The 176,297-nt window shown below is 72.3% G+C and carries 170 protein-coding genes and 8 pseudogenes; 85 read left to right on the top strand and 93 right to left on the bottom strand.

Annotation, left to right across the window (positions count from 1 at the left end; genetic code table 11):
- Nucleotides 1-174: 174 nt before the first annotated feature.
- From ACZ573_RS19555 to ACZ573_RS19545, 3 genes are all read right to left on the bottom strand, one after another.
- A complete protein-coding gene (locus tag ACZ573_RS19555; RefSeq protein WP_471305530.1) occupies nucleotides 175-1,746 on the bottom strand; it encodes a S8 family peptidase in 1,572 nt (523 codons plus the stop codon).
- Nucleotides 1,747-3,070: 1,324 nt separating this feature from the next.
- A complete protein-coding gene (locus ACZ573_RS19550) occupies nucleotides 3,071-3,769 on the bottom strand; it encodes an RICIN domain-containing protein (protein ID WP_471305528.1) in 699 nt (232 codons plus the stop codon).
- Nucleotides 3,766-4,224 (bottom strand): hypothetical protein, encoded by a 459-nt coding sequence (locus ACZ573_RS19545; RefSeq protein ID WP_471305526.1) that lies wholly within the window; start codon nucleotides 4,222-4,224, stop codon nucleotides 3,766-3,768. Before ACZ573_RS19545 ends, ACZ573_RS19550 begins: the two co-directional genes overlap by 4 nt.
- A gap of 111 nt (nucleotides 4,225-4,335) precedes the next feature.
- Here ACZ573_RS19545 and ACZ573_RS19540 point away from each other — a divergent pair, with 111 nt between their 5' ends.
- Nucleotides 4,336-4,848, top strand: a complete 513-nt coding sequence (locus ACZ573_RS19540) for an aldo/keto reductase (protein WP_471305524.1) — start codon at nucleotides 4,336-4,338, stop codon at nucleotides 4,846-4,848.
- Here ACZ573_RS19540 and ACZ573_RS19535 read toward each other — a convergent pair.
- Nucleotides 4,796-5,320, bottom strand: a complete 525-nt coding sequence (locus tag ACZ573_RS19535; protein ID WP_471305521.1) for a VOC family protein — start codon at nucleotides 5,318-5,320, stop codon at nucleotides 4,796-4,798. The genes ACZ573_RS19540 and ACZ573_RS19535 overlap by 53 nt on opposite strands.
- A 221-nt stretch (nucleotides 5,321-5,541) precedes the next feature.
- Between ACZ573_RS19535 and ACZ573_RS19530 the strand changes: the two genes are divergently transcribed.
- Nucleotides 5,542-6,249: an intradiol ring-cleavage dioxygenase gene (locus tag ACZ573_RS19530; RefSeq protein WP_471305518.1), complete on the top strand. Its 708-nt coding sequence runs from the start codon at nucleotides 5,542-5,544 to the stop codon at nucleotides 6,247-6,249.
- A gap of 3 nt (nucleotides 6,250-6,252) precedes the next feature.
- Here the strand turns inward: ACZ573_RS19530 and ACZ573_RS19525 are convergent, their stop codons facing one another.
- The 4 genes from ACZ573_RS19525 to ACZ573_RS19510 all read right to left on the bottom strand — a co-directional run bounded on the left by ACZ573_RS19525 (nucleotide 6,253) and on the right by ACZ573_RS19510 (nucleotide 13,843).
- Entirely contained in the window at nucleotides 6,253-6,810 is a 558-nt protein-coding gene (locus ACZ573_RS19525; protein ID WP_471305515.1) for a YbaK/EbsC family protein, read from the bottom strand.
- Nucleotides 6,811-6,908: 98 nt separating this feature from the next.
- Nucleotides 6,909-9,329 carry a SpoIIE family protein phosphatase gene (locus tag ACZ573_RS19520; protein WP_471305513.1) on the bottom strand — a complete coding sequence of 807 codons (2,421 nt, stop codon included), beginning with the start codon at nucleotides 9,327-9,329 and terminating at the stop codon, nucleotides 6,909-6,911.
- Nucleotides 9,326-13,372, bottom strand: coding sequence for a HAMP domain-containing protein (locus ACZ573_RS19515; protein ID WP_471305511.1), 4,047 nt, complete (start codon nucleotides 13,370-13,372; stop codon nucleotides 9,326-9,328). Before ACZ573_RS19515 ends, ACZ573_RS19520 begins: the two co-directional genes overlap by 4 nt.
- Before the next feature lie 123 nt (nucleotides 13,373-13,495).
- Nucleotides 13,496-13,843, bottom strand: coding sequence for an STAS domain-containing protein (locus ACZ573_RS19510; protein ID WP_471305508.1), 348 nt, complete (start codon nucleotides 13,841-13,843; stop codon nucleotides 13,496-13,498).
- A gap of 224 nt (nucleotides 13,844-14,067) precedes the next feature.
- Between ACZ573_RS19510 and ACZ573_RS19505 the strand changes: the two genes are divergently transcribed.
- The 7 genes from ACZ573_RS19505 (at nucleotide 14,068) to ACZ573_RS19475 (ending at nucleotide 18,770) form a co-directional block, all read left to right on the top strand.
- Nucleotides 14,068-14,997, top strand: coding sequence for a SigB/SigF/SigG family RNA polymerase sigma factor (locus ACZ573_RS19505; RefSeq protein ID WP_471305506.1), 930 nt, complete (start codon nucleotides 14,068-14,070; stop codon nucleotides 14,995-14,997).
- 9 nt (nucleotides 14,998-15,006) lie between these two features.
- Entirely contained in the window at nucleotides 15,007-15,441 is a 435-nt protein-coding gene (locus ACZ573_RS19500; protein ID WP_471305503.1) for an STAS domain-containing protein, read from the top strand.
- Complete coding sequence (locus ACZ573_RS19495; RefSeq protein ID WP_471305500.1) at nucleotides 15,438-16,400, top strand: anti-sigma factor RsbA family regulatory protein; 963 nt, start codon at nucleotides 15,438-15,440, stop codon at nucleotides 16,398-16,400. The genes ACZ573_RS19500 and ACZ573_RS19495 overlap by 4 nt, the downstream gene beginning before the upstream one ends.
- Nucleotides 16,401-16,514: 114 nt before the next feature.
- Entirely contained in the window at nucleotides 16,515-16,979 is a 465-nt protein-coding gene (locus ACZ573_RS19490; protein WP_471305498.1) for an ATP-binding protein, read from the top strand.
- A 103-nt stretch (nucleotides 16,980-17,082) separates the two neighbouring features.
- Complete coding sequence (locus tag ACZ573_RS19485) at nucleotides 17,083-17,205, top strand: hypothetical protein (RefSeq protein WP_301374070.1); 123 nt, start codon at nucleotides 17,083-17,085, stop codon at nucleotides 17,203-17,205.
- Between the two features lie 285 nt (nucleotides 17,206-17,490).
- Nucleotides 17,491-17,940 carry an SRPBCC family protein gene (locus ACZ573_RS19480; protein WP_471305492.1) on the top strand — a complete coding sequence of 150 codons (450 nt, stop codon included), beginning with the start codon at nucleotides 17,491-17,493 and terminating at the stop codon, nucleotides 17,938-17,940.
- A gap of 5 nt (nucleotides 17,941-17,945) precedes the next feature.
- Entirely contained in the window at nucleotides 17,946-18,770 is an 825-nt protein-coding gene (locus tag ACZ573_RS19475; protein WP_471305491.1) for a DUF1206 domain-containing protein, read from the top strand.
- Between the two features lie 41 nt (nucleotides 18,771-18,811).
- On the opposite strand, the gene ACZ573_RS19470 is transcribed toward ACZ573_RS19475, so the two are convergent.
- Nucleotides 18,812-19,357, bottom strand: coding sequence for a VanZ family protein (locus ACZ573_RS19470; protein WP_471305490.1), 546 nt, complete (start codon nucleotides 19,355-19,357; stop codon nucleotides 18,812-18,814).
- Nucleotides 19,358-19,529: 172 nt separating this feature from the next.
- Here ACZ573_RS19470 and ACZ573_RS19465 point away from each other — a divergent pair, with 172 nt between their 5' ends.
- Nucleotides 19,530-20,039: a DUF6328 family protein gene (locus ACZ573_RS19465; protein WP_471305487.1), complete on the top strand. Its 510-nt coding sequence runs from the start codon at nucleotides 19,530-19,532 to the stop codon at nucleotides 20,037-20,039.
- Nucleotides 20,040-20,052: 13 nt separating this feature from the next.
- Here ACZ573_RS19465 and ACZ573_RS19460 read toward each other — a convergent pair whose 3' ends face one another.
- From ACZ573_RS19460 to ACZ573_RS19445, 4 genes are all read right to left on the bottom strand, one after another.
- A complete protein-coding gene (locus ACZ573_RS19460; protein WP_471305485.1) occupies nucleotides 20,053-21,177 on the bottom strand; it encodes a glutamate--cysteine ligase in 1,125 nt (374 codons plus the stop codon).
- A 217-nt stretch (nucleotides 21,178-21,394) separates the two neighbouring features.
- The gene (locus ACZ573_RS19455) at nucleotides 21,395-21,568 is read right to left on the bottom strand and encodes a CsbD family protein (protein WP_471305482.1); all 174 of its coding nucleotides are present in this window, start codon (nucleotides 21,566-21,568) and stop codon (nucleotides 21,395-21,397) included.
- Between the two features lie 119 nt (nucleotides 21,569-21,687).
- The gene (locus tag ACZ573_RS19450) at nucleotides 21,688-21,843 is read right to left on the bottom strand and encodes a DUF6131 family protein (RefSeq protein WP_471305480.1); all 156 of its coding nucleotides are present in this window, start codon (nucleotides 21,841-21,843) and stop codon (nucleotides 21,688-21,690) included.
- A gap of 150 nt (nucleotides 21,844-21,993) precedes the next feature.
- Complete coding sequence (locus tag ACZ573_RS19445) at nucleotides 21,994-22,377, bottom strand: PRC-barrel domain-containing protein (protein ID WP_471305477.1); 384 nt, start codon at nucleotides 22,375-22,377, stop codon at nucleotides 21,994-21,996.
- Between the two features lie 328 nt (nucleotides 22,378-22,705).
- Between ACZ573_RS19445 and ACZ573_RS19440 the strand changes: the two genes are divergently transcribed.
- The 4 genes from ACZ573_RS19440 to ACZ573_RS19425 all read left to right on the top strand — a co-directional run bounded on the left by ACZ573_RS19440 (nucleotide 22,706) and on the right by ACZ573_RS19425 (nucleotide 25,298).
- Nucleotides 22,706-23,443, top strand: coding sequence for a VOC family protein (locus ACZ573_RS19440; RefSeq protein ID WP_471305764.1), 738 nt, complete (start codon nucleotides 22,706-22,708; stop codon nucleotides 23,441-23,443).
- Nucleotides 23,444-23,607: 164 nt separating this feature from the next.
- The gene (locus ACZ573_RS19435) at nucleotides 23,608-24,432 is read left to right on the top strand and encodes a ribonuclease BN (RefSeq protein WP_471305473.1); all 825 of its coding nucleotides are present in this window, start codon (nucleotides 23,608-23,610) and stop codon (nucleotides 24,430-24,432) included.
- Nucleotides 24,433-24,591: 159 nt separating this feature from the next.
- The gene (locus tag ACZ573_RS19430) at nucleotides 24,592-25,077 is read left to right on the top strand and encodes a DUF2975 domain-containing protein (RefSeq protein ID WP_471305470.1); all 486 of its coding nucleotides are present in this window, start codon (nucleotides 24,592-24,594) and stop codon (nucleotides 25,075-25,077) included.
- A complete protein-coding gene (locus tag ACZ573_RS19425; RefSeq protein WP_471305468.1) occupies nucleotides 25,077-25,298 on the top strand; it encodes a helix-turn-helix domain-containing protein in 222 nt (73 codons plus the stop codon). The genes ACZ573_RS19430 and ACZ573_RS19425 overlap by 1 nt, the downstream gene beginning before the upstream one ends.
- A gap of 355 nt (nucleotides 25,299-25,653) precedes the next feature.
- Here ACZ573_RS19425 and ACZ573_RS19420 read toward each other — a convergent pair whose 3' ends face one another.
- Nucleotides 25,654-26,229, bottom strand: coding sequence for a DoxX family protein (locus ACZ573_RS19420; RefSeq protein WP_471305466.1), 576 nt, complete (start codon nucleotides 26,227-26,229; stop codon nucleotides 25,654-25,656).
- 133 nt (nucleotides 26,230-26,362) lie between these two features.
- Between ACZ573_RS19420 and ACZ573_RS19415 the strand changes: the two genes are divergently transcribed.
- Nucleotides 26,363-26,710, top strand: a complete 348-nt coding sequence (locus ACZ573_RS19415) for a GntR family transcriptional regulator (protein WP_390173663.1) — start codon at nucleotides 26,363-26,365, stop codon at nucleotides 26,708-26,710.
- A gap of 71 nt (nucleotides 26,711-26,781) precedes the next feature.
- Nucleotides 26,782-27,696 (top strand): DUF1648 domain-containing protein, encoded by a 915-nt coding sequence (locus tag ACZ573_RS19410; protein WP_471305462.1) that lies wholly within the window; start codon nucleotides 26,782-26,784, stop codon nucleotides 27,694-27,696.
- Nucleotides 27,697-27,706: 10 nt separating this feature from the next.
- Here ACZ573_RS19410 and ACZ573_RS19405 read toward each other — a convergent pair whose 3' ends face one another.
- The 5 genes from ACZ573_RS19405 to ACZ573_RS19385 all read right to left on the bottom strand — a co-directional run bounded on the left by ACZ573_RS19405 (nucleotide 27,707) and on the right by ACZ573_RS19385 (nucleotide 32,679).
- Nucleotides 27,707-28,105 carry a contact-dependent growth inhibition system immunity protein gene (locus ACZ573_RS19405; RefSeq protein ID WP_471305459.1) on the bottom strand — a complete coding sequence of 133 codons (399 nt, stop codon included), beginning with the start codon at nucleotides 28,103-28,105 and terminating at the stop codon, nucleotides 27,707-27,709.
- A 200-nt stretch (nucleotides 28,106-28,305) separates the two neighbouring features.
- Entirely contained in the window at nucleotides 28,306-28,836 is a 531-nt protein-coding gene (locus ACZ573_RS19400) for a hypothetical protein (protein ID WP_471305456.1), read from the bottom strand.
- A 286-nt stretch (nucleotides 28,837-29,122) separates the two neighbouring features.
- A complete protein-coding gene (locus ACZ573_RS19395; RefSeq protein ID WP_471305454.1) occupies nucleotides 29,123-31,282 on the bottom strand; it encodes a SpoIIE family protein phosphatase in 2,160 nt (719 codons plus the stop codon).
- Nucleotides 31,283-31,492: 210 nt separating this feature from the next.
- On the bottom strand, nucleotides 31,493-32,236 hold the full coding sequence (locus ACZ573_RS19390) for a 2OG-Fe(II) oxygenase (protein ID WP_471305761.1): 744 nt from the start codon (nucleotides 32,234-32,236) through the stop codon (nucleotides 31,493-31,495).
- Nucleotides 32,237-32,238: 2 nt separating this feature from the next.
- A complete protein-coding gene (locus ACZ573_RS19385) occupies nucleotides 32,239-32,679 on the bottom strand; it encodes a hypothetical protein (RefSeq protein ID WP_471305452.1) in 441 nt (146 codons plus the stop codon).
- A 580-nt stretch (nucleotides 32,680-33,259) separates the two neighbouring features.
- Here ACZ573_RS19385 and ACZ573_RS19380 point away from each other — a divergent pair.
- Nucleotides 33,260-33,658, top strand: a pseudogene (locus ACZ573_RS19380) (transposase); the annotation flags it as partial.
- Between the two features lie 7 nt (nucleotides 33,659-33,665).
- Here ACZ573_RS19380 and ACZ573_RS19375 read toward each other — a convergent pair.
- Complete coding sequence (locus ACZ573_RS19375) at nucleotides 33,666-34,016, bottom strand: MmcQ/YjbR family DNA-binding protein (protein ID WP_471305451.1); 351 nt, start codon at nucleotides 34,014-34,016, stop codon at nucleotides 33,666-33,668.
- 104 nt (nucleotides 34,017-34,120) lie between these two features.
- Between ACZ573_RS19375 and ACZ573_RS19370 the strand changes: the two genes are divergently transcribed.
- Both ACZ573_RS19370 and ACZ573_RS19365 read left to right on the top strand, forming a co-directional pair.
- The gene (locus ACZ573_RS19370; protein ID WP_471305448.1) at nucleotides 34,121-36,253 is read left to right on the top strand and encodes a DUF4139 domain-containing protein; all 2,133 of its coding nucleotides are present in this window, start codon (nucleotides 34,121-34,123) and stop codon (nucleotides 36,251-36,253) included.
- Nucleotides 36,254-36,261: 8 nt separating this feature from the next.
- The gene (locus tag ACZ573_RS19365; protein ID WP_471305445.1) at nucleotides 36,262-37,827 is read left to right on the top strand and encodes a DUF4139 domain-containing protein; all 1,566 of its coding nucleotides are present in this window, start codon (nucleotides 36,262-36,264) and stop codon (nucleotides 37,825-37,827) included.
- 88 nt (nucleotides 37,828-37,915) lie between these two features.
- On the opposite strand, the gene ACZ573_RS19360 is transcribed toward ACZ573_RS19365, so the two are convergent.
- Nucleotides 37,916-38,566 carry a TetR/AcrR family transcriptional regulator gene (locus tag ACZ573_RS19360; protein ID WP_471305443.1) on the bottom strand — a complete coding sequence of 217 codons (651 nt, stop codon included), beginning with the start codon at nucleotides 38,564-38,566 and terminating at the stop codon, nucleotides 37,916-37,918.
- Between the two features lie 159 nt (nucleotides 38,567-38,725).
- On the opposite strand from ACZ573_RS19360, the gene ACZ573_RS19355 reads away from it, so the two are divergent.
- Complete coding sequence (locus ACZ573_RS19355; RefSeq protein ID WP_471305440.1) at nucleotides 38,726-39,772, top strand: medium chain dehydrogenase/reductase family protein; 1,047 nt, start codon at nucleotides 38,726-38,728, stop codon at nucleotides 39,770-39,772.
- A gap of 35 nt (nucleotides 39,773-39,807) precedes the next feature.
- Here ACZ573_RS19355 and ACZ573_RS19350 read toward each other — a convergent pair whose 3' ends face one another.
- Nucleotides 39,808-41,379, bottom strand: coding sequence for an alpha/beta hydrolase (locus ACZ573_RS19350; RefSeq protein WP_471305437.1), 1,572 nt, complete (start codon nucleotides 41,377-41,379; stop codon nucleotides 39,808-39,810).
- Nucleotides 41,380-41,626: 247 nt separating this feature from the next.
- On the opposite strand from ACZ573_RS19350, the gene ACZ573_RS19345 reads away from it, so the two are divergent.
- Nucleotides 41,627-42,688 (top strand): PI-PLC domain-containing protein, encoded by a 1,062-nt coding sequence (locus ACZ573_RS19345; RefSeq protein WP_471305436.1) that lies wholly within the window; start codon nucleotides 41,627-41,629, stop codon nucleotides 42,686-42,688.
- Between the two features lie 57 nt (nucleotides 42,689-42,745).
- On the opposite strand, the gene ACZ573_RS19340 is transcribed toward ACZ573_RS19345, so the two are convergent.
- Nucleotides 42,746-43,027, bottom strand: coding sequence for a WhiB family transcriptional regulator (locus ACZ573_RS19340; RefSeq protein ID WP_471305434.1), 282 nt, complete (start codon nucleotides 43,025-43,027; stop codon nucleotides 42,746-42,748).
- Between the two features lie 47 nt (nucleotides 43,028-43,074).
- The gene (locus tag ACZ573_RS19335; protein ID WP_471305430.1) at nucleotides 43,075-44,163 is read right to left on the bottom strand and encodes a mechanosensitive ion channel family protein; all 1,089 of its coding nucleotides are present in this window, start codon (nucleotides 44,161-44,163) and stop codon (nucleotides 43,075-43,077) included.
- A 134-nt stretch (nucleotides 44,164-44,297) separates the two neighbouring features.
- On the opposite strand from ACZ573_RS19335, the gene ACZ573_RS19330 reads away from it, so the two are divergent.
- Complete coding sequence (locus ACZ573_RS19330) at nucleotides 44,298-44,774, top strand: ATP-binding protein (RefSeq protein ID WP_471305428.1); 477 nt, start codon at nucleotides 44,298-44,300, stop codon at nucleotides 44,772-44,774.
- Nucleotides 44,775-44,857: 83 nt separating this feature from the next.
- Here the strand turns inward: ACZ573_RS19330 and ACZ573_RS19325 are convergent, their stop codons facing one another.
- Nucleotides 44,858-45,784, bottom strand: coding sequence for a SigB/SigF/SigG family RNA polymerase sigma factor (locus ACZ573_RS19325; protein ID WP_471305425.1), 927 nt, complete (start codon nucleotides 45,782-45,784; stop codon nucleotides 44,858-44,860).
- 178 nt (nucleotides 45,785-45,962) lie between these two features.
- On the opposite strand from ACZ573_RS19325, the gene ACZ573_RS19320 reads away from it, so the two are divergent.
- The gene (locus tag ACZ573_RS19320; protein WP_471305422.1) at nucleotides 45,963-46,346 is read left to right on the top strand and encodes a helix-turn-helix transcriptional regulator; all 384 of its coding nucleotides are present in this window, start codon (nucleotides 45,963-45,965) and stop codon (nucleotides 46,344-46,346) included.
- Between the two features lie 25 nt (nucleotides 46,347-46,371).
- Here the strand turns inward: ACZ573_RS19320 and ACZ573_RS19315 are convergent, their stop codons facing one another.
- Entirely contained in the window at nucleotides 46,372-47,133 is a 762-nt protein-coding gene (locus tag ACZ573_RS19315) for a YqjF family protein (RefSeq protein ID WP_471305419.1), read from the bottom strand.
- A 228-nt stretch (nucleotides 47,134-47,361) separates the two neighbouring features.
- On the opposite strand from ACZ573_RS19315, the gene ACZ573_RS19310 reads away from it, so the two are divergent.
- On the top strand, nucleotides 47,362-47,493 hold the full coding sequence (locus ACZ573_RS19310; RefSeq protein WP_471305417.1) for a hypothetical protein: 132 nt from the start codon (nucleotides 47,362-47,364) through the stop codon (nucleotides 47,491-47,493).
- On the opposite strand, the gene ACZ573_RS19305 is transcribed toward ACZ573_RS19310, so the two are convergent.
- Nucleotides 47,483-48,184 carry a sortase domain-containing protein gene (locus tag ACZ573_RS19305; protein WP_471305414.1) on the bottom strand — a complete coding sequence of 234 codons (702 nt, stop codon included), beginning with the start codon at nucleotides 48,182-48,184 and terminating at the stop codon, nucleotides 47,483-47,485. The two genes, ACZ573_RS19310 and ACZ573_RS19305, sit on opposite strands and share 11 nt — an antisense overlap.
- Before the next feature lie 280 nt (nucleotides 48,185-48,464).
- On the opposite strand from ACZ573_RS19305, the gene ACZ573_RS19300 reads away from it, so the two are divergent.
- The 7 genes from ACZ573_RS19300 to ACZ573_RS19270 all read left to right on the top strand — a co-directional run bounded on the left by ACZ573_RS19300 (nucleotide 48,465) and on the right by ACZ573_RS19270 (nucleotide 53,764).
- On the top strand, nucleotides 48,465-48,707 hold the full coding sequence (locus ACZ573_RS19300; protein ID WP_471305412.1) for a hypothetical protein: 243 nt from the start codon (nucleotides 48,465-48,467) through the stop codon (nucleotides 48,705-48,707).
- Between the two features lie 50 nt (nucleotides 48,708-48,757).
- Nucleotides 48,758-50,995 carry a heavy metal translocating P-type ATPase gene (locus ACZ573_RS19295; RefSeq protein WP_471305758.1) on the top strand — a complete coding sequence of 746 codons (2,238 nt, stop codon included), beginning with the start codon at nucleotides 48,758-48,760 and terminating at the stop codon, nucleotides 50,993-50,995.
- Complete coding sequence (locus ACZ573_RS19290; protein ID WP_471305410.1) at nucleotides 50,992-51,522, top strand: copper chaperone PCu(A)C; 531 nt, start codon at nucleotides 50,992-50,994, stop codon at nucleotides 51,520-51,522. The genes ACZ573_RS19295 and ACZ573_RS19290 overlap by 4 nt, the downstream gene beginning before the upstream one ends.
- 4 nt (nucleotides 51,523-51,526) lie before the next feature.
- The gene (locus tag ACZ573_RS19285; protein WP_471305754.1) at nucleotides 51,527-51,892 is read left to right on the top strand and encodes an NUDIX domain-containing protein; all 366 of its coding nucleotides are present in this window, start codon (nucleotides 51,527-51,529) and stop codon (nucleotides 51,890-51,892) included.
- 79 nt (nucleotides 51,893-51,971) lie between these two features.
- Nucleotides 51,972-52,850 carry a SigB/SigF/SigG family RNA polymerase sigma factor gene (locus ACZ573_RS19280; RefSeq protein WP_471305408.1) on the top strand — a complete coding sequence of 293 codons (879 nt, stop codon included), beginning with the start codon at nucleotides 51,972-51,974 and terminating at the stop codon, nucleotides 52,848-52,850.
- Between the two features lie 87 nt (nucleotides 52,851-52,937).
- Nucleotides 52,938-53,309, top strand: a complete 372-nt coding sequence (locus ACZ573_RS19275; RefSeq protein ID WP_471305406.1) for an STAS domain-containing protein — start codon at nucleotides 52,938-52,940, stop codon at nucleotides 53,307-53,309.
- Nucleotides 53,310-53,314: 5 nt separating this feature from the next.
- Nucleotides 53,315-53,764, top strand: a complete 450-nt coding sequence (locus tag ACZ573_RS19270; protein ID WP_471305404.1) for an ATP-binding protein — start codon at nucleotides 53,315-53,317, stop codon at nucleotides 53,762-53,764.
- 46 nt (nucleotides 53,765-53,810) lie between these two features.
- Here the strand turns inward: ACZ573_RS19270 and ACZ573_RS19265 are convergent, their stop codons facing one another.
- Nucleotides 53,811-54,056, bottom strand: a complete 246-nt coding sequence (locus tag ACZ573_RS19265; RefSeq protein ID WP_471305402.1) for a DUF6296 family protein — start codon at nucleotides 54,054-54,056, stop codon at nucleotides 53,811-53,813.
- Nucleotides 54,057-54,318: 262 nt separating this feature from the next.
- Between ACZ573_RS19265 and ACZ573_RS19260 the strand changes: the two genes are divergently transcribed.
- From ACZ573_RS19260 to ACZ573_RS19245, 4 genes are all read left to right on the top strand, one after another.
- Nucleotides 54,319-55,263, top strand: coding sequence for an aldo/keto reductase (locus ACZ573_RS19260; RefSeq protein ID WP_471305400.1), 945 nt, complete (start codon nucleotides 54,319-54,321; stop codon nucleotides 55,261-55,263).
- A gap of 309 nt (nucleotides 55,264-55,572) precedes the next feature.
- Nucleotides 55,573-56,058: a lamin tail domain-containing protein gene (locus tag ACZ573_RS19255; RefSeq protein ID WP_373041820.1), complete on the top strand. Its 486-nt coding sequence runs from the start codon at nucleotides 55,573-55,575 to the stop codon at nucleotides 56,056-56,058.
- Nucleotides 56,059-56,199: 141 nt separating this feature from the next.
- Nucleotides 56,200-56,475, top strand: a complete 276-nt coding sequence (locus ACZ573_RS19250) for a hypothetical protein (RefSeq protein ID WP_471305397.1) — start codon at nucleotides 56,200-56,202, stop codon at nucleotides 56,473-56,475.
- A 158-nt stretch (nucleotides 56,476-56,633) separates the two neighbouring features.
- A complete protein-coding gene (locus ACZ573_RS19245) occupies nucleotides 56,634-56,843 on the top strand; it encodes a hypothetical protein (protein ID WP_471305395.1) in 210 nt (69 codons plus the stop codon).
- An 8-nt stretch (nucleotides 56,844-56,851) separates the two neighbouring features.
- Here ACZ573_RS19245 and ACZ573_RS19240 read toward each other — a convergent pair whose 3' ends face one another.
- On the bottom strand, nucleotides 56,852-57,895 hold the full coding sequence (locus ACZ573_RS19240; RefSeq protein ID WP_471305392.1) for a S66 family peptidase: 1,044 nt from the start codon (nucleotides 57,893-57,895) through the stop codon (nucleotides 56,852-56,854).
- Nucleotides 57,896-58,180: 285 nt separating this feature from the next.
- Here ACZ573_RS19240 and ACZ573_RS19235 point away from each other — a divergent pair, with 285 nt between their 5' ends.
- Nucleotides 58,181-59,386, top strand: a complete 1,206-nt coding sequence (locus tag ACZ573_RS19235; protein ID WP_471305390.1) for a benzoate/H(+) symporter BenE family transporter — start codon at nucleotides 58,181-58,183, stop codon at nucleotides 59,384-59,386.
- Between the two features lie 82 nt (nucleotides 59,387-59,468).
- Here ACZ573_RS19235 and ACZ573_RS19230 read toward each other — a convergent pair whose 3' ends face one another.
- The 6 genes from ACZ573_RS19230 to ACZ573_RS19205 all read right to left on the bottom strand — a co-directional run bounded on the left by ACZ573_RS19230 (nucleotide 59,469) and on the right by ACZ573_RS19205 (nucleotide 64,854).
- On the bottom strand, nucleotides 59,469-59,828 hold the full coding sequence (locus ACZ573_RS19230) for a non-heme iron oxygenase ferredoxin subunit (RefSeq protein WP_471305389.1): 360 nt from the start codon (nucleotides 59,826-59,828) through the stop codon (nucleotides 59,469-59,471).
- A 14-nt stretch (nucleotides 59,829-59,842) separates the two neighbouring features.
- The gene (locus ACZ573_RS19225) at nucleotides 59,843-60,427 is read right to left on the bottom strand and encodes a GTP cyclohydrolase II (RefSeq protein WP_471305386.1); all 585 of its coding nucleotides are present in this window, start codon (nucleotides 60,425-60,427) and stop codon (nucleotides 59,843-59,845) included.
- Nucleotides 60,424-61,449, bottom strand: a complete 1,026-nt coding sequence (locus tag ACZ573_RS19220) for an aminotransferase class IV (RefSeq protein WP_471305384.1) — start codon at nucleotides 61,447-61,449, stop codon at nucleotides 60,424-60,426. The genes ACZ573_RS19225 and ACZ573_RS19220 overlap by 4 nt, the downstream gene beginning before the upstream one ends.
- Before the next feature lie 31 nt (nucleotides 61,450-61,480).
- Nucleotides 61,481-62,881 carry a cytochrome P450 gene (locus tag ACZ573_RS19215; protein WP_471305381.1) on the bottom strand — a complete coding sequence of 467 codons (1,401 nt, stop codon included), beginning with the start codon at nucleotides 62,879-62,881 and terminating at the stop codon, nucleotides 61,481-61,483.
- A gap of 220 nt (nucleotides 62,882-63,101) precedes the next feature.
- A complete protein-coding gene (locus ACZ573_RS19210) occupies nucleotides 63,102-64,028 on the bottom strand; it encodes a BtpA/SgcQ family protein (RefSeq protein ID WP_471305379.1) in 927 nt (308 codons plus the stop codon).
- A gap of 376 nt (nucleotides 64,029-64,404) precedes the next feature.
- The gene (locus ACZ573_RS19205) at nucleotides 64,405-64,854 is read right to left on the bottom strand and encodes a Tn3 family transposase (RefSeq protein ID WP_471305751.1); all 450 of its coding nucleotides are present in this window, start codon (nucleotides 64,852-64,854) and stop codon (nucleotides 64,405-64,407) included.
- A gap of 259 nt (nucleotides 64,855-65,113) precedes the next feature.
- Between ACZ573_RS19205 and ACZ573_RS19200 the strand changes: the two genes are divergently transcribed.
- Nucleotides 65,114-65,611: a C40 family peptidase gene (locus ACZ573_RS19200; RefSeq protein ID WP_471305377.1), complete on the top strand. Its 498-nt coding sequence runs from the start codon at nucleotides 65,114-65,116 to the stop codon at nucleotides 65,609-65,611.
- Here the strand turns inward: ACZ573_RS19200 and ACZ573_RS19195 are convergent.
- The 5 genes from ACZ573_RS19195 to ACZ573_RS19175 all read right to left on the bottom strand — a co-directional run bounded on the left by ACZ573_RS19195 (nucleotide 65,593) and on the right by ACZ573_RS19175 (nucleotide 69,787).
- Entirely contained in the window at nucleotides 65,593-66,891 is a 1,299-nt protein-coding gene (locus ACZ573_RS19195; protein ID WP_471305373.1) for an MFS transporter, read from the bottom strand. The genes ACZ573_RS19200 and ACZ573_RS19195 overlap by 19 nt on opposite strands.
- 58 nt (nucleotides 66,892-66,949) lie before the next feature.
- Entirely contained in the window at nucleotides 66,950-67,177 is a 228-nt protein-coding gene (locus ACZ573_RS19190) for a hypothetical protein (protein WP_471305371.1), read from the bottom strand.
- Between the two features lie 39 nt (nucleotides 67,178-67,216).
- Nucleotides 67,217-67,723 (bottom strand): DinB family protein, encoded by a 507-nt coding sequence (locus ACZ573_RS19185; RefSeq protein WP_471305368.1) that lies wholly within the window; start codon nucleotides 67,721-67,723, stop codon nucleotides 67,217-67,219.
- Between the two features lie 65 nt (nucleotides 67,724-67,788).
- A complete protein-coding gene (locus ACZ573_RS19180; protein WP_471305364.1) occupies nucleotides 67,789-68,961 on the bottom strand; it encodes an epoxide hydrolase family protein in 1,173 nt (390 codons plus the stop codon).
- 10 nt (nucleotides 68,962-68,971) lie between these two features.
- Nucleotides 68,972-69,787 carry an MBL fold metallo-hydrolase gene (locus tag ACZ573_RS19175; RefSeq protein WP_471305362.1) on the bottom strand — a complete coding sequence of 272 codons (816 nt, stop codon included), beginning with the start codon at nucleotides 69,785-69,787 and terminating at the stop codon, nucleotides 68,972-68,974.
- Here ACZ573_RS19175 and ACZ573_RS19170 point away from each other — a divergent pair.
- Nucleotides 69,758-70,152: pseudogene (locus ACZ573_RS19170) on the top strand (helix-turn-helix transcriptional regulator); the annotation flags it as partial. The gene ACZ573_RS19175 and the pseudogene ACZ573_RS19170 overlap by 30 nt on opposite strands.
- 25 nt (nucleotides 70,153-70,177) lie before the next feature.
- A pseudogene (locus ACZ573_RS19165) lies at nucleotides 70,178-70,354 on the top strand (2-phosphosulfolactate phosphatase); the annotation flags it as partial.
- Between the two features lie 2 nt (nucleotides 70,355-70,356).
- Here ACZ573_RS19165 and ACZ573_RS19160 read toward each other — a convergent pair.
- On the bottom strand, nucleotides 70,357-71,100 hold the full coding sequence (locus ACZ573_RS19160) for a TetR/AcrR family transcriptional regulator (RefSeq protein WP_471305360.1): 744 nt from the start codon (nucleotides 71,098-71,100) through the stop codon (nucleotides 70,357-70,359).
- Between the two features lie 100 nt (nucleotides 71,101-71,200).
- On the opposite strand from ACZ573_RS19160, the gene ACZ573_RS19155 reads away from it, so the two are divergent.
- The 4 genes from ACZ573_RS19155 to ACZ573_RS19140 all read left to right on the top strand — a co-directional run bounded on the left by ACZ573_RS19155 (nucleotide 71,201) and on the right by ACZ573_RS19140 (nucleotide 74,049).
- Entirely contained in the window at nucleotides 71,201-72,463 is a 1,263-nt protein-coding gene (locus ACZ573_RS19155; protein WP_471305357.1) for an FAD-dependent monooxygenase, read from the top strand.
- A gap of 179 nt (nucleotides 72,464-72,642) precedes the next feature.
- On the top strand, nucleotides 72,643-73,287 hold the full coding sequence (locus tag ACZ573_RS19150) for a ScbR family autoregulator-binding transcription factor (protein WP_471305354.1): 645 nt from the start codon (nucleotides 72,643-72,645) through the stop codon (nucleotides 73,285-73,287).
- Between the two features lie 331 nt (nucleotides 73,288-73,618).
- The gene (locus ACZ573_RS19145; protein ID WP_471305351.1) at nucleotides 73,619-73,783 is read left to right on the top strand and encodes a hypothetical protein; all 165 of its coding nucleotides are present in this window, start codon (nucleotides 73,619-73,621) and stop codon (nucleotides 73,781-73,783) included.
- Nucleotides 73,784-73,869: 86 nt separating this feature from the next.
- Nucleotides 73,870-74,049, top strand: a complete 180-nt coding sequence (locus ACZ573_RS19140) for a hypothetical protein (protein WP_471305349.1) — start codon at nucleotides 73,870-73,872, stop codon at nucleotides 74,047-74,049.
- A gap of 77 nt (nucleotides 74,050-74,126) precedes the next feature.
- Here the strand turns inward: ACZ573_RS19140 and ACZ573_RS19135 are convergent, their stop codons facing one another.
- A complete protein-coding gene (locus ACZ573_RS19135) occupies nucleotides 74,127-75,059 on the bottom strand; it encodes an alpha/beta fold hydrolase (protein WP_471305347.1) in 933 nt (310 codons plus the stop codon).
- Nucleotides 75,060-75,185: 126 nt separating this feature from the next.
- On the opposite strand from ACZ573_RS19135, the gene ACZ573_RS19130 reads away from it, so the two are divergent.
- From ACZ573_RS19130 to ACZ573_RS19120, 3 genes are all read left to right on the top strand, one after another.
- Complete coding sequence (locus tag ACZ573_RS19130) at nucleotides 75,186-75,791, top strand: TetR/AcrR family transcriptional regulator (protein WP_471305344.1); 606 nt, start codon at nucleotides 75,186-75,188, stop codon at nucleotides 75,789-75,791.
- A 260-nt stretch (nucleotides 75,792-76,051) separates the two neighbouring features.
- Nucleotides 76,052-77,734, top strand: coding sequence for a glycosyltransferase family 2 protein (locus ACZ573_RS19125; RefSeq protein ID WP_471305342.1), 1,683 nt, complete (start codon nucleotides 76,052-76,054; stop codon nucleotides 77,732-77,734).
- Between the two features lie 14 nt (nucleotides 77,735-77,748).
- Nucleotides 77,749-80,790, top strand: a complete 3,042-nt coding sequence (locus ACZ573_RS19120; protein ID WP_471305340.1) for an acyltransferase family protein — start codon at nucleotides 77,749-77,751, stop codon at nucleotides 80,788-80,790.
- 210 nt (nucleotides 80,791-81,000) lie between these two features.
- On the opposite strand, the gene ACZ573_RS19115 is transcribed toward ACZ573_RS19120, so the two are convergent.
- On the bottom strand, nucleotides 81,001-81,363 hold the full coding sequence (locus ACZ573_RS19115) for a subtilase-type protease inhibitor (RefSeq protein ID WP_471305748.1): 363 nt from the start codon (nucleotides 81,361-81,363) through the stop codon (nucleotides 81,001-81,003).
- A gap of 460 nt (nucleotides 81,364-81,823) precedes the next feature.
- On the opposite strand from ACZ573_RS19115, the gene ACZ573_RS19110 reads away from it, so the two are divergent.
- Nucleotides 81,824-82,993, top strand: a complete 1,170-nt coding sequence (locus tag ACZ573_RS19110) for an alpha/beta hydrolase family protein (RefSeq protein WP_471305338.1) — start codon at nucleotides 81,824-81,826, stop codon at nucleotides 82,991-82,993.
- A 13-nt stretch (nucleotides 82,994-83,006) separates the two neighbouring features.
- Here ACZ573_RS19110 and ACZ573_RS19105 read toward each other — a convergent pair.
- Nucleotides 83,007-83,336 (bottom strand): annotated as a pseudogene (locus ACZ573_RS19105) (helix-turn-helix transcriptional regulator); the annotation flags it as partial.
- Between the two features lie 78 nt (nucleotides 83,337-83,414).
- On the opposite strand from ACZ573_RS19105, the gene ACZ573_RS19100 reads away from it, so the two are divergent.
- Complete coding sequence (locus ACZ573_RS19100; RefSeq protein ID WP_471305776.1) at nucleotides 83,415-83,831, top strand: hypothetical protein; 417 nt, start codon at nucleotides 83,415-83,417, stop codon at nucleotides 83,829-83,831.
- A 172-nt stretch (nucleotides 83,832-84,003) separates the two neighbouring features.
- Here ACZ573_RS19100 and ACZ573_RS19095 read toward each other — a convergent pair whose 3' ends face one another.
- Nucleotides 84,004-84,990 carry an aldo/keto reductase gene (locus tag ACZ573_RS19095; protein ID WP_471305335.1) on the bottom strand — a complete coding sequence of 329 codons (987 nt, stop codon included), beginning with the start codon at nucleotides 84,988-84,990 and terminating at the stop codon, nucleotides 84,004-84,006.
- 223 nt (nucleotides 84,991-85,213) lie between these two features.
- Between ACZ573_RS19095 and ACZ573_RS19090 the strand changes: the two genes are divergently transcribed.
- Entirely contained in the window at nucleotides 85,214-85,507 is a 294-nt protein-coding gene (locus ACZ573_RS19090) for a DUF1905 domain-containing protein (RefSeq protein ID WP_471305333.1), read from the top strand.
- A 290-nt stretch (nucleotides 85,508-85,797) separates the two neighbouring features.
- Nucleotides 85,798-87,228 (top strand): amidohydrolase family protein, encoded by a 1,431-nt coding sequence (locus tag ACZ573_RS19085; protein WP_471305331.1) that lies wholly within the window; start codon nucleotides 85,798-85,800, stop codon nucleotides 87,226-87,228.
- A gap of 42 nt (nucleotides 87,229-87,270) precedes the next feature.
- Here ACZ573_RS19085 and ACZ573_RS19080 read toward each other — a convergent pair whose 3' ends face one another.
- From ACZ573_RS19080 to ACZ573_RS19055, 6 genes are all read right to left on the bottom strand, one after another.
- Nucleotides 87,271-88,041, bottom strand: coding sequence for a hypothetical protein (locus ACZ573_RS19080; RefSeq protein ID WP_471305330.1), 771 nt, complete (start codon nucleotides 88,039-88,041; stop codon nucleotides 87,271-87,273).
- A gap of 216 nt (nucleotides 88,042-88,257) precedes the next feature.
- Complete coding sequence (locus ACZ573_RS19075) at nucleotides 88,258-88,917, bottom strand: maleylpyruvate isomerase N-terminal domain-containing protein (RefSeq protein WP_471305329.1); 660 nt, start codon at nucleotides 88,915-88,917, stop codon at nucleotides 88,258-88,260.
- A gap of 257 nt (nucleotides 88,918-89,174) precedes the next feature.
- Nucleotides 89,175-89,483, bottom strand: coding sequence for a hypothetical protein (locus tag ACZ573_RS19070; RefSeq protein WP_471305325.1), 309 nt, complete (start codon nucleotides 89,481-89,483; stop codon nucleotides 89,175-89,177).
- A 454-nt stretch (nucleotides 89,484-89,937) separates the two neighbouring features.
- Nucleotides 89,938-90,240, bottom strand: a complete 303-nt coding sequence (locus tag ACZ573_RS19065) for a winged helix-turn-helix domain-containing protein (RefSeq protein WP_471305322.1) — start codon at nucleotides 90,238-90,240, stop codon at nucleotides 89,938-89,940.
- Nucleotides 90,240-90,692: a hypothetical protein gene (locus ACZ573_RS19060; protein ID WP_471305319.1), complete on the bottom strand. Its 453-nt coding sequence runs from the start codon at nucleotides 90,690-90,692 to the stop codon at nucleotides 90,240-90,242. The genes ACZ573_RS19065 and ACZ573_RS19060 overlap by 1 nt, the downstream gene beginning before the upstream one ends.
- A 428-nt stretch (nucleotides 90,693-91,120) precedes the next feature.
- Entirely contained in the window at nucleotides 91,121-93,169 is a 2,049-nt protein-coding gene (locus tag ACZ573_RS19055) for an MMPL family transporter (protein WP_471305316.1), read from the bottom strand.
- Nucleotides 93,170-93,566: 397 nt separating this feature from the next.
- On the opposite strand from ACZ573_RS19055, the gene ACZ573_RS19050 reads away from it, so the two are divergent.
- Nucleotides 93,567-94,025, top strand: coding sequence for a hypothetical protein (locus ACZ573_RS19050; protein ID WP_471305314.1), 459 nt, complete (start codon nucleotides 93,567-93,569; stop codon nucleotides 94,023-94,025).
- A 115-nt stretch (nucleotides 94,026-94,140) separates the two neighbouring features.
- Here ACZ573_RS19050 and ACZ573_RS19045 read toward each other — a convergent pair whose 3' ends face one another.
- The 3 genes from ACZ573_RS19045 to ACZ573_RS19035 all read right to left on the bottom strand — a co-directional run bounded on the left by ACZ573_RS19045 (nucleotide 94,141) and on the right by ACZ573_RS19035 (nucleotide 96,559).
- The gene (locus ACZ573_RS19045) at nucleotides 94,141-94,800 is read right to left on the bottom strand and encodes a DinB family protein (RefSeq protein ID WP_471305311.1); all 660 of its coding nucleotides are present in this window, start codon (nucleotides 94,798-94,800) and stop codon (nucleotides 94,141-94,143) included.
- Nucleotides 94,801-94,949: 149 nt separating this feature from the next.
- Nucleotides 94,950-95,906: a helix-turn-helix domain-containing protein gene (locus ACZ573_RS19040; RefSeq protein ID WP_471305307.1), complete on the bottom strand. Its 957-nt coding sequence runs from the start codon at nucleotides 95,904-95,906 to the stop codon at nucleotides 94,950-94,952.
- A gap of 137 nt (nucleotides 95,907-96,043) precedes the next feature.
- Complete coding sequence (locus ACZ573_RS19035; RefSeq protein ID WP_471305305.1) at nucleotides 96,044-96,559, bottom strand: winged helix-turn-helix transcriptional regulator; 516 nt, start codon at nucleotides 96,557-96,559, stop codon at nucleotides 96,044-96,046.
- A gap of 59 nt (nucleotides 96,560-96,618) precedes the next feature.
- Between ACZ573_RS19035 and ACZ573_RS19030 the strand changes: the two genes are divergently transcribed.
- On the top strand, nucleotides 96,619-98,058 hold the full coding sequence (locus tag ACZ573_RS19030; RefSeq protein ID WP_471305303.1) for an MFS transporter: 1,440 nt from the start codon (nucleotides 96,619-96,621) through the stop codon (nucleotides 98,056-98,058).
- 308 nt (nucleotides 98,059-98,366) lie between these two features.
- The gene (locus tag ACZ573_RS19025) at nucleotides 98,367-98,807 is read left to right on the top strand and encodes a VOC family protein (RefSeq protein WP_471305300.1); all 441 of its coding nucleotides are present in this window, start codon (nucleotides 98,367-98,369) and stop codon (nucleotides 98,805-98,807) included.
- Between the two features lie 70 nt (nucleotides 98,808-98,877).
- On the opposite strand, the gene ACZ573_RS19020 is transcribed toward ACZ573_RS19025, so the two are convergent.
- The 5 genes from ACZ573_RS19020 to ACZ573_RS19000 form a co-directional block, all read right to left on the bottom strand.
- Nucleotides 98,878-99,483, bottom strand: a complete 606-nt coding sequence (locus ACZ573_RS19020; RefSeq protein WP_471305298.1) for a hypothetical protein — start codon at nucleotides 99,481-99,483, stop codon at nucleotides 98,878-98,880.
- Nucleotides 99,480-99,770, bottom strand: a complete 291-nt coding sequence (locus ACZ573_RS19015) for a hypothetical protein (protein ID WP_471305296.1) — start codon at nucleotides 99,768-99,770, stop codon at nucleotides 99,480-99,482. Before ACZ573_RS19015 ends, ACZ573_RS19020 begins: the two co-directional genes overlap by 4 nt.
- A gap of 178 nt (nucleotides 99,771-99,948) precedes the next feature.
- The gene (locus tag ACZ573_RS19010) at nucleotides 99,949-101,004 is read right to left on the bottom strand and encodes an MBL fold metallo-hydrolase (protein WP_471305293.1); all 1,056 of its coding nucleotides are present in this window, start codon (nucleotides 101,002-101,004) and stop codon (nucleotides 99,949-99,951) included.
- A gap of 367 nt (nucleotides 101,005-101,371) precedes the next feature.
- The gene (locus tag ACZ573_RS19005) at nucleotides 101,372-102,268 is read right to left on the bottom strand and encodes a hypothetical protein (RefSeq protein WP_471305291.1); all 897 of its coding nucleotides are present in this window, start codon (nucleotides 102,266-102,268) and stop codon (nucleotides 101,372-101,374) included.
- A complete protein-coding gene (locus ACZ573_RS19000; RefSeq protein ID WP_471305289.1) occupies nucleotides 102,265-103,278 on the bottom strand; it encodes an SPFH domain-containing protein in 1,014 nt (337 codons plus the stop codon). The genes ACZ573_RS19005 and ACZ573_RS19000 overlap by 4 nt, the downstream gene beginning before the upstream one ends.
- Nucleotides 103,279-103,496: 218 nt before the next feature.
- Here ACZ573_RS19000 and ACZ573_RS18995 point away from each other — a divergent pair, with 218 nt between their 5' ends.
- From ACZ573_RS18995 to ACZ573_RS18985, 3 genes are all read left to right on the top strand, one after another.
- The gene (locus ACZ573_RS18995; protein WP_471305286.1) at nucleotides 103,497-104,915 is read left to right on the top strand and encodes a lamin tail domain-containing protein; all 1,419 of its coding nucleotides are present in this window, start codon (nucleotides 103,497-103,499) and stop codon (nucleotides 104,913-104,915) included.
- Nucleotides 104,916-105,081: 166 nt separating this feature from the next.
- Nucleotides 105,082-105,729: a serine/threonine-protein kinase gene (locus ACZ573_RS18990; protein WP_471305282.1), complete on the top strand. Its 648-nt coding sequence runs from the start codon at nucleotides 105,082-105,084 to the stop codon at nucleotides 105,727-105,729.
- A gap of 395 nt (nucleotides 105,730-106,124) precedes the next feature.
- On the top strand, nucleotides 106,125-106,331 hold the full coding sequence (locus ACZ573_RS18985) for an MbtH family protein (protein ID WP_373041850.1): 207 nt from the start codon (nucleotides 106,125-106,127) through the stop codon (nucleotides 106,329-106,331).
- A 310-nt stretch (nucleotides 106,332-106,641) separates the two neighbouring features.
- On the opposite strand, the gene ACZ573_RS18980 is transcribed toward ACZ573_RS18985, so the two are convergent.
- On the bottom strand, nucleotides 106,642-106,986 hold the full coding sequence (locus ACZ573_RS18980; protein WP_471305280.1) for a MerR family transcriptional regulator: 345 nt from the start codon (nucleotides 106,984-106,986) through the stop codon (nucleotides 106,642-106,644).
- A gap of 109 nt (nucleotides 106,987-107,095) precedes the next feature.
- Here ACZ573_RS18980 and ACZ573_RS18975 point away from each other — a divergent pair, with 109 nt between their 5' ends.
- Entirely contained in the window at nucleotides 107,096-107,698 is a 603-nt protein-coding gene (locus tag ACZ573_RS18975; protein ID WP_471305277.1) for a flavodoxin family protein, read from the top strand.
- A gap of 209 nt (nucleotides 107,699-107,907) precedes the next feature.
- Here ACZ573_RS18975 and ACZ573_RS18970 read toward each other — a convergent pair whose 3' ends face one another.
- Nucleotides 107,908-109,659: a methyltransferase gene (locus ACZ573_RS18970; RefSeq protein WP_471305275.1), complete on the bottom strand. Its 1,752-nt coding sequence runs from the start codon at nucleotides 109,657-109,659 to the stop codon at nucleotides 107,908-107,910.
- Nucleotides 109,660-109,760: 101 nt separating this feature from the next.
- On the bottom strand, nucleotides 109,761-110,978 hold the full coding sequence (locus tag ACZ573_RS18965) for a 4-hydroxybenzoate 3-monooxygenase (protein ID WP_471305272.1): 1,218 nt from the start codon (nucleotides 110,976-110,978) through the stop codon (nucleotides 109,761-109,763).
- 542 nt (nucleotides 110,979-111,520) lie between these two features.
- Between ACZ573_RS18965 and ACZ573_RS18960 the strand changes: the two genes are divergently transcribed.
- Nucleotides 111,521-113,548 carry a HelD family protein gene (locus ACZ573_RS18960; RefSeq protein WP_471305270.1) on the top strand — a complete coding sequence of 676 codons (2,028 nt, stop codon included), beginning with the start codon at nucleotides 111,521-111,523 and terminating at the stop codon, nucleotides 113,546-113,548.
- 19 nt (nucleotides 113,549-113,567) lie between these two features.
- Here the strand turns inward: ACZ573_RS18960 and ACZ573_RS18955 are convergent, their stop codons facing one another.
- Nucleotides 113,568-116,351, bottom strand: coding sequence for an AfsR/SARP family transcriptional regulator (locus tag ACZ573_RS18955; protein WP_471305266.1), 2,784 nt, complete (start codon nucleotides 116,349-116,351; stop codon nucleotides 113,568-113,570).
- A gap of 260 nt (nucleotides 116,352-116,611) precedes the next feature.
- On the opposite strand from ACZ573_RS18955, the gene ACZ573_RS18950 reads away from it, so the two are divergent.
- Nucleotides 116,612-117,037, top strand: a complete 426-nt coding sequence (locus tag ACZ573_RS18950; RefSeq protein WP_471305264.1) for a DUF8189 domain-containing protein — start codon at nucleotides 116,612-116,614, stop codon at nucleotides 117,035-117,037.
- Between the two features lie 165 nt (nucleotides 117,038-117,202).
- Here ACZ573_RS18950 and ACZ573_RS18945 read toward each other — a convergent pair whose 3' ends face one another.
- Both ACZ573_RS18945 and ACZ573_RS18940 read right to left on the bottom strand, forming a co-directional pair.
- Nucleotides 117,203-117,628 carry a subtilase-type protease inhibitor gene (locus tag ACZ573_RS18945; RefSeq protein WP_471305261.1) on the bottom strand — a complete coding sequence of 142 codons (426 nt, stop codon included), beginning with the start codon at nucleotides 117,626-117,628 and terminating at the stop codon, nucleotides 117,203-117,205.
- Nucleotides 117,629-118,059: 431 nt separating this feature from the next.
- Nucleotides 118,060-119,592: a hypothetical protein gene (locus ACZ573_RS18940; protein WP_471305259.1), complete on the bottom strand. Its 1,533-nt coding sequence runs from the start codon at nucleotides 119,590-119,592 to the stop codon at nucleotides 118,060-118,062.
- Nucleotides 119,593-119,758: 166 nt separating this feature from the next.
- On the opposite strand from ACZ573_RS18940, the gene ACZ573_RS18935 reads away from it, so the two are divergent.
- A complete protein-coding gene (locus tag ACZ573_RS18935) occupies nucleotides 119,759-120,295 on the top strand; it encodes a hypothetical protein (RefSeq protein WP_471305256.1) in 537 nt (178 codons plus the stop codon).
- Between the two features lie 32 nt (nucleotides 120,296-120,327).
- Here the strand turns inward: ACZ573_RS18935 and ACZ573_RS18930 are convergent, their stop codons facing one another.
- Complete coding sequence (locus ACZ573_RS18930; protein ID WP_471305254.1) at nucleotides 120,328-122,232, bottom strand: FHA domain-containing protein; 1,905 nt, start codon at nucleotides 122,230-122,232, stop codon at nucleotides 120,328-120,330.
- Between the two features lie 167 nt (nucleotides 122,233-122,399).
- Between ACZ573_RS18930 and ACZ573_RS18925 the strand changes: the two genes are divergently transcribed.
- On the top strand, nucleotides 122,400-123,857 hold the full coding sequence (locus ACZ573_RS18925) for a serine/threonine-protein kinase (protein ID WP_471305252.1): 1,458 nt from the start codon (nucleotides 122,400-122,402) through the stop codon (nucleotides 123,855-123,857).
- Between the two features lie 36 nt (nucleotides 123,858-123,893).
- Here ACZ573_RS18925 and ACZ573_RS18920 read toward each other — a convergent pair whose 3' ends face one another.
- Nucleotides 123,894-124,391, bottom strand: coding sequence for a MarR family winged helix-turn-helix transcriptional regulator (locus ACZ573_RS18920; protein ID WP_471305250.1), 498 nt, complete (start codon nucleotides 124,389-124,391; stop codon nucleotides 123,894-123,896).
- Between the two features lie 227 nt (nucleotides 124,392-124,618).
- Between ACZ573_RS18920 and ACZ573_RS18915 the strand changes: the two genes are divergently transcribed.
- Nucleotides 124,619-125,887 carry a YhgE/Pip domain-containing protein gene (locus ACZ573_RS18915; protein ID WP_471305247.1) on the top strand — a complete coding sequence of 423 codons (1,269 nt, stop codon included), beginning with the start codon at nucleotides 124,619-124,621 and terminating at the stop codon, nucleotides 125,885-125,887.
- A gap of 4 nt (nucleotides 125,888-125,891) precedes the next feature.
- On the opposite strand, the gene ACZ573_RS18910 is transcribed toward ACZ573_RS18915, so the two are convergent.
- Nucleotides 125,892-127,451 carry an amidohydrolase gene (locus tag ACZ573_RS18910; RefSeq protein ID WP_471305245.1) on the bottom strand — a complete coding sequence of 520 codons (1,560 nt, stop codon included), beginning with the start codon at nucleotides 127,449-127,451 and terminating at the stop codon, nucleotides 125,892-125,894.
- A gap of 12 nt (nucleotides 127,452-127,463) precedes the next feature.
- A complete protein-coding gene (locus ACZ573_RS18905; RefSeq protein ID WP_471305242.1) occupies nucleotides 127,464-128,798 on the bottom strand; it encodes a lysine N(6)-hydroxylase/L-ornithine N(5)-oxygenase family protein in 1,335 nt (444 codons plus the stop codon).
- Between the two features lie 252 nt (nucleotides 128,799-129,050).
- Here ACZ573_RS18905 and ACZ573_RS18900 point away from each other — a divergent pair, with 252 nt between their 5' ends.
- From ACZ573_RS18900 to ACZ573_RS18880, 5 genes are all read left to right on the top strand, one after another.
- A complete protein-coding gene (locus ACZ573_RS18900; protein ID WP_471305240.1) occupies nucleotides 129,051-129,995 on the top strand; it encodes a methionyl-tRNA formyltransferase in 945 nt (314 codons plus the stop codon).
- An 89-nt stretch (nucleotides 129,996-130,084) separates the two neighbouring features.
- On the top strand, nucleotides 130,085-130,534 hold the full coding sequence (locus ACZ573_RS18895; RefSeq protein ID WP_471305237.1) for a serine/threonine-protein kinase: 450 nt from the start codon (nucleotides 130,085-130,087) through the stop codon (nucleotides 130,532-130,534).
- Between the two features lie 117 nt (nucleotides 130,535-130,651).
- Nucleotides 130,652-131,077 carry a hypothetical protein gene (locus ACZ573_RS18890; protein WP_471305235.1) on the top strand — a complete coding sequence of 142 codons (426 nt, stop codon included), beginning with the start codon at nucleotides 130,652-130,654 and terminating at the stop codon, nucleotides 131,075-131,077.
- Between the two features lie 47 nt (nucleotides 131,078-131,124).
- Nucleotides 131,125-131,268, top strand: coding sequence for a hypothetical protein (locus ACZ573_RS18885; RefSeq protein WP_471305232.1), 144 nt, complete (start codon nucleotides 131,125-131,127; stop codon nucleotides 131,266-131,268).
- A gap of 124 nt (nucleotides 131,269-131,392) precedes the next feature.
- A complete protein-coding gene (locus ACZ573_RS18880; RefSeq protein ID WP_471305230.1) occupies nucleotides 131,393-131,905 on the top strand; it encodes a hypothetical protein in 513 nt (170 codons plus the stop codon).
- A 25-nt stretch (nucleotides 131,906-131,930) separates the two neighbouring features.
- Here ACZ573_RS18880 and ACZ573_RS18875 read toward each other — a convergent pair whose 3' ends face one another.
- Nucleotides 131,931-132,866, bottom strand: coding sequence for a LysR family transcriptional regulator (locus ACZ573_RS18875; protein ID WP_471305227.1), 936 nt, complete (start codon nucleotides 132,864-132,866; stop codon nucleotides 131,931-131,933).
- A gap of 127 nt (nucleotides 132,867-132,993) precedes the next feature.
- Between ACZ573_RS18875 and ACZ573_RS18870 the strand changes: the two genes are divergently transcribed.
- Complete coding sequence (locus ACZ573_RS18870; protein ID WP_471305225.1) at nucleotides 132,994-134,235, top strand: MFS transporter; 1,242 nt, start codon at nucleotides 132,994-132,996, stop codon at nucleotides 134,233-134,235.
- 215 nt (nucleotides 134,236-134,450) lie between these two features.
- Complete coding sequence (locus ACZ573_RS18865) at nucleotides 134,451-135,287, top strand: arylamine N-acetyltransferase family protein (RefSeq protein WP_471305222.1); 837 nt, start codon at nucleotides 134,451-134,453, stop codon at nucleotides 135,285-135,287.
- A gap of 33 nt (nucleotides 135,288-135,320) precedes the next feature.
- Here ACZ573_RS18865 and ACZ573_RS18860 read toward each other — a convergent pair whose 3' ends face one another.
- From ACZ573_RS18860 to nadE, 3 genes and pseudogenes are all read right to left on the bottom strand, one after another.
- Nucleotides 135,321-136,082, bottom strand: a complete 762-nt coding sequence (locus tag ACZ573_RS18860) for a GNAT family N-acetyltransferase (RefSeq protein WP_471305220.1) — start codon at nucleotides 136,080-136,082, stop codon at nucleotides 135,321-135,323.
- A gap of 158 nt (nucleotides 136,083-136,240) precedes the next feature.
- A pseudogene (locus ACZ573_RS18855) lies at nucleotides 136,241-136,669 on the bottom strand (PAS domain-containing protein); the annotation flags it as partial.
- A gap of 130 nt (nucleotides 136,670-136,799) precedes the next feature.
- Nucleotides 136,800-137,630 carry an ammonia-dependent NAD(+) synthetase gene (nadE, locus tag ACZ573_RS18850; protein ID WP_390171113.1) on the bottom strand — a complete coding sequence of 277 codons (831 nt, stop codon included), beginning with the start codon at nucleotides 137,628-137,630 and terminating at the stop codon, nucleotides 136,800-136,802.
- 146 nt (nucleotides 137,631-137,776) lie between these two features.
- On the opposite strand from nadE, the gene ACZ573_RS18845 reads away from it, so the two are divergent.
- Together ACZ573_RS18845 and ACZ573_RS18840 are read left to right on the top strand one after the other, a co-directional pair.
- Nucleotides 137,777-142,582: a hypothetical protein gene (locus ACZ573_RS18845; protein ID WP_471305217.1), complete on the top strand. Its 4,806-nt coding sequence runs from the start codon at nucleotides 137,777-137,779 to the stop codon at nucleotides 142,580-142,582.
- Nucleotides 142,583-142,595: 13 nt separating this feature from the next.
- Nucleotides 142,596-142,820: pseudogene (locus ACZ573_RS18840) on the top strand (SAM-dependent methyltransferase); the annotation flags it as partial.
- A gap of 104 nt (nucleotides 142,821-142,924) precedes the next feature.
- Here ACZ573_RS18840 and ACZ573_RS18835 read toward each other — a convergent pair.
- Nucleotides 142,925-143,338: a nuclear transport factor 2 family protein gene (locus tag ACZ573_RS18835; RefSeq protein WP_471305214.1), complete on the bottom strand. Its 414-nt coding sequence runs from the start codon at nucleotides 143,336-143,338 to the stop codon at nucleotides 142,925-142,927.
- Nucleotides 143,339-143,424: 86 nt separating this feature from the next.
- Between ACZ573_RS18835 and ACZ573_RS18830 the strand changes: the two genes are divergently transcribed.
- The 3 genes from ACZ573_RS18830 to ACZ573_RS18820 are packed head-to-tail and all read left to right on the top strand — an operon-like array spanning nucleotide 143,425 to nucleotide 145,048.
- Nucleotides 143,425-143,991, top strand: coding sequence for a PadR family transcriptional regulator (locus ACZ573_RS18830; RefSeq protein ID WP_471305213.1), 567 nt, complete (start codon nucleotides 143,425-143,427; stop codon nucleotides 143,989-143,991).
- Complete coding sequence (locus tag ACZ573_RS18825) at nucleotides 143,978-144,760, top strand: SGNH/GDSL hydrolase family protein (RefSeq protein WP_471305211.1); 783 nt, start codon at nucleotides 143,978-143,980, stop codon at nucleotides 144,758-144,760. The genes ACZ573_RS18830 and ACZ573_RS18825 overlap by 14 nt, the downstream gene beginning before the upstream one ends.
- 51 nt (nucleotides 144,761-144,811) lie before the next feature.
- The gene (locus ACZ573_RS18820) at nucleotides 144,812-145,048 is read left to right on the top strand and encodes a hypothetical protein (protein WP_471305209.1); all 237 of its coding nucleotides are present in this window, start codon (nucleotides 144,812-144,814) and stop codon (nucleotides 145,046-145,048) included.
- Nucleotides 145,049-145,417: 369 nt separating this feature from the next.
- On the opposite strand, the gene ACZ573_RS18815 is transcribed toward ACZ573_RS18820, so the two are convergent.
- The 8 genes from ACZ573_RS18815 to ACZ573_RS18780 all read right to left on the bottom strand — a co-directional run bounded on the left by ACZ573_RS18815 (nucleotide 145,418) and on the right by ACZ573_RS18780 (nucleotide 152,439).
- A complete protein-coding gene (locus ACZ573_RS18815; RefSeq protein WP_471305206.1) occupies nucleotides 145,418-146,830 on the bottom strand; it encodes a sensor histidine kinase in 1,413 nt (470 codons plus the stop codon).
- Nucleotides 146,827-147,558 carry a response regulator transcription factor gene (locus ACZ573_RS18810; protein ID WP_471305204.1) on the bottom strand — a complete coding sequence of 244 codons (732 nt, stop codon included), beginning with the start codon at nucleotides 147,556-147,558 and terminating at the stop codon, nucleotides 146,827-146,829. The genes ACZ573_RS18815 and ACZ573_RS18810 overlap by 4 nt, the downstream gene beginning before the upstream one ends.
- Before the next feature lie 33 nt (nucleotides 147,559-147,591).
- Nucleotides 147,592-148,173, bottom strand: a complete 582-nt coding sequence (locus ACZ573_RS18805; RefSeq protein ID WP_471305202.1) for a hypothetical protein — start codon at nucleotides 148,171-148,173, stop codon at nucleotides 147,592-147,594.
- Between the two features lie 74 nt (nucleotides 148,174-148,247).
- On the bottom strand, nucleotides 148,248-149,021 hold the full coding sequence (locus ACZ573_RS18800; RefSeq protein ID WP_471305198.1) for a cytochrome c biogenesis CcdA family protein: 774 nt from the start codon (nucleotides 149,019-149,021) through the stop codon (nucleotides 148,248-148,250).
- Nucleotides 149,018-149,635, bottom strand: a complete 618-nt coding sequence (locus ACZ573_RS18795; protein ID WP_471305195.1) for a TlpA disulfide reductase family protein — start codon at nucleotides 149,633-149,635, stop codon at nucleotides 149,018-149,020. Before ACZ573_RS18795 ends, ACZ573_RS18800 begins: the two co-directional genes overlap by 4 nt.
- A gap of 26 nt (nucleotides 149,636-149,661) precedes the next feature.
- Nucleotides 149,662-150,426 carry a thioredoxin family protein gene (locus tag ACZ573_RS18790; protein ID WP_471305193.1) on the bottom strand — a complete coding sequence of 255 codons (765 nt, stop codon included), beginning with the start codon at nucleotides 150,424-150,426 and terminating at the stop codon, nucleotides 149,662-149,664.
- Nucleotides 150,427-150,796: 370 nt separating this feature from the next.
- Nucleotides 150,797-151,363: a hypothetical protein gene (locus ACZ573_RS18785; RefSeq protein WP_471305191.1), complete on the bottom strand. Its 567-nt coding sequence runs from the start codon at nucleotides 151,361-151,363 to the stop codon at nucleotides 150,797-150,799.
- A gap of 188 nt (nucleotides 151,364-151,551) precedes the next feature.
- Entirely contained in the window at nucleotides 151,552-152,439 is an 888-nt protein-coding gene (locus tag ACZ573_RS18780) for a CAP domain-containing protein (RefSeq protein ID WP_471305188.1), read from the bottom strand.
- Nucleotides 152,440-152,728: 289 nt separating this feature from the next.
- On the opposite strand from ACZ573_RS18780, the gene ACZ573_RS18775 reads away from it, so the two are divergent.
- Complete coding sequence (locus tag ACZ573_RS18775) at nucleotides 152,729-153,439, top strand: hypothetical protein (RefSeq protein ID WP_471305186.1); 711 nt, start codon at nucleotides 152,729-152,731, stop codon at nucleotides 153,437-153,439.
- Nucleotides 153,440-153,551: 112 nt separating this feature from the next.
- Here the strand turns inward: ACZ573_RS18775 and ACZ573_RS18770 are convergent, their stop codons facing one another.
- Complete coding sequence (locus tag ACZ573_RS18770) at nucleotides 153,552-154,031, bottom strand: hypothetical protein (RefSeq protein WP_471305182.1); 480 nt, start codon at nucleotides 154,029-154,031, stop codon at nucleotides 153,552-153,554.
- A gap of 71 nt (nucleotides 154,032-154,102) precedes the next feature.
- Between ACZ573_RS18770 and ACZ573_RS18765 the strand changes: the two genes are divergently transcribed.
- The 3 genes from ACZ573_RS18765 to ACZ573_RS18755 all read left to right on the top strand — a co-directional run bounded on the left by ACZ573_RS18765 (nucleotide 154,103) and on the right by ACZ573_RS18755 (nucleotide 156,312).
- Nucleotides 154,103-154,960, top strand: a complete 858-nt coding sequence (locus ACZ573_RS18765; RefSeq protein ID WP_471305180.1) for an NADPH-dependent F420 reductase — start codon at nucleotides 154,103-154,105, stop codon at nucleotides 154,958-154,960.
- A gap of 123 nt (nucleotides 154,961-155,083) precedes the next feature.
- Nucleotides 155,084-155,422 (top strand): PadR family transcriptional regulator, encoded by a 339-nt coding sequence (locus tag ACZ573_RS18760; RefSeq protein WP_471305178.1) that lies wholly within the window; start codon nucleotides 155,084-155,086, stop codon nucleotides 155,420-155,422.
- Entirely contained in the window at nucleotides 155,419-156,312 is an 894-nt protein-coding gene (locus tag ACZ573_RS18755) for a hypothetical protein (RefSeq protein WP_471305176.1), read from the top strand. Before ACZ573_RS18760 ends, ACZ573_RS18755 begins: the two co-directional genes overlap by 4 nt.
- 10 nt (nucleotides 156,313-156,322) lie before the next feature.
- Here ACZ573_RS18755 and ACZ573_RS18750 read toward each other — a convergent pair whose 3' ends face one another.
- Together ACZ573_RS18750 and ACZ573_RS18745 are read right to left on the bottom strand one after the other, a co-directional pair.
- Nucleotides 156,323-157,123 carry a class I SAM-dependent methyltransferase gene (locus ACZ573_RS18750; RefSeq protein WP_471305174.1) on the bottom strand — a complete coding sequence of 267 codons (801 nt, stop codon included), beginning with the start codon at nucleotides 157,121-157,123 and terminating at the stop codon, nucleotides 156,323-156,325.
- Between the two features lie 381 nt (nucleotides 157,124-157,504).
- Nucleotides 157,505-158,344 carry a dienelactone hydrolase family protein gene (locus ACZ573_RS18745; RefSeq protein WP_471305173.1) on the bottom strand — a complete coding sequence of 280 codons (840 nt, stop codon included), beginning with the start codon at nucleotides 158,342-158,344 and terminating at the stop codon, nucleotides 157,505-157,507.
- A 278-nt stretch (nucleotides 158,345-158,622) separates the two neighbouring features.
- Here ACZ573_RS18745 and ACZ573_RS18740 point away from each other — a divergent pair.
- Nucleotides 158,623-158,763, top strand: a pseudogene (locus ACZ573_RS18740) (hypothetical protein); the annotation flags it as partial.
- A gap of 201 nt (nucleotides 158,764-158,964) precedes the next feature.
- Nucleotides 158,965-159,621 (top strand): HAD family hydrolase, encoded by a 657-nt coding sequence (locus ACZ573_RS18735; RefSeq protein WP_471305744.1) that lies wholly within the window; start codon nucleotides 158,965-158,967, stop codon nucleotides 159,619-159,621.
- An 18-nt stretch (nucleotides 159,622-159,639) separates the two neighbouring features.
- Here the strand turns inward: ACZ573_RS18735 and ACZ573_RS18730 are convergent, their stop codons facing one another.
- The 3 genes from ACZ573_RS18730 to ACZ573_RS18720 all read right to left on the bottom strand — a co-directional run bounded on the left by ACZ573_RS18730 (nucleotide 159,640) and on the right by ACZ573_RS18720 (nucleotide 162,818).
- Nucleotides 159,640-160,374, bottom strand: coding sequence for a hypothetical protein (locus ACZ573_RS18730; RefSeq protein WP_471305170.1), 735 nt, complete (start codon nucleotides 160,372-160,374; stop codon nucleotides 159,640-159,642).
- 129 nt (nucleotides 160,375-160,503) lie between these two features.
- Nucleotides 160,504-161,334 (bottom strand): IclR family transcriptional regulator domain-containing protein, encoded by an 831-nt coding sequence (locus ACZ573_RS18725; protein ID WP_471305741.1) that lies wholly within the window; start codon nucleotides 161,332-161,334, stop codon nucleotides 160,504-160,506.
- 908 nt (nucleotides 161,335-162,242) lie between these two features.
- A complete protein-coding gene (locus ACZ573_RS18720) occupies nucleotides 162,243-162,818 on the bottom strand; it encodes an RNA polymerase sigma factor (RefSeq protein ID WP_471305167.1) in 576 nt (191 codons plus the stop codon).
- A gap of 627 nt (nucleotides 162,819-163,445) precedes the next feature.
- Here ACZ573_RS18720 and ACZ573_RS18715 point away from each other — a divergent pair.
- Together ACZ573_RS18715 and ACZ573_RS18710 are read left to right on the top strand one after the other, a co-directional pair.
- Nucleotides 163,446-165,338 carry a glycoside hydrolase family 15 protein gene (locus ACZ573_RS18715; RefSeq protein WP_471305166.1) on the top strand — a complete coding sequence of 631 codons (1,893 nt, stop codon included), beginning with the start codon at nucleotides 163,446-163,448 and terminating at the stop codon, nucleotides 165,336-165,338.
- Between the two features lie 56 nt (nucleotides 165,339-165,394).
- Nucleotides 165,395-166,615, top strand: coding sequence for an FAD-dependent monooxygenase (locus ACZ573_RS18710; protein ID WP_471305164.1), 1,221 nt, complete (start codon nucleotides 165,395-165,397; stop codon nucleotides 166,613-166,615).
- 30 nt (nucleotides 166,616-166,645) lie between these two features.
- Here ACZ573_RS18710 and ACZ573_RS18705 read toward each other — a convergent pair whose 3' ends face one another.
- Nucleotides 166,646-167,278, bottom strand: coding sequence for a hypothetical protein (locus ACZ573_RS18705; protein WP_471305161.1), 633 nt, complete (start codon nucleotides 167,276-167,278; stop codon nucleotides 166,646-166,648).
- Between the two features lie 135 nt (nucleotides 167,279-167,413).
- Between ACZ573_RS18705 and ACZ573_RS18700 the strand changes: the two genes are divergently transcribed.
- Both ACZ573_RS18700 and ACZ573_RS18695 read left to right on the top strand, forming a co-directional pair.
- Nucleotides 167,414-168,091 carry a response regulator transcription factor gene (locus tag ACZ573_RS18700; RefSeq protein WP_033225201.1) on the top strand — a complete coding sequence of 226 codons (678 nt, stop codon included), beginning with the start codon at nucleotides 167,414-167,416 and terminating at the stop codon, nucleotides 168,089-168,091.
- Nucleotides 168,092-168,179: 88 nt separating this feature from the next.
- Nucleotides 168,180-169,556: a sensor histidine kinase gene (locus tag ACZ573_RS18695; protein WP_471305737.1), complete on the top strand. Its 1,377-nt coding sequence runs from the start codon at nucleotides 168,180-168,182 to the stop codon at nucleotides 169,554-169,556.
- 57 nt (nucleotides 169,557-169,613) lie between these two features.
- On the opposite strand, the gene ACZ573_RS18690 is transcribed toward ACZ573_RS18695, so the two are convergent.
- Nucleotides 169,614-170,498 carry a nuclease gene (locus ACZ573_RS18690; protein WP_471305734.1) on the bottom strand — a complete coding sequence of 295 codons (885 nt, stop codon included), beginning with the start codon at nucleotides 170,496-170,498 and terminating at the stop codon, nucleotides 169,614-169,616.
- A 519-nt stretch (nucleotides 170,499-171,017) separates the two neighbouring features.
- On the opposite strand from ACZ573_RS18690, the gene fusA reads away from it, so the two are divergent.
- The gene (fusA, locus tag ACZ573_RS18685) at nucleotides 171,018-173,093 is read left to right on the top strand and encodes an elongation factor G (protein ID WP_471305157.1); all 2,076 of its coding nucleotides are present in this window, start codon (nucleotides 171,018-171,020) and stop codon (nucleotides 173,091-173,093) included.
- Nucleotides 173,094-173,226: 133 nt separating this feature from the next.
- On the opposite strand, the gene ACZ573_RS18680 is transcribed toward fusA, so the two are convergent.
- The 3 genes and pseudogenes from ACZ573_RS18680 to ACZ573_RS18670 all read right to left on the bottom strand — a co-directional run.
- A complete protein-coding gene (locus tag ACZ573_RS18680; protein WP_471305154.1) occupies nucleotides 173,227-174,096 on the bottom strand; it encodes an alpha/beta fold hydrolase in 870 nt (289 codons plus the stop codon).
- A gap of 8 nt (nucleotides 174,097-174,104) precedes the next feature.
- Complete coding sequence (locus ACZ573_RS18675; protein WP_471305731.1) at nucleotides 174,105-174,848, bottom strand: SAM-dependent methyltransferase; 744 nt, start codon at nucleotides 174,846-174,848, stop codon at nucleotides 174,105-174,107.
- A gap of 18 nt (nucleotides 174,849-174,866) precedes the next feature.
- Nucleotides 174,867-176,078 (bottom strand): annotated as a pseudogene (locus ACZ573_RS18670) (glycosyltransferase); the annotation flags it as partial.
- Between the last annotated feature and the right edge of the window lie 219 nt (nucleotides 176,079-176,297).

Here is a 176,297-nt window from a genome sequence, read left to right as displayed (position 1 = left end):
GGGGGGAGAGGTGGGGGAGGTGGGGGGGGGTGGGGGGTTGGTGTTGGAGAAAGGGGGGGGGGGGGGGTGCAGGAAGGGGGGGGGCGGGTGGAAAACAAGGGGGGGGGGGCCCCCCCCCTCTGCCCCCCCCCGCCCGTTCATCGCGGCTCAGAGGTCACGCGCCGTTTCCTGGTCTCAGAACTGGAGCGCCCACGAGTCGATCTTGCCGGTGTCGGCGTTCGCGTTGTCGTTCACGCGGAGCTTCCACACTCCGTCGGCGACCTCGGCGGAGGCGTTCACCGTGAAGGTCTTGATGATGTTGTCCGCGCTGCCGCCGGCGCGGTTGTGCAGGGTGTAGACGGTGCCGTCGGGCGCGACCAGGTCCACCTTGAGGTCACCGATGTAGGTGTGCTTGATGTCGACCGCGACGGCCAGTGACGCCGGGGCGTTGCCGGCGACGCCGCCGACGGTGACGGGCGACTCGACGGTGGCGTTGTCGTTGATCGCGTAGTCGGCGGTGTTCTCGAACCGCTTGCCGGGCGGGACGGTGCCGCCCTCACCCACGTTGAGCAGCAGGTTCGGGGAGCCCGTGCCGGGGCTGGTCACCACGTTGGGGGTCGCGGCGGCCACGAGGCCGTCCCGGACCTGGGCGGGGGTGCTGGCCGGGTTCTGCGAGAGGTACAGCGCCGCCGCGCCGACCACGTGCGGGGTGGCCATCGAGGTGCCGGAGATGGTGTTGGTGGCCGTGTCGCCGGTGCCCCACGAGGAGGTGATGGAGGAGCCCGGCGCGAAGATGTCCAGGACGGTGCCGTAGTTGGAGTAGCTGGCCTTGGCGTCGGTGTTGGCGGTGGCGCCGACGGTGATGGCCTCGGCCACGCGCGCCGGGGACTTCGTCGAGGCGTTGGTGGACTCGTTGCCCGCGGCGACGCCGTAGGTGATGCCGGAGGCGATGGAGTTGCGCACGGCCGTGTCGAGCGCGGAGTCCGCGCCGCCGCCGAGCGACATGTTGGCGACCGCCGGCTTGACCGCGTTGCGGGTCACCCAGTCGATGCCCGCGACGACCTGGGCCGTCGTGCCGCTGCCGTTGTTGTCGAGCACGCGGACGCCGACGATCTTGGCCTTCTTGGCCACGCCGTACGCGCCGCCCGCGACGGTGCCGGCGACGTGCGTGCCGTGGCCGTGCCCGTCCTGGGCGGTGTTGTCGTTGTCGATGGCGTCGTAGCCGTAGGAGGCGCGGGTGCCGAAGTCCTGGTGGGTGATGCGGACTCCGGTGTCGATGATGTAAGCGGTGACGCCCTCACCCGCCTTGTCCGGGTAGGTGTAGCTCTGGTTGAGCGGGAGCGCGCGCTGGTCGATGCGGTCCAGGCCCCAGGACGGCGGGTTGGGCTGGGTCGCGTCGACGGTGAAGACACGGTTCTGCACGACGGACTTGACCGCCGGGTCGGCGGCGAGCTTCCGTGCCTGCGCTTCGGAGACCTCGACGGAGTAGCCGTTGAGGGCGGCGCTGTAGGTCTTGTCGATCTTCGCGCCGTACCGCTTGGCGACGGCCTTGCCGCTGTCGGCGGTGGAGCGTGCGGCGGAGTCCTTCAGGGTCACGATGTAGCTGCCGGAGACGGTTCCGGCGGCACCGGCGTTCTCGATGACGCCCTGCGCGCCGCTGTCGGCCGCCGAGGCGGGTAACGCGGCGGCGGCGCCGAGCGCGAGGGCGGCGACGGCGGTCGCGCCGATGCCGGCGAGCCTCCGGCGGGTGTGACGCATCACGGACATGTGGGGGGTCCTCCTCTGGGTGGGCACGGCGGGGTGGACGGCGGCCGACGGACATGGACATAGGCATGACCATGACAATGTGAAGCCCGACAGGCCGTCGCCTACGAAAGGTTGGCCCAGGCCTGACGCACCCACAAGAGGCTCACGGACGCGTAACATCCCCGCCATGCCCCGGTCATGATTGAGCAAAGGTGCCCCGCACATGACGTAGGCACGGCCCGGCCGGAACGGCTCCGGGCCGGGCACACGCGCCGCCACGCGGACCGCGCCCCGGCCCCGCCGGGTGCGCGGCTGCCCCCGGGAACGCGATTTTCCGCCGGACCCGGCCGCGGCGCCCGCACCGGCCGTGGGGTCGAACTCGCCGCCGCGGTACGGGTCCGGGCCACCGCCGCCTGGGACGTTCTCGGCGCCCCTGGAAGAGAGCCCACCCAGGCCGCGCCGCCGACCCGGCGGGTTCACGCCAAACGGCACCCCCTCGGGCCGAGCCCGCCGGACGAGGGCCGGGGCGTGGAAACGCACGCGGATCCGGCCGCGCGGTGCGCTCCGGAGCCGGTCCCGGCGGACGGCGGCGAGCACCCGGGGACGCCCCTGGCCGCGTAGTGCGCCCGGGCCGGGCCGAGTTGTGAAATTTTCGTGCCCGCGGTCCTCACCCGGCCCGGCCCGGTGGTCCCGAGGCATCCCGACGCCTCCCTCGCAGGGGGGAGGCGGGTGAGACGGGCCGCACTTCTTGCCAAGATGAGAAAGGCGCACCTGGTGGAATAGGCGGAGGCGCGGACGGAACTGATATCGGGGATGCCGCATCTCATCGAATCCGACAGTGGGTCAGCTGAGCGTGGTGAACGTTGACGACACAGCGGGCCGGTGGCGCTTCGAAGGCGGCGAGTGTTCCAGGATGACTCCCGCGTCGCCAACGCCATGCCAACCATGGGAGCACACAGGGCGTCGTGACGGTATGACACCGTGCAGGGACGCACGAGCGGCGGTTCTGCTTACCGGACCTCCCGCACCTGTTGGCTCGTCAGGGTGGGGATGGACATTGCACCGGCTCAGGCACAGTGCGTTGACGCACGACGCGGAGAACGGCACGTCCACACCGATGCTGCCGGCCCGTTCCCGCCAGGCCTCCGTACGGTCCCTGGCACGCTCCTCTCGCCCCGGCGTCGACGCGGTCGCCCGGCACGTTGCTGAGCGCGACCCCGCCGCTCGCCGTCGGGGTTGATCACAGCGGCCTACGGCACGTTCCCGGCGTATTCCGGCTGCCCTCCTACAGGGCCTCCGACAGCAGGACCGCCCTGCCCTGGCGGACACCACCCGAGTGCGACTCTCAGGGAGCGAGGTGCCACCACTGGTCGTCGTACTGGTCGCCGCAGGAGGTCTGCGCCGCGGGCCGGGACGCCTCGCGGCCCTGGACCGTCAGGCACTTGGCGTTGACGGCATTGCGCAGCATGAACTGGCCGGCCCGGTCGTCCCTCCCCCACTGCAGTTCCCAGTGCTGGCCGTCGTGCCGGGCGGCGGTGCAGGCGAACTGACGGGCCGGGGCGAAGTTCTCCGAGCCCAGCACGGCCAGGCACCGGCCGCTGTGCGCGTTGCGCAGCGTGCGGGTGTCGCCTCCGCCGTCCTGCGGGGCGAGCGTCCAGGTCCGGTCGGCGGCGCCGGTGCAGGTGTCCTGCACCGGGACGAGGCCGTCGTCGGTACCGGGCACCCGTAGGCACAGCTTGCTGTTGCGGTTGACCAGCCGCCCGGTGAGGGCCGACGGATCCGCCGTACCGGGACTCGGTGCGGGGGCCGTGGCCGTCGTCGTGTTCCCGGGCGGCGGGGCTGCGGCCCCGGTGTCCGGGTCGCCGCCGCCCACCCGGACGGCGATCACCGTGGCCACGCACACCAGGGCCACCGCGCAGGCCGACACGATACCGGCGCGGTGCTCGTGGAAGTTGACCTGGAGGTTCCCGCTGCCGCGCTGTACCCCGGACGGGCCGTGGTAGGTGTCGCCGCGGCGGCCGTCATCGCGCCCGCCGTCGCTCACGGGCGGGAGTCGAACCGGTTCACCTGGACGTTGCCGTCCCCGGACACCACCGCCGTCGGGCCGAGGAACACGTTCCGCGTGAATCCCCCGGTGGCCGGGCGCGCCGCCTCCGCGGCCTCGTCGAGCAGGGCCCTGAGCTCCGCCACGGCCGAGGACCGTTCGTCCGGTCCCAGCTGCTCCAGCAGGTCCTCGGTACGGGTCCGCCAGGCCGCACCGTGCCGGGCCCGCTCCTCGCTCCCGTTCCCTTCGGGACCGTTGCCGTCCTGCCCGGCTGCCGTCAGCTCGGCCGCGGTCCGGTCCAGGCGTTCCAGCTGAACGCTCTCCTGCTGCCGGTCCCCGCGGCCGAGCAGCCGGGCCAGCCGGTTGCGCAACGCCAGCCAGGCGTCCGTTCCGGCGGCCTGTACGACGCCCGAACCCACCGAAGCCGCCAGTGCGACCATCGCCTCGTCCAGCATGACGCTCCCCCTTCGCCGTCCCCGGGCAACAGCGTCAACGGTAGCCCCGCCCGGCCAGGGGTCAACAGCGCTGCCGGTGGCGGTTGTCGTCGTGGCGACGAGGGGAATCCGATGACTTCAAGCACGCCCGCCGCGACCGGAATCGGCCTGTCCGAGGTCACCGCCTCACAACTCGCCGAGGCCCGGCGGACCGCCGAGATCGCGAGCGTGCAGAACCGCTACAACCTCCTGGACCGGGCGTACGAGCGGGTCCTGGAGGCCTGCGAGGCCGCCGGTATCACCTTCCTCCCCTGGCTCCCGGTCGCCGCGGCAACACCCGCTCATACGAGGGAACTTGACGCGATCGATGCCGAACTGGGCGCTACGGCACCGCAACTCCTGCCCGCCTGGCTGCCCGCCCGGTCCCCGGTCGTGTTGCCGATCCCCGGGACGGCCTCACTCGCCCACCTCGAGCAGAACGTCGCCGCCGCGGATCTCCGGCTGGACGGGGCGCAGCTGCGAAGTCTCGACCGCCTGGCCGGCCCGGAAGGACGGAAGGGACGGAAGGGATGGAAGCGCCGGAAGGGAGGGCCTAGCCGTTCGGCCGCTGCGGGGTACTGGCCACGCCGGAGGCGCGGCCGCTGAGTTCGGCGTCCAGGGTCTGCTGGGCCATGCGCATGGACGCGGCGTACTTCGGCTCGGACATGCGCCGCCAGGCCTCGTCCGGCGCGACCTCCTCGACCCGGCTCATCACCCACCAGATGTTGCCGAACGGGTCCCGCACCCGGCCCCCGTGGTCCCCCCACGCGCTGTCGGCGGCCTCGGTGACCACGCGGGCTCCGTGGGCGACGGCGGCGGCCATCGCGGCGTCCGCGTCGCGCACGTAGATCCGCAGCATGGAGGGCGTCACCGGCCAGTCGGGCCGCCGGTCGAAGGCCAGTACGACCGTGTCGCCGACCCGGATCTCCCCGTGGCCGATGCTGCCGTCCGCGACCGCGACCCGGGCGATCTCCTCGCCGTCGAACGCCGCGGTGATGAAGTCGAGCAGCGCGCCCGTGTCGTCGGTGACCACCCAGGGCGCGACGCTGGTGTACCCCTCGGGGGCGAAGTGGTCCATCGGCTTCTTCCTCTCCTGTGGCTCTTCGTGACCTCACCACCGTAGGCCTGAACGAGGTCAGTTCCTGTCCTCGTTCAGGTGTCGATCCCCCACGGCGGTGCGGTCTGCCCGGCCGGGTGTGTCGGTGGTGGCCGGGACGCCTTCCGTCCGGCACGGTGGGCGCGATCGGTGACCGTCGTGCGTCCCGTGCGGCGGTCGCGCAGCGCGCGGGAGAGGTTCGCATGACCGAGAACGGCAGTTCCCCGACCAGCCGCCGTGCCCTCCTGCTGGCCGCCGGATCGGCCGGGGTCGCGGCGCTGACGGCGGCCTGCTCCGGCCCGGCCGGGACCCGGGGGGCGGCAGGACAGCCCTCCGCGTCACCGACGCTCGCGCCGTCGCCCGGTGGCAGCACCCCGGCCTGCGTCCTCGCCATGGAGGCGGGCGCCGGCCCGTACTACCTGGACCTGGACCGGGTCCGCTCCGACATCACGGAGGGCCGCAAAGGCGTGCCGTTCCGCCTGGACCTCACCGTCGTACGGGCCTCGGCGGGCTGCCGGCCGGTCACGGACGCCGCGGTCGACATCTGGCACGCCGACGCCTCGGGCGCCTACTCCACCGGAGGGGCCACCTTCCTGCGCGGTACGCAGGTCACGGACGCCGCCGGGCGCAGCACGTTCCGCACGATCGTGCCCGGCTGGTACGCGGGGCTGGCGCCGCACATCCACTTCAAGGTGCGCCCCGACCACCGTACCGAGACGACCTCGCAGTTCTTCTTCCCCGAGGACCTGTTGGTGCGGGTGTACGCGCGGCCGCCGTACGCGGAGCGCCGCGCGCCGCAGCACCCCAACGCCCGCGACAGCCGCTACCGCGCCTCCGGGGCCGCGATGACGCTCGCCCTGGTCCCCGACGGGCAGGGCTACCGCGCCGCGTACACCGTGGGAATCGCCTGAGCGTCAGAGGAGGGCGAGGCCCTCGATGAGTTCGGCCCCGGGGATCTGCGCGAACAGCTTCCCGGGTGCGATGAGCTTGCCGCGTCGGCGTCCGCTGCCGACGAGTACGTACGCCATGTCGGCGACCGCCGCGTCCACCAGGAGCGGCCAGTCCGCCGGCAGCCCGAGCGGGGTGATGCCCCCGTACTCCATGCCCGTCAGCTCCACGGCCGTCTCCATCGGCGCGAAGGACACCTTGCGCGCGCCCAGGTGGCGCCGGACGGCGCCGTTGACGTCGACCCGGCCGGCGGAGGGCACGAGGCAGGCGGCGAGGGTGACCGCGCCGCCGCGCTTGGCGGCGACGACCACGCAGTTCGCCGACCGATCGAGGAGCTCCGGCCCGTAGTGGGCGACGAAGGCAGCGGTGTCGGCGATCGCGGGGTCGGTGTCCACGTAGACGATCTGCTCTGCGGGCACGTCACCGGCCCAGCCGCGGACCGCTTCGGCGACGGGCGGCGTGAGTTCCGCGAGGCAGTCCGGAGCCGGCACCGCGTTGCCGAAGGACCCGATGGGAGCGCGCATGCCCGCACGCTAACACGGCCCGCTCACGGCGCCGATCGCCGTCCGCCGCACCGGCCGACGAGTGCACGCGTCCGATTCCGGGGTGTCGCTCTGCCGCGTCAGCCGACCTGGATTCCGATGACACAGGTGTCGTCGTCCGTGTCCGACCGGCTCTCGGCGAGGAGGCGGTCCAGCTGCCGGTCCAGGGCTCCGGCGCCGGCGGCCGCCGCGTTCATGAGGTGGCCGAGCGAGTCCTGCACCGAGGAGTCCCGCCGCTCCACCAGCCCGTCCGTGTACATCAGCAGGGTGTCGTCCGGTTCGAGCCGCACCTCCCGCTCGGCGTACGTCACTTCGGGGAGCGCGCCGAGGAGCAGGCCCTCGATGAGCGGGAAGGCCTCCGCCTCGCCGCCGCGGAGGAGTACGGGCGGCAGGTGCCCTGCGCGCGCCCAGCGCATCACCCTGGTGCGGGGGTCGAAGAGCCCGCAGACCGCAGTGGCCGTCACGTGCTTGGCGAGGTGGTGGGTGACCGTGTTGAGCCAGGACAGCAGCTGGGCGGGGCCCGCTCCGGTCACGGCGAGGCCGCGCAGCGCGTTGCGCAGGACGACCATGCCGGTGGCCGCCTCGATTCCGTGTCCGGCGACGTCGCCCACGGAGAGCATGACCAGCCCGGACGGCAGGACCACGGTGTCGTACCAGTCGCCGCCGACGAGCGACTCGGTCTCGGCGGGCCGGTAGCGGACGGCGACGCGCAGGCCGGGTGCCTCGACGGCCGGCGGGGTGGGGGGCATGATCGCGTGCTGGAGCTGCAGGGCGAGGCGGTTGCGTTCGGCGGACTCGGCCTCGGTGTGGGCGAGTTGGTCACGGGTCGCGGCCAGGGCGACCTCGGTCCAGTGCTGTGCGGAGATGTCCTGGTAGGCGCCGCGGACGGCGTGGAGGCGCTGGTCGGCGTCGAGGACGGGCTCGGCGACGACGCGGATGTGCCGGGTGATGCCGTCGGGCCTGCGCAGGCGCAGGTTGACGGAGGCCGGACGGCGGTAGCGCAGCACGGCCCGCAGGAAGCGGTCCAGGGCTGCGGAGTCGTCGGGGTGGGCGTAGCCGGGCAGTTCCCGCAGCCGCACGGGCGGGGCGGTGGCCGGGAGTCCGTGCAGCGCGTACAGCTGCGCGTTCCAGGTGATCGCGCCGGTGGCGAGGTTCTCCTCGAAGCCGCCGATCCGGCCCAGGCGCTGGGCGTGCTGGAGGAGGTCGGCCAGTCGTGCCGTCTCGTCCTCGACGCGCCAGATCAGCAGGACGGCGGCCCCGTGGCGGCTGACGCTGATGTCCGCGACCGAGATGAGGGGGATCTGGTCGACGAGCGCGGTCAGGCTCATGCGTTCGGCGCGGAAGGGCTCGCCCGTCGCGTGCACGCGCTCGATGATGTCGAAGAGCCCGTTCTCGCCCCCGGCCATCGGATAGGCCTCCAGCAGCAGGGCGCCGTTCACGTCGCCGCGCGGCCGCCCGGCGGGATCGACGAACCGGCTGCCGACGTGACGGATGTGGAAGTCGGTCAGCCGGCCCTCGTGGTCGAGTACGGGGGTGAGGACCACGGCGGGGTCGTGCAGGCCCTCGGCGAGGTCGATCAGCTCCGCGACGTCCGGGAGCACCGCGTCGAACGAGCCGGGGTCGGCCGCAGGTGCGGCGTCCATGGTGCGGGCGCACAGTTCGGCGAGGGCCTCGACCTGGCGCTCGATCTGCGGGGACTGCGGCGCCAGGGGCTGCGGCCAGCAGATTTCCAGGACGCCGTGGATCCGTCCGCCGGTCCCGGCCGGTACGGCCATCCGCCCGCCGTCGGGCCGCTGGAGGTGGCCGATCGAGGGCGGTCCGTCGTGCTGGAGCCGGGCGAGGGTGACCAGCCGGCGCTCGCGCAGCGCGAGGCGGGCGACGGTGGAGACGCCCGGGGGTACGTGGCGCCAGCGTGCGGCTTCCCCGGGCGGGAAGCCGGCGTGGCCGGCGAGGGCCAGGGAGCCGTCGGGGGCCGCGCTCCAGACGGCGACGGCGACCGCGCCCAGGGGCCCGAGGGCGTGCGTCAGGAGGGACTCGGCCACTGCCTGGGTGTCGTCGGCGGCGGCCAGGACCCCGCTCTCGGCGGTACGCAGCCGCACGGAGACCGTGGTGGACCGCTCGGCCGCATCCGGCGTGCCGGTGCGCCGGGCGAAGGCTGCGGCGACCTCGCTCACGTGGTCGCGGGAAGCCTGGTTGACGATGTCGGCGGCCAGTTCGAGCACGGACAGCCCGGTCTCGCGGGACAGTTCGCCGAGCTGGCGTGCCGCCGCGGCGGGGGTGCAGCTCAGCTGTCCGATCAGGATGCCCTTGGCCAGCTCGACCAGGGCCCTGCCGTCCGCGGCGGCGTGCGCCTCCCGCACCTCGCGGCGCAGCCGTTCCACGGTGGCGACCAGGCGTCCCAGGGGGGCCGGCGCATGGTGCGGGACCGTGTTCCGGGACGGCTCCTCGGCGACCGTTCCCGGCGGGCGGGAATCGTCGTGCCGCTGTGTGGCGGGGTTCATCCGGTGAGCCAGTGCCGGACGCGGGCGATGAGGTCGTCGGCGTCGACCGGCTTGGTCACGTAGTCGCTGGCTCCCGCGGCGAGGCTCTTCTCGCGGTCGCCCGGCATCGCCTTGGCGGTGACCGCGATGATGGGCAGCCCCTCGTAGGCCGGCATCCGCCGGATCTCGGCGGTCGCCGCGTAGCCGTCCAGTTCGGGCATCATCACGTCCATCAGGATCAGGTCGACGCCCTCGTTGCGGGTGAGGGTGTCGATGCCCTTGCGGCCGTCCTCCGCGTGCAGGACGCGGACACCGTGCAGTTCCAGCACCCCGCTGAGGGCGAACAGGTTGCGCGCGTCGTCGTCGACGACGAGGACGGTACGTCCGGCCAGGTCGTCGTCGAGCGGATGGGGTCCCTGCCGGTCCTGCGCGTCCTCGTGGACGAGGGGCAGTACGTCCCCCGGCCGGTCGGCGGACAGGTGCAGCACGATGCGTTCCCGGAGCTCGTCCAGGCTCGACAGCAGTTCCAGCCGGCGCGACGCGGCCCGGTCCCGCAGCGCCCGCTCCTGCCCGGTCTTCAGGCGCGGGTTGTTGTGCGCGAGGACCGGGAGGGTGGAGAGCGCCGGGTCTCCGTCGAGCGCCTCGAGGAAGCGCAGGGCCTCGCCGCCGGGCATGTCGAGTTCGAGGACGACGCAGTGGAAGGAGTGCGAGGCCAGGGCGGCGGCGGCTTCCCGTGAGCTCGTGGCGTTGACCACCTGGACGGCCTCGCGGTGGTCGCCCGTCGGCAGATGGCCGGGGGTGAGGTCCCTGTCGGCGCTCTCGGCGACGAGGGAGAGCAGGCCGTGGGGACGCTCCTCGATCACCAGGAGCCGGCGGGCCCGCCGCTGCGGCGGGACCGGAGCGGCCGTGCCGACGGCGCCGGCCGGTACGGGATGTCCGGCGGCGCCGGTGTGCCCCGCCGCCGCGAGTGCCTCGATCTCCCCGGGGGTCCCGGGGAGGGGTTCCTCCTCGTAGTCCGCCCGGCTGACCGGCAGATAGAGGGTGAAGGTGCTGCCCTGTCCCGGTGTGCTCTCCGCGACGACGGCACCGCCGAGGAGCTGGGCGATCTCGCGGCTGATGGACAGCCCGAGCCCGGTGCCGCCGTACTTGCGGCTGGTGGTGCCGTCGGCCTGCTGGAAGGCGCCGAAGACGGACTCCAGCTGCTGCTCCGGGATACCGATGCCCGTGTCCCGTACCCGGAAGGCGAGCATGGGCGCGCGGCCGGGGAGCCCGGCGGGGACCTCGGACGGCGCCGCGGGTTCGATCCGCAGCTCGACACCGCCGCGCTCGGTGAACTTGACCGCGTTGGAGAGCAGGTTGCGCAGGATCTGGCGCAGGCGGGCGTCGTCGGTGAGCAGGTCGGCCGGGGCGTCGGGAGCGGTGGTGACGGTGAAATCGAGGCTCTTCTGCGTGGTCAGTGGGCGGAAGGTGGCTTCGACGTACTCCAGCAGCTGCGGCAGGTCCACCCGCTCGGGATTGACGTCCATCTTCCCCGCCTCGACCTTCGAGAGGTCGAGGATGTCGTTGATCAGCTGCAGCAGGTCCGAGCCCGCCGAGTGGATGATGCCCGCGTACTCGACCTGCTTCGGGGAGAGGTTGCGGGTCGGGTTCTGGGCGAGCAGCTGGGCGAGGATGAGGAGGCTGTTGAGCGGCGTCCGCAGCTCGTGGCTCATGTTGGCCAGGAACTCGGACTTGTAGGTGGAGGCGCGCGACAACTGCCGGGCCCGGTCCTCCAGTTCCTGCCGGGCCTGTTCGATCTCCAGGTTCTTGGCCTCGATGTCGCTGTTCTGGCTGGCGAGCAGGGCCGCCTTCTCCTCCAGCTCCGCGTTGGAGCGCTGCAGTTCCACCTGCTGGACCTGCAGTTCCTCCGAACGTGCCTGGAGCTCCCCGGTCAGCCGCTGGGACTCCTCGAGGAGTTCGTCGGTACGGGCGTTGGCGACGATGGTGTTGAGGTTGACGCCGACCGTCTCCATCAACTGGCCGAGGAAGTCCCGGTGTACGGGGGTGAAGGCGGAGAAGGAGGCGAGCTCGATCACACCGAGGACCTGGTCCTCCACCACGATGGGCAGGATGATCAGGCTGCCCGGGGTGGTGTGGCCGAGCCCGGACGAGATGACGTAGCCGGCGGGCACCTGGTCGGTGGCGATGATCCGGTGGCTGCGCGCGGCCTGCCCCACGAGGGACTCCCCGAGGGCGAATCCGGTGCCCTCCCCGCTGCCGGCGGGGCGGCCGTAGGAGCCGACCAGGATGAGCAGGGGGCCGTCGGGGCCGTCCTCGGCGAGGTAGAAGGCCCCGTACTGGGCGGCGACGAGCGGCGTCAGTTCGTCCATGACGAGTTCCGCGACGGCGGCGAGGTCCCGGTGGCCCTGCATCATCCCCGAGATCCGGGCCAGGTTGGACTTGAGCCAGTCCTGCTCCTGGTTGGCCCGGGTGCTTTCCCGGAGCGAGCCGACCATGGAGTTGATGTTGTCCTTGAGCTCGGCGACCTCACCCGAGGCGTCGACGGTGATCGAGCGGGTCAGGTCCCCCTCGGCGACCGCGCTGGCGACCTCGGCGATGGCCCGGACCTGGCGGGTGAGGTTGCCGGCCAGCTCGTTGACGTTCTCGGTCAGCCGCTTCCACGTGCCAGAGACGCCCTCGACCTCGGCCTGGCCGCCGAGCCGGCCCTCGCTGCCGACCTCGCGGGCGACGCGGGTGACCTCGGCGGCGAAGGAGGAGAGCTGGTCGACCATCGTGTTGATGGTGGTCTTCAGCTCCAGGATCTCCCCCCGCGCGTCCACGTCGATCTTCTTGGACAGGTCGCCGTTGGCGACGGCCGTCGTGACGAGCGCGATATTGCGGACCTGGCCGGTGAGGTTGTTCGCCATGGAGTTGACGTTGTCGGTGAGGTCCTTCCAGGTACCGGCGACGTGGGGAACCTGTGCCTGCCCGCCGAGCCGGCCCTCGGTGCCGACCTCGCGGGCCACCCGCGTCACCTCGTCGGCGAACGCGGACAGCGTGTCGACCATCGTGTTGATGACGCCGGCCAGCGCGGCGACCTCGCCCTTCGCCTCCACCATGATCTTCTGTGAGAGGTCGCCGCGGGCGACGGCGGTGGCCACCTGGGCGATGGAACGTACCTGGCCCGTCAAGTTGGACGCCATGACGTTGACGTTGTCGGTGAGGTCCTTCCACGTGCCGGAGACCCCGCGCACCGTTGCCTGGCCGCCCAGGTTGCCCTCGGTGCCGACCTCGCGGGCCACCCGGGTCACCTCGTCGGCGAAGGCGGAGAGCTGGTCGACCATCGTGTTGATGGTCTCCTTCAGCTCCAGGATCTCCCCGCGCGCGTCCACCCGGATCTTCTGCGTGAGATCGCCCTGGGCCACCGCGGTGGTGACCTCCGCGATCGAGCGCACCTGGGCGGTCAGGTTGTCGGCCATGACGTTGACCGACTCGGTCAGGTCCTTCCAGGTGCCCGACACGCCCTTGACGTCCGCCTGGCCGCCGAGCCGGCCCTCGGTGCCGACCTCCCGGGCGACCCGGGTGACCTCTCCGGCGAAGGCGGACAGCTGGTCGACCATCGTGTTGATGGTCTCCTTCAGCTCCAGGATCTCCCCGCGCGCGGTGACGTTGATCTTCTGCGAGAGGTCGCCCTTGGCCACGGCCGTGGCGACCTGGGCGATGGAGCGCACCTGGGCCGTGAGATTTCCGGCCATGAAGTTGACCGAATCCGTCAGGTCCAGCCAGGCGCCTCCGACTCCCGGTACGTCCGCCTGGCCGCCGAGCGTTCCTTCGGTGCCCACCTCGCGGGCCACGCGGGTCACCTCGGACGTGAACAGCGACAACTGGTCGGCCATCCCGTTGAACACGGTGGCGATCTCGCCGAGCAGCCCGTCCGCCGTATCGGGCAGCCTCGTACGGAAGTCCCCGTCCCGTACGGCCGTCAGGCCGGCCAGCAGCTGGCGCAGTTCCGATTCGCCGACCCTGTCCTCGCCGGGGAACGCCGCTGACCTGCCCGGCGCCTCCGTGCCCGTCCGCTCAGCCATCTGCCAACCTCACTCTAGACAACGACCGCCCCGGCGCCGGGGACAGGACATGATGGGGATCCGCCATCGCCGCGCGACCGGTGATGAAGGCTATCGTCGACGGAAGCTCACCCGATCACCCGGTCACGACCAGCTGACGGCGTCCTCGACGCTCGGGTGGAGGGACAGGACCGTATCGGCGCCCGTCAGGGCGAAGAGACGGCGGAGTTGCTCGCCGGGGCCGGCGATGCGCAGCGTGGTGAGGTGGTGCACCCGCAACAGCAGGTTCAGGAACGAGGAGTCGCCGAAGGTGATGGAGCCCGCGTCCAGGACCACCAGCCGGTGCTGGTCCGCGGCAGAGGCGAGCGCCTCCTCGAGCGGGGCTAGCGTGTCCTGGTCGAGCTCCCCGTGCGCCGCGACCACCCACCCGGCTCCGGCCGGGTAGCTGTTCCCGACGACGCCTTCGTGGTACGCGTCCGCTGCTCCGGTCATGTCCGCCTCCCCGGATCGTCACCTGTACGGCTTCCGCAAGGGAGTATGCCTGCTCGCCGGCCGGTCGAGGACGCCAAGGCCGGCGGCACACGCACCCGGAGGCCGGCGCGCCACCTCATCGGCGGTGGCCGCGGAGAAAAGTTTCCGCGAGGAGCGAATAAGGCGGTGAAGCCGGGGCACAAGCGCCCGAGCAGCCGTCAGTCAATCGGGAGGGAACGGCCACCATGTCTCGCTCGGCCACCGTCGCAGGCCCCATTCGTGCAACAGACGCGCCCATGACGCCCACCGTGCCCGGCACCACCGTGGGAGTCCCACGTCAGGACGTGGAACTGCCCGAGGTCAAGAACGCCCGGGAGATGGCCCCTGCCGACGCCCGCGAGCTTTCGAGGCTCTTCTTCCTGCGTCTCGGTGCCCTGGAAGAAGGCACGCGCGAGTACCAGTACGCCCGCAACACCCTGATCGAGATGAATCTCTCGCTGGTCCAGTTCGCCGCGCGGCGCTTCCGCGCCCGCGTGCTGGGTGGTGGTCTGGACATGGACGACATCATCCAGGTGGGGACCATCGGTCTCATCAAGGCCATCGACCGCTACGAGCCCGAACGCGAGGTCGAGTTCTCCACTCTCGCTCTCCCGTACATCACCGGTGAGATCAAGCGCTACTTCCGTGACACCACCTGGGCGGTGCACGTCCCGCGCCGTCTGCAGGAACGGCGTACGGAGCTCGCCAAGGCCCAGGAGGCCCTGACCGACGTCCTCGGCCGGTCCCCGACGGTCAAGGAGGTCGCCCAGCACCTCGAACTGACCGAGGAAGAGGTCATCGACGGGCTGGTCGCCGCGAACGGCTACACGAGCGGCTCCCTGGACACCTCCGCCGAGAGCGACGAGCCGTCGACGACGACGGGCCGGACGACCCGTCCGCTGGCGGACCGGCTCGGTGACGTCGACCCCGCCATGGAACTCTTCGAGGAGTTCCACACCCTCGCGCCCCTGCTGGAGCAGCTGGACGAACGCGACCGGACGATCCTGCGGCTGCGCTTCGGCCAGGACAGGACGCAGGCGGAGATCGGCGCGGAACTGGGCATCTCGCAGATGCAGGTCTCGCGCCTGCTGTCCCGGACCCTGGCGCGGCTGCGCGCCGGCATGCTCTCGGTGTAGGCAGCGAGCATGCCCTCACCCCACCGGCACGACGGCTCCCCGCCCCGCCCGCCCGTCGGCGCGCAGGCGCTCTACGACGACGGGACGTGGGCGGACGCGGTCCTGCGGTGCGCGACCGCCGGGACGGGTTCGGCTACGACGCTGACCGCCCGGCCGTTGCGCGACCGTCCGGGTGCCCTGCTGAGGGGCAGCTGCGACCTCGACACCCGCCCGGTCCTGCGCGCGGCACTCGGTGTCGTCACCCGGATCCCGGGCCCGGTCGTCCATCTCGACCTGTCCGCCGTTGCCTTTCTCGACACGGCCGCCGTCGCCGCCCTGGTGCAGGCCAATGCCACCGTCACCGGCCAGGGGCGTCGCCTGCTGCTCCACCACCCGCCATACTCGCTCCGCAAGCTCGTGGAGATGTTCCCGGACGAATGTGCCGCGCTGGAGGTCGCAGCATGATCAATCTTCCTGCGTCCGGCGCCTCCGGAGCCTTCATCCACCCCGCCCTCTTCTACCGGGGGCAGGCGGACTACTTGGCAGGCGTGGGCGGGTTCGTCCGGGCCGCCCTCGCGGCCGACGAGCCGGTGCTCGTGGCCGTCCCCGGCCCGCGGCTGGATGCGCTGCGCGAGGACCTCGGCGCCGCCACGGCCGGGGTCACCTGGACGGACATGACGCACCTGGGCCGCAATCCCGGCCGCATCCTGGCCGCCCTGCAGGATTTCGCCGACCGGTGCGCGGACCGGCCGGCCCGGATCGTGGGCGAGCCGATCTGGCCCGGCCGCTCGCGGGCCGAGGTGCTGGAGGCCACCCGTCACGAGGCCCTCATCAACACCGCATTCGCGGGGCGGCAGGCCACCATCCTGTGCCCGTACGACGTCCTCGGCCTGCCGGGATCCGTGGTGTCCGATGCCCGGCGTACGCATCCCACGCTGCTGGAGGACGGCAAGGCCCTGCTGAGCCCGGAATACGCGGACGCCTCGTCGGTCTGCGCCGACTGCGACGCCCCCCTGCCGGAGCCCGACGGCGGTGCGCCCTGGCTGGCCTACACCCACGGGCAGCTGAGCGAGGTACGTGCGTACACCGAGGCCTTCGCCCGGGGCACGGCCCTGAGCGCGGCGCGGCGCGGCGACCTCGTCCTGGCGGTCGCCGAGGCCACCGCGAACTCCCTCGCCCACGGGGGCGGGAGCGGCGCGATCCGGCTGTGGAGCACCGCAGGATCCGGTCCGGATGCCGGGGTCGTGGCCGAGATCCGCGACGCAGGTCACCTCGCCGACCCGTTGGCGGGACGCCGCCGGCCCGCCCTGGCCTCGGTCGACGGCGGCCGAGGCCTGTGGATGATCCACCAGCTGTGCGACCTGGTCGAGATCCGGGCCTCGGACAGCGGCTTCACTCTGAGGCTGCACATGACAACCTTCTGAGCGGCCGGTGGTCCCCTTAGACTGTCAGTCGTGTGCCCGGGTGTCCTCGGCCCCACGGGCCTGTTCGTTCCCGCGAACAGGGACCAATGTCAACGGTGGGGGTGAGAGACCACAGTGGAAACGATCGGGCCGGAAACCGGCGACCGCAGGCCTGCCGGGCTTTCCGTCGCGGGGCAGCGCCGTCGGCTCGCCCTGGCCGGCGTACGCGGATCCGTGGCCAAGGGCCGCGACTTCGCCCGCCAGGCCCTGCTCGACTGGGGCTGGAGCGGGACCGAGACGTCGGAGGACGCCCTGCTCCTCGTGTCCGAGCTGCTGACCAACGCGACCCTGCACGCGGGTGGCTGCATCGAGCTCGCGCTGTCGGCCGGTGAGGTCCTGCGGATCGAGGTCTTCGACGGCACCACCACGCCGCCCCGCCGCCACCCGTCGCCGCAGCGTGGCCTCCCTGGCGGCCACGGCCTCTACATCGTGGAGCGCGTCTCCGATCGCTGGGGCACCCGCACGCACGAGAACGGCAAGGCCGTCTGGGCCGAGATCGAGGCGTCGCGGCTGACCTCGGGCAGGTCCACGGGCCTCTGACCCGGCCGGGCCGCGCGCCCGCGGCCGCCCCGCGCCCGCTCCGCCCCGCGCCCGCGTCCCCGTACCGGAGCTTCGTTCCGCGGGACGGGGGCAGGCGCGCGGTATGACATCCCACGCACTCGACTCCTTGGCCCTGACCCCGGCGCCCGGCCCCGCCTGGCTCCATCTGGCCGTCATCGCGTTCGCTCTCCTCGTCCTGTTCCACAGCCTGGCCCGGCACCGGTAGCGGGGGCGGAGGCTCCCCGCACGGTGCACGTCACCCACGGCTGTGAGTGCGGCACGGTACGAAATTCTTTCCCCGCTTCTGTTTGAGCCCTCGATTCAGGGCCAGACGCGTAAGTGTCGGCGAGTTGCCGTTTCGAGCGGGGCGGCGACCCGTCGAGATCCGCGGCCGCACGCAGGTGTCCCGTCCCCCCGGGCACCACGTGCGGCCGCGGTCTTGCAGGGTCCTGACAGCGGTCGGTATTGCGGGCCGCGTGGCGGGGCCGACGACGACAGGGAAGGGGTACGCATGTCGCACGTCGAGGAGTACGTCGAGGTCAACGTTCCGGCACGGACGGCCTACAACCAGTGGACGCAGTTCGAGGAGTTCCCCGTCTTCATGGAGGGGGTCGAACGCATCGAACAGCGCACGGACACGCTCACCCACTGGGTGACGAACGTGAACGGCGTCCGGCGTGAGTTCGACGCGCAGATCACCGAGCAGTACCCGGACCGCCGCGTCGCATGGATGACGGTGGACGGGGAGACGCGCCAGGCCGGGCTGGTGACCTTCCAGCCGATCGACGCGACCACCACCAAGGTCGTCCTGCACATGAACTGGGTGCCCGACGGGCTGGCCGAGAGCGCGGCCGACAAGCTCGGCTTCGTCAAACGCCAGGTCGCCGGCGATCTGAAGCGGTTCAAGCTCTTCATCGAGTCCCGCGGATCCGAGACGGGCGCCTGGCGGGGCGAGGTCTGACCGCGATGGGCAACGGCCGCGCGAGCAGAGGCGTCCGGGCCGCGTCCCGCGGTGGCGGGGGCCGGGAGGTCACGGCGCGCTGCGGGCTCGTGGCCCGCGGTGTGCTGTACGTACTGGTCGGGATGCTGGCCCTGCGGGTGGCCTTCGGTGATGCCGGGGGCAAGGAGGCCGACCGCCAGGGCGCCCTCCAGGAGCTGATGGGCAAGCCCTTCGGCGGCGTCCTCGTCTGGGCCGTGGGCATCGGGATCGTCGGCATGATGCTGTGGCGCCTGTCGGAGGCGGTGTTCGGCGCGGCCGGACCCGACGGCGGCAAGCCGGTGAAGCGGCTGGCCTCGGCGGGCCGGACCGTCTTCTACGCCGCGGTCGCCTTCTCCGTCCTGTCGTTCGCGGCGGGCGGAGGAGGGCACTCCGGAGACCAGCAGTCCCGCGACATGACGGCGCGGGCCCTGGATCTGCCCGCCGGCCAGTGGCTGGTGGGAGCGGCCGGGCTCGGGATCGCCGTTGCGGGCGCGGTCATCGCGGTGCAGGCGGCACGGCGCAGCTTCCGCAAGCATCTCGCCATGGACGGGGTCTCGGCGCGGTGGCGCGCGGCCGTCGGCTTTCTCGGCGTGACCGGCGGCCTGGCCCGGGGCGCCCTGTTCACGGCGGTCGGCGGCTTCGTCGTGTACGCCGCGGTGCGCTACGACCCGGCGCAGGCGAAGGGCATCGACGACACCCTGAGGTCGTTCACCCGGACGCCGGCGGGACCGTGGCTGCTGGTCGCGGTCGCCCTCGGGCTGATGCTCTTCGGGGCGTTCTCCTGGGCGATGGCCCGGTGGCGCGAGGTCTGATCCCCGGACAGGTGGGGGGCCGCCGTACGACCCGTCCGGGCTCAGCGGTGCCACCAGTGGCTGCGGCGCGGGTGTACGGCCCGGCCCAGCCGCAGGCCCATGAGCACGTACCCGATGAGCGCTCCGGCCGTGTTGAGGATGACGTCGTCGATGTCGAAGACGCGTCCGGTGATCAGGGCTCCCTGGGTGAGTTCCACCAGGGTCATCAGGGCGACCGTCACCGCGCCGACCCGTACCAGCCCCCGGGCCGGGGGCAGCAGGACCGGCAGGAGCACTCCGAACGGCAGTCCCAGCAGCAGGTTCCCGCCCAGCTGGCGCACCGCCTCGATCGTCGACGTCCCGTCCAGATAGGCTCTGATCGAATGACCGGGTCGGACATTGCTGTGGACGAGGGTCTCCGACGCGGCGGACGGTTCGAGCGTCAGCCGGGCCAGGACCGCACCGAACAGGACGGTCCCGACGAAGGCGATCACCATGGCCAGCGCCCGGACGGCCGGGTGCGCCGGACGTCGTTGCCGCCGGCCGGCCGCCGTGGCCCCATCCGCGAATCCCTCGGATCCCCTGGACCCGTCGGATTCCTCCGACACCGCACCATGACGCCGCGCCTGCCTCCATGTCATGCGGGCGCGTCTACCCTGTGGACGGCTGTGTACGCGTGCTCCGTTGACGGTCCGCCACAGCAGCCCGGTCGCCGGGTAGCCCGTACCCGGGGCGTCCCGCGCGCATGCCCGACGGCCCCGGCGGACACAAGGAGGATGCATGGCACAAGATGCCCAAAAAGGGCGGAGCGAGACCGTGGAGGAACGCGCGGACCGGCAGTGGCAGGAGCTCATCCAGGAGATCCGCGTCGCGCAGACGGGCGTGCAGATCCTCTTCGGCTTCCTGCTGACCGTCGCCTTCACCCCGCATTTCCAGGGGCTGCCCCCGACCGACAAGGTGATCTACATCATCACCGTGGTGCTGGGCGCACTGGCCACGGGGGCGCTGATCGGGCCCGTCTCCTTCCACCGCATCGTCAAGGGCCGCCGGATCAAACCCGAGGCGGTCGCGTGGGCCTCGCGTCTGACCTTCACCGGACTGATCCTGCTCCTGGCCACCTGCACCTCGGCCCTCCTCCTCGTGCTGCGGGTCGCCGCGCACAACGCGGTCGTGCCGTGGCTGGTCGCGGGAGTCCTGGCCTGGTACCTCCTGTGCTGGTTCGTCCTCCCCCTCTGGGCGCGCGTCCGCTACACCGCGGCGAGCGCGGAGGCGAGCGAAGAGGCGAGCTGAGCGGCGGAGGGCTTCAGAAGGCGGGTGTGGCCGTCGTCGTTTCCGCGCAGCCCAGGACTACCGCGGCAAGATCACCTCGCTCGCTCAGCAACGCGCGCTGGACGCGGGCGCCATTGCCGCGTTTCAGCAGAGTGGCGATCTCCGCGCTCACCCGTTCCTGGTCGCCGTGATCGACGAGCGCCTCACGGACGTGCTCGTGGAGGGCCCGTACGGCGGTGGCGGGAGCGGTCTCCCGCATCGTCAGGGGGTGCAGCAGCGGGCCGTCCAGCCCCGACCGCCCGGCCCGCCAGCCGGCTAGCCGCAGCAGGCCCGTACCGACCCGCGCGGGCGGCTCCCCGGCCCGCCAGGCCCGGGCGGCCGTCTCGACCAGCGCGCGGACGAGGGCGGCCAGGAGCACCGTGGTCCCCGCCTCCAGACACACGTCCGCGACCCGGATCTCCACCGTGGGGTAGACGGCCGACAGGCGGGCATCGAAGTAGATCATTCTTTCGTCGTGCAGCACGCCGGTGCCCACCATCGCGCGGACCTCTTCGTGGTAGCGGTCGGCGGACCCGAAGACGTCCACGGGCCCGGCCGAGGGCAACCGGTTCCACACCCGGCTCCGGTAGCTTCCGTACCCGGTGTCCGTGCCCTGCCAGAAGGGGGAGTTCGCGCTCATCGCCAGCAGTACGGCGAGCCAGGGGCGGATCCGGTCCAGGACGGCCACGCCCTCCTCGTCCGACTCGACCGCGACGTGGACGTGGCATCCGCAGGTCAGCTGCTCCTGCGCGGTCAGGCCGAACTGATCGGCGATCCACTCGTACCGCTGCCCGGGACTGCGCGAGGGCCGCACGGGCAGGGGCGACGTGCCGAGGGCCGCCACGAGGGCTCCGGCGGACGCCGCGTGCCGGGCCGCCTCCGTGCGCCACCGGACAATCTCCTCCTGGAGCTCGCCCATCTCCGTCACCGGCTTGGTGCCGAACTCCATCTGCTCCCTCTGGAGCTCCTTCTCGAAGACGTGCTCCTTCGCTCCCCCGCCCTTGGAGCACTCCCCCGTGCAGTGGTCCGCCGCCGCCAGGACCGGGCCCGACACGGCCAGCGGCTCACCGGTGGCAGCGTCCACCAGCAACAGCTCTTCTTCCACTCCCACGCTTCGCATTCCGCCGCCGCCCATCGCTCCGGGGTTCAGATCGATACAGGTGGCCGCGTTCGAGGTGAGCGCCCCGATGCCGCACGCACCCGCGGAAACCTTGCCGTCTCACGTTCACACGTATCGCGGTTCCATGCATCCGCCGTCACGGGCGGTACCGCCGTACATGTGCCGAGGTCCCGCACCCGTGGGGGTGCGGGACCTCGGCACAGACACTGGTGCGCGGTCAGCGCTTGAAGACATCCTTCATCTTCTCTTTGGCCTGACGGGCGTCACCCTTGGCCTTCTCGGCCCGGCCGTCCGTGGTCAGGCGTTCGTTGCCCACCGCGCGCCCAGCGGCCTCCTTGAGCTTTCCCTTGGCCTGCTCGGCCTTGGCGCGGCCCTTCTCCTTGTCCGACACAGCTGATCACTCCCTGGTGAATCGGAACGAATATGCGGACTGCACGCTTTCATCCGACCGCAATTCCGAGGGCCGAAGTCCGAGCCCCGGCGTCCCCCGTTCGGCGTAGCGCCGACAGGTCAGTAGTAGTGGCGCCGGCCACCGACCGCGTGCCCGACCGAGCCCAGGATCCACAGCACCGCACCCACTACGAGCAGGATGATCCCGATCGTCCACAGGATGGAGATCCCGGTGAAGAATCCAACGACCAGCAGAATAAGCCCGACAAGAATCATGGTGTCCTCGTTCTCGCTTCGGAATTCGACGGAACCGTTGGATCCGCCGGGGCGTCTCATACGGCGTCTACCCTCGAAATCCGCGTTAACCGGTTCCGGGCCCGTTGATTTTCGGCGACGGAAAATCCTTCCACGTGACGGCCATTCCCGTCATCCGCGGTGGCTGCCGACCGGGCCTTCGCCGGGCAGCCAGGTGATGCCGTAGTAGCTACCGAGCTCCGCCCGGTATCCGGGGTCCTGCAGGTGCTTTTCCCGGTGGAACTCGGGGGCGTTCTTGATCCGGTCCTTCGTGGCGTTCACGTAGACCGTCTCCTCCTGCAGGTCTATCCGGGACACGGTGCTCGCCGGGAGGAGGACCTCCTTGCCGAAGATCCACACACCGGTGTCGACGACCAGGTAGGCGTCACCCACGTCGTAGGAGTGCTTGTCGACCTTCCCGATATGGCCGTCGGTCGCCTCGACCCGGTACCCGGTGAGGTCGGCCCAGGTCAGGTGACCCGATGCCGGACGGTAGCTCCACACATGCTCAGTCACGCGAAACAACTCCTCCCGGTAGGGGTGACCCGTCGTGCTCGCGGCCGGCCGGCCACGGACCGCACCGCGACACGCCGGCCTCCGTCGTGGGGCCCCATGTGTTGACGCGGTTGCCCGCCCTGCCGTCGGCCAAACACCGGAGCGGGTCGCGCGAGGCCCGCCGCAAGCCGAGGAGGGACATGGCTCCCTTCGAACCGCGCCTCGCGGCCCAGCGCCGCCGCCCGGTCTACGGTGGAAGGGTTCCGTCCCCCGTCAACGGCAGATGAGGCTGGCAGCTGTGTCGACTTCGAGCCACGAGATCTTCGGTGCGCCGTGCTGGGTCAGTCTGCTGGCCCGGGATCTCGAATCCACACAGCGGTTCTACGCCGGCGTGCTCGGCTGGGACTTCCGGCCCACCCACCTCGGCGGGGGCATCATGGTCGCCTTCCGCGACGGGGCCCCCGTGGCGGGCATCGGCGTACTCGCCGGGAGCGCCGGCGCGCCGGTGCTGTGGACGCCCTACTTCGCCGTCGAGAACGCCGACGTGACCGCCGCACGGATCGTCGAACGGGGCGCCACCATGGCGGTCGGCCCCGTGGCCTTCGGCACCGGCCGCATCGCCCTGGCGGCGGACCCCGCCGGGGCCGTTTTCGGCTTCTGGCAGGGCGAGGTCGTCCCCGACTGGTCGGTGGGCCGCGGAAGTGCGCCCGCCTGGCTGGAACTGCGGACGCGGGACGCTTTCGCGGCCGCCATCTTCTACGGGGAGGTCCTCGAATGGGCCGGCTCGCGTCCCGGCTGCTGCGCGGTCTCCTACGAGCACGATCACGTCGTCCTGCGCCACGGGCGCGACACCGTGGCCCGCATCAGCGGCGGCGCGCTCGAACAGGCACCGGACCCTGAGGTCCGTCCCCGATGGCACGTCCACTTCCGCGTGCCCGATCTGGAGGCGGTGGTCGAGGCCGCGATCCGGCTGGGCGGCAGGACCGCGTCTCCCGTACAGACGTCCAGCACGAGCCGGTGGATCGTCCTCGCCGATCCCGAGGGGGCGCTCTTCACCGTGGTGACCCCGCAGGACAAGCTGTCCTGACCCGGTCGGCCAGGGCGCAAGCCCTACGGATGGATTCCCCGGCACGAGAGTCCTATCGTGGGAGCGACACCTGGAGCGGCCATGCCCGTCACCTCATCCCCGGCCCATCGCTCCCGGTCACAGGAGATCGGTCGCGACGACTCGTCGGAGCGTGATCCGGCGAAATGACCGGGTCGGGTGGATCTGGCCGGCTGTCGCCCGTCGGACGGATACGCAGCGCGATACGCCGCGCGCGGGCCGGCCGCCACTGGGGGCGTATCCGGGACGTCGACCTGTGGCAGCGCTCCCTGGGGTTCTCGGCGCTGGGGTTCCTGACGCTGGTACCGCTGCTGGTCGTCGTGTCCGCGGCGGACACCGCCACCGGGCAGGGATTCGCGCAATGGCTGGGGGACGGACTCGGCGTGTCGCCGGCCGCCAGGGCGGAAATCGACCGGCTCTTCGCCCTGCCCGGCCAGGCATGGCGGACCACGACGGCATTCGGCCTCGCTGTGCTCGCCGTGTTCGGCCTGTCCTTCGGAACCATGCTGCAGAGCGGCTACGAACGGATCTGGGACCTGCCCCCGGCCCGCTGGTGGGCCAGGTGGCGGCATGTGGTCTGGCTCGGCGTGCTGATCGGCGTCCTGTACTTGTCCGCCATCACATCGCCGTGGCGTGGGTCTCCGGTCCGCGGGTTCGTCACGGTGGCGATCGGCACCCTGTTCTTCTGGTGGTCCCAGCGGCTGCTGCTCAGCGGCCGGGTGGCATGGACCGCTCTGCTTCCCGGGGCGGTCGCCACCATGATCGCGCTGCTCGGACTGCGGCTCTTCTCCCGACTCGTCTTCTCACCGCTGATCGCCTCCAGCGCCATCACGTACGGACCCTTCGGAACCGTCCTCGTCATCCAGACCTGGCTCGTCGGCATCGGCGTCGTCGTCTTCGGCGGCGCACTCACCGGTCGCCTCCTCCACGACGAGTTGCCGCGCCGGTCCGGCCCGCGTCAGCCCGGGTAGCCGATCGAGCCCGGCGGCGGGCAGGGGACGAGCGTGGCGCCGCCGCCGGGGCGTTCGACGAGAGCCCGGGCCTCGGCGGACCGGCCCCTCCCCACCAGCCCTTGTTTCACCTATCGAGATTCGATAGATTCCCATCGTAAATCGATGGGAGGATGCGTCATGGGGAAGCTGGCCGTGCATGCGTTGCGCGCCGTGATCGTGGTGGTGCTCGTCGGCACCGTGTTCGTACAGGCATTGATGGTGTGGGCGTTGGCCACCGACCCGGAGGACGGGTCGCTCCCGCTGACGCCGCTGCGCGTGATCACGATCCTGGGCATGGTGTCGGCCCAGGTCGCCCTGGTCTGTGTGTGGCGGCTGGTGACGATGGTGCGGCGCGGAACCGTTTTCTCCGACGGTGCCTTCCGGTACGTGGACGGCGTGATCGGCTCGATCGTGGCGGCCGCCCTCATGTGGTTCGGGGTCACAGCCATCAATGCGCCGGGCCAGCGGGAGGATCCGGGCGTCACCGTCATCATGGGCGGGGTCGGCCTGGCCATCCTGGGGGTCGCGCTCATCGTGCTCGTCATGCGGATGCTGCTCACCCAGGCCGTCGCGCGCGACATCGAAGCGGCACGGATGCAGGCCGAGTTGGACGAGGTCATCTGATGCCGATCACCGTCGACATCGACGTCATGCTGGCCAGGCGGAAGATGTCCGTGGGCGAGCTCGCCGATCGCGTGGGGATCACGCCCGCCAACCTGGCCGTACTCAAGAACGGCCGGGCCAAGGCGGTGCGTTTCGCCACGCTCGCCGCGCTCTGCGAAGTGCTCGACTGCCAGCCGGGCGATCTGCTGCGCTGGGAGGCCGAGGACGCCGCCGCCGGATGACGCGCCCCAGGGCTCGCCTGTACGAGTGCAACGGGTCCGCGGCGGGTCTGCGGCGCAGCGTCGGCCGGTGGCACCAAGAGGCGCAGCGTGCGCGCGAGTTCGGGCGGAGGGCCCGGTGTCGCCGGTGGCGTCCGCGCCGACAGCGCCGCCGTTCAGCCCTGCACGGCGAGCGCGAGCAGGCGTCGCACCTCAAGTAGGAGCAGCACGCGCCCGCATGGCGGGACCGCGCCGTGTCGGCGGCACGAGGGTCACCCATCCGCCCTGATCGAGCGGAGCCCCCTCTCCTGTCCCAGCGGAGCGGGGGCTCTGCCGTCTTCGGACGCAGGCGGCCCGGTTCCGCCATGGCTGGAGCGGATCATGGACTGACCCGGGCCCGGCCCCGGGCCCGCCGGGCGCCCGCGCGGGATCCGACGGCCGTCAGGGTCGGGACGTCGTCGGTGCGTACCGGGGCGGTGGCACCGCGCCGCCGCCGGTGGAGCAGCGCGTCGAGGGACAGGGCCGGCGCGCCGGCGAGGATCAGCGGGGTCCAGGCCAGCAGGTAGATCAGGTCTGCGCCGAAGTAGTACGGCGTGGTCGACCAGCTCATGGTCAGCCACAGGCTGAGTGAGATCAGCGCACCGCCGAGAGCCGCGATCCGGGTCAGCAGGCCGGCGAGGGCGCCCAGCCCGACGGCCAGCTCGCCGAGGGCGATCGCGACACCGAAGCCGACCGGGTCGGTCATGGAAAGGTCGATCAGCGCGGGAATGCCCGCGGCGTCCCGCACCGCTTCCATCTGCTGGCCGATCGAGCCGTCGCCGGTGGCGGACAGGAAGGCCGGATCGGTCAGCTTGTCCAGACCGGCGTAGACGAAGGTGACGCCGAGGAAGAGGCGCAGCGGCAGGAGTGCGTACTCGGAGGCTCTCGCGCGGAGGCCGGCGGAAGGCGTGTTCATGACCCTCACACGAGGGCCCCCGCCATCCGGTTCGACCGTCGGGCCCGCTCTTCACGACCGCCGCACACCACCGGGCACGCCCGGATCGCGGCAGGTGCCGAATGAAGCAGATGGTGCTAGCGTCATTGGCACCATGTTGCTGAGGCTGAACATCGCGGACAACCGTCCCCTGCACGAGCAGGTGGCCGGAGCCATCAGGCGTGCGATCGCCGAGGGGGAATGCGGGCCGGGTGACCGGCTGCCGTCGGCACGGGAGTTGTCGCAGGCACTGGGCGTCAACGCCAACACCGTCCTACGGGGACTGCGCGCGCTGCGTGACGAGGGGCTGCTGGAGTTCCGGCGCGGCCGCGGGGTGACCGTGGCCGGTGGGGCGGACGGGCGGTCGGCGTTGCTGGAGCGGGTGCGGGAACTCGTGGCCGACGGGGCGCGCCTGGGATACGGCAGGGCCGATCTCATAGAGATGATCAAGGAGGCGCAGTGAGTGAGAGTAAGAGCCATGGAGACCGTGGGCCCAGTGGCTTAGCGGGGTCGAGGAGTGGGCCCGTATGGGGGATGGCCGCCTGGGCGGCCGGGATCCTCGCGCTGCTGGTGGTGCTGCCGCTGACGGCGCGCAAAGGATTCGACGACCTGCTGGCGACGCACTGGAACGCTCTCGGGGAGCCGGACGGTTCGCATCCGTTGTGGGCGGTCGTGCTGGTGCCGGTCGTGATCTGGGTCGTGCTCGTCACCAGCGCGGTGTTCTGGCGGGCGGCGCGCCGGTGGCGCGGGGCGGTGCTGGTGTCGTGCGGGGTGCTGCTGGCCGGGGAGCAGGTCTCGATCGTGCGGGCGAACCTGTACCACGCGGACTGGCGCGAAGCGGATTCGGTCACCATCGGGGCCGTGGTCACGGTCGTCGCGGCGGCCGCGGCCGGGCTGGTGGGGGTGCTGGTGAGTCGTCGGCCCGCGTCCCCCCTCCCGCGGGGGCAGGGCCCCCGGATGGACATTCCCGCAGGTGAGCGCCGTATCTGGCTCGCGTCCACGGAGAATCCGTGGCTGTACCTGCTCTCTGCCGTCACCGGGGTGGGCGCGCTGGCCACCCTGCTCGTCGGGCTCGGTGACCTGGCGGAGCCGATGTGGCTGGTGACGGTGCCGTTCCTGTTCGCCTCGGTGTCGGTGCTGGCTTGCGCATCGGTACGGGTCCGGGTCACGGAGCGCGGTATGGACGTGGCGTTCGGTCCCCTCGGGTGGCCGGTGCGGCGCTGGGACGCGGCGGACATCGAGTGGGCACGGGCCGAGAACAGGACACCGGCACAGGTCGGCGGCTGGGGCTACCGGCTCAGCGGGCTGGGCACGACGGTGATGCTGCGGAGCGGCGCATGCCTGGCGATCCGGGCCAAGGGCAAGGACTTCGCGGTCAGCGTGGACGACGCCGAACGGGGCGCGGCCCTGCTGAACTCCCTGGCCGGGGCGCGCGCCGAGCAGCCCTGAAGCGGGCCCCTCAACCCCACCGCCCCGCCGGCCGGTAGGCCCTGAGTTCGGCCAGCTCCTCTTCGGACAGCCCCGCGACGGCGGCCGCCAGCTCCTCCCGCAAGTCCGGGAAGAGCGCCCAGGCCGATTCGGGCCGGCCCAGGACGGCGAGCAGCAGGTCCCCCGGATAGAAGTACGCGTCCAGCATGGGGTCTTCGAGGAGCAGGCGCACCGCGAGGGGCAACCGATAAGGGAGGCCTACGGCTTGGTCGATCAGTGTGCGCAGGTCGGCCGGGGTCAGAGCGCCGAGGCGCTTGCGGCGCAGGGCGTGGACCTTCGTGACCAGCGCGGTGGTGGGCGAGGGCGGCGGAGGCCAAGGCGGTCCGTCGAGCTCGTCGAGGGTGCGGTCCAGGTGGAGAAGACGCGTCATGCGCCCATCCTCGCGGGTCGGCCGGACGGGCACGGTGCCGGGTGGACCGTGCCCGTGCGCCCGGCCGCGGCGGCCGGCTCCGGGACGGGACCCGACCGGACCGAACCGGTGCGGGCCCGATCCCGAGCCAGTCCGGTCCGAAGCCGAACCGGTCCGGACCGGTCCGGAGCCGGTCCGGTCCGGACCGGTCTCCGGTCGGTTCAGTGGAACAGCATGGACGCGTCCCCGGCCGGGGTGGTGACCGATCCCGGGCACAGGAAGCTGCCCGAGGTCTTGGCGGCGGTGAAGGCCCGGTTGATGTACTTCCGGCTCGTAGCGTCGCGGTCCCACACGATGCCCGTCGCCTTGTAGCGGCAGGAGATGAAGCTCTGCCTGCCGGTGATGTCGATCAGATCGGTCCGCGCCGTGCCCGCGGCGTCGTCGAAGGTGAAGGCGGGGTTGTTGTTGAGCGTGGCGGCGATGCCGCCGCCACAGGCCAGATTGCCGCCCGGCGTGTTGATCGTCGTGCGGTCGACGGTGAGGGCGTTCGGGGGGACGGCGCTGGTGCTCGCGTTGGTCCAGCTACAGCTGTTGCCGGCGACCACCATCACGCCGTCGACCTTCTGGTCGACGGCCGAGGCGCCGCTGCCCTGCGCGAGGGCGGTGCCGGTTCCGGTGAAAGCCGCCGCGACGACCAGCGTCGCGATACCGGCGAGGCGTGAGATACGGGTGCCGTGCGTGATGTGCCTCATGGTGCGCTCCTCCATGCCACGTACTGGTGGGGGTGGGCGAGGCGTGGGGCCTCACAGAGTGTGCGGAGTGCGTGCCGGGAGAGTCCCACAGCGACCTTGAACTGTCAGGAGCATGTCAGCCTCATGCCGGGAAATGGCCGAAAATACCGACCCGGGGACCCCGCGACCCGGCGACCTCGCCGAGCCGAACGGCTCGTGGGCCCCGTAGCCTCACCGCATGCTCCGTGATCGTTTCTCCTGCCGCTGCGTCCGGGTCAGCTGGCACGGCAGTGGGGCGCGTCCCGGGTCATCGCGGGCCCTCGGCGCGCAGCAGCAGGAGGGCGATGTCGTCGGGGCGGGGGCCCTGGCGGTGGGCGTACTCGATGAGTTCGTCCGCCAGCTCACCGAGCGGGTGGTCCTCGGGGGCGCCACCGATCAGGGCCGCGACCTCGCCGATGGCGTCCTCGATGTCCCGGCCGGGGGCTTCGACGAGCCCGTCGGTGTACAGGGCGAGGAGGGTGCCGGGGCTGAAGGGGGCCTCGACGGCGGTGTACGAGGTCCCGGGCTCGATGCCCAGGAGGAGTCCGGCCGGCAGGTTCAGCATCTCGGTCGTCCCGCCGGGGTGGCGCAGCAGGGGCGGCGGGTGGCCGGCGGAGGCCAGGCGGACGGTGTGGCCCGCGAGGTCGATGTGGGTGTACAGGCAGCTGGTGAACAGCCCGGGTTCGAGGTCGGTCAGGAGCCGGTTGGTCCGGGCGAGGACCTCTTCCGGGGGTGCGCCGGCGCCCGCGTGGACTGCGGTGCGGACCTGGCCCATGAGGGCGGCGGCACTCACGTTGTGGCCCTGGACGTCGCCGATGGCGGCCGCGACGGTGGTGTCGTCGATGCGGATGAGGTCGTAGAAGTCGCCACCGATCTCGAGTCCGTACGCCGCCGGGCGGTAGCGGGCGGCCACCTCGAGGCGGGGGACGCGGGGCAGGGTGTGGGGCAGGAGGCCGGTCTGCAGGCTACGGGCGAGCTGATAGGTGGCGTCGTAGAGGCGGGCGCGGTCCAGGGCCTGCGCGATGAGCCCGGCGATCGAGGTCAGGACGGCGCGCTCGCCGGGGGCGAAGACGCGGGGGTGCCCGTAGGCGAGGACGAGGGAGCCGATGGGGCGGTTGGAGGCGATCAGGGGCAGGAACGCCCATGCGGCCATGCCGTCCTCGACCACCGCGTCGGGGTGGGCGGCCAGGAGCTCGCCCACGTCGCCGAAGAAGAGGGGGGCGGAGGTGTGCAGGATGTGGGTGATGGCGGTGTCGGCCGAGACGGGGGTGCCGTCGAGCTCCGCGAGGTGTTCGGCGGAGTATCCGCGGTGGCCTACGATCCGCACCCGCCCGTCCTGCTCGGCCAGCAGGGCCAGGGCATGGGCTCCCATCGCGGGAACGATCTGGTCAGCGGCCTTCTCCACGACGTCCTGCACGTGGGCGGCCTCGGTCAGGGTGGCGGCCAGCAGCATGAGCGGGTAGAGCGCCGCGGCCCGGCTGGGCGCGGACTGCTCGGGGTCGGTCGGCGGGTGGGGGGCCGGGGAGCCGGCCCGGTCGCCGACCGGGGTGATGCGGACACTGATGCCGGTGTTGTCCGGGTAGAGCTCGAAGCACAGCTGCTGTCCAGTGGGCCGTTCGGCGGTGAAGCTCCGGGGCAGTCGGCTCATCGCGGTGGCCCGGTAGTGGTTCTCGATGGCGGGGGTGTCCATCCAGGGAAGGGCCTCCCAGGGCAGGGCTCCGAGCAGGCCGGAAACGGGCGCGCCGAGCAGGTCGGCCGCCTCCTGGGTGATGAAGGTGACGGTGCCGTTCAGGTCGAGTGCGCAGTTGCCTCCGGGGAGGCGCCGGACGAACGCCATCGTGGCTGCCGCCTCGGCCGGGCCCGGTGTGGGTGAGGGGAGCGGTCGCAGGATGGTCGGATGCGGTGTCGGCCGCAGCGACAGGCCGTCGCGCGCGGCTCGCCGCAGGATGCGCGCCAGGAGGCTTCGGGCCGATTCCAGGGCCTTGCGTTCCCGCTCGTCGAGGTCGGGCCCGTGCGAGCCGGGCCACAGGAGCACCAGGCCGGCCCCGGTGGGCTCGGCGGCCCGATCGGCGTCTTCGCCGGTCAGGGGGGCGGCGGCGAGTGCGAAGTCGTACGGGAGGACGAGGCCGAGGCGCGGATAGCGGCGGGCCGTGTCCTCCTGGCCGCCGAGCCAGACGAGCCGGCCCTCACGGACCGCGTCGGCCACCGGAATGGGGTCGTCCAGGCCGACCCGCGACCAGGGTGCCGCGAACTCGCGGGAGAGGCCGCAGACCAGCACCAGGTGCAGTACGCGCCGGGTGGGGTCGGGGTCGGGCAGGTAGAGCATGCCGATGGACGCTCCCGCGTCGGCACAGGCCCCGACCAGTGCCTCTCTCAGCGCACGCCGGTCGACCTTGGCCTGCTGGTCACGCCCCGGAACGTTTCGCACCTGACCATGGTCTCTCCATATCCCCGCTCCCGTCGGTACCCGGCGGTCCCGGCGAGCCCGTGCGCGCCGGCGCAGGCCGCGCCGCGCGTCACAGCACTGGGCAGTGTGGACGTTGTCGAATCCGCAGCCCGCCCCGGGCGCCCACCCGGTGTCACCAGCCCGGGCGGGTACCACGTGGACCCTCCTGTGCGACGGTTGCCTTGCTGTTGCTCAAGGCACATCTATGGGCTCGTAGAGCACGTCGGTTCTGAGAATTGTTTTCGTACCCTCAAGAAGCGGGGCCGAGTCGTGAAGCGTCCGATGCCAGAAGAGGAGCGCATCGCCCGGTTCGGGGCGGTGGGCGCTCAATATTTCCTCAGGCTCTGCGAGCCGGGGCCAGTCCGAGAAGTTGCGTTGCGCAAAGGGAAGGTCGTTCTGCTTGTCGGCGATGAACCGCGTTTCTCCGCCCACTGCCTCATACGACAGGTAGACGACGACCGTCAGGTGAGTTCGCGTTCCGTCGGGGGCGAAATAGGGCGAATCGTAGTGCGGGACAAGAAATCCGCCGTGTTCGTACGTGATGAAGCGCATACGCGGATTGACGGACGCCGGCTTCCAGGACCTTCCGTCTGCATCCGTCGGGTCGTCCGGTCCTACTTCAAACGACAGAAACGTCCGCAGCCTGCGGTAGAACTCTGCCGCCAAGACTTCGGAGTCAGCCGTGGCACGGAAAGAGCCGACCGGATCTCCCTCTGCGTAGTTGGCGGCAATGCCGTCCAGACCCACCGGCACAAAGCGCTGGGCAGCGAGTTCGGCCGCGAATACCTCCACTTCAGCCGGAGTGAGGAAATGGCGAATCACCCTGGCATCGACGTGTGGGATCTCCGACTCGGTCGGGGCCCATGAGTCATCGGCGGATATCCGGCTCAGCGTTTCTTCGGAGAGGTCGAAGGGATTTACCGGCATTCCGAACATGCTCACTTCTCCGTCCTGAGGTCATTGTCGATGCCACCGCGGCCGTGGCCGCAAGGGCCCAGGACGGTCGTGGGCGGCACAGTGAGGTGAATGGCGGGACTGCCGGCCGCATACTTGTGCGCGTTGAATCTGTGGAGGTACTCCGCGGGTGCTGCCAGTTCCTCGAATTCGGGGTGGGCGAATTCCGGCCAACTCTTTTTGTGTGATTCTCTCTCTCCGGACGGGATCGTGAGTCGTTCCGGATAGAGCTCGACGAAGTCGTACAAGGCCCCGAAGGCGACGGAATCGAGGCTGCTGTGCTGCAGGTGCCCGTTCAGCACTCGACACTTCTCGCGAACGTAGTCGGCCGCTTCGAACGCTCGGACTGAGCGGATTCCGGAAAGGCAATCGAGGAGAACAGGGTGCAGCGTGGCGGAGGGTGGAGAGGGACTGGCGTGGCGCACGAAACGTTCCTAGCGGGTGGATTTCTCCGGGAGGAGAAGGGTTGCGTCATCCGAGTTCACACTTCGATCGACGCGCTTCTTCGCGTCGGCACGCGGCGCCACGAGCGCCGGAGCCTTCGAGGGTTTGAAGTGCACGAGCGGTGGATCGCACATCAGGGATCAGGCGCTGGGGTGCCGCAGCGTTGAAATGGGGACCGCCTTGTGTCGATCTCTGCCGGGGTCCGGCGGCAGGCGGCCGCCGGGCGGCTGGCGCGCGCGCCGGCATGGCTCCGGGCTCGTGCTCGACGTCACGGACGTGCGCGCGGCGGCGGATCGAGGCCCCAGGAGTCGATGCCCGCAGGGAGCAGGGGCCGCTGAGCGGTTATCGTCATGATGACGAGATTAGACTGGGGTGAACCCCCAAAGCAAGCAGGACGTCCCCAACGCGGCGGAAGGGGCCGGGAGGCGGGGCGGGGACCGGCTCGGGGGACTACCGATGCGCGGTAGTCCCAAGCAGCGCTCGGCCGCTCCGTACCGGGTGACCGCACGTGCGGTGTGGGAACACCGCTCTGACGCGGAGCCAGGCCGCCCGGCGTCGTTGTCCGTCAACGATGCCACCGCCTTCGGTCAGGTCCTCGACGGGATCCGCGTTCCGAGAGCCGGCACCGGCCGCCCGCGCACGACTCCGACCCGGCTCCTGGGCGACAAGGCCTGCTCCAGCCGGGCGATCCGGCACCTGCTGCGGCGCCGCGGCATCGCCGTCACGATCCCCGAGCGCCGCGACCAAACGGCCAACCGCCGGCGCCGAGGGCGCCACGGAGGCCGACCGCCCGCATTCGACAAGGAGATCCACCGCGACCGCAACGTGGTCGAACGATGCTTCGCACGCCTCAAACAGTTCCGCGCGATCGCGACCAGGTTCGACAAGCTCGCCAACCGCTACCACGCCGGAGTCATCCTGGCCTCGCTGACCCTCTGGCTCCGCGAACCAGCCAGATGATCATTTGTCAGACACTGCCTAGGTCGGGGTGGTCCTTGAGCAGGCCGGGCGGGGCGGCCTGGCGCCAGGAGTCGACGACGATGGCACGGAGCTCGTCGGTGTCGTCGAGGGCCGCCAGGCGTGCCCGTACCCAGGCGAAGGACGCCTCGTGGTCGGCGACCCAGAACTTCTCGGGCTCGGCGCGGACCAGCTCGTCGCGTTCCTCCTTGGGGCAGCGGACGGCCAGCGACGTCTCGTCGTCGGGCAGGGTCAGGAACATCTTCCCGGCGACCCGGAAGGTGGGCATGGCCCAGGCTTCCTTCTCGGTCGTCTGTGGGAGGGCGAGGGCGATTTCACGGACTTCGTCGGACGTGCACACACCCTGACCGTACGACAGGCCACTGACATCGAGTCTCGGCACGGACGCGCGGGCCGCTCGGGCGTAGGCTTCGACCGGCAGGGACGCATCGGGGGGCGGAGTACATGACGGCAGGGACAGCACAGCGGTGGAGTTCGACCCTCGATTCGGTCGTGGTGTACGCGCAGGGCGCGGTCTGCCGCCGGCTGGTCCGGGGCAGCATGCCGGCGGACGGACGGGTGCGCGTGACGGGGCTGCCCCGCTCGCTGGACCCGGCCTCGCTGCGGGCGAGTGTGCTGGGCGCCTCCGGGGTGCGCGTGACCGAGGCCCGGGTGGAGGTCGAGGCCGAACCGCGCAGCACCGGAGCACCCGATGCCTTGCGGCGCGAGGTCGAACGGCTGCGCGACGAGTACGCGGCGGCGCAGGGCCGCCGGGACCGACAGCTGGTGCTGATCGAGGAGGTCAGGGCCCTGCGGCCGGTGCCCCCGGCCCCTGACCCCGAGGCCCCGCACCGCCGCACCCCGGTCGACGCGTGGCTGGAGCTCGCCGACTTCGCCGAAGGGCGGCTGACGGGGCTGCACGCCCGCCTCGTCGAGCTGGAGGAAGCGCTGCGCCTCGTCGGGCACGAGCTCGGTGTCGCCGCAGACCGGCTCGCCCGCGCCTCCACCGACGCGCCGCAGGCGCACGTGGAGACCACGGTCTGCGCACTCCTGACGCTCGACGCCACGGGTGACGGCGACGGCGACGGCGAGGGTGCTGCCGGGGAGGTCGAGCTGGAGTTGGAGTACGGGGTTCCGGGCGCCGTCTGGGTGCCGGCGTACCGGCTCACGCACCGTCAGGGCGACGGCGACGGCCGTCTGGTGCTGCGCGCCTCGGTCGCCCAGCGCACCGGCGAGGACTGGACCGGTGTGCGCATCGCGCTGGCCACCGCTGACCTGCGGCGCCGCACCGACCTGCCGAAGCTCCGTTCGGTCCGGATCGGGCGCCGGCAGCCCGCCCCCGCGCCGTCCGGCTGGCGCGAGCCTCCGGCGGGCCTCGCCGACCTGTTCGCCGGCTACGAGGCGGCCGGGCCCCGACGCCCGGCCCCGGCCGTCAGGGCCGGCTCCGCGTCCGGTCCCGTACCGCCACCCCCTCCCCCGCCACCGGCCCCGGCCGCCACGGCCGCGCCCGCGCCGCAGGGCTACGGCGCGCTCCCGGTGCCCGGCGGCGTGTACGGCGCCGCACCGGACGGCGTCGGCGGCGCGCTGCCCGCTTTCGCCCAGCCGGCCACCCCGCGCCCGGCCGGCCGGCCGCGGGGTGGCGGCATGGGCTTCGGCGGGGCCCCCGCTCCTACGGCTCCCGCCCCCGCGGCTCCCGCGGCCCCCGGCCGGGCCGCTCCCCCGGCGCCCGCGTCGGCTCCGGCGCCGCAGCCGGTGGCCGGTCCGCCGCAGCCGAGCGGCGCCGAGCTCGACTACGCCGCCCTCGTCCTGTGCGGCCCCGACGAGCAGGGCGGTCGCAGGGGCCGGCTGTTCGCCGACGCCCCCGCCGACCCGGTGGCGGCCGAACACCGCCGCCGCGCCGAGGCGGTGGGCGGGCTGCCGCTGCCCGGGCACGCCGTGCGGCCCCGCGAGTCGGCGGGTTCCTTCGACCACCGCTTCGATGCCGCGGCCCGCGCCGACATTCCGTCGGACGGCACCTGGCACACCGTCACCGTCGGGGAGATCCCGGTCGGTCTGCGCACCGAGTACGTCTGCGTGCCGTCCGTGGAGCAGACCGTGTACGCGACGCTGGTGCTCTCCAACGCCACCGACCAGGCGCTGCTGGCCAGCCCGGTGGAGGTCACCTTCGGTGAGGACTTCCTGCTGACCGCCGCGCTGCCCACGCTCGCCCCCGGCGGGGTCCGCCGGGTGGGGCTCGGGCCCGCCGAGGGCGTCCGGGTCACCCGTCGTACGAACCTGCGCGAGTCCACCTCGGGCCTTCGCAACAACACCACCGTGCTCGACCACCAGGTCCACGTGGAGCTGGCCAACCGGCTCGCCGGACCCGTCACCGTCGAGGTCTACGAGCGGGTGCCCGTCACCTCCGATCCGGACGTCCGGATCGAGGAGCGCGCCGGCTGGACGGTACCCGAGGACGGCGCCGGGCCGGAACACCACGCCCCGGGCACCCGCGTCTGGCGGGTGGACCTGCCCGCCGGGGGGACCACCGCCCTCGACGGCGGCTACGAGATCCGCATCCCGGCCGGCAAGGCCCTGGTCGGCGGCAACCGCAGGAGCTGACACCCATCATGTCCACGGCCCCCAAGCCGATCGCCCTTCCCGTCACCGCCGTCACCTGCCTGGAGGACCGCGCCCACGTCGAGCGCGCCGTCGTACTGGACCTGGAGGCGGGGGTCCAGCGGCTGCGGCTCGGTCCGGTCAGCGCGCTGGCCGTCGACCGCACCCTGCACGCCGAGCTGGCCGCCGAACACCCGGCCACCGTGCTCGACGTACGGATCGTCCGGAGCTGGGAGCCGCGCGGACCGCTGCCGTCCGCCGACGAGGACTCCGCGCTGCGCCTGCGCGTGCACGTCCTGGAGGAGGAGCAGCTCGCCCTGGGGCACCGGCGCGATCGGCTGCACGCCCGGCTGGACGTGCTCGGCCGGCTCGCCGCGGATCTGCTGCGGGAGATCGGCGAGGGCGCCGGTTCCGGGGAGACCGACGGGCCCCGCTGGGCTCGGGAGATGGACCGGGTGGACGGCGAGCGCGATACGTACGGTGAGCAACTGCGCGCCGTCGACGCCCGGTTGGCCGCCCTCGCCGTCGAACTCGGGGAGACCCGGCAGGCCATGGACCGCTCCGGGACCGAGCCCGCCGAGCTGGTGGGCCATATCGAGCTGACCGTGGACAGCGCGGCCGCCGGTCCGGTCCGGCTGCGCCTGAGCCACCTCACCCCGTGCGCGCTGTGGCGGCCCGCGTACCGGGCCGTCCTGGACGGGGACTCGCTGACGCTGGAGACCGACGCGATGGTCTGGCAGCGCACCGGCGAGGACTGGTCCGACGTACGGCTGACCCTGTCGACGGCCCGGTCGGCGCTGGCCACCGAGCCGCCGCGGCTGGACGAGGACCGCCTGACGCTGGGTGAGCGCACGGCGGCGGAGCGCCGCACGGTCGACGTCGAACTGCGCGAGGAGGAGATCGGGGACCTCGGTCCGGCGGCCCCGGTGCTCGGTCTGCCCGGCGTGGACGACGGGGGCGAGGCGCGGGTGCTGCACTCCCCGGTACCGGTCTCCGTACGCGGGGACGGCCGCGCCCACCGGGTGCCGCTCTCCTCTTATCGCACGGCCGCGAGCAGCGAGTACGCCTGCTCCCCCGAGCTGTCCCCGCTGGTCACCCGGGTGGTGTCCTTCGACAACCGGTCCGGCCACGCACTGCTGGCGGGTCCCGTGGACCTCGTCCGCGGCAGCGGGTTCAGCGGCCGCGGCACGCTGGACTTCACCGCCCCGGGCGCCCGGGTCGAGCTGGCCTTCGGCAGCTGCGACGACCACAGAGTGGTCCGGTACGCCGAGGAGTCGCGCGACTCGGCCGGATTCACCCAGCGGACGGTGGTCACCCGTACGGTCCGGCTGCACCTGTCCCGGTTCTCCGCCCCCGGGGACCACGGCGAACGGGTGGTCGTCGTCCGGGAGCGGATCCCGGTCTCCGAGGTGGCGGCGGTGGAGGTGCGCCTGCGCAAGGAGGCCTGCTCGCCGGCGCCGGACGCGGTCGATTCCGAGGGCATCGCCCGCTGGGACGTGCCGCTCGCGCCGGGCGGCCGGCGGACGGTCACCCTGGTCTACGAGCTGTCGGCGAGCGCCAAGGTCACCGGGCTCTGAGCGGAGCGGAGCGGTACCCGTGACCGGCGGCCGGCCCGGACAGCTGTCGGCGGCGGCGGGGTGGTCCCTCTTCTGGATCTGACGCGGCTCAGGACGTCACGAGGCGGTCGACCTCGGCGTCGAAGAGCAGGGCCGGGTCCAGGCCCATGCCGGTGAAGTGGCCCGCCAGTTCCAGGGACAGCACGCCGTGCAGGCGGCTCCAGAAGGTCAGGGCCAGGTGCAGCGCCGACGGCGGGGCGTCCGGGTGGCTTCCGGCCCATGCGCGGTGCGCGGCCAGGTGGTCCTGGAAGGCGTGCGGCTCCATGTCCGCGGTGGCGCAGGCGTCCAGCAGGACGGACATCAGTTCCGAGGCGATCGCGGTGACGTCCGGCGGCGCGTGATATCCGGGCACCGGGGTGCCGTAGACGAGGAAGTAGCGGTGCGGGTCCGCCAGGGCCCAGCGGCGCAGCACCTGCGCCAGCCCGGCGAGGCCGGGCCGGTCCGCTCCCCCGTCGGCGGCGGCGATGAAGGCGTCGGCGAGGCTTCGGTAGGCGTCGCGGATGAGTTCGGTGATGAGCTCGTCGCGGTTGGCGAAGTACCGGTAGAGCGCCGGTCCGCTCATGCCCATCTGTTTGGCGATCGCGTTGAGGGAGAGCGCGGAGGCGCCGGAGCCGGCGATCTGCTGCCAGGCCTTCTCCTTGACCTCGTCGCGCACCTGCTGCCGGTACCGCTCCCGTGGGGTCTTCGTGCTGTCGGTCATGCCCGTCGCCTCTCACCGCTCACTCTTCACCAGCCGGTGAGTTAGAGGCTATCACCATCGGCACAGCCACTAGCGACCGACCGAACCACCCCCTTGACACCGACGAGACAGCCAATCACTCTTGTTACAAGTTCTAACGAACACGAGACACAGAAACCCATGGAGGTCGTGATGACGAACACCGTCGAGCGGGTCGAGGTCGTCCTGCCGGGCAAGGTCGAGCCGGAGGGCCTGCAGTTCCACCGCGGTCCCGTCCCGGTCCCGGCGGCCGGCCAGGTGATCGTCGCCATGGAGGCGACGGGCGTCTCCTTCGCCGAGCAGCAGATGCGGCGCGGCCGCTACTACGACCAGCCGCCGTTCCCCTTCGTCCCCGGATACGACCTGGTCGGCACGGTGCTGGCCGTGGGCGAGGGTGTCGGCTCCGCGCTGCTCGGCAAGCGGGTCGCCGCCCTGACGAAGACCGGAGGCTGGGCGAGCCACGTCGCACTCACCGCCGCCGACGTGGTGGAGGTACCGGAGGGCGTCAGCCCGGTGGACGCGGAGACCGCGGTGGTCAACGGCATCACCGCCTGGCAGATGCTCCACCGCAAAGCCCGGGTGCGCGCCGGCCGGACCGTCCTGGTCCACGGCGCCAACGGCGGTGTCGGTTCGATCCTGGTCCAGCTGGCGCTGGCGGCGGGCGCCCAGGTGATCGGCACCGCCTCCACCCGCCACCACGACGCGCTGCGCGCGCTCGGCATCACCCCCATCGACTACCGCTCCGGGAACGTGCCCGCACGGGTACGGGCCCTCGCGCCCCGCGGAGTGGACGCGGTGTTCGACCACGTGGGCGGCGACGGCATCGTCGATTCCTGGCGGCTCCTGGCCCCCGGCGGCACGCTCGTCTCCTACGGCAGCGCCGCCACCCGCGACGACGAGGGCTCCGGCGCGTGGCCGGTGCTCAAGCTGCTCGGCCGGGTGTGGGTGTGGAACGCGCTGCCCAACGGCCGCCGCGCGTACTTCTTCAACGTGTGGGCCGGACGCGCCTACGCCAAGGACCGCTTCCGGGCGCGCCTGCGCGCCGACCTCACCCAGGTGTTCGCGGCCCTCCAGCAGGGCGAGATCACCGCCAAGGTCGCCGCCGAGATCCCGCTGGCCCGCGCCGCCGAGGCGATGCGCCTCGCCGAGTCCGGCACGGTCGCCGGGAAGGTCGTCCTCGTCCCGTGACCCGGCCGCCGGGCACGTCGGGCGAACGGAGCACGTCAGGTGAAGGGGAGCCGGTCCGGCTGGCAGATCGTCCCGGGCGGCGGGAGGGCGCCGTCGATGAAGTAGCGGCTCTCGTAGGTGTTGATGCAGGTGCTGGAGTTGTTGAAGAGTGCCGTGTGGCCGTACCCGTTGTTCGTCAGCAGCCGGGCGTCGGCCAGCTCCTCGGCCATGGCCTGGGCGTCCGAGTGGGGTGTCGAGGGGTCGTACGTGGTGCCGACCACCAGGACGGGATGCGCCGTGGGCTTGTCCCACGGGCCGTCGTACCGGTGGGCGGCGCGGGCCGGCCAGGTGGCGCACGGCTCACCGGCCCAGGTCCAGTAGCGTCCGGCATCGCCGGCGCGCTTGGCGCTGTCCTCCTCCAGACCGTGGTAGACGGCCGGGTCGCGCGGGTTGGGGCTGTCGCCGCACCACACGGCTCCCGCCTGCTCGTCACCTAGGTACGGACTCGGGTTCGCGACCGGGGGCGGGGGCGGGTACTGAGCCGGCTTCGGGGCGCGGCCCTGCCAGAGCTCCTGGAGCCGGGCGGCGAGATCGGTCCAGCCGGGGTGGACGATGTAGAGGCTGTTGACGGCGCCGGCAACGGTGTTGGCGTACGTCCACGGGCCCACCGGGTGCTCGCGCAGGCGCCCCATCAGCTGGTCGAACTTGGCGCGGGTGGCTTCCGGGCTGCCGGCCGAGAAGGCGCAGCGGGCGGTGGTGGCGGATCCGCAGAGGTCGAGGAACTTGTCGAGGGTCGCCGCAGCGGTGCGGTCCGAGCCCATCCGCAGGAGGGTCGTGGTCCGGGGCTCGCTCGTCGAGGCGTTGTTCGTCCACGCCAGCGGGTCGATGTTGCTGTCGAGGACCATGGCGCGGACCTTGTCGGGGAACAGGTTGGCGTAGGTGGCGCCGAGGATCGTGCCGTAGGAGACGCCGAGGTAGTTGAGCTGCGGCTCTCCCACCGCCCGGCGGAGCAGGTCGAGGTCCTGGGCGGTGTCTGCGGTCGACACGTGGCGCAGGAGGTCGGGGTCGCGCTTCTCGCAGCGGCGGCCCAGGTCCTCGTACGCCTCGATCCAGGTCGTGCGCTCCTTCTCGCCCACCGGGAAGCCGCCCGGTTTGCCCGCACCCCAGGCCTGGGCCTCCTCGGGACTGTCGAAGCAGTTCACGGCGGTGCTGTTGCCGATGCCTCTGGGGTCCCAGCTGACGATGTCGAACCGTTCGCGCAGGTCCTTCGGGAAGGAGTCGTAGTTCTGCGGCACCTGCACCGTCCCGGGGCCGCCGGGGCCACCGGGGTTGACGAACAGGGTGCCCATGCGTTTCGCGGGGTCGCCCGCCTTCCGGCGGACGACGGCCAGGTCGATGGTGCGGCCGGCGGGTGCCGCGTGGTCCAGCGGCACCTTGGCGGTGGCACAGTCGTACGGGCTGCCGGGTTTGCAGGGGCTCCAGTCCAGCCGGGGGACGGCCTGCGAGGGCGAGGGCGAGGGCGAGGGTGAGGGCTCCGCCCGGGCCGCGGCGAGTTCCGGCGCGACGAGCACCGAGGAGCAGACCGCCGCCACGACGAGGGCTGCCGCGCACCGGCGGCCACCTGACATCCGTCGGGGTGCGGGTCGAGCTCCGGGTGCGGGTCCAGGTGAAGGCGCAGTTCCAGGCATGGTCCGCCCTCCTCCGGCAGGTCGGGGGCGTGGTGCGGCGCCCGGCGCCGCGGCACCGGTACGCGCCGCCGGGCCGTGCTTCAACCAAACCTCGATTCGCCGACGCGCGCGAGCCCGGCCCGCCGGGCCACGGCCGGACCCGTCCGCAGGGGGGCGGATCCACGGCCCCCGCGCTATCCTCCGCGCCATGCCGATTGACATGGACATGCGATCAGGGGTGCGGTCTCGCGCCCTGGTGTGCCTCCTCCTGCTGGCCCTCCTGGGCACGGTGACCACAGCGGCCGCCTCACCCCGGGCCGCGGCGCCCGGCACGCTCACGGCCGCCAAGGCCCCTGCGACCACCGCGAGCACGGCCGCCGCGGCCGCCCGCTGGGGCGACCGGCGGCTCGACGAGGCCGCCTTCCTGACCACCCACAACGCCTTCACCAACTACGAGGACTCCCGCTGGAGCTCGGTGAACCAGTCCGAGTCCGTACGCGCCCAGCTCGACAACGGCGTGCGCGGCCTGAGCCTGGACACGCACTGGTACGAACGCAGCACCTGGCTGTGCGTCATCAGCTTCGGCAGCGACTGCTACCCCAGCGACGTGTACCTGTGTCACGGCGACTGCAAGACCTTCGCCGGAGCCACGTACGCCCTGCCGCGCCAGACCTTCCACGGCACGATGCAGACCGTGGTGGACTTCCTCGCCGCCCATCCGCAAGAGGTCGTGACCGTCTTCCTGGAGGACTACGTCGGCGCCGATCAGCTGCAGGCGTCCCTCGGCCGGGTCAGGGGGCTGCAGGACATGGTGTTCCGGCCCGACGAGTGGGGCGTACGACAGCACGGCTGGCCCAAGGTCGCCGACCTCGTCACCTCCGGCAAGCGGCTCCTGATCTTCTCCGACCGGTCCGACCGGGAGCACCTGGGCGTGATGTACGACAAGTCCTGGACCGTGAGCAACTACTGGAGCCTCGGTGACCTGGGCGACGACCTCTCGTGCGTCAGCCGCTGGTCCGACGTGCCGCTCGACCGCCAGGAGCCCGGATTCCGGCGCCTGTTCACGATGAGCCACCACCGCAACGTGCCCACCGTCCTCACGGCGGCCCTGGACAACGGCGCCAAGCTGCGCGGCCGCATCGCCGGGCCGTGCCGTTCGGCGACAGGTGGCCGCGACCCGAACTACGTCTCCGTCGACTTCCACCGCCTGTCGGACGGCAGCGGCCACACGCCCGCCTCGATCGTCGCCGAACTGGGCGCGCACCCCTGAACCGCCTGCCGGCCGGGTGGACCGCCGCGCACGGCGCGGCGCGGCGCACCCGGCCGGTCAGCCCGCCTTGCGCGCGCCCAGCGCCCGCCGCTCGTCCTCGGTCAGTCCGCCCCACACCCCGTACGGCTCCTGCACGCGCAGCGCGTGGCTCAGGCACTCCGCCCGCACCGGGCACAGCGCGCAGACCTCCTTGGCCTCCTGCTCCCGCACGGAGCGCTCCTCGCCGCGCTCCCCCGCCGGGTGGAAGAACCGGTCCGTACCGAGCTCCCGGCACGCCGCGTCCTCCTGCCACTGCCACAGATGCTCCGCACGGCCCGGCAGGTGTGCCACCTTCGGCATGTCCCGACTCCTCTTCTCCGCCTTGCGCATGTCTTCGGACTCCTTCCTCACGCGTCTGACCCGGGTGCCCGTTCCGAAACACCGTCCGCGTACTCCGCCGGGACGGCGGCCGCGGACGTGGAGACCCGCGGCAGGGCGTACGGGTGCTTCTCGGCCAGCCAGGCGACGAGCTGTTCCCGTACCGCGCAGCGGGCGGTCCACAGGTCGTCCGCGTCCTTCGCGGTGACGATCGCCCGCACCACGATGGCGCTGGGCGTCGTGTCGGTGACCGCCAGGTCCCAGCCTCGGCCGTCCCACGCCTCACAGCCGTCCAGGATCTCCTTGAGCTTCTCGCGCATCAGCGGGACGGGGGTGGTGTGGTCGCAGTGCAGGAATACCGTGCCGGTCATCTGGATCCCGCCGCGCGACCAGTTCTCGAAGGGCCGCCCGGTGAAGTACGAGACGGGCATGGTGATCCGGCGTTCGTCCCAGGTGCGCACGGCCAGGAAGGTGAGCGTGATCTCCTCGACCACACCCCACTCGCCGGCCACCACGACCGTGTCGCCGATCCGCACCATGTCGCCGAAGGCGATCTGGAATCCGGCGAAGAGGTTGCCGAGGGTGGACTGCGCGGCCACTCCCGCGACGATGCCGATGATCCCGGCCGAGGCCAGCAGCGAGGTCCCGACGGCGCGGAGGCCGGGGAAGGTCAGCAGCATCGCGGCGACGGCCACCACGGCGACGACTGCGGTGACGATCCTCATGATCAGCGTCACCTGGGTACGGACCCTGCGCACACGGGACGGGTCGCGCGTGCCGTGCGCGTAGCGGGCGTACGAGGACTCGACCACGGCGGAGGTGACAAGGACGACGCACCACGCGCTCGCACCGATCACCACGAGTGTCAGGATTCTGCCCAAGGCCGCCTCGTGCTCCTGCATCGGCTGCCATGCGATCTGCCGGTACACGGCGCGCAGCACCGCGGCGAACAGCAGGACCCTTACCGAGGTACGGCAGCGGCGCAGCATGTTCCAGAGCGGTGTTTCGGGGTGGCGGGCGTCTGCGCGCCGCAGCAGCAGGTCGGTGAGCCTGCCCGCGACGAAGGTGAGGACGATCGCGCCGCCCAGGACGGCCGACACGTGCAGAAGGCTGTTCATGGCTCCTCTGGATGGGCTCGGGGACGGGTCCAGTCGCACGTGCCCGGCCCCCGCGTGGACAAACAGGGCGTCCGTTGCGCGATGGCGGGTACAAGCGACCACGACACGACAGCCGAGGACGAGGTGAGTGCGCAGTGCAGACCATCGGACCGGACACCGGCGGGCCCGTACCGGACGCGCGGGGGCCTGCCTTCCCCCAGCTCCGCCGGCTCGCCCTGCGCGACGCCTTCCGGCAGGTCGCGCGGGGCCGCCGGTTCACCCGTGAGGCGTTGGAGGACTGGGGGTGGGACGGTCAGGACACCGCCGAGGACGCGGTCCTGGTCGTGTCGGAACTCGTCACCAACGCCAAGCTGCACGCCGGCGGCTGCCACGAGCTCAGGCTCCGCGCCGGGGACGTGTTCCGCATCGAGGTCTACGACGGCCACGGAGGGCTCCCGCGGCCGCTGCCCGCCGTGCGTCCTGGCCGCCCGGGCCGCCCGGGCGGGCACGGCCTGCGCCTGGTGCACCGGATCGCCGACCGCTGGGGCGTCGAGGCGATCGGGCGCGGCAAGGTCGTCTGGGCCGAGATCGACGCCGAGCGCCTGCGGACGGGCCGACCCGGGCACGTCTGAACCCGGTGGGCCGGTGGGCCGGGTTCAGGCGTGCCCGGGTCGGGCGCTGCGGGTCGGGTGCTTCGAGAGCCAGGTGTTCCGGGTCAGGTGCGCAGCAGCTCCGCGCGCAGGGAGCCCAGCGTGCGGGTGAGCACACGGGAGACCTGCATCTGGGAGAGGCCGATCTCCTCGCCGATCTCCGCCTGGGTCATCTCCTGGCCGAAGCGCAGCTCCAGGATCTGGGTGGAGCGCTCGTCCAGGCCGGCGAGCAGCGGCGCGAGGGCGTGCCGGTCCTCGACCGCCTCCAGCGCGGGGTCGATGTCACCCATGGTCTCGGCGAGGCTGCGCGCGGTCCGTGCGGCCGTGGACACCTGGGTGCCGCCGGCGGAACCGTCCTGGGGGACGTCGAGGGACTGCGTGGAGTAGCCGTTGGCCGCGACCAGGCCCTGGCGGACCTCGTCCTCGGTGAGGTCCAGCCGCTCGGCGAGTTCCGCGGGGGTGGGCGCATGGTCCGTCTCGGCGGTCAGCTCCTCTGTGGCCTTCGCGAGCTCGAGGCGCAGCTCCTGGAGGCGGCGCGGCACGCGTACGGCCCAGGTGGTGTCCCGGAAGTGGCGCTTGATCTCGCCCGTGATGTAGGGCAGGGCGAGCGTGGTGAGCTGGGTGTTGCGCTCGGGGTCGTAGCGGTCGATGGCCTTGATCAGCCCGATGATGCCGACCTGGATGATGTCCTCGTTCTCGGGGCCGCCGGGGCGGTCACGGAACGGGCGCGCGGCGAACTGCACCAGTGAGATGTTCATCTCGATCAGTGTGTTGCGTACGTACTGGTACTCGCGGGTCCCCTCTTCGAGGCTCTGCAGCCGTTCGAAGAAGACACGGGTCAGCTCCCGGGCGTCGCGGGTCGACAGTTCCCGGGGGCAGGGCACGTCCGGCAGCCCGCCGAGTGCGGGGGCTTCGCCGGTACCACCGCCGGGGGTGGCCGTCATCGGGATCGTCGTCGGGGTCATGGCCTCGGCCTTGGCCGTGAAGGTCATCGTCTTCGCTCCTTGGGCACGTGTGCTTGCGGTGCGGTGCGCGCTCGATTGCTCTGGTCATGCGGAACTCTGCTTCCGCTTCCCCTGCACCCTGTCGGGGCCGGAGACAGACGTCAAGTAATACCGGAAAACTGGCTCTGGAATTGCATTTCGTGAGTCATCCCTCAAGAATGGCGGTGTGGAGAGCGAGCACACAGGACCCCGCCGCAACGGCTGGACCTTCCTGACGAACCATGCCCGGGTTCTGATCGCCATCGCGCGCGACCCGGGCATCCGGCTGCGCGACATCGCGGTGGACTGCGGGCTGACCGAACGCACCGTGCAGGCCATCGTCACGGACCTGCAGGCGGACGGCTACCTCACCAGGACCCGCGACGGGCGGCGCAACCGCTACGTCGTCGCCCCCGGTGCCCGCTTCCGCCACCCGGCGGAGGCCGGCCACGAGATCGCCGGACTGCTGGCCTACCTCGCCGGCCCGCTGACCACGCCGGCGCCGGCGGCTCCGTCCGCCGAGGTGGCGAACGACACACCCGGCCGCGGCGAGCCCCGCACGACCGTATAGACCCCTGGCGGGTGCCGCACCCGCGTCAGGAGCACTCCGGGGACCGCCGCCCGAAGCGTACGGGGACCCCGGGCGAGTAGAGCACGCTCACGGGCGGCCCGGCCGGGGCGGGCAGGCCTGCCGCGGCCACCAGGTCCTCGTCGCAGCCGAGGAGTTCGGCGCGGTGCAGCGGCCAGCGCGGATGCGCGTTCGGGACGTACAGCGGCCGGCCGAAGAGCTCCGTGTGCATGCCCCAGCGGGCGGTCAGGAAGTGCTCCAGGGCCGTCGGCTTCGCGATGCGCCCGCCCACGCGTACGGCGATCCGGCTGTGCGCGCCGCGCGGGCCGGGCCGGCGCCGGCTGCTGGCGTACGTGACGGTGTCGCCGTCATGGCGGACCGTCATCCGGGACCAGACGTACGGCAGTCGGAAGGCGGCCCGGCCGATGGCCACCGGAATCAGCCGGGAGGCGTCCAGCGAGCGGAAGACCACGGCCCGGCGGCCACGGGCGTCGACCGAGTAGAGGCGGACGTTGGTCTCGGGGAAGGAACCCAGGTAGGGGACGCCGGGAAGGCGGAACCAGCCGACCTTGTGCATGCGGAAGGCCACCAGGCCGACGTACGTGACCCCGTCCAGGGTGTCCGGCACTGTGCCGGCCGGCAGCAGGGGTGCGACCTGGGCCGGGTCGGCGGCCCAGTGCAGGAACGCCAGGTCGAGCCAGGACTGGGTGAGCAGGAGGCGGTCCACCGGGCGCGGCGGATCGGCCGTTATCGGCTCCGGGACCACGGCGGGCGGCGGCGTCTGACGCATTCAGCCAGTATTCCCCGCGCGCCCGGCCCCGACGCCGGCGGACTCCCCTGCGCGGCGGGCCACGTACCAGCCGGTGGTCAGGCCTCGTTCCGTGCCCTCGACGATCCGATGATCTGAAGGGAACGGCCTGGTAGGGCGGCCGTTCGGAACCCGGCGGCGGGGCGGGAGCCGCCCCCGGGACCGCCCTGCTCTGCTGGCTCGTCCTCAACGTCTTTCGCGACCGCGCCCGTGGATGAGCTCAGCTGGGAGACCCCCTACGACCTGGCACGTCTCGCCTGCCTCCTCGCGGCGGCGGGCACGGGAACCGCGATCGCCCGCCTCGGCCACGCGCGCGCCGCGCACCGGCGGCTCAGGCCTTAGGGGAGGTCTTGCGCAGCACGCCTATCTTGTCGATGCGGTGCTCCGGATTGCCCTGGGCGTCGCTCCAGAAGTTGCCCTCGGCGTGGTCCTCCGGTGTGGCGCAGGTCGAGATCGTGATCATGGCCTGGGTGGGGGCCGCCCCGGGTGCCCCGGGCACGGCGGCGCGCTGTTCGCTCAGCGAGCGCTCCGACCGGAAGGACGTCTTGCGGGTCGCGGTGATCTCGTAGGTGTACACCACTTCGCCCGCGGTCACGAGGACCGTGTCGCCCTGCTCGACCGTGGGCAGGTCCCCCAGCGGACCACCGGCCGACATGCGGTGTGCGGTGACCAGGAAATTGCCCACCTGGCCCGGGCCGACCCCGCCCAGCTTCCCGTAAGGGCTGGCCGCCACGCCGAGGTCCTGGATACGGGTTCCCGGTATGTCGTCGGTGGTGCCCTCGTACGGAACCACGCGCAGCCCGGTGACACCTGCGGCGGGTATGGACAGCGTGGAGACCACGGGCGCGGATGCGGGGGCAGGAGCGGGCACGGGAGCGGCGGCGGGGGTGAGCACCGCCGAGGGCGTGGCGGCCGGCACGGAAGCGGATACCGCCGCACCGGCTGCGGTCGAGGGGGTGCACGCCGCCAGCAGGGCGGTCACGGCACCGGCCAGCACGGCGGGGACGGCTCGGTACGGGAACGGCAAGGACATGGGCATTTTCCGTGTCGGTCGGTCGGCCGGGGCGGGCGGCGGGCGGGTGACCCGATGCGCCCGGCCAGAGTGACATACGGAGCAAGAGGTCCATAAGGGTCCGACCCTGTGACCTCGCTCCCGGCCACCCCACGCGGGCGGGAGTACGGAAAAGAGAAGTCGCGGGAACTTCCTCCCGCCTCGCTGCGACTACCTCGCCGGAGGAAGTGCCGTCCCGGCTCCGGCACGGCTGATCGGCACCTCGTCCGTCTGGAACCGAGTACAAGTATCCGGAGTGACGATGACGGACCGGCTTGAGTACCCGACCCTGGCGATCACCGCGCTGAAGCGGTGGGCGCCGCCGCCCGCTCTCGCCGGCTTCATAGCGCTCCTCATGGTGATGTTCGGCGCGGCGTACGCGGTGGGGGCGGGCGCCGGCCCGGTGGCCCCCGGTATGCGGTCCACCCAGGTCGACAGCCCGGCATTCGTAGGGGATCTCGGACGGACGCACGGGCACAGCGGCGGTACGGGTGGCCCGCGGTGACGGCCGGGCGGACCGAGGTGGTGGCCACCACCGATCTGGTCGTCGGGGGGATGACCTGCGCGGCCTGCGTGAACCGTGTCGAGAAGCGGCTGGCCCGGATCGAGGGCGTACGCGCCACGGTGAACCTCGCCACCGGGCGGGCCCGGGTGATGCACCCGTCGCACGTGACGACGGAGGACCTTGTCTCGGCGGTCGAGCGGGCGGGTTACAGCGCCGAGGTGCCTGCGCCACCCGGGCCTGCGGAGGACCGGACGCCGGCGGCGACCGACGATGCCCCGGGCCGCGAGGAGGTACGGCGGCTGCTGATCACCGCCCTGCTGTCCGTTCCGGTCCTGGCGCTTTCGATGGCGCCCGCACTTCAGTTCCGCAACTGGCAGTGGCTGTGCTTCGTGCTGGCCGCGCCGGTCGCCGTCTGGGGTTCGCTGCCGTTCCACACCCGGGCGTTACGGGGGCTGCGGCACGCGGCGGCGACGATGGACACCCTGGTGTCGCTGGGCGTGGTCGCTTCCTTCTCCTGGTCGGCGTACGCGCTGTTCCTGGGCGGGGCGGGCGATCCGGGGATGCGCATGCCGTTCAGTCTGCTGCCCTCGGCCGGCGGCGAGGTGGCCCACATCTACCTGGAGGCCGCGGTCGGGGTCCCGCTGTTCGTACTGACCGGGCGTTTCCTCGAATCCCGGGCCCGTCGCGGCACGGGTGAGGCACTGCGCTCGCTCGCCGGTCTGGCCGCCAAGGACGTGACGGTGCGGGAGGACGGCGCCGAGCGGCTCGTCCCGATCGGGCAGTTGCGGGTGGGGCAGGAGTTCGTCGTCCGGCCGGGCGAGCGGGTCGCGACGGACGGGGTGGTGGCCTCCGGCGGCTCGGCCGTCGACCTCTCCCTGGTCACCGGCGAGAGCGAGCCCGTCGAGGTGGGACCCGGCCAGGCGGTGGTGGGCGGTGCGGTCAACGCGGGCGGGCTGCTGGTCGTCCGGGCCACCGCGGTCGGCGCGGACACCCAACTCGCCCGGATCACCCGCATGGTCACCGAGGCGCAGTCCGGAAAGGCCCGGGCCCAGCGCCTGGCCGACACGGTGGCGGGGGTCTTCGTCCCGGTCGTGCTGGCCCTGGCCGTCACCGTTCTCGGCTTCTGGCTGGGTGCCGGGGCCGATCCGCAGGCCGCCGTCACGGCCTGTGTGGCCGTCCTGGTCGTGGCCTGTCCCTGCGCCCTGGGGCTGGCGACCCCCACCGCCCTGCTGGCGGCGACGGGCCGGGGCGCGCAGCTGGGTCTGCTGGTCAGCGGCCCGCGGGCGCTGGAGACCCTGCGGCACGTCGACACCGTGGTCCTGGACAAGACCGGCACGCTGACGACCGGCCGGATGACCGTCACGCGCGTGACGGCCGTGCCCGACGGGATGGGCACGGAGCGTGCCCTGTGGCTGGCCGCGGCAGTGGAACAAGGTTCCGAGCACCCGCTGGGCCGCGCCGTGGTCGCGTACTCCCGGCAGGACCCGCACCGTAGGCCGCCGGCCGAGGTGACCGGATTCCGGGCGACCACGGGCCTCGGTGTGACCGGGGTGGTGGAAGGGCACCGCGTGGAGGTCCGCGCCGCCGGTGCGGACCTGCATCCGTCGCTGGACAGGGCCCTGGCCGAGGCCGAGGCGGCCGCACACACGCCGGTCCTGGTCCGCGTGGACGGCGCCGACCAGGCCCTGATCGCGCTCGGGGACGCCCTGCGCCCCGGCAGCTACCGCGCCGTCGACCGGCTGCGGCGTCTGGGGGTGGAGCCGGTGCTGGCCACCGGCGACCGCGAGGCCACCGCGACCCGGGTCGCCGCCGCGCTCGGGATCGGGGCCGTGCACGCGCACTGCTCGCCCGAGGACAAGGCACGGCTCGTACGGGAGTTACGCGGTCAGGGGCGACGGGTCGCGGTGATCGGCGACGGGGTGAACGACGCCGGCGCCCTGGCCGGGGCCGACCTCGGCATCGCCATGGGGAGCGGCACGGACGTGGCCATCGGCGCAGCCGACGTCACGCTGGTACGCGGCGACATCGAGTCGGTCGCCGACGCCGTCGAGCTGGCCAGGCGGACCCTCGGGACGATCCGGGCCAACCTCGTCTGGGCCTTCGGCTACAACGTCGTCACTGTGCCGCTCGCCGCGGTGGGGTTGCTCAACCCGATGGTCGCGGCGGCCGCGATGTCGGTGAGTTCCCTGATGGTGGTGGCCAACAGTCTGCGGTTGCGTACCTGGCAGCCGGCACCGCATGCGCGACGGGCGGGTACGAGCAGCCGGACGAAGGGTACGGGGCGATGACGCGTTCACCTTCGGAGCAGCCCCCCGGCGACCGACTCCCGACCCGTCGGAGCGTGCAGGAGGGGCTGCGCGCCGCCGTCGTCCCGGTGGCCGCCTGCGCGCTCGCGCTGGCCGGTCTGACGGCCTGGACCTCGTCCGGCGCCGCGGGCACCCCGCCGCAGATCGCCGCCGGGAACGGCCGTGTCCTGCTGCCCCAGGGCAGCAGCCGGGACACGGCCGCTTTCTTCGACATCACCAACATCGGTGGCGCGGACGACCAGTTGACCGAGGTGACGTCACCTGGCGTCGAGGAGACCCTGCTCAGCCGGCGGGAGAACTCCGGGCTCGGGGCCGACCTGTTACGGCCTGCGGGCCCGGTGAGGGTGACCGCAGGTGGCACCGTCGCCATGTCCCCCTCCGGCCTGAGCGTCACGACCCGGACGAAGCCGCTCCGCTGGCAGGCGGGCGACATGGTGCCGTTCGTCCTCCACTTCCGCTACAGCGCGCCGATCGAGGTGGTGGCGGTGGTGGTCCGGCCCGGCAGCTGACCCGCTGCCGGGCCGCAGCCCGTTCCCCGGGCTGGGACACCCGTACCCGGGGGATGGCGCCGTCGACGTCGGCGAGTCGTACGAGGAGGCAGCGGCCAGGGAACTGGCGGAGGAGCTCGGGGTCCGGGCCGTTCCCCGCTTCGTGCTGAAATTCCTGTGCGACGGAGTGATCAGCCCCTACTGGCTGGGGCTTCATGAAGCCGTGGTCACCGCACCGGTCCGGCCCGACCCCACGGAAGTCGCCTGGTTCAACTGGCTGACCGAGCCCGAACTGGAGGATCTCGTCCACCGCTCCGCGTTCGTACCGGACGCCCGCGAGGCGTTCGACCGGTATCGCGCCCAGGATCGCGGGCGCACTCACGAAGAGTGACGCACGGTTGCAGCCTGCACAGCTTCAAATCCGCCGGGAGCGGGTATGGGGTTCGAGGGGAACTCCCCGAGGAGGCTTCATGCCTGCCACTCTCCGTACCCAGTCCGGCTCCGCGCCGCAGCGAGACGCTCCGCAGGACCCTCGCGAGATCCGCGATCTGCGGTCCGTGAGCACCGCTGACGCCCACGACCTGTCGGTCACGCTCTTCCGGCGGCTGCACGAACTGGACGAGGGGACCGCCGAATACTCGTACGTGCGCAACACCCTGGTCGAGCTGAACCTGAGCATGGTGAAGTACGCGGCCACGCGCGTCCGTCACGTCGGCGCGCCGTGGGAGGACGTCCTGCAGGTCGGCACCATCGGTCTGATCAAGGCCATCAACAGGTTCGATCCGGAGCGCGGGTTCGAGTTCATGTCGTTCGCCCTGCCCACCATCGTGGGGGAGATCAAGCGGTACTTCCGCGACACCACGTGGGCCGTCCGCGTGCCGCGCCGGCTGCAGGAGTTGCGCATCGACCTGGCCAAGGCGAACGACGCCCTGGAGCAGGAGCTGGGCCACACTCCGGGTGCACGGGAGCTCGCCGAGCGGCTGGACATCACCGTGGACGAGGTCTGCGAGGGTCGGCTCGCGGCCAACGGGTTCACCAGCCTGTCCCTCGACGTCCCCATGTCGGCGGAGGACGACGAGGCCCCCGGCGTGTCGTCCCGGAACCTCGGCGTCGAGGAGAGCCGCTTCGAGACGGTCGAGGCCCTGGAATCGCTCAAGCCGCTGGTGGGAGAGCTGTCCGAACGGGACCGGGCGCTACTTGCCCTGCGTTTCGGAGAGGAGCTGACCCAGGCCGAGATCGGCGAGCGCCTGGGCATGTCACAGATGCACGTCTCCCGGCTGCTGGGCCGCATCCTGGGCCGGCTGCGTGAGGGACTGCTCGCCGAGGAACCGCGGGCCGAGGCGGCATGAGGCGCCCCCCTTCCGCACGGGACGGACAGGCATATCGCGCTGGAACCCGGGCAGGTGCAGAAGTGCACGACGGAAGGGTGATGCCGGATGGTGCCGGAAGCGGAGAGTGGACGCTTCACCGTCGCGGTGGCGGCCGTGGACGGAGCCGTCGTCCTCACGCTGACGGGGGAACTGGACCACGACACGGCGCAGCCGCTGCGGGACGCGCTCGACGAGGCACTCGCCCCGGGCCGGCGGCTGCTGGTCGACATGGCGGGACTCGGGTTCTGCGATTCCACCGGGCTGAACGTGCTGCTGAACACCCGCCTCGCAGCACAGGAGGCGGGAGCCGGCCTCGAACTGGCCGGGCTGCACGGGCCTGTCGCCCGGATGTTCCGGATCACCGGTGCGGACGGTGTGTTCCCCGTCCATCCGGATGTGGCGGAGGCCCTGAGGGCGCCACTCGGCGGAGGAGCCTGAACGTCATGGAGCAGCGCGCGCCGTCCGACCGGATCTGGAGCCTGATGCTGTCCGGAACCACCGATGTCGTCTCGCGCAGCCGTGACTTCGCCCGCCAGGCGCTGACCGCCTGGCGCTGGCTCCCCGGGACGGGAGAGAGCGACCGCGAGAGCGCCGAGGACGTGCTCCTGCTGGTGTCCGAGGTCGTGGCCAACGCCTGTCTGCACGGTGGAGGACCCCGGGCACTCGTCCTCGACTTCTCGGCCGAGCGGCTGCGGATCGAGGTCACGGACGGCAATCCGGCACCGCCCGTGCGCGTGCCGGCGCGGGGGCCCGGCGACCGGGGTGGGCCGGCCGGTCACGGACTGCTGATCGTGGAACGTCTGTCCCGGGACTGGGGCTCCGAACCGGGGGCGGACGGCAAGCGCGTCTGGTGCGAGGTTCCGAGCCCGCCGGGGATCCGCGTCCCCGGATGACGGTGGCGAACCGGCCGTGGCACCCGCGCCGCCGGACCCCTGCTTGTCACACGCCGGGCACGGCCCGGACGCTCACCCGCGAGGCGGGTTCCTGGTGGCCGCCGCTCGCGATCATGCGTACGTCGCCCTGGTCGCTGATCTCCGCCTGCACGATTCCGGTGTCGTCGGCGTAGATCGGATGACCGCCGGGCCCGGTCCGGTCGGTGCGGTGTACGAGGACCGATTCCTCGCCACCCGGTACCGCGTGGTCCAGGGCGGCGAATACCAGTTCGTACCTGCTGTCCCGTTCCATTCCGGCCTCCTCCGTGCGAATGCCCCGTCGCCACCATTATCGGGCACAACACCGCGACCGCGCGCTCCTGAGGACGGGCGAGGGGGAGAGAGCTTCTGTGGGAACAACGCCCCGCGCACACCCAGGATTCCGGCTCGCGATGTGATCTTCCCCCACCCCCGCGCGCCTTTCCGGCACGGCTCCCACCTGCGCATACTCCAGGACCCACCTCGCCCTGGGCCATCGGGGGGCGAGGGCCGATCGGATGGAGTTGATCAATCAGATGACGTCGCACACGGTCTCCGCGGCAGCTTCGGGCATATGGGTGCTCGGTGATCTCGCGGTCAACCGGATCGGCTTCGGCGCCATGCGTCTGACCGGCAGCGCGGCCTTCCACGAGGGCACCCCCGGCGACCGCGGCAGGGCGGTCGCCGTACTGCGCCGGGCGGTCGAGCTCGGCGTCAACCACATCGACACCGCCGCGTTCTACTTCTCGCGGCTGCGTTCGGCCAATGAGCTGATCAACTCGGCGCTGGCGCCGTACGCGGCCGACCTCGTCGTCTCCACCAAGGTCGGCCCCGCCCGGGACGCCTCCGGCGGATGGGCCGAGCCCGCCCGGCCCGACCAGCTGCGCGGCCAGGTCGAGGAGAACCTGCGCCAGCTCGGCCGGGACCACCTCGACGTGGTGAACCTGCGCCTCATGGGCCAGAAGTGCATCAGCGAACACTTCGGAGCCCTGTCCGAGCTGCGCGACGCCGGACTGGTCCGCCACCTCGGCATCTCCAACGCCCGCCCGGAGCACCTGGCCCAGGCCGAGGCGATCGCGCCGGTGGTGTGCGTCCAGAACCGCTACGGGATCGACGCGCCCGACAGGACGGGGATGCTCCGCGCCTGCGCGGAACGCGGTATCGCCTTCGTGCCCTTCTTCTCCATCGCGGGAGAAGGAGCCGAGGCCGGCGCCGTCCGGACCGAGCACGACGAGGTCCGCGCCGTCGCCCGGGCGCACGGAGCGTCACCGGCGCAGGTGCGGCTCGCCTGGATCCTGCGGCAGGGCTCCCACGTCCTGGCCATCCCCGGTACGGGCGACCCGGAACACCTCGCCGACAACGTGGCGGCGGGCGCACTCCGGCTGACTCCGGACGAGCTGCAGCTCCTCGATTCGATCACCAGGACCACTCACGTGAGTACGTCCGAAGAAACGGTTGGAGCGGTCGTTACAGGGCCCTGAACCCGTTCGGCGCACAGCGGGAGGGGGTCGCGAGGGCAGCGAGTCCGTGCGGGAAGGCCGCCGTCTCCGGGCCCGCCAAGGATTGTTCGGCGCGCTCCCCCCGCTCGCGTCGACGTGGCCTTGACACGTGTCCGATACACGCGAGAGTCACCGATACATCCGTATTTTGCAACACGCCCCGAATTAGTGGCTTTTGGTGATGGTTGGGGGCCAGAGTGTGGCTCCTCGGCAGGACGCCGGGAACGGTTCCAGGCCCACCCGCCCCACACAAGGCGGACCGGGCTGCTGTCTGTTGAAGGGGTCATCTTCATGTCTGCTTCTCTCGCCACCCGCCGGTTCGTCGCCGCGTTCCTGGCCGCGGGCGCCCTCGTCGGCGCCGCCGCCCTCCCGGCGACCGCCGACGACCACCGGCGCGACCGCGACCACCGGGCTCCGCACTCCTCGATCGTCATCAGCGACGTCCAGTACGGCACCGCCGGCCGCGACCGCTCCGACCGTGCGCTGAACCGGGAGTGGGTCGAGGTCAAGAACACCGGGCGCAGGAGCGTCAACCTGCGCGGCTTCACCCTCACCGACCGGCAGGGCAACCGCTACCGCTTCGAGGACTTCCGCCTGGACGGCCAGTCCAGCGTGAAGGTCCACACCGGCCAGGGCCGCGACACCCGCCGCGACGTCTACCAGGACCGCCGCCACCAGATCTGGGACGAGCGCGACACTGCCACCCTGCGCGACAACCGCGGCAACGTCCTCGACACCGACTCCTGGAACGGCCGCCGGCACCACCGCAACGGCTGACCCGGACGGGTCACCGGCCTGACCCGCGCCCGCACTCCCCGCACGGCGGGGAGTGCGGGCGCGCGGCGATATCGGGCTGCGACTGTCACAGGGGGGTGGCAGGATCATCGGCGGTGATCCGACCACCTACAGGGGGCAGGGATGGGGAGCACGACGTTCGAGTGGCCGCGCGACGCGCAGGCACGGGACACGGCGGCGCTGGAGCTGTGGCTCGCCGTGCACGGCTGGGAGGTCGATCCGACGGTGTTCATGGCCGGCGGACTCGGCCCGGCCGTGCAGGTGCAGCCGATCGGCGGGGCGGGTCAGGACGGGGAGCCCGGGCTGCTGATCCTGCCGGGCGAGACCGTGGTGTACGCGCGGGACCGGATACGGATCGCTCCCCGGGCCGCCGTTGCGGCCCCCTGCGGCTCTTCGTAGGACCACCCTCCGCCGCCCCGGCCGGCATCCGCCCGCCGGGGCGGCTGTCGGTGGTGTGCGTCAGAGTGGCGGGGATGCCGGTTTCCGCGCGAGCGAGATCATCCCGTGAGGCATGTGGTCGACGAGCTCCAGCGGATGGTGCCGACCTGGCCCAGGGCGTGTTCGACCGGCTCCGCAGCCTGCCGATCGCCCGTTCGGCCCCGTTGTTCGGCCGGATCGTGGCCGACCCGGCTCAACAGCTCTGGGCCATGGTCCTGATGATCGCGCTCGGCATGGTGCTGGGCTTCGAGATCACCGGCGGTCCTGCGGGCTTCCTCGGCGCGACCCTGCTGCTGGCGACGCGCGCCTACCGCTCCGACGGCCGCTGAGCCCGGGCTCAGTACGTGACGACGATCCGGCGGGCCGGGCCGTCCACCCGGATGCGGCCGCCGACGGGGATGACGAGCTGCGGGTCGGTGTGGCCGAGGTCGACGTCGAACACCACCATGGTGTCGGGGGCGTACCGGCCGAGTGCCCGCAGAACGGCCTCGCGCTGTTGCCGGCGGAAGTCCGCCTTGGCCCCGGCGTCGAGCCGGTTCTCGAACGACCAGCTCTTCGCCCTGCCCATGAGCAGCGCGGGGAACTGCCGCAGCAGCCCGCGTTCGCCCATGCCGCGCAGGATCCGGTAGACCTCCTCGGCGGGCGGCATCTCCTCGGAGGTCTCCAGGAACAGCACGTTGCCGGCGTAGGCCTCGACCGGTCGCGCCACGCGGTCGGCCATCAGCAGCCAGGAGATGATCTCCAGATTGCCGCCCCAGCTGATGCCCTCGACGACCCGGTCGGCGTTGTGCCAGGACCAGCCGTCGGCAGGTTCCATGTACGGCTCGGATGCGAAGGTCTGCGGGTCATCCCAGGGGCTGTCGACGTCCCCGCAGGTGCTTGCCGCGGTCAGCTCGTACTCGCCCGAGGTGAACAGCGCGGCCCGCAGGGAGGCGGCGGTCGACGGGTGCATCGCGCCGGGCCGTCCGAACCCGACCATGACCGATCCGCCGTGGTAGCCGACGATGCCCAAGTCCCGCAGGAAGAGCAGCAGGTTGGTGTTGTCGCTGTAGCCGAGGAACGGCTTGGGGTGGGCGCGCAGCAGGTCGCGGTCGAGGTGGGGAAGGACGGTGATCTGGTCGTCGCCGCCGATGCTGGCGATCACCGCCTTGATGGCGGGGTCCGCGAAGGCCGCGTGGATGTCGGCGGCCCGCGCCTGGGCCGTCGCACCCATCGTCCGGGTCGTCGGGTATTCCACCGCCTTCAGCCCGAAGTCGTCCTGGAGTCTGCGCAGCCCCAACTCGTAGGGCCGCGGGAACAGGCCGGGGAGGCCGGACGAGGGCGAGAGTACGGCGACCAGGTCTCCGGGACGGGGCTTCACGGGGTAGCGGGGAATCTTCATCCGATGATCATAGGAGTCGGCGGATCCGACCTCGCATCGATTATCCGGGGCGAGCCCGCGTCGGCGCCGTGGACCGGTGTGTCGGCCCTGTCCTCCCGAAGCTACGGCGAAGTGACAAGTAGCTCCGCCAACCGGAGTGCGACAGACAGGTGCTGTACTGCCAATTCGCGCAGATGGCAGGGAACCGACGGGCACACGGTCGCAGGGTGCGAAAACCCCGCAGGGCACTCTCGTGACATCTGTAGTTTGTATGAAATGGGACGAGGCCAGCCTGTCATCGCCGGAGTGGCGATTGCTTTCATCGGATACACGAGCACCTTTGCCGCTGTCCTGGCGGGCCTGCGGGCCGTCGGTGCCAGCCCGGCCGAAGCGACCTCAGGTCTGGTCGCGCTCTGTCTCTCGCTCGGGCTCGGCACGTTGTGGCTGAGCCGGCGCACCCGGATGCCGATCACCGCTGCTTGGTCGACGCCAGGGGCCGCTGTGCTGGCGAGCGCGGGTCAGGTGGCCGGAGGTTGGCAGGCGGCCGTGGGCGGGTTCTTGGTGGCAGGTGCTCTGGTGGCGCTGACCGGTCTCTGGCCGCGGCTCGGCGCCCTGGTGGCGGCGATCCCGGCACCGATCGCGCAGGCGATGCTGGCGGGCGTCCTTCTCGAACTCTGCCTGGTCCCTGTCAAAGCGCTCTCCTCCCATCCCTGGGAGGTCGTGCCTATCCTCGCTACATGGCTCGTCGTCGTCGTGGCCAAGCCACGCTGGGCCGTTCTCGCCGCCTTCGGAGCAACCGCCGTGGTCTGCTTCCTCGCTGCCCGGGGTAGCGGGCTGCACGGGCCGTGGCTGCCTCAACTCACCCTGACGGCCCCCCGCCTGTCATGGGCTGCGATCGCCGGCATCGGGCTTCCACTGTACGTCGTGACGATGGTCGCGCAGAACGTGCCCGGTGTCGCGATCATGAGTTCCTTCGGCTACCAGGTGCCGTGGCGTGCCTCCATGACGGTCACCGGTGTCGGCAGTGTGCTCACCGCTGCGTTCGGCGGGCACGCCGTCAACCTCGCCGCGATCAGCGCGGCCCTGCCCGCGTCGCCGGAGGCGCACCCGGACCCAGCACGACGGTGGCTGGCGTCCCAGGCCTTCGGCATCACGTATCTCGGGCTCGCCGTGGGAACCACGGCGCTCACCAGCTTTCTCGCCATCGTCCCGGCGGACGTCGTCGGTACCGTGGCCGGTCTCGCTCTCCTCGGGACCTTAGGGCATGCGCTGAGCGCCGCGGTCGTCGGCCCCGGCGGCTCAGACACCGAATCCGCCTCCACCCACGCCTCCGTCTCGGCGGCGGACCGGACGGCGGCGACCGTCACCTTCGTCGTCGCTGCATCCGGCACAACGCTGGCCGGAGTCAGCTCCGCATTCTGGGCGCTGGTCGCCGGCCTTGTGGTACGTCTCGTCTTCACGGCTTCGCTACGGAGCTCCGAGGCGAAGCCCGTCGAGGACGAACCGGCCTGACTACCGCTGGGTTCGCGGTACGGGGACCTCCCTCGGCGGTCGAGGCCGGTCCGTCCTCGACGTGGACGTTGCCGACCGGGCGTCAGCCGCGCGGCCTGACGCCCGGAGGCAGACTTGGGGCCTGCTCCGAAAGCGTCACCCAGACCGCGCCGTCAACGACCTCGGCCGTGTGCACCCGTACGGGCAACTGCGCGGGCGGAGCGTCCACCGCCCCCGTGCGCAGGTCGAACCGGGACATGTGCAGCGGACACTCCACGATGCAGCCGTCAACCCAGCCGTCCGTCAGCGCTGCGTCCTGGTGCGTGCAGGTGTCGTCCAGCACGTGCACCGCTCCGTCCTCGCTGAGGAAGACCGCGAGGGGCGGTGACGTGGACGTGACCCGGTAGCCCTTGTCCGTCGAGAGGTCCGACAGCTCGCAGACCTTGATCGGATCAGCGGCCATGCTCCCTTCTCCTCTCAGAGCCCGATGGAGTGGTTCTGGTACCGGACCTTGTCCCGGTACGTTTTGTGCAGAAGGGGGTTGTCCGGGACAACGGTCAGGTTCACCGTGCCGGAGATCGCGATGCCCCGGTCGGTCAGCCCGCTCGCCTTCTCCGGGTTGTTGGACAGCAGCGTCACCGAGCCCACGCCGAAGAACCCCAGGATGTCCGCCGCCCGGTCGAACGACCGCGCGTCGCGCTGGAACCCGAGCTGAGCGTAGGCCTCGGTCTGCGCTACCCCCTCCTCACGGAGACGGGCCGTGAGCAACTCGGCCATGCGGCCGTTGCCCTTGCCGTCCTGGTCCAGCCAGATGACCAGTCCGCTCCCCACCTCGTCGATCTTCTCCTGCGCCATGGCCATCTGCTCACGGCAGTCGCACTCGATGCCGTTGAAGACGTGCGCGGTGGTGCAGTGCGAGTGGACCCGGCACAGGACGTCCTCCTCGCCGGCGATCTCCCCCTTGACGATGGCGATCGACTCGCTCTGGCCGTCGTAGAACAAGTACTCCGTGAAGTCGCCGAACCGCGTGTGCAACGGTCCCTGCGCCAGAAGAACTATCACTTCGATCCAATCTGAGAACGCGACGTGATCGCCGCGTAGGAGTCGTCCGCTTCGGTGAACCGTTCCGTGACCAGCACGTACTGCTCCTCCACCTGGCTCCACGCACTCGGCGCCTTCCTGTCAAGCACGTGGTCTGCGGAACCCAGGCGCAGGCGTGCCACCTTCTGGACGCCGAGCGCGGTCGACGTGGTGAACACGCTCAGGTCTGCCGCTCGTGCGAGCGCGTCGGCCACCTCGGTGATGTGAATGTCCCGTTCGAGAACCGGCTCACCTGTTCTGGCCAGCAGGTCCATGACGGTCCTGCGGGTGATGCCGGGCAGGATGGAGCCGAGCTTCGGAGTGACGAACCGCCCGTCCAGCCACAGGAAGACGTTCATGGTCGTGCATTCCTGGAGGTGGCCGTCCCTGTCGAGCCACAGCACGGTGTCGTATCCCGCGGCCTGCGCGTCCCGCATGGCCAGTGCCGAACTCGTGTAGTTGGCGGCGGTCTTCACGCTCGCGAACATCGGGTGCGTGCGCGGCGTGCCGCCCTCGACAAGGATGCCGATGCCCTCGGCGTCCACGACCGGGTCGAACCTTTTGACGAGGACCGCGAAGACATACGTGGCGTTCCTCTGCGGCATGATGTCGCCGCCTGCCGCGAACACGACGGGTCTGACGTACAGGCGGCGCGACGCGCCGGCGTCCCAGTTGGCGCGCACTGCGCTCTCGATCGCCTCGACGAACACGTCGTACGCCGGGCAGGGCAGCGCGAGCGCCGCGCACGAGGTCTTGAGTCTCTCGTGGTGGTCCCGGGCCCTGAAGACCAGGAAGGCGGGATCCGCGAGATAGGCGCGCATCCCTTCGAAGACCGAGAACCCGAACTGGATCCCGTCCGCACTGAACTCGGCCAGGCTCCCCACTTCGTTCGCCGTGAGCGTGGGCCGGTCGTACCCGGGGCCGTTCCCGTCACCGCCGTCCGAGCCGGCGCATCGGGACACTGCTACCGCGGGCAGCCAGGCGTGCCCGCTCTCCTGCGTCATGCGGATCTCCTCGGTTCGCAAAGCGCCACGGTCAGGACGGCAGGAACGGACATGAGCCCGCAGTCGCGACGCCCTCCGCCGCGCCGCCGGGACCGGTTGCGATCAGGAGCTGGGAGTGCGAAAGATTGTTGAAGTGGACGTCCTTGTCGGCGGTGTTGGTGATCCGGGCGCCAGGGTAGGAGGTGATGAACTGCCCGACGAAGTTCTTCGCCATCACCATGCCGAGATTGCGGCCGGGGCAGCTGCGTCGTCCCTTGCCGAACGGCATCACATAAGGCTCGGCCCCCTTCTCCTTCTGCAGGAACCGCTCGGGCTCGAAGGCGCCGCCGTACTCTGCGTGCAGCGCATGGATGTTGGGCATTACGCGGGTGCCCGCCTTCAGCAAGTACGTGCGCCCCTCGACATCCACGTCGAAGTCCTTGACGACCTTATTGTTGATGACCGAGCCAGGGGGGCTCAGGCGCAGCGTCTCGCTGACGCACGCCTCGACCAGCTCGTCCTTGTGCTCTCCGGTACCGGCCGCGATCGCCTCCCGCCACTTCTCGTTCCCCGGGAACAGCACGTACCACAGGGTCGCCAGGATAGTGTTCTGCACGGTGTCCAGACCGGCGATGGAGGCTGTCAGAAGGTCGTCCCGGGTGATCTCGGTGGGGATGCCGAGTTTCTCGTTGCCCGCGGCGACCTGCTCCCACACCGTACCGGGTCCGGGGGTTCCCTGGAGCACGCCGGCCAGGTGGTGCTGCAGGTGCTTGATGTTGTGCTGCAAACGTCGCGCTTCCCGGGTGACGGGCCAGGTCGCCATCGGGAAGTAGACCCGGTTCCAGAAGCGGTTGGAGTAGAACCTCAGTCCCGTGAAGGTCTCGTTCAACGCGAACATGAAGGGGACGTCCGACACGGTGCCGTCGCGGTCCTCGAAAGGCACTGTCAGACCCATGGCGTCCTCGCCCCAGACGAACTCCCCCATGACGTCGCGGGTGTAATCACCGGCGATGCGCTTCATGTCGAGAGGGGCGCCGTCATCGATGAACGAGCTGCATAACTCGGCTGCCCGCCGACGGGATATCGCGAATATCCTGGCCTGGTCGAATCCCTTTCCGAGATTGCGCTTACGGTCCCCGAAATGTTCCGTGGTGATCTTCTGGAACGTCATCGCCGAAGGCGAGAGCTGTCCGAACGAATAGAGAGCCGGCGTGTCCCGGTCGATGTACTTTCCGGTGACGGACGGGCTGACGAGGATTTCCGTCGTCTGCTTGTTCACGGCATAGAGCTGGATGTCGAATCCGCGGATGCTTCCGACGAAATCCGTGGCTGGGTGGTCCAGGTACAAGTAGTCCCGCGTCTTGTTCCGGTTGATCAGACCGGAGACGTCCGCCTCGGAACCGATGAACGGGTAGGTCCTGCTGAACGCGACGCCCTGCCTCTCGTAGTACATACGGTCGAGAACCGTGCGCGTCACTCTCCCGGCGAAGGCGAGAGAAGCGACACCAACTGCTGCCGCTGGGGCGTACCGGGATAACCTCATACTGGCTCCTCAATACTCCGGTCGATCCATCTTTGACTCCGTCGTAGTGCGCAGCTATGAATGGACCCCGCACAACGCGTCGATATATGAAACGTGCAACGACACCAGCAACGGAGAGCGAACCTTCTGTTTACCTCGGGGCACCCCCATCGATCGTCGGCGACGGGTCATCCCAGTTGGCCACCGCCGCGGATTCTTCCGCCTCTTTCTCCAAAACGTCTCGCGCGGCGCACACCCGCTCGCAGGCGTCCCGGTCGACGCGGCCGTGCCAGACACTGCCGATCTTGAGCGAGCTGCCGACGATGGCACCGTCGGTGTACGCGAAGATGTCGGCCAGGTTGTCGATCCGCACACCAGATCCGGCGATGACCGGCAGGTCCGTAGCCGCGCGGATCGTTCGCAGATGGTCCGTTCGGGGCGCGTCGCCGAGCCGGGTGCCAGTGACGATGAGGGCGTCGGCGTCGAACCAGGCGGCGTCTTTTGCCTGCTCGGCCAGCGAGCGGTCCGCTGTGATCGCGTGCGACCCGAGCTTGACCTGGACGTCGGCCCAGACAGTGACGTGGTCGGCACCGATTGCACGCCGGTAGCGCACCATGCGGCCGGCCCGCCCTTCGATGAGGCCCTCGTTGGCCACGTACGCGTTGACCCACTGATTGGAGCGGACGAACCTGGCTCCCGCGCCAGCAGCGACGGCGAGCGAGCAGTCGACGGCATTCGCCAGGCAGTTGATCCCGAGCGGTACCCGGACTGTACGCGCCACCTCGGACGCGACGACCGCCATTGCTGCCGGCGTCTCGGGGCCGATGTCGTCGGGCTTGAGGAAGGGGATGTCCCAGGAGTTCTCGATGACGAGCCCGTCGAACCCGGCGTCGACGAGCACCCGGGCTTCGTCCGTCGCCTGCCGGATCACTGCCGCCATCCCGCGCCCCGGCGTGAACCGCGGCGAGCCAGGGAGCGGCAGTAGATGGATCATGCCGACGAGGGCGAACCGCCGCCCGAAGAGCCGGGCCAGATCACCACGCCCGGGGCCTCCGCCGACAGAGGGGCTGTCAGGCACAGTCACTCCTCCTGCAGATCTTTGCGAGAGCTCTCGCATGATCCGATTAACTTGCCAGGGCCGCACGGTGGAGAAAAGCGACTTTTTGGACAACCTCGGATCTCCTTGCCCGACACCCAGTCGAACAACTCGATACCGGCCGATGATCGAGGCGCTGGCGACGGTGCAGCGGTATGCGAAGGCCGAGAACACCACCTACTACCCGCTGGGGGGAGTACGCGCCGGGCTTCTTCCTGCGGTGCCGTGATGGCCACCTCCGGCAAGCAGCCCGGGGCCCGGGGCGGCCATCCCGCGGGTACCAGTCGGCGATCCACGAGAATGGCGCACCACCGCGATGGCGTGCAGCCGAATCCCAGGATCCCCGACAGAGTTGAGCTCAGCCTTGAGGAACGGCAGCGACCGTCGGGAAAGTGCACGGGCCAGGCACGGTGGCCGACGCAGTCGCGAGGCCCAGGGCAAGGTGGCTGTGCATGTCCAGTTCAAATCGGCCGTCGGGGTTCACGTGGGTCCAGAACAGTGGGGACAGGGACCGTCGGTCGGCGTCGGTGAGCCGCTTCTGCCACTTCTCCTCGCTCAGGATGTCCTGAAGCAGCAGGGTGTTGACGTGCACCAGCGCGGACTGGAGCAGGTGCAGGGCGAGCATGGAGACCTCCTGGGACTCCTTGTCGGAGCCGGTCAGATCTCCGTCCTTGCCGTAGAACAGGTCGTGGTTGGCGGAGTTCCAGTTCTCCACGGCCTGGAGCCCGTCGTTAATCTCGCGCCGCAGCTCCGCGTCGGCGAGATAGTCGCAGCTGAACGCCGTACGCACGCGCACGGCGCGGCCCAGTTCCTCGATCGGCTACTTGTCACTTCGCCGTAGCTTCGGGAGGACGGGGCTGTGTCGGGCGCGCCCATATGGCAATCATTCAGATCTATGATCTCGAATCGAATGCAAAATCGAGACAAATCAAACTGTGTCCCGCGCTGATCGGCGGATCCCGTCGGAGAAAACTGGTCCGCCGTCAGAACCATGACGCATCGACCGAGAACAGGACCCCGATCACTGATCTGACTGTTACCTGTCAACCGATTACGGAGGTGTCACGATGTCCTGCTTCAGGACCGACTTCCGAAAGGCCCCCAAGGGCCTTCTCCCCACGTGTTGTTGTCCCAGAGCCCGAGCCGTTCTTTCGCTGCTGCTCCTGACGGCCGCCGTAACCACCGGCCCCGCGGCCCCGGCTCACGCCACCGCCACGTATGGCGCCAGAGCCGTCGCGGTGGCCGCCTCCAAACAGGGCTCGCCGTATGCCTACGGCGCCACGGGTCCCAAACGCTTCGACTGCTCGGGCCTCACCCTCTACGCCTTCAAGAAGGCGGGCAAACGGCTTCCACGCACCGCCGAGCAGCAGTACGAGCACACCCTTCACATCCCCGAGGCCGATCGCACGGCCGGGGACCTGGTCTTCTTCCCCAGTGGCGCGACCATGACCCACGTGGGCATCTACGCCGGCGACGACCGCATCTGGCATGCTCCACGCCCCGGCACCCGGGTACGCCTGGAACGGATCTGGAGCACAGCGGTCCGCTACGGGCGCGCCACCTGATCGGGCGCCCGGCCGGTCCGGCCCCTCAGGTCCTGGTCTCCCGCCGCCCCGGCGGCCGGACCCGGGTCCGCGGGCAGCCTGCGTACCGCCCACACGCTCGGGGCGAGCAGCAGCACCAGGCTCGCCGAGGTCATCAGTACGGCACTCCAGACGAGGACGGACTCCGTACCGAGCGAAGTCGCCGCGGCGCCCACGACCAGGTAGCCCAGCGGCACGGACATGAGCTCACCGGCCGAGCTGAAGGAGCTGACCCGCCCGAGCACTTCGGACGGGAGCTGTTCCTGCACGGCGGTGTTCCAGCACACGATCGCGATGTCGAGACCGATGCCCGCCATGACGGCCGCCCCCGCCAGCACGGCGAGCGGCGCGCCCCAGGCGAGTGCGAGGAAGGGCAGCGCGAGAGGCAGGTTGGCGCATACGCACACGACCATGATCCTGGACGGCTTCCATCTGAGCGACACGATTCCCCCCAGGAGCAGGCCCGCCGCGAATGCCCCCTGGACGATTCCCCATGAAGGAGCACCCAGATGACTGTTCTGGGCCATCACCGGGCCGAGGAGCTGATATCCGCCGAGCCAGAGGGCGACGACCACGGTGCCGGACAGCGTGTAGGACCAGATCCAGGAGAGACGGGAGAACTCTTTCCAGCCATCCTTGAAGTCGCGGAAGACTGAAGCCGTCGTCTTGGCGGGTCCGGACACGTCGAGACGGCTGCACAGGAGGGCCGCGACCGCGAAACTGGCGGCGTCCCAGACCAGGGTCGGTTCGGGGCCGATGAGGGCGACGAGGGCGCCGCCGACCGCCGGCGCGAGGATGCGGATGACGTTGCCGGGCAACCGCATCAGCGCGTTCGCCTGCTGCAGCTCGCCGGGATCGACGAGCTGCGGCAGCAGGCTGTTCATGGCGGGCTGGGTCAGTGCCGACGCACAGCCCGCCAGCGCCGCGAACAGGGCGATCCGCCCGGTGGTAGCCGTTCCCGTGGCCACGAGCAGGGCGACGCAGCCCTGGGTGAGGGCCGGCAGCACATTGCCGATGACGATGACCCGTCGGCGGGAGAACCGGTCCGCGATCACTCCTCCGACGAGGAGCAGGACGAGCTGCGGGGCGGTGTTCGCGGCGAGGACGATCGCCAGGGACGCCGGGCTGCTGTCGAATCCGAACACGGCGAAGGCCAGGGCCACGGGGGCCATCGCCGTGCCGCTCATCGAGATCAGACGTGCCAGGAGGAAGGACCTGAACGGCTTGTGCCGCAGTGTGGAGAGGGATCCCTGTCGAACCATTCGACGGAGACTATCCTGCTCCTCCGCAGGTGGCGGAGCCAGGAAGGGGGCCGGCGCCTCAGCGCGACTCGCCGGGCCGCAGATAGCGGTAGCCGTGCGAAGTCTCCTCACCGAGCCAGCCGTTGACGCCGCTGAGACCGCGGTCGTTGATCTGCGCGTCGTGAAGGGCGAACGACCGCCGTGGGTTCACGGCCTTGACGAAATCGATGGCCTCCACCATTTTCAGCCACGACCGCTGCGCCGGCACCAGCAGCGTCCGTGCCGGGCCCTGCCGTGGCACGGTCATTTCATGGTCGTTCCGGGCCGTTCCGGGGGCACTCCCGGGTCACTCCCCGGTCGTCCCGTCGATCACCTCGCGCAGCAGGTCCGCGTGCCCGTTGTGGCGGGCGTACTCCTCGATCATGTGGGTCAGGATGTAGTGCAGTGAGTACGGCTGGTCGCCGAAGTTCCCCGTCACGTCGAGGGACTCGGCCGCGTCCACGATCGCCCGCGACCGTTCGCACGTCTCCGCCCAGATCCGGAACGAGCCGGCCACGTCCGCGTCCTCGACGTGGAACTCGGTCCACTCCCCCGCCTCGTTCTTCGGGAAGTAGCCCCGTACGTCCTCCCCGGCCAGGACGTTGCGGAACCATCCGCGCTCGACCTCCGCGAGGTGACGCACCAGCCCGAGCAGGCTCAGCCCGGAGGGGGCCACCGCCCGCATGCGCAACTGCCGGTCGCTCAGCCCCGTGCACTTCATCATCAGGGTGTCCCGCTGCCGCTGCAGGACGCTGGTCAAGGTGGCGCGCTCGTCGCCCGACAGCACGGGCCGGGTCCGCTGTTCATCGATCACCCGGCGATCATCACATCCGGCCCGGGCCCCGGCCCACGCGTTTTCACCTGCCGGTCACTTGCCGGTCAGCGCAGTTGCCGGAAGAAGGCGCGGATGTCCCCCACCAGCAGCTCGGGCACTTCCATGGCGGGGAAGTGGCCGCCCCGGTCGTACGAGGTCCAGCGCACGATGGTGTCGGTGCGCGCGGCGATGTGGCGCAGCGGGATGAAGTTGTCCCGGGGGAAGTCGGCCAGTGCGGTCGGGGTGCGGGACACCTCGGGCGGCCGGCCGGCGTACGCGGCGTGGGCCCGTTCGTAGTAGATGCGGGCCGCGCTGCCGGCCGTTCCGGTGAGCCAGTACAGCATCACGTTGGTCAGCATCTGGTCCCGGTCCACCGGGCACGCGGGGTCGCTCCACTCGGTGAACTTCTCCGCGATCCAGGCGAGCAGCCCGACAGGCGAGTCGTTGAGCCCGTACGCGAGGGTCTGCGGCCGGGTCGCCTGGATGTCGGCGTAGCCCTGCCGCTCGCGCGCCCAGATCCGGTACCGCTCCCAGGAGGCCAGCGTCCGCTCCTGTTCGGCGGGGGCCAGCGCGGCCAGTTCCTCCGGCCGGGGTTCGGCGGTGGCCCCGCCCCCGGGCAGCAGGTTCAGGTGCACTCCGATCACGTGGTCCGGCCGGATCAGCCCGAGTTCGCGCGAGATCGCGGCCCCCCAGTCGCCGCCCTGCACCCCGTACGACCGGTGGCCGAGGCGGTCCATCAGCACGCCGAAGGCCCGGGCCACCCGCTTGAACTCCCAGCCCGTCTCGGTCGTGGGCCCCGAGAGGCCGAAGCCGGGGATGCTCGGCAGCACCAGGTGGAAGGCGTCCGCCGGGTCGCCGCCGTGCGCCCGGGGGTCCGTGAGCGGGCCCGCGACGCGCTGGAATTCCACGGGCGAGCCCGGCCAGCCATGGGTCATCAGCAGGGGGGTCGCGTCCGGCTCGGGCGAGCGGACGTGTGCGAAGTGCACCCGTGCGCCGTCGATGACCGTGGTGAACTGCGGCCACTCGTTCAGCCGGGCCTCGGCCGCCCGCCAGTCGTACTCCTCGCGCCAGTAGCCGACGAGCTCCCGCATCCGGGCGAGCGGCATCCCGTACGCCCAGCCGACCCCGGGCAGCTCGTCGGGCCACCGCACCCGGCCCAGCCGCTCCCGAAGGTCGTCCAGCTCCCCCTGCCCTACGTCGAGCCGGAACCCGCGCAACCGCTCGTCAAGATCATTCATGGCCCGCATGCTAGGGCGTCATGGGGCCCTGCCGGGGGCGCGGGTCAGGAGTGCTGCGGGGCGGCCGTGTCGTCGGAAGGGGACCAAGGGGCCCAGCGGGGGCGAAGGTGTCGGCGGTAGCACGGATGTTCAGGGCGCCCGGGCCGGCGAAGTGGGCGGGGACGACCAGTTCCCGCTCGTCCGCGGCCCGTTGCAGGATGCGGCGGCGGCTGGCCGCCGCCTGTACCGGGTCCAGGCAGAAGCAGCTGTTGCAGGAGGGCTGGACGATCTGAACCGGGCTGTGCACGAGATCGCCGACGAACACGGCCCGCTCACCTCGGGAGTCCAGACGCAGGACGGACGAGCCGGGGGTATGGCCGGGAGCCGCCTCCAGGGTGAGGTGTTCGTCGATGCGGTGGGCGCCGTCCCACAGCACGGCCTGTCCGGCCCGGTGGATGGGCGCGATGCTGTCCTCGTGGACCAGGCCGTCGTCCGGGCCTCGGTCCTTCCCCGAGGAGTTGCCCGGCCCGAAGTGGAAGTCGTCCGCCGCGGGAATGAGGTAGCGGGCGTGGGGGAACTTCGGGACCCATTCTCCGCCCACGTCGTGGGTGTTCCAGCCGACGTGGTCGGCGTGGAGGTGGGTGTTGACCACGACGTCGACGTCCTCCGGGTGGACGCCGGCGTCGGCCAGGGCGCCCAGGAAGTCGGTCTGCCAGTGGTGGAAATGGGGGGTGTGGGGGCGTTCGCGGCCGTTGCCGACCCCGGTGTCGATCAGGATCGTCCGGCCGGCACTGCGCAGGACCCAGGACTGCAGGCGGTGGCGGCCGGCGCGCTGCGGGCCCTGCACGCGGAGCCGGCCGCGCCGTGGACCAACGAGCGTCTGGGGCGCGGGTCGGGGTGTCCCGGCCCACCCTGGCCCGGCGTTTCACCTCCCTGGTGGGCCGGCCACCGATGGCATACCTGACGTGGTGGCGGCTGAGTCTGGCCGCAGCGGTACTGCGCGAGTCCGAGGAGCCGCTGGCCGCGGTGGCGCGACGGGTCGGCTACGGCAGCCCGTACGCCCTCTCGCACGCCTTCAGCCGCGAGTTCGGCACCACACCCGGCCGCTACCGGGCCCAGGGCCGGCCGGAAGCAGGCCCGGAGACGGAAGCCGGAGCCGGGACCGGGACCGGTGTCCCGGAGATGGTCGGCGGGCGGCCTTTCGCAGGGTGAGGAAGGAACGGGCCCCGGCGTAGGGGGGACGGATGCAGGCGAGTTCCTCCGCCGCGCCGCGCAATCGCGCGCCGCCACCGAGCCGGCGGAGGGCGTGCGTCAAGGAGTCCATCCCGACGACGTAGCGCTCTGTCTCGGCGTCGACCGGTTCCCCTTCGCCATGGTGGCGGCCTTGCGAGGCACGCTCATGGTCCGTGCGTGACGTCACTTCCCGCCCGCGCGGCGGGTCATCAGCAGTTCGAGCCCGTCCAGGATGCGACCCAGCCCGAACTCCAGGGCCTGGTCCCGCCCGCCGTGTTCCGCCGCCGAGGCCAGGGCCGCGCCGAGTGCGGGGAACCGCTCCCCGTGCGTGCGCATCACCTCGCCCAGCATCGCCGCGAGCTGGGCATCCGGGCCCTCCCCCGCGGCCCCGGACCGGGCGCCGGCGCCGGCGGCCCGCTCCTGCTCCGCGATGCCGCGTACGTGCCCGGCGAGCAGCACCACCGCGTCCATCGCCTCGGCCCCGGTCAGCCCGCAGCCGTCGAGCGCGGCGAGCGCCTGTTCCATCCACTCCAGCTCCCGCGGGCCCATGACCCGTACGCCGACGGTCGCCTCCAACAGCCACGGGTGGAGCCGCAGGCCCTCCAGCAGCCCCCGCGCCCACTCCTCGAGCCGCACCCGCCAGGGGCCGCCCGGCGACTGCGCCACCGCGGGCATGGCGCCCTCCACCATCAGCGCGACCAGTTCGGCCTTCCCGGGCACGTACCGGTACAGGGCCATCTTGGTGACGGCCAGCTCCGCGGCCACCCGCTGCATCGACGCGCCGCCCAGGCCCTCCGCGTCGGCGATCTCGATACCCGCCCGGGCGATCCCCTCCAGCGTGAGGCCCCGCTTGGGTCCGCGCGCGGGCCCGGCGGGCGGCGGCCCCCACAACAGCCGTACGGCCGGCCCCCACTGATCGCTCGTCATCGCATTCACACCTTGCGCTCGCACGGAAACTGCGTCTACCGTACACGGTATCCAATCAGTGTCCGCCGGACACAGTTGAATCTCAGGCCAGGAGTCCTCCATGTCCGCATCGTCCGACCAGACCGGCGGCCCGCGCCTCGCTGCCCGCACCGTCCTCATCTCGGGCGCCGGCGTCGCGGGCCCCGCCCTCGCCCACCGGCTCGGCCGCCACGGCCTGCGCCCCACCGTCGTCGAGGTCGCCCCCGCCCTGCGCCCGGGCGGCCAAGCCGTCGACTTCCGCGGCGGGACCCAGCTGCGCGTCCTGCGGCGGATGGGGATCCTCGACGAGCTCCACCGCGTCCGGACCGGCGGCAGTCCGATGACCTTCGTCGACGCGGACGGCCGCGAACTCCTGCACCTGCCCGCGGAGTTCGCGGGCGGCGACATCGAGGTCCTGCGCGGAGACCTCTCCCGGATCCTCTACGAAGCCTCGCTCGCCGGCGGCGCCGAGTACCTCTTCGGGGACTCCCTGACCTCCCTCACCGAGACGGCCACCGGCGTCGACGTCACCTTCCGCCACGCCCCGCCCCGCACCTTCGGCCTCGTCATCGGCGCCGACGGCCTCCACTCGAACGTCCGGCGGCTCGCCTTCGGCCCGGATGCCGACCACGTCACCCACCTCGGCCACTACGCCGCCACCTGGAGCCTGCCCAACCACCCGGACCTGGGCCTGGACCTGCGCCCGGGCACCGGCTCCATCGGCCACAACGCCCCCGGGCGTCTCGCCAGTGTCGCCGCGGACCACGCCGACCCCGCCCGGGCCCGCGCCTTCCTCGTCTTCGCCTCCCCCGAGCTCGCGTACGACCGCCATGACCCCGAGGCCCACGAACGCCTCCTGCGCGTGGCGTTCGCGGGCCTGCCCTGGAAGGTGGACCGCCTCCTCGACTCTCTCGGCACCGCCGACGACCTCTACTTCGACTCCATCAGCCGCGCCGACTCCCCCGTCTGGTCCGCCGGCCGGATCGCCCTCCTCGGTGACGCCGCCTGCGGCGCGACCATCGGCGGGATGGGCACCGGCACCGCCGTCCTGGGCGCGTACGTCCTGGCCGGCGAACTCTCCCGCTCGCCCGGGGACCACCGGGCCGCCTTCACCCGCTACGAGTCCCTGCTGCGCGCCTACGCCCAGGAACGCCAGAAGGGCGGAGACCGGACGGGCCGCTTCCTCGCCCCCTCGTCGAAAACGGGCCTGCGGCTGCGCAACACCCTGCTCGGCAGGCGCCGCATCCTCGCCTGGATGCTCAAGGCGGCGAAGGACGCCACCGCACTCGTACTCCCGGACTACCCGGAACTCCCGGCCAACTCGCCTTCGGCACACGTCCATTGATGTCCAGGCGCGCTCGCCGCCGAAAAAGAATCAGGCAAAGAGCCACACAACTCCCCGAACCGCTGCCCGCCTCCGCAAAAAAGTACCTGCCGACTGGTTTCGTTTCGCATTGCCCGACTACATTGACGGCACACCGCGGCGAACACCGCTCGGGCAGTGACCAGGGGGACGAGCAGAACGTGGCGAGGGCCAGACAGGAGCGGGCCGAGATCACCCGCCAAGCCATACTCGACGGCGCGGCGACCGCGTTCGATCTCGGCGGGTTCGAGGGCACCAGCCTCAGCGACGTCGTCAAGCACGCCGGAGTCACCAAGGGCGCCCTCTACTTCCACTTCCCGTCCAAGGAAGCTCTCGCCCGCACCCTGATGGACGAGCAGTTCCAGGTCTCCGAACACCTCCCCGCCGTGGAGGACCCGGGCCTGCAGACCGTCATCGACCTCACCCACCGGATGGCCCACGGTCTGCGCACCGACGTCCGCATCCGCGCCGGCATCCGCCTGGTCATCGAGTTCGGCTCCTTCACCCACCCCGATCCGACCCCCTACGACGCCTGGATCGACACCTGCCGCAGCTGCCTGACCCCCGCTCAGCAGCGCGGCGACATACACCCGTCGCTCGACGTCCAGGACCTCTCGGCCCTGCTCGTCGGATCCTTCACCGGCATCCAGGTCACCTCGTACGTCCGCACCCGCCGCGAAGACCTCCACACGCGCGTCACCGACCTGTGGAACTTCCTCCTCCCCGCGATCGTCCCCCCGCAGCGCATCACCCGCTTCCTCCCCACGGGCACGCCCGAGGCGGCCCCGCCCTTCCCCGCCCGCTGACGCAGGGCGGCCTCGCACACGCCGTGGCGAACCACGGGGGTGCTCGCCACGGCGTGCCCGAGACCGCCCTGCCCCGAACGAACCGAACCGACACCCCCTACGGCCGGGGCTCTCCAGGACGTACGCCTGCCGGGACGCACAGGTCCAGGTCACCGGGCGGACCCGGTTCTGCGGGTCCAGCGCGGCTCCGCCGACCCTGTCGTCGTCCGTGACGGCGAAGGCGGCGGTGAACAGGGACGGGCCCAGCCCGGGCGGGACGCGCATCGGCCCCTTGCCGGTCCAGTACTGCGCCCGGGCGGGCGGGCTGTCCGGCGGGGGCGGTGAAGCGTAGGTGAACTCGGCCAGGCCGACCACGACGCCGGTGTTCGGGCTGATCGAGTCGGACGTTCCGCCGATCGCGCCGGGCGCCCAGGGTGCGTACACCGCAGGGCCGTCGGGCCGGTTCCACACCACGGCGTACTCCGCGCTGCCGGGCCCCGTCCCCCGCCGCGCGTAGCCGACTTGGCGGGATCGCCGTGCCGGTAGCTGAACGCCTTGCTGCCCTCGCGGGTGGTCACCTGCCCGACCATGAGGCCGGACCGGTTGACGTCCCCGGCCCGGCCCGTGCTGGAGCCCTCGGGCGCCGGCACCGCGTACACCTGCTCCCCGATCCAGTACGCCGGCTTCATGCCGGACATGCCGACCGCCAGGCGCGAGTGCCCCGGTGCGATGGCCGTGACCTGGGTGCGGCCCACCCGGGGGCTCGGGTCCGGACCGGGATGAACAGCGATGATCCGGACGATCGACACGTCGCTTCCGGGCCTGCCCGCGGAGTCCGGAGGCGCCGGGGGGGGCCGGGCTCAGGCGTCGGCGGGGGCGAGGGAGTCGACGTCCTCCATGAAGCTCAGCATCCGCGCGTTGACCAGGTCGGGGTGGTCGATCTGCGGGCCGTGGCCGGTCGCGGCGACGATCTCGGCGCGGGCGCCCGGTATCAGCCGCGGCACACGTTCCAGCTGGCGCTTCGGGTGTACGAGCAGGCTGCGCTTGCCCAGGACGAGGTAGAGCGGGGTACGGATGGAGCGCAGCGCGTCCTCGGCCAGCGGCAGGGGTGCGGGGCGCCGGATCCGGAAGGCCCGGGCACCCAGCTGGACCCACTTGCGCAACTCGGGCACGACGATGACCGGCTGCTCCAGCCAGGCGGCGAGGCGCGGGCGCAGCGCCTTGGGCGCGAAGCTGGCGAAGAGGCTGACGAAGACCCAGGCGAAGAAGCGCAGGCCCACCTTCTCCAGGCCGCCCGGATCGAGGAGCGTGACGGAGGCGAGCCGGCCGGGCCGGCGGTGCGCCTGGTTGAGCACGAGCCAGCCTCCGTAGGAGGAGCCGACGAGGTGGACGCGGTCGAGGCCCAGTCCCTCCAGTGCCTCGTCGAGCCACTGGGCCGCGCGCTCGGGCTGCCACATGGGTTCGCGGTGGATGCTGCGGCCGGCGTCGCCGGGGGTGTCGAGCGCGTAGACGGGGCGTTCGGCGCTGAGTGCGGGGGTGTTGGGGTACCACATGGCCGAGCAGTAGCCCGCGCCGTGGATCAGGACGACCGGAGTACGGGACTCGGCGGCCGGGTCGTCGGGGCCGTAGCGGTAGACGTGCGTGGTGCCGAAGCTGGTCTCGACGTCGGTCTCGTGGCGGGCGGGTGCGCCCATCGCGTAGAGCGCGTCGCCCGCGGCGAAGTACCGGTCGCGCAGCTCGTCGTTCACATAGCGGCCGACGTCGCGGCGCACTTGGGTCGTGTTCTCGGGCACGGGGCACCTCCGGGAAAGATCCGTTCTTCGTGATACGAACGTACCATATTGCTGATACGGCGGTACCATAAAGAGGTCCGGAACGGCCGGATGCGAACTCACCATCGACAGGCGGAGGCCCGGCACATGCCGAAGCGCGTGGACCACGAGGAACGGCGCGCCCAGATCGCCGAGGCACTCATCCGGGCGGCCGGGCGGCGCGGACTGCACGCCGTGGGCATGCGCGACGTCGCGGCGGAGGCAGGGGTGTCACTGCGACTGGTGCAGTACTACTTCGAAACCAAGGAGAAGCTGCTCTTCTACGGGCTCCAGCACCTCACCGACCGCTTCACCGCACGCGTGGGCGAGCGCCTGCGCGCCGTCGGCCCGAACCCCGGGCCGCGCGCGACCATCGAGGCGCTGCTGCTGGCCTCCCTCCCCACCGACGAGGAGAGCCGCACCTTCCACCTCCTCTACAGCTCGTACTCGATCCTGTCCGTGACCGACGAGGCCCTCGCCGCCCAGCCGTTCATCGACAACCCCGACGCCGCGGAGAACGCCGTCACCGGCCTGCTCCGACAGGCACAGGAGAGCGGCCTGGCCGACCCGGGCGTCGACGCGCGCACGGAGGCGATCAGCCTGCTGGCCATGACGGCGACCATGGGTACCAGCATCCTGGTGGGCCAGCGGAAGCCCGAGTCGGCCGTCGCGGTGCTCCACCACCACCTCGACCGGATCTTCACCACCGCCTGACCCCCGGTACCGCGCACCCGGCGGCGAGGGCCCGGCCGCCCCGGCGAGTTCCGGGACTGTTCACCCCCACGTGACCCGCACCTCCCCGGACCCGCCGGACGCGGCCGGCCGAATGGACACCCAAGAGGTCTGGACCATTGAAGTCGCGCCAATCCGTGGCGCATTGGCTCCGGTGCCATACTCCCGCAACAACTGGTCTATACCTTTACTACTAGGATGGGCCACCTGAAACGGGTACATGCACATCCGTGGGGGGCTTTATGACCTTTCATCATCTTCCGCAACCACCATCCGACGAAGAGCTCTACTGGTACTTCGGACCGCAGCGCCGCTGGGTCCTCGTCAGTACCTCGCTCGCCTTCGTGTTCACGGCGGCGACCATGTTCACCTTCGCCCTGCGGACACCGGCCCTGTGGGCGTTCCTCGCCGTCCTCGGGCTCAACCTCGTCGCCCTCGCCCTGTCCTCCGTCAACAGCCTGCGCCAGCGCCGGCTCACCCGGCAGTCGCACGAGGTGCTCGTCCACGCCTGGCGGCCCGCCGACCTGCCGGCCGTCGATCTGTACCTGCCCACCTGCGGCGAGCCGCTCGACGTCCTGGCCAACGCCTACCGCGCGGTCGCGGCCGTCGACTGGCCCGGCGCGCTGACCGTCTGGATCCTGGACGACGCCGACCGGCCCGAAGTCGCCGCGCTGGCCGCCTCGTACGGCTACGAGTACGTCGTACGGCCCGACCGGGGGCACCTGAAGAAGGCCGGCAACCTCAACCACGCGCTCACCCTGAGCAGCTCCGAGTTCATCGCGATCCTGGACGCGGACTTCGCCCCGCGGGCGGACTTCCTGCGCCATCTCGTGCCCTACCTGGCCGACCCGGCCGTCGGCATCGTGCAGAGCCCGCAGTGCTTCGACACCGACGAGACCATGGGGTGGATCCAGCGCGCCGCCGGCTCCGCGCAGGAATGGTTCTTCCGCTGGATCCAGCCGTCCCGGGACGCGAGCGACGCCGCCATCTGCTGCGGCAGCAACGCCGTGTACCGGCGCAGCGCGATCGACCTGGCCGGCGGCTTCGCCCGGCTCGACCACAGCGAGGACCTGTACACCGGGCTCGCCCTGCACGAGCAGGGGTTCCGCACCCAGTACGTGCCGGTGCTGGTCGCCAAGGGCACCTCGCCCGACCGGGTCACCTCCTTCGTCAACCAGCAGTACCGGTGGGCGATGGGCAACCTCCACCTGATCGGCACGCCCGTGCTGCGGCGGATGCGCGCGCCCTGGCGGATGCGGCTGTGCTTCTACGAAGGCATCGTCGGCTATCTGACCACCGCGGTGAACACCTTCGCGGCCCCGTTGCCGCCGCTGGTGATGATGTTCTGGTTCCCGGACCACATCCGGCCCTGGCACGTACTGCCCCTGCTCGCCCCGCTCTGGCTGTGGCACGTGCTGCTGCCGCGGATCAGCCGCACCCGCTGGCGGGTGGAGGTCATCCGGGCGAACGTCCTGACCAGTGTGGCCGCCGCGACCGCGTTCGTACACACGCTGCGGGGGCGCAGCGCCGCCTGGGTGCCCACCGGCGCGCGCAGTGCGGGGACTCCGGGCGGGATGGCCCGCCGGGTGATCGCCGTCTCGCTCGTCTGGCTCGTCCTCTCCAACGGCGCCGCGGCCACGGGTCTCGCGCTGGCCGTGGTCCAGGGCGGCTGGGAGCCCAACTGGGGGCTGCTCCTCTACCTGTTGGTGCAGTGCCAGATCAACGTCCCGCTGATCCGGGACCTGGTGGCCGAACTGCACCCGGCCGCGGGGCCGGTGCGCGCCCGGGTACGGGCCGCGCTGCGCCCGCGCGGTGGCGTGCTGCCGCGCCGCTGGCCCGAGACCGTCGCCGCTTCCGCGGTCCTCCTGCTGACCGGCCTGCTGGCATCGGGGTGGGTCGACCCGATGCTTCCCTGGCTGAGCTGAAAGGCACCATCCGCATGTCCTTCCTCGTCACACCCGGCCGGCGCCGGCCCCGCCGGAGCGCCGCTCCCGGGGCCGGAGAGCTGCCGTCCGGCTCCCGCTCCGGCAACGAGTCCGGGCCGAGCCCGCACCGGTCCGCCTTCCGGCCCGACATCGAGGGCCTGCGCGCGGTCGCCGTCCTCGCGGTGCTCGCCTTCCACGCCGGCCTTCCGTGGGCGACCGGCGGTTTCGTCGGCGTCGACGTCTTCTTCGTCATCTCCGGCTACCTCATCACCGGCCTGCTGGTCCGGGAGGCGATCACCACCGGCCGGATCCGTCTCGGTGACTTCTTCTCCCGGCGGGCCCGGCGGCTGCTGCCCTCCGCCGCCGTGGTGCTCGCCGCGGTGGCCGTCGCCGGAGCCTGGCTGACCGTACCGCTGCGCCGCGCCGACATGGAGTACGACGTCGTCGCGGCGGCCCTGTCCTTCGCCAACTGGCGCTTCGTGGCGCAGCGGACCGACTACCTCGCCGCCGGGCACGACCAGAGCCCGCTGCTGCACTTCTGGTCCCTCGCCGTCGAGGAGCAGTTCTACCTGTTCTGGGCCCCACTGCTGGCGGTGCTGGTGCTGTGCGCGGCCCGGGCGGTCCGCCGGGGCCGGGCCGTACGGCTCGCCGTGATGCTGGCCGCCGCCCCGCTCACCCTGGCCTCGTTCGCGCTGGCCGTGTACTGGACCGGGCACTCCGTGTCGCTCGCGTACCTCGGAACTCCTTCGCGGGTCTGGCAGTTCGGCGTCGGGGCGCTGCTCGCCCTGCTGCCCTGGCACCTGATGCGCGGCCCGCGACCCCTGCGGCTGCTGTGCGGCTGGGCCGGGGCCGCGGCGATCGGCTGGTGCGTCGTGTCGTACGACGCCGGGACCCCGTACCCCGGTTACGCGGCGCTCGTGCCGACCCTGGCCACAGCCGCCGTGATCGTCGCCGCGATACCCGGCCGGGGCGAGCGGCACACTCCGGGCAGGTGGGATGTGGGGCGGCTGCTGGCGCGGCGGGCGCCCCGGGCCGTCGGGCGGCTCTCCTACACCCTGTACCTGTGGCACTGGCCGGTGCTCGTCCTCGCCGAGGCCCGGCTCGGCACGCTCGGCTGGCCCGCGAAGACCGCGCTGACCCTGGCGGCCGTATTGCCGGCCCTGGCCACCATGCGCTGGGTCGAGCAGCCGCTGCGCCGCTCCCGTACGGTCTCCGAACTCCCCCGCCGCGGACTGTCGGTGGGCGTGTCGGCGATCGTGCTGCCGGTGGTCCTCGCGCTCGTGGTGGGTACGACGACGCTGCACGTGCTGGGCCCGGCCGGCCCGGTCGACATACAGGGGCTGCCTCCGGGCGCCGCCTCGGGTCCCAGCCTGCTCGCCCGGACGGCCGGTACGCCGCTCGTCGACGGGCCGGTGGTGCCCAGTCCCGCGCAGGCCCGGGGGGACTTCCCGCCGGACGGGGTCTGCGAGGTCGCCCCGGCCGAGACGCACAGCCCGGACTGCCTGTTCGGCGCGGTGGACAGCCCGGACCGGATCGTGCTGCTCGGGGACTCGCACGCCGGGCAGTGGTTCTCCCCGATGCTGGCGCTGGCTTCGCAGCGGGGCTGGGCGCTGCAGGAGCTGGTGAAACAGGGCTGCCCGCTGCCGGAGCTCGCGGTCGACAACCCGCAGCTCGGCCGCGCCTACCGGGAGTGCGACACCTGGCGGGCGGACTCCCTGGAGCGGCTGCGGCAGCAGCCGAAGCCCCGCCTCATCGTGATCGCCTCGCTCAACCGGTACACCGACGACGCGAAGCTGCTGGCCGAGGCCTGGGAGAAGACGCTGACGCCGCTCCGGGCCCTGGGGGCACCGATCGTCTACGTCGAGGACACGCCCGTACCCGGCAGGGACATCCCGGCGTGCGTGTCCGGCAGTCCCGGATCCCCGGCCGACTGCGCGTTCAGCCGCGCGGACGCCCAGCTGCCGGATCCGCTGGCGCGGCGGATCGCGTCCGGCGCCCTGCCCGGCGTACGGAGCGTCGGCGTGAACCAGGTCCTGTGCCCGGGCGACGGGCCGACCTGCCCGGCCGTACTCGACCGGATCCTCCTCTACCGCGACGGCGCCCACCTGACCAACGCGGCGGCCGTGGTCCTGACCGGCCGGCTGGAGCGACTGCTCATGGAGGCCGGGCTGCTGCCCGCCGCGGGTGGAGCGGCACCGGGGGCGGCGGCCACGGGGACACCGGTGCCGGGGGCGGACGGGTGGACGCGGCTGCTGCGCGACGACTTCGACGGCCCGGCGGGTGCCCGCCCGTCCGCCGCCGACTGGATCCACGACACCGGCACCTGCTACCCGGGCTGCCCCGCGCCGCAGTGGGGCACCGGCGAGATCGAGACCATGACGGACTCGACCGACAACGTCCGCCTCGACGGGAAGGGCGCCCTGGAGATCGTGCCCACCCGCAGGGAAGGGCAGTGGAGTTCGGGGCGGATCGAGACGCGGCGCTCCGACTTCGCGCCCCCGCCCGGTGGTCTCCTGCGGATCGAGGCGTCGATCGCCCTGCCGGACGTGACCGGGGAGAAGGCCGCGGGATACTGGCCGGCCTTCTGGACCCTCGGGGCACCGCTGCGCGACGGGTACACGGGGTGGCCGGGGGTCGGGGAGCTCGACGTCATGGAGTCCGTGAACGGGCGGGACACCGTCTTCGGCACGATGCACTGCGGTGTGCTGGAAGGCGGCCCGTGCCGCGAACCCGCCGGCCTGACCTCCGGTCCGCAGCCGTGCGACGGCTGCCGGACGGCGTTCCATTCGTACGCCGTCGAGGTCGACCTCGCGCCCGGCGCGCAGGAGGTGCGCTGGTATCTGGACGGGCGCGTGTACCACCGGGTGAACGCCGACCGGATGGACCCGGGGACGTGGAAGGCGGCCGTCGACCATGGGCTGTTCCTCATCCTCAACGTGGCGGTGGGCGGCAATCTGCCGCTCGCCGACGGCGCGAGCGCGGGTCCGGCCACGGAGCCGGGCCATGCGATGCGGGTGGACCACGTCACCGTGTCGGCCCGGGAGCGGCACACGTAGGGGCAGAGGTACAGACCTGTGGAGGAAGGCAGCGCCTCGCTTCCGGGCCGGGAACGGTCCGGAAGCGGGGCGGAAACGGTGCGGAAGCGGCACGGAAGCGGGGCGCGCTCCACGGGGTGCCCAGCACGCCCGGAGCACGCCCGGCACGGGTCCGGCACAGGTCCGGCACAGGTCCGACGCGGGATCAGAACCCGGGATCGGAACGACGGATCAGAACGCGAAGACGGCGTTCCCGTTGAGGGTCGTGGACATCACGCAGGTGTTGGAGAAGGTGTACTTCCAGGCGACGCGGCTGCCCTTCCACACGCCGTCGGCGGTGACGGTGACCGGGGCGTAGTGCATGGGGCAGGCGCGGTCCGGGTCCGGCGAGGCCAGCAGGCCGTCCAGCGCTCCGCCGGTGGAGTTGAGGGCGGTGCAGGCGGCCCGCGGGTCCGGGTGGGTGCCCTGCGCGGTCGGGGCGCAGCTGAGGGTGACGGCCCGGACGACGGTGGAAGTGGCGACGTCGTCGCCCTGCGCGACGGTGAACACCAGGGCGGACGGGGCGTACAGACTGGAGGGCTGGGCGGCTGCCATGCCGGTGGCACCCACCAGACAGAGGAGCGTGGCGGCGGAGGCAGCTGCGATACGGTGACGCACGACGAAACTCTCTTTCGATTCAAAGGTTGAACGCGATATTTGGTTTCGATATCGCGCCGTTGCGGAATCAGACTGTCTGACGCGAGGGCAAGTCGCACACCCAGGGCCGATTTACGGACAGAGCATCCGTATATCGGCGAACGAATGGTCGTTCGGGCAGCTCACAGGGGGCGCCCCCGCTCCCCCGCCGCGCCCTGATGCCGCTCGCGCCGTGCGCGACGTGCGGCCCCACCCCTCCCTGACCTGCCGCCGGCCGCGCGCGGTTCACCCGACGGCCACTCAGCTTGACCGGATATGCGCACTCGAAGCCGGGAACGGCACGCTCGGCCGGGCCCAAGTCCACGGCATCTCAACAGAGTTAGGTAAGCCTTGCCTACAAATGCCTTACGATGCCGACATGAAGAAGATCATCCGCGTGCTGACGGCGGTGGTGACCGGTCTGGTCCTCGCCGCGCCCGGCACGCTCGCCACTCCCGCTGCGGCCGCGTCCACCCCGGCCGGCGTCTCCAGACTCGAACTCCCGCAGCCCACGGGCGACTTCGCCGTGGGCCGCGACACCCTCCACCTCGTGGACCGGGAGCGCAAGGACCCCTGGGTGCCCACGGCCGACCGGGAATTACTCCTGTCGCTCTACTACCCCGCGCTCGCGCACACCGGAACTCCCGCCCCCTACATGAGCGCTCCCGAGGCCAAGGTGCTGCTGACCGACCGGGGGCAGCTAGGCGAGTACGTCACCCCCGAACGCGTCGCGGCGACCCGGACGAACGCACGGACGGGCGCGCTGCCCCGGCCCGCCGCGAACCGCTACCCGCTGATCGTGCTCTCCCCCGGCTTCACCATGCCTCGCTCCTCACTGACCACCCTGGCCGAGGACCTCGCCAGCCGCGGGTACGTCGTCGCGGCGGTGGACCACGCGTACGAGTCGGACGGCACCGTCTTCCCCGGCGGCCGGATGCTCACCTGCACGGCGTGCGAGCAGGTGTTCCCCGACGGGTCGCTGCACCGGGTCTCCGACGGCCGGGCCCGTGACATCCCGTTCGTCCTGGACCGGCTGACCGGCCCCCGCCCGGCGTGGCGGTACTCCTGGCTGATCGACCCCCGCCACATCGGCATGGCCGGGCATTCGATCGGCGGTGCCGCTGCATCGGCCACCATGGCCGTGGACCCCCGCGTGGACGCCGGGGTCAACATGGACGGCACCTTCTTCACGCCCGTGCCCCAGGCCGGTCTCGGCGGACGGCCCTTCCTGATGCTCGCCGGTGACCCCGCCCTGCTGCCGCCCGACTTCCCCGACACCTCGTGGGAGGACGCCTGGCCCCGGCTGGACGGCTGGAAGCGCTGGCTGACCGTCACGGGGGCGGGGCACCCCGGTTTCACCGACTGGCCCGTACTGGGCGAGCAGGCCGGGTACCCGCACCCGGAGACACCGCTGTCGGGCACCCGCTCCCAGCAGATCACCCGGGCGTACGTCGGCGACTTCTTCGACCTGCACCTGCGCGGGAAGGCGACGCCGCGCCTGGACGGTCCGACGGCGGCCGACCCCGAGGTCGTGTTCCACCGCAGCTGACGCCGTGGTCGACTCGGTGGGCCTCGATCATCGTGGTGCCGGGTACCTCGTCGGTGACCGTCCGGCGTGAGCGCAGGTCGGTCTCCGGGTCGACGAGAAAACGCCGGGCCGCGTCGCTCGCGGTGCTCCGGTGGCTTTCGGGCAGCGCGTCGACCACCTTGCGCATGGCCGAGGCGAGCGCCGGGCCGAGGCCGAACACCCGCTCGCCGTGCCCCGATCCGGCGGCCAGCAGGGCCAGGGCCTCGTCGTGGTTCAGTCCGGTGAGCTCGGTCCGGAAACCGGGCGACAACTCGAACCCGCCGTGCCGGCCGCGTTCGGCGTAGACGGGACTGCTCGGCGCCGAACTCCTCGACCGAGGGAGCCCGTCGGCCTCGAACGCTTCGGTGCAGGGCAGCGCCGGTTCGGCCGGCCGCGCACCGCGGTGGTCGAGGTAGCCGCACCGGCCCTCCTGGTCGGCGGCGGGCGCGACGAACCCGACCCGGCCGTCCGGGTGGAACACCCGACCGCGCTCAGCTCCGGCGCCCGCACCAGCCGCCCGTCGGCGCCGACGAGGGCGTACCTCGCCCCGGAACCGGCCGGCCCCGCGCAGGGGACGGCGTACGGCGGCCGGGCGGTGGTGCTGGACGACATGGTGCGGCTCCTCGCGCGGGGGCCGGGGCAGCGCCACCGGCGGCACGGCCCGGGGATGATCAGGCGAGGCTTATGCCAGAGCGCCCGCCCCGACAGCGCGTCCCGCGCCGCCGCCGGGGCGGGCAGGACGCTGCCGTCGGTGACGAGCTCGCTGCGGAACTCGACTGTGACCCACGCTGGGCGACCGGAGAGGGCGGCGTCGAACTGATCACGCAACTCCGAACTCTGGCATCGGATACAGCCCCAACGGTCGGTCCGTACCGAGGCCCTGCTGCGACTTTCACGCCTGCGCTGATCGGAAGGGCGGGCAGTGGCGGATCCGTCCGACCACGGTGACGGTGCGTCAGCCGGTGGATTCGGCTCGGTCCCGCCGCCCGGACTCAGTTGTTGACGAAGGTGAGGCTGGTCGCGTCGTAGCGGGTGCCCGCGATCTGCTCGGGTGGGGCGGCGGCCTCGATGGCGGCGAGGTCGTCGGCGGTCAGCTCGACGGTCAAGGCTGCGAGGTTCTCCTCCAGATAGCTCTGTCGCCGGGTGCCGGGGATCGGCACCACGTCGTCGCCCCGGTGCTGCACCCAGGCCAGGGCGAGCTGGCCGGCGGTGACTCCCTTCGCCTCGGCGAGCTCGTTCAGCTTCTCGACGATCAACAGGTTCCGCTCGAGGTTGCCGTCGGCGAAACGCGGCTGGCTGCGCCGCACGTCGTTCTCGGCCAGGCCTTCGACCGAGCTGTACCGGCCGGTCAGGAAGCCGCGCCCGAGTGGGGAGAACGGGACCAGCCCGATGCCGAGTTCGCGGCAGACCGGGACGATCTCCGCTTCGAGGTCGCGGGTCCACAGCGACCACTCGCTCTGCAGCGCGGCGATCGGGTGCACCGCGTGCGCCCGTCGGATCGTCTCCTCGCCGGCCTCGGACAACCCGAGGTGGCGGACCTTTCCGGCCTGCACGAGTTCGGCCATCGCGCCGACGGTCTCCTCGATCGGCACCTGCGGATCGACCCGGTGCTGGTAGTAGAGGTCGATGTGATCGACCCCGAGCCGACGCAGCGACGCCTCGCACGCCTGCCGCACGTACGCGGCGTCGCCGCGGACACGGGTGGGCTCACCCAGGCGGTTGGCGAAGCCGAATTTCGTGGCCAGCACCACCTCGTCGCGGCGCCCGGCCACGGCCCGTCCGATCAGTTCTTCGTTGTGCCCGGCGCCGTAGAAGTCGGCGGTGTCCAGAAGGGTCACCCCCAGGTCGAGGGCATGGTGCACGGTGGCGATGGACTGCGCGTCGTCCGTGGCACCGTAGCCGTGGCTCATGCCCATGCATCCCAGGCCTTGCGCGGAAACCGCCAGACTGCCCAGGTGCCGGGTGGGAACGTCGGTCATGCTGCTGCCTCCTGAACTCGGAATCATGATCAGGACGTTAGGTGTTGGAGCACACTCCAAGTCAACCCGGCGCCGCCTCCCGCCCTTCGGTGTGAGGACGACCGGGAGGGGGCCCGTCCCCGGTCCTGCCCTCGAAGGTCCTGGCGGTGAACGGGTGGCCGCCGCGTAGGGTGAGCGGAACGAGCACGCCTCCCGTCGCCCTCCCGAGGAGAGAACTGCCCTTATGCGCATGGTCTTCGCCAGCCAGGTGATCGAGTGGCGCGGACCTGCGCCCTTCTACTTCGTCCCCGTGCCGGAAGAGCCGTCCGCCGACGTACGGGAGGTGGCTGCGGCGGCCACCTACGGCTGGGGAGTCGTCCCCGTCGAGGCCGGCATCGGCGAAGTCACCTTCGAGACGTCGCTCTTCCCGAGGGAGGGCGGGTACTTGCTGCCCGTCAAGAACGCTGTCCGAACGCCGCTGGGACTGGCGGCAGGAGACGAAGTGACCGTGGAGATGACGGTGCACCTACCGGGCTGAGCGCTGCTCGTCCCGCCGCGGCGCGAACCGCGCCGTTCCCAGGCATGGGTGCAGCCCTCGCTCCAGCGGCCGTCGGGGCAGGACGTGCAGTCGTCCGGGACGGCTGACTCATCGAGCTGCCACCGGATGGAGCGCCGATGGACGGTCGGAACGGAAAAAGTTTTCCGCAGGCGTCTATCGAATGGCCGTTCGCTGGGAATGCTGCATGTGACCTCCCGCCCTGCCCGACGCTCCCACACGGCGTCGCCCGGGCGGGCCTTCCGTTCTGAGCCTTCGGGAGGTACTACGCCATGCGGTCGTCCCCCACTCCGTCGCCGGCGCCCAGCCGCCGCGACATCCTCACCGGCCTCGGCCTGGCCGCTGCCACCCCGCTCGTCCTCGGTGTCACCACCCGTCCCGAACGCCCGAGCCGCCCCGAGCTCCCACACGTCCCGGCCGCCCCGGCGGTCCTGCTGCGCGGCGCCTCCCTCGTCCTCACCATGGACCCGGCACTCGGCAGCAGCTCCCTCGGCGCCCTCGAGAACGCCGACGTCCTGATGCGGAACGGCACCATCGCCTCCGTCGGCACGGGCCTGCGGCCCCCGCCCGGCACCTGGATCGTGGATGCTTCGGGCAAGCTGGTCATGCCGGGGTTCGTCGACACCCACACCCACCTCTGGCAGGCGGTGATACGCGGGGGCTGTACCGACGGGGACCTGTTCGGCTGGTTCGCACGATGTACCGACCCCCAGCGAGGCCGGCTCACCCCCGAGGCCCTGCACAGCTTCGTACGCCTCGCCGCCCTCGACGCCGTCCAGTCGGGGGTGACCACCCTCGTGGACTGGGTGGACATCTTCTCGTACGACCTCATCGAGAGCTATGTACGGGCGCTGGCCGGAACCGGGGTGCGGTTCACCTACGCGATGTTCCCCTCCGAAGCCGACCCGACGCTGGTCACCAAGGTGAAGAAGGAACTCGTCGACCCCGTTCCGCTCGGCGGCTTCCAGGTCGCCACGCACGCGGCGCGAGCCGTCCAGCACCTCAACCACGCGCACTGGGAAGCCGCCCAGGACCTCGGAGTCATGCTCAACTCCCACGTCCTGGAACGCCCCGAGCAGCGCGTCGACGACCCCATCGGGGTCCTCGCCGACATCGGCGCCCTCGGTCCGCGGCTCCTGATCAACCACGCGATCCACCTGACCGACGACGAGATCGCCGCCGTCGCCGCGCACGACGTGCGTGCGGCTCACTGCCCGCTCAGCAACATGCGGCTGGCCTCCGGCATCATGCGGCTTGCCGAATTCGGGCGGCGGGGCGTCAAGGTCGGTCTCGGCCTGGACGGCGGCACGAACGACAGTTCGGACTTCCACGCGCTGATGAAGACGGCCATCGGCCTGCAGCGCGCCCGCGCGACGCAGGCCGGGATCTTCCCGCAGGTGCACGACATCTTGCGGATGGCCACGCTGGGCGGCGCCGAGGCCGTCGGCATCAGCGACCGGACGGGCTCCCTGACGCCCGGAAAGCGGGCCGACGTCGTGGTCGTCGACCCGGCCGCCCTGAACTTCGCGCCGCGCTTCGACTGGGTCGGCCAGACCGTCTTCAACGGTCGGCCCGAGAACGTCGAGGCCGTGTTCGTGGACGGACGGCCCCTGAAGTTCGACGGCCGGCTCGTGGACATCGACACGAGGCGCGTCGTACGGGAGGCGGAGACGGCCGCCGCCCGACTCCGCGCGGCCGGATAGACCACGCCGGGGCGGCAGACCCCACGCCGCCCCCCATCCGGTTCATCCGGCCCCCCTCGCCCCGGCTGCGCCGCGGGGTCGGCCCACCGCGTCCCAGGCCCTCATCGGACCGTCCAGCCAGGCGGGTGGCAGCTCGGCGGCGTCCCACTCCTCGCGCAGTACGGCGGCCGCCGGCGTGGCGAGCCGCTCCAGCACGGCGACGCTGGTGGCGGAGTGCAGAAGGGAGTAGCGGCTGTGGATGGCGGTGGCACTGCCGGGCCCGTACTCCACGTACAACCGCTCCAGACGGGCCCGGTGCGATGCGGCGAATTCCGCCAGCCGGCCGGCGTACCCGGCCCGCTGCCGGGGGGTCATCGTGGCGAGGACGGCGCGGAGTACCTCCTCGGTGACCTCGGGGTCGAGGTCGGAGACGGCGGTGAAGGTGAGGTAGAGGGGGGTGACGGCGGCCTTCGCCTGCTCCACCTCCATGCGCCCGACCGGCGGCCGGGCGGCCGAGGCGGCGTTCGGTCCTTCGGGGCCGACGGTCTGCCGGAGGGCCCGTTCGGCGATCTTGCGGAGCTCGTCGGTGACGGCACGGGCACCGTCCAGCCAGCCCGACTCGTACGGCTCGCCCTTGTCCCCCGGTACGGACCCTCCGAGCGCGCCGACCTCCTCGCACGCGCCGGCCAGGGCACCCGCCTCGACGAGGGCGATCAGGCCCTGCGCATCGTCGGCGGAGACCCCCGCCCGGCCGAGCAGCTGGAGCAGCGTCCTCTTCGCGTTCAGGACGCTGACCGAGTCCAGCTCGTGCCGGTTCTCCTCGGCGGCATGCATCGGATCCTCCTCATCCCATGGGTCTGTGGTGCGCTGCGCTGCCGCGGAGCGCGCCGTTTGAAGGTTCAACGCGGGATGGGGCCGCTGTGATCCCTGGGGATGCCCTGCTGCTCGACGACTGTATCCGTTCGGCGGAACGAGCGCGCCGACCGTCTGGAGGGCGCTCGGCATCCCTTGACCAGGCCCGGAGCGGCTCCTCGTGCCGGCGGGGGCGGGTCAGCCCAGGACGAGCGGGAACCTCACCGCCGCGTCGCGCAGTGCGGCCCGCTGCGCGTCGGTGGGCGCGCTGCGGCCGGTGCCGACCAGGAGCGCGTCCCGGTCGGTGAACGACGTGGGGAACGCCGCCCCGGCGATCCGCTCCAGCATGGCGCGGGAGCGGGCCAGGGTCTCTACGGGCGGCCGGGTCCGCGCGCCCGGGAGGTGGGCGATCAGGTCGAGGTGGTGCAGCGTCCACTCCAGGACGTAGGCACCGAGGTAGTCGCCCACGGTGAGGACCTCGTCGCGGGTGCCCACCCGGGCCCTCGGGTCGGCGAGTTCGGCGGCGCGGCCGGCGGCGGAGCCGACGTCGTCGAGGTGGAACCGGAGCAGGTGCGGGTCGCCGTACGCGGCGGCCAGCCGGACGGTGAGGGCGTCGAGCGGGTCCTCGCCGGTCGGGGGCCGGTCCTCGACGTGCCAGTAGGTGACCGCGTCGACGGTCGGCTCCGTCGCGGCGGGGGTGGCGAGGGTGATCAGGACGTCCTGGGCGTCGATGACCAGGTGGCACACGAGGTCCCGTACGAGCCAGCCGGCGCAGCCCGACGGCCGTGCGAAGTCCGGGTCCGGGATCTCGGCGACCGCCGTGCGCAACGCCGTCCAGGAACGGGTGAAGAGGTCCACACCGGCACCGTAGTGCGGCGCCGCCGCGGCGGACAAGCGCGGCCATCCGGTCCGGCCGGGCGTGTCCCCGTCGCCCGGCGCCGCCGGCTCCGGGCCCGTCGGGGAACCGGTGCCGAATGCTGTCGACGGCCCGTTCATCGCCTGCCTCGACCGTGCCCTCACCGCGCTGCCCGACGTGCGCCCCGCTGCCGGACGGTCCGGCGCCCAAGGCAGGCGGAGCTCGTCAACAGGTCGAGCGGACCTGGCACTGCATGGGGTCAGCCGGTCGCGAATGCGGACAGCAGGGTGTCAGCCCGGACCTCCAGTTCGGGCGTCAGAGTTCCGTTCACCGTCACGGAGACCTCTTCGCCGCCGGTCGAGCGGGCAAGCCGAACCTCCACCTCTCGGTGCTCGCCGGCCAAGGGATACGAGTACCAGCCGTCGGACCGCTCGTCGTCGGCCTCCTCGACCGCCAGTGCCACCGTCTCCCCGTCGGTGGCGTCGAAGCCGTAGCCCACGTCGTACGACAGCAACTCGAAGAACGACCGCAGGTCGCGTTGCCAGATCCATCCACCGACTTCTGCCATGACGTCGCCTCCGCGCTCAGAAGGGCGGCCTGACCTGGCCCGCACCGGGGAGCGGCCCACACCCCACACCTGTCAACCGCGTTCCCAGTAGCTACAGGAGTGTGGGACGCCCGCAGCTTCTGCGGTCGGGTCGGGACACCGCGAAGGGGTGCCCCCCGGAACGGGAGCCCGCTCCCAGTGGGTCGACCCCGAACCAGGACTCTCCGATTCATCCAGGTAGAGGGTGAATGCTCCGCACAGCACGACGAGAGCCAACCATCCCGCCCCTGCCCACAACCAGACCTTCCGCGACACCGCTCCCCCTCGACCCCGATTCACCCAGGGAACAGTCTGCCCGGCAGACGCACGCGGCGCTCACCTCCGGCCCCTCCACCGGGCCTCCTGGACGGGCGGTGCAGTCGAATCCGGCCACCCATCCCGCTCCGGCCCGTGTCGCCAGGTGCACGTGTGCCGACTACTCCAGAGGTTTGCGCGCTGCCGCCACGATCCTCTCCAGCGCCGAGGCGTGGCGCTGGAATGCCTGGCGCCCGTACGGGGTGAGGCGGAGGTGGGTGTGCCGTCCCGTGCGGCTCCTTGCCTTTCGGACCTCGACATACCCGGCGTCTGCCAGCGCGGCGACCTGCTTGGACAGGGCCGAGTCACTGGTGCCCACCGCATCCCGGACGAATCCGAACTCCACCCAGTCCGCCGGAGCCAGGAGCGCGACCACCGAGAGTCGCGCCGGAACATGCAGGAACTCGTCGAAGTCCGGATCCATCAGGCGTGTCCGTTCCTGCGGATGATGGTTCCGACGACCGGGCGCAGCGCGTACGAGGCGGCCCCGGCCGCAAGGGCGGTGACAGCTGCGGCGAGCGTGTGCCGTGCCGGCAGGCCGAGGAAGTAGGCGCCGATGGCCACCGTCCAGAAGAGCAGGAGAAGGAGCACCCCCATGGCCGCGTAGAACAGCACCTCCGAGCCGACGGTCTTCCGGCGGACGGGGGCCCTGCGCTGGTACACGAAGAGCCCTCCCAGGACCAGGCCGTTCCCTGCCAGGACCGCGGCGGTGTTCCAGGGGCTCGGCAGATCGAAGGACGCGCACACGGCGAACAGGCCCAGCGCCGAAATGATCAGGTAGGGACGGGAGTGGGCGTGGCGCATGTACGCGTCGAGCGTCTGCTCCTGACGGTGATGGATGGCGTCGAGGGCGGTCTGGGCGTCGTAAGTGGTCATAGGTGGCGCGTCCCTGGTCAATCGATCTTCCGAGTACTTTCCCGTAAGGAAAGTACCACCTTCTTTCCAGACAGGAAAGAAGGTGGCGCGAGCAGGCCGATGCCGGCAAGGATCACGGCGTGACGACGAGAAAGGGCCATACCGTCCAGGTGTGTTGTCCCACTCCGCTCACGGCCGTCGCCGGGGCCTGCACGTACACCGGCTTCCCCCTCGTCGAGATCCGCCCGACCGGCCCGGCCGGCCCATGGAGGTGCGGGCGAACACCGTGCGGGGCGCCCGTGCGGTGGCCGTCCACGGCGAGCGGGTCGCCTTCTACGGCGGCTACGGCGAAGAGCGGGACCGACTCGCCCACGGAGAGCTCACCGGGACCTCCGTCGAGCCGGCGGAGATCGGCCTGCTCGCCCGCGGCGCGCGGCGGTCCGGCGGATTCAGCTCGGGCGGCGGCTCAGCCGGCCCGGCCACCAGGCCGCGGGACCGATGTCCAGGACCAGGGCGGGAACCAGGAGCGAGCGCACGACCAGCGTGTCCATGAGTACGCCGAAGGCCACGATGAAGGCGATCTGCACGAGGAACGCCAGCGGGATGACACCCAGCGCGGCGAACGTGGCTGCGAGGACCACCCCTGCGGAGGTGATCACCCCGCCGGTGGCCGTCAGACCCCGGATCACTCCCTCGTGGACGCCATGGCGCAGCGACTCCTCGCGCACCCGCGACATGAGGAAGATGTTGTAGTCCACGCCCAGGGCGACGAGGAAGACGAAGCCGTACAGGGGGACGGACGCATCGGTGCCGCTGAACCCGAACACGTGGCGGAACACGAGGGCGGACACGCCCAGCGTGGCGAAGAAGTTGAGGGCCACCGTCACCACCAGCAGCAACGGCATCACCAACGAGCGCAGCAGGGCCACCAGGATGACGAGGATGATGGCCAGCACCACCGGGACGATGACCTCGCGGTCCCGCTCGGCCGTCTTCTGCGTGTCGTAGGCCTGTGCGGTGTACCCGCCGACGAGGGCGTCCGCGCCCGGCACGGGATGCACCGCCTCGCGGAGCCTGACCACCGTCTCCTTCGCCGCCGCGCTGTCCGCCGGGTCCTTCAGGACGACGTCGATCCGTACGAGGCCGTCCTTCTCGCCCCGCACGGCGGCCGAGTCCACGCCCTGGGTACCTTGGGCGCGCTCGCGTACGTCTGCCTGCCGGGCGGTGGCGGCGATCACGACGGCGGGGTTGCCCGCCCCGCCCGGGAAGTGCCGGCCCAGTTCCTTCTGCCCGGTCACCGAAGGGGCCTCGTTCACGAAGATCTCGTCCAGCGGAACGCCGCCCGAGTGCAGCGTGGGCGCGAAGGCGGCGCACGCGAGCAGTCCGGCCAGGGCGACGGCCCACACCCGTCGGGGAGCGCCGCCGACCAGGGCGGCGATCCGGCTCCAGACCCCTGCCGCGCGGGCGGCGCTGTCGGCGCTCACGTGCGCCGGCCAGTAGGCCCTTCGTCCCAGCAGCACCAGCGCCGCCGGCAGGAAGGTGAGGGCGCTCCCCACCGCGCAGACGATCCCGATCGCCCCGACGGGCCCCAGCGCCCGGTTGTTGGTCAGGTCGCTGAGGAACAGGGCGAGCAGACCCAGGGCCACGGTGCCGCCGCTGGCCACGACCGGGCCCCAGGACCGGCGCAGAGCCGCGCGCATGGCCGCGTACCGGTCCTCGGTGTGCCCCAGTTCCTCGCGGAAGCGGGCGGTCAGCAGCAGGGCGTAGTCGGTGGCCGCGCCGATGACGAGGATCGAGAGGATCCCCTGGACCTGCCCGTCGACCCGGACCAGGCCCGCGCTCGCCAGGGCGTAGACGATCGCGCAGGCCAGGGAGAGGGCGAACACCGCCCCGATGATGATCAACAGTGGCAGGAGGACGCTGCGGTAGACGAGCAGCAGGATCACGAGGACGGCCGCCAGTGCCACGCCCAGCAGCAGGCCGTCGATTCCGGCGAAGGCCTCCGACAGGTCGGCCCGGGTGGCCGCCGGCCCCGTCACATGGAAGGTGGTGGCCGCGACCCGGGAGCCGGCCTCCCGGATCTCGGCGACCGCCGCGGGCAGTTCATCGCCCAGTGCGGGGTCCAGTGGTACCACCGCCTGCAGCGCCCTGCCGTCGCGCGACGCGACGACCGGGGAAGGCGGGCCCGCAATCCAGGGACGGTCCCTGAGTGCGGCCAGTGCGGCCTGCGCGGAGGCGGTGGAGGCCGAGGTCACTCCGGTGGCGCCGTCCGCCGTCCAGAGCACCACGGCCGGCAGGGACTCCTCCTGCCGGAAGGCGCCCTGGGCCTGAGCCACCCGGGTGGATTCGGCGCTGCGGGGGAGGAAGGCCGCCTGGTCGTTGGTGGAGACCTCGCCGAGCTTCCCCGCGTAGGGGCCGAAGGTCCCTCCGGCACCCAGCCAGACCACGAGGAGGAGGACGGGCAGCAGCCACCGGACCGGTCGGGGCGGGGTACGCATGATGCTCCTGGAACGGGTGCGGTGGACCGGGGAGCGGGTGAACGGCTCCCTCGCGAGGGACCCACCCTCCCGGGGCGGGCATCCCAGGTGCAACATGCAGCGTTTCTGCATCACTTCCCGGCCTGGCACACTCGTCCGGCCCGGACCGCCGCCCGGCCGGGATCCTCGCCACCGGCGAGGCAGACGCTCGGCGCGCACGCCACGACATCGGCACCGAACCCGAAGAACAGGCTGACAAGCGACATCGAGGATCAGCACACTGGACGCATGCGATACGAGGAGACGGCGAAGCTCACCGCCGCGAGAGCCCTGGTCCCGGTGGCCATCCTCGTCGCCTCACCGGTCCTGCTGCTCGCGGGACCTGGCAGCCAGCGACGGAACCCAGGGGAGCCCGATCGTGCCATCCGTACTTCTGACGACCGCACTTCCTCTTGTAGGTGTCGCGTTGGGCGCCGCGGGCTCCTTCGCTGCTCAGTACCTGACGACGAGAGAGACCAAGAGGCAGGCGTCCGGAGCGGCGGCGGCATCGGTCCGCGCCGAACGTAAGGAGGCGATCCTGACCTTCCTCGAGATCTGCCAACGGGTGGAGCGCGCAGCCGAGCACCGCTATCAGAACAACAACACGTTCGTCGAAGGCTCTCCCGAACTCACCCACGAGATGTGGTTCCGCCAGAAGTGCCTCGACCTTGTCGTCAGCCGCCACCTGAGCGACATGGCCTTCAGGTTCACCGACCGCCTGATGGCCGCAACCTACGGTCGCGTACCTGATGGCGAGGAGGTCTGGGACTTCATCCACGAGAAGCGCGGACCCTTCATGGAGGCCGCCAAGACAGAACTCGGTATCGCCGCAGATTGACCCTTCGTGTCTTCAGGGACGGGCATGCACATCACCGAAGGCCATGGGCGCTGATCCCCTGTCAACGGTCGTGATGCCCCCGATGCAACACCCTTGCAACGACGCGTCGTTCGAGTCAGCTGCTGCTGCGGGGCGAGCCGTGCCAGCGCCAGTCGGTCCGGCGTGGGCGATCGGGCGTCTCTGTGCGTCCGGTGGCCCACAGCAACGTCGACCACGGGCTGTCGGTGACGGGCACGTCGGGGAACAAGCGCGCGAGGGCCCACGCGCACAGGTCCTGCGGGGGCTCCCAGTCGCGGCCCAGGCCCTGGGTGATGTCGTGGGTGTGGACCACCGTCTCGACGACGCCCATCGCGGCGAAGCCCTCCGGGTCGGAGGCTCCGAAGACGTGTGGGGCCAAGGTGGTTGCGGCCGCCGTGTCCACGACGCTTGCGAGCAGTCCGCCGCACGCCTCCACGACGGTCAGGAGCCCCTCCGGCCCCGCGTCAGGGTCTCCGAAGATGACGTTGGCCGGGCCATCGGGTCGATTGCAGGAAACGCGCAGCGGGACGCGCGGGACAGCCATGGGCTCCGCGAGCCCGAACCGCAGCGCGTAGGTGAGCAGGTCATCCGCGAGGTGTTCAAGGGTCTCCCAGCGCGTCCACTCCAGCCCTCCTGCCCGGTCCTGCCATTGGGCAGCGGGAATGCCTTCGAGGGCGTCGAGGCAGTGGGCGACGGCCAGGCGTACGTGCTTGCCCGGCACGGGCATGTGCGGTTCTCTGGACTGTGACTGTGACATTCGAGGAGCCTACAAGCCTGCGAAACCGTGCCGAGGAGCTCCCCGCCCTGCCACAGCCACGCCGGCGGTGGCGAACGGGCGGGAGCGGGTGGGGTGACGAGTACGCCTTGCCGTCGGCTGCACAGGTGGCCCGCTGACGCGGCGCTCACTTACACTTCACGGCCATTTCGCAGGGCGTGGATGAGCCAGGGGTACATCGGCGCCAGGCTCGGTACCACCTGCCAGCCGTTGACGATCCACACCAGCCGCCAGTACCGGTCCACCCGGGGATCGTGCGCCTCTTCGAACTGCTCGGCCATCCAGTCCCGGAATTCCGTGTCCGGGGTGCGCGCGAACACCGCGGCGAAACGGTGTACGAGGTCGTCGATGATGTGTGTGCCCCTGTCACCGAGCGGGTCGATGCCCGACTCCAAGGCCTCGGCGACTTTCTGGCGGGTGAGATCCATCAATTCCTCGCCGGCCTCGCTCTCGATGTCGAGCGTTCGCCCGGTGGCCTGGTACACGGCCGTACGACGCATCCGGGCACGGAAGTCCTCGTCGCCGACCAGCTCGGCGAGTTCGGCCCACGCCTCGACCTGTTCACCGGAGGGATCATCGGGGAGGTCGGGAGTGGCAGCACGAATCATGGCCACCTCGGCCGGGACGGCGTCTGCTGTGCCGAAGCTGCCGAACGTGCCGAAGGTGCCCTCCACGAAATCGTCGATCAACCGCCGGCGTTCCTCGCCGGACAACTGCGTGAGCCTGTGCATGCGTTTCATCTCCTCGGGACCGGACCCGCCTCTGGCCACGGCTCGCAGGACGCTCCGGCGCAGGCGCAGCGTCCGGATCTGGACGTCCAGAGCGTCGGCGTGCGCCGTGGCGACTTCCGCCACGGAGAGCTCCCGGTCCAGCACCCGTCGAACCGTGGCCAGGTCCATGCCCAGCTCACGCAGGGTGTGCAGGAGTTCCAGACGACGCAGCGCGTCGATGTCGTAGAGCCGATAGCCGGCGGGACTTCGTGTGGTCGGCGCGACCACCCCCGAATCGGAGTAGAACCGGATGGTCCGCACGGGCAGGCCGGTCCGTCGGGAGAGCTCCCCGATCGAGTAGAGGGTCGTAGCGTCCATGTCCCCCACTCTGCTGTCTCCAGTCACTGGAGACTCAAGACCAGTTCCCGGCGCCTTGTGCACTCGGCCGCCCTTGGACCCGGTCATCCGTGGCTTCATGCCTCAGCTGCCCCTGTCGCTCCTGATCGCTGTCGAGTTCAGGAGCCTTCGATCGGCCCGGCCCGATCCCACCCGGGCGCCCGTACGTCGATCGTGAGGCTTCCCGACTCGACCTCCTCACCGCAGGTCCGGCACGTCGACGTCAGATCGAGGTCGTGTTCGGAGCCGGGCCCGCCGCGGTGCCGGAAGGCGACCGGCGGAGTGTCCACCGCCCATCGGTCGCCCCAGGCCAGCAGCGCGTGCATCACCGGTGCGAGATCGCGGCCGGCCTCCGTCAGGTGGTATTCGAAGCGCACGGGGCGCTCGCTGTAGGCGCGGCGCTCGACCACGCCCGCCTCTTCCAGTGCGCGCAGTCTGGCGGCGAGGCGGTCGCGGGGGGCGCCGGTGTTACGGATGATCCGGTCGAAGCGCCGGTTCCCGTAGAAGATCTCGCGGATCGCCAGGAGGGCCCAGCGCTCGCCGACGAGTTGCAGCGCGGCGGCCGCGGAGCACGGCCGACCGGGCACTTCGGGGTGCGGGACCGAGTTCTCGGCCGGCTTCCTGTTCGAGGTCACGTCCCCATCCTCTCCCGAGTCCGTTGCGTTTTCAAACCCACACGGCTAGCCTCCGGCCCATGACAGTTGGAATTTCAAACTCACACCGGGTGTCCCGGGCCGTGTTCGCGACGGTCGCGACCGCGGTCTTCATGTCGAACCTCGACCTCTTCATCGTCAACGTGGCCCTCCCGGCGATCGGCCGCTCGTTCGGCGGCAGCGGCCTCGGCTCCCTCTCCTGGATCCTCAACGGCTACGCGATCGTCTTCGCCTCGCTCCTCGTGGTCGCCGGCCGCATCGCCGACCGCTCCGGCCACAAGCCGGTCTTCCTGACCGGACTGGCGGTGTTCACCCTCGCCTCCGCCGGCTGCGCACTCGCTCCCGGCGTCGGGACGCTGGTCGCGGCACGGCTCGTGCAGGCCGCCGGCGCTGCGCTGCTGATACCGACGTCGCTCGCGCTGCTGCTCGACACGACGGCGCCCGAGAAGCGCGCCGGGGCGGTGCGGGCCTGGGCGTCGATCGGAGGAATCGCCGCCGGACTCGGGCCCGTGGCCGGCGGGCTGCTGGCCGAAGCGGGATGGCACTGGGTGTTCATGGTCAACGTGCCGGTGGGGATCGCGGCGTTCGCGCTCGGTGTCAAGGTGCTGCCGTTGCCCGGACGCGCCGGTACGGAGAAGAGTCCGCTGCCCGACCTGTTCGGCGCCGCCCTTCTCACCGGATCGATCGCGACGCTCGCGCTCGGCCTGGTCAAGGCCCCTGACTGGGGCTGGACGAGCGCCGGCACCGTCGGCGGCCTGGCTGCCGCGGTGCTGCTCGGCGTCTGGTTCGTCCTGCGCTCGGCCCGCCACCCCGTGCCGATCGTCGAGCTGCCGCTGCTGCGGGTTCCGGCGTTCGCATCCTCCGCGGCCGCCCTGACACTGTTCACCGTCGCGTTCGCCGGAATGCTGCTCGGCGCGGTGCTGTGGTGCCAGGGCGTGTGGGGCTACTCGGCTCTGCGCACCGGCCTGGCCATCGCGCCGGGACCCCTGCTGGTGCCGCCGGTCGCGCTGCGGATCGGGCCCGCCGTCGCCAGGTTCGGTGCGGGCCGCATCGCTCTGGCGGGAACGGTCCTGTTCGCGGCCGGCATCCTGTGGTGGGCCGCGACCCTCGACACCGGCTCGGCCTACGCGGCCTCGCTCCTGCCCGGCATGCTGCTGACGGGCCTCGGTGTCGGCATGACGCTCCCGGTCCTGACCGGGGCGTCGGCGGCCGCCCTGCCGCCGGCCCGCTTCGCCACCGGCTCGGCCATCACCTCGATGGGCCGCCAGATCGGCGCGGTCCTCGGCGTCGCGATCCTGGTCGGCATCCTCGGCACCCCGGCCCCCGGGCACGCTGTCACCGCGTTCCGGCACGGCTGGTACGCGGTCGCCGTGGCAGCCCTGCTCGCCGCATGCGCGACGGTCCCGCTCATCCGCAAGCCGCGACCGGCTGCCGCCGAGGCGGCCGACGTCGCAGAGGCCGCGGAGGTCCGCACTGCCTGAGAAGCGAGCCCCCGCTCGCGTCGGCACCGCGCGGCGGGGCCGCGAGCGGCACGGCGGGACTCCGCCCGCCGAAAGGGTGACCCGACACCGGGGATATCGGGGAGGCGCCATGCCTGAGCGGGCATGCTTCGAATCGTCGGGGAAGCATGGAGGAGGCCCGGCTCGCAGGTCCGCCGCAGCGGTGCTGAGGGGCGATCGGGTTCTTTCGGAGTTCGGTGGTCCGGGGGATGTCGAGAACGTGCCACCGGCTCCGTCCCTGGGACACCAGCGGCCACCACCGGCCGCACGAGGAAGAAGGAGTGGCCGGCATGGCGATTCAGCGGATGGACAACGTCGGCATCGTCGTCGGGGACATGGATGCCGCCATCGCGTTCTTCGTGGAACTCGGTATGGAACTGGAGGGCAGGGCGGAGGTCGAGGGTCCCTTCGCCGACCAGTGCACCGGACTCGACGGCGTCCGCTGTGACATCGCGATGGTCCGGACCCCGGACGGTCACAGCCGGCTCGAGCTGGCGAAGTACCGCAGCCCCGCGGCGATCAGCGCCGGGCCGCGCAACCGGCCGCACAACATTCTGGGCACGCACCGCGTCATGTTCGCCGTAGACGACCTCGAGGACACCGTTGCCCGCCTGCGCCCTCACGGCGCCGAACTCGTCGGCGAGATCGCCCGGTTCGAGGACAGCTATCTGCTCTGCTACGTCCGCGGCCCGGAGGGCATCATCGTCGGACTCGCCCAGCAACTGCGCTGACCGGCAGGCCGTGTGCGGGATCCTGTTCGTCCTGGACACCGGTGTCCAGGACGAACAGGATCCCGCGCCGCTAGGTCGCGGCTTCGGTGCCGAGGTCGACGGGTCGTTTGTAGTACCGCCACGGGAACCACCCCGCGCCGACCGGAATCCATCCTTCTGATTCCAGCCGCCGGTGCCTCGCGAGGGAGGGGAGCGTGATCCGGCAGTGCTCCCAGGGGTGGTCGGACGCCTCCACCTCGTGGAAGAAGGGGCCGTAGCCGACCATGTGCCAGCCGTCACGGCCGGCTTCCTCCAGGGCTGCCATCTCGTTGAACGCGGTCAACCCGCTGAGCGTACGGCGCTTCGGGGCGTTCGGCGCCCCGGCGGGCGCCGCCGCCGGGGCCGCGCCCGCGGCCTTGCCCGAGAAGCGCTGCTGGGCGGCCTGGCGGCTCACCCCCAGGACCCGGCCCACCGTGTCCCAGCTGTGGCCGGCGGCCCTGGCGCCCTGGACGGCCTCGCGCAGCAGCCGGCTCGCCTCCTCGGCACCGACGCGTGAGGCGTCCACCAGGCGCAGGTAGCCGTGGGCGTCGTGTTCGAGCGACTCGGCCAGCCCCTCGGGGGCGCCGAGGACGGCTGCGGCGATCCCTTCCCGGATCCGGTCCATCTCCACCGGATGGAGCAGTGGTTCGTCGCTCATCGGCGCAGTCCGGCAAGGGGTTCGAGGGCGTCGAGGACCGCCTCGTCGCGGCGCGCCTGCTCGGCTGCCCGGGCTGCCGCCCGGGCGGCCTGGCCGGCCGTGCAGGCGATGAGTGCGAGGCCCACGACGATCAGGGCGACGGTGGCGAAGGTGCCGAGCCGGTCGCCGAACATCACCGTCACGGCCGGCAGGCTCACGCCGAGCGGCAGCAGGGCGGCCATGGACGGGGTGGATGCGGTGGCAGGGAAGAGGCCCCGGCGCCGGACCTTCGAATTCAAGATCGACATGCGTCAAGGAAACCTTGACATGACTGGCTTGTCAAGAATTTCTTGACACCCATGCCCCGCACCACGGCGACCACCGGCCGCACGCCGGAGCGGGCCGCACGACCAACAGGGGAAATGCGGGGCCGGGAAGGGCCAGGCGCGGAGGGCGGCGCGGTCAGGGGGACCCCGCACGCTGCCGTTATCGGGGCGGCGTGGGGTTGCGGAGTGCGGGCCGGGACCACGGTGCGTCGGCGTCTGCGTCGTCGGCCGGCTCCGGGCGGAGGCCGAGCTCGCGGAGCTGGTTGAGCGCCATCATGGCGGTGAACAGCTCGTTCGGGTTCGCTCCGCCCGCCCCGAGCTCGGCGATGGCCTGAGCGAAGCGGGTGGTGAACGCGCTCGGCCGGATCGGCTCGCTCCCGCCGGTCAGCCCGAGTACCGCCTCCTGCAGGGTGGCGGCCTGCTCCAGCAGCCCGTCCAGAAAGAGCACCGCCTCGGGGCCACGGCGCACGGCGAAGGTGTGCCCGTCGGTGAGGACCGCGGCTTCCTCCTGCTCGAAGAGGCCGGCGACGGCGCCGAGGACGGTCTGGATCTTGAGCTGGTCGGCGTCGACCATCGCGCCACAGGAGCCGTTGCCCTCGTCGGAGAGGTGGAGGACGCCGCAGTCCCTCAGGTGCACGATCACGTGCCCGGCGCAGTGTCCCTGGCTGCGCAGCACCCGGACCGCGCCGTCGGCGAAGGTCCAGCCGATGAACCGCAGCGAGCCGATCCGGATCCGCTCCGGCGGCCGTTCCTCGTACGTCCGGGTCGTCGCGGCGAAGGGCCGCATCGGCACGAAGAGCGACACCACCTTGGCTGCCAGTTCGGGCGCCGGTAGCGGCGCCGCCCAGGCGATGCGCCCGAAGGACCGCACCCAGTAGGACTCCGGGTCCAGCATCTGGTCCAGGTCGGGGGCGGGGACATAGTGCTCGGCGGGCACGCCCAGCTCCTCGGCCAGGTCGTTGTTGCCGATGTGGTCGGGATGACCGTGCGTGGTCAGCAGCAGCGCCCGGGACCAGGGCCCGACACGGTCGGCTGCCGCGCGCAACGCCGCGCGGAAGGCCGGGGTGACGCCGGTGTCGACGAGCACCAGGGTGTCGCCGGCCCGGTGAACCAAGGCGTTGGCGACGTCCGGCTGATCATGCGCGAGATCCAGCTCCTGCCCGAGGACCAGCACGGTCCTGTCGTCGATCTCGATCAGGTCGCCGAGCGCGGTCATGGGTCCTCCCGCCGTCCGGTCGGGGCGGCCGGAGCCGCTGCTCCGAGCTGCCGAGAACACCAGTCTCCCGCCGTCGGGCGTTCGCCGCACAGGCGCCCCGCGTCACTTGCCCATCCGGCCCAGAAGCCGATCCGGCGCCGGATGACCGGACCTTGCCCGATCCATTTCGAGAACCTGGCTGCCCATGGTGCATCCAGCAAGGCGCCGCAACCCGTTCCCGACAGGATGAGGCCGATACCGGAGGACACTGCGCCCGGGCAGGTACGCCCTCGCCGAGGCCTGACGCGGAGCCGACCACCGAGCGGTCACCCGCGCCCGGCGCAGCGGCGGCAGCCCGCCGGGGGCGACAGCCCGTCGGGCAGGGTGCTCACGTCACCAGGCGCAGCGACGTTCCCGCGATGCCCAGCCGTACGCTCTGACCCCAGGTCAGCTCCAGGGCGTCGCTCTCCATTCCGTCGCCGAAGACCACGATCCGGTCCGACTCCACGGTCAGCCGCAGTTCCTGCCCCCGCCCCAGCTCACCGGCGACCTGCGTCGTTCCGGTCGTGGGCGAGGGCCAGGCCTCGCGTACGAACCACAGGAGCCGCGGGTCACAGGGTGCGGGCAGCCCGGCGTGGCTGCCGCGCTCCAGCCACAGGGAACGCAGCCAGCCGGTGGCGCCCGTGCCGGTGCCCACCAGCACCCCGGAGGACGCCTGGGCCTCGCCCGGGCCCTTGTCGCCGGAGCCCAGGCGGTAGCGGGCTGTCTGGTGACCGGGCGAGCCCAGATAGATCTCGTTCAGCGCGAGAAGGCGCTGGGTGTCGTCAGCGACGGCCTCGACCATCGTCAGCTCCTCTGCCCGGCCGCCGGCGGCGGTCGCCGCACGCAGCAGGGCGGCCGTGTCGGCGCAGCGGTGGCGGACCAGGACCCCCGGGTTGCGCCCCGGGTCGGTGTCGATGCCCACCACCGGCTGTCCGCGCAGATACTTCGCGGTGTTGGCGACCAGGCCGTCCTGGCCGACCACGACCACCACGTCCTCCGGGGCGAACAGGAAGCGGTCCAGGTCGGCCCGCTCCACCCGGGAGCTGCGCCAGGTGAGCGGCACCGCCGCCGCCACCTCCCGCAGCGCCTGCCGCGTGCGCTCGTGGCGGCGGACCACCTCGTCGATCGACCGGCCCCGGCTGGAGAGGAAGAACGCGGCCTGCCCGTGCGTCCCGTGCCGGGCGAGCAGTTCCTCGTACTCGGTCCTGCGGTGCACGAGCACCGCCCGCGGGGCCAGACTCACTCGCCCGCGCCGCCTTCCGGGCGTCCGAGCCTGGTGAGGAGCCCGGTGAGGACGTCGGGAGAGAGTGTGATGCTCTCGATCCGCGGCAGGTTCTCCGCCAGCCGGGTCACCGCCAGAGCGTGCAGCGTGCCCGGGGCGGCTTCCTCGTGCACGCGCAGCCAGGCAGCCTGAGCCTCGGCGCGCGCTGCGCCCGTCTCGCGCGCCGCCTCGGCGTCCGCGCGGGCCAGGCGGACCTTGCGGGCCGCCTCGGTCTCGGTGCGTACGCCGTCCGCCGCCGCCTTCTCCTCCGCCTCGCGGCGGGCGTTGATGCCGCGCTGGTCGATCAACTGCGCCTCGCGCCTGGCCAGTTCGATCTGACTGGCCAGCTCGTTCTCGGCGATGGCACGCTCACGTTCGACGGCGACGGCCCGCCGTTCATAGGTGGCCCGGTCCGCCTCCTGCTGGATCTGTTCGCGGGCCGGGGTGCGCAGGGCGCGCTCCACCTCGGCCTCGGGGCGGATCGCGACGACCCGCACGGCCACCACGTCGATGCCGGTGGCCGGGAGCCTGGGCTCGGCGGCGAGACCGGCGGCGACCCGCCCCCGCACGGAGGCGACGCCGTCCACCAGGGCGACGGCCAGCGGAGTCCGGGCCAGTACGTCCAGCGTGTGCTGCTGCGCGGTCTCGGTGAGGAGAGTGGCGATCTGCTCCAAGGGGGCGCCGCGCCAGCTCCCGGTGTCCGGGTCGACGGAGAAGTCGAGCCGGTCCGCGGCCTCGGCCGGGTCGCTGATCCGGTAGGTGACGGTGGCCTGTACGGCGACGTCCTGAAAATCGGACGTACGGGCGTGGAACGCCATGGCCAGCTCCCGGTCGTCGACCGGCACTTCGGAAAGCGCCGCCGACAGCGACCGGTACCAGAAACTGAGCCCCCGCCCGTCGTGGACGAGCCGGCCGCGCTTGTGGTGGCGGATGTGGGCGGTGGGCGCGGAGCGCAGATGACGCCAGCCGAAGCGCCGGGTGATGTCGGCCATGGCGAACCCCCTTCATTTCGTCAATGCGACGATAATGAGCCGCGCCCATATCGTCAAGGGGACGAAAAGAGGGTTTCGGGGCCGCCACCCCGCAACCCGTTCTACGAGCTACCCGCTCTGTTCGCGGCGTGTTCAGCCCGCGGCTGCCGCTGTGCCCCACGCTTCGCCGGGAGCGCGGGCGCACTTGCCCGCCCACCGGACGAGACGAGGACCGGCCGTTGCGTACGAACTGGCGCAGAGAAACCCACATCATCGCCGTCGCCCTGACGGTCCTGGCCGTCGGCGTGTCCGGTGCGCCGGCCTCGGCGCAGGCGCAGGCGCAGCCGACGGTGCGGATCAACGAGGTCGAGTCGAGCGGCGGCAGCCCCGGCGACTGGATCGAGCTCGTCAACACCGGTACCACCGCGGTCGACATCTCCAAGTGGGTCGTCAAGGACAACGACAACTCCCACTCCTACAAGGTCGCCAGGAACACCTCGCTGACCCCGGGTGCCTTCCTCGCGCTGGACGTCGAGCCTTCGTTCGGCCTGGGCAGCTCCGACTCCGCGCGGCTGTTCACAGCGGACGGCACCACCCTGGTCGACTCCACCACCTGGACCGACCACGCGACCACCACCTACGGCCGCTGCCCGGACGGCACCGGCGCGTTCACCACGACGACCGCCGCGACCAAGGGCGCGGCCAACGCCTGCGGCACCTCGGGCGGCGGACAGCCCACCCACGGGCCCTGGCCCGGCGGCTCCGCGGTCACCATCGCGGACGCCTCCGACACGTTCGGGGAAAACCTCAGTGGCCTGTCCTTCGAGAGCGCCGGCGTGCTCTGGGCGGTGAACAACGGGCCGGGCAGGCTGTACCGGCTCGTACCGGGCGGCACGTCGTGGCGTCCCGACCCGGCTGGCGGCTGGGCGACGGGCAAGGCCCTGCACTACGCGAACGGCAGCGGCGACCCCGACGCCGAGGGCGTCGTCGTCACCCCCGACGGCCTGTTCGTCGCCACCGAACGCGACAACGGCAACGGCTCCACGAGCCTGCCGAAGATCCTCCGCTACGACACCGCCTCCAGCGCCTCCTCCCTGAACGCGACCGCCGAGTGGAATCTCACCTCCGACCTGCCCTCCCTGCCGGCCAACGCCGGACCCGAGGGCATCTCATGGGTGCCCGACTCCTTCCTGACCGCGCACGGCTTCCGTGACGAGCACACCGGCGCCGTCTACGACCCCGCCTCCTACCCGGGGCACGGCAGCGGCCTGTTCTTCACCGGCGTGGAGGCCAACGGCACCGTCTACGCCTACGCCCTGAATCTGTCCGGCGGCGGCTACACCCGCATCGCCACCATCGCCGGCGGCTTCACCGGCGTGATGGACCTGGAGTTCGAGCCCGCCACCGGCCATCTGTGGGCGGCCTGCGACGACACCTGCCAGGGCCAGACCTCGACCCTCGGCATCGACGCCCAGGGCAAGTTCACCGCCACCGCCGTCCACGACCGGCCCACCGGCATGTCCAACTACAACAACGAGGGCTTCGCCATCGCCCCCCAGTCCACCTGCACCGCCGGCCACAAGCCGGTCCTGTGGTCCGACGACAGCAACGACGGTGGCCACGCACTGCGCGCCGGCACCCTGAACTGCACCCCCTGACACCGGATCCCACCCCTGACGCACCTGTGCCCCGGCGGACGACCGCCGGGGCACAGCGCCGTGAGTACGGACGAGCTCGCCTTCGAAGAAGTAGCCACCGCGGTCGCATATCCCCCCCTTGCACTTCACAATTAGGTTAGGCTTACCTAAGATTGGGGGCTCGGGGATGCAGGACAAAGCGCGAGACCAAGCGCAGCAGGACGAGTGGGCCGACGACGTACTGGCCTGGATGAGCTCCCAGGAGGAGCTGGACCGGGCGCTGCGCGACGCACTGCGCCGCACGCCCAGTCAGCGGGAGGAAACGATCGCTCGGATGGCGGACGCCCTCCGTGGCGCGGCCCAGGGACTGACCATCCCCGGGTGTGCGGCGGCGGCCGGCGTCCCCGAGCGCATCCTGTGCGAGTGGCTGGAGATCGACGCCAGCTTCGCCACGGCGCTCCGCGCCGCGCACGCACTGGCCGAGGCGCACGGACTGAGACCGGGGGCGGTGCCCACCCCGGCCGCGTTACAGCTGATGCTGAACGCGATCCGCAAAGGGGCCGCCTGGCCGGCCGCGGCGACCCTCGTGGGCATCTCCGTACGCGGGTTCAACCGCCTGCGCGCCGAGGCGCCGCCGGTGGGGGCCCTCATCGCGGCGGCCCAGCGGGCGCGCTCGTTACAGGCCGGGGCGGGCCGGCGGCGCAGACCCCCCAAGGCGGCGAGCCGCCGGGTCGGGTACCGGATCGTGCAGCTCGACGACCCGCTCCTGTCCCCGAGCAGCCAACCGGACCGTACCGCAGGCGGGTTGAGCGACCGCGCCGACCGCCGGGACTGAGCGCCCGCTCGCACGCGCGCCCGTTCGCCACCGGCGCTCCGCGCAGCGCCGGTGACAAGGAGATCCAGCCGTGGGCCCTGTGACCATCGGCCCGTATTCCATGCCCACCCGGGACCTCGTGCCGCGCTCCGTGGCGCCTTGGTCCGCCGACCCCGACCGGGCCGCTCTGCTGATACACAACATGCAGAACCACCTGCTCCGGCCCCGACGCGGTGGCGGACGGGCGGACCGGACTCACGGCGGCGCAGGCGCACGTGAGGACCTGGCGGCGCTCTGCCGGGCGCCCGGCGTACCGGTCGCCCGGTCGCCTGGTCGCCCCCCTGGGGGCCTCCCCCGTACACCCCTGATCCCATCCCCCGACCGACCATGCCGGTCATCACCCGAGGAGAGACACCATGGCCACCAACCCCTTCGAGGACGACGACGCCCGCTACTTCGTGCTGGTGAACGCCGAGAACCAGCACTCGCTCTGGCCCGCCTTCGCGGAGGTGCCCGCGGGCTGGACCATCGTGCACGGCGAGGACAGCCGGGAGGGCTGCGCCGCGTACACGGAGACGCACTGGACCGACATGCGGCCCGCCAGCCTGGTCGCCAGGAGCTGATTCCGGGAGCCGCCCGGCCCCGTGGTCCAGGCGCGGGGCCGGATCGGAGCACCTCCTCCGATCCGGCCCCGGTCGCCTACGGTTCACAGCCTCCGGGAGAGCACCTCCGAGCCGCGTGCGGGATCCAGCGCCCCCGCCCAGGCCGCGGGTGCCCGTCCCGGGCCGGCCGGCCCGGCCGGCCCGGGACTGATCATCACCGCGTTCACGGGCGGTCTGTCCGCCGTGGGCTTCGGCCTCCGCGGCAACATCTGCGCCTCCCCGCGGTTCGCCGAGGACCGGGCCTACTGGCTGAAGCGGCGCGCCGGGCCGCTCAGGGCTGTTCCAGGTAGCGGGCCAGGGTGGCGCGGCTGTGCCGGAGGCCCTCGATGCGCGCGTCCATGGCGGCCAGTTCCCCGTCGAGGACGGACCGGAGCTCCTCGCACCAGGCGAAGCGCACCCCCTCGCCCCTCACGCACGGCAGCACCGAGCGGATCACCTCGGTGGACAGGCCGGCCGCGAGCAGGGCGCGCACCTTCCGTACGGCGGCCACGGAGTCCGCCGTGTAGTCGCGGTATCCGTTCGGGCCTCGCTCCGCGTCGAGCAGCCCCTGCGCCTCGTAGTAGCGCAGCAGCCGGGAGCTGACGCCGGTGCGCCGGGAGAGTTCGCCGATCAGCATGTGCCGTACCTCTGCGTCCGGTTGACCTTCACATTGATGTCAACGTCTAACGTCGCCCCTACCGGCGGGCATTCCGCCGGCCCGACCGCGCACCGGTGGAGTGATGTTCATGTCCGACCGCTCGTTCCTCTTCGTCCTCGGCAGCTCCCGTTCCGACGGGAACACCGAGATACTCGCGAAGGCGGCCGCCGAACAGTTGCCCGCCGGTGTCCGGCAGCGGTGGGTCGACCTGGCCGGGTCGGCGCTGCCCGACTTCCGGGACGGGCGGCACGAGGCCGAGGGCTGGACGCCCTCGGAGAGCGAGGAGACCCTGCGGCTGGCCACGCTGGAGGCGACCGACATCGTCATCGCCTCGCCCCTGTACTGGTACGCGCTCTCCGCGCACACCAAGCGCTACCTCGACTACTGGTCGGGCTGGCTCACGGTCCCCGGCTCGGACTTCAAGGAGCGGATGGCGGGCCGGACGCTGTGGGGTGTGACGGCCATGGCGGACCCCGACGAGGTGCGCGCCGAGGGGCTGGTGACGAGTCTTCACCACACCGCGGCCTACATGCGGATGCGGTTCGGCGGGGTGCTGCTCGGCAACGGCTCCCGGCCGGGCCAGGTGCGCGACGACGAGCGGGCGGTGATCCGTGCCAAGACCTTCTTCGCGCAGGACGCCCCTCTCGCCGTGTTCCCCCGCGTGGAAACGGCTCAGGGCGTGTCTCTCTGACGGGACGGCGGTTGCACGGACCCGCTGCGGTCGGTCCCGTCATGGATGCCGGCAGCGGCCGCCGGGCGAGTCGGCGGGCGGGGTGTACGGAACGGCGCACCCCGTACCGATGACGGACGTCCGGCCGGACCTCCCACGCAGGCCCGGCGGTGGTTCGCACCGCGCCCCGGGCGGGCCGCCTGCTCCCGCCCTGGGGAGGCGTCGCCGGGTCAGCTCCGCCGGGGGGCGGGGTCCGGTGCGCCCGCCCGGCGGGCGTGGAGCACATGCGCGTCCAGCGGCAGGGGCCTGTGGCCGACGAGTCGCAGGCCCGCCTCGGCGAACAGGCGCGCGTAGTGGTCGGCGCGGCGTTCGCGGCCTCCGACGTTGCACAGCATGTGCAGGTCCCAGGCGGTGGCCAGGGAGGGGGAACCGTCTGCGGGCAGCAGGCGTTCCACGACGAGCAGGTCCGCGTGGGCGGGCATCGCGCGGACGCAGTGGCGCAGGATCTCGCGGCAGCGGTCGTCGTCCCAGTCGTGCAGGACGCGGGACAGGACGTAGACGTCGCCACCGTGCGGCATGTCGGCGAAGTCGCCGATGCGGTAGTCGCAGCGTACGCCGCAGCCGGCGGCGTCGAGCAGCCGGCGGGCGGCTTCGACGGCGTGCGGGCGTTCGAGGAGGACGCCGCGCAGGCGCGGGTGTGCCGTGAGGATGCGGCCGAGGAGCTCCCCGTTCCCTCCGGCGACGTCCACGACGGTCGCGGCCGCGGGTGCCTGGGCCGCGGCGGTGATGACCGGGTGGGCGGGGAGCGGCCGGAACATCCGTGAGCTCGCGGCCATGGACCGGTCGAAGAGGGCGGCGAGTTCGGCGTCGTGGGCGAAGTGGTCGAAGTGGTTCTCGCCGAAGAGGTGATCGAACGCCGGCTGCCCGGTCCGCACGGCGTGATCGAGGCCGCCGAAGGAGCGGTAGAACGGGCCTCCGTACATCAGGGCCAGCGGTCGCATCGACCCGGGCGTGTCCGCGCGCAGCAGGGCGCCGAGTTCGGTCAGCCGGAATCCGCCCTCCTCGTCATCCGGGCCCAGGTCCGGGGCGACGGCGCCGAGCATGGCGAGGTAGCGCAGGAGTACGGCAAGACTCCGGGGGTGGGTGCCGGTCAGCCGGGCGAGGTCCGCGGTGCGGCAGGCGGTGCGGGGGTCCATGACGTCGGGCAGGCCCAGCCGGGCGAACGTGGCGAGTGCCTGTGTCGTCCACGCGCCGGTGAGGAGGTGGAGGAGCGTTTCGGCGGGCTGCCGCACGTCATGGCGGGGCCGGTCCAGGTGGGCGGCGAGGGTGTCCCGGTGGTCGCCCCGTGCGTAGAGTTCCAGGCGCTCGTAGTCGCAGGCCGCGTCGGGGAGGGTGAAGTAGAGGACCGTGCCGTCCTCGTGCGGGTTGTAGCCGCCGCCGTCGGGCCGCGCGCCGTGCCGGGCGAGGATCGCGCACAGACCGCGCAGGGCCAGCGGCTCGGGGTGCTCGACCTCGAAGGCGAGGTGTGCCTCGTGCCGGCGGGTGCGCTCGTACGCGGCGATCGGTTCCAGGCCGGAGTGCGGGGGCACCGTCAGGGCGAACACCTCGACCGCGCGCCGTTCACCGGCGGAGCCGAGCACGTGCGGGCGCAGGATCTGGACGTCGAGCTCGGCCGGGTCGCGCCGGTGGCGCCGGGCGAGGCGTTCGCGGACCACCACGCTGGGGTGGGAGGGGGTGTCCACCGCCAGTCCGCAGTCGGCGAGTTGGGTACGCAGGCCGTCCGCGTCCGGCGGGAAGAGCAGCAGCCCGGCGTGGGCGAAACGGCAGTGCCCGGCCAGTGCCTGCAGGTCCGGGCCGCCGAGGCCGGGCAGCAGGAGCGGGAGCAGGGCGGCACTGTCGTGCTCACGGACGAACCGGGCCGCCGCGCGCAGGCAGGCGGTGTCGTCCAGGAGCAACGTTTCGTCGGGGAGGGTCGTCGTCATCGTGGGGGTGTCCTCGGGCCGGTACGGGGCTGGGCAGGGCAGGGCGAAGCGGTGGGAGGGGTGGGGCGGGTCAGCGGTACGGGGGCGGGCCGCCGCGGCGGTCACACGCCGACGTAGTTCTCGGCGAACCAGTCCTGGTGGATGCGCGAGGTGCGCAGCGATGCCAGCCGGGACCGCTGCAGGGCGGCGTGGAAGAACGATCCGGCATCCTGGTCACGGTCGGGGGGCGCGTGCAGGAGCCGGGTCATCCACCCGGTGAACTCCTGCGCCCGCCAGATGTGCGCCAGGCACCGGTCGGAGTAGCTGTCGAGTCCTGCCGTGTCGCCCCGGGTGAGGGCGTCGGCGAGGGCTTCGGCCAGGATCTCGGCCTCCAGGACCGCGAGGTTGGCGCCCTTCGCGGCGGCGGGGGCGAGCAGACTCGCCGCGTCGCCGGCCAGGAAGAGCCGGCCGTGGCGCAGCGGTTCGACGACGTCGCAGGTGAGGTCGAAGACCGCGCGTTCCAGGAGTCCGCCCCGGCGCAGGGGGCCGTGCTCCGCGGCGCGCATCCGGACGTCGAGCTCGTCCCAGATTCGCTGCTCGGACCAGGCGTCGGCGGGCGTGCCGCGCTGCCACTGGAGGTAGTAGCGGGTGACGTCGGTGGTGCGGGCCATGTGTCCGGCGAAGCCGTGGTCGTGGATGGCGTAGCCGACGGCGTCCAGACTCGCGGGGGCCTCGGCGAGCAGGCCGAGCCAGGTCACCCCGTGGTCGTACCGGTGGTGGCGGACGGCGCCCGGCGGCAGCGAGCGGCGGGCCGCCCCGTACCGGCCGTCGCAGCCGGCGACGTACCGGGCTGTCCACCGGGTGGGCCGGCCGTCGGGCTCGCGTGTCGTGACGGACGGCCGGGTGCCGTCGGTGTCCCGCACGACGAGCGCCTCGGTGCGGAAGCGGATGCGTCCGCCGAGGCCGAGGTAGTGGTTCAGGAGGTCCGTGACCAGGTTCTGCTGCGGGTAGACGTGATGCTGCCCGCCCCGGCCGAGGGCTCCGTAGTCGAGGCGGAACCGGCCTTCCTCCGTGCGGAACTCGCACGTGCCGTGGCGGTGTCCGTGCCGGTGCAGGCCGTCGGCGAGGCCGTGGCGGTCCAGGATCCGCACGGTGTTCGGGGCGAGGAACCCCGCGCGGGCCCGGGTCTGGACATGGGTGCGGGAGGCACGCTCCAGGATGACGCAGTCGATCCCGGCGGTGTGCAGCAGGATTCCGAGAACGAGCCCGGCGGGTCCGGCTCCGAGGACGACCACATCGGCTGATTCCCATAACGTGCGAGAGGTCTGACTTTCCGTCATAGCGGGTGCAGCATAAGCGCGCGAAGATCCACATACCCACCTGAATCATCCCTAGGCGGGAATAGAGTGACAATCACCCCGCGCACTCCTGCCAGGTCGCAGCGGGGCGGGGACCCGCTTCCACAGCGGGTCGGTGGTGCGCTCCGGGCGCGCGAAGGCGGGCGCACTCTCCCGCACGCTCCGGCGCGTGCCAGGCCGTCGGACCCCTTGCCACGGGGTCCCGGCCATCGGACGCGTCGGCCGCCTCGCCGGGTCGTCCCCCTTTCCCCGAGCGCGGCAAAACATCACCGGCATGCGAGGGCGGGGCCCCGCCCATAAGGCAGACGGGCATCGGGAGCGCAATGGCGATATACGGAACGGCGAAATGCACGCCATACGGCCGGCCGTCACGGATTCAGTCGTACGGCCATGACTCACCAAGTAAGTCAAGACTTACCTTCGGGGGGACCTTGACCATATGGTGTGGCTCGAATCGAAGGAGCCCCCTGTTGTCGAAAATGAATGATCCCGCTGTGCGTGCGCTTGAATCGGAGCGGGATTATGTGTCCTCCTTATACGAGTTGCTCACCGAGCGGCTTTCCGAGGCGCGAGCACACCGAGCGAGTGTGCTGAAGGCCCCGGCGGAAAGCGCCGGTGAGGCATACGAGAGAGAAATCGCCGCCGAGCGTCTGACCAAGGAAATCGGCCGGCTGGAGGGCGCCGAAAAAGGGCTGGTCTTCGGGCGCATCGACTGGACGGACGGCACGGCCCTGCGCATCGGGCGGATCGGACTGCAGACGGAGGAGGACGACCTGCCTCTGCTCGTGGACTGGCGCGCGAACGCGGCGCGGCCCTTCTACGAGGCGACACCGGTCCACCCGATGGGACTGCGGCGGCGCCGGCACCTGCGCCTCGAGGAGCGCACGGTCATCTCGGTGAGCGACGAACTGCTGAACGGGACCGCCCCGACCGACGAGGACGTCGTGGGGGACGGGCCGTTGACCGAGGCTCTGTCGGCACGGCGTACGGGCAGGATGCACGCGGCCGTCGCCACGCTGCAGGCCGAGCAGGACGAGGTCGTCCGCTCCGCCCACCGCGGGGTGACCGTGGTGCAGGGCGGGCCCGGCACCGGCAAGACGGTGGTCGCCCTGCACCGGGCGGCCTATGTCCTGTACGCGTTCCCGCGCGCCGCGGAGGAGGGTGTCCTGGTGGTGGGCCCGAACGCCCGGTTCCTCGACTACATCTCCCAGGTCCTTCCCTCGCTCGGGGAGAACGACGTCGTACTGGCGACCTGCCGGGAGCTGGCCGGAGTGTCCACGGACGCGGTGGACCTGTTCGATACGGCGCGCCTCAAGGGCAGCTCCGATCTCGCCGACGCCTTGGCCGGCCTGCTGCGCGTCCACCAGGCCCCCGCCGGTGACTTCACCGTGCGGGTCGGACAGGAACTGGTTCACCTCTCCGGTGGGGAAGTCGCCACGGCGCGCGACACCGCCGTGGCGGCCGTACCGGGGCACAACCCCGCGCGCCAGGTGTTCAAAGAGCTTTTGGTCGACGCCGTCACCGACGCGATGCAACGGGACATGGGAGACCTCCTGGAGCAGATCGACGCCGATGCCGAAAGGATGACGGGCATCAACCTCGACCGGTTCACGGGAGCCGCCCAGCGCCGTGTCGAAGGTGCGGCCGACCCGGCTCCGGTCCACGAGCTGGACCTGGACGCCATCCGAGCCGATCTCCTCGACGACGCCGGTGTCGACCGAGCGGTCGAGGTGCTGTGGCCGCGGCTGGTACCCGGTGACCTCGTGAAGGCGCTCCTGACGAACCCCGGCGCTCTCGCCGAGCACCTGCCCCGCCTGACCGGACAGGAGCGGTCCCTTCTGCTCCGCGGTCCGGACGACCCGTGGACCGATGCCGATGTGCCGTTGCTGGACGAGGCGGCGAGCCTGGTCGACGGCCCGCCCGAGCGGACGTACGGGCACGTCGTCGTCGACGAGGCGCAGGAACTGACCTCCATGCAGTGGCGCATGATCGTCCGCCGCTGCCCGGCAAGGGCGATGACGCTGGTGGGTGACTTCGCCCAGGCAGGCCCGGTCACGACAGCACGCGACTGGAAGGGAGCACTGAGCCCCCACGTCGGACCGCGGTTCAAACTGCACGACCTGACCGTCAGCTACCGCACCACGCAGGAGATTCTGGAGAGCGTCCGGGACCTGCTCACGCGCATCGCTCCGGACCAGAAGCCCACACGGTCACTGCGAAGCGGTGAGATCCCTCGCACCGTGACCGCGCCTCCGGAGGGGTCGGTCGCCGCCGTCGTCTCGGAACTCCGGGCCCAGAGCACCGCGCACCCGGGCGAGCTTCTGGGAGTGATCTGCGCGGACACCAGGGTGGGCGAGCTGACGGCCCAGGGCATCGCTCGCCACGCACGTATCGTGCCGGCGTCCGAAGCACGCGGCCTGGAATTCGACGGGGTCGTCGTCATGGACCCCGAGGAAATCATCACGGCCCGCCCCGGTGGGGAAAGGGACTTGTACGTGGCTCTGACCCGGGCCACCAAGCGCCTGTGCACCATCACCGTCCAGCCCGGCTGATGACTCGGCGCCCGCGTCGTCACCCGCCGGGGGCGGAACGCCCCTGCGTGACCACGCTCCACTCCGGCCCCCGGTCCGACAGCCCGTCCAGTGCCACCCGCGCGGCGGTCTCGCCCTCCTCGTAGGCGCTGGCCCGGGCCTCCCGGATGGCCGCGTGGAGCTGTCGTACGGCCTCGCCGGTCCGTCCCACGGCGGCCAGCGCCTCACCGTGCAGGGTACGCAGGACCACCCGGCGCGGGGCCGCCAGCGGAGGCGCGGCGAGGGCCAGCCCGCGGGCCGCGTGTGCGGCGGCCTCGGCCGCGGCGCCGACCGACAGCAGGTGCTGGGCGAGGTGTTGGTGCGCCAGGGTGACGGTCTCGGTGAGGCCCTCCCGCTCGGCGAGGGCGAGGGCGTCGGCCAGCAGGCCGCCGGGCCGCTCGCGGTCTCCGTACCGCATGAGCGCGACGGCCAGGTTGATCCGGGCGACCGCCTCCCCGGCGAAGTCACCTGCCCGGACGGCGAGATCAGGGGCCCGTTCCAACCGCGTCAGGGCCTCCTCGGGCCTGCCCTCCTCGGACAGCACCCAGCCGAGCAGCGCCGACGCCCGGGACTGGGCCGCCGGATCACCGTCGAGTTCGGCGGATGCCAGGCCCTGTTCGAGCAGCGGCACCCAGCCGTCGCGGACCTGCCACACGACGAGCGGCCACTGGAGCAGGACGAGCCGCCAGGCCCGGTCGTGGTGGCCCGCCGCGACGGCCGCCTCGACCGCTGACCGCAGGGTGCCGCGCTCGGCGGAGTACCAGGCGAGCGCGGCCGTCCGGTCGGCGAAGCGGCGGATCTCGGCCGAGCGCCGGGCCCCGGGCGGGAGGGCACAGCACGGCTCGCCGCCGGGCTCCGCGGCCGCGCACGCCGCGAGCAGGGTCTGCACCCAGTGGTCGAGCAGCCGGAGCAGCCCGGCGGGTTCGTGAGCGGGTGCCAGGCTGCGGGCGAAGAGGCGCACCAGATCGTGCAGCACGTAGGACTGCGGGCCCGTCTCGACGACCAGCTGGGCCGCGGCCAACTGGTCCAGCGCCAGGGCGGCCTGGGGTGGCGGGCAGTCGGCGAGCGCGGCCGCCATGCAGGTGTCGAGCGTGGCACCGGTGTGCGGGCCGAGGTGGTGGAAAAGCCGACGCGCCGGTTCGGGCAGGTGCCGCAGGCTGAGGCCGAGCGCCGCGGCGACGCCGGTGTCCTCCGCCGCGAGCAGGTCCAGCCGGTGCTGCTCGTCGGCGAGTTCACCGGCGAAGGAGGCCAGGCCCCGGTGCGGACGGGTGGCGAGCCGGGCGGCGGCGACGCGCAGCGCGAGGGGCAGTCCGTCGCACAGACCTGCCAGTCGCGCGGCGGCTTCCGGTTCGGCCGCCACCGACTCCGGGCCCAGTACGGCGGCCAGCAGCGCCGTCGAGTCGGCGGCGGGCAGAGCGCCGACCGTCACCGGGCGGGCGGCGTCGGTGGCCACCAGGCCGTCGAGCCGGTCGCGGCTGGTGACGAGGGTGACGCACTCGTCCCCGCCGGGCAGCAACGGGCGGATCTGCTCGGAGTCGACGGCGTTGTCCAGTACGACCAGCAGTCGGCGCCGGGCGGTCAGTTCGCGGTAGCGGGCCCCGAGGGCGGCGGGCGAGCCCGGCATCCGCTCGACCGGGACGCCGAGCGCGAGCAGGAACTCGCGGAGCACGGCGCGGGTGTCGTGGGCCGGGGTGGTGCTGAAGCCGCACAGGTCGGCGAAGAGCGTGCCGTCGGGGAACTCGGCGCGGCGCCGGTGCGACCAGTGCACGGCGAGCGCGGTCTTGCCGACGCCGGCGCTGCCCGTGAGGGTGACGATGGGGCCCGGCGTCGCGGTCGTGAGGCGGTCGAGGGTGGCGAGTTCGTCCTGCCGTGCGATGAAGCCCCGTGGCCGGCGGGGCAGCAGCTGGGGGGTGGCGACGGGCCCCGCGGCGGCCTCGTGCGGCGCGGCGGCGGGCGGGCGGACCGTCCCGTGGTCGGCGTCCGCGTGGGCGTGGCTGTGGCCGTGGCCGTGGGTATCGGCGTGGGCGTCGGCACGGGTGTGGGTGTCCGTACGCAGGAGGGCGTGGTAGGCGTCGGTGAGCACCGGTGCGGGGTCGACACCGATCTCGTCGGCGAGCAGCTTGCGCGTGCGGTGGAACCAGTCCAGCGCGTCCGCCTGCCGGCCCGCCCGCGCCAGGGCCAGCATCAGGTGCGCCACGAGCGGCTCGCGCAAGGGGTGTGCGGCGGCCTCGGCGCGCAGCACGGACGCGGCCGCCGCGTGGTCGCCCAGTTGTCCGTACGCGCGCGCCAGCGCCTCCACCGCTGTCAGACGCAGCTCCTCCAGTGCCTGCGCGGGGGCCTCCAGCGGTGCGCTGTGCACGGTCCCGGCGAACGCCGGCCCCTGCCACAGCCCCAGCGCCTCACGGAGGACGGCCACGGCCTGCCCCGGGTCCGCGCCGCGCCGGACGAGCCGGAGCGACTCCTCGAAACGGTGGGCGTCCACGAGTCCCGCGGGCAGGCGCAGCTGGTACGCCGCTCCCTGGGTGAGGAGTTCCACGCCGTGTCCGGCCGCGTCGTGCTGTCCGAGCACCGCCCGGAGCCGGGAGACGTGTCCCTGCAGCACGGTGCGCGCGTGCCTCGGCGGCTCCTCGTCCCAGAGCGCCTCGGTGAGCCGCTCGACACCGACGGGCGTGTTCGGGTGGGCCAGCAGCATGGCCAGCAGGCTCCGGCGTTTGGCAGGGCCGAGCGGGAGCGGATCTCCGTTCGCCGTCGTCACGGAGACCGGCCCCAACACGCGGAACTGCACAGACCCCACCCTCGTCGATCCGTACTGCTTCGTGCCGTTCTGTTCAGGTAGTGACGGCCCCTGACCGAGGATAAGTCGGGTTGTTCCGGCGGCATGAGTACGGCCTCGGCCAATCATGGAACGCATATTCCACCCCCGGACGCACGGCAGGGCGGTGCGGGCCCGGCGGGGCGTTAGCAGGCCGTTAGAGCATCGTTGGCGGCCGGTGGAAGTGTTCGGAGCGTCAAGTCGTTCCGTCATCCCGATCGGGGAGTACCCACATGACCTCGGCCATCCTCCGCCGCTCCGCCCTCGCGGTCACCACCCTCGCGCTCTCCGGGGCCGCCCTCGCCGGTGTGAGCGCCGCCCCGGCGCAGGCGGCGGCGCCCGCCGCCACTGCCGGCTTCTGTCACGTGTCCGGTCTCGGCGGGGACTACATCTGTGAGTACGGCGAAGCCTGGATGACGTACCCGGCCGGCAACCGCCAGGTCTTCATCGTCGGTACCGACTTCGCGGTGTGGACCCGCTGGCAGTACGCCGGGGGCTCGTGGAGCGAATGGACCTCCATGGGCGGCACCGTGCGCAGTGGGGTCCGCATCGAAGGCAACAACACCTGGAACCCGACCATCTCGATCGTCGGCATGGACGGCGAGCGCTGGTCCCGGCACCGCCTGAACAGCGGCAGTTGGACCCCCTGGCAGAACTGACCCGCAGGCCCCGGCGGGCCGCCACCCGCCGATCCCAGGGAGAGAACGGTACGCCCGTGACGGGGGTGTCCCTGGTACGGCAGCCCCCACCCCCACCCCCCATGCCCGGCCTCCGGCCCGCCGGGGCCGGAGGCCACCCGAGGTGACCGCCGGCCCCGTGGCACGTCAGAACGCGTAGAGCGCGTTGCCGTTCAGGGTCGCGGACATCACGCACGAGTTGCGGAAGGTGTGCTTCCAAGCGACGCGGTCACCGTTCCACACACCGTCCGCGGTGACGGTGACGGGGTCGTTGCGCCTCGGGCACGCCCGGCCCGGATCGGGAGCGGCCAGCAGGCGGTCGAGCTCGCCCTCGGTGGCGTTGAGGGCGTCGCACGCGGCCCGGGGCGCGGGATGCGTGCCCTCGGCGGTGTAGCCACAACTGAGGACGGCCGCCCGCAGGACCGTACCCGTGGCGGCGTCGCTCCCCTGGGTGATGGTGAGGACCATCGCGGAGGGTCCGTGCAGGCTCGCGGGGCTCGCCTCCGCCAGGCCCGCGGTGCCGGCGATACAAAGGAGAGTGGCGGCGGAGAGGGTGGCTAAGCGATGACGCATAACAAGGCCCACTTTCGATTCGAAGGTTGTTTGGCGCGCCGGAACTTTCATGCAGCGCTCAACTGGGGCTGAGCCTGCCAGGTATGAAGGTCTCCCGCACGCGGGCGGTCGATTTACGGACAGTCCGTTCGAATGCCGGTGACCGGGGGGCGTTCGCGCAGCTCCCGCCGCATGCCGGCAGGTTCGCACCGCGCAAGAAGCGCGGCGCGTAGAGGGGCGTGACGCGATCTCCCGCACCCGCTGCCCAGGTGGTGGTCACGCACGGTTCACCGAACGTCCCGCCAGGGTGACCGGATCGATGCGGTGGCGAGCCCGCACACCCGCTCCGACGGTCCTCGGACCACGTCGCCTCCACGCGAAGGCCGCCTCACCGTCCGGGCGAGGCGGCCTTCGCGTGACCGGTCCGGCCAGCCGGTCATCCGGTCATCCGGTCATCCGGCCTTCAGGCGGCGGCCGATCTCCTCGGTCATCCGTCGCTGGAGTTCGGCCAGCTGCTCGTTCGTATAGGCCGTCAGGTCGCCTGGGTCCCCCGGGTTCTTCGCACCCTCCTGCTGCTGCCGTTTCTGCTGCTCCCGGCGTTTGAGCTCCTGCTCCTCGGGCGATCCGGGCACTACGTACGCGCACCGGATCAGCGCTCCGTCGGCGGCCTTCAGACAGGTCGCCTCACGGCCACCCACCTGCCCCTTCCCCTCCACCCGGTAGCGGACGTTCTGTTCGCTGCCGACGGTGGCCGTCCACGTTCCGCCCCCGGTGGGTACGACCTCGAACACCTGGTCGTCGTTGTAGCAGCAGACGTCCCGGTACTCCGCCTTGATCAGGGCGACGAGCGCCTTCGGCGACGACCACGCCGGATCGAGGCGATGGACGGTCATCGGCGCGAGCCCGCCGCCCTGGTGGCGGGTGGGCACCGTCGACACGGCCACGACCGAACTGGCCTCCCCCTGCGGGGTGAGCGGGGTGACGTACGCACTGCGCCCGGCCTCTTCGGCGTACCGCATGGTGAACTCGGACTCGTTGCCCTCGTTGGCGCCGTCCTCGGAGGCATCCCATCCGCTGCGCTCGAACCACCAGTCGCTGAAGCCGCCCACCGCGGCCGTTCCTTCCCGCTGACGGGCCGCCAGGCTGATCGGGTAGGACGGACCGGGAACGGCGGCGGTGTCGGTGGTGAGGGTGAGCTTTCCGGTCCGCCCGTCGTAGAGCGCGACACCGGCGGGGCGCTCGGTGACCACGAGGATCCCGGTCTGCCGCTTGAGCGGGACGACCACGACCGGGGTGCCGCCCGAGCAGGTCACGTACGCGTCGTCGGCCTCGAAGCGGACCCAGCGCTTCTCGGCCGAGATCTTCCTTCCGAGGTTGTGGGTGAACCAGCCGCTGATCCGCGCGTCCGCCCGGGACACGTCGAACGGGCAGCGCTCCTGGCTACGGCTCTCGCCGCCGAGGGGGACGTCCTGCACGAGGCCGACCTCGTACCCGGCCAGCCAGCCGCGCCGCTCGACCAGGGTGGCGAACCGGTCCGAGTCCGGCAGGTAGGTGATGTCGGAGATCTCGCCGGTGACATCGCCCAGGTGCGGGGCGGCCTGCGCCTTGCCGGCCACGTACGGCACCCGGGCCGCCAGAGCGGGTACGGGCTCGGTCACGACCTGCGAGGTGGCCATGTACGCACGGTCCTGCAGGTACGAGCCGTACACCAGCCAGCCGACGGTGAGGCCCAGCCCGACGACGGCGCCCAGGCACCCGAGGGCGACGGCCGCGTTCCCGGTGCCCGCACCGCGCCCCGCACGCCGCCGCAGCCGTCCCACCAGCAGCACGACCGCCGCGGTGGCCGCCGCGGCCAGCAGGGGCAGGGCGAACCAGGCGAAGAGCTTGCGCAACTCCCAGACCGCGATCGTCGTGTAGTACGAGGCGTACCAGAGGACGAACCCCACCGGCAGAACCACGAGCCCCACGCGCAGTGCCCGACCCATCAGCGCCCCCGCCCCTCGGCCCCACGTCACTGCGTCCGATTCTCCACCCCGGACCGGACCATGTCACCGGCTTGCGCGGACGGACGGGATTCGCTGACCACCCCCGGACCGGGGGGCTACTGTACGAGCACGCCGAGTTGCGCACGGTCACCCGAGGAGGAATCCTGTGCCATCGCCCTGTGACTCCCAGCATGCTGCCGTCGGTGATGTGGGTGCGGCACTCATGATGATCGACTCACGGCTCAAGGCCGTCTACTCCGGCAGGGCCGGGACCGACCCCGAACAGCAGCAGCTGATCGACCAGTTCACCGCGTCGCTGGGCCCCGAGGAGGCCGAGGACCTGGTGGACGGCGCATGCACGCTCATCTACATGTTCGTACAGTGGCTGCGGATGGCGCACGAGGACCAGGGCAGTGACGTCATCGAGTACGTGGTGCCCAGCTTCGTGGCCTCGCTGCGCATGATGACCAAGAGCGTCCGCCCCGAGGTCATCCCCACCATGGTCGGCCTGGTCGTCGCGGCCGCCACCGGCCTGAGCCCCAACCTGTGGCGCAAGCAGTACGGTGACTGGACAGGGGACGAGATGAACTCCCTGGAAGCCACGGCGTTGCTGCTCGCGGAGCACATCAACCGGCTCACCGGAGACCACGACTTCGCCACCCGCATGGTCACCGACGCCCTGTCCCGCTCGGACCAGGACTGACCCCCGGCGCCCTCGCGCGCACCCGGCGCAGGTCACCCGACAGCCGGGGCCAGTGCCCTCCGGGGGTCGGCCGGGCGGGGTACGTAGACCGGGGAGTCCGACTGGTAGAAGAGGTCGATGTCGGCCTCCTCGCCGCCGACGATCAGGGTGTCCCAGGCGCCGCTCTCCCGCAGGGTGCGCAGGGTGGCGGGGGCGATCGAGGCGAGGTGGGAGCGGAGTTCCCCGTCCGTGGGCAGGCCGGGCAGCCGGGATCCCAGACGGTCGCGGATACCGGCCATCCGGTCGAGCAGCGCGTCCAGGTCGCTCCCGTCCGCGACTGCGCCGCCGGCCTCCGCGCTGCGCGCGATGATGTCCCTGATGGCGCGGGTGACGCCCTGGTCGTCCGTGGTCACCATGGCGTTCCAGGCCCGGCTCTTGTGCCGGTACTGGAGCATGGACATGGCGGCCTCGTGCCGGATGAAGTCGGCATCCCGCAGCGGCTTTCCCTGCCAGGCGCGGCTGAGCGAACGGGCCAGTGAAGTGGCCGAGGCCAGGCCGCTGTTGAGGCCGCGGCCCGGCCAGAAGTGGATGGCGTTGGCCGCGTCGCCCAGCAGGAAGCCGAAGGTGCCGGGGCTGGTCGCCGTCGGCCGGTGCAGCTGCGCGGTGAACCGCGGGCGCTGCACCATGTCCAGCCGGAACGAGGTGATCGCCGACAGGTCCTCCTCGGCCACGCCGAAGAGGCTGAGGCCCTGCCGGATCTCCTTCCACAGCGGGGAACTGCGCAGCAGGGCGGGCAGGAAGAGGGTGCCGTGGGTGGGGCAGCGGAACTCGTTGTCCTCCTCCTGCCGGCTCATCAGGCACGGGCGGGCGGCGATGCACTCCTCGAAGACGTGGCGGACCGGGTCGATGCCGATGACGTTCTTGGCCTCCTCCCGGGTGAGCCGCATGTTCAGGAAGCCCTCGCCGCGCAGCGAGTTGAGCAGGAAGCGGTTCTGCGACACCGTGAGCAGCACGCTCATCGGGTCCGGCAGCTTCGACTTGACCCGCAGTCCCAGCACGACGTCCTGAAGGTGTTCGCCGTCGAGGGAGTAGATCGAGGCGTCGGCCGCGCCGAAGCGGTCGGCGTAGTGCTCGCGGGTGCGGGAGCGGCCGCCCTCGCAGACCACGAGGACGTGTTCCTGGGTGAGCCGGTTCTGCTGCTCCGTCACGTCGAAGCGTCTGGGGACGAGCCGGATGGCCGGGCGCCGGTTGGCCAGGTCCAGCAGCCGGTCCTCGATGTGGGCGATCCGGATGTTGCGGGGCGGGTGGCCGTCGACCGAGTCCGGGCCGACGGGCCACATCTCGGAGTAGGCGGCGCCGTCGTCGAACAGCGCGCCGAGGACCTCCTCGGACAGGGCGAGGTACTGCCGGCTCTGAACGGTCACCACCTGCTGGCGGCGGAAGTTGCCCTGGGTCTCGTCCTTCCAGACGACCGCGGAGCCCTTCCTGGTCCAGCGCCCGTCGTAGAGGGTGATGAGGGTCCGGCCGGGCAGCATCTCGTCGAGCGCCAAGGCGAAGGCGAGGCCGACCGGGCCGCCGCCGGTGATGGTGACCCGCAGTGCGCCGGGGTCCGCGGTGCTGAGCCGGGGGACGTCCAGGAGGGAGAGGTCCATGACCGTCTCCATGGCGTCCTGCGCCTCGTAGAGGAACGTTTCGTCACCGATCCGGATGCAGTCGTTCGGGCGCAGCACGTGCCGGGTGACGCGCTGGTCGTTGACGAACGTGCCGTTGCGGCTGTCCCGGTCGTAGAGGACGAACCCGGGGTCCTCCGTGAGGATCTCGGCGTGCAGCCGGGAGGCACTGGGACTGACGATCACGACGCCGTTGTCGCTCTTGCGCCCGAAGCTGAGGGGCTCACTGCCCAGAACCACGCTCTGTCCGGTGAACGGACCCGTGCGCCCGACGATGACCGATGGCACTCCACACCCCTTGGAAAACGATGCTGCTGATGACTCGTACGACAGGAACACGTCATCGAGAAGGTGTTCGGTTCAACCATTTCTTGGAATCTTTTGAGTCACCCTGAACCGGGGGCCAGGTCCGTACGTGATGCTCGCGTCGGCCGCCGATAGAGGAGAACCACCTCATGTACAACGACGAATCCGAGACCGTGACGGAGACCGCGTTCTCTGCCACCCCCGCACCGGGTCCGGCGGGTGGGGAACCGTTGATCGCGGGCCGCTACCGGCTGTTGTCCCGGCTCGGCGAAGGCGGAATGGGCACCGTGTGGCGGGCCCGCGACGAGACCCTGCACCGGGAGGTCGCCGTCAAGGAGGTGCGCGTCCCGGCCGGCCTGTGGGGCGACGACATCGCCCGGATGTACAGCCGGCTGGAGCGGGAGGCATGGGCGGCGGCCCGGATACCCGACCGCAACGTGGTCACGGTCCACGACGTGGTCATGGCGGACGACCGGCCCTGGATCGTGATGGAGCTGGTCCGGGGGCAGTCGCTGGCCGAGCTGCTGCGTACCGAGGGGCCGCTCACCCCCCGGTACGCCGCGTACATCGGCGCGGAGGTGCTGAACGCCCTCCGTGCCGCGCATGCCGTCGGGGTGGAGCACCGGGACGTCAAGCCGGCGAACGTGCTGCTCGCGGACGACGGGCGGGTGGTGCTCAGCGACTTCGGAATCGCGATGGTCGAGGGCAGCACCGCCCTGACCATGACCGGCGAGGTGGTCGGCTCCCCCGAGTACCTGCCGCCGGAGCGCGCGCTGGGCCGCCCCTCGGGCCCCGAATCGGATCTGTGGTCCCTCGGCGTGATGCTGTACGCGGCCGTGGAGGGGATCTCCCCGTTCCGGCAGGACACCGCGCTCAGCACCCTGCGGGCCGTCGTGGACGAGGAACCGCCGGTACCGACGTGCGCGGGCCCGCTCGCACCGGTGATCGCGGGGCTGCTCCGCAAGGACCCCGCGCAGCGGACACCCGCCGCCGAAGTCGCCGAAGCCCTGCGGGCCGTCGCGCAAGAACCCGGCGCCACCACAGGGGCGGCCCGCATCCTGTCGACCCCGACGGAAGGCACCACCGCCATGGCCCCGGGCCCCGCGGCGGAACCCGCGACCGGGACGGCCGCCGAGGTCGCCGCGGCGGCCGCCCCGCCCCGCAAGCGCCGTACGATGACCTTCGTCGCCGCCGGCACGGCCGCCTGCGTACTGATCGGCGGCGGGATCGCCTACGCACTCACCGGCAACGACGGGGCCACCGCGCCCGATTCGGGCGTACAGGTGTCGGTGACGGGCGCGAACACGGCCTACACCGGCAGCTGCCCGGTCCCCGAGGGCCGGGCCCCGGCGTTCACCGCGATCTTCACCGCGTCCGAGCCGACGCTGATCTCCTACCGCTGGGTGTCCGGCGACGGTTCGGTCGTGGATCCGCACTGGCGCACCCTGTCGATCGGGGACAAGGCCAACCCGACGGGGCGCGACACCGTGCGCGTGTCGGCCGACGCGAAGACGGGCACCCTGACGACCGGGATGGCCGTGGAAATCCAGAGCCCCACCCGCACCACCTCCAACCCGGTCCCCTTCTCGATCACCTGCACCCGCTGAACCCCGCACGGGGCCGGCCGGCGGCAGGCGGGGCCGTCAAGGGGTCCGGGTCTCGGCCGCCTCGACGTTGGCGACCATCCTGCGCAGCACCTTGAGGGCCGCCACGTACTCCTCGTCGCCGATGCCCTGGTGGACCACGGCACGCTGCTCGGTCACCAGCTGCCGCAACCGCGCCCTGGCGGCTTCCCCGGCCTCGGTGAGGTGCAGCCGCTGTGTGCCGTCGGTCGAGAGCCAGCCGCGGTGGAGCAGCTGGTCCACGACCCGGGCGATCTCGTGCGGTCCTTCCGCGAGCGGGGTCAGCTGCGTGACCACTTCCTCCCGGCCGGGCGCGGGAAGCCCGCTGTTCACCCGGTTGAGGACCCAGTACTGCGGCTGTGTCACGTCGATCCTGGCCATGGCGTCCCGCAGCTGGCGGGTGACCGCCGTGTGGGCCAGGCCGCTCCAGTAGCCGATGGGCTGGGTGGCCAGCATGTCGTCGGTGGCGGCCGGATCGGCCGGCGCCTGGTCGGTGGTGGTACCGGTCAACGGTTTCATGATCACGACGCTACACACCACCCCCGGCGCGGGCTCCGCCGCGGTCAGGTGGCCGGGCAGGCCGGCGCCGCGGTGGGCCGTTCCGGTGGTCCCGTACGCGGGTTCGCGGCCGGAGCGCGAGGGGTACGGCGGCCTTCCCGGGTGCGGAGACCATCCTGAGGGTGCCGTGCGGCTCCGCCGCTGCCACCGCCCCTCGATCCCGGCCCGCCGGGAAGCTACGGAGACCGATGTCCCCGACCGTCGCCCCCGAAGCCACTGCCGCGGCCCTGGTGCGCCGCCCCCAGCTGTGGCTGGTCCCCACGATCCTGACGGGACTGCTCGCCCTGCTGCTGTCGCTGCTCTACATGGGCGGCATCGTCAACCCCAACGCGGAACTGCGCGACCTGCCCATCGCCCTGGTCAACGAGGACACGGGCGAGCCGCCGCCGGGGCAGCGGCAGAACCTGGGTACGCAGATCACCGCGGCCATCGCCGCCGACCCCGCGGGCAGCAAGGCGGACTGGCGCCAACTGAGCCTCGCCCAGGCCCAGGACCAGCTCGACTCCGGCGAGGTCTACGGGGCGCTGGTGGTCCCGGCCGGCTTCACGGAGTCCGTCACGGCGCTCCCCACGTCCGGCGCCACGAAGCGGCCGGCCATCACGGTGCTCACCAACCCCGGCAAGGGCAGCCTCGGATCCTCGCTGGCGAGTCAGATCACGACGCGGGCCGCCCACGGCGCGTCCCGCTCCGTCGGCGAGCAGCTCACGGCGGCCGCCGGAGGCCAGGCGAGCGCCACCGCGAAGCTGCTGCTGGCCGACCCGGTCGACGTCGTCACCCAGGTCGGTCACCCGATCGGCGCGCACAGCGGCCTCGGCCTGACGGCCTTCTACTACACCCTGCTGCTGGTGCTGGCCGGGTTCATGGGCGGCAACGTCATCAGCAACGGCGTCGATACCGCCCTCGGCTACGCCGACAACGAGATCGGCCCGTGGCACACCCGGCGCCCGACGGTGCCGATCGACCGCACCCAGACGCTGCTCCTCAAGATGCTGATGACCGCGGGCATCACGCTGGTCAGCGTTTCCCTGGTGATGCTGGCCTGCATCGGCATCCTGGGGATGGACGCGTCCCACCTGCCGCTCCTGTGGATCTACTCCTACTGCGCGGCCCTCGCCGTCGGCCTGGGCGTGCAGGCCATCAACGCCGCGTTCGGCGGGATCGGGCAGCTCGTGTCGATGTTCGTGTTCATCGTGCTGGGTCTGCCGTCGTCGGGTGCGACCGTCCCGCTGCAGGCGGTCCCCGGCTTCTACCGCTTCCTCTCCCACTTCGAACCGATGCGTCAGCTCAGCGACGGCGTCCGCGCGATCCTCTACTTCGACGCCCGCGGCGACGCGGGGCTCACCCGCTCCTGGATCATGATCGCGGTCGGTACGGTGCTGGCCCTGCTGTTCGGCTTCGCCATGACCGCCTACTACGACCGCAAGGGCCTCAAGCGGCTGACCCCGCAGCCCGCCTGACGGGTCAGGCGGGCCTGCCGTCGACGTACGTGGCGACGACCTCGATGGCTCCGATCCGCCCGGGGTCGATCCGCCTCGGGTCGTCGCCCAGTACGGCCAGGTCCGCGCGCCGGCCCGGGGCCAGGGTGCCCGCGCTGTCGTCCCAGTGGGAGGCGTAGGCGCCCGCCACGGTGTAGGCGTGCAGGGCCTCGTCCACGGTGATGCCCTCGTCGGGACCGATGAGGGCCCCGGAGGCGGAGGCCCGTTCCACCATGAACTGGACGGCCTTCAGCGGTGATCCGTCGGTGACGGGGCGGTCGGAGCTGCCCACGAGGGTGATCCCGTGGTCCAGGAAGCCCCGGCCCCGGTACATCCAGGGGGCCCGCTCCGGGCCCATGACGGCCGCGTAGTCGTCGCCGAAGGAGCGCAGGAAGTGCGGCTGGACCACCGCGCTCACGCCGAGTCGGGCGAAGCGCGCCAGCTGGTCGGGCCGGATCAGGCCGGCGTGTTCGATCCGGTGCCGGGCGGTGGGCCGGGGCCGTAGCCGCTGGGCGCGTTCGAGGGCATCCAGGGCCAGGTCGGCGGCACGGTCCCCGATGGCGTGCACGGCGAGCTGCCAGCCGGCCAGGTGACCGTCGACGATGGTGTCGGTGATCCGCTCGGGGCTGTCCTGGAACTCCCCCGCGTGGTCGGTCCCTTCGTAGGGGCGGGTGAGGGCGGCCGTGCGGGCCATCATGCCGCCGTCGGTGTAGACCTTGAGCGCGCCGAGGGAGAGCCGGTCGTCGCCGAAGCCGGTGCGCAGGCCGAGGTCGAGGGCGCGGGGCATCCCGTCCGAGGGGTGCGCGGCCACGGGCCGCAGGGTGTCGGCGGCCGCCATGAGCTGGACCCGCAGCGGCAGCCGCCCCTGGTCGCGCAGGAGTTGGTAGGCGCCGAGCTCGACCGGGCTGTTGCCGAGCAGGCCGCCGCCGATGCCCGCCTCGGCGCAGGCGGTGACGCCTTCGGCGAGGCAGGTGCGGCCGGCGTGCTCGACGGCGTCGGCGATCTCCTCCTGCGAGTAGGGCAGGCGCAGCCGGCGTGCGGTGGTCATGGCGCTCTCGGCGAGGAAGCCCTCGCCGTGGGCGAGTTCGCCGGGGAGCAGGTCGAGGACGGTGGTGTCGACCACGCATCCGTGTCCCGAGTCGTGCAGCATGAACACCTTGCGGCCGTCGCTGACCTTGTCCAGTTCGGCGGCGGTGAGGTGCCGGCCGAGGGCCCGCTGGTCGTAGCCCACGATGTCCACCCACGCGCCGCGCGGTTTCCGGGCGACCGCCTCCGCGACGACGGCGAGCACGTCCTCGACGCGTTCGCAGGGCGCCACGCTGGGGGTGGTCGCCTTGAGTCCGGTCCAGGCCAGGTGCACGTGGGAGTCGATGAATCCGGGCAGCACGGTGGCGCCCTGGAGGTCGACGACCTCACGGGTGGGCAGTGCGGTGACGGCCTCGTCCAGGCCGACGATCCGGCCGTGCCAGATGCCCAGGTCGTGGGCGACGGGGTGGCCGGGGTCCATGGTGAGGAAGGTGGCGTTCGTCAGCCTGGTGCAGAGCATGGGTGCTGGTCCTCAGGGGGTGGGCGCCGTACGGGCGGCCGGTACGGGCACGCGGCCGTGGGCGACGATGGACCGGAGGATCTCGCCGACCCGGACGGCGGTGTTCGACAGCAGGGAGGACGTGATGCCGTGCGTGTGCTCCGTTCCTCCCTGGAGGTAGATGCCGCAGCGCAGTTCGGGCTCGCTCTCGACGCGGTAGTCGCGTGCCACGCGGACGCGGCCGAGGCCGTCGCGCCGGCAGTACTTCTCGACGTCCCCGAGCAGTCCGAGGCCGTCCGCCGAGCGGTATCCGGTCGCGTAGACCAGCGCGTCGGCCGCCAGGGCCTCCTTCTCCCCCGTGACCAGCGACTCGACGGTGACGCGTACGTGGTCGGGGGTCTCGGTGACGTCCGCGAGCCGTGACACCTTCAGGAAGCGCAGCCGCTCGGTGCCGAGGACCTTCTCCTGGTACTCCTGCCGGTAGAGGTCGTCGATGAGGTCGATGTCCACCACGGAGTAGTTGGTGTTGGCGTGGTACTCGATCAGCTTGCGCTTGATCTCCTCGGGGGCGGTGAAGTACTCGTCGACCGCCGAGGGGTCGAAGATCCGGTTGGCGAAGCCGCTGTCGTCGGCGGGGCTGTAGCCGTAGCGGGAGAAGACGGCGCACACCTCGGCCCGGGGGAAGGTGCGGTGCAGGAAGGCCACGTTCTCGGCGGCGCTCTGGCCGGCGCCGACGACGACGAACCGGGCGGGGTCGGCGCCTCCCAGCGCGGCCACCCTGGTGAGGAGTTCCGAGGTGTGCCAGATCCGGTCGGTGCGTTCCACGCCGTCCGGCATCTGCGGCCGCAGGCCGGTGCCGATCACCAGGTTGCGCGCCCGGTGGACCACGAGCTCGGAGCCGGAGCGGGCGGTCACGTCCACGTACTCGATCGCCCCGTCGCGCAGGACGGGACGTACGGCGACGACCTCGGACCCGTAGGAGACCATGTCGTCGACCTTGGCCGCGGCCCACTCGAAGTAGTCGTGGAACTCCACGCGCAGCGGGAACAGGTTCTTGTGGTTGACGAAGTCGATCAGGCGGCCCCGGCTCTGGAGGTAGCAGAGGAAGCTGTACTCGCTCGCCGGATTGCGCAGTGTCACCAGGTCCTTGAGGAAGGACACCTGCATGGTGGCGTCGTCGATGAGCATGCCGCGGTGCCAGCCGAAGCGGGGCTGCTGCTCGAAGAAGTGGGCGGTGACCGCCTCCTGCGGTCCGACGCCGGCGTTGTGCTCGCTGAGCGCGATCGCCATGGCCACGTTCGAGGGGCCGAAGCCGATGCCGATGAGGTCGTGGATCAGTGGCGCATCATCGGACAGATCCTGTGACATGTCACTCCCAATCGTGCGGGGGCAGCCGATCGCCATGCGTGGGGGAACCGGGGGCAGGGCACGCCGAAGGAGCGGAACCCGAGGCGAACTTAGGGAAGGCTAACCTGACATGGTGGACCTGTCGATGGGCAAATCAGATCGAGCCTTCATCGAGTAGCCGCTGAACTCTCCCCGAAGAAGGGGATGTTGCACGGTTAGGTAAGCCTTGCTTTACTCATTTTGAAATCTGTCGCCGCTCCGAGGAGGAACCCCATGCGGGTCGTCATGTTCGGCTATCAGACGTGGGGGCACCGCACCCTGCAGGCCCTGCTGGAGTCCGAACACGATGTCGTTCTGGTCGTGACGCACCCGAAGAGCGAGCACGCGTACGAGAAGATCTGGAGCGACTCGGTCGCCGACCTCGCCGACGACCACGGCGTCCCGGTGCTCATCCGCAACCGCCCCGACGACGAGGAGCTGTTCACCCGGCTGAAGGAGGCGGAACCGGACATCATCGTGGCGAACAACTGGCGCACGTGGATCCCCCCGCGCATCTTCGACCTGCCCCGCCACGGCACCCTCAACGTGCACGACTCCCTGCTGCCGAAGTACGCCGGGTTCTCACCGCTGATCTGGGCGCTGATCAACGACGAGCCCGAAGTCGGCGTCACCGCCCACCTGATGAACGACGAGCTCGACGCGGGCGACATCGTGGTCCAGCGCGCCGTACCGGTCGGCCCGACGGACACCGCCACCGACCTGTTCCACAAGACGGTCGACCTGATCGCACCGGTCACCGTGGGCGCCCTGGGCCGGATCGCGGCCGGCGAGACCAGCTTCACCCGCCAGGACCGCTCGCAGGCCAGCTTCTTCCACAAGCGGTCGGCCGAGGACATCCGCATCGACTGGAACTGGCCGGCCGAGGACCTCCAGCGGCTCGTCCGCGCCCAGTCGGCCCCCTATCCGGCCGCCTTCACCTACCATCGCGGCAAGCGTCTGGAGGTACTGGCCGCCGTCGTCTCCGAGGGCCGCTACGGGGGCACGCCCGGCCGCGTGTTCTACCGCGAGGGCGAAGGCGTCGTGATCGTGGCCGGGGCCGACGCCCGCACCGGGCGCAACCGCGGCCTCGCCATCACCCGGGTACGGACCGAGGAAGGCGAAGAGATGCCCGCCACCGACTACTTCACCACCATGGGCGGGTACCTGACCAGCCGCTGAGCCACGGCGTCGACCCGGGCCCAGGGCGGCCCCCCGGTGTCCCGGCGGCGACCTGGACAGCGTCTGCGAACGCCTCCGAACGCGCGGCCGTGCACGCCGCCGGGCTGGTGCACCGTGACCTGAAACCGTCCAACGTACTGCTGGGCCCCGACGGACCCCGGGGGATCGACTTCGGGATCTCGCGGGCCACGGAGGCGAGCGCACTGACCCGCACCGGACTGACCGTCGGCTCCCCCGGCTTCATGTCGCCGGAGCAGGCCTCCGGGGGCGCCGTGGGGACGGCCTCCGACGTGTTCTCCTTCGGAGCGGTGCTGGCCTTCACCATGAGTGGCGAGAGCCCCTTCGGGTCGGGCGCCACCCCCGCGCTGCTCTACCGGGTCGTGCACTCGGAGCCGCGGCTGGACGCCCTCTCGGGGCTCGCGCTGGACCTCGTACGGCGCTGCCTCGCCAAGGACCCCGCCGCGCGGCCCACCCTGGCCGCGTTGTTCACGGAACTCTCGGACGGGACGGACGACGCCCGCCCGGTCGGTTCCGGCTGACTGCCGGCCCCCGTCGCGCACAGCCTGCTCGCGCGCGCCTCCTCGGCGCTGGAGGCGGACTCCGACCCCTCGCTGACGGCCACCGCGCCCGCGCCCCCGCCGTACGCTCCGACGCGGGTGTACCCCGCCGGGGCGGCGGCCGGGCCGCCCGCCGCCCCGCCCGGGTACGGACCGCGCCCGGCGCAGGCGCGCGCCCGGTTCCGTACGGCACCCTTCGTCGCGGCCGCCGCCGTGGTGGTGGCCGCGACGATCGGGGCCCTCGCGTACACGGCCGCACAGAACGCGAAAAACGCGGCCGAGCACTACGTCTCCCAGGACGACAGTGGCGGCACTCCCACGGATCCGGCGCCGGAGCGCACCGACCCGCTCGACGGCTGGTCCCTGTCGGACGAGGCGGAGGTCCAGCTGCCCACCGGCCACGGCATCGACGCCGCCGACCTCACGCAGGCGAAGGCGGGGGACGGTTTCGACGTCGACCTGCACCTGAACTGGGACCTCGCCGGGACGACATCCTGCTGCTCAAGTCCGGTGATGCCGACCTGAACAGCGACTGCCTCGCGGACGGGCACAGCTCCGGCTACGGAACCCTGGTGGAGGACGCCGAGTGGGACACCGACGACATGATCTGCGTCCGCGTCTCCTCCGACCTGCTGCTCGTGCTGGAGGTCACCCACATCGAGGACGGCCAGGACGACTACCTGGAGGCCGTCGCCAAGGTGTGGGAGCGCGATTGATCCGCTGCCGCCCGCACCATGATCGCTACCGGTAGGGTGACACGGAAAATCCCTTATGCCTGACGGCGGTTCACGCACCCGACCCACCTACCCACCCACGTACCCACCGAAGCGACGCACACCTGTGAACGAGACAGACCCGGCACCCACCGACGACACCCACTTCGGCGCGATCACCGTCCGCCAGGACGGCCAGGACCGCCTCGAGGTCGACGGCGAGGCGATCCCCCGCGTGACCCTGGAGCGCGACCCGGCGAGCGAGGCGGACCCGCAGATCGCCATCGGCACCCGCGACCCCGTGCACCTCACGATGCGGGTCGACGGCGCGGTGGTCGGGCTGCTGCCGGCGAAGGGCCGCCTGAGCAGGCACTCGTACCGGGTGGACGTGACGTACGGCGGAGCGGACTACCGCCTGGTCCCGGACTCCGTCCCCAGCAGCCGGCTGACCCGCGACGGCGTGCACCTGGGCGACTTCTCCTCGGACGGCGACGAGACGGTCATCGCCGAATGGCGGGAGGACCGCGAGATCCGGCCGGCGGACGCGGCGATCGGGTACGCCCTGGCCTCGGCGTTCGGCACGGGCGCCCAGCCCATGTGGATGATGATCGTCGACGGCGTGACCAGCGCACTCCCCTGAGGACCGCCGCGCGGGCGGAGGTCGTTCAGCGCGGAATCACCCAGTCCGGTGCCCAGGTCCCGGCGGTGGCGTGGCCGACCGCGGTGGCGGCGAGGTGGGCGCGGAGGGTGACCAGGGCCGGGTGGGGGTGGTCGCGGTGCCACAGGAGCGAATGCGGGTAGACGGGCGTCGGATCGGTCACCGGGATGCGGCGCAGGCCGTGGCCGGCGGGCCAGATCAGGCGGGTGTGCTCGCCCATGAAGGTGGCCAGGGCCGGGCTGTCGGCGATGGTGTCGAGGAGCGCGTCGGAACCGAAGTTGGGACCGGTCGCCTCGATGGTGAGCCCGAACTCCGCGACGAGGTCGTCGTAGTAGGCGCCCCACTCGGTACCGGGGACGATGCCGGGCATCCAGATCCGGTGCCCAGCGAGCTGAGCGACGGTCACCGACCGGGCGCCCGCCAGCGCGTGGGCCGGGCCGGTGAGGAGTTGGAGCGGCTCGTCGAGCACCCGGACGGACTCGATGTCCTCGGGAAGGGGCCGGCCGGGCGCGGCGACGGCACGGAAGGACGCGTCGATCGCACCGGACCGGATCGCGGCGACGGCCGTCTCGATCTCGAACAGCATCACCACGTCGAGGTCGATCTCCGGGTACGCGCGGTGGAAGCCGCGCATCAGGCCGGACTGCGCGCCGCGCGAAGCGATCACATCGACGCGTAGCGGACGGCGGCCGGGGCGCACGGACGTGACCGCGCGCTCGGCAACGCGCAGCAGCTCCCGCGCATGGGGCAGGAACGCCTGCCCGTCGATGGTGAGCTCGGCGCCCCGGGGCGCGCGGGTGAACAGCCGCACGCCGAGGCTGCGCTCCAGGGCCGCGATGCGCTTGGAGACGGCCTGCTGGGTGATCGACAGGTCGGCGGCGGCTTTCTGGAACTGGCCCGCTTCCGTGACGACGACGAAGGTGCGTACTGCTTCGAGATCCACGTCGATCCACCTTAGTGAACAACGGATGGTTGTGGACAGCAGCCCGACCAGTTGTTTGACCTGGGCTTGTGCTGCTCGGTTAGCTCCCACGGGTCAACGTCGGTTTGTTGGGGTGGGAGCGCTGGGCATGGTGGGCAGGAGACCGTCGGGCCGGCAGTTCGGCCTGCTGTGGACGGCGTACGCGGTGAGCGCCTACGGGTCCGGGCTGGGGTTCGGTGCACTGCCGCTGATCGCCGTGCTGGCGTTGCACGCCGGTCCCGCCGAGGTGGCCGCGCTGTCCGCGGTGGGGCCCGCGATGGGTGCGCTGATCGCGGTGCCGCTCGCGCCGTGGGTGGAGTTCCGGCGCAAGCGTCCGGTCATGATCGCGATGGACCTGACGCGGTTCGCGGTCCTGGCGACGATCCCGGTCGCCTACTTCTCCGGGTGGCTCGGCTTCGTCCAGCTGCTGGTGGTCTCGGCCGTGGTCGCGGCGGCCAGGATCGCCTTCGGCGCCGCTGGTGGCGCCTGCCTCAAGGCCCTCGTCCGGCCGGACGACCTGCTCGCGGCCAACGCCCGGTTCGAGTCCACGAACTGGAGCTCCATCGCGGTCGGGCCACCGCTGGGCGGGGCGGCGATCGGCCTGTTCGGGCCGGTCACCACCGTGGTGGCCGACGCGCTCAGCTACCTGGTCTCCGCGCTGTGCCTCACCGCGATGCGCGGCCGGGAAGAGGCGCCGCAGCCCGCCGGCAGGAGCACGCTCCGGGCCGGCGCCCTGCTCGACGGCTGGCGCCACATCATGGGCCGTCCCGATCTGCGGGCGCTCTGCCTCAACAACATGCTCGTGTCCGGTCTGATCATGGCCACCGAGCCGCCGCTGGCCGTGCTCCTGCTGCGCCAACTCGGTTTCCCGCCCTGGCAGTACGCTCTCGCCTTCGCCGCTCCGTGCGTCGGCGGACTCATCGGCTCGCGACTGGCCCGCCGTGTCGTGGCGCGGCACGGCCGGGACCGGGTGCTGCGGACCGTCGGCACCCTGCGCGCCGTCTGGCTGATCGGCCTGGTCCTCGTCCGGCCCGGCGTCGCCGGCCTCGTCACCGTGATGGCTGTCGAGCTGGCGATCATCGTCAACATGAGCCTGTACACGCCGGTGCTCGCCACCTACCGGCTCGAACACACCCCCGGGCATCTCGTCGCCCGCACCCTGACGGCCTGGTCGATCGGCCAGCAGGCGTCCATCGCCGTCCTCACCGCACTCGCCGGGCTGCTCGCCGACGTCACCGGCCCACGGACCGCTCTCGCGGTCGCGGGACTGCTCATCCTGGCCACCCCGCTCCTGCTTCCCGCGGCCACCCATGACGCACCCCGACGCGCCGCCGAGGCCTGCGAGCCGTAGATGGACCGATGGGCCTGGGTCGTCTCCGGAAGAGACGGCCTAGTGCTGTGACCGGGAAGGTTTGCCGGGTTGCGGCGTCCGGTGCGGTGCATCGCAAGGCGGAGGACCGCGGCTCGTACTGGACGTACTTGCGCGGTCCGACAACGCGGCGAGGTGCCGTGCCGGGCGTCGGACCCGGTGAACCTTCCCGGTCACAGCACTAGGTCCAAGCGCGTATGGCGGGCGTGGGGGCGGGTTGCGAGACTGCCGGGATGGAAGAGTTTCCCGTGACTCGTGTTGACGCCTACCTGCGGCGGATCGGGGCGGCGCGGCCCGGGTCGGCGAGTGCGGCGGCCCTGCGCGACCTGCACTTGCGGCATCTGCGCACCGTCCCCTTCGAGAGCCTGTCCATCCATCTGGGACAGGAGATCGTGCTGGAAGGGGAGGCACTGCTCGACAAGCTGCTGCGGGGCGGCCGCGGCGGGTTCTGTTACGAGCTGAACGGGGCGTTCGCGCTGCTGCTGCGGTCCCTGGGCTACCGGGTGGAGCTGCTGCAGGCCCGGGTGCACTCGGCCGACGGCGGGCAGGGCGTTCCCTACGACCACCTGGCGCTGCGCGTGGAGTGCGAGGACGGCCGCCCGTGGCTGGTGGACGTGGGCTTCGGCGACCACAGCCACTACCCGCTGGCCTTCGACGAGCGCGGCGAGCAGACCGACCCGGGCGGGGTGTTCCGGATCGTCCCGGCCGGCGGCTCGGAGGGGGACCTCGATGTCCTTCAGGACGGCGTGCCCCGGTACCGGATGGAGACGCGCCCCCGGGTCCTGTCCGACTTCGTGACCGGCGCCTGGTGGCACAGCACCTCGCCCGCGTCCGGCTTCACCCGCAAGCCGGTGTGCTCGGTGCTGACGGAGTCCGGCCGGACCACTCTCAGCGACCGCGTGCTGACGGTCACGGCGGACGGGACGCGGACCGAGCGGACCCTGGCCGGCGACGCCGAGGTCCTGGCGGCCTACCGCACCCCCTTCGGCATCGACCTGCCCCGCGTCCCGGTCCCCCTCCATCCCCGCCCGTGACGGCCGGGCACGGGCGGCGCACGGTGCGACGCGTCAGCCGCGTTCGAAGGCGTGCGAGTGGCCGATGACGGCGAAGCCGCGGCGCTCGTACCAGTGGCGCGGCCAGTCCATGGCATCGGCGGTCAGGAAGCGGAAGTCGCTGCCGTGGGCGGCCGCCGCGTGCAGGGCGCCCGCCAGGACGGCGTCGGCGTAGCCACGCCCGAGGTGGGCCTCCGAGGTGATCAGGTCCTCGATCTGGGCCGTGCCGGTCGCCCGGTCGGCGTAGAGATCGGCCCATGAGGCGACCTCGCCCGCCTCGGTGCGGGCCCCGATGAACCGGACGACGTCCGCCCCGCGCCGACGGGCCTCGCGCCGGTCGACGAGCTGGCGCAGGACCTCGTCGTCGGCGTCCGGGAGGAATCCCCGCCAGCGCCGGGTCAGCGGAACGCGCAGCGCGTCGAGGTCCACCTCCTGCGCGGGCCCGGCGTCCGGCACCGGGCCCGTGTGCAGCATGACCAGGTAGGTGGAGTGGGTGTATCCGGCCCGGATCAGCGGCTCCGCGCACGCCGTGCCGGTGTCGTCGTCGAGTACGGAGATCAGCCGGTGCGGCAGATGCCCCAGGGCTTCCTCCGCGAGGGCGGGCAGCCCCCCGGGGTCGACGGCCGCGTCGATGACGACCTGGTTGTTCGCGCGGGACTGCGCGAACGCGTCGTCGTACACGGCGAACCCTCCGGGAACGGCCGCAGTGCGCGCGGCCTGGCGGCGGGCGAAGTCCGACAGGAAGGCGTTGACGCGCTGGAGTGCTGGGCTCGGCATGAGCCGAGCCTAGGGGGCCGGGTCCGTGGACGCCTTCGATTTCCCCTGGGGGGCGGCCGTCACAGGCGGAGGATGACGAGCGCGGTGTCGTCGGTGATGCCGCCCGCGTGTTCGCGCCGGGCGCCGAGCGGGGGGGTCGGTGGCCCGGTCGAGTCGCCGCCGCCGCTGCGCGCGCCGGCCCGGACGAGCTCGGTGACCTCTTCCACGCGGTGCAGGAGCAGCGCGACGGTGCCGTCGGGGGCGAGGACGGGCACGTTGACGGGGCTCCAGTAGCGCTCGTGCCAGACCCCGGACCGGTCGGGGTACTCGACGTCGTAGCGCTGGACGGCCATGCTGTCGGGCTCCCCGGTGGCCGCGACCCGTTCCAGGGAGGCGCGCAGGTTGCGCATGCCGTTCGCCGCCGGGTCGTTGGGGTGGTCGGGGAAGACGTCGAAGAGGTAGCGGTCGATGATCTGCTCGCGGGTGCGGCCGGACGTCTCCAGGAACGACTCGTTGACGTCCAGGTACACCAGGTCAGGGGTCAGCAGGGCGACCGCGCCAGGAAGGGCGTGGAAGACCGCGTGATAGTCGATTCCTGATCCGTCCACATCCACCTGTTCGCGCGCCACCGCCTGGTCATGACGTCACTTCCACGATAGGTGGGACCGTGCGGGGCGGGCCCGTCGTCGCCCCGGCGTTGGGCCGTTCGGCTCAATGCCGGGGCCGGCGCGGGGCTGCTCAGGGGGCGATCGGCAGCTGTCGCTTGTGCTCGGTGAGGCGGTAGCGGGCGACGATGGCCGCGAAGGCGGGCCCCTCGACGGGCTTGCCCTCCAGGAGGTCGTCGATGTCGTCGTAGGTGACGCCGAGCGCGTCCTCGTCGGGCTTGCCCGGGTCGAGCGTCTCCAGGTCCGCGGTCGGGGTCTTGTGGACCAGCTCGGCGGGCGCGCCCAGCTCCTCCGCGAGGGCGCGTACGCGGCGCTTGGTGAGGCCGGTGAGCGGGACGACGTCGGCCGCGCCGTCGCCGAATTTGGTGAAGAAGCCGGAGACCGCCTCGGCGGCGTGGTCGGTGCCGACGACGAGGCCGTCGTGCGCGCCCGCCACCGTGTACTGGGCGATCATGCGCTGCCGGGCCTTGACGTTGCCGTGCACGAAGTCCTGGTGGCGCGCGTCGCGGAAGACCGTGCCGCCGGCCAGGGCCGCTTCCAGGGCGGCGTCGCTCGCGGGCTTCACGTCCACGGTCAGGACCCGGTCGGCCCGGATGAAGTCCAGCGCCAGCTGCGCGTCCTTCTCGTCGGCCTGGGTTCCGTAGGGCAGTCGCATCGCGAAGAACGTCGCCTCGTGCCCGGCGGCGCGCACCCGCTCGACGGCGAGCTGGCACAGGCGGCCCGCGGTCGTGGAGTCCACGCCGCCGCTGATGCCCAGGACCAGTGCGCGCAGGCCCGTGGAGGTCAGCCGCTCGGCGAGGAAGGCCACTCGGCGCTCGATCTCCTGCCGTACGTCGAAGGACGCGCTCACCTGGAGGTCGCGGGCGATCTCCTGCTGCAGGGATATGGACGCCAGGTCGGTCACGGTTGCTCCTCGCTCGGGCCCGTGCGCGGGTCGGCACGCGCCGCCCGGCCGGGGTCACAGTCACGTGTACGGGACGGAAGCACTCTAGAGGAAGGCGGGGAGGCCGTGGCCCGGTGGTGTCAGTGGCCCGTGCGACGATGCGAAGCATGATCGTCTCGCTCGATGTCCTGGTGCCCTCCTCCCGTCCGCACGCCTCGACCACGTACGCCGACTGGGTCGCCGCCCACGACCCGGGTGCGGCCGGGACCGCGCGGGACCTGATCGAGGACATGTACACCGAGCTCGGCCGGTCCCGGGAGAAGCCCGGCCGGTTCGTCGACACGATGACGGCGCGGGCGCGGCGGCTGCCGCCGGCCCACCTGCCGTGGTTCTGGGACACGGTGGGCCATCGCCTGATCGGGTACGGGAGCCGCGCGGGCGGGCGGGCCTACGCGGCGGCGCGCGCGGCCGAGGCCGAGCACGGGCTGCCGGTGGATCCTGGCTACCACCGGGCCAACGCCCTGCTGTTCGCGGCGGGCGGAGCCATGCCGGCCAAGGAGTTCGGGGCCCATCAGCGCTTCCTCGCCGAGACGCTCGATCCGGCGGCGGCGCACACGGCCCTGGAGGCGTTCCTGACCGCGTGGGCGGGCTCGCGGGCGGACCTGCCGGCGGATCTGGTGCGCCGGGTACGGGCGTCGGCCAAGGCGGCCGGCCACGGGGACGGCGAGGCCGCGCGGATGGTGGGCGCGATCCTGTCGGTCACCCGCGGGAAAGCGGTGCCCGAGGCACTGCTGGCCGCCGCGGAGCCGGTCCTGACGGCCCATCCGCCGGCGGACGCCGTCATGGCGGGCCTGGTCGAGGTCTTTCCGGCCGGGGTCACCGACGGCGGGGCCTGGCTGCGTATGCTGATCGGCTGTGGGGCGACGGAGGCCATGGCGGCCGGGCGGGTCGTTCCGGAGGGCGGGCTGCCGCACTGGGTCGGACAGTTCGTCCGCATGTACCAGTACGCGCTGCAGTCCGGCGGCGGGGTGTCCCGGCAGCCGCTGCCGGCGGAATTCCTCGACCTGATCGGCCGGCTGGGGCCGCGGCTGCGGGCGGCGGGCACCCCGGTCGCGGTGCACACCACCCGCTACCACTACCAGGGCTTCGACGCGGACGTGCTGGACGCGTGTCTGGCGGCCGGCGCCGCGGTGGTCGACCCGGGCCCGGAGGTCCGGATGCGGTTCTGGGGCGAGCGGTCCCGGCGGGACCTCGTCGCGCTGGCCGCGGACCCGGTGTTCGGGCCCCGGCTGGAGGGGACGGTCCATGCCGGTCTGCTCCCCGACCACTGGGCCGCGCGCGGGCGCCGCGCCGGGTCCGCGGTGACGCTGCTGCCGGGCAACGAGGGCATCGCCCACGAGGTGGCCGGCCGGGTCGGCAAGCTCGTCGGCGCGGTCGGGGGCGGCGGCATGGCGGGGGCCGAGGAGGCCCTGGCCGAGCTGGAGACCCTGCTGGACCGGCCGACGGTGACGGCACTTGGCGGGATCGCGGACGCCCTCGCCGGGGCGGGCGCGGCGGGCACGCTGCGGCGTTCGCTGGCGGCCGGTCTGCCGGAGGAACTGGCCTGGCCGGCCCTCGAGTCGGTGTACGCGGGGTTCGCGGAGTCCGCGGGGTTCGCGGAGTCCGCGGAGTCCGCGGGGGCCGACGCGCCGGAGGGAGCGGCCGACGGAGCCCTGCCGGGCGTGGCCGGGGTGACCTGCACCTGGCCGGTGCTGACGGTCTTCGGGCGCGACCGGGCGGTGGCCGTCGCCCCGGACGGGGAGCGGGGCTCCTGCCGGTTCACGGTTCCCGAGGAGGCGACCCTGTTCGCCGTGCACTACGTGGGCGGCTCCTTCCTGGTCAGCTGGACCCTCAAGCCGAACCCCTACTCCTGCGACACCGCCGTCTGGGCCGACCGGCCCGAGGAGCCCTTCGAGCCCGCGGAGGCGGGCGGGCTCGTGCCGTTCGGCGGCAGCCTGGACGGGGCGTACGGCTTCCAGTTCGAGTCCGCCGACGGGGGCGGGCGCCACAGCGGCCTGCGCGTGCTGCGTCCGGGTGGCACCGAGGGCATCGACAGCGAGGAGCTGCTGCTCGGCGACGGCTCGCGGATCTGGAGCAACAGGATCTACGGGAAGCAGCCGTGGGAGGTGGTGGATCCGGTCACCGGAGAGCGGCGGGGGCCCGTACCGCTGCCGGACTTCCCCGGCCGCGCACCGAGTGCCGACCCCGCCGCGGAGCCGTCCGAGGTGGGGATGAGCCTGGCCTCGGAGGCGCTGCAGCTGGCGCCGCTGCCCGCCGGGCTGTCCGGCTCCCCGCTGGGCAGCCGGGACGGGCTGGTCGGGACCCGGGTGCTGTTCCGCACCCGGCACCGCGACCACGCGCCCGACCACTACCTGGTGGAGAGCGTGGACGGACGGACGGCGCGCTTCGACATCGACCGGCCGGGGCAGGAGCCGTGGGGGCTGTGGGCCGCGCCGGAGGGCGCGGTGGAGGACGTGGTCCTGGCCGAGGCGCAGACCCGTACGGGCGTGCGCGCGTACGCCGCCGACGGGGTCCTGCTGTGGGAGCTGGACGGGCACCGCTCGCCCAAGCACCCGCGGGTGCGGCCGGCCCGGCAGGCCACCGTGTCGTCGGGCGTGGCCCTGCCGCCCGCCTTCTGGTACCTGCTGCGCACGCGGGACGCGGCCGGGTCCCGGGCGCTGCGGAGTGTGGGCGGGGAGACGGCGCAGACGCTGCTGGCGGCCTCGCTCACCGGCGAGGAGGCGCTGCGCGCCGCCGTGGCCCGGGAGTTGCCGGAGGTCACCGACCCGGTACTGGTCGAGGCGGTCGTGAGGGTGGCCGGGCGGGCGGCCCGGGTGGAGGAGCGACGGCGGGCCCTGCACCGGCGCGTGTCCCTGCTCGCCGAGGCCCCGCCGGTCGTGCTGCGCCGGTCCGCGCGGGACACCGAGCTGCTGCCCGCGCTGTTCGGGCTGGTCTCGGGCGGGGAGGACGACGCGCGTCGGCGGACCCCGGACGTGGCCCTGCCGGCGACGCTGAGCGCGCTGGCCGCCGACGGCGCCTGCCTGGCCGGGACGATCGGGGAGGAGGTGCGGCGGCTCTCGCCGCCCGCGCCGCCGCACGACTGGTCGCAGCTGCTGGGCTCGATCGACGCCGTGGCGTGGCGGGCGGCGGTGGCACCGACCCCGGACGCGGACCGGGCCGCCCTGCTCGCGCTGCTCGACACCTGGGCCGACCAGCCGTTCGCCCGTGCGGGCAGCCGGTGGTGGGTGGGCCGGACGTCCGGCTCCACGGCCCTGGACGGGCTGCGGGCGGGCGGGACCGCCGTGGCGTCCGCCGCGCTGCGGGCCGGCGGGTCGGCGTACTGGTTCGTGGCGCCCGCCTCCGGGGATCCGGACGGCGACCCGGTACCGGCGGCCCTCGCGCAGGCCCGCCCGGTCCGGGTGCGGCGGGACGACGCCGCCCGGCTCCGGGCCCTGGTGGCGGCGGTCGAGGCGCACGGACCGGTCCCGCTGCCCGAGTCGGCGGCCGCACGCTTCGCGGAACTGACCGGTGTCCGGCGGGCCGTGGCCCGGCTCGTGGTGGCCGGTCTGGTCGGCCGGGCGCACCGGGACGAGGACCGCGCCCTGGCGTGCAAGGCCCCGTACCGGGCGAGCGTGATGACGGCCGGGGCGTACGAGGAACTGCGCGCGCGGCTCGGCGGCGCCGGACGGCGGGCCGTCCTGGCCGCGGCCCTGCCCGAGGACCCGGCCGAGCTGTGGCGGCCGGGCGGGGTCGACGCGGCCGTCGAGCGGATGGCCGGCGTGTGGCGGGAGCTGCTCGGGGCGCTGCCCGCCGTGCACGACGAGGCGGCGGACGCCCTGGAGGCCGACCTGGGACTCGGCGAGGTGTGGGCCCGGCGGCTGGCGGGCGGCTGGGAGGCCGCTGTGGACACGACCGTGAACGCGGCCGTGGAGGCGGCCGGGTGGGAGCTGGCGGCGACCCGGTACGGCATCGGGGTGGAGGTCCGGGCCCTGCCCCCGGCCGGCCCCGAACTGCCGTACCGCACCCCGGTGGGCCTCGACCTCCAGGGCATGGCGAGCGCGCTGGTGTGGGGCTGGACGGACCGGCCCGTCGGGGATATGGCGGTGGCCGGCGCGATGGACGTGTACGAGCGGCTGCGGGCCGAACTGGCGCGTCCGGAGCTGCTGCTGGCGCTGCCCGGCGGCCGGGTCCAGGACACCTCGGCGCGGATCGCGGAGCGGTTCGGGCCCGGGCTGCTGCCGGTGGCGATGGACGACCGCAAGGAGAAGGAGGAGGAGGGCGCGGTCCCGGTGACCGCGTACGACTCCGGCCCCCTGGTGGTGTGCGCGCCCGGCGGCGCCTCGTTCCTGCGGCCCGCGGCGGTCGCCGACCCCGAGGTGTGGCGGCGGGTGCGGGAGGTCACCGACCTCGCGGAGGAGCTGGACCGGGTGGCGCCGCTGGTGGCCGGTGGCGGGCTGGAGCGGATGATGCTGCGGGCCCGCTCCGGACCGGTGCCGGCCGGTGCGTACGAGGCGGATCCGCGGCAGTCCTGCCCTGAGCTGGTCACGCGGGTGACGGATGAGCTCGGCGTCGGGGCGGACGCGGCGGCGCTGTACCTCCAGTTGGCGGCGCTGGCCTCCCCCACCGACCGCAACGTACGGCGGTGGAACGGCTGGACCGCCAAGCGGCACAAGGAGGTCCAGGCGGAACTCCTCGCCACCGGCGCGGTCGTGGCGGCCAAGCGGGCGCGGGCGGGCCGGACCGTGTTCCTGCCCGGGGAATGGACCGAGCTGAAGGCCCCGAACCTGCCGCTGGAGACGGTGAAGCTGGCGACCCACCAGGTGCGCCCGCTGTGGAGCAACTCGGTCCGCGCCCCCTTCGGCCGGGTGCTGCCGACGGCGCCCCTGCACGAGATGTTCGCGCAGGCCTGGGAGCGGAGGTCCGCCGGTCGCTGAAAGATGTTCGGCTCCCGTGCACGCGCATGTCAGCACACGCGCGGAGCTGGACGGCTACGAGTGGTCCTGCCTGGGCTCGCTGGCCTCGTGGGCGCTCGACCACCCTGCCGATCCGGACGCCGCCGAGGTGCTGCGGACCGCCCACGCACGGCGTGCGGAATGGCTGCGGGGCTACCGGGACTGCTTCGGCTTCGTCACCCTGGTCCTGCGTCCGGTCTCCGGCCCGCACCTTCCGTAGCGACACCCCCCTGTGACGACGAGGGAGTACGGGCGACGACGGCCGTCCGCACTCCCGCACCGGCGTCCACGCGGCAGACGCCGGAAGCGGCGCTGCCCGGCCGCCTACGCGAGGCCGTCGGCGACCAGGCCGGCGAGGACCGCCTGCCCCAGGGCCTGCACGGCGGACTGCGGGCGGACCATCACGGTGAACTCCTTGATCCGGCCCGCCTCGTCGAAGTGGAGCAGGTCGATCCCGTGGATCTCCCGGCCGTCCACCGCGGCCCGGAAGAGCAGGACCTCCGCCGGGGCCTCCGCGCCGTCGGCGCTGGTCTCGGCCGCGCCCTCGAAGTCGCCGACGTAGCGGAAGTCCTCGAAGACCCGCAGCAGGACCCCGAAGAGCCCAAGGACCATGGGCCGGCCCTCGAAGGGCGTGAACTTCACCGGGCTGTAGAGCCGGACGTCCTCGGTGAACAGGTCCTCCAGCCCGGCGAGATCCCGCTTCTCCACGGCGGCGCGGAAGCGTTCGGCAGTCTCCATGACCCCTCCTCATACTCATGAATCTGACTAGTCACTTTCATGAGTATGATGCAGGGGTTGACGAGGAAGGGGAAGGGGCGATCGCGATGGCTTTGCGACATGCCGTACTGGCGGCGCTGCTGGACGGCGAGTTCAGCGGCTACGAGCTGGCGAAGTCCTTCGACATCGGCGTGGCGAACTTCTGGCACGCCCTGCCCCAGCAGCTGTACGCCGAGCTGGCCAAGCTGGAGAAGGAGGGGCTGGTCGAGGGCCGCGAGGTGGTCCAGGAGACCCGGCCCAACAAGCGCCTCTTCCAGGTCACCGAGGCCGGCCGCACCGAACTGGAGGAGTTCGCCGCGGCCCCGCTGAAGTCCTCCGTCATCCGTGACGACCTGCTGGTCAAGGTCCAGACCGCCGACCGGATCGGCATCGAACCGGTGATCGCGCAGCTCGAAGCGCGGGCGGTCGCCGCCGACGCCAAGATCGAGCTGCTCGGCAGGGTGCTGCGCAAGATGCGCGGCGATCTGGACGAGGAGGAGTTCCTGCTCCACGGCGAGCGGATCGGCGGGTACCTGACCGGTCTGCGCGGCCTCGCTTTCGAGCAGGGACACCGCGACTGGTGCCGCCGGAGCGCGGCGATCCTGAAGGAGAGGCTGGCCCGTGCCGAACGGTGAGTACCTGCGCTACGTCGCCCTGGGCGACAGTCAGACCGAAGGCCTCGGCGACGGGGACGACGCCGTGGGCCTGCGCGGCTTCGCCGACCGGTTCGCCGAACACCTCGCCGCCGTCAACCCGGGCCTCCAGTACGCCAACCTGGCCGTCCGGGGACGTCTCGCCGGGCAGGTCCGCGCCGAACAGCTGGGCCCCGCCCTGGCCCTGCGCCCCGACCTGGCCACCGTCGTCGCCGGGGTCAATGACATCCTCCGGCCCCGCTTCGACGCCGCGGAGGTCGCCGGGCACCTGGAGGAGATGTTCGCCGCGCTCACGGCCGCCGGGGCCCGCGTGGCGACGGTGACCTTCCCCGACCTCAGCGTGCTCGTGCCCCTCGCCCGACCCGTCGCACCGCGCATAGCCGACCTCAACGACCGCATCCGCGCCGCGGCCGCCCGCCACGGGGTCGCCGTGGCCGAGACCGCCCGGCCGGCCGCCGTGGCCGACCCGCGGATGTGGACCACGGACCGCCTCCACGCCAGCCCCGTCGGCCACGAGCGGATCGCCGCGGCCCTCGCCCACGCCGTCGGCCTGCCCGGCAGCGACGACACCTGGACGCACCCGCTGCCACCGCGGCCGGCCGCCCCGGGCGGCTCGTCCGTGGCGGCGGAACTCCGCTGGGCGGCCGCGTTCCTCGGCCCCTGGCTGGGCCGCCGCCTGCGCGGCCGCTCCTCCGGCGACGGCCGCACCGCGAAGCGCCCCGCACTGCTGCCGCCGGCCGCCGCCGACTAGGCTCAGCGCAAGGACAGGGCGGGGCTGTCGATCGTCGCGTCCGCGCTGGCGGTGGCCGACCCGAATCACGGCGACTGGATCCACACCACGGTCGTCGACGTGTTCAGCATCTTCTCCACGGACCTGGACGAGGCACTGCGGCTCTGCGAAGAGCTGGCGCAGGACGGCGACGAACGCGCGGCCCTGGGGGCCCGTCAGCTGCACGAGGCCCTGGCGGAGATCGATCCGGTCCTTCGCCCCGTGCAGGAGACGCGGCCCGGGCAGGGCGCTGCCGGTGGGGTGCCGTAGCGCCGGAGGCGTGATCTCCAGGCCGACAGGCCGGGCCGCGGTCCGCACTCCCTGCGGTGACTGCCCGGAGCAGGATCAGACATCGCCCCGGACCAGGGCGTGCACCCGCTTCCCCCGGTGAGTTCACCGGCAGGCGGTTCCAGAGGCGCATGGCCCGGTCCTGGCCGCGGCGTACAAGGCCTCGGCGTCATCCGGGTGCCAGGGGCGCAGCTCCCACCCACCGGGCAGCGCGAGTACGGGCCGTTCGGAGCGGGCCATACGGCCTGCGGGAACGACATGCGGTACCGCCGAGCTGAAGATCATCGCGGCATCCTGCCACGTCGCACGCGCCTCGTCCCCCTCACCGTCGGCCCGGCGGACCGTGCGCGGTCACGGCTTGCGCGGCCACCATCGCGCACGCCTGCGCGAGCCGCGCGGACCGCGCTCGGGCCGCAGGGGCGGTGCCAGGGCGAAGACCACGGTGATGTGCGCGCCTCCCCGCGGGCCGTGCGCGATGCGCATCGTGCCGCCGGTGACGGCCGCGGCCCTGCGGGCGATGTCCAGGCCGAGCCCGGAGGAGCCCGTGCTGCTCCCGCGGGAGAGGGCCCGGTCCGGTTCCGGGATGCCCGGTCCGGAGTCCTCCACCACCAGTTCCACGGCCTGGGCGGTACGGGCGACGCGGACCCCGAACGCGGTGCCGGGCGGGGTGTGGCTGAAGACGTTGCCGATGAGCGCGTCCACCACCGCGGCGATGTCGTCGTCGCTGAGGCTGACGGCCGTGGGCTCCTGGGTGAGGTCGAGGGAGCAGGGGCGGTTCTGCTGCTCCGCCAGGACCGCCCAGAAGGCGGTCCTTCGCCGCACGACATCGGCGGCCTCGCACCGGGGGCACTCGGACGACGGCCCCGTCCCGGTCGCCTGCCGGCCCGTACTCGTTTCCGCGCTGCGCATGCCGTGGCCCATCGGGCCCACAGCGAGCGGTGTCCGCGCCGCGGTGATGATGGCCTGGAGTTCCGACTCCAGCGCGTGCACCGCCGCCTCGACCCTCGCCGACTCCGGTGTGCCGGCCATCCGCTCCGATGCCAGGTGCAGGGCGGTCAGCGGGGTGCGCAGCCGGTGGGACAGGTCGGCGACCAGTTCGCGCTCGATGGCGAGCAGTTCCGTCATGCGGTGGGCCATGGCGTTGAAGGCGACGCCGGCGTCGCGCAGTTCCTTGGGGCCCATGGGCTCCACCCGGGTGTCCAGATTGCCCTGACCGAGGGTGTGCGAGGCCTGGGCGAGCTTCTTGGAGGACCGGACGACCTTGGCTCCGAGCCGGTCGGCGACCAGCACCGAGCCCCCGACCAGGCCGACCGCGAGCAGGAGCATGACCGCCCAGGAGGCCTTGACCCCACGGGTCAGTTCCTCGTCGGGGACGAAGTTCTCGATGACGGCGACCCGGTCGCCGGGGAGCACCACGGGCTGCAGGCAGATCCAACCGCCGGGGGTCTTCTGGGAGATGGCCTCGCGTCCCTGCTGGGCCCGTTCGAGCAGTTTCACGGGGGCCTGGGAGTCGCCGAGGCTCTGGGCGTCGGGGAGATGGATGACGAGGTGCTCGGCCTCGTCGAGTCCGGCGGCGGATTCCCGCAGCGCGGACGGATCCGTGGTGAGGGTGAGGACGGGTGCGAGGGCCGCGGCGCGCTGCTCGGCCGCGGTGACGCTCTGCTCCTTGACCAGTGACATCACCAGTGCGCCCAGGGGTATGAGGAAGGAGAGGGCGACCATGGACGTCACGGCGAGCGCGACTCCCGCCAGGGAGCGTCTCACCGGGGGGCCACCAGTTTGATGCCGACGCCGCGGACCGTCAGCAGGTAGCGCGGGGCCGCCGCGCGTTCGCCGAGCTTGCGGCGCAGCGACGACAGGTGCACGTCGACGGTCTGGTCGTCGACGTACGGCTCGCGCCAGACCTCGGTCAGCAGCCGGCGTTTGGAGACGACCTGGCCGGTGTGGTGGGCGAGGAAGGCCAGCAGGTCGAACTCCCGCCGGGTGAGGTGGAGCTCCCGGCCGGCCAGGTACGCGGTACGCGCCCCGGGGTCCACCGCCAGCTCGCCCACGGTGGTGGCGCCCAGCGGGTCGGCGGCCGGGGCCGGCCGTGCTCCCGGCCCGGTGTGGGGGGCGCCCGCGGGGGGCACGTGGCTGGTGCGCCGCAGGACGGCGGAGAGGCGGGCTATGAGCTGTCCTCCGGAGAAGGGCTTGACCAGGTAGTCGTCGGCGCCGGCGTTGAGGAGCTTGATGATTTCGGCCTCGTCGTCGCGGGCGGTGGCCACCAGGACGGGGACGGAGGATATGCCCCGGATCATGCGCAGTGCGTCTCCCCCGTCCAGATCGGGCAGGCCGAGGTCGAGGACGACGGCGTCGACGGGAGTCTGGGTGACCTCGCGCAGGGCGCCGAATCCGTCGCCCACGCTGCGTACGGCATACCCGTGCTCCGCCAGGACCTCGATGAGTGACTGGCGGATGCTGGGGTCGTCTTCCACGACCAGGACGCTGGGCATGGGCACACCTTAGGGGTTCGGTCCACGCACCTTTCAGCGGGAGTCGAACGTGGGGCCGCCGTCGGTGAGGCGCAGGTGTACGGGGTGGTCGGCGACCGGAATGGTGCAGCCCTCCTTCGCGCTGCAGCTCGCGTAGCCGAGCAGCACCGTCGCGTCGCCGTTGCCGTCGGCGCGGATGGGCAGGCTGGTGGTGACGGGGCCGTCCGGGTAGACGGGCATCGGGGCGTCGACGCCGGGCACGCTGATGTTCCGTACCCCGGCGGCGGCCGTCAGCTTCCCGTCGGCCTTGAGGACCCCGGTGACGTCCACCGCGGTCGGCCGCCCCACGCCTTCCACGCCGGTGAGCGGCAGTTCGGTGCTGTACAGGTGGAAGCCCTTCTTCTCGGGGGTGAAGACGGCGGTCAGCGTGCCCTTCGGCGCGTGCCAGTCGGCCACCGAGAGGGTGACGGTGACTCCGTTCTCGGTGAAGCTGGTGGTGGGCGGCGGCGCGGCGGCCGCGGCGCCGGCGGCGTCCTCGGCGGACCGGTCGCCGCAGGCCGTGAGCGCGGCCAGGGAGAGGAGGGCGGCCGCGGTCCGGGCCGTCCGGGTACGCCTCTTGGGCGGGAAAGCGTTCATCTGGGTATCCGTGCCTCTTGTGTGGGAAAACGAATCGTTTCTCGGGTGTTCGGGGCGGGCCCGCGGGGGACCGCTCACACGGCGGTGGTGAAGTCCGCGCTCCACAACTGCAGCCGGTACACGAGGTCGTTCCACACCCCGGTGGCCAGCAGGACGCCGACGAGCACGAGCATCCCGCCGCCGATCCGCAGGACCCAGGGGTAGTGGCGTTTGACCAGGCCGAAGGCGCCCAGGGCCCGCCGGAAGGCCAGCGCCGCCAGGACGAACGGCAGCCCCAGGCCCAGACAGTAGGCCGCCATCAGCAGCGCCCCGCGGGCCGCGCCGGCCTCGCTCCAGGCGAGCGCCTGTACGGCGGCCAGCGTCGGGCCGATGCAGGGGGTCCAGCCGACCGCGAACACCGCGCCCAGCACGGGGGCTCCGGCCAGCCCGAGGGCGGGACGCCGGTGGCTGCGGAACTCCCGTTGGGTGAATCCCGGCAGGAATCCCATGAAGGACAGCCCCATCAGCACGGTGAAGACACCGAGCACCTGGGTGACCACCTCCTGGTGGGCCAGCAGGGTGCGGCCGAAGTACCCGAACAGCGCGCCCCCGGAGACGAGGACCGCCGTGAAACCGAGGACGAAGAGCAGCGCGCCGGCCGCCATGCGGCTGCGGCGCCCGCCGCGGGCCTCCGCCAGGTCGGAGACCGACAGGCTGGTCACGTAGCTGAGGTAGCCCGGTACGAGCGGCAGCACGCACGGCGAGAGGAAGGAGACGAGTCCTGCGAGGAACGCCACCGGAGCGGCGACGGCCAGGGTCCCGTGGAGCAGGGAGGGGGTGTCCGCGGCGAGCGCCAGGCCCGCCGTCATGACGCCTCCTCCGTCACTCGGGCCAGCAGCGGGCTCAGTTCGTCCCCGGTGACCGCGCCGCCGATGCTGACGGCGATGCGTCCGCGGCGGTCGATCACGAGGGTCGAGGGGATCGCCTGCGGGTTGAGGAGAGCGGGGGGAAAGCGGAGCAGGAGCTCGCCGGTGGGGTCGTGGAGGCTGGGGAAGCCGAGGCCGTGCGCGCGTACGAAGGACCGGGCCGCGGCGCGGTCCGGGTCGCGGGTGTTGATCCCGAGGAACCGGACGCCTCGGTCCCGGGTCTGCCGGTCCAGCCGCGCCAGGTCGTCGGCCTCCGCCCGGCAGGGGCCGCACCAGGACCCCCAGACGTTGAGCACGACGACCTGCCCGCGGAAGCCGTCGAGGGCGACGGGATTCCCCTCGAGGTCGTCGCCCGCCAGCGCGGGCGCGGCGGGCCGGTCGGCGGGGTCGATGACCTTGGCCTCGGCCGCGGGGGCGACCACGGCCCTGACCGCGGTCGCCGGTCCGGCCGCGGCCTCGGCGCGGCTGCCGTCGGCGGCGACCGTGCCGACCGCGGCGAAGACACACCCGGCCGCGGCCGCCACGAGGGCGGCTCCGGCCAGGGTCGTGGTACGCAACTGGACCCGGCTCGGGTCCGCTGGTCTCACGAGGCCCACTTGCGCAGGAAGGCGTTGATCCCCTCCGCCGTGAGGGAGGGGTTGCCCGTGGCATGGGTGTCGGTGCGCACCTTGCCGGACGAGTTGACGACGATGAGTACGGGCATCGTGTAGGTGCCGCCCGAGGGGCTGTACTTGCGCAGGAGCGCGGAGTTGGCGGAGCTGTTGCCGCCGATGTCGATCTTGACCAGGTGGTACGAGGCTCCGAGGATCGCCGCCGTCTGCGGCTGGGCGAACACCTTGTCGGCGGCCTTGCAGTTGCCGCACCAGTTGGCCCCGAAGTCGAGCAGCACCATCCTCCCGTCGGCCTTGGCCGCGGCCAGTGCGGCGTCGATCTGCTTCTGCGCGTCGGCCGAGCTGTCGTAGCCGGGGCCGGGGACCCGGGCCGGGGCGGGCGCGGCGGACGTACGGGCCGGCTTGGGGGCGGCCGGACCGCTCTGGGTCCGGGAGGGGGTCGGCGAGGAGGAGGCCTGCGCGGTGGCGGACGCCGACGGCGAGGCCGAAGCGCTCGGGGAGGCCTCGGTGGACTCGGAGGCCGACGGCGTGGCGGCGGCGAGGACCTGCGTGGACGGTCCGGCGGTGGTGGGCGAGGCGGAGCCGGTGGTCTCGGAGGACGGCCCGCAGGCGGCGCACAGACCCGCCGCGACGACGGCCGCGGCGGCGAGCGGCAGCCGGACACCCAGGGGAGCGGCGGCGGAGCGGGGCCGCGCGGCGTGGCCGGCACGGACGGGTCGGAGTATGCGAGAAGTCATGGCGAAGACACCCCAAGGCGCGCTGAGAACTACGGGAAGGGCGAGAAGCCTCCCGACTCGGTGAAGCCGGCGGGCACCGCGGTTCGCCGGGGCGGTGTGCCCGGGCGCCGGAGGCCGGTCGGCTGACGTGAGCATAGGACCGCGGCGGGCCCTGCGAAGCGCCTGAGCGGGATCTTGAGGTTCCCCTAAGGAATAGCTCACCTTCCGCTTCACCGGGGCCCGTTCGACGAGGCCACAAGGGGAGGTGAATCCCGCGAAAGGGGTCAGGAGGGACCGAGCGGTGCGGATCGAGCGGTGCGGATCGGCCGAAGCGGTCACGCCGCTGCGGCCGGGCCGGTCGGCGGGGCCGGCCGACCGGCCCGGCAGGCTCTCAGAAGGACGTCTCGCGGACGCTGGCCTTGGCCATCGGGTCGATCGTCGCGGTGATGACCGACCGGTGGTCCGAGCCGCTGAACGTGACCGTCAGGGTGTCGTCGTCGGTCTGGGCCGTGCTGGCCTTGAAGCCGCGGCTCGGGACCGCGGAGATCAGACACACGCCGTGGCTCCCGTACCGCACCGTGACCTTGCCGCCCTGCGAGGGGACGGTGTGCAGGCCCGGTCCGCCGTTCCCGCAGTCGACGCCGGGTTTGGGGGCGGTGGTGCGGGCGGCCGGCGAGGGCTTCGCGGGCGGGGAGGAGGGAGCCGCGGGGGTCGGAGCCTCGGTCACGGTGGGCGAGGGGCTCGGGGAGGCGGAGGCGGTCGGGGAGGGCGGGCCCGGCGACGGGTCCTGCACCGCCGGCCACGCCGGCGGCGAGTCGAAGACCATGGGGGCGGACCGGGCCACCGGAGGCGTATGGCGGGTGGAGCCGACCACGAACTGGACCGTGGCGAGCACGACCGTCACGCTGGTGGCCGTGCACGACAGCCATATGAACAGGTAGCGCGGAAATCGAGGCACGGCCCCATAGTGGCCGACGGGCCGGGCGGGGCGTCACCGGCTCCCCCGCATCGGCGCGACGGAACGCCGCCGCCCGGCGGTGCCGTGGGCACACGCACGGACGTCCTGCGACCCGTGTCCGGGTCGCAGGACGTGTGCGCCCCGGCAGCCGGTGGGAGGTGGCCGGTGTGCGGGGCGGGGGAGAGTTCCTACTTGGACGTTCCGAAGTCCTGTGTCCACCACGGGCCGCCGTCGCCCTTGTGGACGCCGATGCCGATCTCCTTGAAGGAGCAGTTGAGGATGTTGGCCCGGTGGCCGGAGCTGTTCATCCACGACTTCATGACCGCGTCGGCGTCCGACTGGCCGCGGGCTATGTTCTCGCCGAGGCGGGACCACCCGTAGCCGGCGGCCTCCACGCGGCTGGTCATGGTGGAGCCGTCGGGTCCGGTGTGGGACATGACGCCGCTGCGGGCCATGGTGTCGCTGTACGCGCGGGCCGCGGCGCTCAGCTTGGCGTTCACGGTCAGGGGGCCGCAGCCGGCCGTGGCCCGCTCCTTGTTGACGAGGGCGAGGACCGCGGATTCGGAGCCGCCGGAGGAGCTCCCGGAACCGCCGGACGAACCGCCGGAGGAACCGCCTGACGAGCCCCCGGAACCGCCGGACCCGCCGGACGTACCGGAGCCGCCGCCGGTGCTCCCGCCGGACGTACGCGCGGGCTTGCCGGCCGGGGTGGACTTGGCAGGAGCGTCCTCCTCCGCCGCGGGCTTGGCCGGAGCCGCGGACTCCGTGCCTTCGGGCGCCGGCGTCCCGGGCGGCAGCGAGCCCGTGGCGGCCGCGGCATCGGCGGTGACCTCGGGAAGCGGAGCGGTGGGGCTCGCAGCCGCGGCCGTGTCCGCCGGGGTCGGCGTCCCGGACTTCGCCCCGGTGGCGCCGTCGGCCCGCTGGTCCACCTGCGTACCGCCGCCGGAATCGGCAACGGCGACGCCGACCGCCACCGCCGCGGCGGCCGCGGTGAGGGACAGGACGATGCGCGTGCGCATCGCCTTCTTCCGACGCGCCTCGACGCGGGACGGCGTTGCGGGAGTTCGGCTGCTCATGCCTGTAGCACCTCACAGAGGGAAAGGGGGGTGGGGTGCGACCGAGCCTAGGGTTGCGATCAGTGAAATCCGCGCGCTGGAGGGGTTCTTCAAGTTCCCTTAAGGAAGCCCGCAGGGTCGGTTCAGGGGACGAGCCGGGTCATCCCCGGCCATTGGGTCGATACGGACCCACCGAAGCCCACCGAAGCCCACCGAAGCCCACCGAAGCCCCTGCGAACGCCGGCGCACCCTCACTGCACATGGGCGTGTGATCATGTCCGTCGACAGACCCGCACCTCATGGGGGGACCATGCGCACCCGCACCACCACCGCCACGACCGGTCTCGTGACCGCGCTCGCCGCGCTGCTCGTCCTCGCCGGCTGTACCGCGCCGGGAGACAGCCGGCCCGCGGCGTCGAGCTCCGTGGCCTCCGTGCCCGCGCAGAGCGGTGGCGGGTCCGGCTTCGAGGGACCCCGGCCGCAGGACCAGAACCTGCTTGCGTGGACCGGGGATCCCAATGACGCGGGGCACGTCACCGCCCAGACGTCGGCCGGGGTCGGCGGTCGGGTCACCCTGGTACGGATCGTCCTGCGCGAGCAGATCACCTGGTCGAACGTCTGGCTGGGCCTGGCCGGCATCGACCCGAACGCCCAGCTCGCCAACTGCTATCTCGGCGTGTACGACGCCAAGGGCGCCCTCGTCGGGGCGACCCCGGACATCTCTCCCCAGCTGATGACCGACGCGATCGCCAAGCCGTTCGCCCTCGGCAAGCCCTTCACCGCTGCTCCCGGGACCTACTTCATCGCGCTGCTGCTCAACGGCACTTGGGCGACCAACGGCCTCACCCTGAAGTCCACCGGCGCCGGCATCTCGGTCAACGCGGGTCTGGCACCGCCGAACCTCCGGTACAGCACCCTGCTCACCGGTCAGACCTCGCTGCCGCCCACGGTGAACCTCGCCGAGCAGTCCACGAGCACCATCAACACCGGCTGGGCGAGCCAGTGGTACGCGATCTCCTGACCGGCGGGCTGCCCCCGCTCACGCCCGGGTCCCCGGCTGCGGAAGGCCCCGCAGCCGCTCGGCACGGTTGCCGTGATGCCGCGCGGGGGTGCAGGACCAGCCGCGGGGTCGGTCAGTCCCGGATGGAGACGATCTTGCGGGTGGCCAGGTCGGCCTGGACGTAGACCTGCGTCGTGTCGCCGCCCCAGGTCAGCGTGACAGTGGCGTTCGTCCGTCCCGTTCCGCTGCCGGTGGAGGTGACCTTCCACTTGAGCGGCACGTTCTGCGCGCGGAGCACGCCGTCCGCGTGGTTCGCCTCCTCCCACCTCCTCAACTCCGCCTGGAGCGGCTCCGCGAGGTAGAAGGCGCGCAGGCGGTCCGCGGTGGGCCCGTCGCCGTCGTACACCGCGTCGATGTAGGAGCCGTAGAAGTCGGCGATCCGGGTGAAGGCCCCCTCGGGGCTGCCCGAGACGGACGGGGCCGGGGCGGCGGCCCGCGCCGGCTCCCCCGTCGCCGGTCCGTTCGCGGAGGCGCCGGTGACGAGGGCGAGGGTGAGCACGGCGGTGGCCGCGAGGGTGAGGGAGGCGGTTCGGCCGGCCGAGAGCTTGGACATCTGCTGAGCCTTTCCTCGTGCTGAGTGGCTGCACCGACCGACGCGGTCCGGGTCCCCTCCGGTTTCGCGGAATGCGAGAAATGGCCGAAAAGTCACGCCTCCGGCCGTACCGTGCCCGTCAGGGGCCCGGCCGCGCGCCGAACGGCCTCGTACGGCGGCGCGATCGCATCGCTCAACCGGGCGAAGATCGCCGCAGGGCGGAATGCCGCACCCGGGGCGGGGGTTGGTGCGGACGCGACACTGATCCCGGATGCACTGGAGAGCTCATGAAGATCGGCATCATCGGCGCGGGCAACATCGGCGGCAACCTCACCCGTCGGCTCACGGCCCTCGGCCACGACGTCTCCGTGGCGAACTCGCGCGGCCCCGAGACCCTGGCCGCGCTGGCCGAGGAGACCGGCGCCACCCCCGTCACCGTGGCGCAGGCGGCGCGCGGCGCCGAGATCGTCGTGGTCACGATCCCCTTCAACAAGGTGCCGGACCTGCCGGCGGGCCTCTTCGACGAGGCCGCCGAGGGCTTCGCGGTCATCGACACCGGCAACTACTACCCGCGCCAGCGCGACGGCCGGATCGCGGGCGTCGAGGACGAGGGGCTCACCGAGAGCCGGTGGACCGAGCGGCACCTCGGACACCCCGTCATCAAGGCCTTCAACGGCACCTACGCCCAGGACATCCTCGACCGGCACCGCCCGGCGGGCGCCCCGGACCGGATGGCCCTGCCCGTCGCGGGCGACGACGCCGCGGCGAAGAAGACCGTACGCGCCCTGATCGAGGAGCTCGGCTTCGACACGGTCGACGCGGGCGGCCTCGACGACTCCTGGCGCCAGCAGCCCGACACCCCCGTCTACGGCCTGCGGGAAGGCGTCGACGCGGTCACCAAGGCCCTCTCCGAGGCCTCGCCGACCCGCACGGAGGCCTTCCGCGGCTGACCGCCACCGCGGGCCCCGGTCCCGGGGGTCGCTCTCCGCCGAGCCACGGCGGGGAGCGACCCCCGGAGACCGGCGCGCGCCCTACTGGGCGGCATATGCCGGTGGATGACCTACCATGCAGGCATGAGTGATCGTGCGATGCAGGAACCGACCCTCCTCCTCCTGACCGCGCTCGCGGACGAGCCCCGCCACGGTTACGCGATCGCGCGCGAGGTGGAGCTGATCTCGGGCGGACGCGTCAAGATGCGGACCGGCACCCTGTACGGGGCCCTGGAGCGGCTGCTGGGTCAGGGACTGATCGAGGTCCACGAAGAGCAGATCGTCGACAGCCGGCTGCGCCGCACCTACAGCCTCACCGCCGAAGGGCGCCGGAGCCTGGCCGCCGAGGCGCAGCGGATCGCCGCCACCGCACGCGAGGCGACGCGCCGCCTGGGCGTCTCCGGCGAGACGGCCACGGCGTGAACCGCCGTCTGCTGCGCCTGTACCCGGCCGGCTTCCGCCGGGCCTTCGGCGACGAAATAGCCGAGGCCTACCGGGAGGCGACCGAGGACGCAGGGCCGCTCACCCGGCTCCGGGAAGCCGGGGACATCGTGGCGCACGCGCTGCGGCTTCGCCTGGGGGTGGGTTCGGCGCAGCGCGGCGGGCGTCTCCTCGCCGCGGCGGCGCCCTTCGCGCTGGCCGCCACCGGCGCGCATGCCGCTTTCCTGCTCGCCTCGGCCCTCAACCGCGCGTACGTCACCGGTCGCCCCGACTTCGGGACTCCGCTCGGGTATGCGATGAACGCCTTCTGCCTGCTGACCTTCATCGGCGCCGTGGTGGCGCTGAGCGGGCGCTTCGCCGCCGGTGCGCGGGCCGCGTTCGCCGGCGTCGCGGGAAGCACGGTGTGTTTCGTCATCGCCGTGCTGCCGGGCGCCCTGGAGATGCCGCTCGAGCACCTGGCCTACCTGGTCCCGCCGTTGGCGATCGCCGCGCTCCCGCTGCTCTGCCCTGCGGACCTGCATCCGCCGTGCCGGATCAGGACCACGACGGGGCTGGTGGCGCTGCTGCTCTGGGCGCCGCTGTCCGTGGTGCTCCTCGCTCTGCTCGACGCGGGCGGGATCGGCATGATCGTGCTGTGGCGCTTCGCGGCGACCGTGGCGGCCGCCCTGGCCCTGTCGGGCCGTCCGGCCCTGTCGGGGATCCGCACGCCGGGCCAGTTCGCCCTGGCCGCGGCGCCGTTCCTGGTCCTGGGCCACTTCGCGGGGGTGGTGGGCGAGGACACCGCGCTGCCGTGCCTGGTCCTGCTCGCGTCCACGGGCCTGGCCGTGCGCCGGTGGCGCCGCAGGCACACGGATACGGCCGGCCACGCCTGAGCCGACGGGGTCAGACCTCGGCGTCGACGCCGGATCCGGCGACGCTGACGCGGATCTTGGACTGGCCGTGGCCGAGTTCCTCCCAGTCCTCCATGAAGCGTGCGGACAGCCCGTGGCCGGCGGCGAGGTCGACGAGGGTCTGGGTGCGGTAGTAGAAGTCCTCGCGCAGCACCTGGTGTTCGGTGCCGGTGGTGCGGTCGAAGGTGAAGTCGAAATGGCCCCCGGGCGCCAGGACCCGGCCCACGTGGGCGAAGCACTCGTCGATGACGTCGATCGGCGAGTGCGAGAAGACGCTGTGGGCGTGGACGACGTCGAAGTAGCCGTCGGGAAGGAAGTCCAGCGTCAGGTTCCGGGTGAGGGTCAGGTGCGGGACCTTGGCCTGGAGCCCCCGCTCGGTCAGTGTCCGCTTCGCGGCGATGAGGATGTCGGGCGAGATGTCGATGCCGTAGTAGTGGCCCGCGTCGAGGTAGTCGATGAACCGCCAGCCGGCGCGGAGGTTGCCGCAGCCGATGTCCAGCATGCGCGCCCCGGGCTTCAGTCCGTGCGCGAGGAGGTAGTCGAACTGCATCTGCCCGAGCGCGAGCCAGCGTTCGTGGGTCTGGCTGCCGACCGCGGCCTCGGGGTTGCGGCGGGTGTCCGAGGCCATCACGGCCCGGTAGTAGCTGACGTGGTCGGGGTGCCTGAAAGCCAGCCAGCGGTCGCGGGCGGCCCGCTTCAGGTACGGGGCGATGCGGTGCGGACGGCTCGCGGCGTAGCGGACCTTGTGGACGAGGGATTCCCGGTTCGCGGTGAGGTTCTTCCTGGTGGCCATGAGCACTCCGTCTCCATCGCAACGTGAATCCCCGGCGGCAGACAGGAGCGGCTGCCGCCGGGAAGGATCTTCAGACCCCACCATACGTCGGTGACCGACATATATAAACCACTGGACCGACCTGGGAAGCGGAAGGCACGGCACGGCGCACGTACGGACAGTTCAGAAACGTGGATATTTGCGGCGATATCACCCAGATTGCCACTCGGTAGGCCACCGGTCCACGCAACGCGCCCAGGGGCGTGACGCCTCGTCAGTCACGCCCCTGGCAGCACGAAGAGACGAGGTGTCCCGCTTCACCGGTCCCGACCGGCTCGTCGAAGTGGAGATCGACGCCGTCATCACCCGGGAGGAGAGCTGGAGCGGCGCGGCGCGGGGCGGTCACACGGCAGGAGCGGGCCGTTCCCCGAGCAGCCGGGCGCGGAACAGGTCGAGGACGGTGTCGAGGGCCTGCCGGGTGGGCTGTCCCGGTTCGTCGATGAGGTGTTCCGTCAGGACCGAGTGCGGCGCGAGGGCGCTCTGCGGGTTGGCCGCGCTCGCGTCCAGCTCGACGGCGACGAAGGCGTCACCCAGTTCCCGCCGGAGGTGGGCGAACCGGTCGCCGGGGACAAGGCGGTCGCCCCGGAAGCGCAGCCCGAGCACCTGGAGCCCCTCGCGCTCGCAGCGACCGCGGACGACCGCGAGGTCCTCGGGGCTGATGTCGATGGCGCCCGCGCGGCTCGCGGTGCAGGCCAGCGGGAGCGACGGCTGGGAGAGCACCGGGGCGACGAGGCGCTCGTCCGTGGCCATCGCCAGCGCGAATCCGCCGGTCAGGCACATCCCGACAGCGCCTACCCCGGGGCCGCCGCAGCGCTCGTGTTCGGCGGCGGCCAGTGCGCGCAGCCACCGTACGACGCGCGAACTGCGCCCCGTGGCCAGCAGCGTGAACTCGCGGCTCACGCACACCCGCCACAGCGACGAGGCCATGTAGCGGGCGGCGCTCGACCGGCCGACCGCGCCGAAATCCGCGTCACGGCCGGGTTCGCCGAAGAGCACCGGGAGTACGGCCGTACAGCCGGCCGCCGCGACGTGCTCGGCGAACTCGATGACCTTGGGCGTGATGCCCGGGATCTCCGCCATGACGATCACCGCGGGGCCCGTGCCCCGGCGCAGGATCCGGCGGGTGGCACCGTCATGGGTGAACGTGCTCTTCTCGAACCCGCTCAGATCGTGGTCTGCCACGCGCCCCGCTCCTTCCGACAGCCCTCTCCTGCACGACATCAAGTTACCGAGAGGTAGAGCCTTGTGGTCAAGCGAACGGCACACGTTTCGGTGCAGCCGCCCGGGGTGGGGTGAGCGGCACGGCGGCCCTGCGCTCCCCGCTCACCCGGACGGCGGACCGCGCCGGGCGTGCGGAATGCGGCCGGGCGGAGGCCGGGACGGAGCGGCGGCGCCCCGGCGTGGGCCCTCCGCCCGGTCCGGTCGGCGCCGGTCAGGTACCGCCCGAGGAGGCCCACCCGATGGAGAACGGCCCCGGACACGACGCCTCCGGATCGATCGGCGCCGCTCACCGCGCGGCGCGCGGCGGTGCCGCCTACGCCGACCGCGCCGGCTTCGCCCTGTACCGCGCCCACCGCGGGGACCGTCCGGTCACGGGCGTCCTCTACACCCACAGCCACGCCGACCATTCGGGGGCGTCAAGGGCGTCACCACCCAGGCCGAGGCGGACGCGGGCCGGGTCCCGGTCCTGGCGCCCGAGGGCTTCCTCGGACACGCGGTCAGCGAGACGCGACCCGTCCCCGACCCGGACTTCGCCGTCGTCACCCCCTGACGCACGGGGGGCGGGCCTCTATGCTGCGGGAATGATCAAGCCGATTGAACTGGTGATATTCGACTGCGACGGGGTACTCGTCGACAGCGAACGCATCGCACTGCCCCTCCAGGTCGCGCTGGGAGCGGAGCTGGGCTGGCCGCTGACCGAGGCAGAGGTCATGGAGCGGTTCGTCGGGCGCTCCACCGCCTCCATCCACGTGGACATCGCGGCCCGGGTCGGCGACGAGGCGGCCGGCCTCTGGCACCGGCTGTTCGAGGAGCGCCACCGTGAGGCGGTGGACGCCGGGTTGTCCGCCGTCGAGGGACTGCCCGAGGCACTCGGCGCGATCACCCTGCCGACCTGTGTCGCCTCCAGCGGCTCGCACGAGAAGATGCGCCACACCCTCGGCCACACCGGCCTCTACGCGCACTTCGAGGGCCGCATCTACAGCGCCACCGAGGTCCGCCGCGGCAAGCCGGCCCCCGACCTGTTCCTGTACGCGGCGCAGCGGATGGGCGTCGACCCGGCGGCGTGCGCGGTGGTCGAGGACAGCCGCCCCGGTGTCGAGGCCGCCCGGGCCGCCGGCATGCGGGCCTTCGGCTACGCGGGGGGACTGACCCCGGCCGAACGGCTCGAGGGCGCCGGCACCGTCGTCTTCCACGACATGCGCGACCTGCCCGGCCTCATCGCCGCCGCCGCAGGGTGACCCGCGGCGGCCCGGTAGTCAGAGGTGTGCGTCGCGGGCGAGGGCGGTCATGACGGCCTCGGTCTTGCGCTCGCCGAACGGCGGCGGGGTGATGTCGCGGTCCCGCAGGGCCTGTTCGAGCTGCGTCTGGACCTCGGCGGCGTCGGCGATGTCCGAGCGCACCGAGACCTCCAGGAAGCGCAGGCCGTTGTCGGTGCGCCATTCCTCGATCGCCACCTTGCCGGGCAGCTCGTCCCACTCCTCTTTCCACTTCACGGCGTGTACGGGGCCCAGCGCCGTCAGGTCGGCGAGATCGGCCTCGGTCACCTCGGCCACGCGCAGGAGTTCCCGCTGCTGCTCGATGAGCAGCAGCTCGGGTGGGCCGACCTCGGCCTCCAGCGAGGCCGACACCATCGGCGCGAACTCCGGGCCGGTCCGGTCCTGCTCGATCTTGAAGTCCCAGCCGTCGCCCTCCCGGTCCTCCCGCCAGGGCGCCGGCAGCGCCGGGCAGGGACGCAGTTTGACGGTCAGGTCGGTCTCCCGCTCGGATGCGGGCCCCTCGTCGTCCCGGCGCCGGCGCAGGATGACGCCCTGACGCAGCAGGGGCAGAGTGACCGTGCCGTCGGCCGCCCACTGCGGTCTGTCCCAGAAATGGATCGCGCGGCGGCTCCCCTCGTCGCGGTCGAGCTCGAGGGCGTCGAAGGCGGCCTTCGCGTCGGCCCCGGCGAAGCTGATCTTGATTTCCGCGGCCGTGGCGGCCGGAGACTCTGGCATGGTGCCGTTATCCCACGCGGGGCGCGGGCCCGCATCTCACGCGGCGGCGTGCCCGGAGGCGGGGACGGGGGCGGCGGACGGGCCCGCCGCACTCCGGGTGCGGCGGGCCCGTGCTCCCCCGTGGCCGCTCTAGGCGGTCGGCGACAGGAGGGTGTCCTCCGGCCGGCGTGCCGTGGGCGGGGTGCTGCCGGCGACGATCAGGGCGAGTAAGACCGCGGCCGCCTCGCTCTGCAGGAGTCGGGCGGCCTGCTTCAGCCGGCCGGGGTCGGGGACGGGGATGGACAGGGCCACGCATTCCGCCTTCGGGCCCGCGGTGATCGGCACCGCCGCGCACACCGTGCCGATCGCGTACTCCTGCAGGTCGAGGAGGGGGGCGTTCGGCGGGCGGGCGTCGAGCTGATGGAAGAGGTCCTGCTGGCTGGTGAGGGTGTGGGGCGTGAACCGGGTGAGCCGATGGCGGGCCAGGTGATCCTTCCGGTCGTCGTAGTCGAGTTGGGTCAGCAGCGCCTTGCCCACGGCGGAGGCGTGGGCGGCGACGCGGAAGTCGACCCACTCCTCGACCACGGGTGCGCCCGGTCCGTCGGCGTACTGGGTGATGGAGACCTCGCCGTCGGTGTAGCGGGCGACGTAGACGGCGGCGCCGACGGCGTCCCGCACCCAGGCGAGGGTCTCGTGCAGGTGCCCGCGTCCGTCCCCGTTCGCCGATTCGGCCAGCAGGAGGGCGTTGCCGGCGATGTACGCGTCCGGTCCGGTCGGGGTGGCCAGGTTCGCGCGGATCAGCTGCTCCATGGCCCGGGCGAGGACCAGTTGCGGCAGTGCTGTCTCCCGGGCGATCTGGGTCAGGTTCACGCCGCCCGAGTAGCGGTTGATCACTTCCAGGACCCGTAGTGCCTGATGGGCGGATTCCAGTGCGGCGGGGGCGGGGCGTCCTTCGGGGGTCTTCCGGGCGGCGTGGGTCAGCTGGGGCTGTTTCAGTGCTTCGAGGGCCCAGGCGTTCGCCTGGTGCGTCAGGTGCAGGGGGGTGAGCCGGGCGTTCTGCGCGACGGCGACCGCCACCTGCGGGCCGGGGGTGACGACCTCCCCGAGGTCCGGGTGCTCCTTGCGGGGGCGGGCCTTGAGCGCCTGGCGCAGTCGTGCGGGGAGCCGGCACGGGGACCGGCCGGCCCCTCCGGGTCCGGTGACGAGGGCGGTGAGGTCCTGGGTGGTGATGGGCGGGGTGGTCCAGATGACCGAGGCTCCGAGGGCCTCTTCGAGGTGTTCCGGGAGCTGCGGCAGGGGCGGGAGGTGCTCTTCCGGGGGCAGGGTCCGGGCCTGGCGCCCCCAGTGGCGGGCGGTCGCGACCTCGGCCCGGGCGAGGTGCAGGAGGTAGAGGCAGTGGGCGGCGGTCTGCGAGCCCGCCCCGGCCGCGTACTGGAACCAGAACTGCGCGTCCTCCATCCGGTCGGCCAGATGGAGCAGGCAGCCGAACAGCAGGGCCGAGTCCACGCCATGGGGCCAGGAGTCGGCGTCGAGGGCGAGTTCGGCGAAGGCCCGGCTCTCCACGAGGCACCAGGTGAGGTCGTCCAGACCCCGGGCGGCGCGCACATGGCAGGCGGCGTCCAGGACGAGGTCGTCGGCGGCTGCTGAGACTGTGGACGCGGATGCGGATGCTGACGTGGCCTGCCCCCGCGGCAGCGGGGTCGCGGAGCCGGGGGGGCCGGTGGTGCCGGTCGCCGAGCGGGCGCGGTCGGCCACGATCCGGCGAGCGATCCGACGGCGGGCGGCGCCCTCGTCGTATCCGGCGTACTCCTCCGCGAGTACCGTCGCGTCCGCAAGGGCCGCGTCCAGTTCGCACAGCGGCATGTCGCGGTGGCGGGGCATGTCGCTCACTAGTCCTTCTCCTCTCCGGGGGTCCAGTCGACCCCGAGCTTGCGGGACAGGGTTCGGCGTGCGCCGCGGATGTGCGAGCGGACCGTCGCGGGGGTGATCCCCATCATCCGGGCGACCGTGTCGGAGTCGTTGCCCAGGAGGAAGGCCAGCAGCACCACGTCGTACTGCCGCTCGGACAGGCCCGCGATCGCCGCATACAGCCCGAGCTTCGACTCCAGCAGTTCCAGCCGCTCTCTGGAGGAGCGGCGCAGCGCTGCGAACCACGCCGTCTCCACCATCGCCACCTGCCGGCCCAGGGCCGCCAGCCGGCGTTCGACGTGCTCGCGCAGTACCGCCCACGCGAAGCCGTGGAGGCTCGCCTCCTTCAGGGCCTGGCGCCACACCTTCAGCAGGAAGGTGAACACGTCGTCGACGACTTCCTCGGCGTCCTTGGGGTTTCCCAGCTGCAGGTGGGCGTAGCGCAGATAGGCGCGGTGCTGTTGGGAATGGAAAGCGGTGAAGTCCACCGGCAGTACGCCGGCCAGTTCGCTGGAGACCGCCTGGTCCCCCGATGGATCGAAATCGCCTTCACTCATACGCTCCCCCACAGCTGTTCGTCACCGCGCACCGGGGCGGCGGGGACCTCATGGTGGCGGGCGCGGGGAGCGGCACGGCGGTGGCCGGCGGCTGGTCCGCCGGTTCCCGTCCGCACCCCCGCGCCCGGCAGGCGCATGGGCGCCCTGAACACATCGATCACGAGATAGCGGGAAGTGGTGACTAACAGCGCGAGGGCGACCGTCTCGGCAACATTCACGTCGGCGCGGAACCTTTCAAGTGGATCATGAGCAACCGGCATGCCTGCCCCCGAACCGGCAGCCGTGGAGCACCAGGTGCTCCCATTCACCACCCCATCGGAAAGCGCGCCCGATCGTGCAAGCCCGTCCCTGGAAATCTTCCGGAGGAAGCGCATCCGCTTCTTCGCACGCCCCGGTCCGCCCGTGCGCGCCCCGGCGTGCCTGCCATGCGCCGCCTCCGCCGACACGCGCCCGAACGGGTCTCTTCTGCTGTTCCTGTCACACGATCGGATGCCGTCGCGGCCCCATCCGGTGGGACACGTCCCGACTCCCCCCTCCTCGGTGCCCCGTACCTGCATGGTGGGTCCAGCTTCCGGCGCCCCGGCCCCTGGGTCCCGCGCGCCCGTCGAGGAGGAAGGGGCTGTACCCATGGCGTTCGCGAGGACCTTGCTGCCCGCCGTGCTCTGCGTGGCACTCACCGGTGTGCCCGCCGCTTTCCCGCACGCCGCGGCCGCCGCGCGCTACGAGGGCCAGGCCGGCCACGAGAGCGCGCTGTTCAGCGTGAAGGCCACGAACAACGCGGCGGCCCAGGAGTTCACGGTGGACGGCACCCAGCTCTCCCGGGTGAGTGTCTGGCTGGGCAGCGGGGCGGCGACGGGCACCGTGACCGCGCAGGTCCGCCGGGTCCGCGCGGACGCGGACTCGGTGATCGCCTCGACGACCCTGGACCTCGCGGCGCTCGGCGGCGCCGGCGCCGGCTGGGTCGAGTTCCCGCTGAGCGCCACCGTCACCGCCGGCGCCACGTACCACCTGTTCCTCCAGGCGAGCACCACGGAGGGCGGGCCGATCGCCTGGCACGGCACCACCCGGTCGGCGCCCGGCTCGCTGACCAGCTGGAACTACGACAAGGCGTACTGGGGCGGCTGGCACGCCTCCAGCTCCCGGCTCGCCTTCCACGTCAATCCCACCGGCAGCGAGCGCTGCGGGGAGACCGAGCCCTGCTACGTACCGGCTTCGGCGCTCGCCGCCCGTACGTCGGGCCTGTTGACCAACCGGGTCGCCACCGAGGCCGTCCTGCCCTCCTTCGCCGTGGGCGCCTCCTACGTCGACGGGAGCAACGTGCTGCGCCTGCCGTCGGGCCGCTGGCGGTACCTGCCCGACGGGGCCTCGGCGTCGGCGGTGGTCGAGGCGGACGACCCGGGTGCCCTGGCGCAGGTCGAGGAGAGCCGCGCGTGGCTGGCGGCGGGCACGGCGGCGGGGACCACCGCCGCGCAGCGGGCCGCGTCGCAGCGCGCCCTGCTGTCGATGCGGGCCCTGCTGAAGCCGAACGGCGCGTTCGCGGCGGCGTGGGCGCCGCCGTGGGAGTACTCCTGGCCCCGCGACGGGGCGTTCGCGGCGGTCGCCTTCGCCGCCACCGGGCACGACGAGGAGGCGTACCGGATCCTGGGCCACGACGCGCTCACCCAGCGGGCCGACGGGACCTGGGAGGCCCGTACGCTGCTGGACGGCAGCGGGCCGCCCGACGCGCGGAAGTGGCAGCTGGACGCCAACGGCTGGGTGCCCTGGGCCACATGGCAGTGGTACCGGGCGGCGCCGCCCGGCGGGCGGGACGAGCGGCTGCGCGAGCTCTACCCGATGGTGCGCAAGGCGGCCGACCACGCCGCCCGCTCCCTGGGGCCGGACGGCCTGCCTCCGCCGTCCCCGGACTACTGGGAGCTGGACACGGAGACGGCCAACATCGGTACCGCCGCTCCCCTGCTGGCCGGGCTCAACTCCGCGGCCGACCTGGCCGCTCGGCTGGGCATGGGCCCGGACGCGGAGCGCTGGGGGGAGGCGGCCCGGCGGCTGTCCGCCGCGATCGCCACCTCCTTCGCCCCGCTGGGGTACCAGCGGACGGTGGACGGCAAGCACGGCCGGGACAGCGCGGTGGCGTTCATGGCGCCCCCGTTCAACGCCGCTCCGGCCGGTCTCGGCGAGGCGCTGGACTCCACCTACCGGGCGCTGCTGCTGCCGAACGGCGGGGTCTCGCCCGGCAACGACCCCTCCTTCAGCTGGGGTTCGTACGCGTGGACGGCCAGCACCTCCTTCTTCGCCCTCGCCTGGGCCGGTACCGGTGAGCCGGCGAAGGCCGGCGGGGTGCTCGACTGGGTGCTGTCCAAGCGCAACGGGCTGGGCGAACTCCCCGAAACGGTGAACGGGGCCGGGCTGCCATCCGCCGTGGCGCCCCTGGGCTGGACGGACTCGCTGGTCGTACTCACCGCACTGGCCCTCCAGGGTTCCGTGCGGCCCACTCCCCCGGCGACGCGGTCCCCGGTGGAGTGACCAGCCCCGTGAGGGGCACGACTGGTGGTGTGCATCGACAGGAGGCGGAGGCGGTTATGCGGGACGGAACGATCGCGGTGGTCGGCGGGAGCATCGCGGGGTGCGCCGTCGCCACGGCGGCGGCGCGGGCGGGCGCCGGTGAGGTGGTGGTGCTGGAGCGGACGCGCGGGCGGCTGCAGGACCGGGGCGTCGGCCTGTGCATCCACAACGAGCGGGCCGCCGAGCTCGGCGCGAGCGGCGCGCTGCCCGGGGGAATCGCCGCGCACCCGCTGGAGCGGCGCCGCTGGGTGGTCCGCGACGATGCCCATGGGTCGGGCGGCCGGGTGATCTGGGAGCAGCCCTTCCCCTTCCACTCCTACCACTGGGGCCTGCTCTGGCAGGGACTTCGGGAGTCCGTGCCGGACGGGGTGGTCTACCGGCAGGGTGAGGCGGTGGCGGGGGTCGAGGAGACCGGGGACGCGGGCGTCGAGGTGCGGCTCGCGGGCGGGTCCGTCGAGCGGTACGACCTGGTGGTCGGTGCCGACGGGTACCGGTCGGTGGTGCGCACGGCGCTGTGCCCGGACTCCCGGCCGCAGTACGCCGGTTACGTGTGCTGGCGGGGCAACTTCGACGCGGCGCTGCTCGCGGGCCTGGGCAGCGTCGCGGACTCGGTGCCGGAGGCGGGGACCACGGTCTGCTTCCCGGGCGGTTCCTGCGTCATCTACCGGATTCCGGGGCCGGACGGACCGCGGGTGAACTGGGTGCTCTACGGCTCTCCGCCGCAGGACGGGCAGCTGCGCCAGGGCGATCCGACGAGCTTCCCGCCGGGCGGCCTCACCCCGGCACTGGCGGGGCATCTGGCGGCGCTGCTCGATCGCGAGTTCCCGCCGTACTGGGCGAGGGCGCTGGCGCTGACCGACCCGGCGGACACCTTCGTCCAGCCGATCTACGACATGGAGACCTCGCGGACCGCCGCCGGTCGGCTGCTGCTCGCGGGGGACGCGGCGAGCGTCGTACGCCCGCACAACACGAGCGGCGCCGCCAAGGCGCTCCAGGACGCCACCGCCCTCGCCGACGGCTGGCGCCGCTGCGGGTCCTTCGAGGAACTGCTGCACGGCTACGAGGAGACCCGCGGCGCCGCCGGACGGGAGCTGGTCGCTCTGGCCCGCCGGCTGGGCAGCGCCCAGGTCGAGCGGACCCCGGCCTGGGCGGGCATGGACGGCAAGGCGATGGAAGCCTGGTGGCGGGGCCAGCTCGGCGGGGCCCCCGGTATCGGGGGCCGGGCCATGACCCCGTAGGCCTTGGCCCCTCATGGCCCCCGGCGGTCCCTAGTGGTCCTTGGTGGTGTTGCTGGTGATCGTGCCGTCCGTGCCGGACACGGTGACCGCGTGCCGGACGCCGTCGGACCCGATGACCACGGCCAGCCAGGCGCTGCCGCCGCCCTCCTGGGCGACCGCGCGCAGCCCCGCGACCTTCCCGCCCGGCACGGCCGCGGCGGCCTTCTCGGCCGCCTCGCCGATGGCCAGGGAGGGGATGGGCGCGGGCGCCGGGGCGCTCTTGTCGAAGCCCCCGCCCCCGCCGGCGCCTCCGGGGCGGCCCTGCTCCCCGGGCGCCTTGGGGGCCGCCGGCCGGCCGGGCTTGCCCTGCTCGCCCTCGTGCCGCGGTCCGGCGGCGTGCGGGCCGCCCCGGAGGCCGGCCTCGGGTCCCGGTCCGGCCCAGGCGATGCGCGGGCCCCGGTCGGCGCGCATGTGGTGGTCATGGTGTTCGGCCACGGCCACCGCCGTCACTCCGCCGACGACCACCACCGCGACCGCGCCCGCCGCCACCCAGCGGGCGCGCTTGCCACGGGGGACGAGGCGGCCCAGGGCCGCGGACTTGCGGGCCTCGGCCTCGGGGGCGGTCACCGGGGCGGTCGCGGCGGCGTTCTCGGCCTGCTCGGACGGCGGGACAGAATCAGACATACAGGCACTCCTCAGGACAACCGGGCGCGGTGCGCGGCTCGTTCCAGAGCATGCTGAGCGGAAGCTGAAGCCCCGCTGAAGCCACCTGAAGACCTCTTCAGCCAACGGTGGGGCGGGCCTGAGATCCTGTCCGGCATGCGCGTACTGGTGGTGGAGGACGAACGGCGGCTCGCCGTGGCCCTGCAGCGAGGGCTGCAGTCGGAGGGGTTCTCGGTGGATGTGGCCCACGACGGGACCCAGGGCCTGTGGATGGCCACCGAGCACGACTACGACCTCATCGTGCTGGACATCATGCTGCCCGGGCTGAACGGGTACCGGGTGTGCGCGAAGCTGCGCGCGGCCGGCAACGAGTCGGGGATCCTGATGCTCACGGCGAAGGACGGCGAGTACGACGAGGCGGAGGCGCTCGACACCGGCGCCGACGACTTCCTGTCCAAGCCGTTCTCCTACCTCGTCCTGGTCGCCCGGCTGCGGGCGCTCGGCCGGCGTACGGGCCGTCGGCGGCCCCAGGTGATGCGGTTCGGCGACCTGCTGCTCGACCCCGCCCGGCACTCCTGCTCGCGCGGCGGCACGGAGATCCGGCTGACGGCGCGCGAGTTCGCGGTCCTGGAGTACCTGGCCCGGCGCTCCGGCGAGGTGGTGCCCAAGCGGGACATCCTGGAACAGGTGTGGGACAGCGCCTTCGACGGCGATCCCAATGTGGTCGAGGTCCACGTCAGCGCCCTCCGCCGCAAGATAGACGCGCCGTTCGGCCGCGCCGCGGTGGAGACCGTGCGCGGCGCGGGATACCGGCTGGCGGCCGACGGTGGCTGAGGCCGGGGCCGGGCGTCCCGGCCCGGGCGAGCGCGTGCGCGCGGCCCTGCGCGCGGCCCCGGGCGCGATCCTGCGCCGGTGGCCGGTGCTGCGGCGGCTGTGGCCGACCACGGTACGGGCGCGGGCGACCGTGGGCGCCAGTGCGGTGGTCGCCGTGGCCCTGGCGCTCGCCTCGTTCGCCCTGCTCGGGCTGCTGGAGGCGAACCTGCTCCGCAACGCGGAGAACGACGCCCGGCGCCAGGCCGAGACGGTGGCGCAGCTCGCCGCCGCCGGGAAGCTGGGCCGCGTACGGCCGCCGGCGCGCGGCATCGACTTCGTCCAGGTGGTGGGCGCCGACGGACGCGTCCTGTTCGCCAGCCCGAACCTGGCCGGGGTGCCCGCCTTCCCGCCGCCCGGTCCGGGCGCTCCGGGAACCCGGTTCCACACGTGGCGGGTCCGCCCGCTGGACGGTGAGTACCGGCAACGGGTCGTCCAGGTCGTCACGGAGACCCCGGACGGCATGGCCACCGTCTACGCCGGCGCCTCCCTGCGGGACGCGGACGCGGCCGACGACACGACCACCGCCGCTCTCGTCATCGGCATGCCCCTGCTGCTGGCCACCGTCGCGCTGGTGACCTGGCGGGTCACCGGCCATGCGCTGCGCCCGGTGGAGGAGATCCGGGCCGAGGTCGCCGAGATCTCCGACCGCGGCCTGCACCGCCGGGTGCCGGTGCCCGCCACCCACGACGAGGTCGCCCGGCTGGCCGAGACCATGAACGCCACCCTCGACCGGCTGGAGGCCTCCGGGATCCGCCAGCAGCAGTTCATCGCCGACGCCTCCCACGAACTGCGCAGTCCCATCACCGTCCTGCGCACCCAGCTGGAGGTGGCGCTGGCCGTCCAGGACCCGGAGCTGTGGCCCGAGCTGATCTCCGGGGCCCTGGAGGACATCGAACGGCTCCAGCACCTGACGGCCGACCTGCTGCTGCTCGCCCGGATCGACGCGGCCCAGCCGGTGGCCGCCGCCCCGCTGGACCTGACCGCCTTGGTGCGCGAGGTGGTGGAGGGCCGGCTGGGCGACCGTGTCCCTGTACGGCTGCGGCTGGAACCCGATGTCGAGGTCACCGCCGGCGCGCTGTGGCTCGGCCGTATCGTGACCAACCTCGTCGACAACGCGCAGCGCTACGCGGACGGGCGCGTCGACGTCACCCTGCGCACGGCGCACGGCGCGCGGCCCGGCACCGCCGTGCTGGAGGTCGCCGACGACGGCCCCGGCATCCCGGCGGCCGACCGGGAGCGGATCTTCGAGCGCTTCACGCGCCTCGACGACTCGCGCAGCCGCGACCACGGCGGAGCCGGACTGGGGCTCGCCATCGCCCGCGATCTGAGCACCCACCACGGCGGAACGCTCACGGCCGAGGGCGGCGCGGGCGGAGCCGCCGGCGCGCGGCTGGTACTGCGCCTGCCCACGACGCCCCGGCCCTGACGGGGCCGGGGGCGACCGGGGCGGCCGGGGCGGCCGGTCCGTCCGGGGTGTCCCCCTTCACCCGTTCACGAAGAGGATGTCCTCGCTGGGGTGGGTCATCCGCAGGATCTGATCGTCCGTGATCTCGACCACCCGATGCAGACCGGTGAGGACCTCGTCACCGGGCAAGATGCGGAACTTGTCCTCGCCCGCGGCCAGGAAGGCGGGAAAACAGGCCAGCGAGCAGTTCTCGGGGTCGAAGTCGAAGTAGTCCTTCAGCCGGCGGAACAACTTGGGGAGGATCACCACGCCGGTGTCGTCGTTCGTGATCGAGGCGATGCCGTCGATCTCCGCCCCCTCGACGGTCACGTCCTTCGCCCACAGCCCCTTCGGCGGCGTGCTCTCCTTCGCCTCCAGGGCGACGGCCTTGAGAGCGTCCCGCAGGTCAACAGCAAGGCCCTCGTAGAAGGTCGGGTAGACCAGGCCGAGCGAGAGCAGGTGGTGATTGGCGGTCCGCTCCAGCTTCTTCTTGTCGACGTCGATCTGATAGCCGCTGTACGCGGGCGGGGTGCCCCGGCCGACCAGGGCCACGCAGCGGCCGAACATGTCCGTGCCGCTGGTGAGGATGTAGCCGGGCACTCTGTCGGGGGTGGTGGTGACCGTCCCGTCGTCGTGCCACTGGATGCTGGTGAAGTTGAGCCAGGTCAGCAGGGCATCGGCGGCCTCGCGCGCGAACTTGAGCGGCTGGCGCCGCTCCGGCCCGTAACTGCCGTTGGTGTAGTGGGTCTCCAGCGCGTCGATGCCCTCCAGCCGTACCGAGGCACGGCCGTCCGCCTTGGGCAGGACCCCGGTGCACCCCGGCACGAGTTTCCAGTCCGCCACGTCGTCCGGGATGAAGGGGATGGTGTCCCCGTCCGGCTTGGCTCCGCCGTTCACCCGGAACGACCCTCTGATCAGCAGCATGGACACGACGACTCCCACGGACGCAACCGAGCGATCACTTTCAGTAGCAGTACGTCACTCACAGTACATGTCCCGTCCGACATCGCTGCTCCCGCCCGCCCGTGGCAGGCGCAGGAAAACCCGGTGCCCCGGCAGAACGCGATCACTAGACTCGCCGTACGCGCTGCCGACAGGGCACCGCGCGCCTGATGCCGAGTGAAGAGAAGGGGAGCCGCGCCATGTGCACGTACCGCACCGCCGCCTTCGCTCCCCCGACCCGGTACGACGTGATCCCGGTGTCTCGCAGCGGGCGGTGCCGGCTGCGCGGCCGTCACCGTATGCCCGTGACCCACTTCTAGGGTTCCGTCCCCTCCTGCCTTCCGTACACCCGTATGCCCGTGGGCCCGTACGTCCTCCTGCCCGGACTCCTTCCGGACGGGCCGGCGGCGCCGCTCCGTGCCGCGGCTGCCCGGACGGACCGGGGCGACTTCGGGGAATCGCGCCGCCCTCTTCCTCAGCACACTCGAAAGGCCTCGGGCCATGCGCGCCAACAGGCAGCCCCGCACCACGACTTCCCCCACCGCCGTCCGCAACCTGGGCATCCTCGCCCACGTCGACGCCGGCAAGACCACCATCACCGAACGGATCCTCTTCGCGACCGGTGCCATCCACCAGCGCGGCGAGGTCCATCACGGCACCACCGTCACCGACTACGACCCCCAGGAACGCGATCGCGGCATCACCATCTTCGCCGCGGCCGTGAGCTGCGCGTGGGGCGGTCATCGCGTCAACCTGATCGACACCCCGGGCCACGTCGACTTCTCCGACGAGGTCGAGCGTTCCCTGCGGGTGCTGGACGGGGCGGTCGCGGTGTTCGACGCCGTCGCCGGGGTCGAACCGCAGAGCGAGACGGTGTGGCGGCAGGCCGACCGGCACGGTGTGCCGCGGATCGCGTTCGTCAACAAGCTGGACCGGGCGGGCGCCGACCTCGACACGGCGGTCGCGTCGATCCGCGAGCGCCTGGGCGTCGTTCCGCTGGTGGTACAGCTGCCCATCGGAGCGGAGGGCTCGTTCTCCGGCGTCGTCGACCTGCTGGCGATGCGCTCGCTGCACTGGCGGTCCGGCTCTGACGGCTACCAGGTGGGCCCGGTCCCCGAGCCGCTGCGGGAGGAGGCGGTCCGGCGACGCCGGCTCCTGGAGGAGACGGTGGCGGAGCTGCACGCCGACGCCCTGGAGGAGTTCTGCTCGGCCTCGGGCCTGACGGAGGGCACCCTGGTCCGCGCCCTGCGGGAGCTGACGCTGCGCGGGGACGGTGTCGTGGTGCTGTGCGGATCGGCGTACCGCAACCGCGGGATCGAGCCGCTGCTGGACGCCGTCCTCGCGTACCTGCCGTCGCCCTCCGACATGCCTCCGGTACGGGGGCTGGTGGAGGACGGCGTGGAGCAGGAGCGCGCTCCCGACCCGGCGGAGCCGTTCACCGCGCTCGCCTTCAAGGTGACGGCGACAGCAACCGGTCGGCTCACCTACCTGCGCGTCTACGCGGGCACCCTGCGCAAGGGCGCGACGGTGCTGGACGCGGCCACGGGCCGTACGGAGCGGGTCGGCCGGATCCTGCGGGTCCAGGCCGACCGGCACGAGGAGCGGGAGGAGGCGGTGGCCGGTGACATCGTCGCGGTGATCGGGCTGAAGGCCGCCCGGGCGGGCACGACGTTGTGCGCGCCGGGCGCCCCGCTGGTCCTCGAACCGCCTTCGGTGGCCGAGCCTGTGGTGTCGGTCGCGGTCGAGGCCCGCCGCAACAGCGATACGGGCCGGCTCTCGGCGGCGCTGGCCCGGCTCGCCGAGGAGGACCCGTCGCTGGTGGTGCGGTCCGACGCGGAGAGCGGCCAGACCGTGCTGTCGGGCATGGGCGAGCTGCACCTGGAGGTCGCGGTGGAGAAGATCCGCAGCGGTCACGGGGTGGAGGTCGTCGTCGGCCGGCCGCAGGTCTCCTACCGGGAGACCGTCGTGCGCGGAGTCAGCGGCCTCGTCCACCGGCACGTCAAACAGGACGGTGGTGCGGGCCAGTTCGCGCACGTCGTCCTCGACGTCGAGCCGCTGGAGGAGCCCTGCTTCGAGTTCCGGTCGGCGGTCGTCGGCGGACGCGTACCGCAGGAGTACGCGCGCGCCGTGGAGGCCGGCTGCCGGGACGCACTCGCCGAGGGCCCCCTCGGGGGGTTCCCGGTGACGGGGCTCCGGGTCACGCTCACCGACGGGGCGACCCACTCCAAGGACTCCTCGGAGATGGCGTTCCGCGCGGCGGGCCGGTTCGGGCTGCGCGAAGCCCTGCGCCTGAGCACGATGGAGCTCCTGGAACCGCTCGCCGAGGTCACGGTGACGGTTCCGGAGGACGGTGTCGGGGGTGTTCTGGGTGATCTCGCGGCCCGCCGCGGCCGGGTCTGCGGTTCCACGGCCGAGGCCGGGACCGCCGTGATCACGGCGGCCGTGCCGCTGGCCGAGCTGTTCGGCTATGCGTCCCGGCTGCGCGGCCGGACGCAGGGGCGGGGCACCTTCACCACCCGGCCGGCCGGTCTCGCACCGGTGCCGGCCTCGGTCGCGGGGGCCCTGCCGGTCCGCTGACCGCCGGGTGGCAGCCGGGTGACCCCCGAACGCCGCCCGACGGCCGCCCGTCCCCGTCCCCGTTCACCGGGGGCGGGGCGGGCTCCTCGGCGAACCGGGTCAAGGGTCCGCCGAACCGATCACCCCGTTCCGATCACGCCTGGGCGGACGGGGCCGGGAGCGCGGCGAGTTCACCCAGGACGCGCGCCGCCGGTGCCGGGTCGGCCAGCCACTTCAGGTGGCTGCCGTCCAGGGTGCGGACGTCGTAGGGGTTGTCCGGTGTCAGCTCGTCGCCCTCGCGGATCAGCCGGTCCTGTAGGGCGAGGGGCAGGCTCGCGTCGTCGGCCAGGCGGATGTAGGCCTTCGGGATGCGGCCCCAGGTGGCGGCCTGCGCCCGGTCGGCGGAGCCGCCGACGTCCAGGTTCTCGTCCGGCTGGAAGGTGTTCAGGAAGGTCAGGAACTGCTCGTCGGTGCCGTCGGCGAAGAAGGCCTCCTTGAACGCGGCGAGCGACTCGGGGTTCGCCGTGCGGAAGTTGACGCGGAGCAGCCCGAGCTCGGCGGGATTCCCGGCCAGTGCCGAAGCGAAGGCAGCGGGGTCGACCCCGGCCATCTCCGGCTCGGCGTAGTAGTCACCGATGTCGAGCCGGACCGGACACCAGGCCGAGACGTAGACGATGCGGTCGATCAGATCCGGGCGTGCGTTGGCCGCGGCCGTGACCGTGATGCCGCCCCGGCTGTGGGCGACGAGGATCACGGGACCGTTCCGCTTGGCCCGTTCGAGGATCCCGATCAGGTGCGCGACGTTGTCGGCCAGCGTGACGCCTTTGATCGAGCCGGGCGCGGTGGCGAGCCCCTCGGGGTCCTGCGGTGCCTGATAGGCGCGGGTGAAGGTCGCCCGGAAGCCATGGCCGGGCAGGTCGACGGCGACCGATCGGTGCCCGAGGAGGCCGAGTTCGGCCTGAAGGGGCGCGAAGGAGAAGGAGTTCGCGAAGGCTCCGTGGACCAGTACGAACGTCGGTTGCATCGGTGTACTCACTTTCCTTCCGAGGTTCGGCGCAGGACCAGGCAGAGGAAGCCGAAGCTGTCCCGGTAGCCGTGCAGCCACTCCGAACGCGCGGCGTTGGCCGTCTCCAGTGCCTGCGCGGCGCCCGGATCGTCAGGGTGGTCCAGGGCCCATGCGGCCAGCGAGCCCCAGCAGGCCCACTCGTAGGCGTCCAGCTCACTTCGGGTGCTGGCATGGGCGTGGACAGGGGTCCATCCGTCGGCGACGACATGGTCCACCGTGGTCGCCAGGTCGGCGAGTTCACCGAACATCTCGACGGCTTCAGGTGAAGGGGCGCGGTCCCAGAACGACTCACCGATCAGCACGCGGCCCCCGGGAGCCAGGTGTTCCCGGGCCGCAGCGAGGGTGGGGAGAAGGCCGCCGAAGGCGTGCGCGGCGCCGACGCTGATCACCAGGTCGAACGGCTCTGCGGAGACGAAGTCCGCGGCTTCCTGCCGGTGGAGGACCAGCCGCTCGCCGACCCCGCGTTCACCCGCCGCCCGGCGGGCCTGGCTCAGGGAGACTTCGGAGACGTCGACGCCCTCGGCGTACAGGTGCGGGCGCGTCTCCAGGGCTCGCAGGAGCCATTCCGCCGTGCCGCATCCGAGGTCGAGCACGCGCTCGTCGCCCCGCGGGAGGCCGTGTTCGAGCAGTCGGCCGACCGAGTCGTCGGCGAGCGGAGACTTGATCGGGTGGCCGGCATGGGCGATCGCCGAGATCTGCTCGCGGCTCATCGGCGCGGTGTGCCCCGCGTCGAGGAGCAGCTTCGCGGCCACCGCCGCCCCATCGGTGCGGATCGTGTCGGCGACGGCCTTCGCCCGTGCCTCCGTCTCGGGGGTCAGAGCCGTCCCGAGCGCGGCGGACAGGGACTCGAAGGTCGGGGTCGGGCCGTCGTGCGCCGCACCGATGCCCAGCTCGGCCACCCGGCCGGCCCAGTACGGCTGGTCCGCCATCTGGGGTACCACCACCTGCGGCACGCCCGCCCGGGCGGCCGTCGTCGTGGTGCCCGCGCCTCCGTGGTGCACGACGGCGGCCACCCGCCGGAACAGTGCCTGCTGGTTGACCTCGCCGACGGCGAAGCAGTCGTCCCCGTCGTCGATCAGGGCCAGGTCCGCCCAGCCTTGCCCGACGAGTACGCGGCGACCCTGCGCGCGGACCGCTTCGATCGCGGCCTGGGCGACGGCCTGCGCGTCGGGCACGGGAATGCTGCCGAAGCCCACGTACACCGGCGGCGTGCCGGCATCCAGGAACGCCTCCAGATCGGCCGGGAGCGGGCGTTCGTCCGGCCGTATCCACGCGCCGGTCTGCACCACATCGAGGTCCGCCGGCTCCAGCCACGGGCTCAGGACCGGGTCCGCCGCCAGCCACGGCCGGTCGGTGAGGACGTAGTCGCGGAAGTGGTCCACCGGGGGCAGGCCGATCGACGCCCGGTGGGTGTTGAGCCCCACGCCGAACAGGACGTTCATGTTTTCGATGTCCAGGTCCCACAGCGCCTGGTTGTCGGTCACTTCCGGCGGGAACGGCCGGCCCGGCCGCTCGAACGGGGCATGGTGCGGCGACGGCAGATAGGTCGGGAAGTAGGCCACGAACTTGTAGGGGATGCCCAGCTTCTCGGCTGCCAGCCGCGCACCGGCCGCGGCCGGGAGCAGGCCGGTCGCCACCATCACGTCACAGCCCTCGGCTGCCGGGGCGACCGCTTCGTACGTCATGGCGAGCATCGCGGCCGCGCGCTCGGGCAGTCCCGCCGCCGGCATCGGCGTCTTGCCGGTGACCGCCCCCTTCACGATCTCACGCACCGGCGAGCCGATGGGCACCAGCGGCAGGCCGACGCCGTCGAGGAAGTCCGCGAAGTCCGGTGGCGCGCACACCCGTACGTCCGCGCCGAGCGCCCGCAGCTGCAATCCGAGTCCCGCCATCGGCTCGATGTCCCCGCGCGATCCGTACGCCATCAACAACACACGCATGTGGTAACTCTCATTTCGGTAGATTTTGATTTCTGGATTCGCCTGCATCAGCGGCGGTCAGGGCGTGGGCACGTCGAGCTGGAACTCGTGCGTGCGCCGGTAGGTGTGGAAGCCCAGGCGGTGATTGACGGCGAGCATGTGGACGTTGTCGTCGGCGTTGTCCGTCTCGATCTCGGTGACGCCGGGATGTTCGGCGCGCAGCCGGCGCAGCATGGCGGC

The organism is Streptomyces sp. NPDC040545 (genome assembly GCF_055595065.1).
The sequence above is the reverse complement of the archived record's forward strand: the minus strand, read 5'-3'. Positions and strand labels throughout refer to the sequence as shown.

Excerpts from the sequence above, each read along its gene's own strand:
- ACZ573_RS19020 (WP_471305298.1), bottom strand. The coding sequence starts at position 99,483 with ATGAGCGACGAACCACTGCTCCATCCGGTGGAGATGGACCGGATCCGG.
- ACZ573_RS19350 (WP_471305437.1), bottom strand. The coding sequence starts at position 41,379 with ATGTCAGGTGGCCGCCGGTGCGCGGCAGCCCTCGTCGTGGCGGCGGTC.
- ACZ573_RS18925 (WP_471305252.1), top strand. The coding sequence starts at position 122,400 with ATGTACAACGACGAATCCGAGACCGTGACGGAGACCGCGTTCTCTGCC.
- ACZ573_RS19025 (WP_471305300.1), top strand. The coding sequence starts at position 98,367 with ATGGCGATTCAGCGGATGGACAACGTCGGCATCGTCGTCGGGGACATG.
- ACZ573_RS19420 (WP_471305466.1), bottom strand. The coding sequence starts at position 26,229 with ATGAACACGCCTTCCGCCGGCCTCCGCGCGAGAGCCTCCGAGTACGCA.
- ACZ573_RS19405 (WP_471305459.1), bottom strand. The coding sequence starts at position 28,105 with ATGACGCGTCTTCTCCACCTGGACCGCACCCTCGACGAGCTCGACGGA.
- ACZ573_RS19190 (WP_471305371.1), bottom strand. The coding sequence starts at position 67,177 with ATGACCGTGCCACGGCAGGGCCCGGCACGGACGCTGCTGGTGCCGGCG.
- ACZ573_RS19215 (WP_471305381.1), bottom strand. The coding sequence starts at position 62,881 with ATGTACTACGAGAGGCAGGGCGTCGCGTTCAGCAGGACCTACCCGTTC.
- ACZ573_RS19555 (WP_471305530.1), bottom strand. The coding sequence starts at position 1,746 with ATGTCCGTGATGCGTCACACCCGCCGGAGGCTCGCCGGCATCGGCGCG.
- ACZ573_RS18680 (WP_471305154.1), bottom strand. The coding sequence starts at position 174,096 with ATGCAACCGACGTTCGTACTGGTCCACGGAGCCTTCGCGAACTCCTTC.
- ACZ573_RS18790 (WP_471305193.1), bottom strand. The coding sequence starts at position 150,426 with ATGACTTCTCGCATACTCCGACCCGTCCGTGCCGGCCACGCCGCGCGG.
- ACZ573_RS18835 (WP_471305214.1), bottom strand. The coding sequence starts at position 143,338 with ATGGAGACTGCCGAACGCTTCCGCGCCGCCGTGGAGAAGCGGGATCTC.
- fusA (WP_471305157.1), top strand. The coding sequence starts at position 171,018 with ATGCGCGCCAACAGGCAGCCCCGCACCACGACTTCCCCCACCGCCGTC.
- ACZ573_RS19520 (WP_471305513.1), bottom strand. The coding sequence starts at position 9,329 with ATGAACCCCGCCACACAGCGGCACGACGATTCCCGCCCGCCGGGAACG.
- ACZ573_RS19465 (WP_471305487.1), top strand. The coding sequence starts at position 19,530 with ATGGCACAAGATGCCCAAAAAGGGCGGAGCGAGACCGTGGAGGAACGC.
- ACZ573_RS19370 (WP_471305448.1), top strand. The coding sequence starts at position 34,121 with ATGACGGCAGGGACAGCACAGCGGTGGAGTTCGACCCTCGATTCGGTC.
- ACZ573_RS19220 (WP_471305384.1), bottom strand. The coding sequence starts at position 61,449 with ATGACGCAGGAGAGCGGGCACGCCTGGCTGCCCGCGGTAGCAGTGTCC.
- ACZ573_RS19120 (WP_471305340.1), top strand. The coding sequence starts at position 77,749 with ATGTCCTTCCTCGTCACACCCGGCCGGCGCCGGCCCCGCCGGAGCGCC.
- ACZ573_RS18760 (WP_471305178.1), top strand. The coding sequence starts at position 155,084 with ATGAGTGATCGTGCGATGCAGGAACCGACCCTCCTCCTCCTGACCGCG.
- ACZ573_RS19085 (WP_471305331.1), top strand. The coding sequence starts at position 85,798 with ATGCGGTCGTCCCCCACTCCGTCGCCGGCGCCCAGCCGCCGCGACATC.
- ACZ573_RS19360 (WP_471305443.1), bottom strand. The coding sequence starts at position 38,566 with ATGACCGACAGCACGAAGACCCCACGGGAGCGGTACCGGCAGCAGGTG.
- ACZ573_RS19250 (WP_471305397.1), top strand. The coding sequence starts at position 56,200 with ATGGGGAGCACGACGTTCGAGTGGCCGCGCGACGCGCAGGCACGGGAC.
- ACZ573_RS19340 (WP_471305434.1), bottom strand. The coding sequence starts at position 43,027 with ATGCCGAAGGTGGCACACCTGCCGGGCCGTGCGGAGCATCTGTGGCAG.
- ACZ573_RS19480 (WP_471305492.1), top strand. The coding sequence starts at position 17,491 with ATGTCGCACGTCGAGGAGTACGTCGAGGTCAACGTTCCGGCACGGACG.
- ACZ573_RS18690 (WP_471305734.1), bottom strand. The coding sequence starts at position 170,498 with ATGCTGCTGATCAGAGGGTCGTTCCGGGTGAACGGCGGAGCCAAGCCG.
- ACZ573_RS19000 (WP_471305289.1), bottom strand. The coding sequence starts at position 103,278 with ATGGCCGACATCACCCGGCGCTTCGGCTGGCGTCATCTGCGCTCCGCG.
- ACZ573_RS19415 (WP_390173663.1), top strand. The coding sequence starts at position 26,363 with ATGTTGCTGAGGCTGAACATCGCGGACAACCGTCCCCTGCACGAGCAG.
- ACZ573_RS19010 (WP_471305293.1), bottom strand. The coding sequence starts at position 101,004 with ATGACCGCGCTCGGCGACCTGATCGAGATCGACGACAGGACCGTGCTG.
- ACZ573_RS19365 (WP_471305445.1), top strand. The coding sequence starts at position 36,262 with ATGTCCACGGCCCCCAAGCCGATCGCCCTTCCCGTCACCGCCGTCACC.
- ACZ573_RS19270 (WP_471305404.1), top strand. The coding sequence starts at position 53,315 with ATGGAGCAGCGCGCGCCGTCCGACCGGATCTGGAGCCTGATGCTGTCC.
- ACZ573_RS19335 (WP_471305430.1), bottom strand. The coding sequence starts at position 44,163 with ATGAACAGCCTTCTGCACGTGTCGGCCGTCCTGGGCGGCGCGATCGTC.
- ACZ573_RS18965 (WP_471305272.1), bottom strand. The coding sequence starts at position 110,978 with ATGACGGAAAGTCAGACCTCTCGCACGTTATGGGAATCAGCCGATGTG.
- ACZ573_RS18775 (WP_471305186.1), top strand. The coding sequence starts at position 152,729 with ATGCGCACCCGCACCACCACCGCCACGACCGGTCTCGTGACCGCGCTC.
- ACZ573_RS18730 (WP_471305170.1), bottom strand. The coding sequence starts at position 160,374 with ATGCCAGAGTCTCCGGCCGCCACGGCCGCGGAAATCAAGATCAGCTTC.
- ACZ573_RS18770 (WP_471305182.1), bottom strand. The coding sequence starts at position 154,031 with ATGTCCAAGCTCTCGGCCGGCCGAACCGCCTCCCTCACCCTCGCGGCC.
- ACZ573_RS19545 (WP_471305526.1), bottom strand. The coding sequence starts at position 4,224 with ATGCTGGACGAGGCGATGGTCGCACTGGCGGCTTCGGTGGGTTCGGGC.
- ACZ573_RS19090 (WP_471305333.1), top strand. The coding sequence starts at position 85,214 with ATGCGCATGGTCTTCGCCAGCCAGGTGATCGAGTGGCGCGGACCTGCG.
- ACZ573_RS18900 (WP_471305240.1), top strand. The coding sequence starts at position 129,051 with ATGCGGGTCGTCATGTTCGGCTATCAGACGTGGGGGCACCGCACCCTG.
- ACZ573_RS18715 (WP_471305166.1), top strand. The coding sequence starts at position 163,446 with ATGGCGTTCGCGAGGACCTTGCTGCCCGCCGTGCTCTGCGTGGCACTC.
- ACZ573_RS19180 (WP_471305364.1), bottom strand. The coding sequence starts at position 68,961 with ATGAATGATCTTGACGAGCGGTTGCGCGGGTTCCGGCTCGACGTAGGG.
- ACZ573_RS19410 (WP_471305462.1), top strand. The coding sequence starts at position 26,782 with ATGGCCGCCTGGGCGGCCGGGATCCTCGCGCTGCTGGTGGTGCTGCCG.
- ACZ573_RS18940 (WP_471305259.1), bottom strand. The coding sequence starts at position 119,592 with ATGGGTCGGGCACTGCGCGTGGGGCTCGTGGTTCTGCCGGTGGGGTTC.
- ACZ573_RS19530 (WP_471305518.1), top strand. The coding sequence starts at position 5,542 with ATGACCGAGAACGGCAGTTCCCCGACCAGCCGCCGTGCCCTCCTGCTG.
- ACZ573_RS18735 (WP_471305744.1), top strand. The coding sequence starts at position 158,965 with ATGATCAAGCCGATTGAACTGGTGATATTCGACTGCGACGGGGTACTC.
- ACZ573_RS19460 (WP_471305485.1), bottom strand. The coding sequence starts at position 21,177 with ATGCGAAGCGTGGGAGTGGAAGAAGAGCTGTTGCTGGTGGACGCTGCC.
- ACZ573_RS18720 (WP_471305167.1), bottom strand. The coding sequence starts at position 162,818 with ATGAGTGAAGGCGATTTCGATCCATCGGGGGACCAGGCGGTCTCCAGC.
- ACZ573_RS18705 (WP_471305161.1), bottom strand. The coding sequence starts at position 167,278 with ATGTCTGATTCTGTCCCGCCGTCCGAGCAGGCCGAGAACGCCGCCGCG.
- ACZ573_RS19200 (WP_471305377.1), top strand. The coding sequence starts at position 65,114 with ATGTCCTGCTTCAGGACCGACTTCCGAAAGGCCCCCAAGGGCCTTCTC.
- ACZ573_RS19525 (WP_471305515.1), bottom strand. The coding sequence starts at position 6,810 with ATGCGCGCTCCCATCGGGTCCTTCGGCAACGCGGTGCCGGCTCCGGAC.
- ACZ573_RS19030 (WP_471305303.1), top strand. The coding sequence starts at position 96,619 with ATGACAGTTGGAATTTCAAACTCACACCGGGTGTCCCGGGCCGTGTTC.
- ACZ573_RS19065 (WP_471305322.1), bottom strand. The coding sequence starts at position 90,240 with ATGGATCCGGACTTCGACGAGTTCCTGCATGTTCCGGCGCGACTCTCG.
- ACZ573_RS19110 (WP_471305338.1), top strand. The coding sequence starts at position 81,824 with ATGAAGAAGATCATCCGCGTGCTGACGGCGGTGGTGACCGGTCTGGTC.
- ACZ573_RS18975 (WP_471305277.1), top strand. The coding sequence starts at position 107,096 with ATGTCCGACCGCTCGTTCCTCTTCGTCCTCGGCAGCTCCCGTTCCGAC.
- ACZ573_RS19070 (WP_471305325.1), bottom strand. The coding sequence starts at position 89,483 with ATGGCAGAAGTCGGTGGATGGATCTGGCAACGCGACCTGCGGTCGTTC.
- ACZ573_RS19080 (WP_471305330.1), bottom strand. The coding sequence starts at position 88,041 with ATGCATGCCGCCGAGGAGAACCGGCACGAGCTGGACTCGGTCAGCGTC.
- ACZ573_RS19495 (WP_471305500.1), top strand. The coding sequence starts at position 15,438 with ATGATCAATCTTCCTGCGTCCGGCGCCTCCGGAGCCTTCATCCACCCC.
- ACZ573_RS19355 (WP_471305440.1), top strand. The coding sequence starts at position 38,726 with ATGGAGGTCGTGATGACGAACACCGTCGAGCGGGTCGAGGTCGTCCTG.
- ACZ573_RS19435 (WP_471305473.1), top strand. The coding sequence starts at position 23,608 with ATGACCGGGTCGGGTGGATCTGGCCGGCTGTCGCCCGTCGGACGGATA.
- ACZ573_RS18950 (WP_471305264.1), top strand. The coding sequence starts at position 116,612 with ATGACCTCGGCCATCCTCCGCCGCTCCGCCCTCGCGGTCACCACCCTC.
- ACZ573_RS18805 (WP_471305202.1), bottom strand. The coding sequence starts at position 148,173 with ATGAACGCTTTCCCGCCCAAGAGGCGTACCCGGACGGCCCGGACCGCG.
- ACZ573_RS19045 (WP_471305311.1), bottom strand. The coding sequence starts at position 94,800 with ATGTCACAGTCACAGTCCAGAGAACCGCACATGCCCGTGCCGGGCAAG.
- ACZ573_RS19265 (WP_471305402.1), bottom strand. The coding sequence starts at position 54,056 with ATGGAACGGGACAGCAGGTACGAACTGGTATTCGCCGCCCTGGACCAC.
- ACZ573_RS19125 (WP_471305342.1), top strand. The coding sequence starts at position 76,052 with ATGACCTTTCATCATCTTCCGCAACCACCATCCGACGAAGAGCTCTAC.
- ACZ573_RS18990 (WP_471305282.1), top strand. The coding sequence starts at position 105,082 with ATGCAGGACAAAGCGCGAGACCAAGCGCAGCAGGACGAGTGGGCCGAC.
- ACZ573_RS19255 (WP_373041820.1), top strand. The coding sequence starts at position 55,573 with ATGTCTGCTTCTCTCGCCACCCGCCGGTTCGTCGCCGCGTTCCTGGCC.
- ACZ573_RS19275 (WP_471305406.1), top strand. The coding sequence starts at position 52,938 with ATGGTGCCGGAAGCGGAGAGTGGACGCTTCACCGTCGCGGTGGCGGCC.
- ACZ573_RS19055 (WP_471305316.1), bottom strand. The coding sequence starts at position 93,169 with ATGCGTACCCCGCCCCGACCGGTCCGGTGGCTGCTGCCCGTCCTCCTC.
- ACZ573_RS19305 (WP_471305414.1), bottom strand. The coding sequence starts at position 48,184 with ATGTCCTTGCCGTTCCCGTACCGAGCCGTCCCCGCCGTGCTGGCCGGT.
- ACZ573_RS18915 (WP_471305247.1), top strand. The coding sequence starts at position 124,619 with ATGTCCCCGACCGTCGCCCCCGAAGCCACTGCCGCGGCCCTGGTGCGC.
- ACZ573_RS18675 (WP_471305731.1), bottom strand. The coding sequence starts at position 174,848 with ATGAGCCGCGAGCAGATCTCGGCGATCGCCCATGCCGGCCACCCGATC.
- ACZ573_RS19240 (WP_471305392.1), bottom strand. The coding sequence starts at position 57,895 with ATGAAGATTCCCCGCTACCCCGTGAAGCCCCGTCCCGGAGACCTGGTC.
- ACZ573_RS18920 (WP_471305250.1), bottom strand. The coding sequence starts at position 124,391 with ATGAAACCGTTGACCGGTACCACCACCGACCAGGCGCCGGCCGATCCG.
- ACZ573_RS19485 (WP_301374070.1), top strand. The coding sequence starts at position 17,083 with ATGACATCCCACGCACTCGACTCCTTGGCCCTGACCCCGGCGCCCGGC.
- ACZ573_RS19515 (WP_471305511.1), bottom strand. The coding sequence starts at position 13,372 with ATGGCTGAGCGGACGGGCACGGAGGCGCCGGGCAGGTCAGCGGCGTTC.
- ACZ573_RS19425 (WP_471305468.1), top strand. The coding sequence starts at position 25,077 with ATGCCGATCACCGTCGACATCGACGTCATGCTGGCCAGGCGGAAGATG.
- ACZ573_RS19295 (WP_471305758.1), top strand. The coding sequence starts at position 48,758 with ATGACCTGCGCGGCCTGCGTGAACCGTGTCGAGAAGCGGCTGGCCCGG.
- ACZ573_RS19475 (WP_471305491.1), top strand. The coding sequence starts at position 17,946 with ATGGGCAACGGCCGCGCGAGCAGAGGCGTCCGGGCCGCGTCCCGCGGT.
- ACZ573_RS19160 (WP_471305360.1), bottom strand. The coding sequence starts at position 71,100 with ATGACGAGCGATCAGTGGGGGCCGGCCGTACGGCTGTTGTGGGGGCCG.
- ACZ573_RS19540 (WP_471305524.1), top strand. The coding sequence starts at position 4,336 with ATGACTTCAAGCACGCCCGCCGCGACCGGAATCGGCCTGTCCGAGGTC.
- ACZ573_RS19015 (WP_471305296.1), bottom strand. The coding sequence starts at position 99,770 with ATGTCGATCTTGAATTCGAAGGTCCGGCGCCGGGGCCTCTTCCCTGCC.
- ACZ573_RS18810 (WP_471305204.1), bottom strand. The coding sequence starts at position 147,558 with ATGCCCAGCGTCCTGGTCGTGGAAGACGACCCCAGCATCCGCCAGTCA.
- ACZ573_RS19430 (WP_471305470.1), top strand. The coding sequence starts at position 24,592 with ATGGGGAAGCTGGCCGTGCATGCGTTGCGCGCCGTGATCGTGGTGGTG.
- ACZ573_RS19510 (WP_471305508.1), bottom strand. The coding sequence starts at position 13,843 with ATGACCGGAGCAGCGGACGCGTACCACGAAGGCGTCGTCGGGAACAGC.
- ACZ573_RS18870 (WP_471305225.1), top strand. The coding sequence starts at position 132,994 with ATGGTGGGCAGGAGACCGTCGGGCCGGCAGTTCGGCCTGCTGTGGACG.
- ACZ573_RS18845 (WP_471305217.1), top strand. The coding sequence starts at position 137,777 with ATGATCGTCTCGCTCGATGTCCTGGTGCCCTCCTCCCGTCCGCACGCC.
- ACZ573_RS19130 (WP_471305344.1), top strand. The coding sequence starts at position 75,186 with ATGCCGAAGCGCGTGGACCACGAGGAACGGCGCGCCCAGATCGCCGAG.
- ACZ573_RS18765 (WP_471305180.1), top strand. The coding sequence starts at position 154,103 with ATGCGAGAAATGGCCGAAAAGTCACGCCTCCGGCCGTACCGTGCCCGT.
- ACZ573_RS19095 (WP_471305335.1), bottom strand. The coding sequence starts at position 84,990 with ATGACCGACGTTCCCACCCGGCACCTGGGCAGTCTGGCGGTTTCCGCG.
- ACZ573_RS19390 (WP_471305761.1), bottom strand. The coding sequence starts at position 32,236 with ATGTTCGGAATGCCGGTAAATCCCTTCGACCTCTCCGAAGAAACGCTG.
- ACZ573_RS19290 (WP_471305410.1), top strand. The coding sequence starts at position 50,992 with ATGACGCGTTCACCTTCGGAGCAGCCCCCCGGCGACCGACTCCCGACC.
- ACZ573_RS18980 (WP_471305280.1), bottom strand. The coding sequence starts at position 106,986 with ATGCTGATCGGCGAACTCTCCCGGCGCACCGGCGTCAGCTCCCGGCTG.
- ACZ573_RS18970 (WP_471305275.1), bottom strand. The coding sequence starts at position 109,659 with ATGACGACGACCCTCCCCGACGAAACGTTGCTCCTGGACGACACCGCC.
- ACZ573_RS19315 (WP_471305419.1), bottom strand. The coding sequence starts at position 47,133 with ATGCGTCAGACGCCGCCGCCCGCCGTGGTCCCGGAGCCGATAACGGCC.
- ACZ573_RS19280 (WP_471305408.1), top strand. The coding sequence starts at position 51,972 with ATGCCTGCCACTCTCCGTACCCAGTCCGGCTCCGCGCCGCAGCGAGAC.
- ACZ573_RS19230 (WP_471305389.1), bottom strand. The coding sequence starts at position 59,828 with ATGGCCGCTGATCCGATCAAGGTCTGCGAGCTGTCGGACCTCTCGACG.
- ACZ573_RS19400 (WP_471305456.1), bottom strand. The coding sequence starts at position 28,836 with ATGAGGCACATCACGCACGGCACCCGTATCTCACGCCTCGCCGGTATC.
- ACZ573_RS18830 (WP_471305213.1), top strand. The coding sequence starts at position 143,425 with ATGGCTTTGCGACATGCCGTACTGGCGGCGCTGCTGGACGGCGAGTTC.
- ACZ573_RS18905 (WP_471305242.1), bottom strand. The coding sequence starts at position 128,798 with ATGTCACAGGATCTGTCCGATGATGCGCCACTGATCCACGACCTCATC.
- ACZ573_RS19060 (WP_471305319.1), bottom strand. The coding sequence starts at position 90,692 with ATGACCACTTACGACGCCCAGACCGCCCTCGACGCCATCCATCACCGT.
- ACZ573_RS19345 (WP_471305436.1), top strand. The coding sequence starts at position 41,627 with ATGCCGATTGACATGGACATGCGATCAGGGGTGCGGTCTCGCGCCCTG.
- ACZ573_RS19535 (WP_471305521.1), bottom strand. The coding sequence starts at position 5,320 with ATGGACCACTTCGCCCCCGAGGGGTACACCAGCGTCGCGCCCTGGGTG.
- ACZ573_RS18750 (WP_471305174.1), bottom strand. The coding sequence starts at position 157,123 with ATGGCCACCAGGAAGAACCTCACCGCGAACCGGGAATCCCTCGTCCAC.
- ACZ573_RS18700 (WP_033225201.1), top strand. The coding sequence starts at position 167,414 with ATGCGCGTACTGGTGGTGGAGGACGAACGGCGGCTCGCCGTGGCCCTG.
- ACZ573_RS18910 (WP_471305245.1), bottom strand. The coding sequence starts at position 127,451 with ATGCTCTGCACCAGGCTGACGAACGCCACCTTCCTCACCATGGACCCC.
- ACZ573_RS18945 (WP_471305261.1), bottom strand. The coding sequence starts at position 117,628 with ATGCGTCATCGCTTAGCCACCCTCTCCGCCGCCACTCTCCTTTGTATC.
- ACZ573_RS19040 (WP_471305307.1), bottom strand. The coding sequence starts at position 95,906 with ATGGACGCTACGACCCTCTACTCGATCGGGGAGCTCTCCCGACGGACC.
- ACZ573_RS19195 (WP_471305373.1), bottom strand. The coding sequence starts at position 66,891 with ATGGTTCGACAGGGATCCCTCTCCACACTGCGGCACAAGCCGTTCAGG.
- ACZ573_RS18985 (WP_373041850.1), top strand. The coding sequence starts at position 106,125 with ATGGCCACCAACCCCTTCGAGGACGACGACGCCCGCTACTTCGTGCTG.
- ACZ573_RS18780 (WP_471305188.1), bottom strand. The coding sequence starts at position 152,439 with ATGAGCAGCCGAACTCCCGCAACGCCGTCCCGCGTCGAGGCGCGTCGG.
- ACZ573_RS19115 (WP_471305748.1), bottom strand. The coding sequence starts at position 81,363 with ATGGCAGCCGCCCAGCCCTCCAGTCTGTACGCCCCGTCCGCCCTGGTG.
- ACZ573_RS19450 (WP_471305480.1), bottom strand. The coding sequence starts at position 21,843 with ATGATTCTTGTCGGGCTTATTCTGCTGGTCGTTGGATTCTTCACCGGG.
- ACZ573_RS19325 (WP_471305425.1), bottom strand. The coding sequence starts at position 45,784 with ATGACCTTCACGGCCAAGGCCGAGGCCATGACCCCGACGACGATCCCG.
- ACZ573_RS19155 (WP_471305357.1), top strand. The coding sequence starts at position 71,201 with ATGTCCGCATCGTCCGACCAGACCGGCGGCCCGCGCCTCGCTGCCCGC.
- ACZ573_RS18800 (WP_471305198.1), bottom strand. The coding sequence starts at position 149,021 with ATGACGGCGGGCCTGGCGCTCGCCGCGGACACCCCCTCCCTGCTCCAC.
- ACZ573_RS18860 (WP_471305220.1), bottom strand. The coding sequence starts at position 136,082 with ATGCCGAGCCCAGCACTCCAGCGCGTCAACGCCTTCCTGTCGGACTTC.
- ACZ573_RS18710 (WP_471305164.1), top strand. The coding sequence starts at position 165,395 with ATGCGGGACGGAACGATCGCGGTGGTCGGCGGGAGCATCGCGGGGTGC.
- ACZ573_RS19505 (WP_471305506.1), top strand. The coding sequence starts at position 14,068 with ATGTCTCGCTCGGCCACCGTCGCAGGCCCCATTCGTGCAACAGACGCG.
- ACZ573_RS19260 (WP_471305400.1), top strand. The coding sequence starts at position 54,319 with ATGACGTCGCACACGGTCTCCGCGGCAGCTTCGGGCATATGGGTGCTC.
- ACZ573_RS19500 (WP_471305503.1), top strand. The coding sequence starts at position 15,007 with ATGCCCTCACCCCACCGGCACGACGGCTCCCCGCCCCGCCCGCCCGTC.
- ACZ573_RS19300 (WP_471305412.1), top strand. The coding sequence starts at position 48,465 with ATGACGGACCGGCTTGAGTACCCGACCCTGGCGATCACCGCGCTGAAG.
- ACZ573_RS18865 (WP_471305222.1), top strand. The coding sequence starts at position 134,451 with ATGGCGGGCGTGGGGGCGGGTTGCGAGACTGCCGGGATGGAAGAGTTT.